Source organism: Bartonella harrusi, from assembly GCF_024297065.1.
Classification (GTDB): domain Bacteria; phylum Pseudomonadota; class Alphaproteobacteria; order Rhizobiales; family Rhizobiaceae; genus Bartonella; species Bartonella harrusi.
Genome location: NZ_CP101114.1, coordinates 1,320,359 through 1,545,000 on the forward strand (window position 1 = coordinate 1,320,359; position 224,642 = coordinate 1,545,000).

General features: G+C 38.2%; 163 protein-coding genes, 2 tRNA genes, 2 other RNA genes and 17 pseudogenes (2 of these 184 running past the window's edge). 93 read left to right on the plus strand and 91 right to left on the minus strand.

Features of this window, described 5'->3' with window-relative positions; genetic code table 11:
- From NMK50_RS06315 to NMK50_RS06340, 6 genes are all read left to right on the plus strand, one after another.
- On the plus strand, nucleotides 1-893 hold the 3' portion of the coding sequence (locus tag NMK50_RS06315; RefSeq protein ID WP_254769768.1) for a phage tail protein. 214 nt of this gene lie to the left of the window's left edge; the window shows 893 of its 1,107 coding nt (coding positions 215-1,107); the start codon falls outside the window, past its left edge; its stop codon occupies nucleotides 891-893.
- A 1-nt stretch (nucleotide 894) separates the two neighbouring features.
- Nucleotides 895-4,038: a DUF4815 domain-containing protein gene (locus NMK50_RS06320; protein WP_254769769.1), complete on the plus strand. Its 3,144-nt coding sequence runs from the start codon at nucleotides 895-897 to the stop codon at nucleotides 4,036-4,038.
- A gap of 59 nt (nucleotides 4,039-4,097) precedes the next feature.
- Nucleotides 4,098-5,492, plus strand: coding sequence for a Bgr_08870 family protein (locus NMK50_RS06325; protein ID WP_254769770.1), 1,395 nt, complete (start codon nucleotides 4,098-4,100; stop codon nucleotides 5,490-5,492).
- Between the two features lie 9 nt (nucleotides 5,493-5,501).
- The gene (locus tag NMK50_RS06330) at nucleotides 5,502-5,750 is read left to right on the plus strand and encodes a hypothetical protein (protein ID WP_254769771.1); all 249 of its coding nucleotides are present in this window, start codon (nucleotides 5,502-5,504) and stop codon (nucleotides 5,748-5,750) included.
- Nucleotides 5,751-5,960: 210 nt separating this feature from the next.
- Nucleotides 5,961-6,236 (plus strand): type II toxin-antitoxin system RelE/ParE family toxin, encoded by a 276-nt coding sequence (locus tag NMK50_RS06335; RefSeq protein ID WP_241438737.1) that lies wholly within the window; start codon nucleotides 5,961-5,963, stop codon nucleotides 6,234-6,236.
- Between the two features lie 33 nt (nucleotides 6,237-6,269).
- On the plus strand, nucleotides 6,270-6,599 hold the full coding sequence (locus NMK50_RS06340) for a HigA family addiction module antitoxin (protein ID WP_254769772.1): 330 nt from the start codon (nucleotides 6,270-6,272) through the stop codon (nucleotides 6,597-6,599).
- A 67-nt stretch (nucleotides 6,600-6,666) separates the two neighbouring features.
- On the opposite strand, the gene NMK50_RS06345 is transcribed toward NMK50_RS06340, so the two are convergent.
- Both NMK50_RS06345 and NMK50_RS06350 read right to left on the minus strand, forming a co-directional pair.
- Nucleotides 6,667-6,945, minus strand: a complete 279-nt coding sequence (locus NMK50_RS06345) for a hypothetical protein (RefSeq protein ID WP_254769773.1) — start codon at nucleotides 6,943-6,945, stop codon at nucleotides 6,667-6,669.
- On the minus strand, nucleotides 6,942-7,685 hold the full coding sequence (locus tag NMK50_RS06350) for an antA/AntB antirepressor family protein (protein WP_254769774.1): 744 nt from the start codon (nucleotides 7,683-7,685) through the stop codon (nucleotides 6,942-6,944). Before NMK50_RS06350 ends, NMK50_RS06345 begins: the two co-directional genes overlap by 4 nt.
- A gap of 353 nt (nucleotides 7,686-8,038) precedes the next feature.
- Here NMK50_RS06350 and NMK50_RS06355 point away from each other — a divergent pair, with 353 nt between their 5' ends.
- The 8 genes from NMK50_RS06355 to NMK50_RS06390 are packed head-to-tail and all read left to right on the plus strand — an operon-like array spanning nucleotide 8,039 to nucleotide 14,382.
- On the plus strand, nucleotides 8,039-9,430 hold the full coding sequence (locus NMK50_RS06355; RefSeq protein WP_254769775.1) for a phage tail sheath subtilisin-like domain-containing protein: 1,392 nt from the start codon (nucleotides 8,039-8,041) through the stop codon (nucleotides 9,428-9,430).
- Nucleotides 9,430-9,936 (plus strand): phage major tail tube protein, encoded by a 507-nt coding sequence (locus NMK50_RS06360; protein ID WP_254769776.1) that lies wholly within the window; start codon nucleotides 9,430-9,432, stop codon nucleotides 9,934-9,936. Before NMK50_RS06355 ends, NMK50_RS06360 begins: the two co-directional genes overlap by 1 nt.
- Before the next feature lie 2 nt (nucleotides 9,937-9,938).
- Complete coding sequence (locus tag NMK50_RS06365; protein ID WP_254769777.1) at nucleotides 9,939-10,223, plus strand: phage tail assembly protein; 285 nt, start codon at nucleotides 9,939-9,941, stop codon at nucleotides 10,221-10,223.
- Between the two features lie 8 nt (nucleotides 10,224-10,231).
- Entirely contained in the window at nucleotides 10,232-10,336 is a 105-nt protein-coding gene (locus NMK50_RS10620; RefSeq protein ID WP_374112214.1) for a GpE family phage tail protein, read from the plus strand.
- On the plus strand, nucleotides 10,333-12,468 hold the full coding sequence (locus NMK50_RS06375) for a phage tail tape measure protein (protein ID WP_254769778.1): 2,136 nt from the start codon (nucleotides 10,333-10,335) through the stop codon (nucleotides 12,466-12,468). Before NMK50_RS10620 ends, NMK50_RS06375 begins: the two co-directional genes overlap by 4 nt.
- A 5-nt stretch (nucleotides 12,469-12,473) precedes the next feature.
- Nucleotides 12,474-12,854, plus strand: a complete 381-nt coding sequence (locus tag NMK50_RS06380; protein ID WP_254769779.1) for a phage tail protein — start codon at nucleotides 12,474-12,476, stop codon at nucleotides 12,852-12,854.
- A complete protein-coding gene (locus NMK50_RS06385; protein WP_254769780.1) occupies nucleotides 12,851-13,075 on the plus strand; it encodes a tail protein X in 225 nt (74 codons plus the stop codon). The genes NMK50_RS06380 and NMK50_RS06385 overlap by 4 nt, the downstream gene beginning before the upstream one ends.
- Nucleotides 13,072-14,382, plus strand: coding sequence for a phage late control D family protein (locus NMK50_RS06390; protein WP_254769781.1), 1,311 nt, complete (start codon nucleotides 13,072-13,074; stop codon nucleotides 14,380-14,382). Before NMK50_RS06385 ends, NMK50_RS06390 begins: the two co-directional genes overlap by 4 nt.
- A gap of 38 nt (nucleotides 14,383-14,420) precedes the next feature.
- Here NMK50_RS06390 and NMK50_RS06395 read toward each other — a convergent pair whose 3' ends face one another.
- Together NMK50_RS06395 and NMK50_RS06400 are read right to left on the minus strand one after the other, a co-directional pair.
- On the minus strand, nucleotides 14,421-14,741 hold the full coding sequence (locus NMK50_RS06395; protein ID WP_254769782.1) for an addiction module antidote protein: 321 nt from the start codon (nucleotides 14,739-14,741) through the stop codon (nucleotides 14,421-14,423).
- Nucleotides 14,728-15,030, minus strand: coding sequence for a type II toxin-antitoxin system RelE/ParE family toxin (locus NMK50_RS06400; RefSeq protein ID WP_254769783.1), 303 nt, complete (start codon nucleotides 15,028-15,030; stop codon nucleotides 14,728-14,730). The genes NMK50_RS06395 and NMK50_RS06400 overlap by 14 nt, the downstream gene beginning before the upstream one ends.
- A 159-nt stretch (nucleotides 15,031-15,189) precedes the next feature.
- On the opposite strand from NMK50_RS06400, the pseudogene NMK50_RS06405 reads away from it, so the two are divergent.
- Nucleotides 15,190-15,516, plus strand: a pseudogene (locus NMK50_RS06405) (lysozyme); the annotation flags it as partial.
- Nucleotides 15,517-15,896: 380 nt separating this feature from the next.
- Here NMK50_RS06405 and NMK50_RS06410 read toward each other — a convergent pair.
- Nucleotides 15,897-17,248, minus strand: a pseudogene (locus tag NMK50_RS06410) (replicative DNA helicase).
- Nucleotides 17,249-17,478: 230 nt separating this feature from the next.
- Here NMK50_RS06410 and NMK50_RS10525 point away from each other — a divergent pair.
- The 3 genes and pseudogenes from NMK50_RS10525 to NMK50_RS06430 all read left to right on the plus strand — a co-directional run bounded on the left by NMK50_RS10525 (nucleotide 17,479) and on the right by NMK50_RS06430 (nucleotide 24,779).
- Nucleotides 17,479-18,086, plus strand: a pseudogene (locus NMK50_RS10525) (fumarylacetoacetate hydrolase family protein).
- Between the two features lie 3,020 nt (nucleotides 18,087-21,106).
- A complete protein-coding gene (locus NMK50_RS06425; protein WP_254769785.1) occupies nucleotides 21,107-22,507 on the plus strand; it encodes an amino acid permease in 1,401 nt (466 codons plus the stop codon).
- Nucleotides 22,508-23,387: 880 nt separating this feature from the next.
- Nucleotides 23,388-24,779 carry an amino acid permease gene (locus tag NMK50_RS06430; RefSeq protein ID WP_254769786.1) on the plus strand — a complete coding sequence of 464 codons (1,392 nt, stop codon included), beginning with the start codon at nucleotides 23,388-23,390 and terminating at the stop codon, nucleotides 24,777-24,779.
- 114 nt (nucleotides 24,780-24,893) lie between these two features.
- Here NMK50_RS06430 and ilvC read toward each other — a convergent pair whose 3' ends face one another.
- The 3 genes from ilvC to NMK50_RS06445 all read right to left on the minus strand — a co-directional run bounded on the left by ilvC (nucleotide 24,894) and on the right by NMK50_RS06445 (nucleotide 28,639).
- Complete coding sequence (gene ilvC, locus NMK50_RS06435; protein WP_254769787.1) at nucleotides 24,894-25,913, minus strand: ketol-acid reductoisomerase; 1,020 nt, start codon at nucleotides 25,911-25,913, stop codon at nucleotides 24,894-24,896.
- Between the two features lie 789 nt (nucleotides 25,914-26,702).
- Entirely contained in the window at nucleotides 26,703-27,437 is a 735-nt protein-coding gene (locus NMK50_RS06440) for a pyridoxine 5'-phosphate synthase (RefSeq protein ID WP_254769788.1), read from the minus strand.
- Between the two features lie 80 nt (nucleotides 27,438-27,517).
- Nucleotides 27,518-28,639: an ATP-dependent DNA helicase gene (locus tag NMK50_RS06445; RefSeq protein ID WP_254769789.1), complete on the minus strand. Its 1,122-nt coding sequence runs from the start codon at nucleotides 28,637-28,639 to the stop codon at nucleotides 27,518-27,520.
- 1,122 nt (nucleotides 28,640-29,761) lie between these two features.
- Between NMK50_RS06445 and NMK50_RS06450 the strand changes: the two genes are divergently transcribed.
- From NMK50_RS06450 to NMK50_RS06475, 6 genes are all read left to right on the plus strand, one after another.
- Nucleotides 29,762-29,968, plus strand: a complete 207-nt coding sequence (locus NMK50_RS06450) for a Rossmann-fold NAD(P)-binding domain-containing protein (RefSeq protein WP_254769790.1) — start codon at nucleotides 29,762-29,764, stop codon at nucleotides 29,966-29,968.
- A gap of 380 nt (nucleotides 29,969-30,348) precedes the next feature.
- A complete protein-coding gene (locus NMK50_RS06455) occupies nucleotides 30,349-30,498 on the plus strand; it encodes an NAD(P)-dependent oxidoreductase (RefSeq protein WP_254769791.1) in 150 nt (49 codons plus the stop codon).
- A 509-nt stretch (nucleotides 30,499-31,007) separates the two neighbouring features.
- The gene (locus tag NMK50_RS06460) at nucleotides 31,008-31,565 is read left to right on the plus strand and encodes an MFS transporter (protein WP_254769792.1); all 558 of its coding nucleotides are present in this window, start codon (nucleotides 31,008-31,010) and stop codon (nucleotides 31,563-31,565) included.
- A 113-nt stretch (nucleotides 31,566-31,678) separates the two neighbouring features.
- The gene (locus NMK50_RS06465) at nucleotides 31,679-32,056 is read left to right on the plus strand and encodes an MFS transporter (RefSeq protein WP_374112215.1); all 378 of its coding nucleotides are present in this window, start codon (nucleotides 31,679-31,681) and stop codon (nucleotides 32,054-32,056) included.
- Nucleotides 32,057-32,243: 187 nt separating this feature from the next.
- Nucleotides 32,244-32,513: a hypothetical protein gene (locus tag NMK50_RS06470; RefSeq protein WP_254769794.1), complete on the plus strand. Its 270-nt coding sequence runs from the start codon at nucleotides 32,244-32,246 to the stop codon at nucleotides 32,511-32,513.
- Nucleotides 32,514-32,810: 297 nt separating this feature from the next.
- Nucleotides 32,811-32,972 carry a TauD/TfdA family dioxygenase gene (locus NMK50_RS06475; protein WP_254771204.1) on the plus strand — a complete coding sequence of 54 codons (162 nt, stop codon included), beginning with the start codon at nucleotides 32,811-32,813 and terminating at the stop codon, nucleotides 32,970-32,972.
- A 779-nt stretch (nucleotides 32,973-33,751) separates the two neighbouring features.
- Here NMK50_RS06475 and NMK50_RS06480 read toward each other — a convergent pair.
- From NMK50_RS06480 to NMK50_RS06510, 7 genes are all read right to left on the minus strand, one after another.
- On the minus strand, nucleotides 33,752-35,545 hold the full coding sequence (locus NMK50_RS06480) for an acetolactate synthase 3 large subunit (protein WP_254769795.1): 1,794 nt from the start codon (nucleotides 35,543-35,545) through the stop codon (nucleotides 33,752-33,754).
- Nucleotides 35,546-35,816: 271 nt separating this feature from the next.
- On the minus strand, nucleotides 35,817-36,689 hold the full coding sequence (gene miaA, locus NMK50_RS06485; RefSeq protein WP_254771205.1) for a tRNA (adenosine(37)-N6)-dimethylallyltransferase MiaA: 873 nt from the start codon (nucleotides 36,687-36,689) through the stop codon (nucleotides 35,817-35,819).
- Between the two features lie 632 nt (nucleotides 36,690-37,321).
- Entirely contained in the window at nucleotides 37,322-38,839 is a 1,518-nt protein-coding gene (locus NMK50_RS06490) for a Do family serine endopeptidase (RefSeq protein WP_254769796.1), read from the minus strand.
- 151 nt (nucleotides 38,840-38,990) lie between these two features.
- A complete protein-coding gene (gene hflC / locus NMK50_RS06495) occupies nucleotides 38,991-39,926 on the minus strand; it encodes a protease modulator HflC (RefSeq protein WP_254769797.1) in 936 nt (311 codons plus the stop codon).
- Between the two features lie 2 nt (nucleotides 39,927-39,928).
- Nucleotides 39,929-41,074, minus strand: a complete 1,146-nt coding sequence (gene hflK / locus NMK50_RS06500; RefSeq protein WP_254769798.1) for an FtsH protease activity modulator HflK — start codon at nucleotides 41,072-41,074, stop codon at nucleotides 39,929-39,931.
- Between the two features lie 118 nt (nucleotides 41,075-41,192).
- Nucleotides 41,193-41,702 (minus strand): dihydrofolate reductase, encoded by a 510-nt coding sequence (locus NMK50_RS06505; RefSeq protein WP_254769799.1) that lies wholly within the window; start codon nucleotides 41,700-41,702, stop codon nucleotides 41,193-41,195.
- Nucleotides 41,699-42,493 (minus strand): thymidylate synthase, encoded by a 795-nt coding sequence (locus NMK50_RS06510; protein WP_254769800.1) that lies wholly within the window; start codon nucleotides 42,491-42,493, stop codon nucleotides 41,699-41,701. Before NMK50_RS06510 ends, NMK50_RS06505 begins: the two co-directional genes overlap by 4 nt.
- 224 nt (nucleotides 42,494-42,717) lie before the next feature.
- On the opposite strand from NMK50_RS06510, the gene NMK50_RS06515 reads away from it, so the two are divergent.
- The 3 genes from NMK50_RS06515 (at nucleotide 42,718) to NMK50_RS06525 (ending at nucleotide 48,296) form a co-directional block, all read left to right on the plus strand.
- Entirely contained in the window at nucleotides 42,718-44,025 is a 1,308-nt protein-coding gene (locus tag NMK50_RS06515) for an MFS family transporter (RefSeq protein ID WP_254769801.1), read from the plus strand.
- A 1,131-nt stretch (nucleotides 44,026-45,156) separates the two neighbouring features.
- The gene (locus NMK50_RS06520) at nucleotides 45,157-46,464 is read left to right on the plus strand and encodes an MFS family transporter (protein WP_254769802.1); all 1,308 of its coding nucleotides are present in this window, start codon (nucleotides 45,157-45,159) and stop codon (nucleotides 46,462-46,464) included.
- 524 nt (nucleotides 46,465-46,988) lie between these two features.
- Nucleotides 46,989-48,296, plus strand: coding sequence for an MFS family transporter (locus NMK50_RS06525; protein ID WP_254769803.1), 1,308 nt, complete (start codon nucleotides 46,989-46,991; stop codon nucleotides 48,294-48,296).
- A gap of 84 nt (nucleotides 48,297-48,380) precedes the next feature.
- Here NMK50_RS06525 and NMK50_RS06530 read toward each other — a convergent pair whose 3' ends face one another.
- Nucleotides 48,381-48,686 carry a DUF2853 family protein gene (locus NMK50_RS06530; protein ID WP_254769804.1) on the minus strand — a complete coding sequence of 102 codons (306 nt, stop codon included), beginning with the start codon at nucleotides 48,684-48,686 and terminating at the stop codon, nucleotides 48,381-48,383.
- A gap of 95 nt (nucleotides 48,687-48,781) precedes the next feature.
- Here NMK50_RS06530 and ssrA point away from each other — a divergent pair.
- From ssrA to NMK50_RS06555, 5 genes and pseudogenes are all read left to right on the plus strand, one after another.
- Nucleotides 48,782-49,134: a transfer-messenger RNA gene (ssrA, locus tag NMK50_RS06535) on the plus strand.
- Nucleotides 49,135-49,317: 183 nt separating this feature from the next.
- Nucleotides 49,318-49,863 (plus strand): SspB family protein, encoded by a 546-nt coding sequence (locus NMK50_RS06540; RefSeq protein ID WP_254769805.1) that lies wholly within the window; start codon nucleotides 49,318-49,320, stop codon nucleotides 49,861-49,863.
- A gap of 13 nt (nucleotides 49,864-49,876) precedes the next feature.
- Nucleotides 49,877-50,059 (plus strand): DUF4169 family protein, encoded by a 183-nt coding sequence (locus NMK50_RS06545; RefSeq protein ID WP_254769806.1) that lies wholly within the window; start codon nucleotides 49,877-49,879, stop codon nucleotides 50,057-50,059.
- A 5-nt stretch (nucleotides 50,060-50,064) separates the two neighbouring features.
- The gene (locus NMK50_RS06550) at nucleotides 50,065-50,316 is read left to right on the plus strand and encodes a ribbon-helix-helix domain-containing protein (protein WP_254769807.1); all 252 of its coding nucleotides are present in this window, start codon (nucleotides 50,065-50,067) and stop codon (nucleotides 50,314-50,316) included.
- A 118-nt stretch (nucleotides 50,317-50,434) separates the two neighbouring features.
- Nucleotides 50,435-52,761 (plus strand): annotated as a pseudogene (locus tag NMK50_RS06555) (ATP-dependent helicase).
- A 54-nt stretch (nucleotides 52,762-52,815) separates the two neighbouring features.
- Here NMK50_RS06555 and NMK50_RS06560 read toward each other — a convergent pair.
- Entirely contained in the window at nucleotides 52,816-53,457 is a 642-nt protein-coding gene (locus NMK50_RS06560; protein ID WP_254769808.1) for a DapH/DapD/GlmU-related protein, read from the minus strand.
- A gap of 140 nt (nucleotides 53,458-53,597) precedes the next feature.
- On the opposite strand from NMK50_RS06560, the gene NMK50_RS06565 reads away from it, so the two are divergent.
- From NMK50_RS06565 to NMK50_RS06575, 3 genes and pseudogenes are all read left to right on the plus strand, one after another.
- Nucleotides 53,598-54,179, plus strand: coding sequence for an SCO family protein (locus NMK50_RS06565; RefSeq protein WP_254771206.1), 582 nt, complete (start codon nucleotides 53,598-53,600; stop codon nucleotides 54,177-54,179).
- Between the two features lie 25 nt (nucleotides 54,180-54,204).
- Nucleotides 54,205-55,073: pseudogene (locus NMK50_RS06570) on the plus strand (50S ribosomal protein L11 methyltransferase).
- A gap of 17 nt (nucleotides 55,074-55,090) precedes the next feature.
- The gene (locus tag NMK50_RS06575) at nucleotides 55,091-56,917 is read left to right on the plus strand and encodes an aminopeptidase P family protein (RefSeq protein WP_254769809.1); all 1,827 of its coding nucleotides are present in this window, start codon (nucleotides 55,091-55,093) and stop codon (nucleotides 56,915-56,917) included.
- Between the two features lie 351 nt (nucleotides 56,918-57,268).
- On the opposite strand, the gene ligA is transcribed toward NMK50_RS06575, so the two are convergent.
- The 24 genes and pseudogenes from ligA to ettA all read right to left on the minus strand — a co-directional run bounded on the left by ligA (nucleotide 57,269) and on the right by ettA (nucleotide 88,741).
- Entirely contained in the window at nucleotides 57,269-59,428 is a 2,160-nt protein-coding gene (gene ligA, locus NMK50_RS06580) for an NAD-dependent DNA ligase LigA (protein ID WP_254769810.1), read from the minus strand.
- 86 nt (nucleotides 59,429-59,514) lie between these two features.
- Nucleotides 59,515-61,176 (minus strand): DNA repair protein RecN, encoded by a 1,662-nt coding sequence (gene recN / locus NMK50_RS06585; RefSeq protein WP_254769811.1) that lies wholly within the window; start codon nucleotides 61,174-61,176, stop codon nucleotides 59,515-59,517.
- A 6-nt stretch (nucleotides 61,177-61,182) separates the two neighbouring features.
- Nucleotides 61,183-62,076, minus strand: a complete 894-nt coding sequence (locus NMK50_RS06590; protein WP_254769812.1) for an outer membrane protein assembly factor BamD — start codon at nucleotides 62,074-62,076, stop codon at nucleotides 61,183-61,185.
- Between the two features lie 169 nt (nucleotides 62,077-62,245).
- Nucleotides 62,246-63,121: a UDP-3-O-acyl-N-acetylglucosamine deacetylase gene (gene lpxC / locus NMK50_RS06595; RefSeq protein ID WP_254769813.1), complete on the minus strand. Its 876-nt coding sequence runs from the start codon at nucleotides 63,119-63,121 to the stop codon at nucleotides 62,246-62,248.
- A gap of 203 nt (nucleotides 63,122-63,324) precedes the next feature.
- On the minus strand, nucleotides 63,325-65,070 hold the full coding sequence (gene ftsZ, locus NMK50_RS06600) for a cell division protein FtsZ (RefSeq protein ID WP_254769814.1): 1,746 nt from the start codon (nucleotides 65,068-65,070) through the stop codon (nucleotides 63,325-63,327).
- 69 nt (nucleotides 65,071-65,139) lie between these two features.
- Nucleotides 65,140-66,441, minus strand: a complete 1,302-nt coding sequence (gene ftsA / locus NMK50_RS06605) for a cell division protein FtsA (protein WP_254769815.1) — start codon at nucleotides 66,439-66,441, stop codon at nucleotides 65,140-65,142.
- Nucleotides 66,438-67,346, minus strand: a complete 909-nt coding sequence (locus tag NMK50_RS06610; RefSeq protein WP_254769816.1) for a cell division protein FtsQ/DivIB — start codon at nucleotides 67,344-67,346, stop codon at nucleotides 66,438-66,440. Before NMK50_RS06610 ends, ftsA begins: the two co-directional genes overlap by 4 nt.
- Nucleotides 67,334-68,254, minus strand: a complete 921-nt coding sequence (locus tag NMK50_RS06615) for a D-alanine--D-alanine ligase (protein WP_254769817.1) — start codon at nucleotides 68,252-68,254, stop codon at nucleotides 67,334-67,336. The genes NMK50_RS06610 and NMK50_RS06615 overlap by 13 nt, the downstream gene beginning before the upstream one ends.
- Before the next feature lie 238 nt (nucleotides 68,255-68,492).
- The gene (gene murB / locus NMK50_RS06620; protein ID WP_254769818.1) at nucleotides 68,493-69,470 is read right to left on the minus strand and encodes a UDP-N-acetylmuramate dehydrogenase; all 978 of its coding nucleotides are present in this window, start codon (nucleotides 69,468-69,470) and stop codon (nucleotides 68,493-68,495) included.
- Entirely contained in the window at nucleotides 69,448-70,875 is a 1,428-nt protein-coding gene (murC, locus tag NMK50_RS06625) for a UDP-N-acetylmuramate--L-alanine ligase (protein ID WP_254769819.1), read from the minus strand. Before murC ends, murB begins: the two co-directional genes overlap by 23 nt.
- Entirely contained in the window at nucleotides 70,859-71,995 is a 1,137-nt protein-coding gene (gene murG, locus NMK50_RS06630) for an undecaprenyldiphospho-muramoylpentapeptide beta-N-acetylglucosaminyltransferase (protein WP_254769820.1), read from the minus strand. Before murG ends, murC begins: the two co-directional genes overlap by 17 nt.
- Nucleotides 71,985-73,142 (minus strand): FtsW/RodA/SpoVE family cell cycle protein, encoded by a 1,158-nt coding sequence (locus tag NMK50_RS06635; protein ID WP_254769821.1) that lies wholly within the window; start codon nucleotides 73,140-73,142, stop codon nucleotides 71,985-71,987. Before NMK50_RS06635 ends, murG begins: the two co-directional genes overlap by 11 nt.
- 132 nt (nucleotides 73,143-73,274) lie before the next feature.
- On the minus strand, nucleotides 73,275-74,675 hold the full coding sequence (murD, locus tag NMK50_RS06640; RefSeq protein WP_254769822.1) for a UDP-N-acetylmuramoyl-L-alanine--D-glutamate ligase: 1,401 nt from the start codon (nucleotides 74,673-74,675) through the stop codon (nucleotides 73,275-73,277).
- A gap of 4 nt (nucleotides 74,676-74,679) precedes the next feature.
- Nucleotides 74,680-75,750, minus strand: coding sequence for a phospho-N-acetylmuramoyl-pentapeptide-transferase (mraY, locus tag NMK50_RS06645; protein WP_254769823.1), 1,071 nt, complete (start codon nucleotides 75,748-75,750; stop codon nucleotides 74,680-74,682).
- Between the two features lie 20 nt (nucleotides 75,751-75,770).
- A complete protein-coding gene (locus NMK50_RS06650) occupies nucleotides 75,771-77,192 on the minus strand; it encodes a UDP-N-acetylmuramoylalanyl-D-glutamyl-2,6-diaminopimelate--D-alanyl-D-alanine ligase (RefSeq protein ID WP_254769824.1) in 1,422 nt (473 codons plus the stop codon).
- On the minus strand, nucleotides 77,189-78,643 hold the full coding sequence (locus tag NMK50_RS06655) for a UDP-N-acetylmuramoyl-L-alanyl-D-glutamate--2,6-diaminopimelate ligase (protein ID WP_254769825.1): 1,455 nt from the start codon (nucleotides 78,641-78,643) through the stop codon (nucleotides 77,189-77,191). Before NMK50_RS06655 ends, NMK50_RS06650 begins: the two co-directional genes overlap by 4 nt.
- A 23-nt stretch (nucleotides 78,644-78,666) precedes the next feature.
- Nucleotides 78,667-80,409, minus strand: coding sequence for a peptidoglycan D,D-transpeptidase FtsI family protein (locus NMK50_RS06660; protein ID WP_254769826.1), 1,743 nt, complete (start codon nucleotides 80,407-80,409; stop codon nucleotides 78,667-78,669).
- A complete protein-coding gene (gene ftsL / locus NMK50_RS06665) occupies nucleotides 80,409-80,813 on the minus strand; it encodes a cell division protein FtsL (RefSeq protein ID WP_254769827.1) in 405 nt (134 codons plus the stop codon). The genes NMK50_RS06660 and ftsL overlap by 1 nt, the downstream gene beginning before the upstream one ends.
- Nucleotides 80,810-81,808, minus strand: a complete 999-nt coding sequence (gene rsmH, locus NMK50_RS06670; RefSeq protein ID WP_254771207.1) for a 16S rRNA (cytosine(1402)-N(4))-methyltransferase RsmH — start codon at nucleotides 81,806-81,808, stop codon at nucleotides 80,810-80,812. The genes ftsL and rsmH overlap by 4 nt, the downstream gene beginning before the upstream one ends.
- A gap of 284 nt (nucleotides 81,809-82,092) precedes the next feature.
- An RNA gene (gene rnpB, locus NMK50_RS06675) (RNase P RNA component class A) lies at nucleotides 82,093-82,483 on the minus strand.
- Between the two features lie 85 nt (nucleotides 82,484-82,568).
- Nucleotides 82,569-83,077: pseudogene (locus NMK50_RS06680) on the minus strand (lytic transglycosylase domain-containing protein).
- An 862-nt stretch (nucleotides 83,078-83,939) separates the two neighbouring features.
- Entirely contained in the window at nucleotides 83,940-84,314 is a 375-nt protein-coding gene (locus tag NMK50_RS06685; RefSeq protein ID WP_254771208.1) for a hypothetical protein, read from the minus strand.
- Nucleotides 84,315-85,717: 1,403 nt separating this feature from the next.
- Nucleotides 85,718-86,653: an ArsR/SmtB family transcription factor gene (locus NMK50_RS06690; protein WP_254769828.1), complete on the minus strand. Its 936-nt coding sequence runs from the start codon at nucleotides 86,651-86,653 to the stop codon at nucleotides 85,718-85,720.
- A gap of 438 nt (nucleotides 86,654-87,091) precedes the next feature.
- Nucleotides 87,092-88,741 (minus strand): energy-dependent translational throttle protein EttA, encoded by a 1,650-nt coding sequence (gene ettA, locus NMK50_RS06695; RefSeq protein WP_254769829.1) that lies wholly within the window; start codon nucleotides 88,739-88,741, stop codon nucleotides 87,092-87,094.
- 165 nt (nucleotides 88,742-88,906) lie between these two features.
- Between ettA and NMK50_RS06700 the strand changes: the two genes are divergently transcribed.
- Together NMK50_RS06700 and pncA are read left to right on the plus strand one after the other, a co-directional pair.
- Nucleotides 88,907-89,452: a hypothetical protein gene (locus NMK50_RS06700; RefSeq protein ID WP_254769830.1), complete on the plus strand. Its 546-nt coding sequence runs from the start codon at nucleotides 88,907-88,909 to the stop codon at nucleotides 89,450-89,452.
- 39 nt (nucleotides 89,453-89,491) lie between these two features.
- Nucleotides 89,492-90,100 carry a bifunctional nicotinamidase/pyrazinamidase gene (gene pncA, locus NMK50_RS06705; RefSeq protein WP_254769831.1) on the plus strand — a complete coding sequence of 203 codons (609 nt, stop codon included), beginning with the start codon at nucleotides 89,492-89,494 and terminating at the stop codon, nucleotides 90,098-90,100.
- 48 nt (nucleotides 90,101-90,148) lie between these two features.
- Here the strand turns inward: pncA and NMK50_RS06710 are convergent, their stop codons facing one another.
- Nucleotides 90,149-91,201, minus strand: a complete 1,053-nt coding sequence (locus NMK50_RS06710) for a DUF475 domain-containing protein (RefSeq protein WP_254769832.1) — start codon at nucleotides 91,199-91,201, stop codon at nucleotides 90,149-90,151.
- A 346-nt stretch (nucleotides 91,202-91,547) separates the two neighbouring features.
- Here NMK50_RS06710 and NMK50_RS06715 point away from each other — a divergent pair, with 346 nt between their 5' ends.
- Complete coding sequence (locus NMK50_RS06715; RefSeq protein WP_254769833.1) at nucleotides 91,548-92,087, plus strand: helix-turn-helix domain-containing protein; 540 nt, start codon at nucleotides 91,548-91,550, stop codon at nucleotides 92,085-92,087.
- A gap of 408 nt (nucleotides 92,088-92,495) precedes the next feature.
- Nucleotides 92,496-92,675 (plus strand): YegP family protein, encoded by a 180-nt coding sequence (locus tag NMK50_RS06720; RefSeq protein WP_254769834.1) that lies wholly within the window; start codon nucleotides 92,496-92,498, stop codon nucleotides 92,673-92,675.
- A gap of 744 nt (nucleotides 92,676-93,419) precedes the next feature.
- Here the strand turns inward: NMK50_RS06720 and NMK50_RS06725 are convergent.
- Nucleotides 93,420-93,731 (minus strand): hypothetical protein, encoded by a 312-nt coding sequence (locus NMK50_RS06725; RefSeq protein WP_254769835.1) that lies wholly within the window; start codon nucleotides 93,729-93,731, stop codon nucleotides 93,420-93,422.
- 1,138 nt (nucleotides 93,732-94,869) lie between these two features.
- Between NMK50_RS06725 and NMK50_RS06730 the strand changes: the two genes are divergently transcribed.
- Nucleotides 94,870-95,184, plus strand: a complete 315-nt coding sequence (locus NMK50_RS06730; protein WP_254769836.1) for a helix-turn-helix domain-containing protein — start codon at nucleotides 94,870-94,872, stop codon at nucleotides 95,182-95,184.
- On the opposite strand, the gene NMK50_RS06735 is transcribed toward NMK50_RS06730, so the two are convergent.
- Entirely contained in the window at nucleotides 95,108-95,290 is a 183-nt protein-coding gene (locus NMK50_RS06735) for a hypothetical protein (protein ID WP_254769837.1), read from the minus strand. The genes NMK50_RS06730 and NMK50_RS06735 overlap by 77 nt on opposite strands.
- A gap of 1,312 nt (nucleotides 95,291-96,602) precedes the next feature.
- On the opposite strand from NMK50_RS06735, the gene NMK50_RS10625 reads away from it, so the two are divergent.
- Nucleotides 96,603-96,776 (plus strand): hypothetical protein, encoded by a 174-nt coding sequence (locus tag NMK50_RS10625; RefSeq protein WP_374112217.1) that lies wholly within the window; start codon nucleotides 96,603-96,605, stop codon nucleotides 96,774-96,776.
- 174 nt (nucleotides 96,777-96,950) lie between these two features.
- Here NMK50_RS10625 and NMK50_RS06740 read toward each other — a convergent pair.
- A tRNA-Ile gene (locus NMK50_RS06740) sits at nucleotides 96,951-97,027 on the minus strand.
- A 172-nt stretch (nucleotides 97,028-97,199) separates the two neighbouring features.
- On the opposite strand from NMK50_RS06740, the gene NMK50_RS06745 reads away from it, so the two are divergent.
- Nucleotides 97,200-97,934 carry an SIMPL domain-containing protein gene (locus tag NMK50_RS06745; RefSeq protein ID WP_254769838.1) on the plus strand — a complete coding sequence of 245 codons (735 nt, stop codon included), beginning with the start codon at nucleotides 97,200-97,202 and terminating at the stop codon, nucleotides 97,932-97,934.
- Between the two features lie 386 nt (nucleotides 97,935-98,320).
- Nucleotides 98,321-99,067, plus strand: coding sequence for an SIMPL domain-containing protein (locus NMK50_RS06750; RefSeq protein WP_254769839.1), 747 nt, complete (start codon nucleotides 98,321-98,323; stop codon nucleotides 99,065-99,067).
- A 1,161-nt stretch (nucleotides 99,068-100,228) separates the two neighbouring features.
- Here the strand turns inward: NMK50_RS06750 and rpoD are convergent.
- Both rpoD and dnaG read right to left on the minus strand, forming a co-directional pair.
- Nucleotides 100,229-102,241, minus strand: a complete 2,013-nt coding sequence (gene rpoD / locus NMK50_RS06755; RefSeq protein ID WP_254769840.1) for an RNA polymerase sigma factor RpoD — start codon at nucleotides 102,239-102,241, stop codon at nucleotides 100,229-100,231.
- 341 nt (nucleotides 102,242-102,582) lie between these two features.
- On the minus strand, nucleotides 102,583-104,520 hold the full coding sequence (gene dnaG, locus NMK50_RS06760) for a DNA primase (protein ID WP_254769841.1): 1,938 nt from the start codon (nucleotides 104,518-104,520) through the stop codon (nucleotides 102,583-102,585).
- A gap of 135 nt (nucleotides 104,521-104,655) precedes the next feature.
- On the opposite strand from dnaG, the gene NMK50_RS06765 reads away from it, so the two are divergent.
- The 3 genes from NMK50_RS06765 (at nucleotide 104,656) to NMK50_RS06775 (ending at nucleotide 108,520) form a co-directional block, all read left to right on the plus strand.
- Complete coding sequence (locus NMK50_RS06765; RefSeq protein ID WP_254769842.1) at nucleotides 104,656-105,873, plus strand: mechanosensitive ion channel family protein; 1,218 nt, start codon at nucleotides 104,656-104,658, stop codon at nucleotides 105,871-105,873.
- Between the two features lie 70 nt (nucleotides 105,874-105,943).
- Nucleotides 105,944-107,641 (plus strand): Na/Pi cotransporter family protein, encoded by a 1,698-nt coding sequence (locus NMK50_RS06770; RefSeq protein ID WP_254769843.1) that lies wholly within the window; start codon nucleotides 105,944-105,946, stop codon nucleotides 107,639-107,641.
- Nucleotides 107,642-108,268: 627 nt separating this feature from the next.
- Nucleotides 108,269-108,520 (plus strand): GlsB/YeaQ/YmgE family stress response membrane protein, encoded by a 252-nt coding sequence (locus NMK50_RS06775; RefSeq protein ID WP_254769844.1) that lies wholly within the window; start codon nucleotides 108,269-108,271, stop codon nucleotides 108,518-108,520.
- A 626-nt stretch (nucleotides 108,521-109,146) separates the two neighbouring features.
- Here the strand turns inward: NMK50_RS06775 and NMK50_RS06780 are convergent.
- A complete protein-coding gene (locus NMK50_RS06780; RefSeq protein ID WP_254769845.1) occupies nucleotides 109,147-110,205 on the minus strand; it encodes a phage DNA encapsidation protein in 1,059 nt (352 codons plus the stop codon).
- Between the two features lie 189 nt (nucleotides 110,206-110,394).
- On the opposite strand from NMK50_RS06780, the gene ubiC reads away from it, so the two are divergent.
- Together ubiC and carA are read left to right on the plus strand one after the other, a co-directional pair.
- A complete protein-coding gene (gene ubiC / locus NMK50_RS06785) occupies nucleotides 110,395-110,910 on the plus strand; it encodes a chorismate lyase (protein ID WP_374112165.1) in 516 nt (171 codons plus the stop codon).
- A gap of 1,308 nt (nucleotides 110,911-112,218) precedes the next feature.
- Entirely contained in the window at nucleotides 112,219-113,415 is a 1,197-nt protein-coding gene (carA, locus tag NMK50_RS06790; protein WP_254769846.1) for a glutamine-hydrolyzing carbamoyl-phosphate synthase small subunit, read from the plus strand.
- A 491-nt stretch (nucleotides 113,416-113,906) separates the two neighbouring features.
- Here the strand turns inward: carA and NMK50_RS06795 are convergent, their stop codons facing one another.
- Both NMK50_RS06795 and NMK50_RS10425 read right to left on the minus strand, forming a co-directional pair.
- A complete protein-coding gene (locus NMK50_RS06795) occupies nucleotides 113,907-114,068 on the minus strand; it encodes a hypothetical protein (RefSeq protein WP_254769847.1) in 162 nt (53 codons plus the stop codon).
- A gap of 910 nt (nucleotides 114,069-114,978) precedes the next feature.
- On the minus strand, nucleotides 114,979-115,113 hold the full coding sequence (locus NMK50_RS10425) for a hypothetical protein (RefSeq protein ID WP_256481345.1): 135 nt from the start codon (nucleotides 115,111-115,113) through the stop codon (nucleotides 114,979-114,981).
- A 759-nt stretch (nucleotides 115,114-115,872) separates the two neighbouring features.
- On the opposite strand from NMK50_RS10425, the gene NMK50_RS06800 reads away from it, so the two are divergent.
- The 4 genes from NMK50_RS06800 (at nucleotide 115,873) to NMK50_RS06815 (ending at nucleotide 123,200) form a co-directional block, all read left to right on the plus strand.
- Nucleotides 115,873-116,712 carry a DUF1460 domain-containing protein gene (locus NMK50_RS06800; RefSeq protein WP_254769848.1) on the plus strand — a complete coding sequence of 280 codons (840 nt, stop codon included), beginning with the start codon at nucleotides 115,873-115,875 and terminating at the stop codon, nucleotides 116,710-116,712.
- Between the two features lie 378 nt (nucleotides 116,713-117,090).
- Nucleotides 117,091-120,576 (plus strand): carbamoyl-phosphate synthase large subunit, encoded by a 3,486-nt coding sequence (carB, locus tag NMK50_RS06805; RefSeq protein WP_254769849.1) that lies wholly within the window; start codon nucleotides 117,091-117,093, stop codon nucleotides 120,574-120,576.
- A 464-nt stretch (nucleotides 120,577-121,040) separates the two neighbouring features.
- A complete protein-coding gene (locus NMK50_RS06810; RefSeq protein ID WP_100128310.1) occupies nucleotides 121,041-121,250 on the plus strand; it encodes a cold-shock protein in 210 nt (69 codons plus the stop codon).
- Between the two features lie 747 nt (nucleotides 121,251-121,997).
- Nucleotides 121,998-123,200 carry a pyridoxal phosphate-dependent aminotransferase gene (locus NMK50_RS06815; protein ID WP_254769850.1) on the plus strand — a complete coding sequence of 401 codons (1,203 nt, stop codon included), beginning with the start codon at nucleotides 121,998-122,000 and terminating at the stop codon, nucleotides 123,198-123,200.
- A 757-nt stretch (nucleotides 123,201-123,957) separates the two neighbouring features.
- Here the strand turns inward: NMK50_RS06815 and NMK50_RS06820 are convergent.
- Together NMK50_RS06820 and trxB are read right to left on the minus strand one after the other, a co-directional pair.
- A complete protein-coding gene (locus NMK50_RS06820; RefSeq protein WP_254769851.1) occupies nucleotides 123,958-124,863 on the minus strand; it encodes a LysR family transcriptional regulator in 906 nt (301 codons plus the stop codon).
- Between the two features lie 28 nt (nucleotides 124,864-124,891).
- Entirely contained in the window at nucleotides 124,892-125,845 is a 954-nt protein-coding gene (trxB, locus tag NMK50_RS06825) for a thioredoxin-disulfide reductase (RefSeq protein WP_254769852.1), read from the minus strand.
- Between the two features lie 310 nt (nucleotides 125,846-126,155).
- On the opposite strand from trxB, the gene NMK50_RS06830 reads away from it, so the two are divergent.
- On the plus strand, nucleotides 126,156-127,550 hold the full coding sequence (locus NMK50_RS06830; RefSeq protein WP_254769853.1) for a TrkH family potassium uptake protein: 1,395 nt from the start codon (nucleotides 126,156-126,158) through the stop codon (nucleotides 127,548-127,550).
- A 1,093-nt stretch (nucleotides 127,551-128,643) separates the two neighbouring features.
- On the opposite strand, the gene NMK50_RS06835 is transcribed toward NMK50_RS06830, so the two are convergent.
- A complete protein-coding gene (locus NMK50_RS06835; RefSeq protein ID WP_254769854.1) occupies nucleotides 128,644-129,702 on the minus strand; it encodes a glycosyltransferase family 4 protein in 1,059 nt (352 codons plus the stop codon).
- A gap of 6 nt (nucleotides 129,703-129,708) precedes the next feature.
- Entirely contained in the window at nucleotides 129,709-130,182 is a 474-nt protein-coding gene (gene greA, locus NMK50_RS06840) for a transcription elongation factor GreA (protein WP_254769855.1), read from the minus strand.
- A 333-nt stretch (nucleotides 130,183-130,515) separates the two neighbouring features.
- On the opposite strand from greA, the pseudogene NMK50_RS06845 reads away from it, so the two are divergent.
- The 3 genes and pseudogenes from NMK50_RS06845 to NMK50_RS06855 form a co-directional block, all read left to right on the plus strand.
- Nucleotides 130,516-130,809: pseudogene (locus NMK50_RS06845) on the plus strand (SH3 domain-containing protein); the annotation flags it as partial.
- Between the two features lie 265 nt (nucleotides 130,810-131,074).
- Nucleotides 131,075-133,347, plus strand: a pseudogene (gene uvrB / locus NMK50_RS06850) (excinuclease ABC subunit UvrB).
- A gap of 803 nt (nucleotides 133,348-134,150) precedes the next feature.
- Nucleotides 134,151-134,870, plus strand: a complete 720-nt coding sequence (locus NMK50_RS06855) for a BA14K family protein (protein WP_254769856.1) — start codon at nucleotides 134,151-134,153, stop codon at nucleotides 134,868-134,870.
- Nucleotides 134,871-134,940: 70 nt separating this feature from the next.
- Here NMK50_RS06855 and NMK50_RS06860 read toward each other — a convergent pair whose 3' ends face one another.
- On the minus strand, nucleotides 134,941-135,585 hold the full coding sequence (locus NMK50_RS06860; RefSeq protein ID WP_254769857.1) for an MBL fold metallo-hydrolase: 645 nt from the start codon (nucleotides 135,583-135,585) through the stop codon (nucleotides 134,941-134,943).
- A gap of 157 nt (nucleotides 135,586-135,742) precedes the next feature.
- Between NMK50_RS06860 and NMK50_RS06865 the strand changes: the two genes are divergently transcribed.
- Together NMK50_RS06865 and NMK50_RS06870 are read left to right on the plus strand one after the other, a co-directional pair.
- Nucleotides 135,743-136,447 carry a response regulator gene (locus NMK50_RS06865; protein ID WP_254769858.1) on the plus strand — a complete coding sequence of 235 codons (705 nt, stop codon included), beginning with the start codon at nucleotides 135,743-135,745 and terminating at the stop codon, nucleotides 136,445-136,447.
- 7 nt (nucleotides 136,448-136,454) lie between these two features.
- Nucleotides 136,455-137,795, plus strand: coding sequence for an ATP-binding protein (locus NMK50_RS06870; protein WP_254769859.1), 1,341 nt, complete (start codon nucleotides 136,455-136,457; stop codon nucleotides 137,793-137,795).
- A gap of 23 nt (nucleotides 137,796-137,818) precedes the next feature.
- Here NMK50_RS06870 and NMK50_RS06875 read toward each other — a convergent pair whose 3' ends face one another.
- Entirely contained in the window at nucleotides 137,819-138,319 is a 501-nt protein-coding gene (locus NMK50_RS06875; protein WP_254771210.1) for a type III secretion system chaperone family protein, read from the minus strand.
- Between the two features lie 363 nt (nucleotides 138,320-138,682).
- The gene (locus NMK50_RS06880; protein ID WP_254769860.1) at nucleotides 138,683-138,940 is read right to left on the minus strand and encodes an accessory factor UbiK family protein; all 258 of its coding nucleotides are present in this window, start codon (nucleotides 138,938-138,940) and stop codon (nucleotides 138,683-138,685) included.
- Between the two features lie 262 nt (nucleotides 138,941-139,202).
- Between NMK50_RS06880 and lgt the strand changes: the two genes are divergently transcribed.
- From lgt to NMK50_RS06900, 4 genes are all read left to right on the plus strand, one after another.
- The gene (lgt, locus tag NMK50_RS06885; RefSeq protein ID WP_254769861.1) at nucleotides 139,203-140,063 is read left to right on the plus strand and encodes a prolipoprotein diacylglyceryl transferase; all 861 of its coding nucleotides are present in this window, start codon (nucleotides 139,203-139,205) and stop codon (nucleotides 140,061-140,063) included.
- Nucleotides 140,056-141,135 (plus strand): class I SAM-dependent methyltransferase, encoded by a 1,080-nt coding sequence (locus NMK50_RS06890; RefSeq protein ID WP_254769862.1) that lies wholly within the window; start codon nucleotides 140,056-140,058, stop codon nucleotides 141,133-141,135. Before lgt ends, NMK50_RS06890 begins: the two co-directional genes overlap by 8 nt.
- 82 nt (nucleotides 141,136-141,217) lie before the next feature.
- Nucleotides 141,218-142,006 carry a peptidoglycan editing factor PgeF gene (gene pgeF, locus NMK50_RS06895; RefSeq protein WP_254769863.1) on the plus strand — a complete coding sequence of 263 codons (789 nt, stop codon included), beginning with the start codon at nucleotides 141,218-141,220 and terminating at the stop codon, nucleotides 142,004-142,006.
- A 438-nt stretch (nucleotides 142,007-142,444) separates the two neighbouring features.
- Nucleotides 142,445-143,377 carry a ribose-phosphate pyrophosphokinase gene (locus tag NMK50_RS06900; protein ID WP_254769864.1) on the plus strand — a complete coding sequence of 311 codons (933 nt, stop codon included), beginning with the start codon at nucleotides 142,445-142,447 and terminating at the stop codon, nucleotides 143,375-143,377.
- On the opposite strand, the gene NMK50_RS06905 is transcribed toward NMK50_RS06900, so the two are convergent.
- A complete protein-coding gene (locus NMK50_RS06905) occupies nucleotides 143,374-144,885 on the minus strand; it encodes a helicase HerA domain-containing protein (RefSeq protein ID WP_254769865.1) in 1,512 nt (503 codons plus the stop codon). The two genes, NMK50_RS06900 and NMK50_RS06905, sit on opposite strands and share 4 nt — an antisense overlap.
- A gap of 280 nt (nucleotides 144,886-145,165) precedes the next feature.
- Here NMK50_RS06905 and NMK50_RS06910 point away from each other — a divergent pair, with 280 nt between their 5' ends.
- Nucleotides 145,166-145,792, plus strand: coding sequence for a 50S ribosomal protein L25/general stress protein Ctc (locus tag NMK50_RS06910; protein WP_254769866.1), 627 nt, complete (start codon nucleotides 145,166-145,168; stop codon nucleotides 145,790-145,792).
- An 81-nt stretch (nucleotides 145,793-145,873) separates the two neighbouring features.
- A complete protein-coding gene (gene pth / locus NMK50_RS06915; RefSeq protein ID WP_254769867.1) occupies nucleotides 145,874-146,455 on the plus strand; it encodes an aminoacyl-tRNA hydrolase in 582 nt (193 codons plus the stop codon).
- Nucleotides 146,456-147,239: 784 nt separating this feature from the next.
- Here the strand turns inward: pth and NMK50_RS06920 are convergent.
- Complete coding sequence (locus NMK50_RS06920; RefSeq protein ID WP_254771211.1) at nucleotides 147,240-147,980, minus strand: L,D-transpeptidase; 741 nt, start codon at nucleotides 147,978-147,980, stop codon at nucleotides 147,240-147,242.
- A gap of 258 nt (nucleotides 147,981-148,238) precedes the next feature.
- Between NMK50_RS06920 and ychF the strand changes: the two genes are divergently transcribed.
- Nucleotides 148,239-149,342, plus strand: coding sequence for a redox-regulated ATPase YchF (ychF, locus tag NMK50_RS06925; protein WP_254769868.1), 1,104 nt, complete (start codon nucleotides 148,239-148,241; stop codon nucleotides 149,340-149,342).
- 125 nt (nucleotides 149,343-149,467) lie between these two features.
- Here ychF and NMK50_RS06930 read toward each other — a convergent pair whose 3' ends face one another.
- The 4 genes from NMK50_RS06930 to petA all read right to left on the minus strand — a co-directional run bounded on the left by NMK50_RS06930 (nucleotide 149,468) and on the right by petA (nucleotide 152,697).
- Entirely contained in the window at nucleotides 149,468-149,908 is a 441-nt protein-coding gene (locus NMK50_RS06930; RefSeq protein WP_254769869.1) for a PRC-barrel domain-containing protein, read from the minus strand.
- A gap of 107 nt (nucleotides 149,909-150,015) precedes the next feature.
- Nucleotides 150,016-150,894, minus strand: coding sequence for a cytochrome c1 (locus NMK50_RS06935; RefSeq protein ID WP_254769870.1), 879 nt, complete (start codon nucleotides 150,892-150,894; stop codon nucleotides 150,016-150,018).
- Nucleotides 150,888-152,144, minus strand: a complete 1,257-nt coding sequence (locus NMK50_RS06940; protein ID WP_254769871.1) for a cytochrome b — start codon at nucleotides 152,142-152,144, stop codon at nucleotides 150,888-150,890. The genes NMK50_RS06935 and NMK50_RS06940 overlap by 7 nt, the downstream gene beginning before the upstream one ends.
- Before the next feature lie 4 nt (nucleotides 152,145-152,148).
- Complete coding sequence (gene petA / locus NMK50_RS06945; RefSeq protein WP_254769872.1) at nucleotides 152,149-152,697, minus strand: ubiquinol-cytochrome c reductase iron-sulfur subunit; 549 nt, start codon at nucleotides 152,695-152,697, stop codon at nucleotides 152,149-152,151.
- Nucleotides 152,698-153,842: 1,145 nt separating this feature from the next.
- Between petA and NMK50_RS06950 the strand changes: the two genes are divergently transcribed.
- Nucleotides 153,843-154,319 carry a tRNA (cytidine(34)-2'-O)-methyltransferase gene (locus NMK50_RS06950; protein WP_254769873.1) on the plus strand — a complete coding sequence of 159 codons (477 nt, stop codon included), beginning with the start codon at nucleotides 153,843-153,845 and terminating at the stop codon, nucleotides 154,317-154,319.
- A gap of 15 nt (nucleotides 154,320-154,334) precedes the next feature.
- Here NMK50_RS06950 and NMK50_RS06955 read toward each other — a convergent pair whose 3' ends face one another.
- Together NMK50_RS06955 and NMK50_RS06960 are read right to left on the minus strand one after the other, a co-directional pair.
- Nucleotides 154,335-154,481 carry a hypothetical protein gene (locus NMK50_RS06955; protein WP_254769874.1) on the minus strand — a complete coding sequence of 49 codons (147 nt, stop codon included), beginning with the start codon at nucleotides 154,479-154,481 and terminating at the stop codon, nucleotides 154,335-154,337.
- Between the two features lie 269 nt (nucleotides 154,482-154,750).
- A complete protein-coding gene (locus NMK50_RS06960) occupies nucleotides 154,751-156,004 on the minus strand; it encodes a CCA tRNA nucleotidyltransferase (RefSeq protein ID WP_254769875.1) in 1,254 nt (417 codons plus the stop codon).
- 258 nt (nucleotides 156,005-156,262) lie between these two features.
- Between NMK50_RS06960 and NMK50_RS06965 the strand changes: the two genes are divergently transcribed.
- From NMK50_RS06965 to NMK50_RS06985, 5 genes are all read left to right on the plus strand, one after another.
- A complete protein-coding gene (locus tag NMK50_RS06965; protein WP_254769876.1) occupies nucleotides 156,263-157,294 on the plus strand; it encodes an AAA family ATPase in 1,032 nt (343 codons plus the stop codon).
- Nucleotide 157,295: 1 nt separating this feature from the next.
- Complete coding sequence (locus NMK50_RS06970; RefSeq protein WP_254769877.1) at nucleotides 157,296-158,207, plus strand: DUF58 domain-containing protein; 912 nt, start codon at nucleotides 157,296-157,298, stop codon at nucleotides 158,205-158,207.
- Nucleotides 158,204-161,011 (plus strand): DUF4159 domain-containing protein, encoded by a 2,808-nt coding sequence (locus tag NMK50_RS06975; protein ID WP_254769878.1) that lies wholly within the window; start codon nucleotides 158,204-158,206, stop codon nucleotides 161,009-161,011. The genes NMK50_RS06970 and NMK50_RS06975 overlap by 4 nt, the downstream gene beginning before the upstream one ends.
- Nucleotides 161,008-163,104, plus strand: a complete 2,097-nt coding sequence (locus NMK50_RS06980; protein ID WP_254769879.1) for a hypothetical protein — start codon at nucleotides 161,008-161,010, stop codon at nucleotides 163,102-163,104. The genes NMK50_RS06975 and NMK50_RS06980 overlap by 4 nt, the downstream gene beginning before the upstream one ends.
- A 279-nt stretch (nucleotides 163,105-163,383) precedes the next feature.
- Entirely contained in the window at nucleotides 163,384-164,286 is a 903-nt protein-coding gene (locus tag NMK50_RS06985; RefSeq protein WP_254769880.1) for a metallophosphoesterase family protein, read from the plus strand.
- 371 nt (nucleotides 164,287-164,657) lie between these two features.
- Here the strand turns inward: NMK50_RS06985 and NMK50_RS06990 are convergent, their stop codons facing one another.
- On the minus strand, nucleotides 164,658-165,566 hold the full coding sequence (locus NMK50_RS06990) for a cation diffusion facilitator family transporter (protein ID WP_254769881.1): 909 nt from the start codon (nucleotides 165,564-165,566) through the stop codon (nucleotides 164,658-164,660).
- A 1,087-nt stretch (nucleotides 165,567-166,653) separates the two neighbouring features.
- Between NMK50_RS06990 and NMK50_RS06995 the strand changes: the two are divergent.
- Nucleotides 166,654-167,217, plus strand: a pseudogene (locus NMK50_RS06995) (TrmH family RNA methyltransferase).
- 49 nt (nucleotides 167,218-167,266) lie between these two features.
- On the opposite strand, the gene mnmA reads toward NMK50_RS06995, so the two are convergent.
- Nucleotides 167,267-168,496: a tRNA 2-thiouridine(34) synthase MnmA gene (mnmA, locus tag NMK50_RS07000; protein WP_254769882.1), complete on the minus strand. Its 1,230-nt coding sequence runs from the start codon at nucleotides 168,494-168,496 to the stop codon at nucleotides 167,267-167,269.
- 4 nt (nucleotides 168,497-168,500) lie between these two features.
- A complete protein-coding gene (locus NMK50_RS07005) occupies nucleotides 168,501-168,773 on the minus strand; it encodes a hypothetical protein (RefSeq protein WP_254769883.1) in 273 nt (90 codons plus the stop codon).
- A gap of 71 nt (nucleotides 168,774-168,844) precedes the next feature.
- On the opposite strand from NMK50_RS07005, the gene sciP reads away from it, so the two are divergent.
- Nucleotides 168,845-169,120 carry a CtrA inhibitor SciP gene (gene sciP, locus NMK50_RS07010; protein WP_004863244.1) on the plus strand — a complete coding sequence of 92 codons (276 nt, stop codon included), beginning with the start codon at nucleotides 168,845-168,847 and terminating at the stop codon, nucleotides 169,118-169,120.
- 419 nt (nucleotides 169,121-169,539) lie between these two features.
- Here the strand turns inward: sciP and NMK50_RS07015 are convergent, their stop codons facing one another.
- Nucleotides 169,540-169,926 (minus strand): flagellar export protein FliJ, encoded by a 387-nt coding sequence (locus tag NMK50_RS07015; RefSeq protein WP_254769884.1) that lies wholly within the window; start codon nucleotides 169,924-169,926, stop codon nucleotides 169,540-169,542.
- A gap of 570 nt (nucleotides 169,927-170,496) precedes the next feature.
- On the opposite strand from NMK50_RS07015, the gene ctrA reads away from it, so the two are divergent.
- Nucleotides 170,497-171,198, plus strand: a complete 702-nt coding sequence (ctrA, locus tag NMK50_RS07020; RefSeq protein WP_254769885.1) for a response regulator transcription factor CtrA — start codon at nucleotides 170,497-170,499, stop codon at nucleotides 171,196-171,198.
- A 214-nt stretch (nucleotides 171,199-171,412) separates the two neighbouring features.
- On the opposite strand, the gene chpT is transcribed toward ctrA, so the two are convergent.
- On the minus strand, nucleotides 171,413-172,054 hold the full coding sequence (chpT, locus tag NMK50_RS07025) for a histidine phosphotransferase ChpT (RefSeq protein WP_254769886.1): 642 nt from the start codon (nucleotides 172,052-172,054) through the stop codon (nucleotides 171,413-171,415).
- Nucleotides 172,055-172,266: 212 nt separating this feature from the next.
- On the opposite strand from chpT, the gene NMK50_RS07030 reads away from it, so the two are divergent.
- The 3 genes and pseudogenes from NMK50_RS07030 to NMK50_RS07040 form a co-directional block, all read left to right on the plus strand.
- A complete protein-coding gene (locus NMK50_RS07030) occupies nucleotides 172,267-172,863 on the plus strand; it encodes a DUF1134 domain-containing protein (protein ID WP_254769887.1) in 597 nt (198 codons plus the stop codon).
- Nucleotides 172,864-172,890: 27 nt separating this feature from the next.
- Nucleotides 172,891-173,541, plus strand: a complete 651-nt coding sequence (locus NMK50_RS07035) for a hypothetical protein (RefSeq protein ID WP_254769888.1) — start codon at nucleotides 172,891-172,893, stop codon at nucleotides 173,539-173,541.
- Between the two features lie 262 nt (nucleotides 173,542-173,803).
- Nucleotides 173,804-174,122 (plus strand): annotated as a pseudogene (locus NMK50_RS07040) (Arm DNA-binding domain-containing protein); the annotation flags it as partial.
- A 146-nt stretch (nucleotides 174,123-174,268) separates the two neighbouring features.
- Here NMK50_RS07040 and NMK50_RS07045 read toward each other — a convergent pair.
- Entirely contained in the window at nucleotides 174,269-175,387 is a 1,119-nt protein-coding gene (locus NMK50_RS07045) for a DegT/DnrJ/EryC1/StrS family aminotransferase (protein WP_254769890.1), read from the minus strand.
- 52 nt (nucleotides 175,388-175,439) lie between these two features.
- Nucleotides 175,440-176,393 (minus strand): Gfo/Idh/MocA family protein, encoded by a 954-nt coding sequence (locus tag NMK50_RS07050; protein WP_254769891.1) that lies wholly within the window; start codon nucleotides 176,391-176,393, stop codon nucleotides 175,440-175,442.
- A gap of 171 nt (nucleotides 176,394-176,564) precedes the next feature.
- On the opposite strand from NMK50_RS07050, the gene NMK50_RS07055 reads away from it, so the two are divergent.
- Nucleotides 176,565-176,641, plus strand: a tRNA-Met gene (locus tag NMK50_RS07055).
- A 733-nt stretch (nucleotides 176,642-177,374) separates the two neighbouring features.
- Here NMK50_RS07055 and NMK50_RS07060 read toward each other — a convergent pair.
- From NMK50_RS07060 to NMK50_RS07080, 5 genes and pseudogenes are all read right to left on the minus strand, one after another.
- The gene (locus NMK50_RS07060; protein ID WP_254769892.1) at nucleotides 177,375-178,487 is read right to left on the minus strand and encodes a phage late control D family protein; all 1,113 of its coding nucleotides are present in this window, start codon (nucleotides 178,485-178,487) and stop codon (nucleotides 177,375-177,377) included.
- Nucleotides 178,478-178,732, minus strand: coding sequence for a tail protein X (locus NMK50_RS07065; protein ID WP_254769893.1), 255 nt, complete (start codon nucleotides 178,730-178,732; stop codon nucleotides 178,478-178,480). The genes NMK50_RS07060 and NMK50_RS07065 overlap by 10 nt, the downstream gene beginning before the upstream one ends.
- Nucleotides 178,729-179,175 (minus strand): phage tail protein, encoded by a 447-nt coding sequence (locus NMK50_RS07070; protein ID WP_254769894.1) that lies wholly within the window; start codon nucleotides 179,173-179,175, stop codon nucleotides 178,729-178,731. Before NMK50_RS07070 ends, NMK50_RS07065 begins: the two co-directional genes overlap by 4 nt.
- Nucleotides 179,176-179,208: 33 nt before the next feature.
- Nucleotides 179,209-179,634, minus strand: coding sequence for a phage tail protein (locus tag NMK50_RS07075; RefSeq protein ID WP_254769895.1), 426 nt, complete (start codon nucleotides 179,632-179,634; stop codon nucleotides 179,209-179,211).
- A 33-nt stretch (nucleotides 179,635-179,667) separates the two neighbouring features.
- Nucleotides 179,668-181,785 (minus strand): annotated as a pseudogene (locus NMK50_RS07080) (phage tail tape measure protein); the annotation flags it as partial.
- A gap of 763 nt (nucleotides 181,786-182,548) precedes the next feature.
- Between NMK50_RS07080 and NMK50_RS07090 the strand changes: the two are divergent.
- Nucleotides 182,549-186,853: an autotransporter outer membrane beta-barrel domain-containing protein gene (locus tag NMK50_RS07090; RefSeq protein WP_441296306.1), complete on the plus strand. Its 4,305-nt coding sequence runs from the start codon at nucleotides 182,549-182,551 to the stop codon at nucleotides 186,851-186,853.
- 421 nt (nucleotides 186,854-187,274) lie between these two features.
- Here the strand turns inward: NMK50_RS07090 and NMK50_RS10430 are convergent.
- Nucleotides 187,275-187,469: pseudogene (locus tag NMK50_RS10430) on the minus strand (Arm DNA-binding domain-containing protein); the annotation flags it as partial.
- 511 nt (nucleotides 187,470-187,980) lie between these two features.
- Nucleotides 187,981-188,111: pseudogene (locus tag NMK50_RS07095) on the minus strand (Arm DNA-binding domain-containing protein); the annotation flags it as partial.
- Nucleotides 188,112-188,711: 600 nt separating this feature from the next.
- Between NMK50_RS07095 and NMK50_RS07100 the strand changes: the two are divergent.
- Nucleotides 188,712-188,944: pseudogene (locus NMK50_RS07100) on the plus strand (Arm DNA-binding domain-containing protein); the annotation flags it as partial.
- Nucleotides 188,945-189,000: 56 nt separating this feature from the next.
- Here NMK50_RS07100 and NMK50_RS07105 read toward each other — a convergent pair.
- From NMK50_RS07105 to NMK50_RS07135, 7 genes are all read right to left on the minus strand, one after another.
- Nucleotides 189,001-189,786 carry an ABC transporter ATP-binding protein gene (locus NMK50_RS07105; protein ID WP_254769899.1) on the minus strand — a complete coding sequence of 262 codons (786 nt, stop codon included), beginning with the start codon at nucleotides 189,784-189,786 and terminating at the stop codon, nucleotides 189,001-189,003.
- Nucleotides 189,783-190,658 carry an ABC transporter ATP-binding protein gene (locus tag NMK50_RS07110; protein WP_254769900.1) on the minus strand — a complete coding sequence of 292 codons (876 nt, stop codon included), beginning with the start codon at nucleotides 190,656-190,658 and terminating at the stop codon, nucleotides 189,783-189,785. The genes NMK50_RS07105 and NMK50_RS07110 overlap by 4 nt, the downstream gene beginning before the upstream one ends.
- Nucleotides 190,651-191,580: an ABC transporter permease gene (locus NMK50_RS07115; protein WP_254769901.1), complete on the minus strand. Its 930-nt coding sequence runs from the start codon at nucleotides 191,578-191,580 to the stop codon at nucleotides 190,651-190,653. The genes NMK50_RS07110 and NMK50_RS07115 overlap by 8 nt, the downstream gene beginning before the upstream one ends.
- 2 nt (nucleotides 191,581-191,582) lie before the next feature.
- The gene (locus NMK50_RS07120; protein ID WP_254769902.1) at nucleotides 191,583-192,656 is read right to left on the minus strand and encodes an ABC transporter permease; all 1,074 of its coding nucleotides are present in this window, start codon (nucleotides 192,654-192,656) and stop codon (nucleotides 191,583-191,585) included.
- 103 nt (nucleotides 192,657-192,759) lie between these two features.
- Nucleotides 192,760-194,376 (minus strand): ABC transporter substrate-binding protein, encoded by a 1,617-nt coding sequence (locus NMK50_RS07125; protein WP_254769903.1) that lies wholly within the window; start codon nucleotides 194,374-194,376, stop codon nucleotides 192,760-192,762.
- 387 nt (nucleotides 194,377-194,763) lie between these two features.
- Nucleotides 194,764-196,389, minus strand: a complete 1,626-nt coding sequence (locus NMK50_RS07130) for an ABC transporter substrate-binding protein (RefSeq protein ID WP_254769904.1) — start codon at nucleotides 196,387-196,389, stop codon at nucleotides 194,764-194,766.
- Nucleotides 196,390-197,946: 1,557 nt separating this feature from the next.
- On the minus strand, nucleotides 197,947-198,723 hold the full coding sequence (locus NMK50_RS07135) for a class I SAM-dependent methyltransferase (protein ID WP_254769905.1): 777 nt from the start codon (nucleotides 198,721-198,723) through the stop codon (nucleotides 197,947-197,949).
- Nucleotides 198,724-199,666: 943 nt separating this feature from the next.
- Here NMK50_RS07135 and NMK50_RS07140 point away from each other — a divergent pair.
- From NMK50_RS07140 to parE, 5 genes and pseudogenes are all read left to right on the plus strand, one after another.
- Nucleotides 199,667-199,876: an Arm DNA-binding domain-containing protein gene (locus tag NMK50_RS07140; RefSeq protein WP_374112166.1), complete on the plus strand. Its 210-nt coding sequence runs from the start codon at nucleotides 199,667-199,669 to the stop codon at nucleotides 199,874-199,876.
- 577 nt (nucleotides 199,877-200,453) lie between these two features.
- Complete coding sequence (locus tag NMK50_RS07145; protein WP_254769906.1) at nucleotides 200,454-201,092, plus strand: LemA family protein; 639 nt, start codon at nucleotides 200,454-200,456, stop codon at nucleotides 201,090-201,092.
- Nucleotides 201,092-201,943, plus strand: a complete 852-nt coding sequence (locus NMK50_RS07150; protein WP_254769907.1) for a TPM domain-containing protein — start codon at nucleotides 201,092-201,094, stop codon at nucleotides 201,941-201,943. The genes NMK50_RS07145 and NMK50_RS07150 overlap by 1 nt, the downstream gene beginning before the upstream one ends.
- A gap of 158 nt (nucleotides 201,944-202,101) precedes the next feature.
- A pseudogene (lipB, locus tag NMK50_RS07155) lies at nucleotides 202,102-202,840 on the plus strand (lipoyl(octanoyl) transferase LipB).
- 82 nt (nucleotides 202,841-202,922) lie between these two features.
- Nucleotides 202,923-204,989 carry a DNA topoisomerase IV subunit B gene (gene parE, locus NMK50_RS07160; protein ID WP_254769908.1) on the plus strand — a complete coding sequence of 689 codons (2,067 nt, stop codon included), beginning with the start codon at nucleotides 202,923-202,925 and terminating at the stop codon, nucleotides 204,987-204,989.
- Nucleotides 204,990-205,019: 30 nt separating this feature from the next.
- Here parE and recJ read toward each other — a convergent pair whose 3' ends face one another.
- A complete protein-coding gene (recJ, locus tag NMK50_RS07165; RefSeq protein ID WP_254769909.1) occupies nucleotides 205,020-206,801 on the minus strand; it encodes a single-stranded-DNA-specific exonuclease RecJ in 1,782 nt (593 codons plus the stop codon).
- 294 nt (nucleotides 206,802-207,095) lie between these two features.
- Between recJ and rplM the strand changes: the two genes are divergently transcribed.
- Both rplM and rpsI read left to right on the plus strand, forming a co-directional pair.
- Nucleotides 207,096-207,560 carry a 50S ribosomal protein L13 gene (gene rplM, locus NMK50_RS07170; RefSeq protein WP_254769910.1) on the plus strand — a complete coding sequence of 155 codons (465 nt, stop codon included), beginning with the start codon at nucleotides 207,096-207,098 and terminating at the stop codon, nucleotides 207,558-207,560.
- 2 nt (nucleotides 207,561-207,562) lie between these two features.
- Nucleotides 207,563-208,048: a 30S ribosomal protein S9 gene (rpsI, locus tag NMK50_RS07175; protein WP_254769911.1), complete on the plus strand. Its 486-nt coding sequence runs from the start codon at nucleotides 207,563-207,565 to the stop codon at nucleotides 208,046-208,048.
- Nucleotides 208,049-208,361: 313 nt separating this feature from the next.
- Here rpsI and NMK50_RS07180 read toward each other — a convergent pair whose 3' ends face one another.
- The 4 genes from NMK50_RS07180 to NMK50_RS07195 form a co-directional block, all read right to left on the minus strand.
- Nucleotides 208,362-208,727: a response regulator gene (locus tag NMK50_RS07180; RefSeq protein WP_254769912.1), complete on the minus strand. Its 366-nt coding sequence runs from the start codon at nucleotides 208,725-208,727 to the stop codon at nucleotides 208,362-208,364.
- A gap of 1,920 nt (nucleotides 208,728-210,647) precedes the next feature.
- Nucleotides 210,648-210,986, minus strand: a complete 339-nt coding sequence (locus NMK50_RS07185) for a hypothetical protein (protein WP_254769913.1) — start codon at nucleotides 210,984-210,986, stop codon at nucleotides 210,648-210,650.
- A gap of 996 nt (nucleotides 210,987-211,982) precedes the next feature.
- Nucleotides 211,983-214,715: an autotransporter family protein gene (locus NMK50_RS07190; RefSeq protein WP_254769914.1), complete on the minus strand. Its 2,733-nt coding sequence runs from the start codon at nucleotides 214,713-214,715 to the stop codon at nucleotides 211,983-211,985.
- A gap of 1,056 nt (nucleotides 214,716-215,771) precedes the next feature.
- Nucleotides 215,772-216,182: a hypothetical protein gene (locus tag NMK50_RS07195; RefSeq protein WP_254769915.1), complete on the minus strand. Its 411-nt coding sequence runs from the start codon at nucleotides 216,180-216,182 to the stop codon at nucleotides 215,772-215,774.
- Nucleotides 216,183-216,909: 727 nt separating this feature from the next.
- Here NMK50_RS07195 and NMK50_RS07200 point away from each other — a divergent pair.
- The 6 genes and pseudogenes from NMK50_RS07200 to NMK50_RS07230 all read left to right on the plus strand — a co-directional run.
- Nucleotides 216,910-217,598 (plus strand): annotated as a pseudogene (locus tag NMK50_RS07200) (tRNA-dependent cyclodipeptide synthase).
- A 189-nt stretch (nucleotides 217,599-217,787) separates the two neighbouring features.
- Entirely contained in the window at nucleotides 217,788-217,967 is a 180-nt protein-coding gene (locus NMK50_RS07205; RefSeq protein WP_254769916.1) for a hypothetical protein, read from the plus strand.
- A 222-nt stretch (nucleotides 217,968-218,189) separates the two neighbouring features.
- Nucleotides 218,190-218,672 carry a cytochrome P450 gene (locus NMK50_RS07210; RefSeq protein WP_254771212.1) on the plus strand — a complete coding sequence of 161 codons (483 nt, stop codon included), beginning with the start codon at nucleotides 218,190-218,192 and terminating at the stop codon, nucleotides 218,670-218,672.
- Nucleotides 218,673-218,896: 224 nt separating this feature from the next.
- Nucleotides 218,897-220,260: pseudogene (locus tag NMK50_RS10530) on the plus strand (MFS transporter).
- A gap of 1,266 nt (nucleotides 220,261-221,526) precedes the next feature.
- Complete coding sequence (locus tag NMK50_RS07225) at nucleotides 221,527-222,414, plus strand: abortive infection family protein (protein WP_254769919.1); 888 nt, start codon at nucleotides 221,527-221,529, stop codon at nucleotides 222,412-222,414.
- A gap of 2,045 nt (nucleotides 222,415-224,459) precedes the next feature.
- Nucleotides 224,460-224,642, plus strand: the 5' portion of a protein-coding gene (locus NMK50_RS07230; protein WP_254769920.1) for a hypothetical protein. The gene runs 123 nt beyond the window's last position; only the first 183 of its 306 coding nucleotides appear in the window; it begins with the start codon at nucleotides 224,460-224,462; the stop codon falls past the right edge of the window.

Genomic DNA, 224,642 nt, shown 5'->3' on the forward strand with positions numbered 1-224,642 from the left:
AAGGGCTGCAATGGCAGCGTTTGCGCGGTTCCCTTGCCGCCATTGAGAGGGGGCTTGCATGGCTTCAGATTACAGCACGCTTTACACCAGCATGGTCAGGGCGTGCGTGGTGGAATTCTTTTCAACTTTACTTTGATCAATTGCCTGAACAAAGTGCTCTTGAAGCCATTGAAGCCATCACAGAGCTTTCCAAAAGCTTACGCTCTGATTTTCACCGCGGTGTCAATGGTTATGACGTGCAAGCACTGGAAGGCAATATGTCACGCCTTGATGACAGTCTGCTGGACTATGAAAGCGGCGTGCGCTTAACCGCGGGGGACACACTGTTTTCCTTTGGTCGCACAACAGAAATCAAGCACACGCTTACCAAACAAGAAGGACTGTTGATTGGCAATTGGATGGATGACGGGGACGGGGAATTAAGCTGGAACCAGATTGATTACCCATGGGATATGGCAAATTTTCCTTGGTGCTCTGTTAAAAAACATCAACGCGATATGCTGATGGTAGAGTGGTTTTATAACCGCACCCTTTATCTCGTGTTAAAAGACAGTGAGGATGATGTGATTGGGTATCGAAGATGCAATATTGTCCAACCAGTAGAACAGAATTTGGCGGGTGTTTATCACCATTTGGGCGATTGTTATCATCCCTCCTCGATGGGCACAGCAGTTCTTATTGCAGCACGCACGGATTTTCAAGATGTTGACGGCAGAAAAGCTGCTTCTATTGCTGTTCTCGTTCATGCGACCCCCAAACAACATGTTCCTTTGGGCAAGCTTTGGTGTGCGTGCAATGAACTGATTGGCGGGGTGGAGATCATCAAAACACCCGTCAATATTCCTTTGCGCGGTGATGTTCGCGAGCAATTCAAGATTTTATTGAGGTTTTAACATGAAGCATGAAAGTGGTTTACCCTTTGCCATTGACAGATCTTGCGGCAAAGACGAACAACAAAGCGTTGTTTTCTATGGGCAACGTCCCTTTATCCAAAGCGGTGAACTCAATGAGATGCAAACCATCATCAGGGGGCGCCATGACCGTTTGGGGCGTCTGGTTGCCAAAGAAGGAGACCGTGTTGAACGGGCTGATGCCTTTGTCAATAAAGACGCAAGGACCGTTACTTTAACGGAAGGAAAGATCTATATCGCAGGGGATATTTTTCCGGTCTCAAAGGCAGTTCTCCATGCTGTTTCCATGGTTGGTCGTCTTGAAATCGGTGTGAAGTTGCAAAAAACATGGATTACCCATGAGGATGATCCAGAGCTGTTGGGGCAAGTTCCCGGCACCTTGGCACAAGGAGAACCCGGTGCGGCACGCGAAACGGCAAGGCTTGTTTGGGCTCTCAAAGAGGATGGGCAGCAAGGCACGTTCTTTCCCGTTTATATTTTACAAGATGGCATTTTGATTGATCAAAAGTCCCCCTCACTGCTGGAACCCGCCATGCAAGCCATTGCGACTTATGACCGTGCCCATGGTCATTATATCGTCAATGGATGCCGTGTGACGGCTCTTGGACCAAACAATGGATGCCAAGTGTTTAGCATTCAAGAAGGGGAAGCCAATATCAATGGCTTTAAGCGCAAGCGCCTTGCTGCTTTGCGCCATGAAGAGAAAGAAGAGTTTTCGACAAGCGTTGTGCCTAGTGAAACCCATATTTTTGCCCCGCAAAAAGGCAAAACAAGCTTTACCTTTAAAAGCTATTATGCTCCCATTGCCGATATCCACTCTCTTTTGTTGACAAAAGAAAAAACCGTCACAGTTACACGCGGTGCGGTCGTTGCTGGGCGAGATGGTGTTCCCGATAAAAGCATCACCTCTTTTCTCAAAGTCATGCAAGGCAACAAGGAATTTAAAGAAGGAACAGATTTTAAGAAGACCGGTGATACCATTGACTGGGCACCGATGGGGGATGAACCGCGTCCTGGCAGCAGTTACACGGTAACCTATCGCTATCGTGCACAAGTAACCGCCGATAAGGTCACGGCACAGGAAATCACGCTCTCAGGGGGCGCACAAGGGGGGGATATCATTGTTCGTTACACTTACAAATTGCCGCGGATTGACCGTATCGGGCTTAATACACAAGGCACGGTTGTCTATATCAAGGGGATTTCGGCAGATCATCCTATGGCACCCAGTGTTCCTGAGGATGTGTTGTCTCTTGCCACTATCACCAACAGTTGGCTGGATACCCCGCTTGTGGTCAATGATGGCACACGCGTTGCCCCCTATGATGAGATGTGGCGTTATTTTCAACGGGTGCTGTCCCTTGATCGCTTGATGCAATTAGAGCGTATTAAAAGCAATGTTGACTCGAAAGAGCCCGTTGCCAAAAAAGGCATGTTTGCTGACCCGTTTCTTGATGATACTTACAGAGATGAAGGGTTCACGCAAACAGGAGCTGTTGGCAATGGTATTTTACAGCTGGCTATTGATCCAACCTTTTACACCGCCCCCTTAAGGGCTCCTGTCACCCTTGACTGGACCAATGAAGTAATCATTGCCCAAGAATTGACAACCGCTTGCGAAAAAATCAACCCCTATCAAAATTTTGCTCCTCTGCCTGGTACAGTGACCCTCACACCCGCGACAGATTTTTGGCACGAGCAGCGCACCGATTGGCTCTCAAGTGTCACCAATCAATTGTTTATGGGAACGCACCGTGGGAGCAGCATTCGCAAGCAAGAGGCAAAGGATGAACTGATCAATGTTGCGCATGAACAAATCGATTTCTTAAGACAAATTACCCTTGGCTTTAAAATTGAAGGTTTTGGCAAGGGGGAAATTTTAGACAGTCTCACCTTTGATGGTGTGAATGTCTTGCCAAAAAGCCGCCTTGTTGCCAATGGCAATGGCATTTTGGAAGGTAGTTTTAAAATCCCTGAAAATATTCCTGCCGGCACCAAAAATGTTGTAGCACGAGGCAAAGGGGGAACTCTTGCGACAGGTCTCTTTACCGGGCAAGGTGTTATTGATGTGAAAGTGATGCGGCACACCACAACAGTCAAGATCTGGACGCAAGTGGACCCGCAAGCGCAAGTCTTTACACCAGAAGAAACACGGCAAATCACCGGTCTTGACTTTCATCTTTGCAAAATCGGCAATCCCAATCATGATCTGGTGATTGATTTGGTCACAACCGAAAACGGTTATCCCACCGCCGATATCCAAGCCCAAAGCTTTTATTCCATGAAGGGGGCAAAAACCGGATGGGCACAGGCACGCTATGATGTCCCACTCCTTGTCCCCAATGATCGGTTAACGGCTTTTGTCATTAAAACCGATGATAGTGATCATTCCCTCTCACTCGCAAAGCTTGGAGGATTTGATGAAGAACAGCAAAGATTTGTCTCAAGCCACCCTTATGTGACCGGTCCTCGTTTTTCCTCTGTCAATGCGCAAACATGGAGTGCCCATCAAGATGAGGCTTTGGCTTTTCGTGTCTTGGCAGCACGCTACAGACAAACAACAAAAACCATTGATCTTGGTACCTTTAATCTTGTTAACTGTTCTGATTTGCAAATACGTAGCACGGTTGAATTGCCTTCCAGTGATTGTTCGGTGATCTTTGAAATTGAAAGAAACAATGGCACAATTTATCAACTTCTTCCCTTTCAATTGCTTAGTCTTACCGAATATATCAATGAAAAGGTTCAGCTTCGTGCTATTCTCAAAGGCACGGAGAAACTCTCCCCCATTCTGTTTGCTCCTGTTCAGTTGATTGCCGGCAAGATCCATAACACAGCAACCTATGTTACCCGTGCTTTTGCCTTTGGTGAGAAGGCAAGATTGACCAGCTATATCAAGACCTTTTTACCAGGCGGCTCCACATTCACCCTCGAGATGCAACGGGATGATGGTGCCTTTACCCCCCTCACCTTAGAGGAAACAGAACAGCTTTCTGAACCCCTTTGGACAGAGCGAAAATTTGTCAGTAGCAATAAGACAGCAAGGCAAGCACGCTTGAAGCTGACGCTCACCGGTGGACCTTGCGCACGGTCAATGCTGCGTGATTTTGGTGCGGGTATTTTGTGATACCCCCTCGCTTTGAAAAATGGGATTTGGGGCTGCTTTAGAGACTTGGAGAATAAGAAATGACAAAAACCAAAAAGCTTGCAATGGAATTGCCCAAAGAAGGGCGTTTTATCAGTTCTGAATTTCCTATTTTGCGTGAGAACTTGACAAAACTTGATCAAGCCATAATGGAAGTTGAGGAAAAGCTAGACGAAAAAGCTCCTGCAAAACACACGCATAGCATAGGGGATGTTACAAATCTTGAGGCAGCCCTCAAAAGCAAGATGCCAGCAAATAAAACCTTTTCCTTTGCTGATTTGGGCGATATTGAGGGCGCTAAGGATGCTGCGAACAATTATGTTCTCTACAAAGCAAGCAACAATCATTTTACCTTTGGCAGTGCTGTCTCCCTTCTTGGAGCGCACCAACATAAAATTGAAGATATTGTTGGTCTTGATAGATTTAGAGCCAAGATTAATGAAGATCTGACAAGCTATGGGCGCCTAGCACAAGCCAATGAATGGCAGAATTATAACAAGTTTACCAGTAAAGTCACCATTGCTGGTGATTTGGAACTCATAAGCAATTCGTCATTGAATCTCATGCATAATGGGGAAATCGTCACAAGTCTCAGCATCACGGGCAGCAAGCTTAAAGGACCGCTCAAGGTTGATGGTGCGGAAGTTTATAGCAAAGACGAAGCTGTTATTGCTCTTCAAGAAATACGTGATGAAATCACAAAACTGAGGAAAGCGACCTCTCCCCTAGAAGTTCTTGTAACAGAAAGTGGTCCCATTCCATGGCCTGAAGGTGTTAGCGATAACACCGATATCGAAATATGGGCGTGGGGTGGCGGAGGAGGTGGTGGATATGGAAATAGCAGTGGTGGAGGTGGCGGTGGAGGAAGCGCGCGTGTTCAAATTAAAGGATCTCAGTTGAAATTCTCAAGAAGCGTTCAAATTGGATGTGGTGGAAAAGGTGGTGATGCTTCCTATGGTGGTGGCAGCGGAGGTGGAAGTACAATTATTAAAGACATTATCCGTGCAGGTGGTGGCGGCGGTGGTACTGGAAATTTGAGTAGTTATGGTGGCAGTGGTGGCGATGGAGAAATAAATGGCAATGGTCGCGGCGGTAGCGGTGGCGGCTCCTACTCTACCAATACCAGTGTCAATGGTAGTAGTTCTACTTTCGGAGGCGGTGGTGGTGGCTGCTATGCATACTATAAAGTCAGTGGTGGCACTTTTAATGCCCGCTACTCTACATCTATTGGTCATGGCGGAAGCTCTATTTATGGTGGTGCTGGAGGTGGTTGTGGTGCACAAAAGAGCCAAGGAGGCTACAGTGGGAAAGGAGGAAATGGTGGAAATAGTGGTGGCAATAAAGCTGGTGGAGGTGGAGGCTATTTTCCAGGAAAGTCTGGTGACGAAGGTGGCAATGGTGGCAACGGAGCAGTGTTGTTGAGATTTTTTATATAGGAGTTTTTTATGGAATATGCAGTTGTTGAAAAGGATGTGGTAACAAACATTATTGTCGCATCAGAAAATTATGTTCATGCCTTTGATGGTGAGGCAATCCCCTCAAGCGAAGCGCAAATCGGCTGGACTTATAAAGATGGGGTATTCTCTCCTCCCGTTATTGATGAAGAAAACAATTCTTCGTCTTCTGAAAAGGCTGAGACAGACACAGCAGTAGAATCTATGAAAGAACCACAAGAGAAAGATGAACAAATCTAATCTATAGCAAGCAAAGTCATTCTTTGTCTTTAGAGCGGTGTCTCGAAATCATAGCGAGTCACCCCATTTTTACTCCAAAGATTTCGTGCAGAGATGAACAGCTTATAGGCAAGCAGTATTGGCATCAATAATATTAAATTGTAACTTTTTTGTTGACAATTGTAACTTATTACATTACATATTATTTAAAATAAAGCTGTTGAGTTTGCTATGATCAAAACATTTAAAAATAAAGACCTACAATCTCTCTGGGAAACAGGAAAAAGTAAGATTGATAGCAGACTTCAACAGCGTATTATTCGCCGTCTTGATACTCTTGACGCAGCTTCTCAAGTGAGTGACATCAATGTACCGGGTTATAACTTTCATATGCTTAAAGGCTTTACTCCAACTCGCTACACAGTCCATATCAATGGTCCTTGGTGTATCACTTTTGAATTCCAAGATGGGCATGTTTATCATGTTGATCTGGAACAATATCATTGAAGTTTTTAAGATTAATTGTAAAGGAGACACTTCATGACCACACGTGATCCTAATCGTTGCCCTACTCATCCAGGAGAAATTTTAGCCGAATCTTTGGAGCATTTAGATACAAGCAAAACTGAAATTGCTCGCATTCTTCAAATATCACGCCAACATCTACACAGCATCCTTAAAGGACAACGCCCTGTTACAGCTGTTACAGCAGCCCGTATTGGCAAACTATTAGGCAATGGACCCGCCTTATGGTTACAACTTCAAGCCAATTATGATACATGGCATGCTTTGCGTGATATTGATGTTTCTTCTATTCCAACACTAGAAGCTAGTAAAAAAGTCAATGTACAAATGGACCATAGTTGTTAATAAAATAGATGGAGCTTTTATCACCTCCCCGCCCTTCAAGACGAGGAGATGATATTATGTTTTAAATTTAAGCACCTTTTACAACAGGGCTTTCTAAATTTGGTTCGTAAGCTTTCAACAAAGGCTCCATAATTGGAGGAGGTTTTAAAGTCCCAAAATTTGTAATCATTGCCAGAATTCTGAGTGCATTCGGTGATTCATCTTGAAGTTTTAAAATCAAAACTTTTTCTATTGCATCCATGGTTTCAATTAAAGCATTAAAATCCTTATCTTCAACATCATCACGATCAGAAAACTGAAACAAAGCCATCCACAAATCACATAAGAAATCAATACTGGTATTCATTGCACACCTCCATGGATTTGTTCTCTCAAGCAAGCCAATCCTCTGGATGTGATTTTTGTTGAAGGGAGTACCTTCTCTGTACCATCTGGTCTTTGAATTGTGATAGCAGGGCAATCCATCAAACCTTTCTTGATTTTATCCTGATAGGGTAACAAAGGAGCACCCGGAGCCCGTCGATAGACCCAATCATGTTTACGCAAGTAATCGGTTAGATCTTTTGGTCGGACTTCTAACATTTTTGCAGATTCAATCAGACCAAACAAGCCATCAGAGCGTTTTAAACCATCAAGCGCTTTTGCTTTGGGCTCTAACTCGGCAATCACATGATCTTTCTGCTCGATTTGGTTTTGCAAGTGATTCAAAACACCTAATACAGCTTCAGGACTCGAGTAATCTATCTGTGGTGTGGCTACTTGTTTTGCAAGTTTTTCACATTCAATAAAATACAAACGAGCTTCTCTACCTTTCTTATTGTTTTCAACCATAGAAAGTTCTTTTGCTACGCTTAGAGTCAAATGATAATCTTTACGATTATGTCCACCCCTACCTTTGCTCGCCAGATTTGGCGAGCAAACAAAGTCTTGATTTTCTACTAAATTATATTTTTTGATACGGTCAGTAACCCAATTGGAAAAATCTTTACCTACTTCCAAAAACGCATGTAACTCACGTGCATTTACTGTTTGAACAATATCACCATCAATAGTGGTTTGATGTATATCGATTAAGTATTGTGCCATGATTTGGCTCCTGTGTGCTTAAAGGTTTCTTAATAGACACCTAAAAAGGTGCCGGGTGCTAAGAAACACGGCACACAGCCCGTCGTTATGCTTTCCCCGTGAGGGTATTGTATAGCATAACCACACCCGACAATGCATTATATGCGTGTAACATATAATGAGTCAAAGCTTTTAATTGGCGGAAAAAGATTGTTTCGGCAATCCACCCGCTGTGTGTTTTAGATGTTTCTTAGGCACCTTTCTATGAATCTAACGGTTTTAAAGTTTTTGTCAAGTCGTTCTCAAGAACGTCTGTTTGTCTCTCATTTTTTCCCATTCATTTTCATTCACCAATCATGCAAAGGAGCATCATAATGACAACAGGTTTTTTACACGGTGTTGAAGTTGTCGAGGTGGACGATGGAACGCGTCCCCTTCGTGCGGTTCAATCGGCAGTTATCGGCATTGTCGGCACAGCACCCGATGCCGATGAACAGGCTTTTCCCCTCAATACACCGGTGTTGGTTACCGGTTCACTTTCACAAGCAGCAAAACTGGATAAAACAGGAAAGCGTCAAGGCACCCTACCCAATGCTCTTGATCTTATTTTTAAGCAAGTGGGTGCTATTGTTGTTGTCGTGCGTGTGCAAGAAGGTGATAACGAAAATGCAACATTGACCAATGTTTTAGGCGGTGTGAACACCAATGGTGCTTATGAAGGTGTGCATGCTTTGATTGGAGCACAATCCCTGCTTGGACAAACACCACGCATTCTGATTGCTCCAGGCTTTACCCATAAACGCCCCGTTAGCCTTAGCAAGATTGATGTCACCAACAAAGGCAGCGGTTATACCCAAGCAACTGTTAAAATTGCCGGCGGTGCAAAAGCAGAAGCAATCCTTGCCAATGGACAAGTAACCTCGATTGTTCTCAAGGACAATGGCTTTGATTATCAAACCGCCCCCAATGTAGTGATTGAAGGTGATGGCACTGGCGCAACAGCAAAAGCCGAAATCAGTGCAACCTCTAATCCTGTAGCAGCAGAGTTGATTGGCATTGCCGAACGTCTGCGCGCTATTGTGGTCATTGACGCACCAAACACAACCGATGAAGCAGCTCTTGATGCTGCAAAGGATTTTGATTCAAAACGCGCTGTTATTGTTGATCCTTTTGTAAAGGTGAATCGTGATGGAGAAATCATAGAACAGCCCGCAAGTGCGGCGGTTGCTGGTGTCATTGCCAAAACAGATTTCACACATGGTTTTTGGCATTCCCCTTCAAACAAAGTGATCAATGGCATTGTAGGAATTACCCGCCCGATTGATTTTTCCATTGGTGACAGATCAAGCCGTGCCAACCTTCTCAATGAACAAAACATCACAACAATTATTCGTGAGAATGGTTATCGTCTTTGGGGCAATCGCACCCTTTCAAGCGATACAAAATTCGCTTTCTTATCCGTTGTGAGAACCGCGGATATGATCAATGACGCCATCTTGCGTGGGCACATGTGGGCGGTCGACCGCAATATCAAAAAAACCTACATGAGTGATGTGAGTGAAAGCGTCAATGCCTATTTGCGTGATTTGAAAGCACAAGGTGCCATTCTTGGTGGGCAGTGCACGCCTGATCCAGAGTTGAATACAGCAAGCGCCATTGAGAGCGGCAGAGTCTATTTCAATGTTGAATTTACACCAACAACACCAGCAGAACATATCACCTTCCGTTCACGCATCATCAATGATTACCTAGAGGAGATCTTTTAATGACTGTACCCGTTTTACCGAGAGTTCTAAAATATTTTAACATTTTTGTTGATGGCATTCCCTATCAAGCAAAATGCGAAAGCGTGACGCTGCCAAATTTAAGTTTGGTTGTTGAAGAGTATCGCGGTGGTGGCATGGATAGCTCTCTTGAGATTGATCTTGGCCTTGAAACACTCATCCTCACTATGACCATTTCTGATTGTTCTCCAGAACTGATGGCACTGTTAGGGCGCTCTGATGTGAACATTTCATTGCGAAGTTCAATGCAAGCACAAGGCACACCAGCAGAAGGTGTTGTCATCACTATGAGGGGGCTTTGCAAAGGCTTTGAAATGGCAGAATGGCAACCGGGAAGCAAAGCAACATCCACTGCTACATTTACATTGCAGTATTTCAAATATGTCCAAAAGGATGTTGAAATTGTTGAGATAGATGTCCTCAACTTAATCAGAAAATTCAATGGTGTTAATCAATTAGCAGAACATAAAAACTTTTTAGGAATATAAAAATGACCATACAAACAAGCATCACGCATCAATTGCTTATCCCTGTGACCTTTGAAGGAAAAGAGCATACCACAATTACCTTACAGCGCCCCAAAACAAAAGATGTGCAAGCAATCGACAAAAAGGAAGGTGTTGAACAAACAATTGCTATGGTTGCACGCCTTTCTGGATGGCCCCATGAAGCTGTTGGGGAACTCGATATGAGTGACTTATCGAGCATTGGAGAAATTTTAGAGTCTTTTATCAAGCGGCGGGATACCTCGACTGGGAAACCGCCGCTCAACTGATAGCGGACATTGCCATTGTTTTTCATTGGTCCCTTGCAGACATGATGGAAATGGATCCGCAAGAATTAATCTTCTGGCGAAAACAAGCAGCAGAAAGGTATAAATCAAAATGAGTGAAAAAGTTGCTGATGCAAAGGTAAAATTGTCTCTTGAAGACAAACTTACCGCGCCTCTTAAACATCTTCAAAAAAGATTTGATACATTGTCAAAAACACTCTCCCATAGATTGAGTATCCCTCGCTTTTCTGCTGCAGTCAAAAATATGACATCACGTTTGCAAGGCGTTCAAAGTGCCCTTGGCACAGCGGCAAGCCGTGCTTCACTCTTTACCGGTGCTTTAGGGCTTGCCGGTGGAGGTCTTATCGCAAGTGTCACCGCCGTCACCATGAAAACCATGCATCTTGGGGATAGTCTTCATCACGCATCACGGCATTTAGGCATGAGTGTCACAGCGCTTCAGTTATGGGGGGATGCGGCAGACAATTCAGGATATTCTGCTGAACTTTTTCAACAATCCTTAGCAACTTTAAATAGGCGTTCGGCACAAGCATATGCCGGACAAAAAAGAGGCATTATGGGGTTTGAGGCACTTGGCATTTCTGTCAAAGATGCTTCTGGAAAACTCAAATCAAACTCTACCTTGTTAGAAGAAATCACCGACAAGATGAGTAAAATGAAAAATCAAGCGCAAAGACAGCATATTGCTGCTCTGCTGTTTGGTGGTGATGGCAAGGAAATGGCAGCCATGCTTGCGCAAGGGATGGCACCCATCAAAGAGCTGTTTGCAAAAGCACGGAAAGGAAAATGGTTGATTGGTGCCGATGTCGCACGCTATGCCGCAGATCTCAGTGATAAGCTTGGTGCTTTTAAGAAAAAAATAGGCGGTATCGCGCGCTTTATTGGCACACGCTTTATGCCTATTCTCAACGATATGATTGACAGTTTTTCAAAACTGATTGATGAAAACCGTGATCTCATACAAACAACCGTTGCTGGATGGGCTAAAACCTTAAAAAAAGTCTTTCATGATTTGCTTGATCCTACCTCTGATTTGAGAAAAGGCATCAGTGATCTTACCGAGAGGATTAAAGGCTGGTTTTTCTGGATGAAACCGCTTGTTGGTGAAATAACCCTGTTAAAAGTAGGACTTATAGCACTTGGTTGCTTTATTTTTGGTCCACTCATTGCCGCATTAGCTGCCGTGGGCGCATCTTTTGTCACGCTTGACTATACAATCATGACAACTCCTATTGGTTGGCTCATTGGTGGTATTGCGGCACTTGTTGCACTCTATAAATATTGGGATAAAATCAATGGTTGGGTTGCTGCTTCTTTAGCCGCAGTTGGAGCAGTTCTTACCGGAGCATTCATTGCGGCAATGGCACCAGCTGCCTCCACAGTTGCTGGTCTTGCTGTAACTCTTGTCACTTCACTTATTCCAGCAATAACTGCCGTTGGTTCTGCTTTTATATCGCTTGGGGTCGCAATCATGACCACTCCCGTAGGCTGGATAATCGGGGACATTGCGGCGCTTGTCACAGCTGGATATCTGCTCTATAAAAACTGGAATACAGTCGTAAATTTCATAAGCAAGTTATGGGATTCTTTTGCCAGTTTGTTCAGTAACACTTTCAGTAAACTCTTTACGCTCTTTAAAGAGTTTTCACCCCTCTTCTGGATAGCAAAAAAGGTCAACGCATTGATTGATTGGTTGTTCGGCGTCAATTTAATGGACGCAGGGGCTCATCTGATTGGCAGCTTGTGGGACGGCATCAAAAGCCAATGGACCGCTCTATGCAATTGGTTTAGCGGCATGATAAGCAAATTAACCAGTTGGATGCCTGATTGGATGAAAGAAAAACTTGGTTTCAATGTTTCAATCAACAAAACTTCAACAGAAACGATTAAAACCTTTACCGATGAAACCAATGCACGTGCAAAAAGAATAATGGATACCGCTGTTGTCACCAAGTCCCCCTTTGGACAAAGCAACAGTGGTTTTAATAAAGGGGCAATTGCAACAAAGCATATAGAAACTCCCAATGCAAAAGCAGATGCCTTCAAAGCTCCCAAACCAATTGCGGGTCATAAAGCTGTTGAAGTAGACGCCCGTGTAACCATTACAAATCTCAATATTTCAGTGCCAAATGGTCTCAAAGATGAAATCAGAGACGCTGTCAATCAAGCCCTTGAACGCTATGCCAAACAGCAACGTTTGGCGATAGCCTCTAGCCTTTCGGATTAAAGACCATGATGCTTGCTTTGGGTGGTTTTATTTTTTCAATTGAAACAGCAGCCTATCAAACTCTTGATCTGTCTTATGGCGTGCCATGGGTCGAGCAAGGACGATTGGGACGAAAAGCGGCTCTTCAATTGCCTGCTGTTGCAAATGCGGAATTTTTCTTAACGGGTGTGATTTATCCAGACTTCAAAGGTGGGCATGGACAACTCGAATATTTGCGGCAAATCGCCCATCAGGGACCTCACATTCTTGTAACAGGGCAAGGCAAAATTTTAGGCAAATTTGTTATCCTTTCCGTGGAGGAAAAGCAAAGCGTTTTTCATCATAACGGTGCCCCCAAAAAACAAGAATTTACAGTAAAACTGAGAGAGTATGGTGAAGACCTATGAGTGATCTTTATAGAACAAAACAAGGCGATATGGTTGATGCCATTTGTTGGAAATATTATGCCAAAGGTCAACAAGCGCTTGCTGTCGAACGGGTCTATGCAGCAAATTTTGGGCTTGCAGACCATGGACCCATTTTGACAGCAGGCATCACAATCATTTTGCCCTCCCTCCCCTATCCCAAGGCCACACCGGTGATGAGAATTTGGGGCAGCAAATCATGAAACCTTTTTGCATGGTTATGGCAAATGGACAAGACATCACCAAAACTCTCATGAATTATGTTTTATCAATTGAAATAACCGATGAGGCAGAAGACAAAAGCGACCGTATCACCATAGAGCTTGATGACCGTGCACGCAATAGTGATAATGGCTTTCTTGATATACCCCTCATTGGAACAGTTCTTTCCGTAACACTTGGCTATGAAAGCGGCAAAATACGCGATATGGGAGCATATCTGATAGATGAAATCTCTGTAAGCAGTCCACCGCAAAGCTTAACTGTTACAGGGCGCGCCGCAGCAATGAACACGTCTTATAGAACACCCAAAAGCCAATCTTATCACCAGCAAACACTTGGCCATATTGTTCAAGAAATCGCACAGCGTAATGGTTACACCGCAAAAGTTGACCCTTCTCTTGCAAAAATTGTTGTGCGTCATATTGATCAAACCGCTGAAAGTGATATGGCTTTTGCCGCCCGCCTTGCAGAGGAATATGATGCGGTAGCAAAGCCTGTTGATGGTAAGCTAGTCCTTGCCAAACGGGGAGAAGGCAAAGCCATCACCGGCGAGACACTTCCCGTAGTGGTTCTTCATGAGGAACAGTGCACCTCTTGGGATTTTAAATACAGTGCACGGGATGAAGCAGGTGCAGCCAATGGTTTAGAAACGGATGATGGTGAGGACCAAAAAGCCGCAGCGGATGCACGTGCACCAGAAGAGATAGAGGAGGATGAAAACGCCATCCATATGGATGAAAATGATCTACCAGAACCATCTGAACCAGAAAGAGGAGAAAAAACAGAAAAAGAAGCGGAGAAGCAAGAACAAGAGAAAAAAGGCGGCGTTATCGCAACCTATTATGATCTACGCAGTGGTGAAAAGAAAGAAGTCAAATCCGGTCATTCGCCGTTTCATGAACTCAAATATACCTACCATAATCAATCAGAGGCTGTTGCAGCTATTGCCGCTTATCGTAACAAATCGTCACGGGGGAAATCTTCTTTCTCCTGTGATATTGGTGGTGATCCCTTTGTGCAAGCAGAGGCAAAACTTGTTCAAGATCCCCCTTTCCGTCCTTATATACCAGCAGAATGGCGCATCAAAAGCGTCAAGCACAAGCTTGATAAAACGGGTGGTTACACCACAAAAATAGAGTGCGAACTTTTTGATGAAGGACAAGAAGACGCCGCTGGAAATGTTGCAAACACAACGCCAGATAAGGATGATACTCTTGATCCAAACGCTCCACAAAATGCATGCGATGAAGGCGAAGGCGTCATCCATATGGATGAGGAGGATATATAAGTCAAATTAGCAAAAATATTAAAAAAGTGAAGAAAAGATCAAGATGCTTCTTCTAACACTGTTTGTTTCTCAGAATCATTTTGAACAGGAGTTAAACTGATTTGCAAATTTAAAGCACTCAAAACACTGAGAAAAGTAGAAAGCCGTGGGTCACCTTTGTCACTTAGAGAACGATAGAGAGATTCACGATTTAAACCTGTCTCTTGGGAAACAGCTGTCATTCCCTGTTTACGTGCAATGATGCCTAATACATGTGCAATATAACCACTATTTTTAGTTTCTAAAGCATCATCTAGTAAAATCTTAAAGTCTTCAGGCGTATTAAAATATTCACTTACATCAAATTTAGTGATTTCCATGTTTTATTTCCTTTACTAATTGAAGGGCTTTTTCGATATCCTTTTGTTGGGTAGATTTATCACCAGCATTCAATAATAAGATAATCTCTTGCCCTTGTTTTACAAAATAAATCCTATAGCCTGGTCCATGATTTATTTTTAATTCACCAATACCACGGAAATATTTCACATCACCTAAAAGACCATATTCAAGACGCAAAATGCGCGCAGCAACCTTCTTTTGCGCTTGTTTATCTTTTAACGAGTCTAACCACTCTGTAAAATAAAATGTTTTTTTAACAATAAACATCTGTAGCTTATATACTACATAATAAATAATGTCAAATATATTCTTTTGTTCCAGTGAAAAAGCTACATAAGTTTTAATAAGCCGTCTTTTCGAAGAGAAAAGAGATGCACTTTTTAATCCAGCTCTGCCTTGTGCGGAGCTTTTTTTATGGAGAAACCTATGAGAAAAATATCATCAGAAGGACTTGCACTTATTAAACAATGGGAAGGCTTGCGTCTCAACGCCTATAAAGATGCTATTGGTATATGGACCATTGGTTATGGACATACAAACGCTGCTGGAAAACCCTTTGTTCATAAGGGCATGACAATCACTGAAGAACAAGCCGAAGAGTTTCTTTGCCATGATTTGCAACAATTTGAGAATGCTGTTGAACGCGCCGTTCAAGTTTCCTTAACCGATGAACAATTCGCAGCACTCGTATCCTTTTGTTATAATGTAGGAACAGCAGCCTTTTGCAATTCGACACTGTTAAAAAAACTCAATTGTAGCTTGCCACTAGGTTTTGCATAATTTGACACTAGGTTTTGCAGCAATTCATTTTTTTTCGCAGAGTTTTTAAGCGGTTCTCAGAGAAGCTTTAAGAGGTGTTTAGAATGGCTTTTATGAGTTCTTTTTTTGCTTGGCCCAGAATCACAATTTAAGATGATTCATTTCTTCCAGCAATCCCCTTATTTGACACCTAAAATCTATAAAATATGCATGCAGAGACCAACAAATTTTGTATCATTTGCATCATATTTTGTAAAAATGACCTCCTTTTCAAAGGATTTTCATTTTTTCAAAGGGCTCTCAAAGGGTCTTCAAAGGCCTTTCAAAGGTCATTTAAAGACCCTTTTATGCATGTTTTTCTCTTATGATTTTCTTCATAAATCACTAAAACGTGTAAAATCAGATTGGAAAGCAAGAGGAACAGTGCCTGTGGGACCATGGCGTTGTTTGGCTATAATAACTTCAGCTTGCCCCCTCACCTGATCCATCTTCTCTTGCCATTTGACGGCTTCAACACTGCCTTCCTTTGGCTGTTCATTTTTCAAGTAATATTCTTCACGATAGACAAACAAAACAATATCTACATCTTACTCAATCGAACCGGATTCACGCAAATCAGAAAGTTGTGGACGCTTATCGGTGCGGTTTTCAACTTGCCGTGAAAGCTGTGAAAGAGCGATGATGGGAATATTCAGTTCTTTTGCTAGCGCTTTAAGACCCATGGTAATGGCTGTCATTTCTTGCACACGATTGTCTGAGGAACGTTTGGAATGACCCGTTATTAACTGGATATAATCAATAATCAAAACATCTAAACCATGTTGCCGTTTGAGGCGCCTTGCACGCGCTGCCAATTGGGCAACAGACAGACCACCCGTTTGATCGATATAAAGCGGGGCTTTTTGCAGAGAATGTGTCATGTGGATGAGTTTAGTAAATTGCTGTTCTGAGAGATTGCCCCGTCTGATATCAGAAGAAGAGACTTCTGTTTGTTCAGAAATAATACGGGTTGCTAGCTGCTCTGAGGACATTTCTAAGGAGAAGAATCCAACGATACCTCCCTCATTGTTTTGTTTCTGTGTTTGGTCATCACGCTTGTAAGCATTGGCAATATTAAAGGCAATGTTGGTTGCAAGAGAGGTTTTTCCATACCAGGGCGACCAGCGATGATAATAAGATCAGATTTTTGTAATCCTCCCATTTTCTCATCAAGGGTTTTGATATGGATTGCGATTCCTGAAAGTCGTGAGGAACGCTTTTTTGCAGCACTTGCCATGGTAAGTGCCTTTGTGAGAGCACCTGCAAAATTTTCAAATCCACCGCCATATTTTCCCTTTTCTGCCAATTCAAACAACTGCTGTTCAATCACTTCAATTTGTTGTGAGGGACTCAATTCTACAGGAGCGTCAAAGGCTGTATCGACAACTTGATGCCCAAGGTTAATTAAGGAGCGTCGAAGGAAAAGATCATAAATAATCCGCCCATAATCTTGCGCATTAATGATGGTGACTGCTTCTTTAGCGAGACGTACAACGTAATGAAAGACAGTGATCTCACCAATCTTTTCTTCTGCTGGAAGAAAGGGTTTCATGGTCACGGGATTGGCAAGTTTTCCCTTGTGGATCATCTGTGAGGCAATCGCAAAGATATTTTGATGCAAGGGTTCAAAAAAATGGGCTGCTTTAAGAAAATCTGAAACACGATCAAGTGCATTAAAAATTTTCATAATTTGCCGAAAAATTGTTGCTATGCAATATGTTTTTTATATAAAATCAAAAGGAAGCGCGCTCCCATGAAAGCTCAGAAAAACAATGTTACGGAGCTTTTGCCAAGACTAATCATTAACACATACAACGCATATTTTTCAGAAAGCTCACATATCGATATGAGAAAAGATATTGTTTCCACAGTAATATCTTGCCTATATAGCAAAAATAAAAAACTTGGAAATTTCTTATGATTAATGATATTTACTGCATTGGACGTAATTATATTGAACATATTCATGAATTAGGCAATATTGTTGAAGATAACCCCGTTATCTTTAGCAAACCAAACAGTTCACTCCTTGTAGGAAATGAAATTTATCTTCCTGATTTTTCCGAAGAAATCCATTTTGAAACTGAAATTGTGCTCAAAATCTCAAAAGACGCTTTTATAGTCACTGAGAAAGGAGCAGAAGAATGCTATGATGCAATAGCAATAGGTCTTGATCTTACAGCGAGGGATGTGCAAACAAAACTGAAAGAAAAAAGCTTCCTTGGCTTTTATCTAAAGGATTTAAAGGTGCCGCGTACGTATCTGACTTTATAAATAAGAAAAAAATAAACAATCCAATAACCTTTATAATCAAGTTGAATGGTGAAACGAAGCAATTTGGCAATACGAAAAATATGATCTTTAGCTTTGCAAAAATAATATCATTTTTAAGTAGCTACATTCAGTTAAGACGTGGTGATATCATATACACAGGAACTCCAGAGGGTGTAGGGAAACTTTCTAAGCATGATAGAATAGAATTATATCTTGAAGATCAATTCATTTCAGAGCTAAAAATCAAATGAATCGTCAAATACTGACTTCTTTCATTGTTTCATTTTTTTAATTATCTCACTAGGGCCCAATATGGCCCTTATCATCGATAACGCAACGAGATTAGGAAAAAAATGCATTTATAAACGTTTTAGGATTGTGTACAGCAACATATGTGCATAAGGCATTTTCCATACTAGGTGTATCAGCGCTCATCTTCAACAACAAAGCACTGTTTTTTAGTAAAACTCATGGGAAGCTGCTATTGATTATATATGGGCTTTAAGTCGATTAAATCTGGAATACACAGCTTAAATTCAAAAGAAAGAATGAAAAGAATACTGTAAAAAAACAAAACTTTTCACAAGCTATATCGACGGTTTTTTTGACACAAATATTAAACCCTAAAGTACCAATTTTTTACATAGCAGCTTCCCAAAGTTCTTAGCTTCTAATGGGTGTATTAAAAAAAGCTTTGAATTTGTCACAATACATTTTTTCAACATCTTTGCATGGTTTACTTTAATGATCATTTTTATATCATTTGCCAGCATCACTTTAAAATAGCGACAGGAACAGTTTTATCTCTGTTTTCTTTTTTATTTTTTTGGATAACAGTATCTTATCAAGAATAAGTTATACTTCTAACAGACAAATCTTTCCATGACTTTAGCCGTCTTACGCTATTAAAATCGATATTCTATCCTCCATCAACACTTATACTACACCAATTTTTCTACAATTCTCTCTGTATCGCTAAACTATGAATTGATTTAGCTAACCTTGGGAATGCTCATTTATTAAAATGAAATATGATTCATTTGAAAATACTTTCAACTATTTCATGTACCACGCTCTCATCAAAAAACACTAAAAATTGTAGATTTAAATGTTATAGCAATACGCTTAGCAATCTTACAGATCATAGCTCTCTCTTCATATTGCCCCAAGTGATCCAAAATAATATCAAAGCAATAAGATAACTTTGATCAAAACAACTATACCACTTTAAAGGTCAATAAATTGATTTATAATGATAATTTATCGTTTTGCATATTGGATTAACCCCCAAATATTATAAGATTCTCTGATTTCAAATCTGTTTATGTTGAATCAATCAAAACCATCCCCTTATATATAACAAGCAGGATAGATATATGGATAAAAACACGAAAAAAAGGAGTAGAAAACCTCTTAATAATTGTCTTAATGCAAGAGCTATAGCAACATTGAGGGCCGATAGTAAATGGTACCGGCTTGCACCTTTATAAGCGTAAAAATGGCGGTAATCAGTGGATTTTACGCTATACCATTCACAGGCAGCGATATAAAATAAGCTTGGGGACTTAAGAGATATCCCTTTTAAAAATGTGAATGTGCAACGCAATAACATCATATTCTTCGTGAAAGTCATGAGCCTCCATTAAAGTCTTGGAATCCTTTTTGAACTTTTATTGAGTAACGTTAAGATATTGTAGAACTGTCAATCGATACAATACATCTTAATAATTTAGAGATCTATATTGATGTTTTTTGAAAAAACAAAAATTTTAAGGTGATATCCAACGATAGCTTCACATTCAGCGTAGATCATTCTTTTTTAGAAAGAAGAAGAAAAATTGAAAAGAGAAAATGTATTCTCTGATTTTAAAAACAGTATCAAATGAACGTTGAAAACGTGTAGCATCAATCATAGCAACAACAAAAACAAAGCTAATAACAATCTTTATCGCTGTCTTTATCCCATTCCAAAACCGCCGTAAATAGCTCCACCTAGAACTTAAGACATAGCAAAGCATCCACTCATAAAACCATAAGCAGCAACAATTGCACCACACTCTCACCAAGGTGTGTTATTATGAAAATCAGCGTGCTCACTGAAGAAACGAATACCCTTGAACTTCCAGCAGATACACGACTTAAAGCACCAATCTTTATAAAGAAATGATCCATTGAAACAGACTAAAGTGCACCTCAATTATGGTAAAGCTCAAAACACGCAGAACAATCAATATTTAAAGACAAGCAGAACCATTAATAATTTTGATGAGAGAAACTCCGTTAAAACTGGATACGCGTAACTTCATTTCACAAGCCTTAATGAAAAGACCGACATTTGCCATAAATGGTTTACATGAGATAACGAAATTTTGCTAATAGTAACATAAAAATTCCTATACGGTTTTGCAAATTTGTCATCAGTGCAAATTTTTTGATTTCCATATACACGCTCGCACAAGTAAGGGGTGTTTGAAAATTGTTTCCACCAAACCACACCACACGCACTGAATCGACCTAGACTGCCCACTAAAAAGATTTTTCTCCACTAAAAATTTCTATTGTAATTTTCCCTAAAATTCATCAAAAACCTCTATGGATCATTTATCCTTAACCTTAAAATGAAAGTGGTTTTGCATGTTATTTAAAATCTTTTTTCTGATAAAGCGCACCAATCATCCAAAATCATAAACTCTCAAGATGCCATAAACTTCAACCACATGGCTTCTTATAAAACGCAGAATTTCTTAAGTTTTAGAATCGGCTGAACACAAAAACACAAAGAGATCAAATAAAACGCCTAATAAAATGATTTGAGAAATCACTTTAGAGTCTATTGTTATTTGCAGATTATTCCTTAAATAAGATAGCAATTTTATACTCTATTCGACTAAAAATTAAAATCCCTCTCCATTATGATATTAAAAGAAGCTGTAAGTAATTATTACGAATAGAATTTCTCATCGCCCACAAGTATTTTTTATAACCATTTGAAATAGTTTAAGAATAACGACTATAATGCTAAATCCTTTTGTCAACCATTGACCCGTCATCTTAACAGCAACTTACAAGTCTGTACGCAAATACGCATAGCATTGTTTTGGAGTAAGATTATCTGTCCTTATCAGTTTCCTATTCCTATGCTTTTTCTTTATCCACATAACATCATAAAAAATATTTTTTTCCTTTACTCCTCATTTATATCATGCTTCGATACACTGGATTACTTTTTTAATGTTTTAAATCCTCAATAATTAAAGGGAACATCTAAAAAATGAACAATACACAAAATTTAGAAGATAATCCCCAGCAGAAATTGCAACGTGGATTAGATAACCGTCACGTACAACTTATAGCTCTCGGAGGTGCTATTGGAACAGGTCTCTTTATGGGATCGGGAAAAACAATCAGCGTAGCAGGACCTTCGATCATACTCGTTTACGCCATTATAGGCTGTGCCTTATACTTTGTAATGCGTGCTATGGGAGAATTATTGCTTTCTAATTCGCAATACCGCTCTCTGGTTGATTTTTCAACCGATATGCTAGGACCAGGAATCGCTTTTTTTGTGGGCTGGAGCTATTGGTTAAGCTGGGTCGTAACTGGAGCCGCAGATATTATTGCTATCATCACTTACCTGCACTTTTGGTGGCCAACACTCAACCCATGGATTATTGTTTTTTCTTGCATTGCTTTCTTTTTAGTTTTTAATCTCTTTGCCGTAAAACTGTTCGGTGAACTCGAATTTTGGTTTGGTCTTATCAAAATCGTAGCGATTTTAGCATTAATTGTTGTTGGACTTTATATGATCGTTACTGGCTTTACCGCTCCAAATGGCACTGTCGCCTCTTTCGGTCACGTATGGAACGGTGGCGATATATTTCCTCGGGGAATTACAGGTTTTTTTGCTGGTTTTCAAATTGCCATCTTCTCTTTTATTGGTATAGAAATTGCTGGGACAACTGCAGCTGAAGTTAAAAACCCTAAAGAAGTGCTGCCCAAGGCTATTAATGCAATACCAGTTCGCATTATGCTTTTTTATATCCTTTCCCTTGCCATAATTATGTCAGTTACACCTTGGAACCAAGTTGTTCCAGAAAAAAGCCCCTTTGTTGCGATGTTTTGGCTTGCTGGTATTCCAATTGCTGCTGGTTTGATAAATTTTGTCGTTCTTACTTCAGCCGCCTCTTCAGCAAATAGTGGTATTTTTTCTACCAGCCGCATGATATATGGACTTGCAACACAAAGTGGTGCGCCTCGCTTTATGGGTAAACTTTCCAAATACCATGTTCCAGCCAATGCCTTATTCTTCTCTTGCTTATGTATTTTCTTAGGATACGCAATTACATCGCTATCTCCAAGTATCATAAGTGCTTTCACAATTGTGACAAGTATTTCAGCTATTGCACTTTTATTTGTATGGTCTGTAATTCTAGTGAGTTATATTGTATATCGTCGCAAGCATCCTCAGCTACATGCTGAATCTATCTACAAAATGCCAATTGGTAATATTTTGTGCTGGCTCATTTTAGCTTTTTTTGTTTTCATGCTCTATTTGTTAACATTAGAACATGATACCTTCATAGCTTTGAAATGCGGCATAGTATGGTTTATTTTCTTAAGCATAACCTATTTTTTATTTGTAAAGAAAAAAATGACTCAAGGTAACAAATAAACTCTATACATAAAAACATCTCGAAAAAGGGGGATTTTAATTACCCTTTTTCTATTTAATCTCCTCCCCACACCTCAAAAAACAAGCATTCCTACCAACGCATGTTTGTAAATAACCCAGCGTGTTAAGGGGAAATGCTTCTAACCATTTATATAGTTCACCTACATAAGGGGGCTCTATCTATGGATCAGATCTGCCCTGAATACTCACCACGCATTCTCAAAATACTTAATGTGTAAAATTTGATATTTTTTATATCACTGCTCGAAACAACAGTCTTTTACTACTATAATAAGATAAAGAAATGAGCTATTCTGTAAATAATTCTCTATAAACTTTACCAACATTGTTTACTAATAAAACATGATATTTTATCTTACTTTCCCAAAAAAATTATATTAATTTTTTCTCAAATTTAAAAAACAGATCTAAACAGAATATATCTTAATAGCTATCTACAATAAAAAAAAGATTCTACTAAAATATTTTTCTATTTGATAAAATTATAATTTTAATTACATTATTACATAATATTAAATATTAATTAAAGTATAATTTCATTATAAAAATGTTTATAAAATATAAATTTTTATTAAAAATTATTAAAATAAATATTTTATAAAAAAAATATACTTATATAAAAATATAATATTCATTATTAATAATGATTTTATAATAATATATAAAAATTATAATATAACTTCTATTTTATTAATTATGTATCAAATAATTATTTTATAAATTCGTAATGTTTTTTCTTGTTTCACATATAGTTATAGAAAAAAATTCCTTTACTCCTTAGCCATAGCGTGTTCCGATAGAAGAGATTACCTTTTTAGGGTAATTTTTATCTAAAATAACGAAGGGGAACTTCCCAAAAATGAACAAACAAAATTTAGAAAAAAAAACCAAGAAGAAATTGCAACGTGGACTACATAACCGACACATACAACTTATAGCACTTGGTGGAGCAATTGGAACAGGTCTTTTTATGGGATCAGGAAAAACAATCAGCGTAGCAGGACCCTCCATTCTACTCGTTTATGCAATTATTGGCTGTGCTCTATACTTTGTTATGCGAGCTATGGGAGAGTTATTGCTTTCTAATACACAATATCGATCTTTTATTGACTTCTCAACCGATCTTCTAGGACCTTGTGCCGGATTCTTTATCGGCTGGACATATTGGTTGTGTTGGATTGTCACTGGAACTGCTGAAGTTATTGCTATTGTCACTTATACACATTTTTGGTGGCCTGAACTCAATTCGTGGATTCCTGTTATAATTAGTATTATATCCTTTTTAATTCTTAACCTCGTCGCAGTAAAACTATTTGGCGAACTTGAGTTTTGGTTTGGTTTTATCAAAATCGTAGCAATTCTCGTCTTAATTGTTGTGGGATTTTACATGATCTTTACCGGTTTTGTCTCTCCAAACGGCACAGTTGCTTCTCTTAGCAATATCTGGAATGATGGAAATATTTTTCCGCGAGGAATTACAGGCTTTTTTGCTGGATTTCAAATTGTTATTTTTGCTTTTGTCGGCATTGAACTCGCTGGAACAGCTGCTGCTGAAGTAAAAGAGCCTCAAAAAGCTTTACCGCAGGCTGTTAATTCAATACCAATCCGTATTGTATTCTTTTATATATTCTCTATTCTTGTGATTATGTCTGTGACCCCGTGGAATCAAATCAGTCCAGAAAAAAGCCCATTTGTAACAATGTATGCACTTATTGGTATTCCAATTGCTGCAGGTTTGATGAACTTTGTGGTCCTCACAGCTGCCGCATCTTCAGCAAATAGTGGAATTTTTTCTACCAGCCGTATGATATATGGGCTAGCAACACAAAAAGGTGCTCCTAAATTTTTAGGAAAACTTTCTCGTAACCACGTTCCAGCCAACGCATTATTCTGTTCATGTTTATGCATCTTATTTGGTTATGCAGTTGTGTCGTTATCTCAAACCCTCATTGCGGCTTTTACAATCGTTACAACGATTGCCGCCACTTTGTTTATATTTGTATGGTCTATTATTTTGATCAGCTATATCGTCTATCGTCGCAATCGTCCTCTCCAGCATACAGTCTCTCCTTATAAAATGCCAGGAGGTGTTGTTATGTGTTGGGCGCTACTTTTTTTCTTTGCATTCATTATTTATTTATTATCATTAGAAGCGGATACTGCTATAGCTTTAAAATACACTCCAGCGTGGTTCATATTTTTAGGGATTGTATATTTCCTTTTTAGAAAAAAGAATGTTGCAAAAAATTAAACAAATAAAGCTTCTATTGCAAAAAACATATAAAAAAGGGTAACTTCAGTTACCCTTTTTTATATTTATCTATAAAGTTATAAAAGCTATTGAAAAAATAGCTCTGTAGCAACTTCAATTACGCTCTTTATTAACCAGAGCATTTGATTTTATCCAAGGCATCATGGAACGAAGTTTTTTGCCAACTTCTTCAATAGGGTGGCTATCATTTAAACGCCGTATACTTTTAAAATGAGCCGCACCGCCTTTGTATTCTTGTATCCAATTCGATGTAAACTTTCCTGTCTGAATATCTTGCAAAATACGTTTCATTTCTGCTCTCGTTTCATCGGTAATTACACGCGGACCAGACATATATTCGCCCCATTCAGCTGTATTGGAAATGGAGTAATTCATATTTGCAATACCACCTTCATACATAAGATCAACAATCAATTTAACCTCATGTAAACACTCAAAATAAGCCATTTCTGGTGCATAACCTGCATCCGTTAGTGTTTCATAACCAGCCCGTATAAGCTCAACAAGACCACCACAAAGAACGGCTTGTTCACCAAACAGATCAGTTTCGCACTCTTCTTTAAAGGTTGTTTCAATCACTCCAGCACGTCCACCACCAAGACCACATGCATAAGACAGTGCGATATCATGGGCATGTCCTGAAGCATCTTGTGCAACCGCAATTAAGCAAGGAACCCCACGACCACGTTGATATTCATTGCGCACTGTATGACCAGGACCTTTGGGAGCAATCATCACAATATCAACAGTTTTTTTAGGTTCAATTAAGCCGAAATGAATACTCAAACCATGAGCAAAAGCAATCACGGCACCATCACGTAAATGATCATGAATATGCTCTTTATAAATATCAGCTTGCAACTCATCTGGTGTAGCCATCATAATAAGATCTGCCCATTTTGCTGCTTCAGCAACACTTATAACTTCAAAACCATCCACCATAGCCTTTTTAGCTGTTGCGGACCCCGAACGCAGAGCAATTTTTACATTTTCAACTCCAGAATCTTTCAAGTTTAAAGCATGGGCATGTCCTTGTGAACCGTAACCAACAATGGCTACTTTTTTTCCCTTAATCAAATCAATATTGGCATCATGATCATAATAAACACGCATAAAAACACTTCCTTTTCTTTCTATTTAAAATAAATTTTGGCTTATTTTATTGAATAAATAATTAAAAAATGAATTCACATGCTTGAAATCACTATAAATAAAAAAAATACATTTATAGTAATAAAGCAATTGAATATCTTTTTTTATTTATATATTTCATATAAAAAGCTATAATCCAAAAAACTTCTAAAATTATATTATTCTTTCAGAGAATAAAACATTATATCTTTGAAATGAAGATAGAGCGCACATTTTTAACATGAACGAAATCAAAGTGGATAGCAAGAAAAATTGCAAACAAAGGATAGCGTTTTTATATTTAAACGCAAAAAATCAACTCTACCACTCGCATGATAAAAAAACACTATTCATATAGCCCAATTTTGACAACGCAATGATAGGTAATACAGCTTCCATTGTAGGTAATATTGAGTATTTTCATGGAATAAATTCGTAACTGAAGAGCACAAACACTCATAAAAATCTTTGATTTCTTCAGAAAAAACCCTCATCATCTCAGTTACTAACACGAATCTAAAAGTTTATATTTCTCATGAAATCTACCTCTGATTTTCTGCCTCTTTAAAAAAGATTTCATCAAAAAACTGCAAAGCTTAGCTTTTACAGACTCATTTAATGAAATCACGACCAATTTTTTAAATTGAACGCGCATTTCTATCGCTATCATAATATATACCACTGTCATTGATCTAAACAAATATATGCAAAATTGTTTCTTCAAGATAAAGAGAGCTTTAGAAAAATTTACCTATCATGTGGAGAAAAAAATCACACCAATAACCGGAGAAAACGCTGAACAGTCTCATACATTCCATATTCTAACGCATCCGCAATAAGCCCATGACCAATAGAAACTTCATCAAGCCAAGGAATGTGATGGACAACAGCAGGAAGATTTGTAACTGTCAGATCATGCCCTGCGTTAACACCTAATTGCAACTCTTGAGCTCTTCTTGCTGCGAAAACAAGTTTACTGAGTTCTTGATCTTGTTTTGTCTTATCCTGCAATGCACCACCGTAAGGTCCCGTATAAAACTCCACACGATCAGCACCAATTGCTTTAGCTATATCAAGACCATCAACAACAGGATCAGCAAATAAAGACACGCGAATTTTTTTTGCTTTCAAGCGTTGAATGATAGGTGCTAAAAATTCTGCATTCTGAGCAAAATCCCAACCATGATCAGAGGTTGACTGAGCTGGATCATCTGGTACAAGAGTAATCTGATCAGCATATTTTTCTGCTATATTCAAAAATGTATCACTTGGATAACCTTCAATATTAAATTCAGCAGTAGGAAATGTACTGTTCATTAAACAGCGTATATCTGGCAAATCAGCAAAACGAATATGTCGCTCATCGGGGCGCGGATGAATCGTCAAACCAGCTGCACCAGCTGTAAGTGCGATATGCCCAATATGATTGATATTTGGCCAAGGAAGGTTACGTCGATTGCGCAAAACGGCAATCGCATTAAGATTAACCGAAAGTTTTATGGCCATACCCACTCCCATTTTCATACATAATTCTTAAGACAAAAAATATATTTGCCAATATAATAGCAGAGAATAAGAATATTTTCCTATCGAACAATTGTTAAACGCTCTGCAGCACGTGTAATTCCCGTATACAACCAGCGAGCATACATGTCACGAAAGGCAAAACTTTCATCAAATAAAATAACATTATCCCATTGTGATCCTTGTGCTTTATGGACAGTTAATGCATATCCATAATCAAAGTCATCGTGTCTTTTTTTTAACGCCCATGAAATCTCACTATCAGGATCTTCAAACACGGCTTTTAAAAGCTTAATCTTCGCTACCCCACGCTCACTTTCTTCTGGTTTAACAAGGAGGTTAATACTCAGTTTAACAGTTTCCTTCTGTGAAGTCATTACTTTCCATAAAGATCCATTTAACAAACCTTTAGCGGGATCATTACGCAAACACACCAGCTTATCTCCTGCTTGTGGATAATCTGCTGTAAACCCCTTCAACGCACGCAAACGTCTATTATAAAGATGACGTGTCCGATTTACCCCTACCAACACCTGATCAGCATCTAAAACCAATTTCTGATCCACCTCTTTGCGTGTAATAACACGGGCCGCCCCATAATCACCATAAACAATATCACGTCCTTCACGTATATCCATAGCCAAACGAACAATCGGATTATCACGTGCTTGTCGGTGAATTTCAGAGAGGAGAAAATCTGGTGCACTGTTGGAAAAAAAACCACCTCCTGATACAGGAGGCAATTGACCTGGATCACCAAGAACAAGAATTGGCGTTTGAAAACTCATTAAATCACGCGCTAATTGTTCATCTACCATTGAACACTCATCAATAATGATAAGCTTAGCATGTGCTGCAGCACTTCTCCGATTTAATACAAATGTTGGTGCAAGAGATTTTTTTCCTGTGACTTCATCAGAAACCTCTTCTTCTCCACGCGGACAATAAATCAATGAATGAATCGTACAAGCATTACTTGCACCTTTAGACCGCAAAACCTGTGCTGCCTTTCCTGTAAACGCAGCAAATTGCACAGACCCATCAACTGTCTCAGCAAAATAGCGCGCAAGCGTTGTCTTCCCTGTTCCCGCATAACCAAAAAGGCGAAAAAGTGGTGAACGCCCTTCCCTTAACCATGCGGCAACAGCCTTCAATGCTTTATCTTGTTCCGGTGAAAACTGCATAGCTTACCAACATAAGATTTGCACAAAAAGAGCAGTATTTTGAAAAAAAACTCCTATCAAGAAAAAATTTTTTTATTAAGAATTTCTGACACATGCCCATCTAACAACTTTCGTAGCACAATGATCCATTATTTACCCATTGCTTTTTCAAGATATTGTAACACTCTAAACTTTATCTCTCCATCGCGCTTCTTGGTAAACCTTATACTTATCAAAGAAAATATCATTTTTTACAACAGTAACACCAACAATAGAATATACATATCTTAAATTTAAAATAATATCTCTATACACTTTTTTGAGCCAAAATTGAGAATAAGAAAAAGAGCATTGCAATTGCAAAACCCTCGCTAGAAAAAATGTCCTTAACAGAATAAGAATAATGTAATTTTATGAATACTATTTTATACAATCAATAAGCTTTCTTGCACATAAAATAAAGTACATTCACTATTGGGAAATAATCATTAAAGATATCAAAAACCTTTTTGCAAAAATAGAAATAGCTCTCAATAAAACGACTTAATCCTATGATGATACACCTATAAAGTTCCTCTCTCCCTCTTATCATGATTTTAATAAATTTACTCTTCATGCTACAAATAAGTGATATCTCAACGAATAAAGAGAAACATCGCGCTTCTATGAAGCACGCTTTATCTCACACAAATATGTAGCTTTTTCTATTTCGACAATAAAATCTGGTTCGCAAATATGGATTTCTTGGAAGTCTATTATAGGAAAACTGTGACATGATTCCAGTCCAGCGGTGCACTTCAGATTCATCCTCTAACATATCAGAAAAGCGCAATTCTCTATCTGCTGAGTCAAACTTTTTCTTTTTGTCATAATGTTTTAAAGTTTATAAAAATGCATAGATTAATGCTATTGTTATTGCTAGCAATAACAATGAAATCAAGGGGGTTGATTTGTTAACAGACTTGACCTTACGTCAAAATATCAGTGGTGAAATTGCTTTTTAGTTGTTTTAGCAATGAAATAATGTGCTCCAATATTGATAAATGAAATGCGAGGTTTAAATTAAAAATATTCATTCCAAATGACTACCAAAAAGCCACCCTAACATGACAATCTCTTACAAAATTAATGAAATCGTATAAAGTGCTGATTATCAATAATTTAGCAAAAGAATATGATTTAGAAGATAAACTCAAAGAGATAGATATCCTTATCTTAATCAGAGAACGGACTGTAGTTGATAGAAATCTTCTCCTGAAACTGCCAAATTTAAAATTAATCTGTCAAACAGGCCCTATAGGTTCACATATTGATAGAGAGGCTTGTAGAGACTTAGGAATTGAAATATGAGACAGTGGTGGGGATCCAACTTCTGCTGGTGAAGTTTGCCTGGCTCTTCATTATGTCTGCGCACAGAAAACTCTGTAAATCTGTGTCTGATATGAAACAAGGACGATAGAAAACAACATTTGGCAACCAAATGAAAAGGGTTACTCTAGGAAACTTCAGGTTTGAGTGTATTGGTAAAATGGCTGCTCAATATGCCCAAGCTTTTGGCATGTCTATTTTGGTTTATGAGAACGAACATTCAACGCAACAAGCAAAAAATTGAAGCTATCATTTTATGCATTTAAAAGATGCATTTTTTACACATCCTGACATTATATCGGTACATTTACATTTAAGCCGATAAAACCAAAAAAATCATTCAATGAGATGATCTACTGAGCATGAAACCTCATGCTATTTTTGTCAACACAGCGCGTCCAGTTTTGGTTGAAAAAGGGGCAATAGAAAAAATACTAAGTTTGGAAAATTTAACTTACTTTGCACTGAATATTTATGACAGCGAGCCAGTACCAGTATCTAAAAGAAAATGACTGCAATCAGAGAGAACTCTTTGCACACCGCATCTAGGTTATGTGACTGGAGAAAGCTTTGAGAATTATATTGAAAAATCTTGCCAAAATATAGCGTCTTTTATGAAAAGCGCTTAATGCCGGATGAGCCAATATTTGTAAAATTTATCTTATATCGCGAGCATACCAAGTTTGCACTACACATAATAGCTTATTTCCTTAAATTAAGCATATTCCTTAGCTTTCATATTCATACCAATCCATATTGACAGATTTTTATGTAATCAGCATAAAAATACCTCATTTAATTGTTGCAATCGTTATTAAAAAAAAGCTACTTCATTGGAATAGACTTTAGTTGGAGGGGGCATAGTGAGCAATAATAAATTTATAGAAAAAAATTATTATCGATGGATTGTATTGTTTGTTGCCACTATCGCTCAAGCATCGGCCTACTTTTTTGTTCAAGGAATTGGTCCTTTAGCTGATTTTTTAAAAAGGATCTCTCGCTGAGTGACTCTCAGATAGGTTTGCTGTCTTCAGCAGCACAGTTTCTACCTATTATTGGGTTACTTATAGCTGGCGAATTACTAGACAAGTTTAACGAACGCTATATTGTTGGTGTTGGCGCAGTCGGCGTTTCTGTCGCTCTTTTGTTGGGAGCAATCGCAGATAACTATATTTCCCTTTTGGTTTGTTTGCTCATTGTAGGGGGATTTTATAGTTCTGCTCAACCTGGTGATGCTAAATCTGTTTCTTTATGGTTTCCACAATCGCAGCGCGGATTTGCAATGGGAATAAGGCAAGCGGGACTCCCCTTAGGTGGGGCATTAGCTGGGATAGTTCTGCCTGCTAGTGCACTTGTCTATGGCACACAAGGTGCATTTTTGGTCAGTGCCATAGTTTCTTTTTTAGGTGGATGTATCTTTATTATTTTTTATCACTCACCAGCAAAAGTTGTAGCTATCGTCCCAGAAAGCAAGGTAAGAGTTTCGTTCTATGCAAATGTAAGGTCTCGTCTTGCAATGTTGGCTGCGCCGCATATGAAGAATATTATTTTTTCAGGCGTTTCCCTTGTGATAGTTTAATATGTTTTAACCATTTTTATCACGATTTATTTTTATAGAATCTATCACCTGTCTTTGGATAAAAGTGCTTATTTTTTTTTGTTTCACAGGCTTCTGGTGCCTTAGGAAGAATTATCTTAGCGGCGTGGAGTGATCACTGTAGAAAAGGACGATTTTTCCCTGTTTTGTTTTGCATGATTGCAGTCGTTTTTGGATTTTTAATATTAATTTTGGGCATGAGTGGATCGATAATTTATCTCACTATTTTATCTGCTTGGTTAGGTTTTTTTGGACTAGGATGGTATAGCCCATGGGTTGCTTATATTGTAGACTCTTCGCCGAAAGAAAGGGGGGGCTTTTCTCTGGGTTTAGCAATGTCTGTAAATCAAATCGTAATTATTACAGCTCCACCATTATTTGGATTAATCCAAGATTTTACAGACACTTATTTACTAACATGGCTGATTTTAATTTTAATGATTGTTTTTTCACTTTTCTTAATAAAAAAATAAGGAAAGATAATTGGGAAGGAAATTATAAGGATCAATGAAAATACTTTTGAGTTGAGCAATGTCGAAAGAGACAAACTTTGGGAGGCTTTAAACCATGTTATTTATGATCCATATGGTGGTATTGAATATTCGGTTGAGCTAAAAAAGAGCATTTTCGCTGCTACCACAAAGAATATTGACAATTCTTATGAATCAAAAGGTGTCTATTACCCCGAAACCATATTTAATCTTTGAAAACTTTCCAATTGATAGACAAATTAATACGTCACCTCATCCTTATAATTTAGATGCGTCTTATAAAAGTGGCTATATTAGCGAAAATTTAATGATGATGTTTTCTTTATTGAATGGAGAGCCTTATTCAATTCAGTTTGCAGGCAAACATAGGGTAAATAACTTGGTTCCTTTAAAGGATAATAAAAAAGATTATACAGGATTAAAATTTGAAGTTGCGTGAGATTTTCATAGAGAAAATGCTGCGCTAAAATTGATAAGGGGTTTCAATTTATCTCCTAAAGGGATATTTTTATCTGGTGTTCGCAATGATGTTAATGATCTGTCAACGAGAATATCTGATGCACGTCTCGTTTTAAAACTTTTAAGTAACGAGGATTTGCGTAGCTTAAGGGATAATTTATATATCATTAATGTTCTCTATAGATAGAGAAAAAATGGGGTAGCCTCTACAAGTAAAGTGCCGCTAGTTCAAGAGAGCGGTGAATTCCCAGATATCAGCGCTGTTTTTTATCCGGGCATGTTAGAACCACAGTCAAAAAAAGCCAAGGAAGCTCTAGATCATTTTTATGAAGCTATTAAAGCCGTATCTTTTGGAATTGATGGACAACCAGGACAATTACTATACATTGATAACAGAATGACTCTACACTCTAGGGATAAATTTTTTTGGATCATTTGATAGTTATGAAAATCCAATGCGGTGGATTCAAAGAGTATTTGTCTCAGCAGATTTATGGAATCATCGATATGTAGAACAAATTAAAAAAAAGCGTATTTGATTTTCAATGTTAATGTCCTGATAATGATATGATGTTGAATATTATTCTGGTTTATCTATCTTAACTACACATCTCATATGTAGAGATTTCTCCCGCATAATCAGGTGAGGTTACTACCTGATTTAAGCTATGGTGGCCAATTGATTTTCTATGGCTGCATTTGATCTTTGTTATTTTTGCCCTTCCTTTCAAGCCGCTAAAGGGCCTCCCCTATCAAGCCCTTGAAAGAACAATTTGGAGTCATTTCATCATGCAAAACCAAAACATACTGACAAACGTTTCTATTGTTTTCATAGGCATGATGGTTTGCATGGTTGCCTCTTTCAAACGGTAGCTTTTTTCTTGCACGATGGAATCTTTCATATAGGAGACAACATCATTAATTTATAACCGATAATTCAATGTCTTATCTAAAAAATGCAACGAAATAGTTCTTAATGTGAACATATGAATTAAAAAATAAACATTATGTACAAATAAATTCAAACATCATTGGGCACACGACGTATAACATCCTTCAGATGAACAAATAATAAGACACCCCATATCTTTAAACAAAGAATGAAAATCATAAAATGCGCTTGCAGGATAATAGGAACTCTCCACAAAGAAGAGACAGAGATGAAGTCTCTAAAGACTTCATCATCACCATCCTTCACTCTTTGATTAAATATTCATTTTATACGAGAATATGACCATCAACAGAAATAGCATTTGCAATGGCTTCATCATTAGCCTCATCAGGCAACAGCATATCATTATGTGCACATCCAGATGGGATCATGGGAAAACAATTTTCTAAATTATAAACACGACAATCGAAGAGAACAGGCTTATCACAAGCAATCATTTGCTGAATTTTATCATCAAGTTCATCCGGTTTTGAACAACAAAGACCAACCGCTCCATAAGATTGCGCTAATTTTACAAAGTCAGGCATAGATTCTGTATAAGAGTGAGAAAGGCGATTGCCATGCAACAATTGCTGCCATTGGCGAACCATACCCATATATTGATTATTTAAAATAAAAATTTTCACTGGCGTATTATGCTGCATTGCTGTTGCCAGCTCTTGAATATTCATCTGAATGGAAGCATCACCAGAAATACAGACAACAAGAGCATCAGGATGTGCAATTTGAACACCAATAGCAGCAGGAAGACCATACCCCATTGTTCCAAGACCACCAGAAGTCATCCAATGTTTTGGTTCATCAAAGCGATAATACTGAGCCGCCCACATCTGATGTTGTCCAACATCTGTTGTGATGTAAGCATTTGCATCTTTGCTAAAGGCATAAAGCCTTTCAAGAGCATATTGTGGCATAATGGCATCTTTTCTCTCAGCATATGCCAATGAATTACGCGCTTTCCAGCCATGAATTTGCCTCCACCATTGATCACGGCTTTCACTTTTAAATGTTGGTTTGTGCATATGCAAACGTCGATTGATCTCTTCTAAAATATGCGCCACATCGCCAACAAGTGGAACTTCTACTTTTACGATCTTATTGATAGAAGAAGGATCAATATCAATATGAATAATACGTGCATGGGGTGCAAATGCATCAAGTCGCCCAGTGATACGATCATCAAAGCGTGCCCCAATCGCTAACATAACATCACAATCATGCATGGCCATATTAGCTTCATACGTTCCATGCATTCCAAGCATTCCAAGCCAATTTTTATCAGAAGCAGGATAAGCACCAAGTCCCATAAGCGTTGAAGTGATTGGAAAATCTCCTAGATGAACCAATTCACGCAGATGCTGTACAGCTTTTGTTCCCGATGAAATAACGCCACCACCAGTATAAATAACAGGGCGTTTTGCTTCTGCTAAAAGAGAAACAGCATTTTCGATAGCCTTCTCTTTCAACTGTTGATAAGAATGCATAACACTCGTAACTTGAGGTGCTCTATAAAGACCTGAAGCGAATTGAACATCCTTAGGAATATCAATCAAAACTGGTCCTGGACGCCCTGATTGCGCAATAGAAAAAGCTTTATGAATAATTTCCGCAAGATCATTTACATCTTTAACCAAACAATTATATTTCGTACACGGTTTTGTAATACCAACCGTATCGGCCTCTTGAAAAGCATTTGTTCCAATGACGGTTGTCGATACCTGACCTGAAAAACAAACAAGTGGAATGGAATCCATGAGGGCATCTTGTAAAGGTGTCACGGCATTTGTTGCACCTGGTCCAGAGGTTACAAGCATAACGCCAACCTTCCCTGTGCTTCGTGCATAACCTTCAGCAGCATGACCTGCTGCTTGTTCATGACGGACCAGAATATGCCGAACTTTATCTTGTTGATAAAGAACATCAAAAATAGGAAGAACAGCGCCACCAGGATAACCAAAAAGATGTTTAACCCCATGATCAATAAGAGCTTGAACCACCATTTCGGCACCCGACATTATTTTTCCGTCCGCACTCTTTTGCATTCTTGGATGATTTGTCATTTTTCCCACTCGCCTACTTGATAGTATAATAAAAAAAAGCCCCTAGAGGAGCCCATAAAAAAAAGACCCCAAAGGAGCCCATTACACACAAAAAAACATATATTGTATGACCCCCCTCCTTATTCCTATGCACAAACATATAAGAAAAACATTTCCTATAGGGAAGCTTCTAATTCTATTAAGAGCATTCGTCAACAAAAAATTATATTCCCTAAAAAAATCTCTTTATAAAGAATTTTTTAATGACTTTTTAAACTTCTCAACTCTTTTATCAAGAAATCAGTCTCCATTCTTTATCAAATTGATTACGAAACCATGTCATTTGCCTTTTTGCATACCTCCTCGTTTGTGTTTTCACGCTTTCAAGAGCATTATCGAAGCTTTTATATCCATCCAAATAAGCAATAAATTCAGCTATACCAATCGCTTTCATCGCTGGTAACAAAGGAGAAAGTTGAAGCCTTTTCACGGCAGACACTTCTTCTAAAGCACCCCTTTCAATCATAAAATCCAGCCGCTTATGAATATGTTCATAAAGCAATTCACGTGAAGGAATGAGAAGAATTTTTTCTGCACAATCTGACAAAATCAGAGGAAGCGTTTTTTGCCTTTGCCACCAACTTAGCCTCTTACCTGTTGCTTCATAAACTTCTAAGGCACGAACAATACGTTGACCATCTTGCGAAGAAATTTTCTCAGCAAGAACAGCATCAACTTGCAATAACTGATGATAAAGACTTTCAGCCCCCTCTTGATCAAGTCGAAATCGCCATTTTTGCCGTAGAACTTGCGGAATAGAAGGAATTTCTGCAATTCCTTCTAAAAGAGCACGAAAATAAAGCCCTGTTCCACCAACAAAAATAAGTGACCTTGATGGAAATGTTATCAATAATTTTTTAACATCATCCAACCATTGCCCTACTGAATAATGCAGAGAAGGATTCACATAACCATAGAGATAATGTGGAACAAGTGCAGTATCAGCCTTCGTCGGACGTGCTGTTAGAATATTTAAAACATCATAAACCTGCATTGAATCCGTATTAATGATAAAAGCATTTTTTTCTTGAGCCATTTGTAAAGCAAGTGCTGACTTTCCACTTGCAGTTGGTCCCGCTATCAATGTAATCGTTCTCTGTATCATGAATGGCAATTCCTCATTCATCAATCGACACCTTGTAGCAATACGCATACCCAATTCCAAAGCTTCTGTATTTCATTTCCCCCTGTATTGCATTTCTATTGTCATAGGGTGAATAGTTCAAACAAAAAGACAAGCAAAACCTTTATAAGGAACACAATGAAAACGCCTATGATAACTCTGTTTCATTTAAAAAATAAAAAATGAATGCAATAACAATAGCAAAATTTTTTTCTATTATTATTCAATAACAAAGCAAGATCACAAAAATTCTTTTCAGATAACCATCATAAACAAATATATTTTTTGCAATCTATAAAACAGAATATTTAAACTTAACGCATATAAATTAAATAGCTTTATATTTTTATAAAAAAACGAATAATATGCTGTTTTATAATAAGAAACTTGTAAATTACTTCTTCAAGATTCCCTCTACAACCGTTACTCTTCCACCCACCACAAAGCAAAATACAGTGATACCCATAAATGACGAATTCTCATCTTACTCTCTCAGAATAATTGCTATTTAAAAACTGAAGCATGCAAACTCGACCCTATCGTACAATTTAAGAATGATAACAAAAACGGAAAATAATGAGAGACAAACATAGAAATCTCAGTCCTCAAAACAATTAATCCATTGGAATTGTTACAAGCCGCAATTCTCCATCTGGCCGAGCAACAAGAAAGAGGGCATTTTTACGCCCAGCTTCACGTAATTTATGAAGACGTTTTTTAACCTCATCAATTGTTGTAACAGCACTTTGATTGATATCGACAATCACTTCACCAATGCGAATACGTTTTTTATCTGCCGCACTATTTTGTACAACAGATGTCACCACCAATCCTCGAAGCTTATCTGTAATTGAATAGCGATGACGCAAATCTGTTGTAAGCTCAGATAATGTCATTCCCATAAAATGCATTGTCACACTTTTCGATACAGCATCACTTTTATCATTATCAGACTCTTCTATTGCATTTTCATTGGCATCTGTCTCAATCAAACGGCCAAGTTTAACTTTTACTCTTTGTTCCTGTCCATCTCGCAAAACAGTAACATCCACCACTTTTCCTTCCGGACTTTCCGCTACTAAACGCGGCAAATCACGCGCATACTTAATTTTTGCATTGCCAAAGTAAAGAATAACATCTCCAGTCTGCAACTGGCTATTATCAACATCAGCATGTTCTATTTTACCAGCAACCAATGCCCCAACAGCTTTTTCTAGCTTCAAGCTCTTCGCAATATCGTCTGTTACCGGTTGAATACGAAGAGCCAACCAACCACGCCTCATTTCTCCAAAATCACGCAATTGATTGATAACCGAAAGAGCCATCTCTGATGGTATAGCAAAACCAATACCGATCGACCCACCAGAAGGTGAAATAATTGCTGTATTAATACCAATAACCTTACCATTCCTATCAAATAACGGGCCTCCAGAATTTCCTCGGTTAATTGCTGCATCTGTTTGAATAAAATTATCATAAGGACCCGCATTAAGATCACGATTGCGTGCTGAAATAATACCAACAGTCACACTTCCACCAAAACCATAGGGGTTCCCGATAGCCATAACCCAATCCCCAATACGGGCTTTTTCTGAATCGCCAAAACGTACAGCTTTCAATTTTTTTCTTCCTGCATCCACCTGAAGAATTGCCAAATCCGTTTTGCTATCCTTTCCAAGCAATTTTGCTTTTAATTTTGTACCATCGGTAAAATTAACTTCAATATCATCGGCATCAACAATAACGTGATAATTTGTAACAATAAGCCCTCTTTGTGCATCAATCACAAAACCAGATCCCAAAGAACGTACTTTTTGAAACTGGCTATCTTTTTGACCATCTTTGGGGGTAAAAAAATCACTAAAATATTCTTCCAACAATGAATCTTTTGGTATAGTAGGCACGGAAGTATGCTCATCTTGTTCAGTTCCATCAACGGTTTGTGCTATGGAAATATTCACAACCGTCTCCAAGAGCTCAGCAGCCAAATCAGGAACAGAAAGAGGTGTGTTTTTTATCTCATCCCCCCAAGACAAGCTGCTTGATGAGAATAAAAACAAAGCCACACAAAAAACAACTCTTGTAATAAAGAACCTCAAAGGCGTATTTTTACCTACGACATTTCTACCCATAATATGCCTTAAAAAAAATGCTGCAAAGAGCCTTATTCAACTTATCTATTCAAAATGCGCCTAGCTCAACATTCTACCATTCTCATCATAAAAAAAACAACCACAAAGCACACTTCTTACATTAAATCGCGTCTAAAGTTGATTATTGCATCTACTCTCCCACGAATTTTGGTTCAGTTTTACCGAGACTCGTATTCATTGCTGATGGAACTTTTTTCTTTTCTTGCTGTGGATTACGAAAATAGAAAAAGAAATCCTCCTTTGGTGAAATCACCATTGGAATGCGTTCCAAATTCTTATATTGCTCCATTGCTAACCAAAAATCGTAAAAGGATGGATTCGTTTTTCTTGCATTCAGTAAAAGGCGAATACTTTCAGCTTGGCCTTCCCCACGGGTAATTTCAGCATCACGTTTTGCGGCTGCTACAATCTCTTCATATTCACGATTGGCTTCTGCCACAATACGATCTCGTTCCTGCTGGCCACGGGCACGAATATTTTCCGCTACAGCTTCACGTTCAGCTGCCATTTGGCGATAAACATCTTCTGAAACAGCATCGGTCAAATCCGTTTTGCGAATACGCACATCAACAATAGTAATCCCCAACGAGCCTGCATCGACAGAAAACTGCCGCTGAACCTCAGCCATCATTGCCCCCCTTTCATCTGATAAAGCCGCCCTAAATTCTCTCTTACCATAAACAGCCCGCAAAGCATCAATAAAACGCGGAGCAAGATTTTCACGCGCCGCAATTTGCGGACGCCCTGAAGCAATACGCTGTAAAAACAGCTTAGGATCCATAATACGATAAATAAAGAATGCATCTACTTCGTAATAAGCGCCTCCTCTTACCTGTACAGATTGTGTTGGAACATCGTAACGTAACAACCGATTATCAACAACAATCATCTTATCCACAAAGGGCACTTTTAAATAGATTCCAGGGTCAGATTCTACCTTTACAATTTGCCCAAAACGCTTAATGGCTATTTGTTGACGAGGATAGACAATAAAAACGGACATCCATAGAACCATCAAAAGAAAGACGATAGTACTAAAAATAAACAAGAAACGAGACTGCTGCATAATTAGCGTCCTTCCAAAATGCGAGAATCCAAAAGCGACGTAGAACGCAATGAGGCTTTTTTTGCGTTTTCTGATGAATGATTGCGCAGCAATTCGTTTAGAGGCAAATAAGGCATCACTGGAGAATTGATTTGATCAAGAACCAATTTATTTGGTGAAGAAAGAATACGCCCCATTGTCTCCATATAAAGACGATAACGGGTAGCCTCAGGAGACATTTCAGCCTCACGAACGATAGCTTGAAAACGCTCAGCGCGTCCTCTTGCCTCTTCAACCATTTGCGCCTTTTCACCCTTTGCGATTTCCCGTGTGCGTGAAGCTTCACCATTCGCTAAACCAATTTTTGTAAAACGCACACGATTTCCTTCTTCAATCATTCGTCCACGTTCTTGCTCTGCCTGCTGAACAGAATTAAACGCCGCCGCAACCTTGGTAGGAGGAGCAGCCTCACTGATCGATACACGACTTATTTCAACACCAAGTTGATATTTATCCACGGTCAACTGGATAATTTTTCTCACATCATCGGCAACTTCTTCTTTTTTATCACGTAACACATCATCAACAGGTCTTGAACCAATAACTTCACGCATTGCGCTCTCAGCAACCTGACGAACAGTCCCTTCTTGATCATTTACATTGAATAAAAACTGACTAGGATATGCAATCCGATAATAAACAGAAAAATTAACATTCACAATATTCTGATCACTTGAAAGCATCAAACCTTCACTCTGTTGTGCCTGACCAGACTGACCACCAATGGCGATTGTTTTTTCCGTTAAAGGCACTTTCATATAAGTCTCAATTGGCCAAAAGTGAAAATGCAAACCATCACCGATAATTCCTGCTTTAGGAACACCAAAACGCAATTCTACAGCTTGCTCATTTTGCTGAACAATATAAAGTGACTGATACAGCAAAAAAAACACAACAAGCAGAAGGAATATCGTCCAGAGACCAGCTCCACCAAAGTGTTTAAGCTGATTTTGCCCTTTACGCAAAATATCATCAAGACTGGGACCATTGTCACCACCGCTGTTGCCACCAGAACCAAAGAGATTCTTAGCAGATGTTTTTTTGTCACCACCATGTTTATTTTTATCGCCACTCCACGGGCCACCACCATTTTGATTTGTCCAGGGCATTATCACCTCTTAACTAAAAACCATTCACTAAATACCAACCATTTACTTAAATCTTATAGGATGGCTGTTATCTGATTACAACATAACTGATAGGTTCTTCCCACTTAATTATAAACAATTATTTCCGCTTATAAACTACAAAACGTGTTGCGTGGCTGTCTTTATCTCCTTCTGAGATACATTGTGTTTGCACAATCGTCCACTCTTCTTTATTCAAAACAGGAAAAAAACTATCCCCTTCAATAGAAGCTAAGACTTCTGTAAGGAATATTTTATCAGCAATATATAATCCCTGTTGAAAGATTTCACCACCACCAATAATAAAAATTTCCTCTGCACCATTTTGAAAAGTCTCTCTTTTTGCAACAGAACAAGCCTGAGATAAAGAGTGTGTAATAATAGCACCTTCCGCTATGAAAGCAGGATTGCGCGTAATAACGATATTTGTACGCCCCGGTAAAGGACGTCCAAGAGAATCCCAAGTTTTTCTCCCCATAATAATGGGCTTACCAAAAGTCAAAGCTTTAAAGCGTTGCAAATCTGTTGATAAACGCCAAGGCATAGCCCCTTCACGACCGATAACACCATTTTCTGCAACAGCTGCAATTAAACAAATTGACAAAGTCATACTGCTACCGGTGCCTTGATATGTGGCTGTGCTTCATAATTAAGCAATTCAAAATCCTCAAATTTAAAAGAAAAAAGATCTGTTACTTCCGGATTGATCCGCATAGACGGCAAAGCATTGGGTATCCGAGACAATTGAGATCGGGCCTGTTCAAAATGATTAGAATAAAGGTGCGCATCACCTAGAGTATGAACAAAATCACCTATTTTAAGCCCACATACTTGTGCAATCATCATCGTTAACAACGCATAAGAAGCAATATTGAATGGAAGACCTAAAAAAATATCTGCTGAACGTTGATAAAGCTGGCAAGATAATTTACCATCAGCAACGTAAAATTGGAAAAGACAATGACACGGTGGGAGAGCCATTTCCTCTATCAATGCCGGATTCCATGCTGATACAATTAAGCGACGAGAATCCGGTGTTTCTCTAATCATAGCCAAAAGATGATTGATCTGATCAATGTGTTGTCCATCAGGCGTTGGCCAAGAGCGCCACTGATAACCATAAACAGGACCAAGATCCCCTTTCTCATCCGCCCATTCATCCCAAATTGACACGCCATGTTCCTTCAACCACGCGATATTTGTATCGCCTTTAAGAAACCATAAAAGCTCATAAATGATTGAACGCAAATGCAACTTTTTTGTTGTCAACAATGGGAATCCAAGCTGTAAATCAAATCGCATCTGATAACCAAAAACCGATCGCGTTCCAACACCGGTTCGATCAGTACGGTCAAAACCCTGCTCTAAAACATGAGATAAAAGATCAAGATAGGTTTTCATACGAGCATTATGGACGATTCTGTCAATTATAGAAAATGGAAATTGCAAAATTCATAAAAATACCATTTAGATTTCTTTAAATTTCTCTTCTAGAGTATTTTACACAAGAAATTCCTACATTTCGATTAAATTTTTGACGCAAAAGGCAGAATATTATAGACAAATCTTACAAGAGTAAATAGCAGGGGGAATAGATGATATGAAGATAACAAAGGGATAGACTTATGGAGAATGAAAAAACTTTAGCGCTACACGATACAAGGAAACGTATCCGAGCTATTGTGTCTAGTGCATCAGGAAATCTAGTAGAATGGTACGACTTTTATGTTTATTCTTTTACATCCATTTACTTTGCATCACAATTCTTTCCCTCTGACGGCAATGTCGTTATGCAACTTTTAAAAGCTGCTAGCGTCTTTGCTATTGGTTTTCTTATGCGCCCAATCGGTGGATGGCTTTTTGGTTTCATTGCCGATCGTTATGGACGTAAACACTCCATGCTTATTTCCGTTTTTATGATGTGCGGTGGGTCGTTCTTAATCGCCTTACTTCCTACCTATGAAACTATAGGAGCAACCGCAGGATTATTTTTACTTTTACTCAGAATGCTTCAGGGACTTTCTGTCGGTGGTGAATACGGTACAACAGCAACCTATATGAGTGAAATCGCCCTTAAAAATCGTCGTGGCTTTTTTAGCTCTTTCCAATATACCACACTGATTGGTGGTCAACTTCTCGCCAGTCTTGTGATATTCATTCTAGCGTTGTATCTCACAGAAGATCAGTTAAAAGCGTGGGGATGGCGTATTCCTTTTGCCATTGGTGGACTTGGAGCAATTGTTGCAATTTATTTACGCCGCACACTCCACGAAACAACCACCAAAGAAAGTCGTTCCAATAAAGAAGCCGGTAGCATTGTAGAGCTTTTATCCAACCATTGTAAAGCTTTTTTTCTCGTTATTGGTTTTACCGCTGGAGGATCACTTACATTTTATACATATACAACCTATATGCAAAAATATCTCATAACGACTACCGGATTTAATAAACACACCGCTACCACTTTAATGACCGCTGCACTCTTTGTGTTTATGTTAATCCAACCTGCATTTGGTTTTCTGGCTGATAAAATTGGAACAAGAACATCGCTCCTTATTTGGAGTATTTTATCTATTATCTTTACAATACCTGGGCTTCATGTGATTGGTAACACCGATAATACATGGGTCGCTCTATCAGTTATCACAGGAATGCTATGCATTATGAGTTTTTATACATCCATCGCTGGTATTGTAAAATCAGAAACATTTCCTGCTTCAGTACGAGCAATAGGCGTTGGACTCTCTTATGCTATTGCCAATGCACTATTCGGCGGTTCCGCTGAATACGTAGCACTTGAATTAAAAGATCTTGGGTATGAAACTGTCTTCTATTTTTATATAACTGGCATGATGGTTATTGCATTCATTGCTATTCTCTTAATGCCCGATGCCCGCAAAGGGGGATATCTTCAAAATGATGATATCCATTAAATCTTTCTATGAAATTAAACAAAAAAGCTCAATTTTTTGAGCTTTTTTTATTACAAAACTCATATAGAAAATTGAATATTTACAAAATGTTATACATATTTACTCAATAAGAAAAACAAGTAACTCTTCCCACTCTAGCATAAGCTTTGAAAAACCATCTCACTTTACTATAAGTGCATTATTTCCTCATTATCCTCATTTTATTACCTTTAAAATTTATTTGATATATTTCAAAAAGCATCCGTTTTTTATCAAAATCAAAGCTAACAGAAGCTTTTTCAATAATAATCTCTTTGCTAGAAGTGACTTCTTCTTATGAAAAAAGCACACCTCTCCCCTTTAAAAGTGTTTTTTACAGCAAAAAAATTTTAACAAAGAAGGAACGACGTCTCCAGCTGTCAAGAAGGTGGACTATAACATTTTATGCATAGCAAGAACCATCTAAGAAAACACACGTTCATTGCTCCATGTGTAATCATTTCAATATAAAGCATATTACAGGCACCCTATATTTGTCGATAAACAACAAACTATGACCTAACAAACAATGATGCTCTCTTTGTAAAGAAAAATTGAAAAACAAAATACAACAATAGTTTTCTTAATTAAACTTCAAAGCCGCCTTATCAATAAAGATAACATCCGTCAAAACTTAATAACAAAAGCTTTTGTTAGAATTAAAGAAAAAAATATTTTTGACAAAGCTATTGATTATAAAGAAATATACATTCTTTAAGCATACCATTTTTATATTCTCTCCTAAAAAGTCAACAAGGCAACTAATTTTAAGAAAAAATACAAGTTCCCTCTTCCCCAAACGGAACACATAACCTATAAATTAAATCGTATTTGTGAACATAAGCTCACCTCCTCTTTCACTACCTTTTCAACCTAAACAAGCCGTGCCCTTGTTAAACAAGCAATAAAAATTCAAGAAACACCTTCGTGTAAGTATTACCGTTGCTTTTATTTTAACACAAAAAAGAAAAACGCAAAATTTTATAAAAAGATACCTCTCATAAAGCAACTCAAACATCTTTCAAAAAAGAATTATTATAATTGAATTTTTGTAACTTAAACTGTAAACAACTTTAAAGAGAAAAAATAAAAGAATTAAAAGGGGAATACTTCATGAAAAATGAAACAACTTTAGCACCACATGATACAAGAAAACGTATCTTTGCTATCATATCCAGCGCTTCAGGGAATCTGGTAGAATGGTATGATTTTTACGCTTACTCATTTACGTCGATTTATTTTGCATCACAATTTTTTCCTTCAGATAATGATACCGTTACACAACTATTAAAAGTCGCCGGAATCTTTTTTATTGGTTTTCTTATGCGCCCAATTGGAGCATGGCTCTTCGGCTTTATTGCTGATCGTTATGGACGCAAACGCTCAATGCTTATTTCGGTTTTTATGATGTGTTGTGGCTCTTTTCTTATTGCTATACTTCCCACTTATGAAACTTGGGGAATAACAGCCGCATTCCTATTACTTTTAATCCGTATGTTTCAAGGGCTTTCAGTTGGCGGTGAATACGGTACAACAGCAACTTATATGAGTGAAGTTTCTCTCAAAAATCGTCGCGGGCTCCTTGCTTCCTTCCAATATGCGACAACGATCTCAGGACAACTTATTGCCAGCTTTATTATATTTGCTTTATCACTTTATCTCACTGAAGATCAGTTAAAAGCATGGGGATGGCGCATTCCCTTTGTGATTGGTGGGATAGCAGCAATCGTTGCATTTTATCTGCGTCGTTCGCTTCATGAAACAACCACCAAAGAAAGCCGCTCTCAACAACATGCCGGTAGTATAAAAGAGCTTTTACGCAACCACAAAAAGGCTTTCTTTCTGGTTATCGGCTTTACCGCGGGAGGTTCGCTCACATTTTATACATACACCACTTACATGCAAAAATATCTGATCACAACCACCGGATTTGATAAACAAACTGCAACAACAATAATGACCGCTGCACTTTTTATTTTTGTGTTGCTCCAACCCCTCTTTGGTTTTCTAGCCGATAAAATTGGAGCAAGAGCTTCGCTCATCAGTTGGAGTAGCTTATCAATTATTTGCACAATTCCCGTGCTTAAAACGATTGGTAATGCGCACAATCCATGGGTTGCACTTTTAATCATCATTGCAATGCTTTGTATTATGAGTCTTTATACCTCTATTGCTGGGATCATAAAAGCAGAACTATTCCCTGCTTCAATCCGAGCAATCGGCGTTGGATTTGCTTTTGCCATCGGTAATGCACTCTTTGGTGGTTCAGCTGAATATGTAGCATTTGGGCTAAAAACTATGGGATATGAAACTGTCTTTTCTTTTTATATAATTGGTATGATGATCATTGCACTCATCTCAATTCTCTTAATGCCAGATATAGATAAAGGAGGATATCTTAAAGAGGATGAAATTCTTTAAGTTTTCTACGCACAATAAAAAAGCCCAAACACAATTGGGCTTTTTTATCATGAAGATGCAAATATTCAATAAAAACAACAACGAATATAAAATCTTTCACTTCTTATAGCGCACTCTACAGAAAAATACCCTTCTCATCTATAAGATAAAGAATACCCTTATAAGACTCTGTATAATATAGATTTTATCAAATATCTTTAATTGCTCAACGACGAAATAATAAAAAGTTATATAACTTTTCTGCACTCTCTAAACATCCTCTTAGCAAAGTTTAGAACAGCGATTTAAGCACTCTTTTGACCAATATTTCATCTCGCTTGAAGCTATTTTGCAACATACGTCGCTTTTATGTTCGATGTAATGACCTCCCTCCCCACAAAACACAATCCTCAAAAAACGCAAGCTTATATCCCCCGACAAGCCTTCTGAAAGAGCTTGCATAAAAAATTATTATTATAACAATTGAATTTTGATGATACAATCGTAAAAAAATATAAACTATAAATCTAAAAGGGGAGCACTTCATGAAAAATGAAACAACTTTAATACAACATAATACAAGAAAGCGTATTTTCGCCATTATATCGAGTGCATCAGGAAATTTGGTAGAGTGGTATGATTTTTACGCTTACTCATTTACATCGATTTACTTTGCGCCACAATTTTTTCCTTCAGATGGCGATATTGTTACCCAATTTTTAAAAACAGCAGGAATCTTCTTTATTGGTTTTCTTATGCGCCCAATTGGCAGTTGGCTGTTTGGCTTTATTGCTGATCGTTATGGACGCAAAAACTCAATGCTTATCTCTATTCTTATGATGTGTGTGGGGTCTTTTCTCATTGCCGTACTTCCTACTTATGAAACTTTAGGGAGAACTGCTGTAATTCTTCTGCTCCTCATCCGAATGATGCAAGGACTTTCAGCAGGTGGTGAATATGGTACAGCGGCAACTTATATCAGCGAGATTTCCCTTAAAAATCATCGTGGTCTCTTTGCTTCTTTCCAATCTGGCACACTCATTACTGGCCAACTTTTAGCCAGTTTTATTATCTTTATTTTGGCACTTTATCTAACAGAAGACCAATTAAGAACATGGGGCTGGCGTATTCCTTTTGCGATTGGTGGACTAGCAGCAGTAGTTGCACTTTATCTACGTCGTTCGCTTCATGAAACAACCACAAAAGAAAGCCGTTCTAGGAAACAAACTGGGAGTCTTAAAGAACTTCTAAGTAAACACACAAAAGCCTTCTTTGTCATTGTTATCTTCGCCTCTGGAGGATCTCTAACATTTTACACCTGTACAACTTATATGCAAAAATATCTCATCACCACCACCGGATTTGATAAACATACCGCAACAACGATAATGACTGCGGCACTCTTTATTTTCATACTACTCCAACCCATATTTGGTATCCTAGCGGATAAGATTGGGACAAAGAATTTGCTTATCCTTTGGAGTGCACTCTCAACTCTCTTTACGATTCCTGGACTTGTCATAATCGGTCACACACATAATCCATGGATTGCGCTGTCAACCATTCTTGGAATATTGTGTATTATGAGCATGTATACATCCATCTCTGGTGTCGTAAAATCAGCGATGTTTCCTTCTTCAGTACGCGCACTAGGCGTTGGTGTCTCCCATGCTATTGGTAATGCATTACTTGGTGGTTCTGCCGAATATGTAGCACTTGGATTAAAAAATATGGGACATGAATCATTCTTCTACTTTTACGTAACCGTCGTGATGATCTTTGCATTCATTGCCACCCTCTTTATACCCGATATGAGTAAAGGAGGATATCTTCAAGAAGGCAAAATGAACTAACCCCTCTTTGCAAAACAAAAAGCCCAAAGAATTTTGGGCTTTTTTATCATTATCGAGATCGAGCAAAATTTCGTTGCAAATTGTTTAAATTTTATCAAGCGCGTTGAGTTGCTTGGCTACCAAATAATAAAAAGTCATACGACTTTTTCTACGATCTCCAGACATCATTTCTGCAACTTTCGCAACAGCTGTTTTAGCACTTTTCTCATCCGCCCCCAATACATCTTTAATCCATTTTTCAACACGCTCTAACTCTTTTGGATCCGATGTCGCAACAAGCGATGCATCCTGCTTTTTCATCACCAAAGCTAAGCGATGGCCCAGCCGTTTTATTGCATCCTCATCGGGATTTTGGTCATATAATTTAATATCTGCTAGATCACTGGTCATTGTGCACCATCTCCTCTCCAAAAATTAGCGGATGTACTTTACAACCGCATAACATAGCTTCATAAATAACTAGAGGATTTAAAATATTAACAACCCCCCTTTTCTAAAGACTGTTCTTCATCTATATTTAAGGGGTTGGCTTGCCAGCTATGGTAATAAATGGACAATGAAATAAACTTATTGGACCCGGGGGCGGTACCCGGCGCCTCCACCAAAATATAATGAAAATTATATTTTGGTGGGGGCGAAATAGGATCGACAAGAGTGTAAAGATTGCTCTTTTACTCGGCATAGTACCACCGTTATCGGACTAAATGAGTAGTTGCAAATGACAACTATGCGGAAGCACGTCTCGCCGCTTGAGGTGGTGTGAATGCTTCAAATTAAGCCTTAAACCGTCGCAGGTTTAAGCGGGGTTCGAAGGCACCTGGCAACAGAAGCCTTCACTTTTATAAATATCACCAATTCATCTTCCAGATATTACCAGATATTATTTATCATAAAATCTCATATTATTTTTTCCGTTGATTTAAGTGCATATGAGACAAAATATTGCTAGCTTAAAAAGACATTCTATTGCACAATATCACGCATACTCATCTACCATGTGAAATAAAAGGAATAAACTTCGATGATTCAAGATCAAATCCGCTACGATATTCTCGTTCAGGATGCGCTTCGTGGGGTTATCCGTAAAGTTTTATCGGAGGTTTCTAAAGCAGGTCTTCCGGGAAACCACCATTTTTTTATTACCTTTTTGACAAATGCTCCAGGCGTAAAAATTTCTCCCCGGCTTAAAGGCCGCTATCCAGAGCAAATGACAATCGTCTTACAACACCAGTTTAGAGATTTAAGTGTTTCGGAAACTGCCTTCGAAGTTACTCTGTCTTTTAGAGAAATTAGCGAGAAACTCGTGATTCCCTTTACTTCTATTCAGGTATTTTATGACCCTATAGCAGCATTTGAAGCAGCATTTGACCTCCCTTCAAACTTGGTTTCTGGAGAAAGTGAAAATTCAGAAAATGCTCCAAGCACACCTCTTGCTTTATCAGACAAACAAAAAAAAGAACACGCACTGATAAAAGAACAAAAAACGAGCACAAGTGAGGATTCCTCAAACAATGATATCAAGCAAAGTGCTGATGTTGTCTCTTTAGATTCTTTTCGAAAAAAATAACGAAAACTTGCTCATGACTAAACTTATTAATCTTCGTCAGTTTCAAAAACAGAAAAAGCGTGCAAAACAAGCTCTTCATGCAGAGGAAAAACGTTATCGTTTTGGCCGAACAAAAGCGGAAAAGCTTTTTGAACAAAAACAATCTTTGAAAACGCAAAGATTTCTTGATCAAAATTACTTAGAGCGCCAAGAATAAAAATCATGCATGAAGATTATTTCATCGATTGGTCAAAAGTAATTTTGCGAAAAATATCTGTTCGAATTGATGGACATGCAACAAGCGTATCTTTAGAACAACCTTTTTTAGACATTCTCAAAGCTATAGCGCGAAAAAAAGGACAATCTTTAGCCTTTATTATCACCGATATTGACAGCAAAAGACCACCGCAAGTGAATCTTTCGGCTTCGTTACGCATTTATGCACTTCAAAGCGTTCTCACCCAACGCATGTAATATTTGTTTTTAGTTTTTAAAATTTCTGTCTTATTACGTAACCAAAACTATTGCTTTTTAAAGAAAATATTTTTTGGCTCTAGCGCTTAAATGAAAAAAAGACTACACAAAAGATACAATGAGTAATTTTCTTAATAACATACCCTTTTTTGAAGACGACGCCTCTCTCCATAATAAAAAGAGCTCTAGAACCACTCCACACACTGTAAAAGAAAAAATGCAATGTGATGGCGATTATTTGCAACAACTCAATCCAGAACAGCGGCAAGCCGTCATGAATACAGAAGGGCCTCTTTTGGTTCTTGCCGGTGCTGGTACTGGAAAAACGCGTGTTTTAACGACGCGCATTTCTCACATTTTACATTCTGGTTTTGCCTCTCCTAAGCAAATACTTGCTGTAACCTTCACCAACAAAGCAGCACGCGAAATGAAAATGCGTATTGGCACGCTTATTGGAGAAATTGTTGAAGGCATGCCTTGGCTTGGAACTTTTCATTCCACAGGAGCAAAAATTTTGCGCCGCCACGCAGAACTTGTTGGCTTAAAAAACAACTTTACAATTCTTGATAGCGATGATGTCCTGCGACTATTAAAACAGCTTATTCAAGCTGAAGGATTAGATGATAAACGTTGGCCCGCACGCAACCTTTCTATAATGATTGATTCTTGGAAAAACCAAGGGCTTTCACCAGAACATCTTTCAGAAAAAGATGCTTATGCCTTTGGCAACGGTATGGGGCGAAAACTTTACCATAGCTACCAGGAAAGATTAAAAAGTCTCAATGCCTGTGACTTTGGCGACCTTCTTCTTCATTCACTCTCTCTTTTCCAACATAATCCAGATATTCTCCGCGGATATCATTCTGAATTTCGCTATATTCTTGTTGATGAATATCAAGACACCAATACAGCACAATATCTTTGGCTTCGTCTTTTGGCGCAACAGCTAGAAGGACAACCTGTCAACCTTTGTTGTGTTGGCGATGATGACCAATCTATTTACGGATGGCGTGGTGCTAAAGTCGAAAATATATTACGTTTTGAGAAAGATTTTCCTTCTGCAAAAATTATTCGCTTAGAACGCAATTATCGTTCAACATCACACATACTCAAAACAGCTTCTCATCTCATTTCCCATAACCAAGAAAGACTTGGAAAAACACTTTTTTCTGATCAAATAACGACCGAAGGAGGAAAGGTAAAAGTCCATGAATCCTGGGATTCAAGAGAGGAAGCACGTGCAATTGGAGAAGAAATTGAACAAACGCAACAAGCCGGTCATTCATTAAATCATATAGCAATATTAGTGCGCGCATCATTTCAGATGCGTGAATTTGAAGATCGCTTTGTAACTCTTGGTCTTAACTACCGTGTCATTGGTGGTCCACGCTTTTATGAACGAATGGAAATACGTGATGCCATGGCTTACTTACGTGTTGTGGTCCAACCAGCAGATGATTTAGCCTTTGAGCGCATTATTAATACACCTAGACGCGGCTTAGGAGATGCAACCTTACGCACTCTTTATGAGAGTGCACGTGCACGCTCTATTCCCCTCTTTGCTTCTGCTACTGAAATCATTGAAACGGACGAGCTAAAGCCCAAGATACGCAGTGCCTTACGAAATATTGTCGAAGATTTTCGCCGCTGGCAAAATATGCTGCCATACACACCCCATAAAGAACTTACCGAAACAATTCTTGATGAATCAGGCTACACAACGATGTGGCTAGAAGATCGCTCACCAGAAGCACCAACACGGCTAGAAAATCTCAAAGAAATGGTCCGCTCTATGGAACAATTTGAAAGCCTTCACAGCTTTTTAGAACATGTTGCACTGGTAATGGATGCTGAAAAAAATGACAATACTGATGCTGTTAACATCATGACTCTTCATTCAGCCAAAGGGCTTGAATTTGAAACAGTTTTTCTTCCTGGTTGGGAAGAAGGTCTCTTCCCCCACCAACGTTCATTAGATGAAGGCGGCCGTTTGGGTTTAGAAGAAGAACGGCGATTAGCTTATGTAGGGCTGACGAGAGCAAAAAAACATTTGCATATATGGTTTGTCTCTAATCGAAGAGTTCACGGACTTTGGCAATCCACACACCCCTCACGTTTTCTCGAAGAATTACCAGAAGAACATATAGAAGTTATAAAAATGGGAACCTCTTATGGTGGTTATGGCAACTCTTCTTTTAAACACCATAGTTCGTTTTATAATGATTATTCCACACGGGAACAAAAGCGCACAAAAAAAATATTGAAGGAAAAGTCATTACCCAATCAGTCTCTCAAGCACCCTCCAATTTTGTCATCAATGATCGGATTTTTCATATAAAGTTTGGTTATGGTCATATCATAGCCATAGATGGTCATAAATTGACCATTGTTTTTGAGAAAGCGGGGGAAAAGCGTGTCCTCGACAATTTTGTCAGCAAAGCGTGATAAGGTATCGGCATATCAAAGGAATCTTTCCAAACAAAAAGCTGTTTTTTCATTTTATGTTAAGCTCTCTTTCCATTTTCGAATAAAATCCTCGATTGGAAGGGTTTGCATATCAGGCAATGCGTTATAAATTTTATCAAGTGGCCAATTCCACCATGCCATCTCCAAAAGTTCCTGGATCACATGATCTGAAAAACGCATACGCAAACACTTTGCAGGAACACCAGCAACAATCGTATAAGGTAAAACATTTTTTGTTATAACGGCGTTCGCTCCAATGACAGCGCCATGCCCAATGGTTACGCTCGGCATAATAATCGCGCCATGTCCAATCCATACATCATGCCCAATGCTCACACGTTTTGCACAACGTCTTTCACGAAAAGAGCGATCTAACGGTTTATAGCGAAAATATTCGTTAGGACGATAAGTTATTTTATGCATCGAAAGGCGTTCTATAGGATGTTCTAATGCATTCACACAAACATGAGAGGCAATAGAACAAAAGCGTCCAATATCGCTATAAATTGCTTCACTGTTACGCTCAAAATAAGAAAAATCTCCAACTGTTACATAACGTAAAACCACGCGTTCATTGATTTCTACATAGCGTCCCAATTTACAACCATGCAATCGTGCTGTCGTATGAACACGAGGCTCACTCTCATGAAATCTAAGATCTTTCTCACTATCCATTTATCCCTCTCAATTTTTTTTTCCAATAAATAATATGGAAAAACATATCGACTAGAGAAACAAAATCAACCATAAAACAGAGATTGCAAAGTTACCCAGCCAATGTTACAATTTCTTATTCTATTGAGAAGAGTCAAATGATGAAAAATGTAGTGCGCATCTTTGGGGTAACGGTCATATTTCTTGCGGGTATTTTCATTTATGATGCGTTAAGAAATAAGCCTTTAGGGGATGATTTTATACTCACTGATTCCAATGGAAAAATGATCACTGAAAAGGATATTAGAGGCAAACCTTCCGCAATTTTTTTTGGCTTCACTATGTGTCCTGAAAGTTGCCCTACTACATTGATCAATCTTGATCGATGGTTAACAGCTCTTGGGCCACAGGCAGATAAATTAGGAATATGGTTTGTTACTGTTGACCCTGAACGTGATACACCGGAAGTTCTTCATAATTATCTCAATAATTTTAATAATAAAATTATTGGGATTAGCGGAGATCCGGAAAAAGTTCATAAAATGGTAAAATCCTTTAACATTGTTGCTGAAAAAGTACCGGGAACAGATGGAAACTATACTTATAACCATACGGCAGCGATTTTTTTACTCAAAAAAGGCGGAAAACTAGCTGGTGTTATTCCTTATGAAACGAAAGAGATCGATCCTGAAATAAAAGACAATATCGCTATTGAACGTTTGAAGAAGCTGGTTACCAACTAAAAAAACGATTAAAAGAAAGAACGGAATGTCACAGCAAATTCGTCTGTATTATACTGCTTTCAAAAACGAAGCAGAGCGGTTTTATGCTCTTATGGAAACAGCCTTTGACGAAGAAGGATATCCCCTTGCTTTAACAGAGATAGATGAAAAACATGCTGTGTATGAACTTTCACTTTATGTCAATAAAGAAAACCAAGAGAATGTTTCCAAACGTTTTGCAAATATTCTTTCTATAAATCCTGATAGAATTAAGAATGAAGTTTTACCAAATATTGATTGGGTTAAACAAAGCCTTGAAGGACTAACACCTGTCCATGCTGGTCCTTTTTTTTACACGGAAGCCATAATAGAAGCAGCATTCCTCCTAATGTTTTTCCGATTGAAATTGAAGCGAGTCAAGCTTTTGGTACCGGACATCATGGAACGACCGCTGGTTGTTTAGAAATGATTGCTAAAGTCATACAAAAGGAAAATCCTCAAAATGTCCTTGATCTTGGCACTGGTAGCGGTGTCCTTGCCATTGGCATCGCAATGCTCAAGCCTGTTTCTATACTTGCATCCGATATTGATCCAATTGCTATTCAAGTTGCACAACACAACATCGAACTCAATGGCGTAAAGGAACATATTACAGCTGTCACAGCAACAGGTTTTGCTCACGATAAAATTGCATCACACGCACCCTTCGATCTGATCGTTGCTAATATCCTTGCTAATCCACTCATTGAACTTGCTCAAGAAATGGTACAGGCACTCAAAAAAGGTGGATCGCTGATACTCTCTGGGATTCTTGAAGAACAACACGACTCTGTGTTGAAAGCATATATAAAGCAAGGGCTAAAACATATTGAAACATACCACCGTCAAGAATGGGTTACTCTACATCTGAAATAAACAGAAAGGACGTTGTTATGTATCAAACTTTTGAAGTGCTAACAAATCCCTCTCATGCGGCAGAGCGCATTGCTTCTCTTCGTAAAGAACTCAATCGCCTCAGATTAGATGGCTTTCTTGTCCCATGTGCTGATGAACATCAAGGAGAGTATGTCCCACCACATGCTCAACGTCTTGGCTGGCTTACTGGATTTACGGGGTCATCGGGTATTGCACTCATTTTAAAAAACAAAGCCATTATATTTACAGATGGACGCTATAAGCTTCAAGTTCGTCAACAAACTGATCCTGATATTTTTGACTATGAAGACCTCATAACTTGCCCCCCCTCACAATGGCTTGCAGAAAATGGACAAAAGCTTTCACTTGGCTTTGATCCATGGCTCCACACGATCTCTGCTACAGATACATTGAAAAAAACATTAGAAATGAAAACAGGCGGAAGACTTATCGCTGTTCAACAAAATCCTATTGATCTTATCTGGCATGATCAACCACCATTACCGCAATCAGCTCTATCGATTCATCCTCTTAAATATGCAGGGCGCGATACAAATGAAAAGCTAACCTTGATGTGCCAAAATATCAAGCAAGCAAATGCAGATGCTTTTATTTTTACAGATCCCTCCTCTATTGCGTGGACATTTAATATACGTGGCAATGATGTTTCCAACACACCTTTTGCTCTTTGTTTTGCTCTTATTCCTATTAAAGGAACACCTTCCTTATTCATTAACAGCAAAAAATTGGGAATAGAACAAAAACAATATCTAAAACGCTATACAAAATTATATGAACCAGAACATCTTATTGTAAAAATTAAAGATTACGTTCAAAAAGGAATGGTTTTTGCTTTAGATCCGCAATTGACATGCGAAAAATTACGCACCATTATTGAAGAACAAGGAGGCTCCTTTATAAGGCATACTGATCCTGCTTCTTTACCACGTGCCATTAAAAACAGCATAGAACTAAATGGTGCGCGTAAAGCACACCTGCGCGATGGTGTAGCCCTTACCCGTTTTTTTTCTTGGTTAGAGAAACAAACACCAGGCACAGTGAGTGAAATTTCTACTGCTCAAAAATTAGAAGAATTTCGCGTAACAACAGCAAAGGAAATGGAAGAAAAACTTGAAGATCTTTCTTTTGATACAATCTCAGCAGCAGGTGCCAATGGTGCCATTGTTCATTATCGTGTGACGGCAAAAACAAATAAATTGCTAAATGCCGGTGAGCTTTATCTTATTGATTCAGGTGGACAGTACCGTGATGGCACAACAGATGTCACACGCACAGTAGCAATTGGAAATATTGGAGAAGAAGAAAAACGCTGTTTTACGCTTGTTCTCAAAGGTATGATTGCTCTTTCAACCGCTTGCTTTCCAAAAGGAACACGCGGACAAGATCTTGACGCTCTAGCACGCATAGCCTTATGGAAAGCTGGCTTTGATTATGCCCATGGCACGGGTCATGGCGTTGGATCTTATCTCTCTGTTCATGAAGGGCCACAAAATATCTCCCGCAATGGGTGTCAAGAATTGATTCCTGGAATGATTATTTCTAATGAACCTGGATATTATCGTGAAGATGCTTTTGGTATTCGTATTGAGAATTTGCTCATTGTAAAGCCAGAGCAAAGAATTAATGGTGGAGATAGAGAAATGCTCTCGTTTGAAACCCTCACAAATTGTCCCATTGACCGACGTTTAATCCTCCCAGAACTTTTGACATTACAGGAAAGACAATGGCTAAATGATTACCATGCACATGTTTATCAAGTGAATGCACCTTATTTAAATGAAGAAGATAAAAAATGGGCAAAAGAAGCAACAAAGCCTCTTTAAGTGGAATTGGGCAAACACCTCCTAACTCTTCTTACATAATATTTTATCTCCTCTTTTAAAGAGAAGAATATATATCTCTATCAGGAAACACAAAAAATATTTTTATAATCTTCTTCAAGTTTTTATCCTCATATGACAAACACTAACCTAAGTAGAACAAAATGAAATAGAATTACAAAAAGGGTAACACTTATTTTTGACTCTTCCTTCTCTTCCTCAAAATGGTTATTCTCGTATTTTCCTGATTCCATCACCATTCTAAAAAACAATATTTTATGGCACTAAAAATAAATCTCACCTCATGAAGTATAATAAATGCTGATAAATTCATCCTATTTGCAGAATCTTTTCCTAAACATAATATCCCTCAATCAATTGCAGCCAAGTCTCTTCATCGATAGCCTCAACACCTAACTCTTGCGCTTTGGCTAGCTTCGATCCTGCTCCAGCTCCAACAACAAGAAGATCAGTTTTTCTAGAAAGTGAACCGGAGGTTTTTGCACCTAATCGTTCTGCCAATGCTTTTGCTTCATCGCGGGACATGCGCGCCAAAGTTCCTGTAAAAACAATGACCTTTCCTATTACGGGTGAAGTATCTGTCATGAGAGTTTCCTCATCAAGAGGTGTAACTTCCTTAAGTAAGATAGACAAAACCTCACGGTTATGCGTTTCTTGATAGAAATCAATAATTGCGCTCGCTACCTGTGATCCAATTCCTTCAATATTAGTAAGCTCCATCCAAGCCTCATTGCCTTTTTCATTTTCCCCATCACACGACATCTTAGCTGCCATCACAGCAGTTTCAAATGTTGTATAATTTTGATAAGCGCGTGCAAGACGCCGTGCATTAACCTCTCCAACATAACGAATTCCGAGTGCAAATAAAAAACGACTTAAAGGAATTTCACGGCGTGCATTAATGGCATCATAAAGTTTACGAACTGAAACAATACCAAAACCTTCCATATTCTCTAAACGCGTCAAAGATTTTTCTTGTCGCCGTTGTAAAGTAAAAATATCGGCTGGTGTACGAATACAAAGCGTTTCATCTTGAACATGAAAAAAGAACTCCACCTGTTTTTTCCCAAGTCCTTCAATATCAAAGGCATTACGCGAAACGAAATGACGCATACGCTCAATCGCTTGTGCTGGACAAATAAGCCCACCTGTGCATCGACGCACAGCTTCCCCCACCTCACGGACAGCATGGCTCCCACAAGCTGGACACAGATGCGGAAAGACAAAAGCAGAAACATTTTTTGGACGTTTTTCAATAACAATATCAACAATCTGAGGAATCACATCACCAGCACGTTGTACAATCACTGTATCACCAACACGGATATCACGCCCTTCACGAATTGGCTCGCCCTTATGACCAATTCCCTTAATATAATCCTCATTATGCAAACTTGCATTAGTAACCACCACACCGCCAACAGTAATAGGAGCAAGATGTGCAACAGGCGTTAGTGCTCCAGTTCGACCAACTTGAATATGAATAGCTTCTAAAAGCGCTATCGCTTTTTCTGCTGGAAATTTATGCGCAATTGCCCAACGTGGTGAACGAGAGACAAATCCCAAACGGGTCTGGAGCATTAAATCATTAACCTTGTAAACGATCCCATCTATATCATAGCTTAACGAATGACGGCGTTCTTCGACAGCATGATAATAGGAAATCATCTCTTCTACTGTTTTGAAAACCTTCGTTAATGGATTGATAATAAAGCCATATTCTTTTAACTTTTTCATCATCTCCATTTGGCTTTTTGCAAAGATTTCACTCACTTCACCACAAGCATAAGCAAAAAATTTAAGCTTTCTACTTGCGGTTATCCGTGAATCAAGCTGACGTAGCGAACCAGCTGCTGCATTTCTAGGATTAGCAAAAGTCAACTTTCCTTTTTCTTGTTGTCTCTTGTTCAGTACTTGGAAATCCTCCCGTCCCATATAAACTTCACCACGCACCTCAAGAATATCAGGAAATTTTTCCTGCAAGATCTGCGGAATATCGGTAATTGTTTGTGCATTCACTGTAACATTTTCACCGACATATCCATCACCACGTGTTGCTGCCCGCACAAGTCTTCCTTCTTCATAGCGCAAAGACAAAGATAAACCATCAATTTTGGGCTCAGCAGTTATTTCCAATATCTGTGTTTCTGGCAGCCGTAAAAAACGACGAATGCGCTCAACAAACTCACGAACATCTTCAGAGCTAAATGCATTATCAAGTGAAAGCATTGCCTGTGCATGAACAGATTTTTCAAACTTTTCAGAAACCGGAGCTCCAATTTTACAGGAAGGAGAATCTGCACGAATGAGCTCAGGAAAAAGGGCTTCAATTTCTGCATTACGACGACGAAGAGCATCATATTCTGCATCAGAAATTTCAGGCTGATCGTTGCTATTATAAAGGACATCATGACGGGCAATTTCTTTTGCCAACCATTCTAATTCACTTTCTGCTTCAAGAGCAATTAAGTTTTTTGTTGTTTCCTTTTTCATAAAATTGATTCCAAACTCTAGGTCATAAGATTCTTCTCTCTTCTACACAAAGAGAATCTATACGGACACATGCGCACCAATTATATCTATGTAAGAAGCTTTTGAGCAGCTGCACGGGCTTCTTGCGTAATCTGCTCTCCTGCTAACATACGAGCAATTTCTTCTGCACGTTCATGCTCCTCCATTTTATGAACACCCGTCATGAAACGATCTTTATCACCACTTTCAACCTTTGAAATAAGAAAATGACTATGCGCTTTTGAAGCGACTTGTGGTGCATGTGTAATAGCAAAAACCTGAACACTTTTTGATAAACGTTGCAATCGTTGCCCAATGGCAGCAGCGACAGCTCCCCCAACTCCTGTATCAATTTCGTCAAAAATCAATGTAGGAGCTGATCCACGATCAGATAAAACAACTTTTAACGCTAACAAAAAACGAGACAGCTCACCACCAGAAGCTACACTGAGCATTGGTCCTGCTCGTGTTCCTGGATTTGTCCGAACCCAATATTCAACACGATCGATCCCTTCTGCACTTCGTTTTTCGGCATCACTTTGTATTTCAACGATAAATTCTGCTTTTTCTAACTTCAATGCTGGTAACTCAACCATCACGCTTTCAGACAAGTGTTTTGCAGCTTCCTGGCGTTTTACTGACAATGCTTGTGCCAATATATCATAATTTTTTTGTGCTTCCCGTGCTTTATCTTCAAGATGGATTAATGTCGCTTGCGCATCCTCAAAATCAGCAAGATCCGCATCCATTTTATCACACAAAGAAACCAATTCATCCGCAGGAACCTGATATTTACGAGAAAAACCACGAAGAGCAAAAAGACGCTCTTCTATCCGCTCCAATTCACCAATATCAAAATCCAACGCCTGCATTGCAGCCTCAACCCCTTCTTGCGCTGTTGCAAGTGCATGTAATGCTTCATCAATAGATTTCACTACAGGTGTAATGAGCTCTTGCGCTTCAGAGATTTTTCGCTCCAAACGCCTTACCAAATTAGAAAGGACAGGAATTGGTGATTTAGAACCGCTCAAGAGGTCATCAGCCTCCTTAATATCTGTCGCTATTTTTTCTAATTTAAGCATATCCGCACGCCGAAGAGACAAAGTCTCTTCTTCACCAACTTGAAAATCAAGCTTTTCAAGCTCTTTCACACATGCACGAAGATAATCAGCCTCACGCACAGCATTTTCTACTTTACTACGCTGTTGTTGCAAACGCTCTTCAAATTCACACCATATCTGATAGGATTGGCGTAAATTGTCTGTTTCATCCTCAAGTCCCCCAAAAGCATCTAATAACTGACGATGTGTCGCAACATCAACAAGTGCACGATCATCATGCTGCCCGTGGATTTCAACCAACAAACGACCAACACACCGCATAAAGGCGACACTAGCGACCTGATCATTGATAAAAACACGACTACGACCATCACTTGATTGTACACGCCGTAAAATAATATCACCCTCATCATCAAAACCATTGTCATGGAGAAGATGACGCGCAGGATGTGAAAGAGGAACATCAAAGACAGCTGTCACCTGCCCTTGTGCCGCACCCTGGCGCACAAGCGAAGCGTCACCGCGCCCACCAAGAGCAAGCGACAAAGCATCAAGGAGAATAGACTTCCCAGCACCTGTTTCTCCAGTCAAAACCGACAAACCCGCTGTGAAATGAATATCAAGCGTTTCGATCAAAACAATATCATGAATCGAAAGCTGTATCAGCATGTAAAATCAATGTACCTTCTTCTTATCACCATTTAAAGCATGTGAGATCCAAGAAGATTTATGCTCCTGTGGAGATATGCTATTTTTTTGCAATAAATTATAAGAAAACTTATACCACTCACTTTTAGGGTAATTGCGTCCTAAAATAGCGGCTGCTGTCTGCGCTTCCGCAGTCAAACCAAGAGCAAGATTAATTTCCGTCAAACGGAAAAGTGCTTCTTCAATTTGATTTGTATCAGAATATTCTTCAACCACTGTACGAAATCTTCGACTTGCAGCAAGATAACGTCGCCCTTCTTCATAATAACGGCCAATCTGCATTTCCTTACCAGCCAACTGCTCTCGCCCAAAACGTATTTTTGCTTTAGCATCTTCGACATATTCAGAATTTGGATAGCGCTCCACGAGAAGCTGCATAGCAGCAATAGCACGTTTTGTATCACGTTGATCTCGTGTAACATCAGGAATTCGACGGAAAGAAGAAAGACCGATAATATAATAAGCATAAGCGGAATCGCCTGCCTCTGGATAAAGAGTGATATAACGCTGGGCCATGCTAATTGAATCATCATACTTACCAAGTCGATAATTTGTAAATGCACCCATCACCAAGGATTTACGACCCCAATCAGTATAAGCATACTGTTTTTCAATCGCTAGAAACTTTTTCGACGCATCCGCAAGTCGCCCACTCTCAAGGCTCGCAAGCGCCTGATTATATAAAACATCTGGCGGATCGATTTTTAACACATACGCAGACGAACTAAGAGTATTTTTCTCTTTAAACAAACAACCTGCTAACAAGCAGCTACTCCCCAAAAGCATCACCCCTAACACCTTGCGTACAAGGTTAGATTTCCTATCTGCCATATTTTCAATACATATATAAGATTTTGTCATAGTTCTTCCGGCCTCCAGAGAATGTCACCTTATAGCAAAAATCATTTATTAGAAGTTTCTATACCATATCACTTTAAAATCCACTAACCAATTTAGTGACTTAGGTCAACCATCCCCTTAAAAATCAAAAAGACTATAAAAATCTTTTTAATTTTTGTACGAGAATTCCCTACAAGTAACTTTTTTCGTAACAAGTCTCATCCGCTAAAACAGCTTTTACCACTTGCGAATTCATCCTATGCCCACTACAATAGGAACGAAACAATCCAATAAAAGGTGCTCCAAGTAAAGCGGTATCACCAATTGCATCAAGCATTTTATGTCGCACACATTCATTTTCCCAATAAGGACCATCGGGATTCATAATCTTGTCATTAAATCCAATGATAAGAGAATTTTCTAAAGAAGACCCTATCCCTTTTCCAGAAGTCCATAATTTCTCGACATCTTTGACAAAACCAAAAGTACGTGCACGTGATAAATCATCTCGAAATCCCGCTGAGGTAAGATCAAAATGAAAATGTTGCTTACCAATAGCCGAAGAAGGAAAAGAAATCATGATATCAAAACGACGCCCATCAAACGGCAAAAACTCCGCAAAACCATTAGAAATTTCAACACGCAGTGGTTTTTTGATAATGAAATAAGCACGCAACGCATTTTGCTGAACAACACCAACTTCTTCAAAAGCTTGACAATACTGCCATGCCCCACCATCCAAAATAGGAATCTCATGACTCGACACTTCAATAACAAGATTATCCAAATTATAAGCGGCAATCGCAGCCATCAAATGTTCAATCGTTTCAATTCTAAACGCACCATTGCCAAGCACTGTTGATAATTCAGTCGCTCCTGTTTGTGATGCATGCGCGTAAAGGACTTGATCTTTTTCTCCCACCCCACAACGCTTGAAAACAATACCACATCCCACCCCAGCCGGCTGTATCTTCACCTCAGAGAGACACCCACTGTGAACACCATAACCCTTTAATACTACGTTTTTTTTAAGAGTGGACTGATATTTCTGCATCAGATTCATCATGTTACTTTATTGAAGTGTTTTTACAACCTTACATTTATAAAACTATAAAAATGATATGCATAGAAAATAATAAACCCGTTTATTATAAACGGGTTTATAAAAAACAAACTATTTTTCATCACAACACATCGTACTTTACCATTTAAGGTTTTCAATAATCATGAAAAGCCTATGAAAAGAGCTTTTTTCTCAATTTTGAGCAATTAATTGACCTTACGACGCAAAAATGCTGGTATTTCTAATTGATCTTCTTCGCTTATAAAGTTACGTTGATCTTGTGGAACCTGAGGGTGTAATTCACCAGAACGACGTGGAACATAAACAGAAGCATCTTGAGAACTTTTATTATAAACCGGCACTTCTTTCTGCTGAGAAGGTCTCACAGCAGGTTCTAACCGAGCCTCGGGTTCAACTTCCTCGCGATGTGTCAAGCTCTGTTTCAAACGCTGCCAAAGATTGCGCGGCCCTTCTTGGCTGACTGCGGGTGCTCTCTCACGCTGTGCATGAACAACAGGAGGAAAATCTTTTAACTCAGGCATACGCATTGGTGAACGTACGTGCATCTGTTGTACTTGTTTGTCTTTCTGCTGCACACTCTCTGTCATCTCATCAAGGACATGCGCCGTTGCCTCCATACTTACCGGCGCAACCATTGATTGCTGAGAAGTACGGCGAACTTGCATACGTGGCGCATTTGATACCTGACTATGCACAACATTTGAACTATAAGGAGCTGCATTCGCACTTCGTGTAACAACAGCATCTGCAGGCTGTGCAAAAATTTGACTCTTAGGACGGAACTGTTCTCCAGCCGATTTACCCTTTTCTATTTCAAGAGCTTCTATCACTTCTACCATTGACTCAGAACGCAAAGGAGGTGACTGAACATGAAAAGAAGTCTGTGACACTGCGGAATCACTCTTACGAATTGAAGCGGCAGGTCTTTGAAGTTGAGGATGAGACGGTTGAATGATATCACTCACCTCACGATCAATACCCGTTGCAACCACAGAGACACGAATAACACCTTCTAATGACTCATCATCAATAGCACCAAAGATAACATTGGCATCTGCATCCACTTCTTCGCGAATACGATTAGCAGCTTCATCGACTTCAAAGAGAGTCATATCACGCCCCCCCGTAATAGAAATGAGCAAACCACGCGCACCCCGCATAGAAGTATCATCCAACAGTGGATTCGCAATAGCAGCTTCAGCAGCAGACAAAGCACGACCTTCACCAGAAGCTTCACCCGTCCCCATCATTGCACGCCCCATTTCATGCATAACAGAACGCACATCAGCAAAATCAAGGTTAATGAGCCCTTCTTTAATCATAAGGTCCGTAATAGAGGCAACACCAGAATAAAGCACTTGATCAGCCATAGCAAAAGCATCAGCAAATGTCGTTTTGTCATCTGCAATACGGAAAAGATTCTGATTGGGAATAACAATTAGTGTATCAACAGACTTTTGTAATTCTTCGATACCGGCCTCTGCCGTTTTCATACGCCGTGCACCTTCAAACTGAAATGGCTTTGTAACCACACCAACGGTCAAAATACCTTTTTCACGCGCTGCGCGAGCCACAACGGGTGCCGCCCCAGTTCCAGTGCCTCCCCCCATACCAGCAGTAATAAAAACCATATGAGAATCTGCTAGATGGTCAATAATTTCATCGATACACTCTTCTGCTGCTGCTTGTCCAACTTCAGGCAGAGCACCAGCACCTAGACCTTCCGTAACGGCTGCACCAAGCTGGATAACACGTTCAGCTTTTGACATAGCCAAAGCCTGTGCATCTGTATTTGCCACAACAAAATCAACTCCCTGAAGACCAGCATTAATCATATTATTCACGGCATTTCCACCACCACCGCCAACACCAAAAACGGTAATACGTGGTTTTAATTCCGCGATATCTGGCCGATGCAGATTAATCGTCATTTTCTTTTCCTTCTCATAAAACATCGCAAGCCCAAGCGATTGAAATTTAACTCACCTCAACAAACTTATTTAAAAACTCTCACGCAACCATTGACCAACACGCTGAAAATATCCGCGCGTGCCCGTCGATAAATGTTTTACTGCACCCTGCATTGTTTTTTCTTCGAACCCCACCAATTGCGGATAAATCAACAATCCAACAGCAGATGTAAACGCCGCCCCTTTTGCAAGAGAAGGAAGCCTTGAGATACCTAAAGGCCGTCCTATGCGAACATTTCTTCCCAAAATACTCCGTGCCATTTCTGGCAATCCTGTTAACTGACTTGCTCCTCCAGTCAAAATAACACGCTTACCAATAATGTGACCAAAACCAGAACGATTTAAACAATCACGTACCATCTCTAGAATTTCTTCAATACGCGCACGAATGATACGACCAAGAACAGCACGAGGATATTGCGTTTCACGCTGCCCATTCCCAATCTCTGCCACATTAATCATATGCCGTTCATCAGCACTTGTCAGAAGTGCTGAGCCATAGACAACCTTTAAACGCTCTGCCTCTGCAAGTGACATAGAGAATCCACGTGCAACATCAAGCGTTACATGATGTCCACCAATCGCAAGCGCATCTGCATGGACAAATTTTCCTTCAAAAAACACTGAAAATGTTGTTGTTCCACCACCAAAATCAATACATGCAGCCCCCAAATGTGCCTCATCATTCATCAAAACAGCAAGACCACTTGCAAAGGGCGTTGCAACCATTGTTTCAACACTCAAATGTGCACGATTAATACAGGTTTCTAAATTACGCAAAGACGCTGTTTCCGCGGATACCACATGCACATTGACACCAAACAATTCTCCCGCCATTCCAATAGGGTCAGAAATTCCTTTATCTCCATCCAATACATAAGAAATCGGAACGGAATGCATGACATGACGTTCAGCATCAAAAGCTTTGCGAGAAACATCTGAAAAGGCCACACGTACATCGCGCTGGGTTACTTCACGACCATTCAAACGCACCATGCCATTGATAAAAGCACTTTGTAAACGGCTTGAAGAAAAGTTTACAATCACCGAATCCACAACCAAACCAGCCATTTTTTCTGCGGCATCAACAGCCAATCGTATTGATTGCTCTGCCGCGAACATATCCATCACAACACCGGATTTTATACCGCGTGAGCGCTGCACTCCAAAGCCTAGAATCTCCATAGAATGTGTACGACCATGTAAATAGTGCGTATGTTTCAAAGGACGCAAACAAGCAATAAGACAGACAATCTTACTTGATCCAACATCAAGCACCGTTAAAAAGCGTGTTTTACGTCCTCCCATATGCTTTGATCCGAGCAACATCATAGGCTTCCTGCCTTTCGTGCTTTCAAAATGCGCTCTTTTTCTGCCACAGTAGCACTACGACGTTCCAAAGCTTCATCGGACAAGGAAACTGTGATACGGTCAGAAAGACGTAAATCAATACTGAGAATATCGCGAGAAAAAAGGTCTTCTACTGTACCTGTTTCAATCAAAGAAGAAAGCTTTTCAAGTGCATCATTTTCAGGCAACATAATGCGTAGTCCATTATCCAAAACAAGATCCCAGCGCCGATCACCTACACGCACAAAAGCACGAACACGACTATATAACTGTGAATACGAAGAAAGCTCTTGAAGAAACATTTTGGCAGCATTTTGTGCACCCTGCCCAACCAAAAGAGGCAAATCTCGAATAGCCCCGCCTTTAAAAGGCAAAATGATACGACCTGTATCATCAACAACATCCATCATACCATCATGTTGCCAAATTGCATAAGGTTTACGCTCTACGATTAAAATATGCACTTTGTTGGGATAGATTTTTTGAACATTAGCCGATTGAACCCAAGCTTGCTGTTCTAAAACAGAACGCGCCCTATCAACATCAAAAGTGAAGACAGATTGAGCAGAATCAAGCTCTAAGAGCTTTAAAATCTCCTGTTTTCCCAAGCGCTTATTACCACTAACATCAATATCAGTGACAAAAAAACCAACATCCGACATTAGAGTCTTCACAATCACTCCCATATGACCGCTTGATGAAAATCCATAAAGCCCTGTAAAAAAGAAAAACAACAAAACTGCAAAAGAACCTAAATGGTGAGGAACATGAATACTGGCGATAAACTCAAACAGAACCCGAAGAACGCGACGATAAAGACGTGGCAAAACTGACACGAACGGCCCCTCCATCGAAACATTTGTTTTATTAACATTCAACGCATACACGACGCGTCCTCCACCATCCACTGAACAATATCGCCGTAAGTACGACCACTCGCTTTTGCAATATCAGGAACAAGAGAAGAGGGTGTCATACCGGGCTGGGTATTAATTTCAAGCCAAACCAATTCTCCTGTTTCATCATCAAAACGAAAATCAGAACGGCTAACACCTCGACAACCAATCGCCTGATGCGCAGCTAAAGACATTCTTTGCACCTTTTGGTAAATATTTGATGAAAGTTGTGCAGGACAAATATGAAGAGAGCCACCCATGTTATATTTCGAGTCATAATTATAGAATTGAAAGTGCTGATTGGGAATAATTTCACAGACATCCAGCATTTCATTTCCCAAAACGGCACAAGTGAGTTCTCGGCCAGGAATATATTTTTCAACAATCACCTCATCTGCATAAACCCATTCAGTCCCCACAATATTATGAGGCGGTGCAGTTTCACTTTCTTTGACAATCACAACACCAAAACTCGACCCTTCGCACACAGGCTTAATCACATAAGGGGGCTCCATGGGATGCTCTCGCCCAACCGCAAAACGGCTCATAACAACAGAAGGCGCAACAGGAACTCCAGCACTTGCAACAACAATTTTTGCACGCCCCTTATCCATTGCCAATGCAGACGCCATAACTCCAGAATGCGTATAAGGAATTTTCAAATATTCAAGAATACCCTGAATACGGCCATCTTCTCCAAAGAGACCATGCAAAGCATTGAAAGCGATATCAGGCTGCAACTGTTCAAGAACAGAAGCAATATGACCATCAACATCCACACGGCTTACACGATACCCATGCGCTTCAAGAATATCAGCACAAGCAGTACCTGAAGACAAACTTACAGACCGCTCAGAGGAGATCCCCCCCATCAATACAGCTATATGTTCATCTTTCATAACAACTCACCCTCCTCTGTCTACTATATATAGACTATATAAAAACCACTGATACCATATACAGAAAATACTAAGATTTATCCTTGCGAATCAATTACCTAGCATTTTTCGTAATGAATCAGACTCAGGCGCAAGACGCAAGAGCTTCTCTGTTAATTTATTGATTCTTAATGGAATTTTTTTATTATCTCTTTGATATGACTCAATTTTTTATTGCATTTTTAATGCACGCAATAAATCAAGGAAACTGTTCAAAAGAGACAACATTTCGACCTCGTTCAAATTGACCGACACGCCATATTTCCCACTGTAAGAGATGGGCTGAGTGTGCAAAAACACGTGCACGAACTGTTTCTCCCAAAGCCTCAAGATCATAGCCTGTCGCTTGCCCCGTATTAATCATAAAATTACAGTGCATTTCGCTCATTTGTGCACCACCAACTTGCAAACCACGGCATCCTGCTTCATCAATCACACGCCACGCAGATGTCCCTTCAGGATTGCGGAAAGTTGAACCACCTGTTTTTTCGCGAATAGGCTGCACTGTTTCCCGATGATGTGCCACTTCATTCATAGCAGCACGAATATCTTCTTTATTTCCTAAGTGTCCTTCCAACAAAGCTGCTGTAAAAATAAGATCTTCAGAAACATTACAATGACGATAAGAATATTGCATATCTTTTAAGCGCAAGATATGGCGCTGTCCTTTACGATCAAAGGCATAAACCTCCACAACACGTGCCGCTGTCTCAATACCATTAGCCCCGGCATTCATTTTAAGTGCTCCTCCAAGACCACCAGGAATACCATGATAAAAATGAAAGCCTGCAACCTCAGCTTCTAAAGCAGCCGCGGCTAAATGTTTGTCTGCTACAGCAGCACCAACAAAAAAACGTTTTGGAGAAACGCGTCGCACTTGCCCAAAGCCTTTCGCTGAAAGACGAATAACAACACCAGGAATTCCCCCATCACGTACCAAAAGATTAGAACCGATTCCCACAATAGTCACAGGAATAGATTGAGGGAGATTTTGCAGGAAAAGAGCTAAATCTGCTTCATCAGCAGGTTGATAGAAAAGTTCTGCTAATCCACCAGTGCGAAACCACGTCACCTTACGCATTTCTACATTAGGCGTAAGTTTACCTTTTATTCCGCAAAGCAGCGGCTGCAATTGCGCTAAAAGCGCCTCACCATCAATGCGTTGAAAATTTATCATTGCTATCCAACACCGCCAACTGATGAGGTAAGGCACAAGCCCACTGTGTGATATTGCCCGCACTAAGAAAAATAACATAATCCCCCGCTTGAGCAAATGTAGAAACAATAGAAACAACATCCTCTAGAGAATGAATCAAACGTACATCACGATGACCAGCCATTTTAATATGTTCGACAAGCTCTTGAGCACCAAAACCAGCAATAGGCTCTTCACCAGCGGCATAAACAGGCGTAATCAACACTGTATCTGCATTATTAAAACAAGCAGCAAAGTCATCAAATAAGTGATACAAACGCGAGTAACGATGTGGTTGTGCAATCGCAATTACACGCCCTTTTGCACTTTCACGCGCGGCACATAAAACAGCTTTTATTTCAACAGGATGATGTCCATAATCATCAAATATTTCAATGCCGCGCCAACTTCCTGTTTGTGTAAAACGCCGTTTGACTCCAGCAAATTCTGCTAAACCCTTTTTTATCGATTCATTTGAAATGCCAAGTTCATGAGCAATAGCAATCGCTGCTGTTGCATTAGAAACATTGTGTTGCCCAGACATTGGCAAAATTAAATTTTTTAACTCAGTCTTTTTACCAGTCTTGCGTGAACGAATAAGAACATCAAAATGCGTTTTTTGACCATCCATCGAAAGATTTAAAAAACGAACATCAGCTTGCGGATTGGCACCATAAGTGATCATCCAACGATCATCAATACGGCTGGCCAACGATTGCACCTCCGGATGGTCAAGGCACAAAATAGCAAAACCATAAAAAGGGACATTCTCTACAAATTGCTGAAAAGCTTCACGCACAGCATCAAAACTCCCGTAATGGTCTAAATGCTCAGCATCAATATTGGTAACAACGGCAATGTCAGCAGGCAACCTCAAAAATGTACCATCACTTTCATCAGCCTCAACAATCATCCAATCACCTTCTCCCATACGAGTATTCGTACCATAAGCATTGATAATACCACCATTAATCACTACTGGATCCAAGTGACCAGCGACAAGAAGTGCAGCAACCATAGATGTCGTCGTCGTTTTACCATGCGTTCCACCAACAGCAATTGCCCGACGAAACCGCATAAGCTCCGCTAGCATTTCCGCACGTCTTACAAGTGGTAAATGCCTTTCTTTGGCAGCGATATATTCAGCATTTGTTTTTTTAACGGCAGTAGAAAAAACAACAACCTCTGCATATCCTAAATTTTTAGCATGATGACCTATATGAACGTTAATTCCTTTTTTCCGTAAACGTTCAACATTTGCACTCTCCACTTGATCTGAACCTTGAACTTTATAGCCAAGATCATGAAAAACCTCAGCAATTCCACTCATGCCAATACCACCAATTCCGATAAAATGGATAACGCCTATATTAAGCGGCATTTTCATCAAAAAACTCCTCTCTTATATCTGACAATGATTGCCCTGCAATCAACGCTTCAGCCATATCAGCAAGGCGGCTGGTTGCATGAGGTTGTCCAACTTTTTTTGCAGCAAGCGCTTGTTTTTCCAACAAGTGAGGAGAATCCAAAGCCTCTGTTAAAAGAGAAGCAAGTCTTTGTGTGCTTAAATCTTTTTCTGCGACAATTTGAGCTCCCCCCACAGCAGCAAGCAATGCAGCATTTTCTGCCTGATCATGATCTAAAGCATGAGGATATGGGATAAGCAAAGCGGGACGACCAATGACAGCTATTTCACAAACAGATGAAGCACCAGCACGTGATAAAATAAAATGAGATCGCGCCATACGTTCAGCAATATCTTCAAAGAAAGAAGCAACCTCTGCTTGCACACCCATCTTATGATAGATTTCTATCAACTCTTCAGCTCTACCGCGAATTTGCTGAACAATTCGTAAGCGTTTACGGTTCTCATCATCCAGCAAAGCAATTGCTTCTGGAACAATTCGTGAAAAAGAAGAAGCCCCTTGACTCCCACCAAAAACCAAGAAATGAAATGGATTTTTATCCGTTGAAGGATAGTAGGGAATTTCTGCTGCTTTAAGAACAGCCTCACGCACAGGATTCCCCGTAAGAAGTATTTTATGAGCATGAGTATCATTAGGCGACAACAATCCCCCTGCTATTGCACGCACAAAAGGTGCCAATGCCCGATTAGCACGCCCCATAATCGCATTTTGTTCATGAATAAATGTTGTGCGTCGACTCAAAGCCGCAATCAAAAGAGGCGGAAAGGTAGGATATCCGCCAAATCCACCAACAAGCATAGGGCGCAGCTTATAAAAGAGTACTAACGATTGCCCCATGCCTTTTAATAAAGCCAAAAATGTCTTTATAAGTGCAAAAGGATGACGTCGTGTAAATGTTGCTGACGAAACTATATGTGTATGCTCTTCATCAAAGCAGCGGACAAAACCTTGCGCTCTTGCATCAGTTACCAAATGGACATCATATCCACGTTGCCTTAATTCAACGGCAAGCGCTTCAGCAGGGAAAAGATGCCCACCTGTACCACCAGCCACCAAAACAATAACTTTATTATCCATCATAAGTAATATCCAAGGCAGAAGGAGAGGAAAAGGCAGAAGGGCGTGCTTCGGGCCAGCGGCGTGTTAAACCAAGCAAAATGCCCATTGAAAATGCAATCGCCAACATTGATGAACCACCATAAGAAATAAATGGCAATGTCATACCTTTGGGAGGAATTAAATGAAGATTGACCGCCATATTAATCGCTGCTTGAAAGCCAACCATCATCGCTATACCAGTAATACCAAGACGTATAAACGAATCACGTGTATTCAACGCTATATACAATGAGCGTACAACAATAAAACCAAAAAGCATCATAATGAAGAGACACAGGATAATACCATATTCTTCAGCAGCAACGGAAAACACAAAATCTGTATGACTATCAGGAATGATCCGTTTCACTGTTCCCTCTCCCGGACCTTGCCCAAACCAACCACCATTTAAAATAGCCTCACGTCCTACATCCACTTGAAAGGTATCGCCTTCCCCTGTCAAAAAACTATTGATACGTTCGCGTACATGGTGAAGAAAAAAATAGGTGAGAATAATTCCAACTATGCCCAAAACGATAAATAAGAAAATAATGGTAAGAGGCACACCAGCAACAAAAAACAAACCTCCCCATGTTGCGCTTAATAAAAATGTTTGACCGATATCAGGCTGTAAAACAAGAAGCACACAACAAAAAGCATAAAGCGCAATAGCCAACAGAGAGCCAAGAAGACCTTTACGCCGCATCTGTTCCGAAAAAAGCCAAGCAGACATCACCACAAAAGCTGGTTTCATAAATTCTGAAGCCTGTACAGAAAAACCAAAGAGAGGAATCCACCGACGCGCTCCCTTTAATTCTGGACCAATGAACAAAGTTGCAATCATAAGAACGAGCGTTACAACAAGCAAAAGAGCACATAAACGGCGAATATTACGCAGCGAGAAAAAAGAAAGTGTAATCATCGTAAAAAACGCCGGAATACTAAAAATGATATGCCATCGAACGAAATAAAAACTATCAGAAATTCCGATTTTTTTTGCAATAGTAGGGCTTGCAGCAAAAGAGAGCATAATGCCAATCCCCATTAAAATTAAACAAGCGGCAAAGATAGAACGATCAATCGTCCACCACCAATTAGCTATTGGGTCTCTATCCGCACGTGTAACCATTATACCCATCGTATCTTTTTCATAACTCTAATCAAAGTGATAGAGTTCCTCTCTTTTTAGCAAACACTTAAAAAACTAAATTACATAAAAAAAAGATTCTTGAATATTAACATAAAAGTGTTTTTTAAAAGTTTATGTTTCTTTTAACTGGCGAACAAAAGAAACAAAGGCTTTCCCACGCATTTCATAATTTTGAAATTGATCATAACTTGCACAGGCAGGCGAAAAGAGAACCACCACTTCCTTTGCCTTACAACGCATCGCATCAGCAGCAGCTTCGTGCACAGCATTTTCCAAAGTTAAGCTCATCGAAAAGGGAACAGCAGATCCAATAACGCTAGCAAATTCTTCTGCTGCAGTTCCAATTAAATAAGCTTTACGAATTTTATGAAAAAATCCTCTCAAAGCCTCAATCCCACCTTCTTTCGCCTGCCCTCCAACAATCCAAAAAATATCATGAAAAGCAGCAAGTGCAGGAGCCGATGCATCTGCATTTGTAGCCTTACTATCATTGATAAACAACACCGCTCCTATCTTACACACCTGCTGCATACGATGAGCCAAGCCTTTATAACTTGCCAAATGCTTTTCTATCTGTGGATCAGTGATTTTTAAAGCCTGTAATGTTGCTAACGCCATAAGAGCATTTTGTGCATTGTGACGACCGCGCAATGCAATCATATGAGCGAGATTTGCAAGCATATGAGGTCGACCATGGCGAACAAAAAAGAGTTTTGTCCCCTCTGCATAAAAGCCATTTTCAACAAAATACTCCTTAGAAATTGCTTCAACTTGATGATTTTCATGGAGTAATTGTTGATATAAAGCCTGACAAGCTGCATCATCAACTGAAATAAAAGCATGAGAAGCCTCAGCAACCAAACGTCTTTTGGTTTGCACATAATGCGCAAAACTACCATGTCGATCAATATGATCAGGCGTCAAATTCAATAAAAGTCCAATAGTTGGCTGAAGAGAGGGTGTGAGATCAATTTGAAACGATGAACATTCAATCACATAAATACGTTTTTGAACAAAGGGCTTAAGAGTTAATATTGCAGTTCCAATATTTCCCCCCATCTGTACATCATAACCCATTTGTTCTAACAAATGAGTAAGCAAAGCTGTCGTCGTTGATTTCCCATTCGTGCCTGTAATCGCAATAAACGGAACATCCTGATCACAAAAACTATTATGCTGTAAAAAATGATTGCGCGCACGAACAAATAATTCAATATCACCGATAATTTCTATATCTTTTTGACGCGCTTTCTCAACAACCCAATGGGGTTTAGGATACGTTAAAGGAACGCCAGGTGCTAAAATCAATGCGACAAATTTTGACCAATCCTCATAACGAAGATCTCTCGTTGGAATATTTTGCTGAAAAGCTGCTTGTAAACCTAAGGGATTATCATCCCAAGCAACTACTTCTGCACCACCATTGATCAATGCACGCGCAGCAGCTAATCCGGATTGCCCCAACCCAAACAAAGCAACTGTCTGATCTTTATAACAGGTAACAGAAATCAAATTTTTACCGCAATTTAAGTGTTGAAAGACCAATCAAAGCAAGAACAATCGAAATAATCCAAAAACGTATCACAACTTGGCTTTCAGTCCATCCTTTTTTCTCGAAATGATGATGTATGGGTGCCATAAGAAAGACGCGCTTTTTGGTTAGTTTGAAATAACCAACTTGGATAACAACTGAAAACCCTTCCACAACAAAAAGTCCCCCAATCAGAGCCAAAACAATTTCATGCTTTGTAGCAACAGCAATAACACCTAAAAGTCCTCCAAGAGCTAACGAACCAGTATCTCCCATAAAAATAGCCGCTGGTGGTGCATTAAACCATAAAAATCCAAGCCCCGCACCAACAACAGCACCCAATAAAACAGCCAGTTCACCAGTTCCCGATACATAACAAATTTGCAAATAATCAGCAAAATTGATATTACCAGAAAGATAAGCAATCAGAGCAAAAGACAAGGCAGCAACCATAACAGGAACGATAGCAAGTCCATCAAGACCATCGGTCAAATTAACCGCATTCCCTGTTGATACCATGACAAAAGCAGAAAAAGGAATAAAAAACCAACTCAAATTGATAAAATAATCTTTTACAAAAGGCAAAGCTAATCTAGGCGAGCCAACTTGTAAGATAATAAAGGCAGCAATCGCGGCAATAAAAAATTCTAAACTTAACCGAGCCTTACCAGAAAACCCTTTATGTGTTTGTTTTGTAACCTTAAGATAATCATCATAAAAACCAATTGCTCCAAAGGAAAGCATAACAAAGAATGATACCCAAAAATAAATATTCGATAAATTACACCACAAAAGTGCTGATATCACAACGCCCGTTAGAATCATCAACCCACCCATTGTAGGTGTTCCTGCCTTTTTGAAATGTGTCTGAGGACCGTCAGCGCGAATGGGTTGTCCTTTTCCCTGCCGCAATTTAAGAGAGGCAATAATGCTAGGGCCAAACAAAAAAACAATAAGCCCTGATGTAAGCATCGCAGCTATAGTACGAAAAGTAATATAACGGAAGACATTGACACCTGGAAACCAATCACTAAACGCAGATAAAAACAACATCATGAAACAAAAAACCTATTCAATTATAGAGAAACGACTTTATAGCGATCAAGCAAAGCAGTCACAATATCCGATGAATAAAGACTACGAGATGATTTAATCATAAGCAGATCTCCGTTGGAAATTTCTGCCAAGATAAGCGGTAAAATTTTTTCAACACTTTCAGCATAATGAACCTCAACATATGCACACAGATCCGTGGCTAAAAACTTCATTGCCTCACCAAATAAAAAAACCAGATGAGCACCAGAATGATACACAGGCTTTACCAAATCACGATGAAGTTTCTCACTATGCTCTCCTAACTCCAACATATCACCTAAAATAGCAATTCGCCGACCATCCCCCGCTACTGGCCCTGTAGCAAGCAGATCAAGAGCCGCACGCATTGACGCGGGATTCGCATTATAGCTTTCATCAATTAAATGAAATTCACCTCCATTTGGCAAAGACAATCGATAACGAACACCACGCCCCTCTTGAGGAGAAAAACGTCTCAAAGAAAGCAAAACACGCTCTAAATCAACGCCAATTGCATCACAAACAGCAATAACACCTAAACTATTTTGCACAATATGTCGTCCAGGAGCACCAATTTCAATGACCTGATCTTGACCAGAAATACGGACGATCAGAGAGGAACGGTCTGTTAAAAGACATATATCTCTCGCTTGATAATCGCAATTTTTAGACTCACCAAAGCTTAAAAACTTTTTCACACCCCATTTTTTTGCTTTTTGCACTAAGTAAGAAAAAAAATCATTATCTGCATTTAAAACAGCAATGCCCTTCTCATCCATCCCTTCAAAAATTTCAGCTTTTGCATCTGCTATCTCCTCAAGATTTTTGAAAAATCCCAGATGTGCCGCACAAATATGCGTAATGAGAACAACATGCGGATGAACTAACTTAACTAGGGGACGAATTTCATCTTTATGATTCATACCAATTTCAAAAATACCATAATCACTCTCAGCAGGCATTCGTGCCAAAGTAAGCGGTACACCCCAGTGATTATTCAAAGAAGCAGAATTAGCATGCACCTTCCCCACAGTTGCAAGCACTTGTTTCAAAGCTTCTTTTGTCGTTGTTTTTCCAACAGAACCTGTTACCGCTACAATTTTAGCTTTTGAGCGCTTGCGTGCCGCCTGCGCAAGTTTTTCTAAGGCTTGCAAAACATCAGGAACAACAATCAGTGGAGCAGATATTTTTTTCATGTCATTCAAACGCTCTTGCGCAACAATAAAAACGCCTGCTCCTCTTTGATAAGCTTGCACAGCAAAATCATGACCATCAAAACAATGCCCTTTAATACAGAAAAAAATATCGCCTTTTGCAAGCGTGCGACTATCAATAGAAACTCCAGAAAAAGCTTCTGGTAGGCATCCAATTACAAAACCTTCAATTGCGGCAACAAGCGCTTGTTTATCCCATAAAACTGTCATTCATTACGCTCCCGCAAAGCATCAATCACTTTTAAACGATCTGAAAAAGGAGTTGTTTTTTCCCCTATAATTTGACCATTCTCGTGTCCTTTTCCAGCGATAATTAATGTATCCCCTGCTTTTAAAAGTCCAACTGCATAAGTAATAGCTTCACCACGATCTGCTATTTCCATTGCTTTTGGAACAGCTTGTAAAATATCCTTACGGATTTTTTCAGGCCTTTCCGTGCGTGGATTATCATCCGTTACAATAACAAGATCAGCCTGGTTTTTTGCAATTTTTCCCATCAAAGATCTTTTCCCTTGATCACGATCGCCTCCACAACCAAAAACAAGGATTAAACGTCCTTGCGTAAAGGGACGGACAGAAAGCAATACCTGTTCTAAAGCCTCCGGTTTATGTGCATAGTCTATATAAACAGGTGCATTATCCTTCGTCTTTCCAACCAATTCTAATCGCCCGGGCGCTCCCTGCAAAGCTTCAAGTGAACGAAAAACCTTATCAGGAGAAACACCTGTTGCAATTGCTAGTCCAGCAGCCATAAGCGCATTTGTCACTTGAAAATCTCCAGCTAAAGGCAAATCAAATGTATAAATATTATTTTCCACACGACATTCAACACACTGTTTCGAACGTTGATGCTCAACACGATTAATGGTGATAAACTGGCCTTTCCGCCCAATTGTTAAGACACAGCGGTGCGCTTGTCTCACATGATCAATAACCTTTTGCGAATAAACATCATCGGCAAAAATCAAAGCAGGTGCATCTTGCGGTAACAGCGTATCAAACAAGCGCATTTTAGCACGTAAATAATCCTCTACGCATATATGATAATCCATATGATCCCGTCCTAAATTGGTAAAAGCACCAGCGGTTAAACCTACCCCGTCAAGTCGACGTTGATCAAGCCCATGCGAAGACGCTTCAAGGGCGGCATGTGTAACACCTTCATGGGAAATTTCAGAAAGGAGGCGCTGCAAAACGACGGGATCAGGTGTGGTAAGAAGAGCTCCCTCTTCATTCCGATGAGGAGAAACAACACCTACCGTCCCTATACTAGCAGCACATAATCCAACATGTGTCCAAATTTGCCGCACAAAAGAGACAACGGATGTTTTTCCACTTGTTCCTGTCACAGCAACGACAGTTTCAGGTTGAGAACCATAAAAACGTGCAGCGGCCATTGCTAAACTATGACGAACATCCAAAACCCGTAAAATGGGAGCAGCTAAATTCTCAAGCATCATATCACGATCTGTAACGATTGCTCGTGCACCCCGCTTTAATGCATCATTAATATAGTGCCTACCATCACCGTGCTTTCCTTGAACAGCTACAAAAACATAGCCCGGTAAAACGTACCGAGAATCAGCACTTATTCCTGTTATTTCCATTGAAGAAAGGTTTTCATCTTCAATACATTCTGTAAAAACTGTTCCAAACAACATGATAACACACCTTTATATTCATTTTACTGTTGTTTAACAAATCTCAAACTGTCCCCTGTGCTCAAAAGAGGCGCGTACTCTTTTTCAAAATCTGGTTTTATTCCCAAAAGACTTGCTGAACGGCGAATAATATTAGCAAGCATTGGCCCTGCATTCATTGCTGCTGTTGCTGAACGCTGCCCCTCTTCAGGCTGAGGTTCATCAATAATTGTTAAAACAACATAAGCAGGATTTTCAATAGGAAAAGCAGCAAGAAAACTATTGAAATTTTTTGTTTTAGAATATTTCCCATTTTCAACTTTTTCAGCTGTTCCTGTTTTACCACCAACCCGATAGCCTTCTACTTTTGCACTACGCCCAGAACCGATATCACTGTTTAACTTATAAAGATAACGCATATTTTGACTGGTTTTGAAGTTTAAAACCTGTTTTGCATATTTCAAAGTTTCCATTTTTGTGCGTTTCAAAAAGGTCGGTTCAATCAACCAACCATCATTCATTAAAGCAGCAGCACCTACTGCTGTTTGCAAAGGTGTTGTTGCCATACCATGTCCAAAAGCAATGGTCATAGAATGAATATCCTTCCAATGACGTGGTACAACAGGATGGGCAACTTCAGGCAATTCTGTTGTCAATCGATCAAGCAGACCAAGTCGTTTCAAAAAATTACGATGTCCATCAATTCCTACCGCCAAGGCCTCCTTAGCAGAACCAATATTAGAAGAATAAATAAAAACTTCCCAAAGTGCTAAAGGACGGTTTTTTCCATGAAAATCATGAATAAAATAATGATTGCCTGCTTGAAGAGGTCGTGAAGCATCAATAACACTGTTTAAATGAAAAAGACCTGAATCAAGTGCCATGGCGGTCGTAAAACTTTTAATGATAGACCCCATTTCAAAAGTTCCAGCACTCATCCGATTGAGGCGATCACTTTTCAAAGCTTCAACGGGATTTCTAGGATCAAAATCTGGGAGTGATGCCAAAGCCAAAATTTCACCAGTATGGATATTTAAAATAACAGCTCCAGCAGCAAGCGCTTTATAACGCTTCATTGCCTTCATAAGTTCATCATGCACAATGCTTTGAATACGCACATCAATCGAAAGTTGAACTGGCTTTAAGGATTCTTCAGTTGCAAGACCAGCCGCGCGCAGGGCACTCAAACCCGCATCATCAATATATTTTTCCATTCCCGCTATACCCTGATTATCAACATTAACCATACCGAGAATATGTGAAACCACCGATCCACTTGGATAAAAACGACGGATTTCGGTGCGAAAACCAATTCCTGGAATACCAAGAGCCATAATTTGCGTCTTTTGCGTTGGTGTTAACCCCCGTTGTATCCAAGAAAAACTAGATTTTTTTTTGAGACGTTTATAAGTTTCCTGCCAATTAAGATCGGGTAAAACCGTTGAGAGCAATTCTATTGTTTCATCGACATCAATAATCCGTCGTGGTTCAGCAAAAAGCGAATAAGTTTTAATATCCGTTGCTAACAAACGCTTATTACGATCAATAATATCAGGTCGCGCAGTCAATTGAGAGACACTTGGCCCTTTTGCCTCTTCAATCTGCCCCCCTTCCAACCCATAAGAAATAAGACAAACCCCCATCACACCATATAAAAGAACAAAACAGAGCAAAGAAAAAAGCAAGCGAGGACGACTAGAAAAAGAACGATGAACAGACAAGTTATGAACATCTAATGGAGGTTTTAAGCACTTTTTTTTCTGCGAAAACAGCAAGATCGATTTCATCACCGCTTGCCTTCTTGAACAAGGTTTTTCACCTGAGAAATACGATTATTTGCTAAAATACCCTTTTCTTTCTCCAAGATATTTTGTTTAATCACTTCTTCAATTTGATCATAGACACGTACCGGAATATCTTTAAACTCTACGACTTGACGAGGCTGTATAATCTCTAAACCAAGCTCTTTTTGATAACGCTTCGCAAGTTTTTGCATGCGTGTGGGCTCTATCATCATAGCCCACTCAGCACGAAGTAAATTCACGGTATTTTTTTCTGCAACAATTTCATGTTCAAGATGACGGATTTCACTCATACGCTTTTGCACATCATATTTCACCTTATAAGTAAGACCTGCCATACAAACCATAACCATTACTAAAATCATATCAAATGTACGAAAAACTGTCATTTCTTGCCGCCCTCAAAACGAGCAATCTCTACCATACCAAATAAATTCATATCTTCAGCAAGACTATCCGCCTTAGTGCGGACACCAATACGTAATCGTGCAGAACGTGAACGAGGATTTTTCTGCAATTCCTCTTCACTTGCAGTTATTCCTCCTTTAAACAAAGGAAAGAATGTTGCTGGTGCTGTCTCTATTTCAGGAAGATAGCGCGATTGCATACGCTCTCCTGAACGAGCAGAAAAAAATCTCTTGACCATCCGATCTTCAAGAGAATGAAAACTGACAACAGCCAAACGACCTCCTGCTTTTAAAATGCGTTCAGCAGCAAATAAACCACGTGCAAGTTCACCAATTTCATCATTAACATAAAGCCGAAGAGCTTGAAAAACACGCGTTGCAGGATGAATGCGATCTCCACTTTTACGGCCTACCAATGCCTCGATAGCATGAGCAAGGTCCCCTGTACGCAAAAAAGGCCGAAGACTGCGACGCTTTTCAATCATCCGTGCAATGCGCCTCGCATAACGTTCTTCTCCTAATATTTTAAAAACTCGCGCTAAATCATCAACTTTTAAACGATTGACAACATCTGCAGCGGTAAAACCAGTCTGAGCCATTCGCATATCTAATGGACCATCTTTGTGAAAAGAAAAACCTCGCTCTGCTTCATCAAGCTGCATTGAAGAAACTCCAATATCTAAAATAACAGCATCCACCTTTTCTTCAACAACACGATCTAACTGAGAAAACTCCATTTGCACCAAACGAAGCCGTGGAGAAAATTCATCAACAAGAGGTTGCCCATAACCAATAGCATAAGGATCACGATCAAGAGCAATAACCTGTGCACCCGCATTTAACAACGCGCGCGTATACCCCCCAGCACCAAAAGTACCATCAATCACTCTTGCTCCAACCAATGGCATAAGCCCAGCCAAAACTGGCTGTAATAACACTGGAATATGGCGCTCAGCTTTATCACCCTGCTCTGTCAAAATAATCCGTCTTGATTTATGCTTTTTCAAATCAACAATCGTTCATGGTAACTGGTCCCCAAACAACCACAACTTTAACCATCATCTCCATCACAATGAAAGTCAAAGCCAACCATATGTGCATTCTAACGCATTATACTTAAAAAAATATTATAATTGTAAAAGAAGCTTTCCTTTGAATGTACACTTCAAAAATACCCGCTCCCTAGAAAAAGCTTATATAAAATCACATCACAATATCAATTATCCCTAACATTCATGATATAAGATAGAATTCAACAACAAATATCAGTCGGCCTATAAGCCGGGTTCTGTATGGTAAAGCTTACACTTTCCATGGCAACCATTCATCTAGGACGGATGTTACCATCCGCCTCGTGCAACCTACCCGAATGACTCGCCCGGAAACCGGCTGCAAGTTAAGCCTTGCGCGTCATTTCTATTTGGTCTTGCTCCCGGTGGGGTTTACCTTGCCACATTCATTACTGAATGCGCGGTGGGCTCTTACCCCACCCTTTCACCCTTACCTATAAAAATAGGCGGTTTGCTTTCTGTGGCACTTTCCCTAGGGTCGCCCCCGCCGGGTGTTACCCGGCACCGTCTTTCCATGGAGCCCGGACTTTCCTCACCTGCCGCCTTTCAGCATAAGACAAGCGCGGCTGCCCAGCCGACTGACATATTACCTATAAAACATTTTTCATGACGTGAAAATACCACCCTTAAGATATTTTATAGCAAATGCATCCTCTCAAGTTCATTTTCATTTTAAGGAAGCCAAATACATTTTCACTTTTGAACAATATTTTGCTGAAATGGAATTCATTTTTTTGCAGCATGACCTGCATTATATTTAAGGATCGTACCACAAGTCTTTCCACCACTGAGCCTATAGGCCCGCGCCAAATAACGCATCCCATACTCAAGATTGATGGCAGGATCGTAAAGATCTTGCACAGAACCATTAAAACCCAACCCTCGCGCCGTAGATGGTTTAATTTGCATCAAGCCTATTTCGCCAGCAGCCCCCTTTGTGCGCGCCTTATAATTACTTTCAACTTTTACAACAGCATGTGCTAAATTAACAGGAACATCATACTTATTTGCAAATCTCTGAATAAGAGATTCATAAGGACGAGTAAGCACCTTAGAAGTAATAGTCACTGAGCTTTCCTTTGAATCTGCAACATTCAAGACAATATGCGCCCAACTGATATCAAACACAAAAAATACAGCACATGCTGAACATAAAAGGATTTTCAAAAATTGCATTTTCTTTCTCTTCACAAAGACATTTCTAAACCCTAGCCACAAGAGCTTTGTGAATGCATTTTACAGAAAAAAAAAAGCTAAAGAGCGGTATGAAAATGAAAATATTAAGACAATTTCAAGTTATTTTTTTGCAAAAAAAGAAAACCACTCAAATGATTTATTATATCTCTCTGTATATCAAAAAGTAAAAAAATATAATAAAATTTTTAACATGCTAAAGGAGAGAATATATTCTACAAATTGTTAAAAGAAAACATAGCATACCAATCTTTTAAAAACTGAAAACAACATAAACAAGAAAAAATCTACCCAAAGCTCTTGATATCGTCAAATTTTCTTTGCAAGAGAAACCGTTATCAATTCTTCCCATTGGCTGATGTACACTTGCTAAAACAATTTTATATCAAATAAGCCATCTATGAAAAACGGCTCCATCGACCAAAACAAACATTGTATATGAGAAGCCCAGGAATAGGCATAAACATATTAAATGTTTGTGCCGTATAGAAAAACTTAATAATCACATTTCTCTGCTTTATCATTCTATAAAGAGGACAATACAAAGAACGCAAAACCATCAGAATAAAATGTGGATTATCTCCCCCCATTCAACTATTTCTCCCACACAGTATGACTTCATCGAACTCGTAGAATGAGATTCCTATCTTTTAAAAACTATATAAATAAATCTCTTATAAACCTGCAGAAAAAAGAATTCCAAAAATTTCATCCTTTTCTATCCAGCTATCATATCAAATAAAAAAGAGACCGCATAACTTTTCTACGCTTTTCTCAAAACTCCACGAAAAGTGACAAAAAGATCCTCAAAACAAACTGTAAACACAACTTTTAAAAGAAATGACTAAAAATAACTATCAGCAATGGAAGGACGAGAAATCGTCTTCAATAAAATCATAACAACAGTTCCACCCAACTTCTGAGCCTGCTCATTATTCTGACCATTTGCGGAAGCAGCCGCAACGACATAGCGACGTACCTGCTCAATCAATTGCTTTTGTTGCTGAGGACTCAACTGAGAAAGTTGTGTTATAATATCAGGAAAAGAAACTGCCAATCTCTCTAAAATCATCCCCTCTGTCATATCATCCTGATGAGAAGAAAAAGACTGGTTAAATAAAAACTTATGAACAGAAACACTCCGAAAAGCAAAAGTGCTGGTGAAAAATATAGAAAACACAAACAAAATAAAAAGAATACGACGCCAGCAAAATCCCATCATCTCGTACCTAAGCATCACAGCACACACTCTTCTGCAGAGAACACACTGAACTTTCAATCAAAAAATCTCTCTTATCACTGAAAATACCGCAAAAACAGTATCACACCGCTTTTAATTTTTCCTCACACATAAAATAAAGAGCCTATATTTTCCCCCTGCAACACTTGATAAAAATTAAAACCATAAAAAGCCTGACTGAGGATTTCCTCAGTCAGGCCAGACAATCTAAGGGATCCACGCGGGGGGGGGGAGGAGGTTCCCTGATCGTCTTCTCGCATCAGCTATTAAGATAGCCGATGCAATATTTATGCTATGGAATAAAACGTTCTAAACAACAAGAAATTCTTATCACCTTCCATGAAAAAAAACAAAAAAAAATTATAAATTGTTTAAAAATGGAAAAATTTAGGCAAAAAATACTCAAAATGATCCAATTTGAAGCAATTTTATTTCGCGGGATATCAATGAGAATCGACGATCATCATAATGCTCATTTTTTCAGAAGAAGCCTCAATTTGTATAAACTTTTCTTATAAACGGCACAGTGCATAAAAATAAGAATCACTTGTTCAAAAGCTCTTACCAAAACAGTAAAAACATAAGCCTTTCCCGTACATAATTTATTTTGAATCATCCACTATCAGGATTTTACGTAATGGCAGATTATTTATAGCTAACAATGTAATGACAATGTATTATGATAACGACAATGAAGGATATGATTTTCTTCCTATCCCCACGCCTTAAACTCTCTTGCAAAGTGATAAAAGCGCAATTCCTGTATGTAAATTTTATCCCTCATTCTCTTTAACGAGACTCCACAGTACCTTCTTTTTACTGTTCGCATAACTGTAATAAATTCATACCCCACACAAAAAGCTGTATGTTGCGACACTAGCTCATTCATATCCTTGTTCAACATCACCTCTAAAATTCTCATCTAACCTCTAGACACCATCGGTAAATGATATAGAATATGCTCTTTTTGGATCATTATCCTCATAATGAGTAAAGTAACAAAACAACAACATCGTTATATTTACCAGCCCCTCAAATATTGCCACTATTTTTGTATTTTAAAAAGCGATGCTTTTTTCTCAAATGTTTTCTATTCGAACATTGATCTCTCTTAGCAATATGTAAAGAACCATTTTAGAGATTGTATCAAAAGATTTGAAACAAGAAATCTTGTCTTCAAGACTCTCATTCAAATTGCAAAACAACAAATTGCCACCCATAAAGTTAATCTATTGATTCATCAATAAATACTGTATCAATAATCAACACGCAAAAGACACAATGCGGAACCCCAAAACGATAGCTCTTCAAAGTTTACTAAAATTCTCTCTTCACACTTCTGAGTGCAAAAAGCCAAAAATAAAGCATGTTAATAAACATAATTATGCAAAATCTACTTTTTTGTCTTTGAGGTCATCGACCAATAAACGCATATCACGTGCAAGCCAAAGTTTAATTATGAGCCCTTCATGATTTTCATTGTGCACAGGAAGAAGACAAACCGTTTTTTCCGAACGAATCCCTACATTTTTAAGCCATTGTTTTATTTGTGAATCCGGAAATCCAAAATGCTTATAAGCATGGAAAGAATGTAGATCAACTTCATGACAAAAAAAATCTACAATCAGCAACCGCCCTTGAGGGCGCAAAACACGTGCTATTTCATTAATCGCCAGCTCAGGACTTTCAAAAAAATGTAAAGCCCAATAAAGAATAACCAAATCAAAAGTTGTCTCGCCAACAGATAAATGCACAACATCATTCTCAGGCACAACTTCAACAGCACGCGTATAAAGACCTGAAAACAGTTTTAAAACAGAACATATATCTGTACCAATCCCTAACAATGTTTCAAATGGTTTACCGCCAATAATTTCGAGTAAAGCACTTTCCACCCTATGATCTGAAAAATAGGATAGCCGTAATGCATTCCACTGCATGACATTTTGTAAAAAAGTTTGTTTCCTCACCGCTTGACGCTGTTTTTGAACATCTAATAAACGTTCCAAATCATATGTTAATATCACATCATACTTTGACAAAACTGCAAGAGCCGCCATCACAATATCTTTACCAAAACAGCTGTGACAAAACTTATAATAAGTCCATTCCCCCTTTTGATAAAAAGTAATCAGCCCTACTTCACACAATAAACGTAAATGCTGTGATACATGCGATTGCGACTGACCAAGGATAAAAGTAAAATCAGCAACTGTTAAATCGTCACGGCACAAAAGTGCAAGAATACGCAAACAACTTGTCTCTGCTATGGTTTTCAGCAGCATAATCATTGTATCCAAACTAACTTGTTTTTTCATCAATATTCCTTACTGCTCAAATGAACATTTATTTCTACAAATAGAAAATCAAGCAGAAGGCATAAAGTTGCATCACTCCTATTCGTATTGTTTTCTGTGATAATATAAAAAAGAACGCCCCCTCCCACTCTTCTCAAACAAAACAAGCGAAAGGTCTTGTATTATAATGATCCACACGCATCATGAAAACTTATAATCCTCGATTAAAACCTGATGAATAATGGGTTCTCATATCCGTCATAAAGGCATGATTAATAGATCATAAAGACATAATAAGGTACTTCCTGAAGAATAATATCCATATTCTTAGTTTTTTATCCTATCTTAAAGATGATGGATAAAAAACTTACAATACAGCAAAAGCATTCTCTTTTGAAAAATAAAGAGAACACCAAACGGCATCACCATTTTCTTAATCAAATAAAGCAATAAGAAATTTTAGCGTGTAAGTGGCTTATAATTTCCACGTTTTGGATTGAGAGCGTCTACACCAAGACGACGAACCTTATCATCCTCATATTCAGCAAAATTACCTTCAAACCATTCTACATGGCCATCACCTTCAAAGGCTAAAATATGCGTTGCCAATCGATCAAGAAACATACGATCGTGCGATATAATAACTGCACAACCAGCAAAGCTTTCCAATGCATCTTCTAATGCCCCTAATGTTTCAGTATCAAGATCATTTGTCGGTTCATCAAGGAGAAGAACATTTCCTCCCTCCTTTAAAAGTTTAGCCAAATGGACGCGATTACGCTGCCCTCCTGATAAATTTGCTACCTTTTGTTGCTGATCTGCCCCCTTAAAATTAAAAGCACCGCAATAAGCACGGCTATTCATCTCATATTTTCCCAACTTAATAACATCATTTCCGCCGGAAATTTCCTCCCAAACGGTTTTATCACCCACCAACGAATCACGACTCTGATCAACATAACTCATATGAACTGTTTCACCGATACGTATTTGACCTGAATCCGGCTGTTCCTGTCCGGTCAACATTTTAAATAAAGTAGACTTTCCCATACCATTGGCACCAATGACTCCAACAATACCACCAGCAGGGAGTTTAAAAGAAAGAGAATCAATCAATACACGCTCACTATATGCCTTAGAAAGCTTATCAACTTCAATAACAACCTGCCCCAATCTCTCACCAATAGGAATGATGATTTGTGCTTCTCCAGGACGGCGTTCACCTGCAGCCTGAACCAACGCATCATAGGCCTTAATACGCGCTTTTGACTTTGCTTGCCGGCCTTTTGGACTAGAAGCTATCCATTCTTTTTCACGTGACAGCGCGCGCTGACGAGCAGCCTCTTCACGACCTTCCTGAGCCAAACGTTTAGCTTTTGCCCCCAAATAAGCAGAATAGTTCCCCTCATAAGGAATACCTTTACCGCGATCCAATTCTAAAATCCAACCAGTTACATTGTCGAGAAAATAACGGTCATGTGTAATTAAAAGCACCGCTCCAGGATATTCACGCAAATGCCTTTCAAGCCAAGCGGTCGTTTCTGCATCCAAGTGATTTGTTGGTTCATCCAAAAGTAATAAGTCAGGCTTTGACAAAAAAAGTTTACAAAGTGCAATACGCCGCTTCTCTCCTCCTGAAAGTTTTTCCACACTCTCATTGGCTGGAGGACAGCCAAGAGCAGCCATAGCCATTTCAACTTGACTTTCTAAATCCCAAAGATTCTGACTGTCTATAATATCCTGAAGTCGAGCACCTTCATCAGCAGTTTCCTCACTATAATTCATCATCAAGGCGTTATAACGCTCAACAATTTCCTGCTTATCTGCAACACCTTCCATTACATTACCACGGACATCTTTGCTTGCATCAAGAACGGGCTCTTGAGGAAGATAACCACAGCGTGCACCTTCAGAAAGCCATGCTTCTCCGGTATATTCCTTATCTAGCCCAGCCATAATCCGTAAAATGGTTGATTTACCTGCACCATTCGGCCCTAAAATACCGATTTTTGCATCTGGATAAAAAGACAAATGAATATTTTCTAAAATTTTTTTATTGCCGTAAGCTTTGTTAAGCCCAGCCATGTGATAGATAAATTGACGTGCCATAAATTTCTCTTTATATTGTACAGTAATAAAAGTTAGGGCTTTAAAGAAATTTCTTTGCTTTTCTCAAACTGTGCGGTAAAAAAAGCGCTTGTCTTGTATCAAGAAACTTTCTCTTTTATATTGATACATTTTTTCTAATCTCACAACCCCCCAATACGGTTCTGAATGCAAAAAAATGCCCCCTCAAAGAGCAAAAAACAAATCTTTTTAGCTGTACCCGAAACATGCCATCAAACATCACCTCTTTTTTCCCTACCAGATACAAGCTTGTGTTTTTATCGTATTAAACCCACTTATCAATGCAAGAGTGCTCCCCCAAGAAAACCAATTCTCTATGCTCCCTCTTTTTTTGCCTTATGGGCTTTAGATTACGCAACACAAAACCCTTGTCTTTTTTCATCAATTGTATGCCATGGAAAACAATGGACTTCTCCACCTGCTTTGCTGTGGCTTAAATTGTGTTTACAAAATGACCGCCGCCTTATGGGATCTGATGTTCCAAGCTTGAGGATCATGAAAGCTTTACACCAACATATTGCTATTGGTAGCTACAGTGCACTTTCTATTGGAACATGGTTGCAATTCGTAAAAAACTATAAAAAGAATCGTAGAAACCTTTCTATTCCCCTTTTGTGGCTTGATAATGACAAAAATAATACCAATATCCACGAAATTATTTCAAAACTTCTAGATAATAATAAAACCGCTTAAAGGTATCATAAAAGGCAAGTCTCTTATAGGAATATGTTGATGGAAAAAAAAGCTTTAATCGTCATTGATGTTCAAAATGACTTCTTACCAAATGGAGCACTTGCAGTACCACAAAGTGATGTTATTTTACCCGCTGTTAATAACCTCATAAACCATTTTGATCATGTTATTTTAACCCAAGACTGGCATCCCAAAAATCATTGCAGCTTTGCTTCCTCCTATCCTGAAAAAGCTCCCTATGATACCGTTGAACTTGACTATGGTCCGCAAATACTTTGGCCTGATCATTGCATACAAGGAACACAAGGAGCAGATTTTCATACATCTCTTAGAGTTGAAAAAGCACAACTTATTCTTAGAAAAGGTTATAATAAAAAAATTGATAGCTATTCCGCTTTTTTTGAGAATGATCAAAAAACACCAACAGGCTTACAAGTTTATCTCAAAGAACAGGGTTTTACAAAACTTGCTATGTGTGGTTTGGCAACCGATTTTTGTGTGGGATTTTCCGCACTTCACGCCACACAATGCGGGTTCAAAGTAAGTGTTTCACTAAACGCCTGCGCAGGTATTGATCTCAACGGGTCACTAAATACTATGCTTAAAACAATGAATGAATCCGGTATAGAACTCTTAATGGCTTCCTAAAAAACACCTTACTTATTTGCTATATATTAACACAGAAAAATTTTCAATTCACTCAGAGACGCCATGTTTATTCAATTCCTGATGCTTAAAACGAAGAGAAGCGTAAAATGCCATGCCAATAATACATACCCCTAAAAGTCCTGTTAATATTTCAGGAACCGATATAATAGTTTGCAGATACATAATTACTGCGAGTAGCAAGATTGCGTAAAAAGCACCATGCTCCAAATAACGATAATGCAACAACACCTCTGATTCGACCAACATAATTGTCATAGAACGAACATAGAATGCACCAATACCAAGACCAATTGCAATAATAAAAAGGTTGTGTGAAAAAGCAAAAGCACCAACAACACCATCAAAAGAAAAACTCGCATCTAGAATCTCTAGATAAAGAAAGGCACCAGCCCCCCCTTTAGCAACGGTAGCTAAAGTCGCTTTTGGACCATCCAAAAGCGAACCAATCGCTTCAACAGCGATAAACGTCAAAAGCCCATAAAGGCTAGCAAATAAAAAAGTCACTTTATCTTCTGTTACAATCTGCCCTGAAAAAAACAATATCAAAGCTAAAACGATTGCAATATCAATGCCAACAAGTGTTCCAAACTTTTGAGCTGGCTTTTCTATAAAAGCAAGCCAATGCACCTCTTTTTCAGAATCAAAAAAATATCTCAAACCAACCATTATCAGGAAAGTTCCTCCAAAAGCGGCAATTCCTACATGAGCATCTGTTAAAATTGCGGCATATTGATGTGGTTCCCATATTGCTAACTTTACTGCTGCAATTGGGTTAATCCCAACAGCAGCAACAACCACCAGTAATGGAAAAACAATCCGCATCCCAAATACCGCTACCAAAATACCCCACACCAAAAAACGACGACGCCATATTGGATCCATTTTTCTAAGAACACGAGCATTGATGATAGAATTATCAAAAGATAAAGAAATTTCTAAAATTCCTAAAACGCAGCAAATAAAAAAATATTTAAGAAAACCAGTAAAACTTTCTGTTTCCAACCAACCAATTGCCCCTCCCATAAAGACGCCAACAATTGTGAAAAAAAAAGCCCACCTAAAATAACCTAATCGGGCCATGATCATTCCTCAAAATCCACTTCTCCAAATTCATCTGTAGCGTCAATTAAAAGACTGCATCTCTTAACGCAAAGATAGAGAGAATCTATACGGCAAACTTATATGGAATTTCTAACAGAAAAAACAAGAAAAGTACCACTAATCCCATTATTCTCTCTAAAATGAAGACCAATTTTAAATAACATTGAGTACAACAGATCAAAAATTGCTTTCTATCCACTAAAATTAAAAAAAATAAAGAAAAATAAAACTATAAATATTGACATTGTATCAAGAGTTATTAATACATAGTGTGCCTTTATTGGCTAAAAGCTATACCATGATGATTTACTGAGGGAGATAATTCGTGGCCCGTCCTGAAACTGAATCGAAAACTATATTTGGAAAACGTTTACGTTATGTACGTCTTGCTTTAGGGGACCCATCACGTGAAGCATTGGCTAAAAGTTTTAGCATGACGAAAAATTCTATCGCTTTTTATGAGCGTGGAGAAAGAGAACCAAATCTTAATGTTTTACAAACATATCGCACATTGTACGGTGTCAATATTAATTGGCTTTTAACTGGACAAGGAAAAATGTTTGACACAGAGTATACGAAAAGTGACTTTGATTGGAATTATTTTATAAAAAAAATTGAAGGTCTTGAAGAAATTCTTACCAAGAATGATCATGGTGAGAAACTAAATCAGAAAACAATCGATAGCTCTTATAAAAAATTGCAGCAATATTTATCAAAACAAGGCTTATCCAATAGCCTTACCCCAAAAGCAGCAACTTCGCTGATCGATATGAAAGCAAAAATGGCTAATTCTTACACCCTCAGCTTATTCATTGATTTACTCATTCGAAGTATGGCACAACAGGAAATTATCGCTAATCAATGAATATTTTTATCACAAAGGATAACAAACGAGGTGCAAACTTTATCAGCATGAAAGAAAAAGTTCTTCTTTTTCATACTGGTGAAATTTGATTAAACGTATGAAATTTTATAATAAAAAACGGGATATGTTCGCTCAATAGCAATAAAAAAAATTACTAAAATAGTCTAAAAATACAGCGTAATGAAATTATTAAAAGTAGATTTTTTAGCATAAAGCAATTGTTTATAGCTTATTGACAATAAATATTTTCTTGTTACAAAATGCTGCTTTCATAGGAATTTGGTTTGAGATTAAAAAAAATGAGAGGAATATATTGACTACTCACTATAGAGACATACTTTAGTGCTCATAGTCATGTTATTTGAGCGTTTATCCTACGAATTACAGCTATTTTATGAGGTGGAAAGCATGTTTTTTGAGGTATTTCAAGGTGTTCACAATCAATGGTATTGGCGTTTAATCTCAGGAGACAAACAAAAAATCGCTTTTTCTAGTAAAGGTTATCCAACAAAACAAGATATTCTGGTAAATATTGAGCAGATAAGAGAAATCACACATAAAGCCCTTATCAGAGAATTACAATCCTGACGTTCTTTACTATTAATATAAAAAATTTTACTTTTTATATTAAAAATCTCATCCTGCGCTTTTATAATGCGTAAGAAAGGTTTTTTCTCAAGAGAAGAAATTTTTATGTAATTCCTCTAATATACCGAATAACTGAAAAAATTCTACAGGGTGTTCCCTTCTATAAAATCAATAATCAAATCGCTATTCAATCTATCAACCCTCACTCTTACAAAGAATGTATCTTTTCGTAAAAATGAGATAGTATTAAAATGCATACGACGCATAACTTATGAATATCCTGCCTAATTTCCAAGAGCTTTTGATACATCTTTTTCTTTCTATCCCTTTTATTCAATCATTATAACTATTTCTCCCATTCTCTTCAAAAAAACAAGCACCCATCTCGCTCTTCCTATACCTCTTTTTATACCTGATTGAGAGTAACAATAGATATACCTCGTTCTCCAAATAAACATACCACTTACAACATTGTTTTTAGTAATATGTATAGTCATCACCAACACTACATTTTCATTAATCGCTGCGAGATGAGATATGTATTTAAAAGAATTTTAGCATCTCTATAAACTGATATATAAACTTTTATTACCAACGATGACTCCTTTCCTATACATGGAAGATTTTCATAAACCATAGATTGGTATAAAGTTGACCACGATCAAAACACATAGCTGAACCGCCATCCCTAACGTTATTTTCATGACTGAAATTTATCTCTTCCACTCTCCCAAATCTCTTTCATCATCTTTTTATATCCTCTTTAGATTGCATTTCTTTTTGATATTTTTTATCTTCCTCATATTGCTTAATTTGTTTTTTCAGTTTTTCAATTGTTTGATCGCGTCTTTTAACCATCATACTTTGCTCTCTAATCATCCTATCTCGTTCTTCCGTCATCTTCATGGAATCTCTTAAAAAATCATGCTTTAGCTTTCTTACTTCTTCTTTAAGAGCTTTAACCTGACTGCGATAGTAAAAAGCAAACCGAAACATGCCCCCACTAAAAAGAAAAACAACAATCACCACTCCTAATAAAATTTCATTTACACCCATTTTGATTTCCTTTAACTACCGTGAAGTTGATTATCTTGACCAATTGGTTTGGTTTCACGCTCTCATCAAAAAAGAACGCAAAATCATACCTACCAGGTATGATAAATCACACCCAGCACCCTTATCCTCTCCACAAAACATGCTAAAAAATAATACAAAGCAGCCCTCTGAAAGCCACTCATCATATAATCACAGCAATTTTCATCGTTTCACTTTATACAAAACGCAAAAATGCAACTTTCTATGCGAAACTCTTTGTCATTACGAAAATCTTCATAGTCATAAACCTCTGTATTGCCATAAACTTTTGCCCTCCTATCAATCTTTGTATAGGCACAAAATAAAGCATCAACATAAATTTTAGAATTTTAAGAATCTTATAGTTATAAACTTGAATAATACTATAAATACAAACATTCACCGATCAATACATTACCATACACGCAAATGACACTGTAAATAGGAGATACAATATATCCATGCCATATCACACCGAGTGCTGCCACCACAAATAGGAATATCTTTATAAATCATAGTACCAGAAACCACACATTTATCTTTGATAAAAGATCAATCGCCTTTGTAATTAAAAATCCATTTATGCTCTATAAAATTACCAAAATCATTTTTTTAATATTTTTAACTCCTTTTAAACGTACACATATAAAACACCATCTGATTGTAATTTAATCTATTAAAAACAAAGAAAAAAAATCCTATACGCTCATGAACTCATTGTAATTTTTCTACAGCAACAATCCTTTTTTAAGGCCATAAAGCCTCTCTCTCATCGGCTCATCACCTTAATGCAGAAACTTCTTACAAATGCCAATGTTAGGGTATATCTTGATTTATAATAGTGCTGCGTATACTATTAGTGACATTTAATGAACACGTCAGGTGTATTTCCATCTTTGGTCATACACACTCATCCTGTCACAATCATGAAACTAAGCAACTATTTCTTATTGATTCAAATTTGAAAGTGTATGGGGACATTTTGTTATTAGTTAAAAACAACTCTATATCCTTCATAAGCGAAAAGCTACGCATGGATATTTTTACGCTCCTTGTATCATATATTCTGGATTCGCAACGTAATATTAACGCTATAGCGTAAATATGTAAAGGTCTAAAAATGACAAAGACTGAAAAAGATTGGTTCCAACGCTTAATTGAATTAATAAAAAGTGATGGACGCACAATGATTGAAATAAGCAAAGCAGCGGGCTGTGGACAAAATTACGTACAACAAATGATAAAAGGAGGGAAAAGACCCTCTGTAGATAAATTAATGGCTATTCTTAACACCCTCGGAAATGCTAGCGCCATATATGTCATAACTGGTTTTAACATCTCCGATGAAGATTTAAAACTCATCGCTTTGATTTCCTCTGGAGATAAAAAGAAGATTGAAGCTTTAAATATTCTCTTAACTGAGCAACATTTGTAGAATTTTCTACTATTCTCAATACCTCTTGCTTTTGAGCCGTAGAAAGGGCCTCCCATTTCACGATAATATCGGACAAAGCTGCTTCAAATTTTTCCTCGTTCTTCATAGTTATACTCCATGTCGTCACACTATATAACGCTAAAGCGTTGAAACATATCCCATACCCTAGAAAAAAATATTTGCAATAGACAGCAGTATGGAAGCAATTGCGCATAAGCTCATTTTATAACATTAGATAAAATTCTGTTGATTATGTACCATGATGAAACAGAAAACATCGCACGGTCCAAACCTTTTTATGATAAAATTGACACGACCACTTTTATCAACAACCTTAATAAGATTACTCAGATCTTGTGATTCGAACCAACAACTAATCGACGTAAAGATATCTCTGAAAATGCTGCTAACTTCTACGTGAAAGAATATGAAAAAGCTTATTTTGAAAAAAACATATAGCAGTTTTATTTTATACAGCACCAATGATATTTTTCAAACGATATCGCAAAATAAAAACACAACAAAGCGATATGGATAGCAGCGCTTCTTACGACCCTGTGATATGCTTTGCAAAAAGTTTGCCTTCTTTCCGAAACCACCCTTGAAATTGAGCTGAGAGATCCATTATAATCAAAAACGACAATACTTAAAAAGATACAATAGATAATCTCTAATCAGATCCAAACATAACTGACCGAGTATTTATAAAACGGAAAATTCACTTCTTCTTTCGACAAAATTTCAAACAATCGTTAACAGCTTTACATAAAAGAGAAGACTAATAATAAAGGTCTCTAAAACAAACACAGAAAAAAGTAAACTTTACACAAAACTCTAAATCTTATTAGAATAAGAATTAAAAAAGATCCTATAAATTCGCTCCTCGATGACAATGCAAACACCGATGAAACAGAATGAACAAATATCACTTAACAAAAAACATAAAAAAACGAATTGCATCTTGATAAAAGTACCTTGCATTTCATAAGAAGTATTCCTCATAAAGCAAGAAAAAACGTGTATTACAGTAAGAATTGAACAATGCAAAAAAAATACGCAAACACAATCACAAAAAATTTTCTGAAAACACGCAATAAGCTCTTAAAAGGACAATGAGTCAAAAGCTTTGAGGGAATCACCTAACAATCAGCTATAAATTTTTTTCTTAAAAAGAAAAAGAAATGATCAGCTTAGAAAAAGAAAACATCCATAAATGTGATTGTCCTTAATATATAGCACATGAATATCTGCAGAACTCTTCTTCTGTACAGACTTGAATCATAGTGAGACAGCTCAAATTGAACGAAAAGACACCGTAGCAAATAGCATTCACTAAAAAATAAAAAAACACTTTAAAACAAAATATTGTCTCGCAGATTTTATCTGAATCGATAAGAACCTGAAAGCACTCTATTGAGATAAAGTGTTTATTTTCTGGAAAAAGAAAAATAAATCCATCAAAGAAAATTTTAACATCCTGTTTTATGAAAAACATACTGCAGCAGAAAGGAAAAGAGCAATTCATGGGTAAAGAAAATGCATATAAGCTTAGCGCAGTTGCTACAACGCCACAAACGAAAGCCTTTTACTAGTTTTACTAGATTGATAAGAGCACCACCACTCCTCTATACAAAAGAGCAAAACCTTGCCTCACCATAGAGCAATTTAAAAACTACAAAAAGATTAAAAAATTCACGGTCGATAGAAAATAACTTAAAAACACAAAGGAAGTAAAATCTCAAGACCTCTCTACGAATTCTTTATGATGGTGGGCCTGGAGGGACTCGAACCCCCAACCAAGCGGTTATGAGCCGCTGGCTCTAACCAATTGAGCTACAGGCCCCACACAGATTGCTTTCCTCTAAACTAAAATGCCCTATGATACAAGGGCTGGATCGAATTATAATCCATATTTTTTCTTTTATCTATCGGTTTTTTTCTCTAGTACCCTAATTTCTTTACAAAAACTTCCAAAAATGAGAAAATAGTAAATTGATAAGTATAAAGGAGCAGATATGAAAAAAATAATTTTCCAACCGCTAAATCATTATAGTGTTAAAATAGCTATAGTAGCATTTGCACTGCTAACCGGTTCACTTCCCATAAATGCTGAAGAAAGCATAATGAAAAACGCAACGATTACAGTGACTGCAACTGGTGAAAGCCAAGCAACACCAGATATGGCAATTCTCAATCTCGCTGTTGTTACAGAAGACAAAACGGCCCAAAAAGCATTAACTGCCAATAATAAATCTATGAATGATATTGTAACTGCTTTTAAGAACAATGGAATCCAAGCAAATGATTTGCAAACATCAGGCTTGTCTATTTATCAAACGAGCTCCGATCAACATCGTGAAAAAAAGAATAATGAAAAATACTATCATGTTTCAAATTCTTTAACCGTACGCATTCGTGACCTCGCCAATGCGGGTAAAATATTTGATCAAGCGATGGCACTGGGTGTAAACTCAGTCAATGGCATTACCTTTACCAACGCCGATACAAAACCCTTTTATAAAGAAGCACGTCAAAAAGCTATCGCTGAAGCGATTGAAAAAGCTGAAACTATAGCACAAGCAGCAAACTTAAAATTAGGAAAAATCATCCAAATCAGTGAAAATAATAATAATTATCCAAGCCCACGCCTTATGAGCAGCGCAACACGTATAAGTTACGACAATACAAATTTCTCAGGAGGTGAATTAGGCTACAATGTTAGTGTGAACGTAGTCTTTTCCATAGACTAAATAACAACATTTCATAGATCGTTCCATGAAACAATCATATCACTGGCCTTCATAAAGAAGACCAGTGATATGGTGGAGATGATCTTCTTCAGACACTGATTTGTAAATTTTTATCTGTCAATGCATGGGGAATTGCACCTAATACATCGTCTGAAGATTCTTGACACTACACACTAGCTGATATCATCGGACACCATTTCTTTCATTAATCAGGTCGATAAGTGTAATCTTCTGATAGCCACAAACTCATTTTAGCTGCTGTAATAGATGACGCTAAATCTTCTCTTTATTTATCGCTTTTTTTTCAAAATGCTCTAATTTCTTTACAAGAATTCTTAAAAATGAGAAAATGATCATCCGTAAATATAAAGGAAGAAAGAAGAAACATGACAAAAACAATTTTTCAATCGTTGAATTATTACAAAGTTAAAATAGCTATGATAATGCTTGCTCTGCTAGCATGTTCATTCCCCATACACGCTGCAGAAAGTAAAACGAAAGATAGAACCATTACAGTTTCTGCGACTGGTGAAACCAGCGTAACACCGGATGTAGCAATCATCAACCTGGCAATTGTTACAGAGGACACCACAGCCCAAAAAGCATTAACTGCCAATAATAAATCTATGAATGATATTATAAACGCTTTTAAGAAAAATGGAATTCAAGAAAATGATTTACAAACATCAAACTTGAACATATATCCATATAACCCACATAATGAGCATAAAGATAATGAAAAAAAGACACATGAGAAACTGTATCGTGTATCACATTCTCTAACAGTATATATTCGTGACTTCGCCAATGCTGGTAAAATATTTGATCAAGCAATGGCGCTTGATGTTAAGTCGGTGAATAATATTTACTTTACCAATAACAATACAGAACCATTTTATAAAGAAGCACGTAAAAATGCTATCGCTAAAGCCATTGAAAAAGCTAAAACTATAGCGCAAGAAGCTAATTTAAAATTAGGAAAAATAATTACAATCAATGAAGGTAGTAATAATCACTATCCACGAGAACACCTTCGAAGTGGTTCAATAGAGGACGACTACGACAATACAAACCTTGCAGGAGGTGAATTGAGCTATGTTGTCAATATTACCATGGTATTTGATATAGAATAGACTATGTAGTCTTATCAATTGCTGCATGAAGCCATCAAGATCACTGGCTTTCACGCAGAAGACTTTATAATATTGGGGGGGGGATTCAGACGATGATTCCTTTATTTATCTTTGTAAATTTTTATCTGTCCATATACAGGAAATTGTTTTTTATACACTCACTGTCTAAAAATTCCTAGTACTAGCTGATTTCACAAAGATCTTTTCCCTAATTAATCAGAACCGATAAATACAGATTTTTGTAACAAACGGCCTATTTTAGCTGTCGCAACATCCAACACTATAATTTGAAACGATTATAACAATGGACATACCTATGATACCGCCAAGCCTCCTTATCTAAAAAAGATGGCAAGCAACACTGGTTACATAAATAAATATCACCCGTATCATCATCTTCTACTTTCTGTAAATAACAACATCTAATCCATGGCAGAAACCTTCCCACTCAGACATAGAAATTTCTTCTAACTTTTTTCATTTTCCAAAAGAGAACTTTTTTACTCATAAAATCAGGAATATTTTTTCTTTTTGGAATAAAAAATCTATGAAAAAGCAAAATAATAAAATTAGACCACATTACCTCTCAAGACAAGTTATCCAAAAACTTATTAAATAAAAAATATACCCTATCTTTAGCAAACACCCCATACGCAGAAAAATAATGCACCAAAATATCTATTGTAAACAAACATAAGAAACAACAAAATGTGCAAATCAAAATGTTTTACAAAATAAAATAATATAATCGGAATGAAATATCTAAACTTCTCCACATTCCCATAATTCGCTTGTGTGAATGCTTCTATAGTACAAAAAAAAGAATCATAACCAATAACAAGTTGACATCTCTCAACGTCAACTATTCTTAAATATGATATCTTCTAATAGACCTACTATCACACGCAAGACAATGCTTTCGATATCGTTCACTCCTTTGAGAAATCACCCTATAATTTTATTTCCACTATCGATTGCTTTTATAAACAGTAGCACAAATATCAAAGCCAAGAAAAATATTGGACACATAAGTTTTGCATGAATTGTTTAATACCCACTCGCCTTACCCCTCTTCAAAAAAATATTTCAAAAACGACACGATATGCTTTTTGTTCACACGCATCAAAAAGAACACATCTTTGAAAAGGTACAAGTCTCTTATTAAGAGTCAAGAAAACTACGCAATTTGCGTGAACGGCTTGGATGCTTCAACTTACGAAGCGCCTTTGCTTCAATTTGTCGAATACGCTCCCTTGTCACTGAAAATTGTTGCCCAACTTCTTCCAACGTGTGATCTGTATTCATCCCGATACCAAAACGCATTCGCAAAACACGTTCTTCACGTGGTGTTAATGAAGCAAGCACACGCGTCGTTGTATCCCGTAGATTTGCCTGAATAGCTGCATCAATCGGCAATAATGCATTTCTATCCTCAATAAAATCGCCCAAATGCGAATCATCTTCATCACCTACAGGTGTTTCAAGTGAAATGGGCTCTTTTGCAATTTTAAGGACTTTTCGTACTTTTTCTAACGGCATAGAAAGTTTGCTAGACAATTCTTCTGGTGTAGGCTCGCGTCCAATTTCATGGAGAATCTGTCGTGATGTACGAACAATTTTGTTAATTGTTTCAATCATATGAACAGGGATACGAATAGTACGTGCCTGATCAGCAATAGAACGAGTAATTGCCTGACGAATCCACCATGTTGCATAAGTTGAAAATTTGTATCCACGGCGATATTCAAATTTATCCACGGCTTTCATCAAGCCAATATTTCCTTCTTGAATAAGATCAAGAAACTGCAAACCACGATTAGTGTATTTTTTTGCAATTGAAATGACGAGACGAAGATTAGCTTCTACCATTTCTTTTTTAGCAATTGTTGATTCGCGTTCACCTTTTTGCACCTGCGTAACAATGCAACGAAATTCGCCAATTGAAATAGCGGTTTCTTGTGCAAGATTTTGTATTTCGCTACGCAACCTTTGAATTTCTTTTGCTTCACGCCTTGAGAATTCTTTCCACCCCGATCCTGGTAAAGTCGCAACATAATTTACCCAATCGGCATCTAATTCACGTCCTTGATATTCTTTTAAAAAATCCTCATGACCAATACCATAACTATTAGCAACCCGCTTCAGCTTACCCTCATTATGAATAAGTCTCTTATTGATGTCATAAAGTTGCTCAACCAAAGATTCGATACGATTTTGGTTCAACGAAAGGGATTTTACGGCTTGAACCAACTCACCCTTTAATTGCATATATTTTTTTCTCTGAGACGGTGTAAGAGCGCCCTCTTTACGCTCTGCCAAACTGCTCTCAACATGCTGATCTTGTAGTTTCCGCAATTTTATATAAGTCTGCGCAATAAAATCCAATGTTTCCATGACTTGAGGACAGAGTTCATTTTCCATTGCAGCAAGTGACAAATTCGCTTCGTCATCATCTTCATCCTCGTCCTCAGTGTTTCTCTCTCCAGCAATTCCCTCCATATTACGTATGCTAGAAGATATTTTTTCCTCTTTTATCTTATCAACTTCACTTCGCTCAACAATAGGAGCCTGCTTTGCCTCGGGACCAGCATAAGTCATTTCAAGATCAATAATTTCACGAAGAAGGATACGCTGCTCTCTCAATTCTTCCCGCCAAATAATGAGGGCTTGAAAAGTCAAGGGGCTCTCACAAAGCCCTGCAATCATTGTCTCCCGCCCTGCTTCGATACGTTTGGCAATAGCAATTTCGCCTTCCCGCGACAGCAACTCAACAGCACCCATTTCACGTAAATACATACGCACGGGATCATCCGTACGATCTGTAATTTCACGCTTGTTCGTTGTCGTTGCGATCGCGTGACTAGAAGCCTCGACGAGATCTCCGCCCTCTACTGTAACTTCTTCTACATCAGGTTCAGAATCGATTTCATCTTCATCGTCGACAACATTAATACCCATCTCAGAAAACATCGCCAAGATATCTTCAATTTGTTCAGACGTAACCTCTTCAGATGGAAGAACTGCATTCAGTTCGTCCATCGTCACATAACCATTTTTTTTAGCAAGCTTAACCATTTTCTTAATGGCGTCATCAGAAAAATCAAGAAGAGGGCTATCCAAACTCGCTTGGCTTATTACTTCCACATTATCTTTCTGTTTAACCTTTGTTGCCATACCGTAACTCCACTTGATCACTTCACAGCCTTCACGTGACCAGCTTTTCCCGTTCTTACCTAACGTCTCTAAACTTCTCCGATATATACTTCCTCTGAGAGAAGATTGCTACCGGAAAGAAGACACTTTGTATACGCATTTCACTCACACAAAAACGCGGGAAAACTCCAGAAGCTTCCCCGACACCTCTCAGCTTTTCTGAGATAATCTCTGTAGCATATTGTTAAGAACCAATTTCCCGCTTTTCCTAAAATTTAATCGTCATTCTTTATAAAAATGTTTCTCTACATAAAATTCCTCATTTTAAGCCTTAGGTGACTGATTCGCATCAAAAAAGCGAATCATTTTATCGTATCTTGGTTATTCCCGTCTATTTTTTCGTCCAACCAACTTCCAAATCCTTCAATTAATGCTTCTGTCGCTTGCATCTGCTGTAATTCACTTTTTATTTCACGAAGCAGATTAAAGACCTCACTGTTAGGATTCTCTACAAGTTGCTCTTCAATATCTTGTAATCTCTTATGTAGGTGGTGTTCTTGAAGATGCAAGTAGAGAGCCTGTTTTAATATAGCACGAGCATCTTCTATCGGAGCTCCAATAAAAACCGTGCGCATACCAACATGTTGCACAAGATGTTTCATACGTTCTAACAGAGCTTTTTGCCCTTTTTCTTCTAAAAGCGCAATCATTGTCTCTTTATCATGAAGTTGCTGGTTCCCAAGAATTTCCAACATCGATTGATGGAAACAAACCAATTGCGTATTTTGTAACGCCAGTTCAGCAAGAACTTCAAAATTTTCATACCATAATTCAGGATAGTACGCTAAAATCAATAAAATAACGGCTTCACGCAGTGGAATAGATTGTGACGAATGACGCACGATGTCAGAATTTGCCAAAACAGAAAAAGACGGATCTTTCAACATTCTATTTTGGGAAAGCTGTTGAGAGCGCCCTGTACCTTTTTTTTTCGAAAAATCGGGACGAAAAAAATCAAAAAGTCGTTTTTTTATATCTTGCAAATAATAACGGCGTATATCATCATCCTTAATCGTGAAAATTTGTTGTTTCAGTTGTTTTTCTAGCGCTGCCCGTGCTTCTGGAGTTTCAAAATTCTTTCCATAAGCAGCACGCCACCACAAAAGCTCAATCAATGGAATTGCTTTTTGCAAAAAGGAAGAAAAAAGTTGTGCACCACCAGCAGAAACAATTTCATCTGGATCCTGCCCCTGTGGCAATAAAACAAAGCGTATAGAAACCCCTGCCTTCAAAAGCGGCAAAACGCGATCAGCAACACGAAAAGCAGCTTTTAAACCAGCCTCATCACCATCGAAACACAAAATAGGCTCAGTCCCCATTTGCCATAAAAGCCCAATTTGCTCTTCCGTTATTGCTGTCCCCAAAGGTGCTACCACGCCTTCAAAACCAACTTTTGTCAACGCAATCACATCCATATAACCTTCAACAACTAGGAGTGAATGGATCTTTTCATCGCCAACGAAGCGACTATTTTTGCGAGCAGCTGCTGCATTATAAAGAATATTTCCTTTATGAAACAGCACTGTTTCAGGACTATTGAGATATTTTGCTGGTGCATCTTTTTCTAACGCACGCCCTCCAAACGCCACTACACGTCCGCGTAAATCCTCAATGGGGAACATAATACGATTTCTAAATCGATCATAGGAAATTGTATTATCTTCACTCGATTTAAGAAGTCCACAATCTTCCATTTGCTTGATGGAAATACCACGCGCACTTAAAGCATCCTTCAAAGCAGTACGTTTCCCTGGAGCAAAACCAATTCGAAAACGCTCTGCAAGCTTTGGCGATACCCCCCGTGCATCAAGATAACGACGTGCATTGACACCGCTTTTATCATGTAAGCTCTGTTGAAAAAATTCCGTAGCAATTTTCATAACATCATAAAGATCAGCCTTTTCCATTTGACGCTTAAAACTTTGTGGATCAGAATGAGGTAATTTTATCCCCGCAAAATCAGCCAAACGTTCTACGCTTTCTGAAAAGTGCAATCCATCAAGCTCACAAAGAAAAGTAAAAATATCACCACTCACACCACAGCCAAAACAATAATAGCGTCCTTTACGATCATCACAATGAAAACTTGGAGTCTTCTCACCATGGAATGGGCAACAGCACCAAAAGTCTCCTCGCGAAGGTTTGCTTTTCTTGGAATCAAATGTCACCCTTTGACCAATAACTATCGAAATTGGTAATCTCGTGCGGAGATCATCAAGAAAATCGGGTGAAAAGCGCATTATCTCTCACAAAGTTTTAAAATTCTTTTTTGCATATTTAACCACTTTAGAGCATAATTCCAATACTTCCTGTTAAACGATTGAACATTTTTAAAGGTTCAGCCGTATATTTTTCAAAAATGGAGAGTAAATAAAGTGATAAAATTTCTTGTTCAATATCCTTTGCTAGAATCAATTGTTTGGCTCATTATTCTTATTATCATTGCGCTTTTAGTCAATTTTTTAGCACGAAGTCTGCTCTTTCATGGAGCAAAGAGGCTCTCTTCCTTCCTTCCTAAAAAGACCTCCGTTGATATTGAGTCTACCATTCGATATATAGCAAATATTATTGCGGCCTTTATCCTCTCAATTGGCATCAATTTTATCCCAACACTCCCTGAGGCCCTTAACACTATTATCGGCAATGTTGCTAACGCCTTCATTATTTTTGTGGTCGCCCTAGCAATTTCTTCTCTCCTTAATGTTATTAATATCCTCTATGAACAACAGCCAACGGCGCGTTTAAAACCAATAAAGGGTTACATTCAAATCGCCAAAATTGCGCTTTTTACTGTAGCAGCAATTCTCATGGTAGCGACATTAATTGACCGCTCACCGCTTATCCTTCTCTCCAGTCTTGGTGCAATGGCCGCTGTTCTCATGCTGATTTTCCAAGATACGCTTCTTTCTCTGATTGCAGGCATCCAAATTTCATCCACCGATATGGTACGTGTTGGTGATTGGATTCAAATCCCTAGTCTCGATGTAGACGGCGATGTCACTGAAATTGCACTTCATACCGTTAAAGTTCAAAATTTTGATAAAACAATCACAACTGTCCCCATCCGTAAACTCGTAACTGACCCTTTTAAGAATTGGCGTGGAATGGAAGAAGCAGGTGGACGACGGATTAAACGGTCCCTCTTTATTGATCAATCAAGTATCCGCTTTCACACAGAAGAAGAACAAAAATATCTTTCTAGATTTAATTTGTTAGAAAATTATTTCACACAAAAAATACCAGAAATCGATCAATGGAATACGCAATTAGACAAAAATCATGACGTGTTAGCCAATACTCGCCGTTTAACCAATATTGGAACATTCCGTGCTTATGTTTTTGCTTACTTAGAAAACCATAGCAACATTGAACAAAATATGACTCTCATGGCACGACAATTACCTCCTACACCTGATGGTTTACCTTTGGAAATTTATTGTTTTACCAATACAACTGTTTGGCTAGAGTACGAACAAATTCAATCTGATATTTTCGACCACCTTTATTCCATTCTCCCTAGTTTTGGTCTAAAGATTTTTCAAAATCCAAGCGGCTATGATTTTCGTCATCTATTAGAAACAAAAGAAAAGTAGAAAAATGGACCTCAAATTATAATTTTTTTAAACCAACACTCTTTATAACAACAAAGAAAGAGAAAGTATCATGAATAGTTCATTGGTACTCCTTCATCTTGCCGGCGCTATTTCTTTACTTCTTTGGGCCACACGCATGGTCCGCACAGGCGTTGAACGTGCTTATGGTGATAGACTGAAATATAAAATGCGTCACGTCATTTCCAAACCCTTGTTTGCTGTAAGTTTTGGACTTTTTTCAGCGATGATTTTACAAAGCTCTACAGCAATCACACTCCTTGTTGGTTCTTTTGTTGAATCTGGTTTTGTCTCCGGTATAGCAGGACTGATGGCTGTCCGTGGAGGAGAATTAGGATCAGCATTCGTTGTCAAAATTCTTTCCTATGACCTTACTATTGTTGTGCCCCTGTGCCTTTTAATTGGCACATGTATCTTCATGACGACTGAAAAACGTGAATGGCGTCAAGTAGGGCGTATTGTCATTGGTATTGGCCTGTTGATTTTATCTTTACAAATGATAAGCGCAGCCACAGAGCCTTTACGTGATAGCGCTCTTTTACCTAGCATCATTCATTATCTTTCAACCGATCCTGTTTCTACTTTTTTGTTGGCAGCAGCACTTACCTATCTCTTACATTCATCCATTGCAGGGATTATTTTGCTGGTCAATTTCGCTAACTACGGTCTTATCCACGCTCAACTCTGTGTTGTCATGGTCCTTGGCGTTAATTTTGGTTCCTCTCTTATAGCACCACTTTTAACACGCAATGCCCCCCCTAATGCTCGCCTCGTTCCCTTGGGGAATTTACTCATGCGTGGTGCTGGTTCTATCCTAATCCTTGTCTTATTTCTCTCCTTTCAACCACCTATCACGTGGCTTGGCAATACCCCCTCTACTCAAGTTATTAATGCCCACATCATTTTTAACGTTTTTATTCTCCTTGCAAGCATACCACTCTCTCAATCGGTTTTAAAACTAACCACTAAAATTGTCCACGTAAGTACAAAAAAAACGCAAAACGATAAAACGCTGAATTTATCTGATCAAACAGCCCTTGATGATAGCGTTCTTGAACGTCCAACTTTAGCGCTTTCTAATGTCATGCGAGAAGTTATCCATATTTGCGACCTTGTGGATATCATGCTAGAAAAAATCATGGGACTTTATGAAAAACCTGATCCCGATATCATCCGTGAGCTTAACCAACTGAACGTCATATTGGATAAAAAGCATATCGCAATCAAACTTTATCTCGCACAATTAGCTGGACAAAAATTATCTGATGAGCAAGCCCTTCAAACACAAGAGCTTTTAGGTGCTTGTATAAAATTAGATCAAGCAGGAGACATCATTATCCATAATATGCTTATGCTCGTGAAAAAGAAACAACAAAAAGGCCTACAATTTAGTAGTGATGGATGGAATGACCTCCTGCGTTTCCATAGCATTGTTCTAGCCAATGCGCATATTGCCTTTAATGTTCTTGTTTCGCGGGATACCCACACCGCGCGTTTACTGGTGCAGAAAAAAGATCAACTCCGAAACTTAGAAAAAGAGATGAGCTTAAAGCATTTTAAACGCCTTCGTGAAGGTGATCTTAAAAACATAGAGTCGTCCAGCCTTCATCTCGACACTGTACGCGATTTGAAACAAATCAATTCTCTTTTAACCTCAATGATCTATCCAATTTTAGAAGCACAAGGACTTCTCCAAAGTTCCCGCCTACAAAATTCTGCTGAACAACAAACAGCGAAACCTTCATCTTGAAAACATTTGAACAATAAACACATCACATCGGTTATTGCATTTTACGTCTTTAAATGTCTTAACCAAATCAAATACTTTCAAAAAACACACCACTCCAAAGCACTAAGCAAAGAAATACACCATAAGAGATATAAACTTTCATCTGTTTGCAAAAAGGATACTTTTAAAAGACTTAACAAACAAAATGGTTTGTAAAAAATTGAAACAACACCATTTTTAAATATCAAGTAAAGTATGACTGATATCAGATAAGCAAATGCCCTTTCAAAATTTTTGAGTGTCTATTTTCTTGTTGCTTGAAGCAACTCATTTTCATTTTTTGAAAATTATTATAGAAATTGACAATAAATATCCTCATAAATACAGTTTTTATATTCTCAAAATACTTTTTCTTTATGTAAAACGATTGCGCATTTCAGCAATTTTGGGTATTATCGAGGGAGTGGTGTGTATTGGTGCTTTGATAGATATAATATTACACATGTAAAATGTTTGCACGGATTTAAAAAGCAGCAAAGTAACTATAACAAAGTTTTTAGCAGAAGTATCCCTCCTCAAAGTAAAAAAGTTAAGTCTTGATCTTTATAAAGCTTACCCTAGTTAAAATTTAGGCAAAGGAGAATATAAATGGAAGACGCAAATATCGGCTGGATTGCAGCTATTATTATCGGCGGCCTTGCAGGTTGGGCTGCCCAATATTTTATGAAAAGCCAAACTGGAGTATTTCTAAACATTATCTTAGGAATTATTGGAGCCGCATTAGCCAGTTTTGTTTTCAGCCTTTTAGGTGTAAGCTTTTCTGGGTGGGTTGGCTATCTCATTTCAGGTTTTATAGGGGCCTGCGTTCTGATATGGATAGGAAGAAAAGTCCGCTCATAAGACATTATTTTTAAAAGGCAATTTTGATGCTCAATGAAAAAATGAGGGATTTTTGCCATAGCCCTTAAAATCTTAGTCAACGGGTAAGTGATGGTGAGATGCTCAAGCAGTGTTCTTTATACATCACTATCCCTTTTGGTCATTATCTCATCTATTTTAGCCTTCTCTCACTTCATTGTTAAATGAAAAAAACAAAAGCTTTCATAAGCTATCCTCCTCCCCCAATCCGTTAAAATCTCTTTATACTAGCAGAAATAACGCTGTTTTTTGAGTACAAAATTTACTTGTTTCATTTTTTATAATTCACGTTTAAATATCACTGTTTGTAACCTCTGATTACTCAAATACTATTGCCTATACTCAAATTATTAGAATTAGATTGGAAAAGATAATATCTACCCTATTTTTCTTTCAATTTTTTTATTAAAATTTAATAATAACAATAATTATTTGCATAAAAAATGATTTATAATTGTAAATCAAAGAAGAAAGCGAAATGTTACATTTTATTTTAAAATAAACCAAAAATTATTTTTTATAAATCAGGAAAAATAATATACTTATTGTATATATTTATTTACTTTATGTGAATATTTGATTTATTGATGTATATTATTTCATAATAGTCAGACCTTTTTAATAAAAGGTTCCATAGCTCTTTTTACATCCGGTGTATTAAAATAAACATCACCTTCTCTAATAAATTTAGCTAACTGTTTTAAATGGAAATCTTTTGAAATTTTTCCTTTAATTGCATTTTCATACAAAACATCATTATCTATACTATATGTAATATATCCGTCAATTCTCCCCTTTTTGATGAATAGTTTTTCATTTGCAAAAAATACAGCTAACTCTCGCCCATCTATAATAAGATTAATGAATGGCTTTTTATGTACAGATTTCATCTTGTCTACAAAAGTAAAATCGTCTTTAAGAAGGGTGTTTGCTAGAACGGGTGCACTATAATTTATGTTTCTAATTGACCTTGCAAAACGAGTATTTAATTTTTTTTCTAAAAATTCTTTTCCTACAGTATGGCCTACTAGAATACTCCGAGAGCTATAATGAGTAAATTCATTATTTTCATGATCATATAATTCAAAAAAATCAAAATAAGGATTAGATCTTGAATTACTGCTTCCAAGACATATTACTCTACCATCATTACGGTTTTTGAAAACAGTTTCACATAAGCTCACTAATTTTTGTGGTTCATCTCTTAAATACCTATTATTTTCACAAATATATTCCTCGAATATAATAGTTTTAACGTTTGGAAATGCGTTCTGTTTGTACTGATGCACTAAAGATAAAGGTATGAGGTAACCACATATTTTATCATGTTTAGGCTTAGTTACAGGAGTTTTTTTGTAACTCTTACTCCATTTCACTCTTTCCAAATTATTTAAATGCGTTTCTGGATTATAAATAATACAATCACCTTTACATCTAAACTCAAATGGCCTGAGTATTCCCTCATTTTTTAAAGAACTAAATAAGCCATCTGCTATTCTTCCTATTTCTGCTTTTGTGCGTCTTACATAGATAAATTCTTCATTTCTTTTTTTATAGGCATTACAAACGAATTTTAAGGTACTAAATGTTTTTCCCAATCTCCTGTTGCTATCAAGAAAATTCCACAGTGCATTATATGAAAGAGCTTTAGATAAATCATAAAACATGATATTTGACCTTTTTTCATGGAAATAAAACTCATCATGTAATTTTCATATCTCCTCTTTTAAATAGCTCTTATATCTTTTTTCCGTTTAAAATCTTGCTGCCTTTACATTTCTACATTATAATGGAAATGTTTATTTTTATCACCTAGCATATCACATGGAACACGGTTTTGGATATGGAGTAAGATAATGTCTGAATCCCGAGATTCCATCTTACCGCCTTTAAAGTGGCTATCTGATCAAGATCCTCCGATACCAGAGAATGCCCATGATTGGCTCATGGAAACAGGCTCAATGACGCTTCGATTGAAAAAATACTGTACCTCCATACGAGTTGAACCAAAACGTGAATGTTTCATTACACGGGATAAACTGAAAGAAGAAGCACAACATCTCCCTGATAGCCCACGTTACTGGTTACGCGAAGTCATATTGATGGGTGACAATCAGCCTTGGCTTCTTGGACGCACTGTAATCCCGCAAGAAACTTTCTGCGAACACAATCAAGCGCTCATGCATTTGGGCACAAAACCATTGGGACACTATCTGTTTAACAATGGAAACTTAACCCGCGATTTCATTCATATTGGCCAACAAGGCGCACTGTGGGCACGCCGTTCACGTTTGCGATTACAAGACAAACCATTACTGCTAACCGAATTGTTTTTAACGGCTTCACCGCTTTACACAACAAATCCCGCATAAGTCGAAGAAAAGAATATCTTAAAGAAGAACATGACATAAAATAGATGGTAAATGTCTACGTTGTTCATTAACAAAAAACACGCATTTTCTTACTTTAACAAACGAATTTTACGGTGTTTTTTCTAATGGATATGACTTCATAGCGTTAGACTACGTGCCTTGTTTAAGACAATACATTGATTTATAAGGAATCATTTATCTTTCCGCCTATTAAATGAGCCTCCGAATATTGTAAAATTCTCTCATCTCAAATCCTTTCATTTTGAATCAAATGAAATCATGTTTGCACGTCACAAATGAGGTTGGCGTATGAGTAAAAACTTTAAAGAAAGAAGTAAAAAGGCCTTTTATGAATTGTCTAAATACCAAGAGCTATTGCAACATTGAGGTCTTGTAAATAGAACGATGGTATCGGCTTACACCTTCACAAACATAAAGATGGTAGTGTTAAAAGGCTTTTACGCTATACAGTCCATGGACGCCGTCGTGAAATGGGCTTGGACACCTTCAAAAAGGTCTCTTAAAAAAACTCGTGAATGTGCAACACAATGACATTTTGTTTTACATGAGGGTCGTGACCCCATTAAAGAATCACTGATGATAATGACAGCGGCATTTTGTTGCTCGATAGAATTTGCTACAATTTTTTACAAATTTTAGAAAATTTCTTTTCTTTGTAGAAGATTCCCTTAGCAAGACCATCTGACACAGATCACTTAATCTCCTATATTTTCTTGTACTAAAACTAAAGAAAGAACTCATTTTACTAACATCTCAGCAAATTAATGGACAAGAAATTTATAAATAACCATCCTTTTTTCTAGCGATTCTAAGAAAAAAAATCTTTATAAACACGCATTGCCCCCTACTTTTATTTCGTCATTTCAACTAAAACAAATTGTCTATGATAGCTTCCCACTTCTTGTTTTTTTCACAATGGTAAAAAAAATTACAATCTCTAACCCAGCAATTTACGAAACAAAGTATGGCAAGATAGACACTTTTCTGCACCTCCAAAATAAGCATTTTATTGCCCAATCAACCTGGTCAAACAATGAAAATTATCCTCATTCTATCCAATGAGAAAAGCTTCTACTCAGTCATCCTTATAGATCTTACATTACATGATAAAAAATAATAAATATCGGGATTTTAGAAAATTCAAAAACAGGACTTTACCTCTTCGTAGAATATACCTATACTCTCTTTCTCAAGCACAACATTGTAAACAATATATACAAAAGCTGTGATGCTTTTGTGTAACGTTGGTTGTTTCTATCTTTTAGAAATCAATCGTGAGCACACACTATGACACAAACTATCCCCTCTCGCGATCCTTGGCGCGTAAAGAAACCTACAGCCCTCTTAATCTTAGCTGATGGAACGGTTATTGAAGGAAAAGGTGTAGGTGCTACAGGCATTGCTGAAGGTGAAGTTTGTTTCAACACCGCTATAACAGGCTATGAGGAAATCCTCACAGACCCATCATATACGCAACAAATTATCAATTTCACTTTTCCTCATATAGGAAATGTAGGAACAAACAGCGAAGATATCGAAGATCTCACGCCTATCAACTGTCATGGTGCCGTCGGTGCTCTTTTCAAAGCCGACATTACACGCCCCTCAAACTATCGTGCAAATAAAAATCTCGATCAATGGCTTAGAACACGTAAAATTATTGCACTTTGCGGCATTGATACACGTGCACTCACCATTCTTATCCGAGAAAAAGGTGCACAAAATGCTATCATTGCACATGATCCTGATGGGAATTTTGACATCCCCTCATTAAAGAAGCGTGCTCAAAAATGGTCTGGTCTTATTAATCTTGATCTCACAAAAGAAGTCACATCTCAATCATTAAGGCAATGGAGTGAAAAGCCATGGATATGGAATAAAGGGTATCATACAAATAATGTGCATAATCTTCATATCATAGCAATCGACTATGGCATTAAGCGCAATATTCTCCGTCTTATGGCTACACAGAATGCACGCATTACCATCGTGCCGGCACACACAAATGCAGAAGAAATTCTAGCAATGAACCCTGATGGTATTTTTCTTTCAAATGGTCCAGGTGATCCAGCAGCGACAGCGCAATACGCTGTTCCAACGATTAAAACATTAATTGAGCATAATTTACCACTTTTCGGTATATGCCTTGGTCATCAACTTTTAGCTCTCACTCTTGGAGCAAAAACCATAAAAATGCATCAAGGACATCATGGTGCTAATCATCCTGTTAAAGATCTTAACACTGGAAAAGTTGAGATTGTATCAATGAACCATGGTTTTGCCGTAGATACTAGCTCTTTACCGCCCCATGTCCAAGAAACGCATATTTCCCTCTTTGATGGTTCAAACTGTGGCATTCGCATGATTGGAAAACCAGTTTTCTCTGTTCAACATCATCCCGAAGCTTCCCCAGGCCCACAAGACAGTCATTATCTCTTTCAACATTTTAACGATCTTATCATGAATTATAAAAAGATTGCTTAATTAAAATGCTTTTCTTTTCAATTTTTCCCCTTAAATGGTATCTTTCATTTCGTGAAAACATATTATTTTTCAGGATAGAGTATACCTACTTCTAGAGTGCACAAGTTTTATTGACCTCATAAAGCTTGAAAATGTATTCTTATCAATAAAGATCTCAAAGAATGCATTTATCCACAAAGCAAAAACAGTCATTATAACAATAAACGCACCAAAGCTTCCTATAAAAGAAGCACCCAAAAAATGAAAAATCACATTTTCATATGTAAATTGTTCAAAAAGAAATAAATAAAAAAGAAAACCCAATATTAAGCTTGGTGAAACGACAAACGCCATCGCTCCCTGCAAGTCTTCTAATGGATTTACTGAAGACCTATTGTAAAACAATAGCGTGCATCGGAACATGAATAAAATATCGCAGCATGGTACCCAAAAACTAAGGCAACCATCCAGCCTCGAGTTACAAATTCACACGCTTTTTTAAGAAACATTTCTTAAAGCACCCAAGGCCATTTCACAACAGCGTCTATAAGTGGTATAGTGCAAAAACCATTGTGCATCACCATCTTTAGATTGATAAAGAAGTAAGCCAACACCATCATACTCTTTTTGCCAACTCCAAATGTTGTGGCAACCATCGCATTAAGACGATTCATAAGAGGTATTTTTACTCCTTTCTAAACGTTTTTTACCCACACAAACCCTACTTTTAACATACAGAAACATGATTTTAATTGCTTCAAAATGAGAGGGTTTAAAATGAAAGAATCTTACAATATTCAGAGTTCTCCTTCAACAGGCAAAACGATACATTATCTTTATAAATCAGTGTATTGTAAACATATAGCCAAAAAGAACAACCAATGCAAACAAAAAACCTAAATCGCAATATGCCAATTGCTCTATCGTTTAGCAAAATAAGGCTCAATAAAAGCTATCGCAATAATCTGATCTATACCGAAGTCACTATAAGATAATCCTATAGACAACATATTCCAATCGTAGTGTTCTTTAGCAATGAAAGCCCAAATGCTTGGTCATACAAATTCCGCAAGCCAATAAAGAAAAAAACAAAACTGCCAAAGAGCTTTTGGATATTATCTAGGTTGAAAATGCACCTAAAGAATGTGCAAATTTCATATCAAAAGAGCGCCTATTGCATAGAAAAAGCATTTCTATAAGAGTGCAAATATTGATTTATAAACATAATTTATCATTTCGCTTGTTAAATGAAACTATCAAATATTGTAAGATTTTCTTATTTCAATCCTGCTTATACTCAATGAATCAAAATCACTTAATTTACACGTCACAAGCAGAGGTAATGTGTGGAGAAAAAACGCTAAAGAAAGGAGTAAATGTGACTCTAATGAAACATCTTAATGCAAGAGCCATCACAACATGAGGGGCTAGTAAAGAAAATGATGGCGCCAACTTGCAATCCACACAAAAATGAAATGAATGGTAAAAACCGGCTGCAAAATAAAAAAAATATGTAAACAAAATTGACCTAAAAAGCGGTCAATACCTAGAAAACTGCCAATAAAAATGAGCCTAAGATCAACCCTAATTCAGGTGTACAATTTCTAACAAAATAAAATCGCGCGTGCAATTTCTATCATCAGATACATCAGCAAGATAAGTTGTATAAAGTGCAAAACTAGCACAACTCATCCCTAACAAAAGACGCCCAATAAGCAACAGAGAACAGCTCCACGCTACAGCACATATCAGATTATAAAGAGCAAAAACGGATAACAGAGATAAGCAATTGTTCTCTTTCCCCAGAAGCCTTTTTGCTATCCTTTCCTGACAACGAAACAAAATATTCAGACAAAAAAGAGCTAATAATTGCGATGCTGATCTAATAACACAAGCAATCAAAACTAAAAATAAGCCCATCATGGATCAATTTTGAATCGATTTTTTGATTGCTCATAGCATGCAAATTGTTTTTCCTACAATTTTCTAAACCCTCTCTGCTCCTAAAAACGGCTACATAATATAACTTATTCTCACAAAAAATATCATGAACGTGAAAACTTAAAAAAATAGAAAAGTATCATAAAGCTTTATTTTAACAGACACAAAACACCATAGTTTTGTAAAGAATCGTCTTTTCAAAAAATCTCTTTTAATGAATTTCATGTATAAAAATTCCAGTATAAGACCCCACCGATAACGCTTTTTTAAAATATTACTGATAAATATATTTATCTAAAAAGAGTAAATTCTCTTTTATAATAACTTATCTTCATATAACTTCAATGAAGTAAAATATTTTTACAGTAAAAAATTTTGTATATTTTCATCTAAAAAAATATTTACATCACCTGCAATCAGAATGACCTAAAATAAAATCGTAGCTCTCTTTATTTATGTTACATTCATGATATATGATAATGAGATGATCAACGCAGAAAAGGGCTAATCATTGTTAAATTTAAAAATGGTAAAAAAATGCGAAAAATATTCCAATTCATTTTAATTTCAGCGTTAGTCACAGGATGTGATTTTCAAAGTTCTGATGGAAAAAAAGAAACGCTTGAAAACAAAACGGAAACACAGCAAAAAAAACACGTGAATCTAGATCCCTATACTTTTAAAAAACTCAATGCTCTTCTTAAAGAACGCTCGAAAATCGATGACCAGGAGACAGAAAAAATAATTGACTTTCTATCAGGAGCTTTTTTAGGAACACCTTACCAAGCAAATATGTTGCATGGTTCAAAAACCATACCAGAAGAACTCATAATCGACTTTAGAGGTTTAGATTGTTTCACTTATTTAGACTATGTTGAAGCATTACGGAAATCAACTTCGCAAACAGAATTCATAAACAACGTTATCCAAACGCGTTATGTTGATGGTAATATAAGCTTTTTAAAGAGGAAGCATTTTTTCACGGACTGGGCTTATAGAGAAGAGAAACTTGCCACTGATATCACGGCACAGCTTAGCCCCAATGCAGTAAGCACTGAAAAATATCTCAATAAAAAAGCTGACGGTGGAAACTATCTTCCTGGATTACCAATTGTTAAACGCAACATAACCTATATTCCAAGTCATTTTATTAATGAAGAGGTTATAAATCACTTACAGACTGGTGATTTCATTGGTATATACACTAAACTTGCCGGATTGGATGTAACCCATGTGGGTTTCTTCATTGTAACAGAGAATGGTCCAATGTTACGAAATGCTTCTTCACGAAAAGAAAATAAAAAAGTAGTAGACTCACTCTTTATGGATTATGTAGCAAAAACACCAGGAATTATTGTTTTAAGAGCCCTTAAATAAACCTCTAGAAAAACAAAATAATCATCGAATAAATTAATATGACCTCAAGTTATCAAACGCAATATCCAAATTTGTGTTACAAATACACATACAATAAGTTTGTTGATATTTTTAATGTAACATCAGAGCATTTTAATCTATTTTCACACACTGCTAAAATAAACAACTTGATATTAATCATTCTTTTTACCATTCTCAATTTTTGACTCTGAAAAAAGCATATACAAAGCGCCTCATTTTCAATTCTATAAAAAAAGCATGGAAAAGGCATTTTATAGCTTACTTTCTCTATCACTTAACCTATACAATAAGTTTCAGCTTTAAAATTTAATGCAGCCTGACGCAATTGCGCACGGATGTTTGTCATAGGAAAAAACCATGCCAAAACGCACAGATATAAAATCTATTCTTATCATTGGAGCAGGACCTATTGTTATTGGTCAGGCATGTGAATTTGATTATTCAGGCACACAAGCTTGTAAAGCATTAAAAGAAGAAGGTTACCGAATTATTTTGGTCAACTCTAATCCTGCTACCATTATGACAGATCCAGATTTAGCCGATGCAACTTACATTGAACCCATTACTCCTGAAATAGTTGCTCAAATTATTGCTCGTGAACGTCCCGATGCTCTTTTGCCCACTATGGGAGGGCAAACAGCCCTGAATACAGCCCTATCATTAAAGCGTATGGGCGTTTTAGACCGCTATCACGTTGAAATGATAGGGGCAAATGCCGACGCAATTGATAAAGCTGAAGATCGTGCTTTATTTCGCAAAGCAATGGCAAAAATTGGTCTAGAAACACCACGGTCTCTGTTAGCCAATGCAACAGAACTTAAAGAAGAAAATCGCCAACAGCACGTAAAAATGCGCGATGAACTTAAAGCAAAACTTTCCGGTGATGCTCTTGACCAAGCACTAGAAGATCTTGAACGCAATTGGCGTCATACAGAAGCTGACCGTAAACAACATTATATCGCACATGCAACCGCAAAAGCAGTGCAAGCTCTGGACATTATTGGTCTTCCAGCAATTATCCGTCCTTCATTCACCCTTGGTGGGACTGGCGGCGGAATTGCTTACAACCGCTCTGAATTTTATGAAATTATTGAACGAGGGCTTGAAGCTTCACCGACTACAGAAGTTTTGATTGAAGAAAGCGTTTTGGGATGGAAAGAATATGAAATGGAAGTTGTTCGCGATAAGAATGACAACTGTATCATTGTTTGTTCCATTGAAAATATTGATCCTATGGGCATCCACACTGGCGATTCCATGACCGTGGCCCCTGCCCTTACCTTAACGGATAAAGAGTATCAACGTATGCGCAATGCTTCAATTGCTGTACTGCGTGAAATTGGTGTTGAAACTGGTGGGTCCAATGTGCAATTTGCTGTTAATCCTGAAAATGGCCGCCTTATTGTTATTGAAATGAATCCACGTGTTTCACGCTCCTCAGCGCTTGCCTCAAAAGCAACAGGTTTTCCTATTGCCAAAGTAGCGGCTAAATTGGCCGTTGGCTACACACTTGATGAATTAAAAAATGATATCACAGGTGGAGCAACACCGGCATCATTCGAACCGTCCATTGACTATATTGTTACCAAGATTCCTCGTTTTGCTTTTGAGAAATTTCCTGGTTCATCGACTGTCTTAACAACGGCGATGAAATCTGTAGGAGAAGTCATGGCAATAGGACGCACTTTTCAAGAATCGCTACAAAAAGCACTCCGTGGACTTGAAACAGGTCTTACCGGTCTTGATGAAATTATAATCCCTGAACACGCAGAAGGTGATGAAAAGAACTCTATACGCTCCGCTATAGCAATACCAAGCCCTGATCGTCTACGCTATATTGCTCAAGCAATGCGTACAGGCTTACCTTTAAATGAAATTCACCAGATCAGCAAGATTGATCCATGGTTTTTGGAACAAATCGCCTCCATTGTTGAAATGGAACAATACATCCGCATCCATGGATTGCCCCAAGATGCAGAGAATTTACGCATGTTAAAAGCTATGGGATTTTCGGATGCGCGTTTAGCCACCCTCACAGGACAAAAGCTTGATGATATTGCTGCTCTACGCAAATCGCTCAATGTTCAACACGTTTTTAAACGGATTGACACATGCGCAGCTGAATTTTCTTCACCAACAGCCTATATGTATTCAACATATGAAACGCCTTTTGCAGGTGGCGAACAGTCAGAAGCACAGGTTTCTGAACGCAAAAAAATCGCTATTTTAGGTGGCGGACCAAACCGTATCGGCCAAGGTATTGAATTTGACTATTGTTGTTGCCATGCTGCTTTTGCACTCCGTGAAGCAGGATTTGAAACGATTATGATTAACTGCAATCCTGAAACTGTTTCAACGGATTACGATACCTCTGACCGTCTTTATTTTGAATCTTTAACAACAGAAGATGTTATTGCTATTTTAGAAACGGAACAGCAAAAAGGTGAATTGGTTGGAGTCATCGTCCAATTTGGTGGACAAACACCACTGAAGTTAGCGAGCACGCTCGAAAAATATAATATCCCTATTTTAGGCACTTCTCCTGAAGCCATCGACTTAGCAGAAGATCGAGATCGCTTTCAAAAATTGTTGTTTAAACTTAATTTAACACAGCCTAAAAATGGTATTGCCCATTCAGTTGAACAAGCACGCCTTATTGCCCATGAATTAGGTTTTCCATTGGTCGTACGCCCTTCCTATGTTCTAGGAGGACGTGCTATGCAGATTATCCGAGATGAACGCAGCTTACAAAACTATTTACTTGAGAGTGTCCTTGAATTGGTTTCAGAAGATATCAAAGCCCGTTATCCAAACGACAAAACAGGACAGATCAATACATTACTTGGTAAAAATCCACTCCTCTTTGATACCTATCTAACAGAAGCCATTGAAGTTGATGTTGATTGTCTCTGCGATGGAGAAGAAACACTCGTTGTTGGTATTATGGAACATATTGAAGAAGCTGGTATCCACTCTGGTGATTCAGCATGTTCATTACCAGTACATACACTTTCACATAAAATAGTAGCTGAATTAGAGCGCCAAACAAAAGCACTGGCAAAAGCTCTTCATGTTTGCGGCTTGATGAATGTACAATATGCCATCAAAGACGACACAATTTATGTCTTGGAAGTCAATCCCCGTGCTTCGCGTACTGTTCCCTTTGTTGCAAAAACGATTGGTCGTCCTATTGCTAAAATAGCCGCACGAATTATGGCAGGAGAAACTCTTGATAAAGCCCTTCAAGCTTATGGTGGATTACCCTCTCTACAACAAAAACAACATATCGCTGTCAAAGAAGCCGTTTTTCCTTTTGCACGTTTTTCAGGTGTCGATACACTTCTTGGTCCAGAAATGCGCTCAACAGGTGAGGTTATGGGACTTGATTATAAATTTGCTCTTGCTTTTGCTAAAGCCCAACTTGGAGCTGGTGTTGAGCTGCCAAAAGAAGGAACGTTATTCGTTTCTGTAAGAGACGAAGACAAAAAGCGTATCTTACATCCTGTAAAATTTTTAGCTGATCTTGGTTTTACTGTTTTAGCAACAAGTGGAACACAAAAATTTCTTACCGAACATAAGATTGAGGCACAAAAAATTAACAAAGTCCTAGAGGGGCATCCTCATATTGAGGATGCCATTCGTAATCGACAAATTCAATTGATCTTTAATACAACCAGCACTGCCAGTGCTGTCTCTGATTCTAAATCATTACGCCATGCAGCGCTGATGCAAAAAGTCCCCTATTATACAACAGTGGCTGGTGCCGAAGCAGCCGTGGAAGCTATCAAGGCACTCAAAAAAAAGGACCTTGAAGTGCGCTCATTACAAAGCTATTTTACTTGAAATGTCTACCATGGGACAAAATATTGATTTATAAAGACAATTCATCATTTTGGATGGTAAATGAGGGACTCCAATATCTAGAGATTCTCTCATTCCAAATCTGCTTATGTTGAATCAATCAAAACCATCCCCTTACACAGCACAAGTAGGTTGTCGTGTGGATAAAAAACTCTAAAGAAAGGATTAAAATGCCTTTAATGAATCGTCTAAATACCAAGGGCTGTCGCCTCTATGGTGCAAAATATTCTCTCTTAATCTTTTTATATAAAAAGATTAATTAAGACTTGCTTTTTATCTTAAAAACTCTTATATGAATTGCATCGAACTTTCGGTTATGTGACTTTCTTTCCTGTGCAATCTGCACTTTCGACGAAACTTCTCCCACCCAATTTCGATCTAAAACCGTATTGAAGGCTTTTCGACTTCAATGCACAATATAATTATATATTCATAAGGAGTTTCCTATGTCTACAGGAACAGTTAAGTGGTTTAATACAACAAAAGGTTTCGGATTTATTCAACCTAGTGATGGAAGTGCAGATGTCTTTGTACACATTTCTGCTGTTGAGCGTTCTGGTTTAAGTAATCTTAATGAAGGGCAAAAGATTTCTTATGACGTTCTTCAAGATCGTCGTTCTGGAAAATTTGCTGCTGGAAATCTCGCAGCACTTTAATCTCTTAATTTTGCAAGATGCTTTTAAAATTTCCGTCCGCAAAGACGGAAATTTTTTTGTTTTTTACAAAACGAATTCAGAAATCTTATCAAAAAATCCTCTCTATCGAATCACTAAAAAATACACCCCACCTTTTTGAACAAACGTCCTATAAAATGTCATTTTTTGTAAATGCCTTTATTATAGTTCTGCCATATCTTTTTCTTTAAGAAAAGCAATGTTAGAAATAAATACAGACAAAGGGAATATTAACTATCATAGATTTATATCCACAAGCTCTTCGTCAATTTTTCTAACCTTGAACCATCTCCTCTGCCTCACATAAAATACATAGCATTTATTGCTACGCTACCACTGACTTTGAAAGTAAAAAACTTACCATTGCGTTCTTCCAAAACAAATGAATAGCTTGAATAAAACGGCGAAGAATGTTTCCAAAATCTCACACCTATCCCAAAAACTTTTCTCAATAAACCGTAAATCCCTTGCTAAGCTTTTGCTCTTGAGATAAAATTTCTCTATAGAAAATGTGGAGAGAGAGAAGATATCAAAGGATATCCCTCATTCAACTTTGTGGTAACGTTTTTGTTATCTCAAGAGAGTGTGATGGCTACCTTTGTTGCAAGTCTTATTCAGGCACGTAACATCTAAAATTTTCCTGCAATTTTTTATTGCATATAATATAACCTCTTATAGAATGCTCTCAAATCAGTAATCTTTTGCTTATATCATCTAAGGACAAAAATTATGGCTTTTATCGCCGATAGACTTTCCCATATCAAACCTTCTGCAACAATTGCTGTTTCTCAGAAAGCACGCCATTTGAAAGCATTAGGTCATGATGTTATTGCTTTAAGCGCTGGAGAACCTGATTTTGATACACCAGACAATATCAAAAATGCTGCCATTGAAGCTATTCGACGAGGAGAAACAAAATATACTCCCATATCTGGAATTCCAGAATTACGCCAAGCAATTGCGACCAAATTTAAAAAAGAAAATAATCTTAACTATCAACCAGAGCAAATTATCGTTGGTACCGGTGGTAAACAAATCCTCTTCAACGCATTAATGGCAACCTTAAATAAAGGAGACGAGGTTATCATTCCATCTCCTTATTGGGTGAGTTACCCAGAAATGGCCACACTCAATGGTGGTACACCTGTCTTTGTAGAAACCAAAGCCGAGTTTTCTTATAAACTTCAACCGCAAGATCTAGAAGCTGCCATCACTCCTAAAACAAAATGGTTTATTTTTAATTCTCCTTCAAATCCATCAGGTGCCGCCTATACACACGACGAATTAAAAAAACTAACAGATGTTTTGCTAGAATATCCTCATGTCTATATCCTCACCGATGATATCTATGAACATCTAACATATGAAGGCTTTACCTTTGTGACTCCAGCAGAAGTAGAACCAAAGCTTTATGACAGAACACTTACCATGAACGGTGTTTCTAAAGCCTATGCTATGACGGGTTGGCGAATCGGTTATGCGGGAGGCCCAAAAGAATTAATTAAAGCCATGGACACCATTCAAGGTCAGCAAACATCTGGCACAAGCTCTATCTCACAATGGGCTGCTGTCGAAGCCCTTACTGGTCCACAAGATTTTATCGCTCAAAATAAAACCATTTTCCAAGTACGGCGCGATCTTGTTGTTTCCATGTTAAACCAAGCGCCTGGCATTCACTGTCCAACACCGGAAGGTGCCTTTTATGTTTATCCTTCCTGTGCAGAACTCATTGGCAAAAAAACACCGGAAGGGAAAAGAATTTCCCATGATGAAGACTTTGTCATAGCACTTCTCGAAACAGAATCAATCGCTGTTGTTCATGGATCTGCTTTTGGACTAGGACCAGCGTTCCGCATCTCTTATGCAACATCAGAAAAGTTGCTTGAAGAGGCTTGCTTACGTATCCAGCGCTTTTGTAATAGTTTGCTTTAAGAAATGAGAGTATCACCTACTGTCCATATTTTTACCGCCTGTCAATTTCCTTGAAAGCTTTTTGACTGTTAAATGATAACACAAACAAAGAGATTCTGTGAAAAATATACAACTGTGAGACTGTATGAAGATAAAAGCAAAATAAAAAGCTGAAATGCTTTACTCAAAAAGATGAATTCTATGCCATTTTAAAAATGATATTTTGATATATCTTTCTCCCCATATTGGAAACTTATACTATTCGCTCTTTTAACTCTACAATGAAGAAACAATGTTTTTTGAATATCGTAGTTATCTCGATTACGAAAAAGCTTTTATATCCCCATAAGATTCACACACCTGAATTCAATTTATGATGTTGAAAATTGGACGCTCATAAAACGATGCCTCTCGATCAAATTTTTTATTTTACAAGGATCATATAATCTAAAGCGCATCATACACCCTGATGTGCCCCAAATTAGTAAACATTCATAAAAATTTGTGAAAAATTTTTGTTCCCATCTTCTAAGATACTTGCATTTTTAAATGCTTATTTCAAAAGCTAAAAAAAAGCCGGACAAAAGCCCGGCAAATTTGGAAAATCCCCAGAGATAAAATCAATCCAGTGGACTTTCATAAGGGAACACTCAAGAAAATGCAATGGGAGGCAACATAATCAAGAGATAATACTCTATGTCATTTTATCAGAAAAAATACAATAAAGACTTCAGCGCATCTGCTATGCAATAAACACATAGCTTAAAACACGATACCATTAAAAGGACCACTGACGCGCTTTTAAAAAAATATAATCTCGAAAAGCTTTCAACTTTGCTAAATTTTTTAAAGCATAAGGATAACAAAAAAAAGTATCAAAGGAGGGAATATCAACCATATCAGGAAAAAGACGCACGAGTCGTTCATCATTATTCACAATATAATCAGGAAGCACAGCGATACCAAGATCACACATAATTGCATTCTTGATCGAAATAATATTATTGATTCGCAACACTGAAAAACGCAAAGAACCATCATTTCTACCAGCCTTTTCCAACCAATTCAAAGCAGATAAATAGAAGGGCACAGGCTCGCCAAATGAAATAATACGGTGCGCATCTAGATCAGACAATGTTTCTGGTTTACCGTAATTTTCAATATAATTTTTCGAAGCATAAACATGCATATGAATTGTAAAGAGTTTTCTTTGGATAAGATCGGGTTGTTGAGGCTGATGTAAACGAACAGCACAATCTGCTTCACGCATTGTCAAATCAAGTTCTTTATCATCAAACAAGAGTTGCACACGTATATCGGGATACAGACTAAGAAACTCTGGCATACGCTCGACAAGCCATCCCGCCCCCATTCCAAAGGTCGATGTGATACGTAAATGCCCTGCTGGCTTCTCACAACTTTCGCTTAATTGTGAACGTGCACTCTCAAGCTTCATTAAAACATCATGGGTTGTACGATAAAGAATTTCACCCTGCTCCGTTAAAATTAACCCACGTGCATGACGTTGAAACAAGGAGACACCAACGTCTTGCTCTAGAGATGAAACCTGCCGTGAAATTGCTGATTGGGATAAATGAAGTTTTTGCGCCGCATGTGTAAAAGAACCTGCTTCCGCCGCAGCATGAAAAACCCTTAATTTATCCCAATCCAACGGTGATGTCACAATTTAACCTCTTATTTTAAATCAATTTTTATGCTTGCAGATCTAAAAAACGTTCTGCCTCTAATGCTGCCATACAGCCTCTTCCCGCCGCTGTTATAGCTTGGCGGAAGATTTCGTCTGTTACATCACCTGCAGCAAAAACCCCAGCAATGCTTGTTGCTGTTGAATCTGGGACTGTCCATAAGTATCCACCTTGTTTTTGTTTCAGTTGTCCTTCAAATAAAGAAACAGCCGGATCATGCCCAATAGCAATAAATATTCCTTCCGCATTTACTGTCATTTCTTGACCAGTTTTCACATTTTTAAGGCGTGCACCTGTGACAACGGCTCCCCTTGAATCTTGCGCTGGTAAACCAACAATTTCCTCTACAACATGATTCCAAAGAATACGAACATTCTTGCAAGCAAGCAGTCTATCTTGCAAAATTTTTTCTGCTCGGAAGGAATTCCGCCGATGAACCACGCTTACACTCTTCGCCAAATGCGATAAATAAAGAGCTTCTTCAATAGCTGTATTCCCGCCTCCCACAACAATGACATCCTTATCACGATAAAAAAAACCATCACATGTAGCACAAGCAGACACCCCCCCCCCCATAAACGTCTTTTCACTTTCCAAACCAAGCCATCGTGCCTTCGCTCCCGTTGCAACAATGAGCGCATCACAACAATATTGTGTTCCTGAATCCCCATATAAAATAAAAGGATACTTCAATAAATCAGCCTTTGTAATGCTATCATAGATAATTTTTGTCCCCATATTTTCGGCTTGTTTTGCCATTTGTTCCATTAACCATGGTCCTTGAATTGGATCAGCAAAACCTGGATAATTTTCAACATCCGTTGTAATCGTCAACTGTCCGCCCTGTTGTAAGCCAGTAACGACAACCGGCTTAAGCATTGCTCTTGCTGCATAGATTGCTGCTGTATAACCAGCTGGACCTGAGCCAAGTATGAGCAGACGAATATGCGGTTGTGCCATAACATCCCCTTCACTTCTTTTTATTTTAATTATTCTATAAATTATAACGAAATGCTGCCTTTTAAAAAATATTTTTCAACAGCCTAAATTATAGTGTATACATCTCTTTTTCAGGTTTGGTAAAAAAGTTCAATTGTCAATTCATCGAGGCATGCTTAATGTAAAAATTAATCTTTACCCTATAAAGAGAAAAACGTAAATTCTTATAAGCATAAAATCATAACAACAATAGATACAAAAATAGAGAACGGCCATTTTTCAATTTATTATCAATATCTGTGCGCGTTTTGCCTTGATCATGGGAGCAGCGATGCTTCTGCCAATTTTTGTGGGCTTGCACGATAAAAACCATAATTGGGTAACCTTTCTCTACTCTTGTATTATAATCACCATGTTAACAACATTGATTCTATTAGCCACCAGAGGAGCTACGTGTCGTTTTTCAGCAAGGCTAGGGTTTATGCTCACTGTTTGTCTTTGGATAACAGGAAGCGTGGTTGGTGCTTTACCTCTTTATCTCTCCTCTCTTCCTATTTCTCTTGCGGGAGCAATCTTTGAATCTGTTTCTGGCATTACAACCACAGGTTCTACAGTGCTCACAGGTCTTGATAATTTATCGCGAAGCATTTTGCTATGGCGCTCTATCATATGTTGGATTGGCGGTATTGGTTTTATCGGGTTAGCTTTATTGCTTTTACCCTCATTACGTGTGGGAGGAGTACGACTTTTTCACATGGAATCATCAGATAAATCTGAAAAAATATTGCCTCGTATCAACCAAATTGCCAACGGAATTATCATAGCTTATATTGGGTTAACATTGGCGTGTATGCTCTCCTATTTTGCCGCAGGTATGAATTTATTTGATGCCATAAACCATGCAATGAGTACGGTAGCAACAGCGGGCTTCTCAACCCACGACGCTTCTTTTGGGTATTTTTCTGATAAACCAGCTGTTTTAATTATTTCAACAATCTTTATGTTACTCTCTGCCTTGCCTTTCGTACTTTATGTTAAACTCGTGCTCCCTGGCCACTCCAAACGTTTTATTGATCCACAAGTGATTGTTTTTCTCAATATTGTTTTTCTCTTTAGCTTTGCTTTAGCAACATGGTTACATTTTCATGACCATCGCCCCTTCTACTGGATTTTCCTTGATGTTATTTTTCATCTCACATCTATTATCAGCACCACTGGATATAGCGCCAAAGATTACCAGCTTTGGGGATCTTTTGCCCTTGGGATTTTTTTCATTATCTCTTTTACAGGTGGATGTGCAGGCTCTACCTCTGGCGGAATGAAAATCAATCGTTTAATGATCCTTTGGCGCATTACACAAGCAAATATAGAAAAACTTCTCTCGCCCAATATTGTTGTAAAAGCGCATTATGACAACGCAAATATATCAAGCGACGTTGCCAAAGCAGTTTTATTTTTTGTTTCTCTTTATATGTTCTGTCTTGTTATCGGCACAGCATTTCTCCTCACAACAGGCCTTGATTTTACATCCGCATTTACCGGTGTCTTAACAGCTCTTTCAAACGTTGGTCCAGGTTTTGGAGACATTATTGGTCCTTCTGGTAATTTCTCTACAATTAATGATAATGCCCTATGGATTTTGAGTTTTCTCATGCTAGCCGGACGTCTTGAAATTATAACCATATTCGTGCTTTTTATCCCCGCATTTTGGCGTGAACAATTTTAATGCACGGCATTTAATTTCGTAATGAATAAGACATTCATAAGATAAAGAATGCACATTATAATTCCAATTCTTATTCAGTTTATTGAAAAACTTGTAAAAAGTTTCAAACACTTAAATCATACAATCATAGAAAATTGATATGAAACGGGAATTTCGCACCATCCTTTTTAGCACACAAACCCTTGAAAAGGGCTGTAATGGATTAAAATGATAAAGTGCAGGCAAAAACCTTCATATCAGATAAAATGTTATAACATTCTTCTTTATGGAGATTCTTTCTCAAAGAAGAAATAGATTGAATACAATCTCTTAAATGGTCTCTGATTGAAAATGCAATGTTCGCTCATAAAAATATTTTTTCTATGATAAGACATCTCTCATAAATTTTGATTATTGAAAATGCACAACAACTTCCACAATGAGAATCATATAAACAGCTTCAAGAATCCAACCACCATAAAAGAATAGAACACTCTATTCTTGAAAAGCTATGAGAAAAATAAGCAATAAATCTCTTTTATTTTTACTTTTACATCACCTAACGATATAAAGTTTTTATCATTTTCTATTGAGATGATAGTTGTATACTCTATGCAACAACCGCAAAAAATTTCAAATTTTTTTGAAATGATAGTATTTTTTAGAATCTCTAGTAAAAATCACCATAAATTCAAATAGATCATCAATATATTAGAGACAGACCTTAATCCGCAAGATTATCAAAACAAGAAAAATCAACAAAATTTAGAAAATATATTTTAAACAAATAAAAAGCCTCTTTTTTTAGTTCGAAAAAGATCTCAAACAAGCGGATAACAATCTATATTGGGTACAAAAAAATGAAAAAAGAAAGCTTTACTGTCCGTGTAAAAAACGAATGAATACCTAATAAGTCACCTTATTTTAAGGTCTTTCCTTAAAATGAAAAACCATGATTACAGATGTTCACAGCTTATCGTTATAACATATCAAAAACACGCTTAAATTTTGTAATATAACACTTATATTATTGAATTTTTAACTGAAAATATTTATTTTTGAAAAGTATTAAAGAAAGTATTTTTTCTACTTCTTAAGAAAAATTCAAATATACTTAAAGAGTTTTTTCTGTAAAGATTTCTTCATAAAGGCTTCCAATGGCTGCAGCCTCTTTTTCTAGAGGAAAATAAGTACGAACATGGTCTAAAGCTTTTTTCCCTGCCGCTAATGTTTTTTCCAAATCAGCAAAATAACATTCTATTGCTATTGTTAAAGCGTCTCCATCGCCTACTGGGACAACCGTTCCGGTCCCCTCTATCACCAATTCTTTAAAAATTCCAACATCACTCGTCACTACAGCTGTTTGTGAAGCCATTGCCTCCAATGGTGTTAAACCGAAACCTTCCATACGAGAAGGTGCCACATAAAGCGACAAACGGCGATACCACACAGGTGTATTTAATATCTCACCAAGAAAAATAATACGATCATTCAAACCAGCTTCTGTAATTCTTTGTCGTAATTTTTTTTCAAAATTATAATGTTGTTCTGTAGTACGACCAGCAATAAACGCTGTCCACTCAGGATAATGGGGTAACAGTGTTATCATTGCATCCACAAACAAATCAATACCCTTTAAGTAGCGCACACGCCCAAAACATCCTACTGCATACTTTCCAGGAAATCCTGATGAAGCAAAGTGATCATCAATCGCCTTTGGCGGAGAAAAGCGCCTCACATCCACTCCATGCATAATCACCTGATAAGGCACTTCTAAATAGGATCCCGTACATGTACTGGTAGCAATAACCTTATCCATACGACGCAATAACCACTTAGTAAAAGGTTTATGATGGCGCCTAGATGCTGATGTAAAGATGAGTTTTAACTTCATCCGCAACACATCGCGCAACACGACTCCACAAAGCATTTCAATATTGCGTCGTGCATGCCAAATACGGAAGGGCTTGCCCTTTGGACTTTTCCAAAGTCCAAAAAGATCCTTGCAAGCAAGAGTCGGCAAATCTTTTGGTAACCCAAAACCAAAAGTGGATATACACACACCTTGCTTGCGCTGTAATGGAATAAGCTGAATGACTGTAGATGTCACCCCCGATAAACGCTTTTTAAAGTGAGGAGCAATAATCTCAGTCTCTTTTAAAGACACACGCATATTCGTTTAGATATACTGAACCTTAATAATTTCATAATTATGCGCTCCCCCCGGTGCATTCACTTCAATCACATCGCCCTCTCGTTTACCAATGAGAGCACGTGCAATGGGTGAGGAAATGGAGATTTTACCAGTTTTTACATCAGCCTCTTGATCACCAACGATCTGGTAAATTTTTTTCTCTTCAGTATCCTCATCCAAAAGCTTAATCGTAGCCCCAAACTTAATTTGGTCCCCTGAAAGACGCGAAACATTAATAACTTCTGCCCGAGCAATATAATCTTCAAGTTCATTAATACGCCCTTCATTATGACTTTGCGCCTCTTTAGCGGCATGATATTCAGCATTTTCTGACAAATCACCATGCGCACGAGCCTCAGAAATTGCTTCAATAATTCGTGGACGTTCCTCTTGTTGACGCCAACGCAACTCTTCTTTAAGATTTTCAAAACCAGCTGTAGTCATCGGAACTTTTTTCATAACGCGTCCCTTTCTGTTACATGGAAGGATCAATAAAAACATAAAAAACGGCTTCCAAAATCACTTTTGGAATCCGAAAACCACAATTCTACATATTATATAGTACAGCATCCCTCTTTTCCATATAAAAATAAAAAGGAAAACAAAGCATTCAACAATTCTATTGAACAAACTGAAATGATGAGAGCTCTTAAAATATTCAATGAACATCCTGTCATAGAAGCTTAAAGAAGAAACAATTGTAATTTTTTTTATTTTATCATAGTCTAATAAAAGAGATCTTATATGAAGAAAAAAGGAAGAGAAATCTCGAGAGGAATCTTCTGTGGAAAAATGAAAAATTTGGTAATTTTTTTTGTGTTTGGCTCTCTCTTTCTAGACACAACTGTCTCTGGAGCCGTCGGTGCTTTTGTCACAAGCAATCTTAATTTTAGAACAGGACCAAGTACGCAACATACACTTCGTGGTTTAATTCCTGCAGGAACATTGGTTTTTGTCCAAACCTGTAGAGGAAACTGGTGCTCTATAAAATATAACTCTCAAACAGGTTGGGTATCATCGCGCTACCTTTCATTTAAAGATGGAAATGATCTTTACAACACATATGCAATACTTCCTGTTACAAATTGCAAGATGAACGATCTCACTATCCAGAGCAGCGGTAGTAAACATCATCATCGTGTAAATGACAAAAGCAACACAAAGAATCTCAACTATCATCATGCTAAAAACACCAAAAGAAACGCTTTAGAGAACGAAACAAATGTTCTATGAAATATCTAGCAAGCGAGAATAAAACCACGACACAACGCTTTGTCGTTATCTCGATCAAATTGGTAAATACAATATTTTCTTGAAAAGCATATACTTTTCTCTCTCAAAGGACGCAATGATGAAAAATGGTGTTACAGCAACAGTTGAGGCTCTTTCCAAACTCATTGCTTCAGGAAATCCTCTTTTTAAGAATGGTGTATTATGGACACCTCACCGCCCTGTTCGTCCTGAAAAATCTGAAGGTGGCATTTCCTTTCAACTTGAAACGTCCTTTGAACCAGCAGGAGATCAACCTAAAGCAATTAAAACTCTGGTTGAAGGAATCGAAAAGGGTGAACGTACACAGGTACTTTTGGGCGTTACCGGATCGGGGAAAACCTATACAATGGCCAAAATTATTGAAAAAACACAACGTCCAGCCCTGATATTAGCGCCCAATAAAACTCTCGCAGCCCAACTTTACGGAGAATTTAAAAGCTTTTTTCCCCACAATGCTGTAGAATATTTCGTTTCCTATTATGACTATTATCAGCCAGAAGCCTATGTGGCACGCTCTGACACTTATATTGAAAAAGAATCCTCTATTAATGAACAAATTGATCGCATGCGCCATGCCGCAACACGTGCTGTCCTTGAACGTGATGACGTCATTATTGTTGCGTCTGTATCCTGTATCTACGGGATTGGTTCGGTAGAAACCTATACTGCGATGACCTTTACAATAGAAAAAGGTGATAGGCTCGATCAACGGCAATTACTAGCCGATTTAGTTGCCCAACATTACCGTCGACAAGATATCAACTTCATTCGTGGTTCCTTTCGTGTTCGAGGAGATACAATTGAAATTTTCCCTGCTCACCTCGAAGATCGTGCTTGGCGTATTTCACTCTTTGGCGATGAAGTAGAAACAATTACTGAATTTGACCCTCTCACAGGTCAAAAAACAGGCGCTCTTCAATCTATTAAAATTTATGCCAACTCACACTACGTGACACCACGCCCAACACTCAATCAAGCAATGAAGTCAATTAAAACAGAACTCATTCAACGCCTCGATGAATTAAATGCAGCGGAACGTCTTTTAGAAGCACAACGCTTAGAACAACGTACAATTTTTGATTTGGAAATGTTAGAAACCACCGGCTCATGCGCAGGAATTGAAAATTATTCACGCTATTTAACAGGACGAAAACCTGGTGAACCACCACCAACCTTGTTCGAATATATTCCAAACAATGCTCTTGTTTTTATTGATGAAAGCCATGTCACAATCCCTCAAATTGGTGGCATGTACAGAGGTGACTTTCGGAGAAAAGCGACCTTAGCAGAATATGGCTTTCGCCTCCCCTCTTGTATGGACAATCGTCCACTACGCTTTGAAGAATGGGATGCCATGCGTCCGCAAACGATTGCCGTCTCTGCGACACCAGGACGCTGGGAAATAGAACAATCTCACGGCATTTTTGCGGAACAAATTATTCGCCCCACAGGACTTGTTGATCCATCAACAGAAGTCCGCAAAGCCAGCAATCAAGTGGATGATGTTATCAATGAAATTCATAAAACAATCCAAAAAGGCTACCGTACACTGGTAACTGTCCTCACCAAACGTATGGCCGAGGATTTAACGGAATATCTCCATGAACAAGGTATCCGCGTACGCTATATGCATTCCGACATTGATACATTAGAACGCATTGAAATTCTACGTGATCTTCGGCTTGGCACTTTTGATGTCTTAATCGGTATCAACCTCCTGCGAGAAGGCTTAGATATTCCAGAATGTGGTTTTGTCGCTATTTTAGATGCCGACAAGGAGGGATTTTTGCGTTCAGAAACTTCTCTCGTACAAACCATCGGGCGCGCAGCACGCAACGTCGATGGCCGTGTTATTCTCTATGCAGATACTATCACTGGCTCTATAGAACGCGCCTTGCAGGAGACACAAAGACGTCGACAAAAACAAATAGCGCACAATGAAGAACACTATATCACACCGACCAGTATCAAAAAAATATCGCAGATATTCTCAATTCAGGCTATGAAAAAGACCCTATTCGCACAGATATTCCTGATTTCATCAAGAAAAACAAGACCGTTGGCAACAATTTAGCACTTCATATTCAACACCTCGAAAAAACAATGCGTGAAGCAGCCGCTGATCTTAACTTTGAAGAAGCAGCGCGACTTCGCGATGAAATCAAACACTTACAAAAAATCGAACTAGCGATTGCCGATGATCCCTTAACACATCATGGTGAACAATCCACCCATGAGCCCATGGTACAAGCAAGCCTTTTCTCCAAACCAGATCTTAATCATATGGGACCAACGATAGATACTGGTATCTTGGAAAATCGAAAAAGAAAACGAAAATCTCGTTCCCCCTAATTGAGCGATAATAAAATGAAAAAACGTCCAATGAAGAAGCAAGAAATCTCAAACCACTAAAAACAAACTTTTACGCTTCTAAAAAACAATCAAAGATTAAAAGAAAACAGTATTATCTTTAAAAGAGAGAACCTCAAACATCAAGAATGCTCCGATTTGTCTCAAAAAATATAAGAGAGCATCTTACAAAAAAGATCTCAACTGATTGACTTTTCACACAGTTTTTCTTTCTCAAACACATTATCCCCCCTAAAATCATAACAATACGCCAAAATACTTTCAAAACCTCAACACACACAAAAAAATAATGAGAGAATTTTTCTCATAGATCAAAACATCGCCATACATCATAGACATTACCCGCATGCAATCTAATAGCGAAAGATTATCAATCCTATAAAAGCAAACAAACAGAACACAGCTCTCTATAGAAAAGAAACAAAGCAATATTCTATCCCCATTTCACAAGCCTATAACGAGAAAAACGAGATCCTTTGCTTATGATTCTACTACCGTAGGCGCTATGAGATCAGGAGATACCAATAAAGTATTATTCAATATAGAATTTACAGCCATAGTAAAAATAAAGTGCTCTTAATCCGCATTTATAAATTAAGCGAAGCAGAGTATGTTGTTTAAAATCAAATTTTTGTCATGATATTATTCTATGATTTTGTAATATATATTCAACTAAAGAGCTTTTTATTCGTTTTTTCACAATAAAATCAAAAATTGTTCAGGTTCTATTCAGTTTGGTACGTGTAAGATATGAAAAAATGCGAATTTATATAAGGAGTGTCGCTATGCGAAAAATAACCAGATTAGCGGTATTATCAGCAATGTCAACGGCAACTGTTTTGATACCATTGAGTACAACACTTGCGGATATGGCATCTTTTCATCGTGAATCTGTTACAAGAAGAATAGAGGACATGCGAAAGGAAATGGATCACTCAATGAAAAGGATGAAGGCTGAAACGCATTTCCCTTCTCACAGCTTTAGAATTCGTTCCGAGGATTATAGCTCTCGTTCGGTTCTTAACAAATATCACCCCTCTTATGATTCTAAGAAATATCATCATCATCACCATTATCATATAGATCATAAAAGGAGAGAAAAAAGCCATCGTCACGTTGAACGCGAAACATATCATTATGTTGAGCGCGAAAAGACAAAATATCGTAATGTTTATGTGAATCGCGATAACTCAGGAAACGCTTTAGCCGCAGGTGTTCTTGGCCTTGCCGCGGGTGCAATTTTGGGTAATGTTTTGAAACAACCAGCGCAGCCTCAAATTATCTATCAAATGCCACCACAAAATCAGGTGGTTTATCAAAGAGTTCCGCAAAATCAGGTGGTTTATCAAGTACAGGAAAGTGTGGAATATCTACCATTAGAGCAAACTTCAACAGCTAAATGGCTTGAATATTGCAGAAAAAAATACCGTTCCTTCAATCCTCAAACAGGAACTTTTAGAGGACATGATGGTCTAGATCATGTCTGCTATGCTCCAGTGAATTGAACGAACCCAATAAAATGAAATGAACACTGAAAAAACCCGCTCTAGAGCGGGTTTTTGATGTATCTATCCCTTAAATTTCTTGAAGAAAAGGATTGTTTTGACGTTCATAGCCTATGCGACTTCCTGGGCCATGGCCGCAAATGAAACAAACATCATCACCTAAAGGCAAAACTTTTTCCCGAAGAGATTTCATTAATTTTTCATGAGAGCAGAATGGTAAATCAGTACGTCCAATCGAACCACGAAAGAGAACATCACCGAGTAGAGCGAGACGTTCTTTTTCATTGAAATAAATGACATGACCAGGAGAATGTCCCGGTGTATGAAAAACCTTGAACATATGACCAGCAAAATGAACGCATTCGCTCTCTTCTAACCATTGATCAGGAAGACAAATGCATGCGTCATCAATGCCATAATTTTTTGCGCTTTCTCTCACACTCTCCATCACAGGCTTATCATCACGATGAGAACCAATAATTTTAACATCAAGCGCCTGTTTTGCTTGCATAGCAGCTCCGACATGATCAAAATGACCATGCGTTATCCAAATAGCCTCAACAATAACGCCACTCTTTTTGATCACTTCTTGAATTCGAAACCAATCGCCACCAGGATCAACGAGAACACCGACTTTTTGTTCATCATCAAAAAGCAAAGTGCAATTTTGTTGAAAAGGTGTAACCGGAATAATACATGTACTAAGCTTCCCCATGATATCCTGTCCAAAAGTAAAATTTTTCCAAGTCTATAACAAGTCTATAAGAAGCATTGCCTCTCCCGTTACAAAAAATAGTCTGCTCGACAGTTTTATGCAACTTATGTAAACTTGAGTTTTGTGTAAACTAAATTTTTGTCAAGGTTTCTAAAGAATGATTGATCATGTTGAAGTTTTATGTGATGATGCACCTCACCTTCTTGTGATTGATGACGATACCCGTATTCGTAATCTTTTATTTCAATTTCTCATTAAAAATGGATTTCGTGTTTCAGTCTCGTCCAATGCTAAGCAAGCAAGACGGCAACTTACAAGCTTAGATTTTGATCTTCTTATCGTTGATGTCATGATGCCCGGAGAAAACGGTATCGATCTTACCTACGCACTGCGTCAAACAAAAGATGTTCCCATCCTCATGCTCACAGCTTTATCAGAAACTGATAACCGCATCGATGGCTTAGAAGCGGGAGCAGATGACTATCTCGCTAAGCCATTTGATCCTCGTGAACTTTTACTTCGCATTCATGCCATTTTACGGCGTGGCTCTCCTCTTTCTCAATCTAAAATTGAACAGGTTGTTTTTGGGCCTTATATTTTTTCAATTTCACGGCGCGAACTCAAAAAAGGAGGAGAAATTATTAAATTAACAGACAAGGAGCAAGAAATGATGGTCATTTTTGCCGAAAATGCTGGTGATACAATTCCACGCCATAAATTAGCAACGGAGGACAGCACTATAAGTGAACGTGCCATTGATGTACAGATTAACCGTCTCCGCCGTAAAATTGAACCAGAACCAACAACCCCCATATGGCTTCAAACTGTGCGAGGAATAGGTTATAAACTCTCCATTGAATAGAGACATAATGATCAAACCTTCAAGAAAATTTGCCCAATGGCTAACAAAGAAGATGCCTAAACGGCTTTATACCCGCTCTTTGATCATTATTATTGCTCCTATGGTTCTCCTACAAACAGTGATTGGCTATGTCTTTATGGAACGCCATTGGCAAATGGTAACCGAACGTCTTTCAACTGCTGTTGTTCATGATATTTCTGCCATTATTGATATTATTGAAACTTATCCGCAACAAGATAACTATGAAAATATCAAGCGTATTGCACAACAACGTATGGGATTAAATATTTCTATTTTACCCCCATCTCCCCTTCCCCCTTCAGGACCCAAACCATTTTTTGCCATTCTTGATTATTTTTTAAGTGAAGAAATTAAACGCCAAATTAACCGCCCCTTCTGGATTGATACAGTAGGTGATTCTGATCTTGTTGAAATCCGTATTCATCTTGGTCATAATATCTTGCGCGTCTTTGCATTACGCAGCCAAGCTTATGCTTCCAATACGGCTATTTTTTTAAGCTGGATGGTAGGAACAGCGCTCGTTTTATTGCTGATAGCAATATACTTCCTGCGCAACCAAATTAGACCGATTCAACAATTGGCTGAAGCAGCAGAGAGTTTTGGACGTGGTCGTCCTTTACCAAAAGGATTTCAACCACAAGGCGCTGACGAAGTTCGTCGTGCTGGCATCGCTTTTTTACGCATGCGTGAACGTATTGAACGGCAAATTGAACAACGTACCATGATGCTCTCAGGGGTCAGTCATGATTTAAGAACCATTCTTACACGCTTTAAACTACAGTTAGCGTTAGCAAATACTGACATGGATATGAAACCCCTTGAGCAAGATGTAAGTGACATGCAAAATATGTTAGAAGATTACCTTGCTTTCGCCCGCAGCGAAAGAAATGAAAGTGTTAAAAGCTTTGATTTAAATGCTCTCATGCAAAAATTCTCTGCCGATGCGCATCTTCATAAACGTCAATTTTCCTATACCATTGAAGGCCCGACATACATACAAGTACGCCCCCGTGCCTTCACGCGTCTTGTAAGCAATCTTATGTCAAATGCCTTTTGTTATGCCAACACTGTCCATTTGAAAGCCACATCTAAACAAGAAACCTTTATCTTAACTATCGACGATGACGGACCTGGAATCCATAAAAACATGCGTACAGAAGTTTTTAAACCATTTTTTAGGCTTGATAAAGCACGCAATCAAGATGCAAGTGGAACGGGTCTTGGCCTTTCTATTGCTCAAGATATAGCGCGCAGCCATGGAGGCAACATTAAATTAAATGACAGCCCGCTTGGGGGATTACGCGCTACGCTTGATATTCCTTTATGAGTCCCCCCCGAAAACTTATTGATTTAAGCATTTCCTACAGTTTCAAACAAAGTATATTGGAGTGCCTTGCAAGCACTTTCCCCTCTCCAAGCAACCATCTGAAATGCAACATAATGGCTTTCACAGACTTTAAGCGCATAGATCAATAATGTTTCAACCTGTATATGAGATGGATGCAGCCCTCCAGCCAAAAGAAGCCCCTGCCGATAAATAACGGAATTATTCCCTTGCCAATAATCAAAATGTCCCAGCAACAATTTTTCATTAATTGCCAGCAATAAGCGATGCATTTCTGCTGTTCGCGCATTTTCCATAGAAAGATCAAATGCACAAGCTAAATGAAGCGCCTCCTGCTCTTCCATCCAAGAAAAAGCAAGGCGATAATTTGCTCGTTTTCCTTCCACGCAAACGCTAATTTCATCTTGAGCATCTCGCTCAAACGACCAATCATATTTACAGGCAATCTGTTCAATAAAATCAACAGGATGCTCTTCCCTTTCTGTGGCGCAAAATGCAAGCCTCATCATAACCCTCAATCACATTAAAACATTGGTCAACAGCACATAAACCACCCAAACTGTAACAATATTTTGCTACAATTAAAGCTTTCACACGAAACAAATACACCTTAAAAACAATCGACAATACACACGCCCCGGCACCCAATAATACTCCCCGCGGCAGCCTGATAATAAAAAACGAATCATCAAGCACTTCCAGTGTATTGATACAATTTTATAGTGCTAGTCCCCTGATTCAAAAAAATGTTCTTTTTAAAAAAACAAATCAAAAAATGAAGAACCCCTCTCCTCTAACAGACTCAGGATTAAGCATTTTTTAGTTTCACGCATAACATTGAAAAATTGGGGATATTTTTTCTAAGGTTCTTATTTTTTTCGTGTTTTTATTTTTTCTAGCGCATCAAGACGTTTTTTTAAATCAGCATTGTCGGCATGCACTTTCAATACCATCTCCTTAAAGGTTTCAAATTCTTCCCGTGAAACAAGATCAAGTTTATTGGCGATCTTTTCAGCCTGCGAACGAAATGCTGTTCCAGCTTCCTGTCGTATACCTTGTGCAACACTCGCTGCATCCGTTGCTAATTTTGCTAATTCATCAAGAATACGATTAGATCCATTACACATAAGATTTTCCTTTAAGTAAACTAACTGACACCCACATTATAGCGTATTTTTATAACATTTAGATACTGTATTTGTTTCTCTATCCTATAGAGTTTATTTTCCCATAAAGATTTTCTTTAAGTCTTTTTATACTCTTTTTCCATTATAAAGTTTTCACACTAAAATTCAGTGGAAATCTACTCCGCTCCTAGCTTGACCATTAAACATTCATCTGTCATTCCTGACCATCATGTCCCTTTCTATAATGTAAAATGCTTAACTCATGAACACTCTTTCTTGTCCAACCATTGCTTTTCCATCTTTTCTCGATCCCGTCATTATACAGTTAGGCCCCGTATCTCTCCATTGGTATGGACTAGGTTACGTAGTGGGTATTCTTTTTGCTTGGTGGTATGCGCAAAAATTATTAAAAAGACAACCACTATGGTATGCCAATCATCCTCCTATGGATAAAGAAAAAATAGGGGATTTTGTTGTCTGGTCTGCCATCAGCATCGTTGTTGGTGGACGCTTAGGACAGGTGCTTGTCTGGGATCCTCTTTATTATTTTAGCCATCCAAGCGCCATCATTGCGGTCTGGGATGGTGGGATGTCCTTTCATGGTGGACTAATTGGCATCATTATTGCAATGGTCTGGTTTGCCCGAAAAAACAATATCAATATACGAGTCATGTTTGATATCGTTGCTGCAGGTGCCCCTATTGGTATTGGCATTGTGAGAATATGCAATTTCATTAACCAAGAGTTATGGGGCAATATTACCACACAGCCTTGGGCTGTTTGTTTTCCCCTAGATCCTTATTATCTCCCCCGTCATCCAAGTCAGCTCTACGAAGCTTTCATGGAAGGATTTCTTCTTTTCATCATCTTATACCTTATGATTTTTGCTTTCAAAGCATTAAAACGCCCCGGCATGGTGGCAGGAGTGTTTATTATAGGCTATGCAATAGCACGCAGTTTTTCAGAAATTTACCGTGCTCCTCAAGAAGATCCAGAATGGTTTTCTACTCTTTTCCATTCTACTGGATTGACCTACGGCATGGCTTTATCTCTTCCCATGTTTTTTTTAGGACTTTATCTTATTTTCCAAGCCTTTAAACACAAGCCAATAGAAAATGGTTAGCCTCAAAGAAAAAATTAAAGAAATCATTATGCTCAATGGGCCAATCACTGTCAGTCAATATATGGCATTAGCTCTTACTGATTGTGAATTTGGCTATTATCAAACCCAAACACCTTTTGGCCGCACAGGTGATTTCATCACCGCCCCTGAAATAAGCCAATTATTTGGAGAGATGATAGGTATTTGGACCCTTGCAAACTGGAACGCCCGTGGCTGTCCGCAGCCTTTCATTCTTGCTGAAATGGGCCCAGGACGTGGAACGCTCATGGATGATATTTTGCGTACCATTCAAAAATTATCCACAACAGCCTTTAATGCTGCTGAAATTTTTCTTATTGAGATCAGTGAAAAACTTGCCAAAGAACAAAAAAAGCGTCTTTCTTCTTATCAAAAAAAAATCCATAGTCTTAAAAACTTTTCTGAAATTCCCTCACAACCTTTGTTCTTAATTGCCAATGAGTTTTTCGATGCACTCCCCATTAACCAATATATTAAAAGCGATGGACAATGGAAAGAACGCCTCATTACAATAAATCAAGAAGGAGACTTCATCTTTGTTACTTCTCCACATAAACTCCCTTCTTCCTGCTTACAGTCCTATTGTTCTAAAATGCCTGATGGAACAATTTTTGAACACGCGCCCTCTCGACATCAATTAATGCAAAAAATCAGCAACCACTTAAGGAAAGTAACAGGTTCTGCTTTGCTTATTGACTATGGTGCCTCTGACCTTGCCTTTGGCGATACACTACAAGCAATCTCAAAGCATAGATTCCGCGATATCTTTGAAGCTCCCGGTGATCATGATTTAACATCCCATGTTGATTTTTCTTTTTTAAAAAAAATAGCTCTTGAACAAGGTTGTTTTGCTGAAATTCTAGAACAAGGAGAGTTTCTTGTAAAAATGGGACTTTTGGAGCGTGCACAACAACTTGGAGCAGGAAAAAGCACGACACAAAAAGACAAAATTTGTCAAGACATCGAACGATTAGCCGGTCCAGATCAAATGGGTAAATTGTTTAAAGTCTTATATGTTTGTGATAAAAACATACCTTTACCTCCTCAATTTTAATGACCGACAATCATGCTTATTGAAAAATACATCTTATCCACCATTCTTACTTGAAAAAGGACACCCCCTATAAGCAACTTTTATGAATTCTATCCCTGTTCCTATCCTAGCAAAAGATCTTTCTGCTTTACACCGGCATGGGATAAAACATGGTTTTTTTACACGTCAAGCTGGTGTTTCAAAAAGCTTTTATCAAAGCCAAAATGTTGGACAAAACGCACATAATCAACCTGAACATAGTATCCAAAATCGCATTTTGATTGCCGATTATTTTGGTGTTAAGGTGCAAAACTTCGTCACTCTCAATCAAATACATTCCTGCGGTGTTGTCGTGGTTAATCAAGCTTTTATTGATGACGTTCCGAAAGCCGATGCCCTTGTTACCACCACACAAGGACTAGCAATCGGCATTCTTACCGCAGATTGTGGACCAATTCTCTTTGCTGATCCACGAGCAGATGTCATCGCTGCTGCACATGCTGGCTGGCGAGGAAGCTTCAATGGCATTGTAGAAAAAACCATTTGTGTGATGGAAGAACAAGGAGCCAAAAGACAATCCATAACAGCAGTCCTTGGACCTTGTATTGGTCCTTGCAACTACGAAGTCACAAGCGAATTTTATCACCAATTTGTTGATTACCATAATAAGTTCCAAAAATATTTTTTGAAAACAGATAAAGGAAATCACTTTCGCTTTAACCTATGGGCATTCATTATGAATCAACTAAAAGAAGCAGGAGTTCACGCTTCTTGTGTAGAGCTTTGTACCTATCAAGATGAACAAAGCTTTTTTTCCTATCGCCGTGCGATACACCGCAATGAACCTGATGATGAACGGCAAATTTCTGCTCTTATGCTGAAAAAGAGATAATTATCCTTGGATTCTAAAGAAGAACAGTAAAATTGTACAATAATTTTTGTCTCTCAATAAATTTTAACAACTTCTCTTATAGGATGACCTTTTATCGCAAAATGATCTCTTAACTTGGAGAATATAAGCGCTTTAACGCCATGTTCTTTTCAAGATTTTCTTATGATGGAAAAAACATTCATAGATCAGAAATCACATAGAGTGATATTGTTTTGTTATAACATGAAAGTAAAAAAGCTTAATGAAGAGATCTTTTTCACCTCATACCCCAAAAGAATACTGCTTAAAAGTAACAAAAATTCTGGAAAAAGAAAAAACCAAACGTATAGCTCTTTCACAATGACAGAGAAAATTGTAATGCTGTTGTAATTGTTGCCTTGTCATTTGGTAACAAGAAGTCAAACACCGTCTCTACCGTGATTCTTTAGAGGTTCTACTATGAAACTTTTCTGCGGCAATTCTAACCCACGCCTTGCTGAGGATGTTACGAATTATTTAAATATTCCCTTAGGCAAGGCAACTGTGAAACGCTTTGCCGATCAAGAAATTTTCGTAGAATTACATGAAAATGTACGCGGACAAGACGTGTTTGTTTTGCAATCCACATCTTATCCTGCTAACGATCACTTGATGGAATTGCTCATCATGATTGATGCACTTCGCCGTTCTTCGGCCCGTCGTATCACAGCTGTAATCCCCTATTTTGGTTATGCCCGTCAAGATCGTAAACCTGGACCACGCACCCCTATTTCAGCAAAACTTGTTGCCAACCTGATTGCTGAAGCAGGAGCGCATCGTGTTTTAACTTTGGATCTTCATGCAGGACAAATCCAAGGTTTTTTTGATATTCCAACCGATAATCTCTATGCTGTTCCGGTTATTTCTCGGGATGTTAAAATGCACTACTCCCTTGAAAATGTTATTGTTGTTTCACCTGATGTTGGTGGTGTAGTACGCGCACGCGCGCTCGCTAAGCGTTTGAACAGTTTGCTTGCTATTGTTGATAAACGTCGTGAACGTCCTGGTGAATCAGAAGTTATGAATATCATTGGAGATGTCTCCGGAAAAGATTGTCTTTTGCTCGATGATATTGTTGATTCAGGTGGAACACTATGCAATGCAGCAAGTGCTCTCCTTAAACACGGGGCCAATAGTGTTACAGCTTACATAACGCACGGTGTTCTTTCTGGAAATGCTGTTGATCGCATTACCAACTCAGAAATGAAAGAATTGGTTATTACAGATTCAATTATGCCAACGCAAGCAATTGAAAAGGCGCATAATATTCGCGTTTTACCCATTGCCGACCTTATTGGAGAAGCAATTGCAAGAACAGCAGCAGAACAATCTGTCTCAAGCTTATTTGGTTAAGCTGATCCCTTTGGATCTCCTGGTGCTGTTTCTACACCAAGATCAGGGAAAGCAACAATGCGTTGACCATTAAAATGTGTATGGACAACAACCAGTCCACGCTCTTCGAAGTAGGTTAAAAGCCGACGAGCGCGACTTAAAGAATGTGTCCCATAAAGACGTGCCAAAAATGCATCGGATGGGCATGGTTTTCCGCTCAAAGCGGCCTGTGCTACATTCAAAAAAACACCTTGAACATCATCTTCCAAACTTTCCGAGAGATGTAAAATGCGTTTCCAACTTTCACTTACCGCTGTTTCTTCATCAACACAAGCTTGAGCAACAACCAATTTACGCCGAAATTGTGCAAGATTTAAAAGCTGTCCTGAATGACCATGAATACGACAACGAACCAAGAAATCTTGATAAAGCACGGCTGTTGAACGATAAAAAGCCTCAGGATCATCAAGAATTTCCCGAATAACATGTTCTGCTTGAATATCACGATCAACGGTAGAAAGTTCAGGAAATAAGTTTGGTTCTTCTTCCAACAATTCTTGTTTTTTATGCACAACTTCTTCTAATACCTCATGAACTGATTTTTCTCTGATCGGCTCTCGTGCCGGCTCTCGTGATTGTTTAAAGGGAAGTAAAATTTCCTCTGGAGAAGCCGTAAAAACCAGTTCTTTGACATCAGCCCGCTCCGTTGGAAGGGGCATTAATTTAGGGCTAGTAGAACGTGCCAATGTTTCGACAGAGCCAATGATAATCGGTAAGGGGCGTCGTGATAAAGCAGGGCCTAAAGCGATAAAATGCCCCCGTTCAAGATCTCTAAACATTTCTGCTTGACGACGCTCCATCCCCAAAAGATCAGCCGCGCGCACCATATCAATATCTAAAAAAGTCCGTCCTATTAAAAAATTGGATGCTTCAGCAGCCACGTTTTTAGCAAGCTTAGCCAAACGCTGCGTAGCAATGACACCAGCAAGACCACGTTTTCGCCCTCGACACATAAGATTGGTCATAGCACCAAGAGAAATCTTACGTGCTTCATCAGAAACTTCTCCTGCCACAGCTGGAGCAAACAATTGTGCTTCATCGACCACAACGAGCATAGGATACCAATAATCACGCTCCACATCAAATAATGCACCAAGAAAAGCACCCACAGCGCGCATTTGTTGTTCAGTATCCAAACCTTCAAGGTTGAAAACGACAGAAACCCGATGTTGGCGAATTCGATGGGCAATGCGTGTCAATTCTCGTTCACTGCGTTGAGCCTCAACAACAACATGGTCAAATTTATCCGCTAAAGTGACAAAATCACCCTCTGGATCAATCACACAATGTTGCACCCACGCAGCGCTTTGCTCCAAAAGACGGCGGAGAAGATGTGATTTTCCTGAACCAGAATTGCCCTGCACAAGAAGACGTGTCGCCAACAATTCTTCCAAATCAACGCATGCAGGCGCTGTTTTATGCAAAGCGCGACATTCTGTCATCTCACCCAAGGCGATATCAACTTTCATAACATCTCCAGTATTTGATTGTGAATATATCGGCTCATATTTATTCTCCATCGAAACCATGTGTGTAACATTTCCTCTTTCCCAACGATAGAAATCATCGATTTTTCCCACAACTCTTGCATCTGTAAACAGTTTGAATTATAGAACAGTCTTCTGCGTAGACACCCTTGGAGGCAACGCAGGATGGAGCAATCGCTGCTTAGCAACGTATATCTTCATATTCATACAAAACTGTTGTTGGTTTTTGATGAATCTCCAATCATATAAAAGGACTTAAATTATGAGCAAAAGCTATACTCTTAAGGCCGAGATACGCGAGCGGGTTGGTAAGGGGTCCTCCCGTGAACTTCGCCGTAACGGTCTTATTCCTGCTGTCATTTATGGTGAAAAACAACCACCTTTGGCAATCACAGTTCCCTATAAAGAAATTTTTTATAAAATTCACGCTGGTGGTTTTCGTACCACCACTGCAACTATTGTCATTGGCAAACAAAGAATTATGGTGTTACCAAAAGATTACCAATTAGACCCAGTGCGTGACTTTCCCTTACATGTTGACTTCTTGCGTATTTCAGCGAAATCGGTTGTTGAAGTGAATATTCCTGTCCACTTTCTTAATGAAGAGACAGCACCTGGTCTTAAAAAGGGAGGCGTCCTCAATATTGTTCGCCATGAAATTGAATGTACCGCTCCAGCAAATGCTATCCCTGAAGCGATTGAGATTGATCTCGCAAACTACTCTATTGGTGATTCTATCCATATTTCAGCAGTAAAATTACCAGAAGGGGTTACACCCGTTATCCAAGATCGAGACTTTACCATTGCAACCATCGCAGCCCCTGCTGATATGGATGTCAGTGATGAAACTTCTAAACAAGAGGATGACGAAAACAACGAAACAACTTGATAAATTTCAGCAGGCGGGAATTTTCCCGCCTTCACGGATTGAAAATTCCCAAATCCCTTATACTTTACTAAAGGCATACGCATGTGGCTCATTGCTGGTCTTGGCAATCCTGGTTCACAATATCAAAATAACCGCCATAATATTGGTTTTATGGCTATTGATGCCATTTACCAATCTTTTTCTTTTTCTCTATGGTCAAAAAAATTTCAAGCCGAAATTTCCAGTGGTCTCATAAATGATGAAAAAATTCTTCTTCTCAAGCCTCAAACTTTTATGAATCTCTCCGGTCAAACCATTGGCGAAGCCTTACGATTTTATAAGTTAGATTTAAAAAATTTGCTTATCATTTGTGACGAACTAGATCTCCCACCAGGAAAAGTACGTGTAAAAATCGGTGGAGGAAACAACGGACACAATGGTATAAAATCCATTGATGCCCATTGTGGCACTGATTACTGCCGTCTACGTTTAGGGATTGGACGTCCCAATTCCAAAGAACTTGTTCATCAACATGTGCTAGGAAATTTTGCAAAATCCGATCAAGAATGGCTTCCCCTTCTTTTACAAGCAATTGCCAAAAACATTCCGCTCCTCATCAAGGGTGATAACAGCCTTTTTATGAACGAAATCGCACGAACAATAAAAAATGAAAACCCACTATAACAGTTCATCGTTCTAGGACACAAAGTCAATCATACATTGTTGAATTCTCATACATAAGACTCTTTTTAAAGAGAAAGAGCATGAAGAAATAAACCAGCATCACATGAATTTATAAGGATAATATACCGTTATTTATCTTAAATGAGACCACCGAATACCCTAAGATTCTCTCATTTCAAATCTATGGTATACCAAATCAATCAAAGCCATCTTCTTGTACATAAGAAACAGGATAATTGTGTAGACAAAAACACGAAAAGAAAGGAATAAAAATGCCTCTCATAAATCGCGTTAATACAAAAGCAGCAGAAACATTGGGTGACAAGAGAATATAATGATGGTGCCAGCTTGTACCTTTACAAACGTAAAAATGGTGGTACTCAATGGTTTTTACACTAGAGCATCTACGGGAAGAGCCATAAAATAGGCTTGGATGCACTGAGAGATGTTTTTTTAAAGCGCATAAATTGGCAACCCAATGGCGTTCTCTTCTACATCAAGGTCACGCTCCATTGAAGAACGTGACAAACAAAAACGTGAGGTAATGTGCAATCTCTATTATTTTAAAAGATCTTTCTGTGGATGCTTTTGAAAGTTGTAAGGCCGAGTTAAAGAGTGATAGTAAGGTTGGAGACTGATTTTTTCCTTTACGCCTTCATATTCTTCCCAAATTAAGCTGTCTGTCTCCCCACTTCAGAGATTACAGAAAACCAATATACGCACTACATTTCCTCTCATCTGATAAAATCATCCAATGATACGAACAAAGATCACATCCTTAAAATTAAAAGAAACTCTCTGGATTAATAGTCTCCTGAAGCGGATCATACATTCTTGATCGTTGACTTAAAGCCGCTCGACGCTCATCATTTTGCAACACCACCACACGTGCGCCAACAGAAACACGATCATAAAGATCAATAATATCTTGATTAAGCAACCGAATACATCCGCTTGAAATAGCGCGACCAATAGACCAAGACTCATGAGAACCATGAATACGGAAGAGTGTATCCTGCCCATTTTTGAACAGATAAAGTGCTCGTGCACCCAAAGGATTATCGGGTCCTGGAGGCATCCCTCCCCCCAAATGACCATAACGTTCTGGTTCTCGCGCCATCATTGCCACGGTAGGCACCCAATTTGGCCACCGACGCTTGCGCTGCACAACCCCCTCACCTTCAAATGCCAACCCTTCCTTACCAACCCCAATACCATAACGCAAAGCCTGTCCATTTTTACCAATAAGATAAAGGAAACATTTCTGCGTATCTATCACCAATGTTCCAGGTGGATAAGATGTATAATAAATCACTTTTTGACGCCAGAATTTTGGATCAATTGTCGTAAGATCAATAGCGGGCAATAAGTAAGGCTCATTGGTTACAGGACCGTATAAGGCCTGCATCTCTGCTGGAATATGCATAACTTGTTGAGAAGGAACAAACGACATATCTGATTGACGCGTAGCACATCCAACCAAAGCCAAAGGTGCTGCAATTAAAAAAGCACGACGAGATAACACTCTTACATTCTCTCCAATTAATTCTTTATGCAAACTTGCATACTATGAAAAACTTAGCGTATTATTAACGCTAATTTGAAAATCTCTTATCCTTAAGAGAGAGGGTTTTAAAAGATGTCTAAAAAAGCAACCCACTCGTTAACATAGACTTTTTTCTTATCTACGGCAATAAGAGACTATAACTCTTCTTAAAATATGCTATAAAAATGTCAAAGATGTTTCGTCTGAATCATAAAATCAATAGAAAAGAAAATGCTCATGGGCTTTAAATGTGGTATTGTGGGATTACCTAATGTTGGTAAATCAACCCTTTTTAATGCATTAACAAAAACAGCAACAGCGCAAGCTGCCAATTATCCCTTTTGCACAATTGAGCCCAATACCGGTGAAGTTGCTGTTCCAGATTTGCGAATGGAAAAAATTGCATCAATCGCCGGCTCAAAAGAAATCATACCCACACGCATCAGTTTTGTTGATATTGCTGGACTCGTACGAGGCGCTTCAAAAGGTGAAGGTTTAGGCAATAAGTTTTTAGCCAATATCCGAGAAGTCGATGCCATCGTTCACGTTTTACGCTGTTTTCAAGACGATGATATTACCCATGTAGAAGGCCGTATTGATCCTGTTTCTGATGCTACAACTGTTGAAACAGAACTTATGCTTGCAGATCTTGAAAGCCTTGAGCGACGAATTGTACAAATCCGTAAACGTGCAACCGGCAAAGAGAAAGAAGCTCTCACCTTTCTTCCCATTATGGAAGCAGCATTGGATTTACTACAGAAAGGAAGCCCTGTCCGGTTATTACTCAAAGAAATTTCTTCCGATGAACGCCGTATCCTTGATAATTTAAACCTTTTAACGTCCAAACCGGTACTTTATGTTTGCAATGTGAGCGAGGATGACGCCGCTCATGGAAATAACTTCACCAAAACTGTTGAAAAAATAGCAACAGAGCAAAATGCGCAAAGCGTCATCATTTCTGCTTCAATAGAAGCAGAAATCACCCAACTTGATGATGTAGAAGCCTCAGAATATCTTAATGCCTTAGAACTCTTTGAACCAAGTTTAAACCGCCTCATACGTGCTGGCTACTCTTTGCTTGATCTGATTACTTACTTTACCTGTGGCCCCAAAGAAACACGCGCATGGACGATTGTGCGTGGGACAAAAGCCCCCCAAGCGGCTGGTGTGATCCACTCAGACTTTGAACGTGGTTTTATTCGTGCTCAAACCATCAGCTACGAGGATTATATCGCTCTAGGTGGAGAAAATGGTGCAAAAGAAGCAGGTAAAGCCCGTGATGAAGGCAAAGAATACATTGTGCAAGACGGTGATATTATGCTCTTTAAACATAACACCTAATATCTACTTCATCTTCACCTAATATCTACTTCATCTCACTGTTTCAACTTGAAAGATTTACACAAAAACAGTGCCATCATAGATCATGATAACACTGCTCTTTCCATAGAAAAGAAAATACGAAATTAACGGCTCCAACGTCCTTCGTACTTAAAAGTTGGAGCCTGTTTTAAAGAATCCTTTGTTGCATTGGTAATAAGCTTCCATTTGCCATAATCATTTATCATCTGGATTGTTTCTGGAGCAACAACCACATAACTTTCCCCTAAACCAAGGAAACCACCAACAGCAATAACAAATCCCGCAATATTATTTTCACGCAGAATGATATCTTTTACTTCACCAATATTTTCATCATCTATATTGTATACATTTGCACCAATAAGACTTGAAGCAACAAAATCCGTTGCTAAAGGCGTAACATAACGCACAGACATATCTGAACCCACCTGTACAGTCCCTGTTGAAGAAATCATTTCAGGTTTATGAGGAATTGTCAGAGGCTGAGCATAAGGACTAGAAGCCATCAAAACTGATATAAGAGTAGTATATACAATTTTCTTCATTTTAACATCTCCGTTTTTACTTTGCTTTTACTTTATAAAACTCAATGCATCATGATCCGATTTGTTCCATGCTCTTTCGCAACAAGTACCCTAGCCCTTTCTTCTTTTCAGCCTTTCCTATTCTCTCCCAATTTTTCTTCTAAACTACGCCAGATACGGACTTTCAAAATATAAACAAGACTTGCCAAAATGATTAAAAACAAGATAACACGAAACCCAGTTTTTTTACGAATCTCCATATGAGGGTCTGCAACCCACATCAAAAAAGCAGAGACATCACGCGCATATTGTTCAACTGTTTCCTGTGCCCCATCCTTATAGGAAACAATGCCATCACGCAACGGAGGCGCCATCGTTAAAGTATCACTTGCAACAAAATAAGGATTATACCAATAGCCCCCAGCAATTTTTTTATTTTCTGGTGCCTTTTGATATCCCGTTAAAAGAGCTGTAATATAATCTGGACCGGCCGTATTGTAATGCGTCAACACATCAGAAATAACAGCAGGAAATGGCAAAGATATGACGCGCGCTCGTGCCATCAACGAGAGATCTGGAGGATAAGCACTCTTGAGAATAAATCTTGCCTCTTCTTCATTAGTAAAGGGAGAAGGAAAAGTGTCTGTTGCAATACCAGCGCGTTTAAAAAATTCACCTTCTCGATTAGGGCCATCTTTCACTTCATTTTGCTTGGCAAAATTCTGGATCTGCTGCTGATTATAGCCTAGCGCCTTTAAATCATGAAAAGCCACATATTTCAACCCATGACAACTGGCACAAACCTGCCGATATACCTGGAAACCACGCCGCAATTGCACCTTATCATAAACCCCAAATGGCCCTGAAAAACTCCATTCTTGTTTTTTAGGAGCACGTAATGGAAAAGAACGAAACTCTTGCTCTTTAACAGAAACGTTCCTTGCAACACTCTGAAAAGAAAAGCTAAGCGTCGCTATAACAATTAATCCAATAAAAATATTCACCATAATGTATTTTTTTTCTGTTTCATATCTTCAGTCATTGAAGCAGGAAGAGAGCGCCCCTTTTCAAAAAGAGGGAGGACCGGCAAAACAACCAAAAAGAATATAAAATAATAAGCGATTGCTAAGTACGTCCATAAAAGAATGCTATCACTCATTTCTCTTGACCCCAACCAACCAAGAAATAGAACATCAAAAATAAAGGCCCAAAAGAAAATTTTATAAACAGGTCTATATCTTGCCGAGCATATTTGAGAGCGATCTAACCATGGAACAAACATCCAAACAAAAACCGATCCCGCTAAGAGAAGAACGCCCACAAAAGTTGATGAAAGAACACCAATATTAAAAGTTATAGCACGCAGCATCGTATAAAAAGGTAAAAAATACCACTCTGGTACGACACGAAGAGGCGCTTTTAAAGGATCAGCAACGCTATAATTTTCAGCTTGTCCCATATAATCGGGCATATAAAATAAAAACCAAGAAAAAAACAGCAAAAAAACAAGAATGGCAAACAGATCTTTCATAAACGCATAGGGAAAAAAAGGAACAATTTCCTCATCGGATTCTATTGCAAGACCGGTTGGATTCCCCTGTCCAACTTGATGAAGTGCCCAAATATGAAGCCCGACAAAAAAAAGTAAAACAAATGATAAAACATAATGAAAAACATAAAAACGATTCAAGGTTGGTTGTCCTACGCTATAACCACCAAGAAGTGTCTCATGCAGCCATGTCCCCACCAAAGGGATAGCTTTCAAAAGACCAGCAACCACTGAAGCTGCTGAAAAAGACATCATTCCCCAAACAAGCACATAACCAAAAAATGCTATTGCCATCATAGCGATATAGATAAAAACACCTGTAATCCAAACCATTTCGCGCATATTTTTATAAGAACCGTAATAAAGTCCGCGTGCTAAATGAAGATAAGCAGCAATAAAAAAGAAGGACGATCCTACACAATGCCATGGACGAAAAAGCCAACCAAACTGCCCCTCACGCCTAAAGCGTTCACCAGTTTCAAAGGCCAAATGAACGTCTGGAACATAATGCAATGCCAAAACAATGCCGGTCAAAAGCTGCGATAAAAGCATAACGGTCAAAATACCGCCAAATGTATAAAAGTAATTAAGATTACGTGGAACAGGAAAAATAACAAACGCATTATAAAAAAAACGAAGAAGAGGAAAACGCTTATTCAGCCAACGAGCAACAGTATTTTTAGGAAAATAAGGAGGAAATTTTGTCATCACCTCATCCTATTTTGAGTAAAGTATCAGAAAGAAAACGATAAGGGGGTATAGCTAAATTATAATGAGCGGGTCCTGAACGCACTCTTCCAGCTGTATCATAAACAGACCCGTGGCATGGACACAACCACCCTCCAAATTTTCCTGATTGTCCAAGTGTTACACAACCAAGATGCGTACAAAGATTAATGATAATAAGCCAATTCTCACGCCCCTCACCTGCCGAGCGCGCAAAATCTGTTGCCTCGTCTTCCCCTTCAAGATTAGGATTACGTGCCTGACGGTCTCTCAAAAGGCTTAATTTGGTAGCACGAGCCTCAGCAATTTCTTTTGTAGTGCGGTTACGAATAACGACAGGCTGTCCCCGCCACTTCACTGTTATCGACATGCCTTCTTCAATCCCAGAAAGGTCTACCTCCACACAAGAAGATGCCAAAACAACCTCATCTGGACGAAATTGACGGATAAAAGGCCACGCAACAAAACCCATTCCAACTGCCCCTGTCACAGCTGTTACTAAAAACAGAAAATCGCGCCTTGTTTGCTCACTCATTCCCTTAACAATAAGGTATCCATAGCTCTAAGACACCTTTTACCATACCAACTTCCATTGTACAATCCCTGATCTTTGAGTTCCCTAAACCATAAAACTCCTCAAAAAATTTCTTACCATTTATGCGATTTTTTATCTCGTCCAAAAACTTATAGTTCCCACTCTCAAAAAGAGTACAATTCTCCCCCCATTCTGATGCTTTCATTCTCAAGATCCTCAACGATAAAGCCCCCTCTTCAAAGATATGATCTGCTATTGCTACGCTGTTTATTGTAAAAACCAAGATTTTTTAACAAAAACAAATTTCAACCACCAATTTATGAAACACAAAACTCTTGCCTCATAGGAAAAGATTTATACAGAGATTTTTATAACCAACCTCTATAAAAAATTTAAATTTCGCATTAAACTCTCTTTAGAACTTCATCATAATCATAAAGTTCTGACACTATGAATATTGGTAAAAAAGCGATAAATACCCATTCTAAACTGCAACGTCTCCACATGTTATTTTTATGACCAATAAAGTTCTCACAATACAACACATTGTTTTATAGTATAATTTATCGTTTTGCCTATTAAATGAGATTCCCAAAAATCATAATATTATTTCATCTAAAACACTCTCATTTTGCATCAATCAAAATCATTTATTTGCACGTCATAAGCGGGAATAACGTGTGGGTAAAAAACATTGAGAAAGGAATAACAATGCCTATTTGAATCATTTAAATACCAAGGGCTGTTACAACATTAGCGGCTAGCAAAGAGTATGATGGAGCTGGCTTGCACCTTCATAAGCGTAAAGACAATGGTGCACAATGGCTTTATCGGTATACCATTTACCGGGCACGGATACGCATCTCTCATATGCAATAAAACTTCGCAAATAAAGTTGTCTCGAACACCCTCTGAATAAAATATGTTTTTGTTACTATTTACATTCGTATCAAAACGCATTAGCAATCGTTGTTTTCTTTGATTACATTCCACGTATCTCATAATAAACTTAAAGACAGAGCTTTCTCTAAAATACAGAATAAATGGCAGTAAAATACAAAAAATCTATGCTTCTCAATGATATTCTTTGAATAAACAAGAGAACTTCTTTACAAACACGAACAAAAAAACATACTATAGAGCATATGACACTTCATATTGCGCTTTTTCAACCGGATATCGCTGGTAATACTGGAACAATTTTGCGTCTTAGCGCTTGTTTTGGTTTACATGTACACATTATTGAACCAGCAGGCTTTAATCTGTCAGATCGCAATCTTAAGCGTGCAGGGCTCGATTATCTAGAATATGCTTCGCTAGAGCGGCATATTGATTGGCAACATTTCATACATGCTATGAAACATTTTAACCGTCGTCTTTTGCTTTTAAGCACAAAGGCACAAACATGCTATACGCAAATATGCTATCAAAAAAACGATGTTTTACTTTTTGGTCGTGAATCAGCCGGCGTTCCTGATTATATTCATGAAGCTGTTGATTGTGCATTAAAAATCCCCATGCAATCCCACGCGCGTTCTCTCAATCTGGCAATGAGTGTGGCCATAACAACAGGAGAAGCGCTTCGTCAAATTGGTTATCATGAAAAAAGAGAAACTTTATAAAAAAACACTAAGAAATTAAATCTTGATAAAAATACAAACACCTTGCCCATGAAAAACAGTTTTTAAAAGGAGGCTTTCAACACCACAAACCATTGATTTATAACGATAATTTACTGTATTGCCTGTTAAATGAGACTCCCGAATATTGTAAGATTCTCTCATCTCAAATCCCCTTATGTTGAATCAATCAAAACCATCCCTTTGCACGTCACAAGTGGGGTTGGTGTGTGGGGTGAAAACCGTTTAGAAAGGAGCAAAAATGCTTTTAATGAATCGTCTCAATAACAAGGGCTGTTGCAACATTGGGGGCTGGCGAAGAGTATGATGATGCCGGCTTATTACTTCATCACACTATGATGACTCTCAGTAATCAAAATGCTATAAACAATTTGCTCTATGAAAATAACAAAGATTCTTTATAACATTCTGTATTATAATTGAATTTTTTCTAATAAGGTATTACGATCCATTGAAAACCCACTTTCAATCCATAGTATCTCGAGCTCTTTGAGTTTTTCTCCTAACAAAACCCCTTTAGAGAAACCTTTTTTTATTAAATCCTTACCATTAATAGGAAAAGTAGGGATTTGCCATTTTTGAGCAAACTGGTAAAGCCGCACATAACTTTCTACTTTCTGCGCAACCTCATCCTCATCTAAGGTAGAAACATGTGCTGCTGCCACGCACAAGGACAATTGATCTAAAACCGGCTGACGGCCATGAAAATAAATCATTTTTTGCACAAAAGCGTTTGAACAGTTTTGGCTCGTCATTTTTAACCCTGCCCATTCCTTTAATCGCGTTGTTTCCTTATTAGAAAGACGCAAACGCTGTGCCATTTCATGAAGACGTATAGGATCAGGAGGGAGAAGGCTTTCCAGCCGTAACAACGGATCAATTTTCCAACCAAAAGCCTGTTCTGCTTTTACCAATGCGTGGATTGCATCAATGCCCCATTTTTCCGTTTCGGGAAAAACACGTGTTAAAACACCACTTTGACGCATCCATAAAAGAGCACGTGTTGGATCTGAAGCAGCGAGAAGTTTTTTCATCTCTCCCCAAATGCGCTCGCAGGACAGTTTTCGCAAACCATCTTTTAAACCAACACATGCTTTCAACCCCTGCGCATCAGGTCTTCCAGCTCCATACCAAGCAAAAAAGCGAAAAAACCGCAAAATACGCAAATAATCTTCACGAATACGATTTTCTGCAATACCGATAAAACGGACTGTCCGGCTAGCAATATCATTCAAACCGCCGACATCATCATAAAGGTGGCCATCGGCATCACAATAAAGCGCATTAATCGTAAAATCGCGCCGTCTAGCATCTTTTTTCCAATCGCGACCAAACGCTACTTTTGCATGACGACCATCCGTTTCAATATCAGAGCGAAGTGTTGTTATCTCATAAGAACATGATGGAGAAACCACCGTCACTGTACCAAATGCAATTCCTGTAGGAATGGCTTTAAATCCTGCTTCTTCTACACGCACGATAACCTGTTGCGGCAAGCAAGTTGTCGCAATATCAATATCGCTAATAGGCTGCCCTAGCAGCTGATTACGCACCGCCCCCCCCACAATACGTGCTTCTTCACCCCCAAAAGACAAAATACGAAGAAGTGTTTGGATATCACCATGCTGTAACCATTTAACGTCTTTGAAGTTTTGTCTTATGCCCACCCTCGAATCCTTTAAAAAATTGCTCTTGTTACCTTAAACAGATATTTTACGAGAATGATATCTCCAATACATCCCCTTACACAACACTCTTATTTGCTTCAATCTCGCGTATTTCAAAGAGAGCGCTGTGGGTATACAAATATTAAAAAATAACATATTATCCTTCTTTTCTTCTCATTTTCTGCTACAAATCATAAAATATTTATTACCATGCAGAGAAAATTATCGATTTTGCGACAAACGCCTTAAGGAAAAAATATGAGTCAACGTGATCCATCATCCAATTCTCTTAAAAAAGCCAATAGCAATAATGAAGCCCAAATGATCATTGATGATATTGATGCAGCACACAAAGAGTTGAATGTTCTACAACAAGAAATTGACAAAGTTATTTTTGGACAAAGTCACGTAATTGAATATGCTTTAATAGCTATTTTTTCTGGCGGGCATGGCCTTCTTGTTGGCGCACCAGGACTTGCTAAAACGCGTCTTGTCGAAACTTTAGCAACAGTCTTGGGACTTGATGAAAAACGCATTCAATTTACGCCCGATTTAATGCCATCAGACATTATCGGTTCTGAAATTATGGATTTAGATAAAAGCGGCAAACGTTCTTTCCGCTACGTCCAAGGCCCCATTTTCACCCAACTTCTTATGGCTGATGAAATCAACCGTGCTTCTCCACGCACGCAATCGGCTCTTTTACAAGCCATGCAAGAATATCATGTTACCGTTGCAGGCACCCGTTATGATTTACCACAACCTTTTCATGTGCTTGCAACGCAAAATCCTCTTGAACAGGAAGGAACCTACCCACTTCCTGAAGCACAACTGGATCGCTTTTTGATGCAAATTGATATTGACTATCCTGATCTAACCACAGAACGGCGTATTATTTTAGAAACAACCAGAGAAAAAAAGCAAAAGGCAAAACCGATTTTATCAACTCAAAAATTACAAAAAATTCAAAAGACTGTTCGTAAAATGCCTCTCTCAGAAAATGTTGTAGAAGCCATTTTAAAGATTGTCCGTTTGGCCCGCCCTCATAAAGACAACACTCTTGCCAATACTTATATTGCTTGGGGGCCTGGTCCTCGCGCATCACAAGCACTTTCACTTTGTGTCCGTGCTCGTGCACTTTATTATGGTCGTTTAGCACCCTCCCTTGATGATGTTGAAGCATTGGCTTATCCCGTCTTACAGCATCGCATGGCACTCAATTTTTCCGCACATGCTGAAAATATAACCGTAAAAGATATTATCAATAATCTCATAAAAGATGTTCTTTGAAATGACTATTGGCAAAAAAATTTCTCCAAAGTCTCCAATATCACTGACGGAAAAACTACAGGAAGATGCAGCAAAAATGCCATATCTTCTTTTACAAGCTCGTAAAATCGCCAATACACTGATCACGGGATGGCATGGGCAACGTAAACGAGGGAGCGGAGAAAGTTTTTGGCAATTTCGCCCCTATATGGAAGGGGAATCCATTACCCGCATTGACTGGCGTCGTTCAGCACGTGATGAACATACCTACCTCCGTGAACAGGAATGGCAAGTAACACAAACAGTTTGGCTATGGCCTGATCAAAGTGCATCCATGCATTATTGTTCGCGTTTTTCCAAAATCGCTAAAAGTGATTATGCCATCATTCTAACCCTTGCATTAGCATCACTTTTTGCACGCAGTGGCGAACATATTGCTATCCCTACTTTAATGCCTCCTACAATGGCAACCAATGTCATAGAACGCATAGCTCTCGCTTTAAAAAATTATCAAAGTGAAAATCCATTTCCAAATTTTTCAACGATTACGCGTTTTTCACACGCCATTATCATAAGCGATTTTCTCGATCATCCTGAAAAGATTATCCGAGATTTAACCCTTTTATCGACAAAACAAGTCTCCGCTCATTTAATTGAAATTGCTGATCCTGCAGAAGAAACCTTTCCCTACAAAGGCCATACAGAGTTTTTTGATCCCGAAACAAAAGAAAAGCATATTTTGGGAAAAGCAGAAGATCTTCGTGAAAACTATTGCCAACTCTACCAAGCAAGGAGAGAACAATTAATAAACTTTTGCGCACGCCAAGGATGGACCTACCATGTGAGTAAAACAAACCAATCTTTTACCCAAACCATTTTGCATCTTGCAAACAAAATTGGGCACTCTCCATCTCACTCTAGGAGGTTGCCTTGAGTTTTGCTTCCCCCCTGCTTTTACTAGGACTCTTGTCTTTACCAATCATTTGGTGGTTGTTGCGCATAACACCGCCATCTCCGCATAAAGAACTCTTTCCTCCTTTGCGTTTTCTTCCAAAACCAACGCACCAACAGGAAACGGCAAACCATACACCCTGGTGGTTACTGTTATTACGTTTAACCATAGCAGCACTCATTATTATCGCTTTAGCGCAACCTATTTGGAATCAAAAACCAATTATCCTCTCCGGCTCTCAACCCCTAGCACTTATTATCGATAATGGATGGGCATCTATAAGAGAATGGAAAAAACGTATTTCTATTGCTGAAAATCTCCTTGCACAAGCAGAAAAACAGCAAAAAAATATCTATTTTCTTGCAACAGCCGAAAATGATAACGCCAATAGAGGTCCTCTTCCGGCAGAAACCATCAAACAACAATTAATGCATTTGCAACCCCGACCATGGCCGGTCAATCGTATACATGCCCTAAAAAAGCTGATTGAAATAAACAAAGGGAAACCTCTTGATATTGCTTACTTAAGTGATGGCTTACAAACAGAGGAAGATGATCAAACTTTCTCTCTTATTGAACAACTTAAACCCAAAACATTTCTATGGTACTTATCTGATATTTCTGATTTAACCGGCATAACAGCTATAGAAAATAACAATGGCGATATGGCCGTACGCGTTATCCGTTCAATAACCCATGGCAAGACTCCCGTCACCTTGAACCTTTATGATGCAAACAATCAACTCCTCAATCGTTTTACGACCAATTTCCCTGAGGGAGAAACAACAACGCTCGTACCTTTTAATGTTCCCCTTGAGCTGCGCAATGACATTGCTTGGATAAAAATGAGCAATCAAGCCCATGCTGCGGCAACCTTCTTAGTAGACAGCCATAACAGGGTGAGTCGTGTTGCTCTTCTCTCACCAAACACGCGTGAAATGGTACAACCTTTGCTCTCTCCATTTTACTATATTATCAAAGCATTACAAGGCCATACACAACTTATAACAGCCGATGGAAGCGAACTTTCTACCGATCTTGATCACTTACTCAAACAAAATCCTTCTGTTTTCATTATGGGTGACATTGTCAACATGTCAAAAGAAGCTGAAAACAAACTCTCTGACTTTGTCAATAAAGGAGGAACACTCATCCGCTTTGCGGGAGAAAATCTGAGTACTGCAGAACATTACGATAGTCTGCTTCCGGTGCCGCTTCGTCATGGCAAGCGTTCACTTGGGAGTATTATGTCTTGGACGAAACCACAAAAACTTGCGCCATTTGCAAAAAATAGCTTATTCTTTAATCTTCCTTTTCCAGAAGATGTCACTGTCTCACGCCAAATCTTAGCAGAACCAAGCCCAGATCTTTTTGAAAAAACATGGCTTAGTCTTTCTGATGGAACCCCCCTTATTACAGCGTCTAAACGTGGCAAAGGAACACTCATTCTGATTCATATTGCGCCAGATCCCACATGGTCAAATCTTCCTCTTTCTGGCTTTTTTGCGCAAATGTTGCAAAAATTGATCACCTTGAGCGCCTATAAAGACGCAAATCCAACACCCATAAAAGAAAAAACAACAATACAAAAGCCTTGGCGAACAATGACCGCTGATGGAAAACTACAAATACCTCCTCCTTATGTTGTCTCACTGGTCCTTGAGAACCAAAATCCACCTTCTCCCTCCTCTCTTACTCCTCCTGGGCTTTATGGTGTAAAAAATAATTTTTATGCCCTTAATCTCTTAAACCCTTCATCACATTTGAAGAAACAATCATCGTTATCATCCTCCTTAAAAGAAAGTCCTCTCTCTTACGATACAAAAGAACAACACTTTATTGGTCCACTGTTAGGATTAGCCGTCTTATTATTCGCCTTTGACAATTTTCTTATGTTATGGAGGGGAAGCGCTTTTTCTTTTAACCGGCGGCGTAATATACTGCTTCTCTTATCCCTTGTAATAAGTCTCATTACCTTTTTTCTCTATAGCGCAATTGTGCATGCACAAGGGACAGAAAATAACGATGAAACGATAATACAAGCAGCGGGTGCAACACACCTTGCTTACGTTGTGACACATAACCATGAAATTGACACAACGAGCAGGAGTTGTCTAGAAGCACTCAACCAATTTATCGCAGAACGGACAATGCTCTCGCCAAGTTCTGTAAGAGCTCTTGATCTCGATAAAGATGAACTCGCTTTCTATCCTCTGATTTACTGGCCCATTGATGCGAATAGTCCTTTACCAACACCAAAGAGCCTAGAAAAAATCAATAACTTTATGAAACACGGAGGCACAATTCTCTTTGACACACGCGATCAAATAAACGCCAACCTTAATCTTGAAGGTGCGGCGACTCCAGAGACACAAAGATTACGAACCATCTTAAAAGGATTAAATATCCCCGCTATTGAACCCGCTTCAACGGATCATGTGATTGCGCGTTCTTTTTATATTATGCCGGATTTTCCCGGTCTCTACCGTGGTTCACCTTTGTGGGTTGAATCATCCTCAACCAATAAAAAAGCAAACAATTCTCAAAGCTTTGGTGATAATGTAAGTTCTCTCCTGATTACCGGAAATAACTTTGCTGGGGCTTGGGCACTCGATAAAAAAGGCATGTGGAAATACCCCCTTATTCCCAATGATCCAATGCAACGCCTCTGGGCATTTCGTGCAGGATTAAATATAGTTATCTACGTCCTTACAGGAAACTATAAAGCTGACCAAGTTCATGTTCCAGCACTTTTAGAACGCTTTAAGCGAGAAAGAAAGCAATGATACCATTCTTTACTTTTCAGCCTTTCTTGCCTCTCTCTTGGATTCTCTCCTTAGGAGGAATATCGGCTTGTTTTGTCATTATTGGTCTTGTTACACAACGTAAAGGATCTTTCTTGCGCCTTATGGCATTGGCATCTCTCATCCTTGCTTTGCTTAATCCAATGATTATAAAAGAGCAGCGTGAACCGCTTAAAAGTACGGTAGGCATTGTCATTGATCGCAGCAAAAGCCAAACATTTGGCACACGTACCAATGATAGTCATGAAGCACGTGCGCAATTAATCAATGCCTTGGCAAATTATCCACAATTTGAACCACGTTTTATCGAAGCTGGAAAACTTGCTGATAATCAATATACAGCCTCAACAAATTTGTTTCATGCTTTAACACAAGCGACATCTGATATCCCACCCTCTCGTTATGCAGGGACAATTTTTATCACCGATGGACAAGTTCATGATATTCCTCCCATTGCAGATCTTCACTCTACAGCACCTATCAACGCTCTGATAACAGGAAGATCTGATGAATTTGATCGGCAAATCAAAATTATTTCTCCCCCTCGTTTTGCTCTTATTAACAAACCACAGATGCTTTCTATCCTAGTAGAAGATAAAGGACACAGCCAAGACACTCTCCCTAAGAAAGCAAATATTATTGTAAGCATCAATGGACAAGAAGTTGGTCAATATTCTGTAACCCCTGGTATCATTTTTCAAACTGAAATCACCCTTCCGCACGCTGAAAAAAATATTATTCAAGTCTCCACCAATATACATAAAGGCGAATTAAGCTTTGAAAACAACCGTTCTATGGCTATTATTGAAGGCATTAGAGAAAGTTTGCATGTCCTTCTTATTTCAGGTGCACCTTACAATGGGGAACGGACATGGCGCGATCTTCTGAAAGGTGACTCTAATATAGATCTTGTTCATTTTACTATTTTGCGTCCTCCCAACAAAGCGGATAATACACCATCAAGCCAATTATCACTTGTGGTTTTCCCTACAAAAAGACTTTTTGTTGAAGAAATTGATAATTTTGATCTCGTCATTCTTGATGGCTATCAACATTCTGCTGTTCTGCCATTAATCTATTATGATTATATCGCGCAGTATGTACAAAAGGGCGGTGCGTTGCTGATCGTAACAGGACCTGAATTTACTAAAGAAAATTCGCTTGCAAAGACACCTTTAATAAGCGTTCTTCCAGCATTACCCAATGGCATTATCCTTCAAAAACCTTTTCGCCCCACATTAACCAAACAAGGTGAACGTCATCCTGTAACCAGAGATCTTGCAACCTCCACCACTCCAGCCTCTCAATGGGGACGCTGGTTACGACAAATTGCCATTCAAAATATGCACAAAGGCAAGGTTCTCATGAAAGGTGCTGATGATCAACCGCTTTTGCTTCTTTCCCATGTTGGCAAAGGACGTGTGGGTATGCTGCTTTCCGATGAAAGTTGGCTTTGGGCAAGAGGTTTTGAGGGTGGAGGTCCTTATGCTGCTCTTTATCGCCGCATTGCCCATTGGCTTATGAAAGAACCTGAACTTGAAGAGGAAAAGTTAAGCGCTACTAGCAATCATTATCGTTTAACCGTTCGTCGCCAAACACTCAAAGATCATCCAGAGCCAGCGGAAATAACTTTTCCTTCTGGAAAAAGAGAAAATATCACCCTTACAAAAGAGCAAGAAGGTGTCTTTACAGCCGCGATTGATACCAATGAAACAGGAATTTTTACGATAAAAAACGATAATTTAACAGCCTTTTCTGCTGTAGGAATGCTTGATAATCTGGAACGGTTTGACTTAATTTCAACGAAAGAAAAACTAGCTCCCATCAGTCAACACACTGGAGGTTATACCGTACGTTTATATGACAACGAAAAACAAGGTCTTCATCTTCCTCCATTAAAACTGATTCAATCGCAAAAAGACCGCGCACCTTCTCGTGCCCCTTCAATTGTTTTAAAAGAAGCAACAGAAACCCGTTTAATGAATTCTTTCTATTTTCCGGTCTTTTCTGGTCTCTTTGCACTGTTTGCATGCCTTTTACTATTGAACAGTCTGTGGTATCGTGAAGGACGTTAAAAAAACCAAAGATTATATGACAATTTTACAAGACAGCACACGCTACGCAACATTACTCCCCAATAAAATAAAGAATAATATGATGGGGTATGCTGTCTTGTTTTATTCAAAACCAATAAGTATCAATTTCCAAAAACTTTTCTTACCTTTTCGGCAAATCGTTTTTTTTTATTTTATAATCCTCTCTTGCCTCAAAAAAATGGACACGCAATAGCTGAGGAAGTTCTTATAATGGCAACTCTTATACTCTTTTGTATTGCCTAAATCGTTTTCCGCGCTATGCTAACGCCTATGTTTTATCTCGCTCATATATCGGATGTGCATCTTTCCCCCCTACCACAACCTTCTTTATTTGAACTGTGTGGAAAGCGTCTTACTGGCTATCTTAATTGGCAAAAAAAACGCAAACACAAAATGGAAACCAATGTTTTAGAAACTTTAATGGAAGCCTTTAAAAAAACAAATCCAGACCATCTTGTCATTTCTGGTGATCTTGTTAATCTTGCTCTCGATAAAGAATTTGAACAAGCACACACTTGGTTGCTTAACCAAGGACAACCTCAAGACATTTCTTTAACATTTGGCAATCATGACGCCTACGTTCGTGGTGCATTCCAAAAAGCCTGTACTCTCTTTCAACCTTGGATTACAGGTGATTTCCCTCAAAATCCTGCCCTGCCCTTTCCTTATATGCGCATTCGCAAGAATGTTGCCATTATAGGAACTTCCTCAGCTATTGCGACACCACCTTTTCAAGCTTTTGGTTATTTTGGCAAAAGACAAGCGCAAGCTTTATCAAAACTTTTAAATGAGGCTGCGACACGCAATCTTTTTCGTGTTGTCATGATACATCATCCCCCCTTTCACCATGCAACCGCTTGGCATAAAAAACTATGGGGCATCAATCGTTTTCTAGACGTTATCAAACACCATGGTTGTGAACTCGTTCTTCACGGCCATACCCATCTCCCCACATTGCACACTATTACAGGAACAATGGGATCAATTCCTATTGTTGGTGTTTCTTCTGCATCGCAAGCTTTTGATGATAAAAAACCACCGGCAGGCTTCAATTTATTTGCTATTGAAAGCTTTCACCATCGATGGCGCTGCCAATTGCAACGTTATAGCCTTATCAATCAAAACAATGAAATTGCCTGTACAGAAACAATTAATCTTTAAACACGTGCTAACAACAACCTCAAAACTGCAAAAACAGCAAAAAACAAAAATCTCTTTACTTCATACCCCTTTAAATAATAGCTTTGTTTTCTCCTTATTCTAAGGAAAACAAATCTTAACCACTAATCTCATAAGAAATCCCATTTCTCTTGGGATTATTTCCCCCCCTCGATCAGTGTTGTGATTCATATCACAAACTCACTGAAAAAGTCCGGATAAAAAATATTCCGTTGAACTTTATTTTTCTATGCTTAATTGATGCAATGAAACTGAGATCAGATGTAAACGATCACTGTATTTTATAGGATGAGGGTACTTTATATCATCAAAAAATACAATATTTTACAATATCAAATAATTGAGAAAAATTTTTATATAAAAGGAACAACCGTTGTACCGAGAGGCAACTTCGCCTCCTCTTCCGGCTCAACATGAATAGAAATGCGCACATTATCAAATTCTTTTTGCAGAACAGCTTCAATTTTATCGCAAATCTGATGTGCTTCTCCAACCGACATTACGGCAGGTACAACCAAATGAAATTCTATAAAAGTCACCCTACCAGCAACACGCGTAAGCAAATCATGAACTTCAAGTGCACCCTGCGCATTTGCAGAAATAAGCTCACGAATCCGCATCGTTTCATTCAATTCAACTCCAACATCCATAAGCCCTTGAACGGCACTATTAATCACCTTCCAGCCCTGAAAAAGAATATTAATGGCAACAATGATTGCTAAAATCGGATCCAAGATCTCCCATCCCCCTATAAATCCAGCAATCAAACCAACTAAAATGGCAAAAGAGGTAAAAACATCCGTTATAAAATGCACCCCATCGGCTTTAAGAGCTGGTGAACGGTGGATTTTTCCCTGCCGAATCAGCACAAATCCCCACAGGGAATTTATGACACTTGCGCTAAGATGCATAACGATCCATATTCCAGGTTTTTGCAACAATTTAACGGTCGAAAGAGCGATCCATGCTTCTCTTAAAATAATCATTGCCGCAATAATGATCAGGATTCCTTCAAGAATCGCAGAAAAATATTCCGCTTTATGATGTCCAAAAGGATGATCATGATCCGCCGGCTTCATACTGACTTTAACAGCCCACCACGCAGCCAATGCGGCAAGTATATTAACAATCGATTCCAATGCATCTGAATAAAGTGCAACCGAATTAGTAATATAATATGCCCAATACTTCAAAGCAAAAACAATACAAGCAACAAAAATAGAGTATAAAGTTAAGCTTTGTATATTGATTTTTACAGCCATATCTAGACCCTTGTCTTAACGCAATAAGGAAAAATACTCTCACCCATATATCCCTCTCACCCATATATCCTATGATATTTTTGAAATCCCGCCAATATTTCTTCAATGTCATAGAAACACCACAATATATCGAACAACCAGCACAATCCATCATTGTTATTACAACAACTGTCCAGCTATAGGATAGACATTGACAAATAAAATAATGCCGATACGGCACAAACAAGAAAAATAAATCCTCAAGGAAATAAAGTGCATATCCCTGATCATCCATATTTTTTGAAACGCATAATGATGCTACATCCCTATAGATGCTCCGTCCTTATAACTGAGAGAATACCTGTTATTTTTTTCAAAGAGATCATATTTTCATACCATAATTCAATCTTTTATGCACATTAAACCAATCGATATACCAGCATAAACGCGCACAGCTAGAAAAACACGGATCATTCTCCTTGCAACCCATACCGTAACGGTATCAAAAAATATGCCTGCTAAAACAACACGCATCTTCAAAAACAAAGAAAAAACACGATGATCCCCACAAAAAAAGAATCTGGGCATTGGGGACCCAGATTCTTTTCCCTTACAAATTAAGGGTGTGTAGAGCTTAGGAAATAGCGGGGACCTAAAACTCTACAACCGATACGAAAACAACATAGATTGTTTTGCATTCGATATTTGTACTTTATACCTATAGTTGCAACATGTCAACCAAAATTCTACCATAGGTTTTAAAATAATGAATTTTTTTGCCTCTCTTATCAAAATCAAGTAAACACTTAACATCTCGTAATTTAGTAAAAAGAGTACGAAGACCCCCTTTATGCATTTGAATATTACACCAATCTACCAAACGGATGATACACGTCTGAGCGATTATTATAACATTCGTGAAAGAAATCTTGTAGGACAACAACATAAATTTATTGCTGAAGGCAAAGTAATATTATCGGCATTGCTCTATTCGAAAGATTTTTTTGCTCTCTCATTGCTCATAGTAACAGAACGTCTTCCTGGACTTATGCCTCTTTTAGAGAAGACACAACCAGCATGTTCCATTTATTGCGTTCCGCAAAAAATTATGAACAATATTGTCGGTTTCCATGTTCATCGTGGTATACTCGGTGTCAGTAAACGCAAAACACTACCATCACTACAACAATTTTTACAAGATTTACCAGGAGAAGCTTTGATTCTCGTTTTATGCGGTATTTCTAACCATGATAATATAGGGGCTATTTTTCGCAACGCTGCTGCCTTTGCTAGTAATAGCATTATTATCGACAAAACCTCATGCGATCCACTTTACCGCAAATCCATCAGAGTTTCTGTTAGCGCTGCTCTAAAAGTCCCCCTATACACAAGAAGCTGATAATAGTAGTATTCTAGAAACGCTCCATGGTGCAAATTTTCATACTTATGCACTTTTTCCCCCTCTGTCCGATGTACAACACTCAAGCAAGCAAAAACAACAAAAAGAACAGCGCTTATTTTAGGAACAGAAGGTGATGGCCTGCCAACCGATATACTACAAAGATCAGAAACCTTACGTATTCTCATGGCTCAGGGCTTTGACAGTCTCAATGTTTCCACTGCAACAGGCATTGCACTCGCCCATTTTAGCGATTTTGATAAACTTTGCTAAAAGGAATAATATTTTAAGTTATAAAACAATGCCCATAAGCAGATCATTATCATTTATAAGAAACGGTTGTTTTAAGTTCAGAAGAAACATCTGTATTTGTTTCCAAATTGCACAAAACACGTTTTAACATCCCTTCAGTATCAGCAGCACGTTGTGAATGTGTTACGAATCCACCACCAAGAATACGTGCTTCATGATCATTTCCATCGTAAAAAACACAAGCCTGCCCTGGTGCCACAGCATTTTCACGTTCCAACAAATCAACAGAAAAAACACCTTCGTGATAATGCAAACGCGCCAGATGAGGGGGGCGAGTTGAACGAACTTTTACAGCCATCTCAATACCATCAGGAGGAAAATGATCCAACGGCTCATCACCTAACCAATTGACATCACGCAAAAAGAGTTTACGTGTTTCCAACATTTCACGCGGCCCAACAATAACACGCGCATTTTCCACATCAAGATAAACCACATAAAGCGCTTCACCCGTTGCAACACCAATACCACGACGTTGACCAACAGTATAATGAACAATTCCCGAATGTTTGCCCAAGATCTGTCCATCGATATGCATAATAACTCCAGGATTTGCTGCTTCTGGTCGCAATTTTGTAATAACATCAGAATATTTTCCTTGCGGAACAAAACAAATATCCTGACTGTCATGCTTATTCGCAATAACAAAGCCCATTTCTGCTGCTATTTCACGAACACGTGCTTTTGGAAGGTTTCCAAGTGGAAAGCGTAAATAATCAATCTGCTCTTGCGTCGTTGCGAAAAGAAAATAACTCTGATCACGATCGTTATCGAGCGGACGAAAAAGTGCCCGATGCGCACCATGGGGACGAGAACGAATATAATGACCCGTCGCCAAAGCATCCGCACCTAATTCACGTGCAGTTGCTAATAAATCAGCGAACTTGACAGTTTGATTGCACGCGACACACGGCACAGGGGTCTCTCCATGCGCATAACTTTCTGCAAAAGGATCAATCACTGCTTCGCGAAACCGTTTTTCATAATCAAGAACATAATAAGGTATCCCCAAAGTTTCTGCTACACGGCGAGCATCTTCAATATCTTGTCCAGCACAACACGACCCTACTCGATGTGTTGCGGCACCATGATCATAAAGCTGCAAGGTAATCCCAATGACATCATACCCTTCCCTTTTTAAGAGACCCGCAACAACTGATGAATCAACACCCCCCGACATTGCAACAACAATACGAGAATTATCAGGTGGTCCTGGCAAATCAAGACTGTTCAAAAACATGTACTTATTCTCTAATAATAGTCATCGATTGATTAATGGCGTTACACACGCTATCTATTGTCTCTTTATATTGTTTTTTTATTCTTTCCACAACCAATAGCATGATTTTCTTTACAGCAACTGCAAACAAAAAAGAGTGATGGAAATAAGGCACAATGAAAATCCTTTTTACTCTTAAAAAAAACACCGATAAAAACACTATAAAAAGCGCTTTTCCGCATTTCACTTTGCACGTTATTTTTACATAGTAACTTACTTTGTTAATTTTTTCTTTCAACGTGTTTAGCTCTTTTTTAAATTTCATGCTTTAAAAAAGAATCAAGTCCTTGACTAGAGTTAGAGGATACGATGACCAATTTGATAAAAACACAAATGAAATATGTTATTGGGCCAGATGGAAGTCCACTTACAATCGCTGATCTACCGCCAAAAACGACACGGCGCTGGGTAATCCGTCGCAAAGCGGAAGTTGTTGCGGCGGTTAGAGGTGGATTGTTAAGTCTTGATGAGGCGTGTCAACGCTACACTTTAACCGTAGAAGAATTTCTTTCATGGCAAAGTTTGATTGATGAACACGGTTTAGCTGGATTACGAACGACCAGAATCCAACATTACAGGCATTAATTGTTCTTGGTAATGATTGGGTAATAACGACCCTCCATAAAACAGCCAAACTTTTATCAAGTTTGGCTGTTTTATGTGTTTCAAAGCCTCTAACACCACCATCTTTACACTTATGAAGGGACAAGTCGGCCCCATCAATACTCTTTGCCAGCCCCCAATATCGCAATGGCTCTTAGTATTGAGACGATTCATTAAGAGGCATTTTTACTTCTTTTTTTAAAGTTTTTACCCACACGAATCCCGCTTATGACGTGCATAAATGATTATGATTGATTCAAGATAAAAGGACTTAAGATGAGAGAATCTTACAATATTCGGGGATCTCATTCAACATGCAAAAGATGAATTATCATTATAAATCAATGTATTGCTAGCATACAACTTTCTCAAAGGCTTTCTTTGTCAAACTATAGCCTTTATCATCCCGTCATTGAGTTAGAATGAATGAAAAGACCCTCGTCATCTACTGCGCTCTTCTTTTCCCGTTTCTCAAGAAGCTGTGCGTGTTGTAGCTCCGTATTAACTTCATGGAGAGTCATTTCAGCATTTGTTTTTTGAGTCTGCAGATCACGAATCGAATTTATAAGATTATCACGCCTTTGCCGCGCAGCACGAGCAAAGGCAGAATAAGCAAAATGGTGAACATCATTGTTTCCAGATCTACGTTCTTCGTTAATAATTTGCGCTTCCAGTTCTAACACCATTCGCTCAAATTCTGCGATCATCATATCAAGCTGTGCAATTTCACGACGTTTTTCACGCGCCTGAAACATCCTCAATTGCATTATACTTTTCCGTGGCTTCATGCTTACTACTCCTCGATTACGCCAACTCAAAACTTCCATTCATACTTTTACAGATCCCCTCAGTTATACCCTTTCTAACGAAAACAGCCATTTTTCATTTACAATTCTATCGCTCATCTTCTCTAAGCGTCCTTGCACATCGCTTATTTTAAAGAGATATAACTCTTTCTTTACTTTTCCTCTAAACTATAGAACTATAGAATGAAGAGATTTAAAGCTCGGTAAATAAACACTGAAATTGTAAAAACTACTTTAAAAGAATCTTCTATAAGGTGTTTTTTAAAATTAAAGTAAGGAAGAGGAACAAACTTTTTCTTTTTTGATTTGTTAAAAATATGTGATTTTTCTCAAATAATTTTATAACCTCTTTCAAAAATAAAAATATTTTGTTAACCACTATCATAGATAGTGGGAGACGCAGTGGTGATTGTTACGCGTACCGCTGAAATATTCATAGACACTTTTATTTTAAGTGTTTGATTTCATGAATTGTTTTTATAACAGCCGTTTACCAGCTGTTAAAACAAAAGTGCTCCTTTTGATTCGGAGGGGCAAAGTGAGGGATCTAAAATGCGCGTTTTATTAATTGAAGATGATAAAGCGATGACTCAAAGCATTGAGTTAATGTTAAAGTCGGCAAACTTTAATGTCTATATCACCGATCTCGGTGAAGAAGGTGTCGATTTAGGGAAGCTTTATGATTATGATATCATTTTGCTTGATTTAAATCTTCCTGATATGTCCGGATATGATGTTTTGCGGACTCTACGATTAGCAAAGATAAAGACTCCTGTTCTCATTCTTTCTGGTATGAATGCCATTGAAGATAAGGTCCGTGGCTTTGGCTTTGGTGCGGATGATTATATGACGAAGCCCTTCCATAAGGATGAGCTTATTGCACGTATTCATGCGGTTGTTCGTCGCTCTAAGGGGCATGCACAATCGGTGATCGTTACAGGCGATCTCACCGTCAACCTTGATGCAAAAACAGTCGAAGTTGCGGGGCATCCCGTTCATTTAACTGGTAAAGAATATCAGATGCTAGAGCTTCTCTCTCTACGCAAAGGCACGACACTCACCAAGGAAATGTTTCTTAATCATCTCTATGGTGGAATGGATGAACCAGAACTTAAAATTATCGACGTGTTTATCTGTAAACTCCGGAAGAAATTAGAAGCAATCTCTTCTCATGTAAACTACATTGATACAGTTTGGGGACGTGGTTACGTTTTACGTGATCCAGTTGAAGAAAACGTACGTAAAACCGCTTAAGCAGTAAAAATGCACATTGTAAAATCTCGGAATGTAGCGGGCCGAGATTTTTTCTCTGTTGCAATAAAAGGTTTGTATATGAAAAAATCTCTTATATATAAGAACGCTTAAAGCTCAGAAAAACAAATATCCCTCTTTACGGGTGTAACCCGATTGCTTACAAATACATCTAAACTTTCTTTTTTTGACATAACTTAAACGTCTCTATCTTATTTTATTCAAAGCTTTTTACAGTATCCAAAATAATACAATTTTCAGTTTCATCAATATTAATTTGCATATCTGTCATCTCAGCAAGCAACACTGTATAATAAAATTGGATAGCATGAGCATCGATATCTTTTTCTTGAGTTTCTCTCTTATAAAATGCCATAAAATGAGGAGGAATACGTAGAGATTTACCGGAAATTTTAAAGCGAAAAGAGCGTTTTTTTTCGTCCTGTAAAATCATAACAATGATTTCTCCTCCACGAGAAGCTGTTGCATTTGCAATCAATAACAAATTAAGCAAAAGTTTAACTTCATTTTTTGGTAAAAGCCAAGAAGGAGCTTGCCAATTTAAAATTGCTTTTTCTTCCTTCATATATTGTTGCGCAACCTGCTCAGCAGAACGTGTTTCTATTTTTTCCCCATTTGCTCCTGAAAAACCAAAAGCCAATCGCGCAAATTGTAGACGTGCGCAAGCACTGGCAACGGACCAACGCACCAATTGCAAAGCATCTTCTTCAGCCCCCCCTTCATCGTAAAGTTCCATCGCATTTTGAATAGCACCAACAGGTGAAACCAAATCATGGCAAATACGGCTACAAAGCAAAGCAGCAAGATCGGCAGGCTTCAAAGAAACAGCTAACGTCATAATTTTGAGAACTCCAAGAATTTAAAAATCAACTTCATTTTAAAGAAAAATTCTTAACATCCAATGCATAGATAGAATTTTAAAAATCATGCTAAAGAATTTTTTAAAAAAGATTCAATAGTTTAAATAATCTCATATCTTATTTTTTATTTGAATAGAATGAAAATACTAATATTATCTTTTTGTTTGTAACCAATAAAAGGAAAAATTTTATGTCTCTCTCTCTTCTAACACGCTGGTACAAAAAGATTGTATCTATCATCTTCCTTTTATTCGTCATCATTAATAGTGCAAATGCTCAACTTCAATCAATAGAACAAAACGAACCTCATTATTCATTGCAAGAAATTATTGATTCTGGTCATAGTTTTTTTGGAAAAACGGCTAGCAGTATAGCAATAGCCATTCAAAACATTTTTTCACAATATGGTTATCCAAATGCTTATATTTTAGGGGAAGAAGCTTCTGGTGCTTTTTTTGCTGGATTAACCTATGGCGAAGGAACACTTTTTAGCAAAAACTATGGTCAGCACAAAGTTTTTTGGCAAGGCCCCTCTGTGGGATGGGATTTTGGTGGACAAGGTTCTCGTTTAATGATCTTAGTTTATGATCTCAATCATATAAATAATTTATGGGGACGCTATGGTGGTCTTTCTGGTTCGGCCTATTTAATTGGAGGTGTTGGTTTTCATGTCCTCAAACGCCACAATGTTTTGTTAGTTCCGATACGAACAGGAATTGGTGCACGTCTTGGCATCAATGTAGGATATTTAAAATTAACACCGAAACCAACATGGAACCCATTTTAAAACAAACCCTTATTGAAAAGAGGATTTATGCTTATCCAATCGTTTCTCTTTTTTATTTTTGGAGTTGCTTGCACTTCGTGGTTACTCGTGCTTTTTTCTCCTCTTATTTGGCGCAAAGTCATTCACTTTGCGCATAAATATGCTACTGTACAAATTCCATTATCGCACATTGAAATACAAGCAAACTATGATTTTCTTTGTGCAAAACATGCTGTAGAACGGACCCGGAATGAGCAAAAATACGACTCTTTGCAAAAAAAATATGCTCAACAGAAAATACAACTTAGCCAAATAACCGAACAGTTTTATCAATTATGTCTTCCCACGCAAGACATATCCTCCTCCCCACAAGAAACACTCGCAACCGAACAAAATGTTGTCGCATCAAACACTTTCATCATGGACATCCAAACTATGCGTGAAAAAATCGTACATTATCAGCAACTTTTACAAAAAATTCAAACCAATACGCTTGACACCACAACAAACAGCCAACTCTTGGATGAATTGCGTGAAGAAACAAAGGAATTAGCAGCAATATTAGCAGCTCAAATAGCATTACAAGAGGGTAAAGCGTCCCCAATCAACATATTGATCCAAAATTCTAAAAGCAAAAACAATCTAGCATCACGTATTCGCGAAAAGATAACCTCCAGCAAAAAAACACCCCTTACATAAATTTCCTTAAAAATAACTGAAGTCAATATGCTGATATTCTCATTATTAAACTGTAAAAATGTTAGATAATGCATTGTTTATAATGTTAGATAATGCATTGTTTATAATGATAATTAATCGTTTTACGTGTTGGGTTAGCCTCCGAATATTGTAAGATTCTCTCATCTTAAGTTCTTTTATGTTCAATCAATCATAATCATTTATTTGTACATCATAAGTGGGGCTATCGTGTAGGCAAAAAAACTCTAAAAAAGGAGGTAAAATGCTTCTTATGAATCGTCTCAATACCAAGGGTTGTCGCAACATTGGGGGCTAACAAAGAGTATGATGGCGCCAGCTTGTACCTTCATAAGCGTAAAGATGGTTGTGCTCAATGGCTTTATCGCTATACCATTCACGGACACCATCATGAAATGGGCTTTGGTGCTTTAAGAAATGTCTTAAAGCAAGCACGTGAATTGGCAACCCAATGGCGTTCTGTTTTGCATGAGGGGCGTTCTGTTTTGCATGAGGGCCGTGCCTCCATTAAAGAACATGACAAACAAAAGCGTGAGGCAATGCGTAATCTGCATTATTTAAAAAGACATCTTTGCAAAGTAAGCTGTTCTGTCTTAACAGAAAATCTAATGTTGACATTATTTTGAAATGACAAATCAAAAGTCTTTTCCAAGAAGAGAATTAAAAATGAAACTCTCTATTAAACAGTTTTAAGAATAAAATCATTCCCTTAAGAATGATAAAAATCCCTGATTTGCTGGATAATCATATCTTGATCCGTTGTCGTTAAATAAGGATACATTGGTAAACTTAAAACACAATTTCCCAAAGACTCAGAAACAGAAAGAGAATTTTTTACATAAGGAAAGTGTTTATAAGCTCGCTGTTGATGCAATGGAGTCGTGTAATAAACCATTGTCGGAATCGATTTCTTTTGTAAATATTCCTTTAATTTATCACGCTCTTCTCCCTTAATAGTGTATTGTGCATAAGCACAACGCACATTATCTTCCACGTCTGGAACTGTGACAACATCTCTTAAACCATCGGAATAACGTCGAGCAATTGCCACGCGCTTTTCCATCTCATCTTCAAAGATCACAAGCTTTTCTAGCAAAATCGCAGCCTGAAGAGTATCTAAACGTGAATTCATACCGATACGCACATTATCATATTGGGTTTCACCTTTACCATGAAACAAAATAGACCGTAAAAGTGCTGCCAAATTATCATCATTGGTCATCATAGCGCCTCCATCGCCATAACACCCCAAAGGTTTTGCGGGATAAAAACTTGTGGCAGCAACATTACCAAAAGCCCCACACATAATATTACCGCTTTTTCCCCCCATAGATTGAGCAGCATCTTCAATAACAAAAAGATTTTCCTGTACAGCTATTTTAGCAATTTCTATATAATCAGCAGGAAGACCAAACAAATCAACAGCAATAATTGCCTTTGGTTTTAGACGTCCCTCTTTTTTAATCATTTCTATTGCTTCACGAAGTTTCTCAACATCAATATTAAATGTATCAGGAAGGACGTCAACAAAAACAGGCTCGGCTCCAACTAAAGCGACAACTTCAGCAGTTGCACAAAATGTAAAGCTAGGACAAAAAACAGCATCACCTGGACCAATATTTCGGGCCATAAGAGGCATTTTCAAGGCATCAGTGCCATTGGCGCAAGCAATCACATGTTTAACGCCAAGATACTCTGCCAACCGCTCTTCAAACTCTGTTACTTTTGGCCCCAAAATATACTGACCACTGGCAACTACATGTGCAATTGTAGAATTAATTTTGTCTTCAATACGCGCACGCTGCGCCCTAAGGTCGATAAATTGCATATTAACTCCATTGATAACATAACAATGCAAAAATACTACTGATCTCTTTTATTTAAGAATGACTGACACTAGCAGCCGTTAAAATGCGTAAAACAGCAAGAGCATCATCACCATTTGTGCGAGGCAATTGACGCGTCTCAATACAATGAAGAAAGTGTTGCAATTCACAAGTAAGCGGCAAATTTTCACAAACATCAATATAATTCAACGCATCCGTGTTAAAAGCCCATTCTTTATTCTGCTTCCAAACAGCAAAACGCTGCAATGCCAATTTACGGTTCCATGGTTTCATATCATCAAAAACCAGCATCGCCTTTGTACCCACAACAGTTAAACGCCTTTCACGATAAGGGCTAAAACGTGAAGTAAACAAGTGACTCCGTATACCATTTGGAAAAATCATATGAACATGAGCAAAATCAGAAAGCTGGTTAATGACAGAAGCCCCCTCACCACGAACCTCAGAAGGTTCACATCCTGTCAAAGCCAAAATCATTGAAAGATCATGAGGCGCAAGATCCCATAAAGCATCGCTCTGTGTATGAAATTTTCCAAAACCTAATCGATGAGAGTAGATATAGCGTATCTCACCCAGCTCTCCCTCTTCTACCAATTCACACATTTTTTCAAAAGCCGGATGAAATCGCAAAATATGCCCCACCATAAAAACTCGTCCGTATTCACCAGCAAGCTGAACTTGATGCTCAGCATCTGCTACGTTTAAAGCAATTGGTTTTTCAACCAACACATCCTTATCATTCTTAAGAGCACACAACGCATTTTCCGTATGAAATTGTGGCGGTAACGCCAATACCAGTGCATCAATATCTTCATGAGTAAAAAGATCTCCAGGTGCAACAAGGTCCACGCCATACATATTTGCAAAACTTGCAGCACGCTCAATATTCATATCAGAAACCGCTACTAAAGCGCCAAGTCCGTGGAGTGTTCGTATATGATTTTCACCCCAATGACCACATCCTAAAACCGCTACACGTGCCAACATCTTTATACCTTACCTGCTCATTTATATAAAAAAAGATATTACCACTCACTCCATATCGGGGATAAAATAGAATGACAAGTAAAAAGCTTAAAAACGATGCTTGACATCTTACTATTCTACCTCTTATATCCGCAAGAGATGGGAGAATTTACAATTGTATTTATTAGTTTTGGCGGAGTAGCTCAGTAGGTTAGAGCAGAGGAATCATAATCCTTGTGTCGGGGGTTCAAATCCCTCCTCCGCTACCATTCTCTTATTCGAAATGTAGCTTGCCACTAGGTTTTGCACAATTTGACCACTAGGTTTTGCAGCAATTCATTTTTTTCAAAGGTCTTTTTAGACGATTCTCAAAGAAGTTTTAAGAGGTGTTTAGAGCCTCTTTCATGAGTCTTATTTTTCTCTACCCAGAATCACAATTTGAGATGATTCATCTCTTCCAATAACCCCATTATTTGACATCTAAAATCTATAAAATATGCATGCAGAGACCAACAAATTTTGTATCATTTGCATCATATTTTGTAAAAATAACCTCATTTTCAAAGGATTTTCATTTTTTCAAAGGGCTCTCAAAGGGTCTTCAAAGGCCTTTCAAAGGTCATTTATTGCCTCTTTTAGGGGAATTGAATAATCGTTTCTTCCTATCCCAAGCATATTACTAAAAAGAGAAAAAGCATTTGAGCAATTGGGGCAACTTGACCCTATTGCTCTTTAGCATGCAATTGTGCAATGTTTGCACTATTGTTGGTGTAAGGAATTGGGTAAACATTACCCTATTGCTCATCTTCACGCACTTGGTACAACCTACACCAATTTCTTCAAATGCCTATCATCATCAATCAAAAGGTCAAGTTGACCCTTTGATTTTTTATCCCCTTCACACTTTATATATTGTGATTTAAAAATGCATTATCGCTTCCTTGAGCAATTGGGGCAACTTGCACCTATTGCATGATAACAAATAATTCGGTCAACTTGACCCTATTTCTCATCAGCAAACCAAAGTGCAATGTTTCCACTTTGATTCACATGCGCATCACCGATCAAAGGGTAAACTTTACTTTTTGATTTTCTTGTGCACGGCATTCTACGAGGTTGACTTTTCCCATGGCTGTTTCCCTTTTCTGGTGCCTCTAAGGTGATTTCTGTGGTATAGCCGCTTTGTTTCTCATAGCGGTGGGTGACGGTTGCGGCTTTCCATGCTCCATTGATTTGCTCGCGGAACCCTTGCAAAATGAGAGGTTGATCGGCCATGATTTCTGGACGCCCCTCTAAAGCCAAAGAACCACTGCCCATACCACGACAAAGCCGGTCCGATTCTGATGCGGCAGCAGCCAAAGCTTCCTCTCTGCAAGGATAGCAACCACGCAAACGCCGTGTGGGGCCTTGGAGATTCGTTTGATATTTGACAGACAGCTGTTTTCCTTGCGAGCGATCAAAATAGGTTGATTCAACGCTGCCATATTGGGTGCGTGGCTCGAGGGTAAATTCCCAACTGGAACAATCATGCTTGGCAAGAGTGATTGCCGGTAAATTGTTGCCGCTTAAAAATAAAAACTTATTGTCTTTGATAAAAAAACGTGCCTGCATACGCTCCGCAAGGCGGGTTAAAAAATCAATTGTCGACTGATTGGTGCACACCACATAAGGCAAGGTTTTGCTATAAAACTCTTGGTCGACTTTGGCTTGATAACCATGACGCTTGGCTAAGCTTTCGACAATCTCACCAATGGTTTGATTGTCAAAATGCTCACTTGTCTGTTCTTTGAGTTCGCCACGCATCGAAGCGCTTTTGCCGCAAAGGCGTAAAATCTCTCCATCACTGCCCCCGATACTGACAACCGATTCGACAACAAAACGCCCCATAACAGCACTGATGCTGTCCTGATAACCAAACTTCACCTGCAGAGTGCTGTTCTTTTGTGGAACCTCTAAATCATTGTCCCTATCATCAAACTCCGCTTCAAAGCGATCGGCTTCATTGCCGGCATGATCGGTAATGGTGGCGCTAAGAAGACGCTGGTAGAAAACCTCATGGACGGTTTTTTCTCCAACCTTAACCTCAATAAAAGGAGTGCTCCGCCTTAATCCCATAACCGCTTCACTCTGCTTTGAGGAGGAACAAAGACAAATTCAGGCAAAGTGATCTCTAAACCCCGTGGCAAAACAGCACCATATTGGGCAATCCCTGAATTGGCTCTCAAGGTGGCTTCTAAATAGCCCTCTAAGAATCCAGCCTGTTGACGGTCTCCTAACACCGCCATGGCATGTTGAAAGCAAATCAGATCGAGACTGAGATCTTCTAACTCTACAACAATGTGCTTTACTGGTAGCTTCATAGCTGTCGTCCCTCTTGGAAATATCCTTGCGGTTTGCCCCCATCAAAAAAGGGCAACAGACTGATGGAATAACGGATACGCTGCGATTGACCAGAGCGACTGATATAATCGTGGTCTTTGGTGATCGAGGTGATCACCACGGGACCATGGAATATGGCACTATAGCTTATATCATTGACCCAACGAAGCATCTGTACCGGTTTTGCTGCTCGTATGGTCATAGTGAGTGCATCAATGGCTATACAATCACCAAACTCTTCTGGAAACCATACGCCATGGATGGTTTTGGCATCATTGCCATAGCCGGTAAATTGCAAGCTGGGGGCTTTGCCAAAACGCTCCATAGACACCCATGAGGCGGAAAACTCTTCTTCAAAGGATTGGAAATTCAGCCAATCGACATAAAATTGATGCGGGCCTAGCATCATCAAAGGATCTTGCATTGCTTCTCTCCCCTCATTGCTTCTCCCTCCCCCTTATTCTGTGCCGCCATGCAAGGCATTGGCTTTTGCCCGTTGGAGGGCATGACTTACCGCACGGCCGGTAGCAAGAGGATCACGCGCCCCATTGACATGCACCGTGACATTTTGATGGTGATAAACGGATGCGCTCTGCTTGTTTTTGTCCGTTGCCTGCGTTGTCACAGGGCTGGTTTGCGAGTGACCGGCAAATTGTACAATTGGCTGCAAAGCTGTTTTGCCACCAAGCCAACTGGGCACTGGAAACCACACGCCATGGATGGTTTTGGCATCATTGCCATAGCCGGTAAATTGCAAGCTGGGGGCTTTACCAAAACGCTCCATAGACACCCATGAGGCGGAGAACTCTTCTTCAAAAGATTGGAAATTCAGCCAATCGACATAAAACTGATGCGGGCCTAGCATCATCAAAGGATCTTGCATTGCTTCTCTCCCCTCATTGCTTCTCCCTCCCCCTTATTCTGTTCCGCCATGCAAAGCATTGGCTTTTGCCCGTTGGAGGGCATGACTTACCGCACGGCCGGTAGCAAGAGGATCACGTACCCCATTGACATGCACGGTGACATTTTGATGGTGATAAACAGATGCGTTCTGCTTGCTTTTGTCCGTTGCCTGCGGTGTCACAGGGCTGGTTTGCGAGTGACCGGCAAATTGTACAATCGGCTGCAAAGCTGTTTTGCCACCAAGCCAACTGGGTAAATGAAACATGTTGGAGAAATCAATCGAACCAATCCATCCTTTGATACGACCGGATAAGGATTTAAAAAAATCAGTCAACTTTGTGATGGAGGACAGAAAGCCATCGACAATCCCATTGGCAAGATCTTCTCCGGCCTGTTCCATACCCACCTTGGCTTCTTCTGAGAGCTTTTCGCGGGCAAAAAAACTGCCCAACCAGCTCCAAAAGCTGGAGAGACTTTGCTTAAAACCCTCTAAGACATTACCAAACCATTGGGATAGAGCAACAAGCCCCTGTTTGAACTTTTGCCAAGCTTGAGAAAAGTCAAAAGCAGCAGCAAGGATGTTTTTCCATCTTGTAATGGTTGCGGTATCAGCACCAAAAAAGCGCATGACAGCTTCAAAGATACGGCCAAAAGCATGGACCAGCCCGCGAGCAAAACCCTTGACAAAAGAGGAAAACCGATCCCAATATTTCCACAAGGCAAAACAAGCCGCCATGATTACTGCCACAACAGCGGCAATCAAAGCCCCTATCGGGGAAAAAACAGCACCAACAACAGAAGCAATGCCTGTTGCTACCACTTCTATCACTGTGCCAACCCAGCCAAAAGCAGCAGCAAAGGCGGAACTCAAGACCATAAGCCCGCGAAAGGCTGCCACCAACAAAGTCATGGGCCGCAAGAGACGAAGCGTGCTCCCACCAAGAGTTGCTGCCATAAGTCCCAAAGAGCGCCATGAAGCGATTAAGCTTTGCCAATTGGTTTTAAGGGCACGACTCACACCGCCAATTTTGATCAAAGAGCCCATCAACTGAAGCAAACCAAGGCGTGTGCCAGCCATGGTAAAGCGCAACACCCGCAGAGCAATATTAAAAGCCATCAGGGTGCTAATCGTTTTGACAATCGCACTGGTTAAGGCGGGATGGGCATTGGCCCATGCCATCAAACCATTGATAAAATTGCCAACACTTTCCATCAAATTGTTGACATGGGGCAACAACACGTTGCCAATGGTAATGCCCAAAGCCACGATGCGGTTTTGCAAAAGTTCAAATTGCCGGATGGCACCGGTTGCTTGTTTATCTGCTTCTTGTTCTACGGAGCCTTTAAAAACTTTGGGGTCTTTAACAAATTCGAGCGCTTGGCTTAACAATTCTGGATTGCCAACCAATTTGGCAAAGTCACCGGTAAAATCACGCCCAGCAATGGCAATCAGGGAACGCATACCCTGTTCGGATTTGGCTAAAACATCAAAAAAGCGCACTAATGTGCCGGTTGCATCTTTGTCGAGGTCTTGGAGAAACTTTCGCCGTGACAGCCCGATAAAAGCATTGGCTTTTGCCCGTTGGAGGGCATGACTTACCGCACGGCCGGTAGCAAGAGGATCACGCGCCCCATTGACATGCACCGTGACATTTTGATGGTGATAAACGGATGCGCTCTGCTTGCTTTTGTCCGTTGCCTGCGTTGTCACAGGGCTGGTTTGCGGGTGACCTGTAAATTGTACAATCGGCTGCAAAGCTGTTTTGCCACCAAGCCAACTGGGCAAATGAAACATGTTGGAGATATCAATCGAACCAATCCATCCTTTGATGCGACCGGATAAAGATTTAAAAAAATCAGCCAACTTTGTGATGGAGGACAGAAAGCCATCGACAATCCCATTGGCTAGATCCTCTCCGGCCTGTTCCATACCCACCTTGGCTTCTTCTGAGAGCTTTTCGCGGGCAAAAAAACTGCCCAACCAGCTCCAAAAGCTGGAGAGACTTTGCTTAAACCCCTCCCAGACATTACCAAACCACTCGCCAACAGCGCTAAGCTCCTGTTTGAACTTTTGCCAATGTTCAGAGAAGTCAAAAGCAGCAGCAAGGATGTTTTTCCATCTTGTAATGGTTGCGGTAAAGGAGGCTTAATTTTCTCCAATTATCAACCAGTAGAAACCAAACAGCCAACGGAGATTTTCAAAGCAGAAGCCCTTGCCTCAATCATTGTTTTTTTCTCAGGTCTTGGCTTTTTTCGTAGGTGAAGGTTCTATCCCATAACTTGCAGCATCTTATTGGTGAAGATTGAGAGCCCTAAGCAATACCTCTTTTTAAATGCCATCAAGACATCAACCGCTTATCAAAAAACAGGCACTTATGGGAAACGGAGGAAATGTTGGTCTATTGAAAAGATCACCGATAGGAGAACAAGCGTGATACGCTCTATTGCCCCTCAACACCTGAAAAGAGCAAAACCAGACAGATTTAAAAACCTTGTGATAATAACGCAACAACACCGGCGACAGTGCTGAAGAGACTCTCTATCCCTCAATTTGATAAAATATCAAATTGCAAGAAAATTTAAATACAATTTAAGTATTATTCCATGCTCTTTTCTATAAAATTGTATTCTTATTCTTACAACAAGACTCTTTTAAAGCTAACAAATTATAAACACATATTTATAAAATTATAATATTTGTTTAATATATTTTATACTTAATGTATCTTATGTATTAAATACCACTCTTATAATATAATCTTAATACTCAGTTTGACAAAGTAAAGTAAATTCATTAACTGTAGTTAATTTCATTTCAAATATCCATTGTTATTCTTCTAACGAATTTATTTAAGCGGGGAAAACATTGAGGGACTATAAGTTAGGAAAGCATGATGTCTAAAAAAAACCTCTTATTATGCACAGCAGCCGCAACAGTCTTGCTGTTTGGCACGCATTACAATCTACATGCTGAAAGCCTGGAAGTTTCTACGGGAACAAGTGAAGTCTCCAATAAAACCTATGAAACAATTCATGCCAAAGCAGGGGGAAAAATTATTGGTAAAAATTTAACAATCATCGGAAATAAAAACTCACAAGGAAGCAATTCATTGAATGACTTTGTAGTAACAGCTGAAGGTGCGAACAGTTCTATTGAATTGGATAACACAACGATTAAAGGAACGAATCCTGGTATTTTGCTTGGACTTGAAGCAAAAGATGGTGCTTCAATTAAAATGATTGGGGGCTCCATCGCAACAAGTTCTGGAATAGCTGCTTCTTTTAAGAACAGTAAAAATGACGGAAATAAGCTGGAAAATGTAACGATATCTGGCTCTAGCAAAATATATGTCAATAAGAGCACTCTTACTTTGAACAGGGTAACAGTTGGTTCAGCTAGCGACACTTTATTGATCGATGCTTTACGATTAGATAATGCTTCTATAGTAACTGTATCAGGAGGGTCCTTTTATGGAACAGTGTATTCTAATAGCGGTAGCATTATTACTCTAAAGGACAATGTTAAAATAAAATCTCATAACTTTGGACTCATATCTGAGAGCCGTGGACTCATATCACACCCAACCAAGGTCACAATGACGGGAGGAGAAGTCACTGGGGAACACATAGCATTACATACACTAAGTGGTCATATTGATGTCACAGATGTTGTTCTCAAAACAGGGGGCGAAGGAACCGGCGCAAATTCCGCAGGCTCAAACGGCATAATTAATTTGCAAAATACCACAATTGAAGAGGCTAAAATCGGACTGGATGCACACGTAGATGGCGCGATCAGCATGACCGGGGGATCCATTACCGTTTCCGAGATAGGGGCTTCTTTTACAGAAAGCAAGAATGATCAAAATAAGCTGGAAGGTGTAAAGATAACCAGCAATAGCAAAGATAAACCGCTCTCCGTTGGAATAAACGCTGATCAGGAAAGCAGCGTTACTTTGAAAGATGTAACAGTCACAAAAGCAGAAAAGGCTATAAGCGCAAACAACAACTCTCAAGTCACAGTCTCTGGTGGAGTGTTTGAAGCAGAACAAGAAGCTGTATATGCTAAGCAAGGCAGCACAATTGCTTTAAATGATAATGTGACAGTGACATCTGAAAATAATGGGCTTCATGCCGATGGTGAAAAGTCTCAAATCAACATGACGGAAGGAGAAGTCACCGGGAAAAAAGCTGCATTGTTGGCAGAAAATAGCGGATATATTGATGTCACAGATATCACTCTCACCGCATATAACGAAGGAACAGGTGTAAGTGCCATTGGTCCTAACAGCATGATTAATTTGCATGAGAAGGCAACCATTAAAGAGGCTAAAATCGGACTTGAAGCAAAAGACAATGGTGTCATTCAAATGACAGGTGGGTCTATCACTGTTTCCCAGATAGGAGCTTCTTTTGAGAACAGCAAAAATGATCAAAACAAGCTAGAAAATGTCGTGATAGCAAGCAGCAGTGATGATAAACCAATAATCACAGGCGTAAGTGCTGATAAAAAAAGCACGGTTGCTTTAAAAAACATCACCGTTCAAAACGCAGAAAAGGCGCTCTTTGCTCATGATCATTCCCAAATAACCCTAATGGGCGGCGGCTTCTTTGGCGGTGAGATACTAGCTAAGCAAGACAGCACAATTGCTTTAAATGACAATGTGACAGTGACATCTGAAAATAATGGACTTCATGCCGATGGTGAAAAGTCTCAAATCACCATGACAGGAGGAGAAGTCACCGGGAAAAAAGCTGCATTGTTGGCAGAAAATAGCGGATATATTGATGTCACAAATGTTGTTCTCAAAACAGGGGATGAAGGAACAGGTGCAAGTGCCATTGGTCCTAACAGCATGATTAATTTGCATGAGAAGGCAACCATTAAAGAGGCTAGAATCGGACTTGAAGCAAAAGACAATGGTGTCATTCAAATGACAGGTGGGTCTATCACTGTCTCCCAGATAGGAGCTTCTTTTGAGAACAGCAAAAATGATCAAAACAAGCTAGAAAATGTCGTGATAGCAAGCAGCAGCGATGATAAACCAATAATCACAGGCGTAAGTGCTGATAAAAAAAGCACCGTTGCTTTAAAAAACATCACCGTTCAAAACGCAGAAAAGGCGCTCTTTGCTCATGATCATTCCCAAATAACCCTAACGGGCGGCGGGTCCCTTGGCGGTGAGATACTAGCTAAGCAAGACAGCACAATTGCTTTAAATAACAATGTGACAGTGACATCTGAAAATAATGGGCTCCATGCCGATGGTGAAAAATCTCAAATCACCATGACAGGAGGAACTATAAAAGCAAAAGAAGCTGCCTTTGTCACAAAAGATGGCGGACATATTGATGTCTCAGATATTTCTGCGAAAGCACAGCACAATGGGATACGCTTTGATGGCTCCAAAAACGATCAGACTTCAGAAATTAACCTGACCAATACAGATCTTCTCGTCGAAGATGGAACGGGTATTGTTGCCAACAATTCGTCAAATGCTAAACTCAATCTCAAAGATTCAAAAATTAATGCCGATCAGTTGTTCGTGGGGAAAACCCATGATACACTAAAATCTGATCAAATCTTTACACTCACCGCTCAAAACTCTCTCTTACAGGGGGGAGCAAGAAATGATGAAAATGGCAGAACAACTTTTGATCTTAAAAACAACACAACGTGGTTCGTAAAAACCAGTACACAAGAAAAAGATGATGAGGGCAATCTGTTTGATATTGCTCAAAGAGCACGTTCTGATGTGTCTGTTCTTCATCTCAACGACAGTAAGATTATTTTTCAAAAACCAACAGAAAACCATTATCATACATTGCATATAGGTTCTGGAAAACCAGAAACACAAGCAGTCTATAATGCTACAGGAGACGCAGAAATTTACTTCAATGCCGAATGGAGTGATGGTGCAGCAATAGCCGATCAAAAAACCGATAGGCTGCTCATTCATGGCGATGTATCAGGAACAACAACAATTTATGTCACGGGAAATTTAAAGGGAGGAATTACAGCAAGCGACTTTAACCCTTCCAATACAAGCGGGGTTTCGCTTATTCAAGTTTCTGGAAATACCGATGAAAATTCCTTCAAATTAACCAGTGGTGATATCCAAACAATGGGTTCACCTTATAAATATAGGCTTGCCGCTTATGGACCAACATCCAGCTATGGTGTAGCAAATGAAACCCAAAACCTGTTAGGAGAAAATGATCATTTCTGGGATTTCCGTTTACAAAGATTTCTCTTGCCACAAGTCTCTAGCTATTTAGCCATGCCTAATGCTCTCTTCTACGCTGGTTTTATCGATATGGCGAAACAAAGCACTCTGTTAGCTGATCTGCGAACAACAGGATTGGCAAGAGAGGAGGAGAAAAAGAACAAAGGCTTCTTCTTGTCTTCATATGGAAGTATCGCAACTTTATCATCTCAATATGATTATGAAACAAACATCCGCTATGCTGCAACACAAGCAGGTTTTACTGCTTCAACACAATATGGGAAAAATGCAACCCTCTATTGGGGGCTTATTGGAACCTATGGGCAATTATCCCTCACCCCAAAGGATATAGAAGATGCAGACAAGAGTACGCTCAACAAATGGTCAATCACAGCTTACGGCAGTATAGAGCGTAACTGCGGTTTCTATATCGATACACTCTTCTCTTATGGAATCTGGAAAGGAAATATCGCCACGGCTCTTGCAAAAAACACCACGAAAGTTGATGATATAAAAATGCTCATTGCCTCAACAACAATTGGTCAAAAATTGACAACGCATATTAAAGATCTTACGTTTGAACCCCAAGCACAGCTTGTTTACCAGCGTCTTATCTTTAACACCTTTACTGATGCCGACAACCTTAAAGTGGATATCGGCGAACCGCACCAATGGTTGCTGAGAATTGGGGGACGTTTAACAAAAACCATTGTTGACACCCAAAAAGAGCGTGCTCTTTCCTTTTATGGGAAACTAAACTTACTTCAAACCTTTGGTGACGATCATACCATACAAATTAGCGATACTTTTCCCCTTGATCCAGTGGGACCTGCGATTGAAGGTGGGCTTGGCATCAATGTAAAATTGTCTCGCAGTTTAGCACTCCATGGTGATATAAATTATCGAAAAAAACTACAAAAAACCGGCATATCCGGAACAAACTTTTCTGGAGGTATCCGCTATCAGTTTTAAACCAAAGCGAGTAGTTTTAAGATAACACTATAAACTTTAAGACAAAGTGGCTCAGGTTTCGGTGGCTCAGGTTTCGGTGGTCTAGGCTCCGGTGATTCAGGTTCCAGTGGCCCAAGTTTCGGTGGTCCAGGCTCCGGTGGCCCAGGTTCCGGTGGCTCAGGTTCCGGTGGTCCAGGCTCCGGTGGCTCAAGTTCCGGGGGGGCAGGCTCCGGTGGCTCAAGTTCCGGGGGGGCAGGCTCCGACTGTAAATCTTAAAACAAGGCTGTAAATTGAATATGGGGCTGTAAAAACAAGCATCCTCTATCCTTCGTTTTCATCCCCTCTCCTGTAAACAGAAGAGCCACGTTTTTTGGCGCTTCTGTTGAAGAGGCATTAAGGAAATTATCTTTACTCGTCGATAAAAAGAAAAGGTAGCATAACACGCTGCCTTTAAAGAGATATCTCTCAGTGCACCCAAGCCCATTTCACAATGCCACCCGTGAATAGTATAGCGTAAAATCCACGAACCACCACCATATCTTTACGTTTATCAAGGTACAAGCCGGCCCTATCATATTCTTTACCGCCCCCCAATGTTGCAAGACACCTTGGTATTGAGACGATTCTTTAAAGGCATTTTTACACCTTTCTTCTCTCTCTTTTATCCACGCGATAATCTCACTTGTAATGTGCAAGGGGATGGTTTTGATTGATCCAACATAAGCAGGTGTGGAATGTTTTGCAATGAGAGAACCTTAGAATATTCGAGGTTCTCATTCAATAGGTGAAACAATGAATTATCGTTATCAATCAAAAAACTACAAAAAACCGGCATATCCGGAACAAACTTTTCTGGAGGTATCCGCTATCAGTTTTAAACCAAAGCGAGTAGTTTTAAGATAACACTATAAACTTTAAGACAAAGTGGCTCAGGTTTCGGTGGTTCAGGTTCCGAGGGGCAGGCTCCGACTGTAAATCTTAAAACAAGGCTGTAAATTGAATATGGGGCTGTAAAAACGAGCATCCTCTATCCTTCGTTTTCATTCCCTCTCCTGTAAACAGAAGAGCCACGTTTTTTGGCGCTTCTGTTGAAGAGGCATTAAGGAAATTATCTTTACTCGTCGATAAAAAGAAAAGGTAGCATAACACGCTGCCTTTAAAGAGATATCTCTCAGTGCACCCAAGCCCATTTCACAATGCCACCCGTGAATAGTATAGCGTAAAATCCACGAACCACCACCATATCTTTACGTTTATCAAGGTACAAGCCGGCCCTATCATACGCTGCCTTTTTATTCATAAAACCTGTTTTCCTTTCTTCCAAAAAGACACCTTCCTGAGAAAAACAGCTTCAAATATTTGAATGGATTATCTCGTTTATCATTGTTTTTTACAACAGCGCCTTCTTTTTTAAGGATAAAACTGAATTTTTCTCGATAAATAAAGACTAAAAATATAAAAAAGAGAACAATAAATCCTATTTCACACAATGATGAGAAATTTCTCTCGTGAAACACAATCTTTTTCCCAATATCATCTTATTTTTGTCAAGCATAATTTTTAAAATTATTCCATAAAGCTATTAAATAGAACAAATATTATAAAAATCTATGTATAATAGAATAAAACTACTTTACGTAAAAATGCATCAGAAAATTTATACTGAAAAAATTTTTATATAAAAAAATAAAACCCTCTATTGCTACAACATATTGATTTATAATGATAATTAATCGTTTTATATGTTGAATGAGACCCCCAAATTTTGTAAAATGCTCTCATCTCAAATCTGCTTTCCTTGAATCAATCATAATCATTTATTTGCACGTCATAAGCGGAGCTGTCGTGTGGGTAAAAAACTCTAAAGAAAGGAGTAAAAATGCCTTTAATGAATCGTCTTAACACCAAGGGCTATCGCAACATTGGGGGCTGGAAAAGAGTATGATGGGATCGGTTTGTACCTTCATAAGCGTAAAGATGATGGTGCTCAAAGGCTTTATCGTTATACCATTCACGGATGCCATCGTGAAACGAGCTTGGGTGCTTTAAGAAATATCTCTTTAAAAAAAAGCCCGTGAATGTGCAACTCAATGGCGTTCTATTTTGCAACAACGCTGTTGAATATCCACCAAAACCTCAAGAAGACAAAATCTTCTTTTTTATAAAACCTACGATACTCTTTCTTCTCTATGAACAATAGGATCAATACTTGCTTCAAAAAACATCTTTGTATAGTGATGTTGCGCATGCAAATTGCGCAAATCATCATTACTGAGCTCTTCAAGAATAATCCCTTTATGCATAATTCCAACACGTTCGCAGATGTGCGCAACAACAGCAAGATCGTGAGAGACCATCAAATAAGTGAGTTTTTTTTCCTCTCGTAATGATTTTAACAAATTTAAAATTTCAGCCTGTACCGACACATCCAATGCAGATGTTGGTTCATCAAGCAGCAAAACCTCTGGCTCAATAATGAGAGCACGTGCAAGAGCAATACGCTGACGTTGTCCTCCAGATAATTCATGCGGATAACGATAAAGAAAGGAAGAATTGAGACCAACGGAATCTAAAGCATCACCTACCCGCTCCTTTTGATTATCCATCCCATGAATTTTGAGGGATTCAGAAAGAACAGTGTGAACCATTTTTCTTGGATGAAGAGAAGCATAAGGATCCTGAAAAACCATTTGAATACAGCGTAAAAAATTCTTATCTCTCTTTTTGGGGACTTCTTCCCCATCAAAAATGAAACGTCCACTATACTCTGGAAGAAGCCCAACCAATGTATTCAAAATAGTTGACTTTCCACACCCTGATTCACCAATCAAACCATAAGCTTCACCACGCTTAATATGAAAGTTAACATTTTTAACAACAGTTACTGCCTTGTGCCTATGCCCAAAGGTCACAGATAAATTAGAAACATCAATGATATTCTCACAATTGGTCACGAGACAACTCCTTCAACACCATTAACAATCGTAGGATTATGCAACCAATCAGGATCGCGTTCAGGAACAGCTAAAACATCAACAGGATTATCAAGCCGTGGCAAACTTGCTAGCAAAGCTTTCGTATAAGGATGACAAGCACGCGATAAATCACTGGCAGGCAATTCTTCTAATACACGACCTGCATACATAACCAAAACACGATCACAAAAATCAGCAATCATATTCAAATCATGACTAATGAAAATAAGTCCCGTTCCAGATTTAGTCACAAGCTCATCTAATACTGATAAAACTTGACGTCTTACAGTAATATCAAGTGCAGAGGTTGGCTCATCTGCAATAATTAAATCAGGTTTAGGAATAAGCATCATCGCAATCATCACACGCTGCCCCATGCCACCCGATATTTCATGAGGAAACAATCTCATCACATGCTCAGGATCACGAATATGAACAGATTCCAACATAGCAATCGTCTGTTTCCGCGCATCGGTCTTTGAAACACGGTGATGAATCCGGTAAGCTTCCATAATCTGTTCCCCAATCCGGATTAATGGATTAAGCGAATACTTTGGATCCTGTAAAATCATAGAAATATGCTTACCCCGGATTTTTCGCATCTGAGATTCACTTGCATGCAATAAATCTACATCATCAAACCGCATTTTTTTGGCTTTGACAATTGCTGCTCTTGGACTCAATTTGAGTATCGCACGCCCCGTCATGGATTTTCCAGAGCCAGATTCGCCAACAATTCCAATTTTTTCTTTCCCCATGGAAAAGCTAATGCCCCGCACAACTTCTGAAAGACCGCGCGTTGTAGGAAAAAAAATACGTAAATCTTCTATCTCTAATAACTTTTTAGCCATTGCGTGGATCCAATACATCACGAAGTCCATCCCCTAACAAATTGAAAGCAAGGCTTGCTAACAATATTGCACAACCCGGTATTGCCGCCAACCACCAATTTGTCATCATAAATTCACGACCAGATGAAAGCATTGCACCCCATTCAGGACTTGGCAATTGCGCTCCTAATCCCAAAAAACCAAGACCAGCAGCTGTTAAAATAATTCCAGACATATCGAGCGTTAACCGTACCACCACTGAAGGAATACACATAGGGGCAACATGAAACAAAATAATTCGCAAAGCAGATGCCCCTTGCAAACGAACTGCCGAGACGTAATCCGATGAACGTATCGTCAAAGTTTCAGCACGTGCCAAACGCGCTATTGGCGGCCATGCTGCAATTGAAATTGCAATAGACGCATTTTCAATGCCTGGTCCCAAAGCTGCGGAAAAGGCAAGAGCCAAAATTAAAGCTGGAAAAGCAAGAAAAATATCGACAATGCGCATCAGAACGATATCAACCCACCCTCCTATATAGCCTGAGACAGTTCCAACAATAAGCCCCACTGGTCCTACAATAATTGTCGTAAGAAAAACAATATAGAGAGTAATACGCGCACCAAAAATGAGACGACTAAAAATATCACGCCCTAACTCATCTGTGCCAAAATAATGCAACATAGAAGGTGGTTGCAATCGGTGTGTAAGGTCATTGCTAACAAAATCATAGGGTGCAATCCAAGGAGCAAATATTGCACATAAGACAATAAGAAAAATAATAATCAGCCCAAATAGAGCTGAAAAATTATGAGAAAACTTGATCAATGCATGATAAGTTCTTTGTGCGTTTGCCTGAAAAGCTGACTGTGGAACAGATTCATTTAACCAGCGCCCCAAAGAAAATGACGATTGCGATGTTTGATGATTCATGATTGTCATATTCAACGTGTCCTTGGATCAAAAATTCGATAAAGCAAATCAGAAAATAAGTTAATGACGACAAAGAGGAACCCTACAAGGAGAGTACATCCGACAACAGCATTCATATCTCCAGCCAAAAGAGCATTGGTCAAGTAATGCCCAAAGCCAGGCCAAGCAAAAACTGTCTCTGTCAACACAGCACCTTCTAATAAAAAAGCATAAGAAAGCGCAACAACGGTGATAATCTGAACAGCAGCATTACGAAAAGCGTGTCCCCAAACTGTTCGTGCCAACGATAATCCCTTCACACGTGCCGTAATGATATATTCCTGATTGAGCTGTTCAATCATAAACCCACGTGTCATACGACTAATGTAAGCCATAGCTCCGAATGCTAAGATTAAAGCAGGCATAATAATATGACCAAAAACATTTCCAAAAGCTTCCCACTGTCCCTGACGCACCGTATCCCAAAGAAAAAATCCTGTTTTGGGTTCAAAAGAATATTCATAAATAAAATCAATACGCCCTGGACCACCAACCCAACTAAGCTTGGCATAAAAGATCAATAACGCCATTAACCCAAGCCAAAAGGTAGGAGTGGAATAACTCAGAAGTGTAAAAATACGAACAAAATAATCAACAAAGGAATCGCGATACATTGCCGCAAAAACACCAAATGGAATACCAAGACTCGTACCAATGATAATAGCAACTGTAGCAAGCTCTAACGTTGCAGGAAACACGCGCATAATATCCGCTAAAACAGGGCGTCCCGAAGTTAAAGCATCTCCAAAATCAAATAAAAAGACATTGTGAAGATAATTCCAGTACTGAACAATCAACGGTTTATCAAGACCCAACTTATAAAACATTGTATCATAAGCTTCTTGACTGATATTATCACCAAGAATAGCAAGAACAGGATCTAAAGGGAGCAGATGGCCAATAAAAAAAGTGATAGTCACCAAACCAAGCAACGTAAAAAAAACTGAAATGAGCAACTTCAATCCCTTGGAAAAGAAGTCCCATACAAACAGTCTCGTCTGCTTTTGAGATAATACTTCTTCAGATTCTGAAAGTGGCAAAACCATTATAATATCCCCCTCCATAGTGACCAAACATAAAACTAACACCTTTTTATATCATTTAGCAAATTCTCATCAAATTTGCTCTAAGCTTTTCTGCAAATATGCTCTATTTTTCTGCATCATTGTAGTAAAGTCTAAAACTATTCCAAACCCATTTTTTTACCGCTGGTCCCATACCAACAGTATAATATGTCTGGAAGAGATAGACCATAGGACCATGCTCAAACACATAATGCTGTAGAGCACGATATTGCGAAATACGCTTCTTTTGATTTTGTTCAAATAAAGCATCCATCACCATTTTATTGATATTTTCATCATAATATCCAGCGCGCCAAGCTAAATACATATTGTGTTTTTTTGTAAATGTTGGATCAGGATTAAAAACGTGATTTAATGAAGCAGGATGCCCATCAGGATCAGCGCTCCCCCACCCCATAATAGCAGTATCATAATTTCCACCACGTACGCGGCTTAACAATTGATTTTGTGCCATTCTTTCAATTGTAAACTCAATACCAATTTTACGTGCATTAGCTTGAATAGATTGCGCAACAGAAGACATATAACTAAGGCTACCCACTAAAAGATTAGCCTTAAAACCATGAGGATAACCAGCTTCACTAATTAATTGTTTTGCCTTTTCTAAATCTAACTTAAACGGCACCCCCTCCTTTTTATTCAAAGCACCTGGAATCCCTAACGGCATATAACTTGCACGTGGAATACCGATACCCTTTAAAACAGTTTTGCCAAAACCTTCGTAATCAATCAAATAACGAAGAGCTAATCTGACTTTTTCATGAGCAAAAAGTGTATTTTTGTTGTTTAACGATAGATAAATAATCTGCGGTCGCAAAACACGGCTGATTTTGACTGGTCCTCTCTGTTTTTCAATACCTAAAACATCTTCTGAAGAGAGATCACGCGCTATATCCACATCACCTTTTTCTAAAAGAAGTCTCTGGCTTGCTGATTCAGCAACGTGTTGCACAACAATATTCTTAACTTTGGGTGTATCTCCCCAGTAATGCTGTGTAGCCTGTAATACGACTTTTTCTCCTGGAGACCAGTGAGCCAATTGATAAGGTCCAACACAAGCTGAATGCGTTGCCAAATATTTATTTCCCATATCCCCATCAACACTGTTTGCTTCAATTGTTTGCCGATCAAGTAAAGCAGAAGCATAAGATTGTCCAATCACCGTCAATATAAGTTGGACAGGATAAGGCTTATCCAATTTGAGTTGTAATGTTTTATTATCAAGAGCCTGAATATTTACTTCAGCATTCTCTTTAGTAAACCCATAATCCATCAAAGATTGAGCATAGCTCAATCCTAATTTAATAATTCGTTGCATAGACCACGCGAGATCCTGCGCTGTCGCTACCCTTCCATCATTAAACTTTAAATCATCACGAAGATGAAAAACTATTCTTTTCCCATGATCTAAAACATCCCAAGATTGAGCCATAGCAGGACGAATTTTTGTGGGATTATGCTTATCATATTGCACCAACGCACTACAAATATTCATCAACAATTCACTTGTTACAACCTCAACCGCTTGAGCTGGATCAAAACTGCTAATTGAATCAATATTCCATGCCATTATCAATGTATCTTTAGATGATACACTTAGCGCTGATGAAAGAGATCCATTTAAAAAACCAATAACACCGAATAAAATACAAAAGCTTTTTAACATTACTTTTTTTCTCATTCTATTCTTTACCTTTCGCATTTTATTTCAACCTTTTGACAAAAAATATCTGATTTTTCTATCTCATTTCTTAAACAGTACAACGTAGCACAACCGCTTTCACTGATCGATATCTATAAAATAGTCCTTCGAACATCTAACTATCATTAGATTGCACACCATCTGTATAACAAACAACAGATATCCCAGAAAGATTAATTTCTATACTTATCAACATCCCCCATAAACTGATCTTAAGCAGCAATGTGCGGAAAATGGCATGTTATCAAAAAGCCCCCACAGTTTTACACTTTTAAAAGTTTCTAAAAGACCCTCTGCGGGGGAATATTTCCTATCATTTATACAAATGATGGAGCTCTTTTTGTATTTTATAAACTTGATGCCTTCTTATTTTTCAATTGCACTATAAAAAATACGTGGTGCACTATTCCAAACCCATTTTTTCACAGCAGGGGTCATCGCTATAACAGCATATTTTTGAAAGATAAAAGCATAAGGTCCTTTTTGCATAAGTTCACGCTGTAGATCAGCATATATTTGTGCTCGTTTCTGTGGATCTTTTTGAAACAATGCCTCTTCAACCTTTTGATTCATCTTTGCATCCAAATATCCGTGCTGCCAACTCGGATAGGCTGTATTTTTAGCCTCAAAATGATTATCAGGATTGTAAACAAGCCGTGAAGCCATTGTATGAGGATCAGCAGAGTCATTGTTCCAACCGACAAAAATCGTATCAAAAGCACGCACATAAAGTTTTGAAAACAACTGCGTACCTGCCAAACGTTCAATTTTAAGATGCACGCCTACCTTTTTTGCATTGTCTTGGATAGACTGAGCAATTGACAAAGCATAAGGAGAAGTCCCTACTAAAAAATTTGCCTCAAAACCTTTCGAGTAACCTGCCTCAGCTAAAAGCTTCTTTGCTTTTTGAAGATCAAGTTTAAAGGGTTGTCCTTCTTTTTCATCCAAAGCGCCAAGATTACCAAGAGGAACAAAGCTTGCACGAGGAATACCGACATCTTTGAGAAGGGTCTTTTTAAGTCCTTCATAATCAATAAGATAGCGCATCGCTAAACGCACTTTTTCATGAGCAAAAATTGGGTTTGTCATATTGAATCCCCAATACATCATGGAGGGCTCTAACACTTTTTCAACTTTAATATCGGTTTTCGCTTGGAGATCTGCCAGATCCTCTGGCATCAAATTACGTGCAACATCAATATCGTTTTTTTGCAACAATAAACGTTGTGTTCCAGGCTCTGCAACATGACGAATGAGAATTTTCTTCAATTTAGGCGCCTCTCCCCAATAGTGAGGACTTGCACGCAACAACAGAGCTTCTCCAGGGTGCCAGCTTTTTATCTGGTAAGGACCAACACAAGCCGCATGATTTGCCAAATATTGGTTTCCCATATCACCATTTTTTTCGTGTTTCATAATCGTTTTACGATCAAGCAAAGCCGTAACAGGACTAGCAACAACATTATTCAAAATGAGCTCTACCGGATAAGGTTTATCAAATTTTATCACCACTGTTTTGTCGTCTGGGGCTTGAAAAGCTTCATCCATGTTTTGTTCTGTGATACCATATTCATTAAAGGTTGCCGCCTTAGCCATTTTTAATTGAACAACCCGCTTCATACCCCAAACAAGATCACTGGCATGAGCAGGTCTCCCATCGTTAAACTTTAAACCATCGCGCAAATGAAAAGTAATAACGGTATTCTGGTCACCACCTGAAACCTCCCAATGCGTTGCCAAAGCAGGAATGATTTTAGCTGGGTCATCTGTCGCAGTACTGACCAAATTGTCACAAACATTGAGAACAACTTCAGATCCATAAACATCATTGAGTTTCGCGGGATCAAATGTATCGATTGCGTCGATATTCCAAGCCATCACGAGCGTATCAGCAGGTGTTTTTGCTGAAACATGTTGCACAAACATCGCCATTGACATAACAGCAGAAACAAAAGAAGTGCTGCTTTTCAGTATTTTTCCCTTTATCTTCATAGACTTTTCCTTTTAAAGTTTATTATCAAAGATTTTCATAATTATTCTAAACTGACACAGCAAATTTATAACAACAAAGATTGAATAAACATCTGACCATCTCTGCAGAGCCATTCACTTTTAAATTCACTCCCTCAATCCCCATTAAAGTATCAAAAATATGCAACATATTTTCCACCATTCAATATCACATCCGCATCTAATAAATCCTCGCTTACAACAATAAATGACATCTCATTACCAACTCTCCAAACTATAAGCCTTGTGAAAAGGTCTTTACACAAAAATTCATAGTTTAAGTATTCTATTCTTTAAACTATACTAAAAATAACAATACGCAAACTTTAAAAATAACCGTATCATCTCGATCAATAAGTTTTAAAAAACTCCCTCATCCTTATTGCCATCAAGGCTAAACAGAACAAAACACAAGAAAACACCTTTGCCAGAACTTTATATCCCGTAAAGAACGGCTTAATATTTTGCATTTTAAATAAAAAAGGTAATTTATTTTTTTATGTAAAATACCAATTATTCTAATAAAGTTTATTCTTTCGAATGAAACATATCCACTAAAAGAATACATAATAAAACGTATTATTTTATGAGTAAAAACAAAACTCAGCATACTTTCCCCCAGCAAAAGGTGATTGACCGTAAACTTTTCCAATTTTGATATCCATCACGGCTCTACAACCACCAAAATAAAACACCCAATACCCCCTCCTGTAACTCTTGTTTCTCACTACAAACCTAGAGATACAGCAAAGCGATGTAGTGGATAAAACCTCTCTGAGCTCAAAAATCTTCTCCCTATCCCTAAAGAGAGCGCATACGCAGCAAAATCACTCTCTCAAAAAGAGAACTATCAGATAACAAAAACGAATACAAGCATTTGATAACAAGACACCATACAAATAACAAAAGGCAAGAGTATATTCCAACACGCGTCCATTAAAGCGCATATTATTTATAAATATTTTCTCAATAAATTTACGGAAAACGATTTAATGTTCTCATAAAACAGCCAATCCGTCAAACTTTTTACGTTGTGGTTGGATGCTCTGTATTATATAAGCGATTTCATAACTTAACTGACCAGAAAGTTTTATTATAAAACTCTAACGAAAAAAATCAGCTTCACTTCTTAAAGCGACTTATGCTTTTATTATAAACTCCAATAGCCTTTTCTTCTATTCCCACGAAAATAGACTTTTATCAATTTCTACAAAAGGGAGAAATGCTCTCAACACAACATATTCTTTAGCCATATCTAAAAAGCCTTCAATGTCATCAAGACATCCATGCGGAAGATTTTATCCAAAAGTGTAAACCTAAAAAATTCTCTTAAGAATTAATATTCATTCTGATTTTAGCAGAAAATTTCAGTTTTTTCTTTCCAAGAAATGACGAATAAAGACTTCTTTAAAAAGATTTTTTGAAAAAAATAGCGTGTTAACTTTTGGTTCGCTGCCTTTTAAAAATTAAGAATATTTGAACGGTCGTTTATTATACTCATATGAGGATAAAGCCAATCTCTAGTGATAACCATAGAGATTACCTTGTATAGATGTAGAGTTCACTGCGATATAAAAGCTCCAAATGTCCCTGCACTTCATATGGCTTTATCAATGCAACCAATTTTCGCAAATATTCTTCCCCGTGGCAAGCAATGGCGCGTTGTGCTTGTGTTGAAGAGCGGCTCATTCCAATAAAGGCTGGTGATGGAATTGCCATCGTCCAATTGTGCGTATGTAACACAATCTTTTCTGGATTGCCGCCAAAAGCATCACGCATTTCCTGTAAGAAATCAAAATTACGATAATAACGGGAATAATGAGGGCTCATTTCTTCTAACAATGTCTCATAAGCAGCGAGAAATTTGCTCTGCTTAAAATCGCGATTGTTTTGAATGACCGCCATGACACCACCATCTCGCAGTTGGTTTGAAACAGCACAAAGCAATTGAGGACGATCCATCCATTGCAAGGCCTGCGCGGCAACGACAAGATCGACCTTGCTGATTTTGGGCAATAAACTTTCAGCTCGGCCTTGATACCACTGCACAGTAGGAAACTTTCTTTGCCCCTGCTTAATCATATCTATCGATACATCGATAGCATGATATTTGTGTTCATGTCCCAAAAGTTTAACAATTCCCTCTAATGCAATCCCTGTCCCTGCTCCTATATCCACAATGGATAAATGTTTTTTGTCTTCTAAAGGCAGTAACATGGTTTTTAATAAGGTGAGGGGATAACGCGGACGATAGCGATCATAATCATCAGCCAATCCGTCAAAATTTTCACGTTGTGGCTGGATACTTTGTGTCATAAGTTTCCCCTTTACAATTGCTGGCATACATAATTGAAAAACGCTCCATTGCCCAATGTATTAACATACATTGAGAAGAAAAACTAAATGAGAACTCTTCTTTAAGATCTTCTCTCTTTTCTTCGATAGGGCTGCTTCTTGCAGAGTTCTCTTCTTCGAATGATGCGTTTTGAAATCTAATTGCAATTGTAACTTATCACAAATTTGCTATTAATTTCTTTTTTCAAAAGCTTTTCAAGTAATCTTCAAAAACCTTTCAAAGACCATTTTAAGTCTCCTGAGATTTTTGCAAAATTCTCTCTTCTCAAAACAGGATAAAACCCTCCATCTGCTGTCTATCACTGCATGGGCACTGTTCGTTTGATCCTCTCTTGAGAATTTTCACTGTTTAGTGGTTCTCATGTAAGTTCTGTGATGTCGCCGTTTTGGCTGATCATAATTATGGATAGCCGTAATGGCTTTCCACAAGCTCTTAACTTCTTAAAAAATATTGCGATAAAATAGATGAGTCATCATAACTTCTAAATGCCCCTCCAGCATCAAAAAATTCACTTTCAATAGTACGAAAAGATCAAGCTGCCCGGACATAATCCCTTGCAAAAACTTCTTCCTTGCTGATGTAAACACAACGTAAACGCCGTATGAGATCTATAAAATGCTCTAATGTTTGACATAGATCTGTTACCCTTGGATATCTGTTGCTCTTTGGTGCGATAAAATAAGAGACAATACATTGTTTTATAAAGATAATTTACTGTATTGCCTGTTAAATGAGACCCCCGAATATTGTAAGATTCTCTCATCTCAAATCCCCTTATGTTGAATCAAGTGAAACGATGTTTCTGCACATCATAAGCGGGATTGGTGTGTGGGTAAAAAACTTTAAAGAAAGGCGTAAAAATGCCTGTTATGAATTGTCTCAATACCAAGGGCTGTGGCAACATTGGGGACCGGTAAAGAGGATGATGGTGCCGGCTTGCTCCTTCATAAGCGTAAAGATGGTGGTGCTCAATGGCTTTACCGCTATACCATCCACGGGCGGCGTCGTGAAATGGGCTTAGGTACTTTAAGAGATGTCTCTTTAAAACAAGCCCGTGAATGTGCAACCCAATGGCGTTTTATTCTTTGTGAGGGGACGTTTTGTTCTTCGTGAGGATCGAGATCCCCTTAAAGAACGTGAAAAGCAAAAACGTGAAGCAATGCGTAATCTCCATTACTTAATAGAGACTCCCCCTATATTATATCGCGTTTATAGCTCGAACATAAGTTTTCAGTAAATTCGTTTATACGCATAGATATCAAAATGACTCAATGGTTATACTTTCAAACAAACGCGATGCTGTTCTTTTAAGCAAGACAAGACAGCAAAACAAATACGCCTCATTATAGAGGTGAATTGGAAAGAAATTGATATAAACTTTCATCTCCATACCCCTCTAAAGTTTTCAAAAATATCTCTCTCATTATTCTCTAGAAAAACAAACGGTATCGACACCAAAAGAGGAGAAAAAAATAATCTACACCAAGAAGAATAATGAATATTAATATTTTATAAGTTTGTATGATATATTATACTTTTAATATAATTTAACCATTTAAATAAATGAGACAATATAAAAACTGATAAGGATATAGATTTCTTCATAAAATACATATTTATGAAGTTCACAAGACTTTTCACTCGTAAGCGAAATCCTATATAAGAATAAAAGAGCTGTGGAGATATTTTTATGCTAAATGGACAAACGACTTCAATGATACTTCCTTCCCCTACTAAAATTTTAAGGCAATTTTCAATTGTTATTTTCTTAGCATTTTTACCATTTTTAAGTGGCTGCGGATTTAATACGATCCCAACAAATGAAGAAAAAGCACATGCAGCATGGAGTGAAGTGCTCAATCAATATCAGCGTCGTGCAGATCTCATTCCAAATCTTGTGGAGACTGTCAAAGCTTATGCAGCACATGAACAAGCTGTTTTTACAAATGTCATTGAAGCACGTGCCAAAGCAACGCAAGTCAACATTAATGCCGATATGTTGAACAACCCAGAAATAATGAAGCAATATCTCAACAATCAAGCCAATTTATCAAGCGCACTTTCACGTCTTATGGCTGTTGTTGAAAACTATCCTGATCTTAAAGCAAATCAGAATTTTCTTGCTCTGCAGTCACAATTAGAAGGCACTGAAAATCGGATTTCTGTTGCACGCCGTGATTATATCGAAACCGTACGAATCTACAATACGGCTCTCAAGACAATGCCAACGATGATTTGGGCAAAACTATGGTTTCGTAATGCTAAGCCTATGCCAACATTTACGATTGATACCAATAATCAACAAGCACCAAAGGTTGATTTTCATTAATGAAAGCGTTTCGACATCCTATGCAACGCAGTGTTTTTCCATGCGTATGGGCTTTTTTGAGCGCTCTCTGTTTGGTTGTCGCATTAGGAAGCATCACTTACGCGCAGATTAAGTTTCCTTCCCTCACAGGCTCTGTCAACGATATAGCGCATTTGCTCGATAATGCAACAAAACAAAATCTAACAGAAAAACTGGCTGAACTCGAAGGGAAAACTGGAGATCAAATTGTTATTGTCACTCTCCCGACTCTTTCAGGAAACGATATAGAGACCTATAGCAATGCTCTTTTTCGCACATGGAGATTAGGTCAAAAACAGCTCAATAACGGTGTATTACTCCTCATTGCGCCTAATGAACGCGAAGTCCGTATTGAAGTGGGATATGGTTTGGAAGGCGTACTAACAGACGCTCTCTCTTCAGTGATCATTAATACCTTTATTCTTCCCAATTTTCGTGAAGGAAAGTATCAAAAAGGTGTTATTGAAGCAGTTCATGCAATCATCAACGTTCTGACAGAAAGTGATTCTGAATTTTCTTTTAGAATCAGAGAAAAAGCTAAAATTGTTGAAGCACAACGAAAACAAGCTGAAAAAGAACAAATGATCGCCAATACAATCATGTTTTTTATTCTTTTTATCGTATTTGGTTTGCCTCTTCTTGCAATGGTCTTTGGAAAAAAAGTAGGCCCACAGAAATATCTCTGGATGGGTATCATCTTCACACCTTGGTTTCTTAGCTTAAGAGCTGGTGGTAGATATCCTCCTGGAGGATTTGGTGGTCCTCCAGGAGGAGGAGGTTTCAGGGGTGGTGGTGGCTCATCTGGTGGTGGCGGTGCAACAGGAAGATGGTAAAACGCGTATAAATTTCAAACAGAGTGTGTTTCCTTTAAAATGAAATTTATTGCTGTATTATCTTCATTTTAATAAAAAATTCTATATTTTACTGTGCAATTCTTTTACTGTTTATAATAAAAACGCGAATACCAATGTAAATAATGTAAATATTGCTCATGAAATATGAATTAAAACATATTGATCGTAAACACTTACCGCATCACTTTAAAACACTCCCTGGTAATCCACCAGTTGAATGGAAAATCAGTCATAACTTGGTCGAATATCCTGAAGCACTGCGTTATATGCAACAGCGTGTCGAAGACATTCTTGTAAAAAACGCTCGTGAACAGGTTTGGCTTCTCGAGCATCCCTCTCTTTATACAGCTGGAACAAGTGCCAATAAAAAAGATCTTTTAACACCTGATATATTCCCTGTTTATGAAGCTGGCCGTGGTGGTGAATTTACCTATCATGGTCCAGGGCAACGTATTGCTTATATTATGCTTGATCTCAAACGCAGGAAACAAGACATTCGCGCTTTTATTAGCGCATTAGAAGAATGGATTATACAAGTACTTGCAAAATTTAATATAACAGGTGAGCGTCGTGAAGAGCGCGTTGGCGTCTGGATTAAACGATCCAATAACACACACAAAAAAAAACAATATTGCTTTGGAAGATAAAATTGCGGCTATTGGCATTCGAGTACGAAAATGGGTAAGTTTTCATGGAGTTTCTATCAATGTTCATCCTAATTTAGCGCATTATTCAGGAATTGTGCCCTGTGGAATTACAAAACATGGCGTAACCAGCTTTCTTGATCTAGGTTTCCCTGTAACAATGGGTGAGATTGATATTGCTCTAAAACAAGTATTCGAGCAAATTTTTGGTCCAACCATTGATGTTTCCTAACTGCATTGATTTTTAAATAAAAAACAGGCATAAAATTTATTCTAATGACGATTTTATTTTATGAGGTGGATAATCAAACGCTATGAGCGATAACAGCAAAGATCTTTTTAGTATTTTAAATAATGCGCAGTCTCGGATAAATACAAAAGAGGAAAATCCGCAATCTCCCGTGAATTCAGAAGAAAGAGCTTCGAAAAAAAAGACAAAAGATACACAAGAAGATAGCTATAATGCTCTCTCTATTCGCGTGCTTGAGGGCTTGGAACCTGTGCGTTTACGCCCTGGAATGTATATTGGTGGAACAGATAGTAAAGCACTACATCATTTGTTTGCTGAAATTATTGATAATGCCATGGATGAAGCCGTCGCCGGTTATGCAGACTTCATTGATGTACTTTTAGAGAGAAACGGTTATTTAACAGTTACAGATAATGGACGCGGTATTCCTGTTGAAAATCATCCTCAAATGCCTGATAAGTCTACACTTGAAGTTATTATGACACAACTCCATTCCGGTGGAAAGTTTGATGGAAAAGCGTATCAAACTGCTGGTGGGCTCCATGGAGTAGGAATTTCTGTTGTTAATGCTCTTTCTGATGATATGGAAGTTGAAGTAGCACGAGAACGGAAACTTTATCGACAACGCTTCTCACGCGGTATTCCACAATCTCCATTGGAAGATTTGGGAGATGTTTATAATCGTCGTGGCACGCGTGTTCGTTTTCATCCTGATAGTAAAATTTTTGGTGAAAAAGCCGCTTTTGATCCAGAAAAAATTTATAAGATGGCACGCTCTAAAGCCTATCTTTTTGGTGGCGTAAAAATTCGCTGGACTTGCGATCCCGTCCTCCTTGAGAGAACAAAAAATATTCCTGAAAAAGCTGTTTTTCACTTCCCCGACGGTCTGAAAGACTACTTACTCTCATCATTAAAAGATGAATATCGTGTCACATCAGAAATTTTTTCTGGAAAGACAAAACAATGTAATGATCATGGCTCTGTTGAATGGGCTGTTGCTTGGCATGGTGGTGATGCCTATGTACAGTCTTATTGTAATACTATTCCTACCGGAGAAGGAGGAACACACGAAATAGGACTAAGGCAGGTTCTGTTGCGTGGATTGAAATCCTATGCTGAGTTAATAGGCAATAAACGCGCTTCTATCATTACCTCTGATGATATCATGATTTCAACGGCTGCCATCCTTTCCGTTTTCATCAGAAATCCTGAATTTGTTGGACAAACCAAGGACCGATTAGCAACAATTGAAGCACAGCGTATCGTTGAAAATGCAATACGCGATCCTTTCGATCATTGGCTAACAAATTCTCCTCAAGAATCAACAAAACTCCTTGATTGGGTTATTGAACGTGCCGAAGAACGCGTTAAACGACGCCAAGACAGAGAAATAAATCGGAAAACAGCTGTACGTAAATTGCGTCTACCAGGAAAACTTGCAGATTGTAGCCAAAACTGTGCTGCTGGTGCTGAATTATTCATTGTTGAAGGTGATTCCGCTGGTGGTTCTGCTAAACAAGCACGCAATAGAGCCAACCAAGCCATTTTACCTCTTCGTGGAAAAATCTTAAATGTAGCTAGTGCCGCATATGAGAAAATGAACGCAAGCCAAACAATTAGTGATCTTATCCTTGCCCTTGGATGTGGAACACGCTCTAAATACCGTGAAAAAGACCTCAGATATGAACGCATTATCATTATGACAGACGCAGATGTGGATGGTGCTCACATTGCCTCACTCCTCATTACTTTCTTCTTTCAAGAAATGCCCGATCTTATTCGTCAAGGACATTTATACCTTGCGGTTCCCCCCCTTTACCGAATATCACAAGGAGGAAAAGTTGCTTATGCACGTGATGATACCCATAAAGACGAATTGCTAAAGACGGAATTTACTGGAAAAGCTAAAATCGAAATTGGCCGTTTTAAAGGGCTTGGTGAAATGCGTGCCGAACAACTGAAAGAAACGACAATGCATCCTCAAAAACGTACATTACTGCGCGTCTCTATTGATACAGTGGAAATGCAAGAAACGAAAAATACCGTAGAAAGTCTTATGGGAACAAAACCGGAAGCACGATTTCGTTTCATACAGGAAAACTCCACTTTTGCTTCCAATCTAGACATCTAATTTTTAAATAATTCTCAAAAAAGAGCCTTCTTAAACCGCTGCTGCGTCAATAACACGCATTTGTGGAGTAATCATTCCATTCCAATAATTCAAACTGAGATTACCAGCCAAATGGATCATTTCACCAATATTTTCAGAAAGAAAATGACCAAGTGGTGTTCCCACAGCACGAAAAGCAATGCCTTGCAGTTTGTTTCCTTCAATATTAGCCATAACGAGGCGAAGATGCCCCTTTCCCACCTCACAAAGATTAATTAACCGATGAGAAGGCAAAACAAAAACAGGTGTGGTATTCCCTGAACCAAATGGCCCTGCTTTTTCGATTATCTCAAAAAGCTCTTTATTGACACCAGAAGCAGAAAGACACCCATCTATCCTAAGAGACTTTTTAGCACGCAACTGTGACACCATTACAGAGACTTTCTCTTCCAGCCATTTTCGAAAAGTTTCAATTTTTGTCGCTTGGATTGTGATCCCTGCTGCCATACTATGTCCCCCCCCTTTTTCTAATAAATCTAAAGTTACAGCTTCACGAACAAGTGCCCCTAAATCTATACCGCTCATTGAGCGTCCCGATCCTACGCCACTTCCATCTTCTTTCAAAGCAATGGCAAAAACAGGACAAAAAAAACGCTCTTTTAAGCGGGATGCAAGAATACCAATAACACCTGGATGCCATTCTTGATGTGCAATGACAAGTGACAGAGGCATATCCTGATTTTGATAAAGAGAATCAATATAAGATTCTGCTTGTGCTAATTGAAGACTCTCCATTTCTTGACGCTCTTGATTCAGTTGATTCAACTGTTCTGCTATTTTTTCAGCTTCCTCTTTATCCTCACAGCTAAGCAAACGGGCTCCCAAAGCTTGGTCGCCAATACGCCCTCCCGCATTAATTCTAGGACCTAATAAAAAACCCAAATGAAAACTATTAAGCGGCTCATCTAAACGCGCAACTTTTGTTAAAGCCACTATGCCGTGATTATAAAGAGAACGTGCAACTTGGAGCCCTTTAACCACAAAGGCACGATTCACACCCTGTAATGGCACAACATCACAGATGGTTGCTAATGCAACAAGATCAAGCATACTGAGAAGATCAGGAAGATTTTCTCTCAACTGCCTTTTTTTCAACAAATGATTAACCCATGCTAACGTAACAAAGACAACGCCAGCTGCACACAAATGCCCTTGCCCAGAAAAATCATCAGGACGATTAGGATTGACAAGGGCAATAGCCTCTTGATGAACCTCAGACATTTGATGATGATCTAAAACGACGACATCAGAGCCTTCAAGCCTTGCTGCTTTAACCGCCTCTGGACTGTTTGCACCACAATCAACTGTAATAATGAGATGGGCACCTTCTTGCACGAGCATTCTCATTGCTTGCTCATTAGGACCATATCCTTCCACAATACGATCAGGAATATAAATTTTTACTTCCACACCCAAAGAACGGAGAAAACGCGCTACGAGTGCCGATGAACAGGCACCATCGACGTCATAATCGCCAAAAACCGCAACCTTCTCTTTCTCTAAAATAGCCTTAACGATGCGCTCTGCCGCACATTGCATATCCGCAAAACTTTCTGGATCAGGCATAAGTGTGCGCAATGTTGGGTTAATAAAAGCAACCGCTTCAGATTCATCCACATCTCTTGCCGAAAGAACGCGAGCAAGCGCATCTGGAAAACCAAATTTTTGAGAAATCGCACGCGCGTTATTTATCCCTTGAATATCAAGAGCATCCAACCAAGCTTGCCCACAAGCAGAAGATTTAACATTGAGAAAATAACGAGACTGCGGCATCACGACTTACTCTTACAATGAAAGCCAATAAAAGACAATCGGATGTTCAGAACAAAGCAATCTTTCGTAGCGTCCATTTTACGATAAAATATGCATAAGCACCTTTCAATGTGTAGCATTATAATACCTCAATTGTAAGATACTGTTTTATTAAGTTTTTATTTTCTCTTGACGCAATTCGAAAGACATTATATCAGAGCAGATAATACGCGTTAAATATTTCGCTATGATAACAATTTTCAACGCAAAACAACAGAAATGCCCTCATAAAGGGTTTCAATAAAGGATACTTCTATGGCAACTTTTTCACAAAAGCCAACTGAAGTGGTGAAAAAATGGGTTATTATTGACGCAGAAGACCTTGTCTTAGGTCGTCTAGCCACATTCGTTGCTAACCGTTTACGGGGCAAACATAAAGCTACATTTACACCACATGTCGATGATGGTGACAATGTTATTGTGATCAATGCAAACAAAATATCTCTCACCGGCAAGAAATATACAGACAAAAAATATTATTGGCATACCGGCTATATTGGGGGAATCAAAGAACGTACAGCGCGTCAGATTCTTGAAGGCCGTTTTCCTGAACGTGTTGTTGAAAAAGCTGTAGAACGCATGATTCCTCGTGGACCACTTGGTCGTCGCCAATTGAAAAATCTACGTGTTTATGCTGGGAGCCAACACCCGCATGCGGCACAACAGCCCGAATCTCTCGACGTTGGTGCTTTAAACCGCAAAAATAAAAGGACTGCTTGATTATGGCTGAAATTAATTCTCTTTCTGAGCTTAACGTTGTAACAAGTATTGCAGAAACACATGAAAATGTTGCTCCGGTTCATGTGCAAAAGCTCGATGCACAAGGACGTGCTTATGCAACAGGAAAACGTAAAGATGCCGTTGCTCGTGTATGGATCAAACCAGGCTCGGGAAAAATTACCATTAACAATAAAGAATTCGACAAATATTTTGCGCGTCCTGTTCTGAGAATGATTCTTCGTCAGCCAATCGTTGCAACAAACAGAGATACGCAATTTGATATTGTTGCAACTGTTGCAGGTGGTGGTCTTTCTGGACAAGCTGGTGCTGTGCGCCATGGCATTTCTAAAGCTCTAACCTATTATGAACCAGAACTTCGCACAATCTTGAAAAAGGGAGGCTTTCTCACTCGTGATAGCCGTGTTGTTGAACGTAAGAAATATGGTAAAGCGAAAGCGCGTCGTTCTTTCCAATTTTCAAAACGCTAATTTCAATTTTTACGCACTCTGTAGAGCCCCGTCAAAGCGGGGCTTTTTGGCTTCCTAAAGCAGACCCTTTTTTAAGAATAAAACATTCAATTGACACCTATCAAAAAAAAATAAAAATACAAAACAAAAAATCTCTTTTTAGAAAAGAACGAACAAAAAGTTGCTCTAAAAAGCCTTGTATACTCGATTTCAATCTTTACAATCTATCCTTTGTTCATTCAGAGATATCTGTATGCTTATCCAAAAAGACTTTTATAACTTTAATTAACATCAAGAGTTTTTCAGTTTCTTTTCCATTATCATTTAACAAGTTTCAGTCTAAGAAGTGCTTTACCATTGAGATAAAATGAGGAACGGAAATAGGCTTTGACATGTATTCTTCACATCCACTGGCGCGAATGCGTTCTTCATCCCCTTTCATCGCAAAAGCGGTTACAGCAATAACGGGAATAGATCTCAGTTCCTCATCCTCTTTTAATTGTCTAATAACGTCGATCCCTGATACCTCTGGTAACTGGATATCGACAAGGATAAGAGAAGGTTTTGATGAACGCGCTAAATCCAATGCCATAAGACCATTACGCGTTTCAACTGTTTCATAGCCACTCGCCTCTACAAGATCACGGAATAACTTCATATTCAGTTCATTATCTTCCACGATCATAACTTTTTTTGACATTTTTATAATTCCACCCTTTTGAGATAAAAGATAAGACACCTTACCTTTCACTAAGATAAAATGATAAAAAAAATTGTAAACCAGAAAGAAACGCAACAACGCATACTAAAAGCATTTTTTCGCAAATATTTGTTACTTTAAGCGTGATGTTTTTTCCGTTCATAAAGGAAATCTAGAATAATCCTAAAATTTTGGTACCATATAATTTTTCATTGGCATTATTTTTCAAGTTGGCCCAATTTCATAGATATGTAAATCAACAGTGAAGTCTTTTCAGCTTAGAAAAGATGTAAAACATCGCAAATCAATTCACATATCAGCTTTTAAAGAGAGAAAATTTAAAGGTAGTATTGATATGCGTAGATTATTTGATCTTTAAGCAATCAATTTTTTTCTCTTAAGTGAGAAGATTGTTATCCTATTTTGTTATTTCAAACGCTTTTATTATACATCAATACAGCCATTCAATAACAACTTAAAATAAAGGTTATCTATGAATTTTCAATGAAATTTCAGAATGGATTACCTCTGCAATGAATGCATTGTTAAATACAAAAGCAGTAGCAATAATGGCAAGTAAAAAAATTTTATTATAAATTCTCACCCTTTTCTCACCATTTCTGATCTCTTTTATTCTTTTTCAAAATTTTTTTAAGAAGATACAAGTAACAGACAAACATTCTTTCAGCCTTTTGCCATCTCTATCCTATCAATCGGTACATTTTATTACCGATAAGCAACAATATTTGTACGGCTATCGATTTATTTTTAATATCAAATGAAAAGATTAGGTCTGTTTATTGAAAGAGAGGCCGTTGACTTTACTTTACGCTTTACAACTTCAAAAAAAGCTAAAAAGATAAGCGCACTCTATAAAAAATTATTATATAATAAAATATAAAAATTGCGATAAAATGGCTTATATCAATTAAATAATATATTTTTATATTTTAAATTTATTCATAATTAAATTCATATAATTTAAAATGTCAGAAAGATAAAATCCTATAAAAAACGCTATAATACCCACTACCAATGAACATATAAACGATAAAATCATTATTAATAATATCTTTTTTTTACTATAACCTTTATATTTGAAATACAAAATAAAATAAAATTGCAACTACAACTGTTATTGCAAATAAAAAATTTACAACAAAATTAATAAAAAAATCCCACATAAATAACAGACACCATAACGATCAATGATTTAAATACAAAATATTTAATGATAATATAATTAATTTATTAAACATAATATTGTTCTATATTTTAATTATTAAATAATTAAAATTTCTGTTAAAACATGTTTTTAAAATTAAAACTATACTAATTAATTAAACAATAAAGTCCCAAATATATTATAATATACATGATGATTATAATAGTTCCTAATTTTATAGATTGCATCCAAGTAGGAAATTTTAATTTAGAAAAAATATACTTAAAAAAACGAAAATAAATGTCGCAATAAATGCGTTTTTAATATTAAAGTAAATGTCATCCATAATAGTTTCCAATTAAAATTTATATAAAGTAATATATTATAATCATATGAGTTATTTTCGTGTTAATAAATATATCACTTTATATAAAAGTTAACTGAAGAAAATATTAAAAAGAACAATATAAAAAACGAACTTATTCTTATAAAGGATATTTTTTTAATATATTCTTTACTAAATCCTTTAGGTAAATAATACAACTTAAAAAATTCTGCAAAGATACCTAAAATACAAAATAGGATAAAAAAATCACAGAAAACACTAAAAACATACATAAAATATAAAATCCCTAACTAAAATAGAATATTAATCAATATATTACTAAAATCTACTTTATTAATACTTGTAGAAATATTTATTAATATGTCTACAAAATTACCACAGTTTTAGAGATGGATAAATATTTTATAAATTAATAATAGCATGCGTCATACCGAGAGCCTAATCCTAAGAGTGCCCCTGTCCCGTAACCACCAATACTACCGATTGCTATTCCAGTTCCAATCCCTGGACCAACCCCTGCTCCGCCTGTCGAAATTCCTCCGATCACATCTCCTACAAATCCTCCTGCAACTCCTCCTGCCTCAAATCCTACCATTCCCGACGAATGTGTTGTCGAGAGATAATCTCCAACAGTACACCCAGCCTGTGAACCACTTGTTGAAAAATTCATTGATGAAATACTAGACCAACCACGATATAAAAGACCAGCAGTATTAGACCAGCCTAAGCTATTAGACAAACCGAACATATATTCTCCTTAATTTCTATTTACAAATTAATTTCTATTTACAAAACGTATCATTATGATACATAAACTGCTATAATGCATTGTACAGAAATGTCAAATATACTTTATAAAATAGAAATAAAAATTGTTCATAAAACATAAGAACATTATGTACAAATATGTTATATACACAATGTATACTTTAATTAAATAACAATATTATTTATAATAAATTTTAAATATGATACCTTAGTTACTTATCTTTCTTATCAAAGTCATAAAATAAAATGAATGATCCACTCGAAAAGTTGGAGATATTCTCTTGGTTAATAAAAATCATAAAGAAATAACTTTACACTGTCATCGAACTCAGTCTTACTGCGATTGTCTTGCCTATATTTTAGCTGATCAATGCTTTTATTTCTCAAGCAATAGAGACCACATCCACGACATAAAATTATTGATTGCAAATATCATTTATTGTTTTAAATACTGAATGAAAGTCCTGAATACAGTAAAATTTTCTCATTTCATCGCCTCTTATAATGAAGAAAAAAACTATTCACTTGCATAGCGCATGCAAGAGGAACGTATGAATAAAAACTGTTTAAGAAAGGAGAAGAATACCTCTAATAAATTGTTTCAATGACAAAAAATATTGCAATATTTCAATAAACAGAAGGCTTTTATGCTACGCTTAATCTCGATGATTTCTATCATAGAACATAACTTTTTTAATATCCTATAGAACACTTTAGAAGTTTATTTAACCAATCAGCTTACACTAGAATTTGAGTGTCGCATCTACCGTCATGTTTTCAGTAACAACATTGCTTAAATTAACTTAAAGAATACAAAACATTCTAAAGACAGAACAAAAACATCATAAAAAACATTACCAAATTTCTAATGTACTAGATACATCTTATATTCTCTATTTATATTGTACGCTTCTATCTTAAAATCACAAAGATACTAAAGCTCTCATCATCATTAACAATTTTCCAAAAAATTAGATTAAAAACTATAACGCAACCCACCAGAAAAACGAATTCCAGAAAAACCACCCTTAGTAAGTTTATGCTGGTAGATTAAATCGCCGTGAAGTGCAATCTTTGAAGACAGTTTTGAATAAATACCAAATCCCGTTTCTAAAGAAGAGCCAAAAGAACCCAACGGAAAAGCATCTTTAAAACGCACAAATTGTTTTTTTGCAAAACTATGCGTAAAATGCAGTTTTCCATAAAAAGAGGTAAGGCGATCCTCTTGAGAGATGGCAAGGGTTTTGGTTAAATGCCCACCAACGCGCATCACCCATTGATCAGATTTTCCTATCTCAATATCAAAGTGATCAATATCACGAGCGTTATCAAACTGGAGATGTTGATAAATAAGTTGAGCCTGCGGATCAAGAACAAGCCCCCAATCCCCTATCATAAATGCTTTACCAACAGACAAAGAAACATTCAGAGGCGTTCCTTTTAATGTCGCCGTCTTACCTCTTGCAACAGTAAAGACATTACCCTTAAACAGACCATAAGATAAAAGCCCATTCGCATAAAAACCAGTATCATGTTCTATACGCCCATATGCTGTCACTGACCATTTATGAAATACACTTTTTTGACTTTGCTCAACATCCCGAGGATGTAAAGAAAGCTTCCCATAAGTCCCCAAGATCCCTAAAGACGTTTTATTATATGCGCTTTCAATCATCTTCAATGCAATACCTGCCTCTATAGCATTATAATCAAGATTGCCACCATAACCATATTCAAGGGCAGAAAGATCTGAAACATAACGGTAACTTCCACCATAACCTTGAACAGATAAAGCAAAATCCTTATTCGTTTCTAAGAATTCACGAGAAACAGATCGCATAATCTCCAACCGCTTATTTTGGTTAACTATATCCACCAAACCAGCATGAAACAAGGCATTCTGCAAGAGCAAATAAGTTGGAATTTGCGGAACAACCTCTCTTATTTTTGGTTCAACAAGCTCCTCTGGAACAGGTTGGATATATTTACTTTCGAGGCGAAAATCCCAAAAATTGGCATGACCTTCCACTAATCTTTGATCAGTACGTGCATTGCCAAGAGAAGAACTTGGACCATAGGCATGGAGATAGTATTGATAAGGCAAACCTCCCCATGTGATATAAGGGCTATTCAACTGAAAAGAATCTTCTGCGGCTTTTCCAGAAACTTGAATAAGCGAAACACTATGCGTATTTTCATTGCCTGCCTCACTCCCTTTATTTCCTGCAATAAATTGCACATGAATTGTCGTTTTTCCAGAAACATCACCATGAATCAAAAGCCGATCAGTTTTTTGATCATTAAGCGAACCATCATGATTGAGAAACGTATTAAGATAAAGATGTGCATCGCCTTGCGCACTATAAACTTCCTCTTTGCCATTGCCAATACGAAGCATCTGATACTCCTGAGATGTTGGAGTTTCGAAAATAATAATACTATCAGCAAGTTTTACAAACGAAATGGAGGAAATTATACGTTCTGAATCTTGCAAATTCACGGCTTTTCTCTTTGTGAGAACCCATTTTGAATTTCCTGTCAAATAAAGTTCAGCAAGGGAATCATCAGCAACACGCGCCCCCCCTATCAGGGAAGAAGAATTCGCTAACAACGCCAGAGAAGCTTTCTTTTCAGCTTTTAACAACAAATCACCAGAGATTTTTGTCCCTTCCGATACGCCAATATAACCACTACTTTTATAACTATGAATAGCCGTACCATCTGGAACCTCAAAAATTGCCTTTTTCAACAAAACAATTCCTTTTTCGTTGTCATTATTTTCTTGCTCCATATCGAAGTGTATACCAATCTTGTTACCCATCAGCGTAATTTTTGAATCTTCAATACTAACCCGTGAAATTAAAATATTCCCTTCCTGTCCTCTCTTTAATTGCGCGTTCGCATCCAATCCGATCCACAAAGCATTAACATCGGTAGCAACAACATTGGTATTCTTTAAAGAGATAGAACCAAGTTGATTTATATTTAAAACTGCATAAGCAATATCATCTTCTTCATTCGTTTTTCTACCTTTTGAAGTAATGGTCACACCCTCTAAAGCTGCTTTCCCGTTTGTTCCTACATAAAGCGCCGCCGCATCCCTCACATCGATTGAACCACCCATCATCTTAATATCTGCATCAACACCACTGAAAAGTGCTGTCCTCTGACCGATGTCTTGACCCTCTACTTTAATTTTTGTATCCTTTAAAACAACAGACGCCCCTTGCTTCTCTGCATACACACCTACCTGAGTAGCCTCAATTTCTCCACGCTTTCCCTCTATCATCCCACTCTCAGCTTTAAGACCCGTTGCAAAACCCTTAAAAACTGAATTGCTTAAAACAACTTTTCCCCCTTGCGAAGCAATAACACCATAAGTATCTTCCTTATTATCAGTCCCTTCAACTTTCACCCGCATTGCTTGGATAATTGTATTTGGCTTCTGTGCTCCTATGGCCGCAGACGACATAAAAGAATGGCCATTTCCATTCATTGCTTCAGAGGATATACGAAACTGATACATTTGATCACTGATCGTATGTCTCATACCATCACTACATCTATAAGGTAATTTGCCTTCATTACACGAAAGTGACATAGATGAACGAGAACGCGCCTCAACACCCTTTATGTTTGACAAAACAGAAAAAACAATCCCTATAAAAACACACGAATATAAGTGATTTTTGGATATTTTGATTATCATTTTTGAAACTTTCTTTTTTCTCAACAAAACAAAAATGTAGGCAAAAAAGAGTATTAACAGCTTACCTGATTGCGCATATACGCATAATACGTTTTGTATTTTATGTAAAGCTGTAATAAAAAAGTCAATGTTTCTTGTTATTCTTAAGAGTTTTGTTTCAAATACCAATTTAAAATTATCAGAAAATTATCATCAATAAACTTATACCGATAAATAAAAACACTATAAAGAAGCTTTTAGAAAAAACAAAATTGGCGAAAAATGGAAAAGCATGCATTTCTTAAACAGTGAACAAATATCTGAAAATTTCTTATATATCAATGCATATATCCAATTTGCGTATCAAGCTCTAACACCTAAATAAAAACACCAACAAAGATAGAAGCAAAGTGCTTTTATTTTGTTTATGATTTGAATACTATTTCACTTCATTAAGTTATTTTTGAACAAAATGATATACTCAGATAAAGCTACTAAGAGAGTTTTTTGTATGCTCATTTTTCTATTATTCTTAGGATGTCTTATCAGCTCATCAGCTCATCAGCTCACATTCATTTTTTCTCGAATTTATTATACAAAATGTATTATATTTCCATAAACTGCTGATACCCTACTATGATCAAATTTTCTAGGAACTCTTCACTACGTAGAAGTGATGACAGGAGAGCTTCTTTGAATCTTGTAATTTTTATTGGAACCCTACATTACCTATACACTGATAAAGCGAAACAAATTCACGGACACATTCATCTCTTCAGAAGAAAGCGAGGATCATACCCCATCGCATTTTCAGAATGTTTTAATTGCACCCCCATCAAAACTCAAAGCCCTTCCATAGTATTATAACCACTGAAGAAAGCTGTCCATATCCAGCTACACCTAAAAAGCTCTTGCAATCAAAAATTTCAAGATTCTTCTCCCTTCCTCTCTTGGATTTGTTTGCGATAAGAAGGCTGATAAACTCGTTAACATTTCCATATCGGCATAGACCACAAAAAACAATGCTACCGACATACGAAAGTAAGGATAAGAAGATTAGATCAACAGCCAAAAAACTTAAGGCTGACATTCTGGTTGATCTTTATTTTCTTGACAATAAGGACTATTCAAACGCTTCGTAACACTTCGCTGAGGAATAACAGCATCAGGTTGACAAATGGGAAGATTATCAGCTTTATACTTCTCACACCACTTCATCGCTCCTAATTTATGATGAAAACCTGCTTGTACCAAGCATGCATCAACGGATGCCTCGTTATTGATTTTCTCATGAATACTCAAATTCTCTTCTGGAGGAAGATCAGAAAAGGTCTGTATTCCACATTCTAACAACGCTTTTTTTACTTCCAATTTATCAGCACCAGGCTTTTCCCATACATCTACAACTGTCTGAGAAGGCTCATCTAAGGAACACCCAGATAGAATGATCAAAGCTATTGCGCTCAATAATTTTAATATTTTTGCCATTTTATCCCCTATGAATAAATTCTCACACTTTAATAAGAAAATCCCTCTACTTTTGGCATTCTCGTTTTTCACTTAAAAAAGAGGAATCTTGTGAATGTTCTGTATATATAACATTGATTGTCTTTTTTCACTGTCTATCACTCAACAAAGACTTGCAGAAAACACCACTAATTCAACTTTCATAACACCTTCTTTATGGCTTTTTTATGTTTTTCTAAATTGAAATAAATTTGTTTGTCGTTTCGCCGTTTCTCTAACGTATTAACCATAACTTGCCCTTTAAAAGCCGGTACAAAAATTACTCTTTATTTTGCTGCTATACTCTATACACTACGCTTTTCTTAAATCCTATGATCCACTGTCACTGCTACATTTCCACGGTTGTAGACATCAAATGCATCCCGTCATTGTACAGCTATATATCAGCTTCTATAATTACTTTAGCAGTGCAAACTTCATGTGTATTTTATGATAACTTAATAAATCAATTCGTTCATTATTGCCTTTACAAAGTATTTTATCATCTATAGAGCGACATATCATTCGGTTGTTAATCATTTTTCATGACCAAAGGTCATGGAATTATATATTTACAATCACCATAATGAAATGCGGGGGAAGATTAAGTATGAATTTACAAAAAGAAATAGATATCAACAAGCGTTCGTTTTCTATAAGAGGACAATCAGAGAACTGTTCTCGTTTAATCGCGTTGAAGCAACATCTTATGATCGGTATAAGCCCATTCAACTCAAAGTTTTCAGAAAAATAATCACTAAACTTATATGTTGGGGGGCAAAGGAATTCAAGGATATTGATGTACCCCTCCCCGATACAGAATCGGCGATGCTCCTTATATTAGCATCTGGATCAACTAAAGCTAAAGCAGAGAAGAAAACTAGAAGGGAGCTTAATCGTATAAAACGTATATTATACAATATTCAGAATTCTCATAATTTAAAAAAAACTCTTTCGCTTTCTTGACTTCTCTCAATACAAACAACATGAAAATTACAAAATATTAAAATCAAAAGCCATAGATTTGTACAAAAAAACCAAAAATTTAGTGAATTATGCACAAAAATGGTAATCCAAGCGGTTGGGAATCGAGCAAAAAGCGTGGGATTATCAACTGAAGAAATAAAGAATTTGGAAACAACAAATATTTCTATTCAATATATTTTCGATGAGATTCTATTCTATGTAAACACCCCATCTTTACTGAATATAAATAGCTCAATCTTAGCTTACCATCGTGAATGGCCAGTAGGAGAGTTGTTAATCAGCGGTGAAGGACCTCTCTGTGTTGATAGGCAGCAAGGGCACGGAATTGTTTCAATATGTACTGAAACTCATGAAAAAAAACAATTTATAATTAAAAATTCAAAGGGAACAAATTATGCGTCACATTATTAAATTCAATGTTATGGACAAACATTTCCAAAAAGATCCATACCATATATATCGAAGTGTACATTCTTCTAACTCTGTTCTTTGGGATGAAAATCTTAAAGCTTATTTTTTGGCCGATATGAAGATGTTAACGCAATTTTAAAAGACAACCGCTTTACAACCGCGCCCTTAGCCGTTCGTGCAGAACCAGTAATGGGTGACCGCGTGTTAGCCCAAATGGAAGGGCATGAACACCATAGCAAGCGACAAGCCGTACTTTCAAAATTTACTGGGAAAATATTCCGCACACGCTATGCTTCAATTATTGAAAAAACAATAGACCAGCTTCTCCTGCCCTCTCTTCCAAAGGAAAAAAATAGATATTATGAATGAATTTGGTAAGGATTATAGCGTGCTTGTTACATTAATGGTCTTAGGTTTACCGATAGATCGTTACAAGGATATATTACTATGGCATAAGGGGGTGCATCTTTTGTCACCCGCCTACATCAATCGGAAGAGGAAAAAGAATTCAGTTTATGGTGCAGTAAAGAGATCATTTCTTATCTAACGCCTCTTATAGAAGAATGGGATCCAAACGCATCAGAAGATTTAATCTCTCTCTTATGGCAGAAGACAAATGATGATAACAGTATGACAACTTCTGAAAGAGTTGCGCTTGTCCTTAACATGTTATTGGCTGCTATAGAGCCTGCCGATAAGACATTAGCTTATCTTTTTTACCATTTACTCACAAACCCTAAAGAATTGGAAAAAATCCAAAAAGAGTGGACACTTCTTGGCGATGCAATCGCAGAAACATTGCGCCTGACTTCTCCAGTTCAGCTTATACCGCGCCAGACCAATCAAGCGATGAAATTTGCAGGGGTTTCGTTGCCGGCTAATTCACTGGTTTTTTGCATGATAGGAGCTGCTAACCGTGATCCTGACGTTTTTATAGATCCCGATAATTTTATACCGGAGCGCAAACGGATTTGTAAAACTGGGCAAAAGATTACAAGGATCGCGAATCATTTGGCCTTTGGAGCAGGCATGCACGTCTCGTGTAGGTTCTGCTTTTGCTCTCATGCAGAGTGAATTAACAGCGAATAGACTCCTTGACAAATTAATTGAGATCAGCTTGAGCGATGGGTTCGTTTTGGAGGAGGAGGGGTTGTATACAAGGGGGCCATCAGCACTTCCAATCACATTCGTCCCAACATGAGAGACTAGAGCATCATCAACACATCTTCATTCTTAAGTCCCTGTGATATATGGAGCAGGTTCGATATTTTAAATAATATCTTGGAGGGAGCATAATCATGCTAAAGGGGAATTCCTATACTGAATCAGAATGGTATGTGATATATACTGTCATTATTTCCAGCATACTTCCTTTGCTAAACGGAAGCATTGTCAATGTCATCCTTCCTGATCTTGCGCATTATTTTTCGGTAGAGGAAAATAATATACAGTGGGTTGTAACATCCTATTTTCTAGCCACCGTACCAGGACTGTTAATAGCATCTTTTGTGCAAGCAAGAATAGGTATCAAAAAGACTTGGCTCCTTGCTAACTTCATTTTTATGCTTGGCTCATTAGGGGTAGGATTAAGTTATAATTTTCCAACCATTCTCTCTGCCCGTATCATTCAAGGTTTTGGGACAGGCCTTCTGCTACCCCTTAGCCAAACCATCATTGCTTTACAATTTGGGCAAGAACGGGTGCGCCAAGCCATGGGCACCATAGCCGTACCAACGGTTTTTGCTCCTGCTTTTGGTCCGCTAGTGGGCGCCTCACTTGCTCAATATGTGTCTTGGCGTTTGTTATTTTTATAAATATTCCGCTTATTTTATTGGCACTCACCCTTGGAGCAAAACATTTAAAGAGCAACGAAACAACAAAAACAAAATTTAACTTATTTGCATTTTTAGCATTTTCCATATCCCTTCTTTCGTTTTTTTACCTCACAGAAGCCAAAAACATAAATAACAATAACGCCTTCTCTATCATAGCCTTTATAGCGGTACTCTCTCTGCTATTATTCATTGTTTCTAATCAGAAAGCAAAAAACAAACTCATCGTCTTTAGCGGATTTCAAAATGCGCGCTACACATTGCTTATGATAATGGGACTTATCGCTTCCTTTCTTTTTTATAGCTTCCTTGTTTATTTCCCAATAGCTATCACCATAGAAAGAAGCCACGACAATAGCCTTCTTATCATCGGCGTAGTTCTTGCTTTGCAAGGGGTGGGAGCATGGATTGGAAGAAAATTTATTTATCAAAAATGGAAAGAAAAATCTTCCTTCTTCATGATCGGAATTGGTTTGGTGATATCAAGCTTTGGGTTACTATGCTTCGGCTATAACATAAATATGGATGGGTTAGGTTTTTTGCTAAGAGGCATCGGGCTTAGCATCATCACTATTGTATGCCTGTCGGCCCCTATCCAATATGTCAATAGTTTATACATCAAAGATACAGCAGTTATCACACGCATATTACAGCAAATAGGTGGAGCCTTGGGAGGTATATTCGCTGGTTTTTTAATACATTTTCTGACAGAGAAAGACCTTTCCTTAAGTCAAACATATATTATATTCTTCATATTTTCTATCTCTGTATTTTTATTGTTTTTCTTAACACTCTTCCTCTTGTGCAAAGAAAACAGCTCCGACTTATGATATACTTTGTTTAAACGTCTTATTAAAAACATTTACAATGGCATAAGAATATACAGCATTTACCATTGCGGAAGAATACTAATGCGCTGAGGTCAAAGTCTCACTCTTCATCGTTTCTATGCAAGGTACTGAACAGACAGACTTTTAAAGCTCTAAAATGGGGCCCTCCGATAGCTTGCGTAACTTATTATTTTATGATTTCTTTTTGCCATTAGATATCTCTAAAAACTTAATGAAATATCGAATTTTCTGATAGTATCTTTGGAAGTATTCATGAGGGAAACATACTTTTCAACATGGAGTATATCCATTAGACACGATACCCCTCCCTACAACCCTAACATAGATATGGTCTTCTGAGCCCTCAATGCTAACCATCTCTACCACGCATCGCGATATAGAAAACGCATCCCACTTTTATATCACTAGCCAGAAAAAATGCCCCCTGTATTTTGTCTTTTTTCTGATCGTCAATGTAGCGGCAACAGGTTTATTGATTAAGAACAATTCATCGTTTTCCCTGTTGAAATAGCATCCCGCATATCACAAGATTTTCTGCTTCACACCTGTTTATGTTGATCACTCAACCTCATCCGCTTACATATGACAAATAGGATCTCTGTGTAGATAAAAACACTTAAAGAAAAGCAACAAAATGCTTCTCATGAACGCTCTCTAATGCAAAAGCTATTACAAGATTGAGAGCTAGCAATAATGTGATGGAGCCAACTTTCTGTTATCCACCGCATAGTGGAAAAGCTATAGGGTGATGCAAAAAGAGATATAATAATTGCATTTTTACACAAGAAATTCCCCACTACAGAACCACCCTCCTCACTTCTATGCCTCTCTTCACGAAGACAGACTTTGATTGCAAAAGGAATTGAAAGAGGCTTTTACAATGCTATGCAAATAAATATCAACGCATATGTTAAAAGCAAAGAGATTTAGTAATACTTTCCAAAGATATGATTTAGAAAGCTTTTAATAGAGCTTTTATCTAGTATAAAATAAACGCGCTTCATCTCTCACAATTTTCAACATGCATGATATGTTTTTTGTATCAGATAGAAGATGTGGATATCAGAGCTAACACTATATTCTTGAACCATTTTATAAAATAGAATGTATAATATTCAAGAACAGAAGCTCTTATAGAACTCTCCATGAGGATAAGAGAATAAATCTCTCACTCAAAAAGATAATCCCATAAACTTTATAATGTAATAAAAAATATCTAATCACCCTTTCTGACAGGCCTCTCCCATGAAATCACAAATTCCTCCTGCAATCATTGGACTTCTTAGTCAAATATTACCAGAGCATTATTCGGTGAAGTTGTTGAATGATTTGTTCTTTTCTACACCGTCTGCTCCTAATGCAGATCCCTTTGATAGTAAAGCGACTATGATTAAAAAACGACTCCATGCAATCAATAAAGAATGCCCTGAACCACTTGAAGTCCTTGGACAACTCCTCTGTGATTTTTTGGAAAAGGAATACTATGACCCAGACCCAACCGGATTGGACCTGCAATTATATGATAAAATGCTAAAGTTACAAAGAGATAAAGATGCCGTTTTAGAAAAATTAAAGGAATATGATTTTGAATATCAGCGGGGTGGATATATCACCAAACTAGGTCTCCTCTCCATAGAAGAACTCCAAAAGCGTATTGCAGAGAAAGGGCTTTTAGCGGTAGAAATCGAAGCAAAAAGAGCATTGGAAAAAATAGAACACGATCCAGGGAGTGCAGTTCTCTTTGCAACAAATCTATTGGAAGCATCTTGTAAAGCTTATCTTGACCACCACTCACTCTCCTATAAAGACACAGCCTATACGCTACGCGCTTTATGGAAGGCAGTCGTTACGAACGCTAAAATCGATCCCGAAAATATGCAACAAGAAAAGCTAAAAAATCAAGATCTGGATGCAAATGATTTAAAAATGATAGCATCCGGTCTCAACAAAATTGTGCAAGGAACTATGAATTTAAGAAACAAAAAAGGGGCAGCGCACGGCCACTCAGAAGGAAATTTCAAAAAGATCAATCTCAAACCTCGCCATGCGCGTTTAACTTTTAATGCCGCACATACCCTTTCAGTTTACATCTTAGAACTCATAGATCAGTCAACGGTAATCAAAACGCCCTGATAACAAATTTTATGATGGCAGCTATTGAGAAAGAGGATCGCAATAATTGAATTCCAATCTCTGTTTTTTTTATGAACCTCTGTATGGATTGATTTTATCGGAGCGTTCTTTGTTCGTGTATATGATACGCCAAACATTTTCCCATAAGAATAAATTTTTTTGCAACCGGCATGAGCAACATAGCAAACGGCAAACTCCCCTTTCAAAATTCATTGGCACGACTTACTGGTAAAATATTTAGTATAGGCACTTCTTCAATTTAGGGGACTTTATCTTTCTTGTGTAGCATAAATACATGAGGTTGGTTTGAGAGAAAAAGTACTATTTTCGTCAACGGTAAGCATTTTTGATGGTTCAACGTCTTAATTTATTTTTTGTCCCAAAAATATGAGCGTTTTATAAAACATGAACTGTCAAGAGATAGACACCCATATTGCGAATAAATTTGGCAATGATCACAGCCATAAGATTTTATCACCTATTCAGGATTATAAGTGGTGTTTGTATTATCTTTATAGACTATAAAGGCAATATCCTTCTTTGCATTTCCACGCCGAGCTATGAATTACCGTTCGCCATGCATTAAGAATTTTGTTTAACGAATTGCTGTTTTGATGGTTTCACGTTTCACCCATTGGCACAAGCTCTGGACATCCTTCATTGCGTTCTCAACGTCTTTTCTAAATTCTGTAATCCACTATCACTGTTACATTTCCACGGTTATAGACATCAACTATGCATCCCATTATTGCACAGCTATATATCAGCTTCTATAATTCCTTTGTCAAATGACCCAGTTCTCAAGAATGAATTTCAAAAAACTCTTGAAAATCTTTTACATCAGCACCGCCTTATTTTCTCTCACCTCTCTCGCAAATACAACAAAAAGTAAGCTTGAAAGGATGACCTCTTAAGGTTTTCATTATCTTAATCTTTTTATGCGCTATCACGCATTATCAGCCTCATCCTGGGTTGCGTTCTTAATATCTTGTCTATTATCCTTTTATTCGCACTGATCTGAAGTTAAGTTGTTAAGACATATGGCATAATCACAGATATGGCAAAGCATCAACTTTGTCGTTTATTCACTTTTTGGAAGCATAATCTTCGTAGAGCTCCTACAGGCTTAGTCATTTGTTCACTTTTTTTCTTGTTCGGCATCATATTAATTTGTTTTCTTGTCCCAAAGATATGAGCGTTTTATAAAACATGAACTGTCAAGCCCCCCGTATTGCGAATAAATTGAGCGATGCTCACAGCCATAGATTTTATTACATATTATAGCTGATCTTTAAGGATCTGGAATGTAGGTTTATTTAAACAGCATTATTACGAAAGATACGATATTAAACGGTATACTTCAAACAGCTTGCTATTTGATCTCCAATTTTTAGAGACTACGATAACTCTGAACCTCTTCATGGAAACTCTCTCTGAGAGAGCTTTCTTTAAAGATAAGGTACTACGTATAATGTTTGTTAGAGCGGCGTATTTTATAGCTATCGAACAATTTATGAAGGAGATTTGGATTGTTTTTGATATTGTTGGACGCATTTTAAGTTTTCACCATCTTATATTTTTCTGCACTATCACCCTCATTCTCTGCTGCGCTCTCAACATCTTGTCTATTGTCCTGTTATCCATACTGATCTAAAGTCAAGCGCTGAAACATATGGCATAATCACAGGTATGTTAGAGTATCACTTGATCATTTATTCACTTTTTTCTCTTATTGTTCTTTTTCATCATTGCGAATAAATTTGGCAATGAACACGACTATAGATTTTATCACCTCTTCAGGGTTACGATTGGTGTTTATGTTATTTTTATAGACTATAAAGGCAATATTTTTCTTTGCGTTTCTATGCTTGGCTATTATTTACTCTTCACCACGCAGTATTTTCTCTAACTTCAACTCTCATTTTGCAAAAGCAAAAAGCCGCCTTAGAGAAGGTACATGGGAATAATAGCAAATAGGAATAATAGAGGGAACCACAATCAGGAGAATGATGCAAATGTATAGCATCACAAAGATATAGCATCAAATGAGACGGATATTTGAATGGAAGATTTATTATTTTTCGAGAACTGATGATGTCTTTATATTTTGTTTTGACGAGCCCAGAGCTGAAAATATGCATCTGATTGATGGAGCAGAGGCTTACTTTGCGTTGATACAAGAGAAGATGGGATTTCAAAATGTTTTGACAACACATTACGTCTTTTTA

What these genes read in the sequence shown, in the direction of transcription:
- NMK50_RS06900 (WP_254769864.1), top strand. Translation starts at nt 142,445, where the DNA reads ATGAAACTTTTCTGCGGCAATTCTAACCCACGCCTTGCTGAGGATGTT.
- NMK50_RS06505 (WP_254769799.1), bottom strand. Translation starts at nt 41,702, where the DNA reads ATGACTTTGTCAATTTGTTTAATTGCAGCTGTTGCAGAAAATGGTGTT.
- NMK50_RS06965 (WP_254769876.1), top strand. Translation starts at nt 156,263, where the DNA reads ATGAGTCAACGTGATCCATCATCCAATTCTCTTAAAAAAGCCAATAGC.
- NMK50_RS07185 (WP_254769913.1), bottom strand. Translation starts at nt 210,986, where the DNA reads ATGTTCGGTTTGTCTAATAGCTTAGGCTGGTCTAATACTGCTGGTCTT.
- NMK50_RS06440 (WP_254769788.1), bottom strand. Translation starts at nt 27,437, where the DNA reads ATGGCCATAAAACTTTCGGTTAATCTTAATGCGATTGCCGTTTTGCGC.
- mnmA (WP_254769882.1), bottom strand. Translation starts at nt 168,496, where the DNA reads ATGTTTTTGAACAGTCTTGATTTGCCAGGACCACCTGATAATTCTCGT.
- NMK50_RS06750 (WP_254769839.1), top strand. Translation starts at nt 98,321, where the DNA reads ATGACAAAAACAATTTTTCAATCGTTGAATTATTACAAAGTTAAAATA.
- NMK50_RS06720 (WP_254769834.1), top strand. Translation starts at nt 92,496, where the DNA reads ATGTTTTTTGAGGTATTTCAAGGTGTTCACAATCAATGGTATTGGCGT.
- NMK50_RS07115 (WP_254769901.1), bottom strand. Translation starts at nt 191,580, where the DNA reads ATGACAATCATGAATCATCAAACATCGCAATCGTCATTTTCTTTGGGG.
- NMK50_RS06970 (WP_254769877.1), top strand. Translation starts at nt 157,296, where the DNA reads ATGACTATTGGCAAAAAAATTTCTCCAAAGTCTCCAATATCACTGACG.
- NMK50_RS07030 (WP_254769887.1), top strand. Translation starts at nt 172,267, where the DNA reads ATGTCTCTCTCTCTTCTAACACGCTGGTACAAAAAGATTGTATCTATC.
- NMK50_RS06935 (WP_254769870.1), bottom strand. Translation starts at nt 150,894, where the DNA reads ATGGTGAATATTTTTATTGGATTAATTGTTATAGCGACGCTTAGCTTT.
- murB (WP_254769818.1), bottom strand. Translation starts at nt 69,470, where the DNA reads ATGATAAATTTTCAACGCATTGATGGTGAGGCGCTTTTAGCGCAATTG.
- rplM (WP_254769910.1), top strand. Translation starts at nt 207,096, where the DNA reads ATGGCAACTTTTTCACAAAAGCCAACTGAAGTGGTGAAAAAATGGGTT.
- NMK50_RS07145 (WP_254769906.1), top strand. Translation starts at nt 200,454, where the DNA reads ATGCTAAATGGACAAACGACTTCAATGATACTTCCTTCCCCTACTAAA.
- NMK50_RS07050 (WP_254769891.1), bottom strand. Translation starts at nt 176,393, where the DNA reads ATGTTGGCACGTGTAGCGGTTTTAGGATGTGGTCATTGGGGTGAAAAT.
- NMK50_RS06325 (WP_254769770.1), top strand. Translation starts at nt 4,098, where the DNA reads ATGACAAAAACCAAAAAGCTTGCAATGGAATTGCCCAAAGAAGGGCGT.
- NMK50_RS06700 (WP_254769830.1), top strand. Translation starts at nt 88,907, where the DNA reads ATGCAAAAAAATGCCCCCTCAAAGAGCAAAAAACAAATCTTTTTAGCT.
- NMK50_RS06340 (WP_254769772.1), top strand. Translation starts at nt 6,270, where the DNA reads ATGACCACACGTGATCCTAATCGTTGCCCTACTCATCCAGGAGAAATT.
- NMK50_RS06345 (WP_254769773.1), bottom strand. Translation starts at nt 6,945, where the DNA reads ATGAATACCAGTATTGATTTCTTATGTGATTTGTGGATGGCTTTGTTT.
- carA (WP_254769846.1), top strand. Translation starts at nt 112,219, where the DNA reads ATGACACAAACTATCCCCTCTCGCGATCCTTGGCGCGTAAAGAAACCT.
- NMK50_RS06710 (WP_254769832.1), bottom strand. Translation starts at nt 91,201, where the DNA reads ATGGCCCGATTAGGTTATTTTAGGTGGGCTTTTTTTTTCACAATTGTT.
- NMK50_RS06930 (WP_254769869.1), bottom strand. Translation starts at nt 149,908, where the DNA reads ATGAAGAAAATTGTATATACTACTCTTATATCAGTTTTGATGGCTTCT.
- NMK50_RS06365 (WP_254769777.1), top strand. Translation starts at nt 9,939, where the DNA reads ATGACCATACAAACAAGCATCACGCATCAATTGCTTATCCCTGTGACC.
- NMK50_RS06430 (WP_254769786.1), top strand. Translation starts at nt 23,388, where the DNA reads ATGAACAAACAAAATTTAGAAAAAAAAACCAAGAAGAAATTGCAACGT.
- NMK50_RS06515 (WP_254769801.1), top strand. Translation starts at nt 42,718, where the DNA reads ATGGAGAATGAAAAAACTTTAGCGCTACACGATACAAGGAAACGTATC.
- murG (WP_254769820.1), bottom strand. Translation starts at nt 71,995, where the DNA reads ATGATGGATAATAAAGTTATTGTTTTGGTGGCTGGTGGTACAGGTGGG.
- NMK50_RS06985 (WP_254769880.1), top strand. Translation starts at nt 163,384, where the DNA reads ATGCTAACGCCTATGTTTTATCTCGCTCATATATCGGATGTGCATCTT.
- NMK50_RS06560 (WP_254769808.1), bottom strand. Translation starts at nt 53,457, where the DNA reads ATGGATAGTGAGAAAGATCTTAGATTTCATGAGAGTGAGCCTCGTGTT.
- recJ (WP_254769909.1), bottom strand. Translation starts at nt 206,801, where the DNA reads ATGCCGCAGTCTCGTTATTTTCTCAATGTTAAATCTTCTGCTTGTGGG.
- NMK50_RS07125 (WP_254769903.1), bottom strand. Translation starts at nt 194,376, where the DNA reads ATGAGAAAAAAAGTAATGTTAAAAAGCTTTTGTATTTTATTCGGTGTT.
- NMK50_RS06800 (WP_254769848.1), top strand. Translation starts at nt 115,873, where the DNA reads ATGCGAAAAATATTCCAATTCATTTTAATTTCAGCGTTAGTCACAGGA.
- mraY (WP_254769823.1), bottom strand. Translation starts at nt 75,750, where the DNA reads ATGATGTTGTTTTTATCTGCGTTTAGTGATTGGTTTCCAGGTGTCAAT.
- lgt (WP_254769861.1), top strand. Translation starts at nt 139,203, where the DNA reads ATGAACACTCTTTCTTGTCCAACCATTGCTTTTCCATCTTTTCTCGAT.
- NMK50_RS06940 (WP_254769871.1), bottom strand. Translation starts at nt 152,144, where the DNA reads ATGACAAAATTTCCTCCTTATTTTCCTAAAAATACTGTTGCTCGTTGG.
- NMK50_RS06380 (WP_254769779.1), top strand. Translation starts at nt 12,474, where the DNA reads ATGATGCTTGCTTTGGGTGGTTTTATTTTTTCAATTGAAACAGCAGCC.
- NMK50_RS06875 (WP_254771210.1), bottom strand. Translation starts at nt 138,319, where the DNA reads ATGAGGCTTGCATTTTGCGCCACAGAAAGGGAAGAGCATCCTGTTGAT.
- NMK50_RS06525 (WP_254769803.1), top strand. Translation starts at nt 46,989, where the DNA reads ATGAAAAATGAAACAACTTTAATACAACATAATACAAGAAAGCGTATT.
- NMK50_RS06780 (WP_254769845.1), bottom strand. Translation starts at nt 110,205, where the DNA reads ATGTTTTATGATTTATCTAAAGCTCTTTCATATAATGCACTGTGGAAT.
- sciP (WP_004863244.1), top strand. Translation starts at nt 168,845, where the DNA reads ATGACCAATTTGATAAAAACACAAATGAAATATGTTATTGGGCCAGAT.
- NMK50_RS06445 (WP_254769789.1), bottom strand. Translation starts at nt 28,639, where the DNA reads ATGCAGTTTTCACCGGAACAAGATAAAGCATTGAAGGCTGTTGCCGCA.
- NMK50_RS06860 (WP_254769857.1), bottom strand. Translation starts at nt 135,585, where the DNA reads ATGGGGAAGCTTAGTACATGTATTATTCCGGTTACACCTTTTCAACAA.
- NMK50_RS06590 (WP_254769812.1), bottom strand. Translation starts at nt 62,076, where the DNA reads ATGACAAAATCTTATATATGTATTGAAAATATGGCAGATAGGAAATCT.
- NMK50_RS06425 (WP_254769785.1), top strand. Translation starts at nt 21,107, where the DNA reads ATGAACAATACACAAAATTTAGAAGATAATCCCCAGCAGAAATTGCAA.
- carB (WP_254769849.1), top strand. Translation starts at nt 117,091, where the DNA reads ATGCCAAAACGCACAGATATAAAATCTATTCTTATCATTGGAGCAGGA.
- NMK50_RS07075 (WP_254769895.1), bottom strand. Translation starts at nt 179,634, where the DNA reads ATGCAAGATCCTTTGATGATGCTAGGCCCGCATCAGTTTTATGTCGAT.
- hflK (WP_254769798.1), bottom strand. Translation starts at nt 41,074, where the DNA reads ATGCCCTGGACAAATCAAAATGGTGGTGGCCCGTGGAGTGGCGATAAA.
- NMK50_RS06360 (WP_254769776.1), top strand. Translation starts at nt 9,430, where the DNA reads ATGACTGTACCCGTTTTACCGAGAGTTCTAAAATATTTTAACATTTTT.
- NMK50_RS07015 (WP_254769884.1), bottom strand. Translation starts at nt 169,926, where the DNA reads ATGAAGCCACGGAAAAGTATAATGCAATTGAGGATGTTTCAGGCGCGT.
- NMK50_RS06375 (WP_254769778.1), top strand. Translation starts at nt 10,333, where the DNA reads ATGAGTGAAAAAGTTGCTGATGCAAAGGTAAAATTGTCTCTTGAAGAC.
- NMK50_RS06455 (WP_254769791.1), top strand. Translation starts at nt 30,349, where the DNA reads ATGAAACCTCATGCTATTTTTGTCAACACAGCGCGTCCAGTTTTGGTT.
- NMK50_RS06830 (WP_254769853.1), top strand. Translation starts at nt 126,156, where the DNA reads ATGCTTCTGCCAATTTTTGTGGGCTTGCACGATAAAAACCATAATTGG.
- miaA (WP_254771205.1), bottom strand. Translation starts at nt 36,689, where the DNA reads ATGATACAGAGAACGATTACATTGATAGCGGGACCAACTGCAAGTGGA.
- ligA (WP_254769810.1), bottom strand. Translation starts at nt 59,428, where the DNA reads ATGAAAAAGGAAACAACAAAAAACTTAATTGCTCTTGAAGCAGAAAGT.
- NMK50_RS06475 (WP_254771204.1), top strand. Translation starts at nt 32,811, where the DNA reads ATGTTAGAACCACAGTCAAAAAAAGCCAAGGAAGCTCTAGATCATTTT.
- NMK50_RS06730 (WP_254769836.1), top strand. Translation starts at nt 94,870, where the DNA reads ATGACAAAGACTGAAAAAGATTGGTTCCAACGCTTAATTGAATTAATA.
- NMK50_RS06880 (WP_254769860.1), bottom strand. Translation starts at nt 138,940, where the DNA reads ATGTGTAATGGATCTAATCGTATTCTTGATGAATTAGCAAAATTAGCA.
- NMK50_RS06655 (WP_254769825.1), bottom strand. Translation starts at nt 78,643, where the DNA reads ATGTTGTTTGGAACAGTTTTTACAGAATGTATTGAAGATGAAAACCTT.
- NMK50_RS07090 (WP_441296306.1), top strand. Translation starts at nt 182,549, where the DNA reads ATGTCTAAAAAAAACCTCTTATTATGCACAGCAGCCGCAACAGTCTTG.
- ettA (WP_254769829.1), bottom strand. Translation starts at nt 88,741, where the DNA reads ATGGCACGTCAATTTATCTATCACATGGCTGGGCTTAACAAAGCTTAC.
- NMK50_RS06520 (WP_254769802.1), top strand. Translation starts at nt 45,157, where the DNA reads ATGAAAAATGAAACAACTTTAGCACCACATGATACAAGAAAACGTATC.
- NMK50_RS06725 (WP_254769835.1), bottom strand. Translation starts at nt 93,731, where the DNA reads ATGGGTGTAAATGAAATTTTATTAGGAGTGGTGATTGTTGTTTTTCTT.
- NMK50_RS06355 (WP_254769775.1), top strand. Translation starts at nt 8,039, where the DNA reads ATGACAACAGGTTTTTTACACGGTGTTGAAGTTGTCGAGGTGGACGAT.
- NMK50_RS06910 (WP_254769866.1), top strand. Translation starts at nt 145,166, where the DNA reads ATGAGCAAAAGCTATACTCTTAAGGCCGAGATACGCGAGCGGGTTGGT.
- petA (WP_254769872.1), bottom strand. Translation starts at nt 152,697, where the DNA reads ATGAGTGAGCAAACAAGGCGCGATTTTCTGTTTTTAGTAACAGCTGTG.
- NMK50_RS07195 (WP_254769915.1), bottom strand. Translation starts at nt 216,182, where the DNA reads ATGGCAAAAATATTAAAATTATTGAGCGCAATAGCTTTGATCATTCTA.
- NMK50_RS06890 (WP_254769862.1), top strand. Translation starts at nt 140,056, where the DNA reads ATGGTTAGCCTCAAAGAAAAAATTAAAGAAATCATTATGCTCAATGGG.
- NMK50_RS07110 (WP_254769900.1), bottom strand. Translation starts at nt 190,658, where the DNA reads ATGGCTAAAAAGTTATTAGAGATAGAAGATTTACGTATTTTTTTTCCT.
- NMK50_RS07180 (WP_254769912.1), bottom strand. Translation starts at nt 208,727, where the DNA reads ATGTCAAAAAAAGTTATGATCGTGGAAGATAATGAACTGAATATGAAG.
- ftsZ (WP_254769814.1), bottom strand. Translation starts at nt 65,070, where the DNA reads ATGACGATTAATCTGCATCGGCCAGATATCGCGGAATTAAAACCACGT.
- NMK50_RS07150 (WP_254769907.1), top strand. Translation starts at nt 201,092, where the DNA reads ATGAAAGCGTTTCGACATCCTATGCAACGCAGTGTTTTTCCATGCGTA.
- NMK50_RS06550 (WP_254769807.1), top strand. Translation starts at nt 50,065, where the DNA reads ATGCATGAAGATTATTTCATCGATTGGTCAAAAGTAATTTTGCGAAAA.
- NMK50_RS07190 (WP_254769914.1), bottom strand. Translation starts at nt 214,715, where the DNA reads ATGATAATCAAAATATCCAAAAATCACTTATATTCGTGTGTTTTTATA.
- NMK50_RS06390 (WP_254769781.1), top strand. Translation starts at nt 13,072, where the DNA reads ATGAAACCTTTTTGCATGGTTATGGCAAATGGACAAGACATCACCAAA.
- NMK50_RS06490 (WP_254769796.1), bottom strand. Translation starts at nt 38,839, where the DNA reads ATGGGTAGAAATGTCGTAGGTAAAAATACGCCTTTGAGGTTCTTTATT.
- NMK50_RS07205 (WP_254769916.1), top strand. Translation starts at nt 217,788, where the DNA reads ATGGGTGACCGCGTGTTAGCCCAAATGGAAGGGCATGAACACCATAGC.
- greA (WP_254769855.1), bottom strand. Translation starts at nt 130,182, where the DNA reads ATGAAAAAAGTTCCGATGACTACAGCTGGTTTTGAAAATCTTAAAGAA.
- NMK50_RS07130 (WP_254769904.1), bottom strand. Translation starts at nt 196,389, where the DNA reads ATGAAGATAAAGGGAAAAATACTGAAAAGCAGCACTTCTTTTGTTTCT.
- NMK50_RS06905 (WP_254769865.1), bottom strand. Translation starts at nt 144,885, where the DNA reads ATGAAAGTTGATATCGCCTTGGGTGAGATGACAGAATGTCGCGCTTTG.
- NMK50_RS07135 (WP_254769905.1), bottom strand. Translation starts at nt 198,723, where the DNA reads ATGACACAAAGTATCCAGCCACAACGTGAAAATTTTGACGGATTGGCT.
- ilvC (WP_254769787.1), bottom strand. Translation starts at nt 25,913, where the DNA reads ATGCGTGTTTATTATGATCATGATGCCAATATTGATTTGATTAAGGGA.
- hflC (WP_254769797.1), bottom strand. Translation starts at nt 39,926, where the DNA reads ATGCAGCAGTCTCGTTTCTTGTTTATTTTTAGTACTATCGTCTTTCTT.
- lpxC (WP_254769813.1), bottom strand. Translation starts at nt 63,121, where the DNA reads ATGATGAATCTGATGCAGAAATATCAGTCCACTCTTAAAAAAAACGTA.
- NMK50_RS07120 (WP_254769902.1), bottom strand. Translation starts at nt 192,656, where the DNA reads ATGGTTTTGCCACTTTCAGAATCTGAAGAAGTATTATCTCAAAAGCAG.
- NMK50_RS07225 (WP_254769919.1), top strand. Translation starts at nt 221,527, where the DNA reads ATGAAATCACAAATTCCTCCTGCAATCATTGGACTTCTTAGTCAAATA.
- rpoD (WP_254769840.1), bottom strand. Translation starts at nt 102,241, where the DNA reads ATGGCAACAAAGGTTAAACAGAAAGATAATGTGGAAGTAATAAGCCAA.
- NMK50_RS06810 (WP_100128310.1), top strand. Translation starts at nt 121,041, where the DNA reads ATGTCTACAGGAACAGTTAAGTGGTTTAATACAACAAAAGGTTTCGGA.
- NMK50_RS06870 (WP_254769859.1), top strand. Translation starts at nt 136,455, where the DNA reads ATGATCAAACCTTCAAGAAAATTTGCCCAATGGCTAACAAAGAAGATG.
- pth (WP_254769867.1), top strand. Translation starts at nt 145,874, where the DNA reads ATGTGGCTCATTGCTGGTCTTGGCAATCCTGGTTCACAATATCAAAAT.
- ftsL (WP_254769827.1), bottom strand. Translation starts at nt 80,813, where the DNA reads ATGACAGTTTTTCGTACATTTGATATGATTTTAGTAATGGTTATGGTT.
- NMK50_RS06575 (WP_254769809.1), top strand. Translation starts at nt 55,091, where the DNA reads ATGTATCAAACTTTTGAAGTGCTAACAAATCCCTCTCATGCGGCAGAG.
- NMK50_RS06835 (WP_254769854.1), bottom strand. Translation starts at nt 129,702, where the DNA reads ATGCGTGTGTCTTTAAAAGAGACTGAGATTATTGCTCCTCACTTTAAA.
- NMK50_RS06530 (WP_254769804.1), bottom strand. Translation starts at nt 48,686, where the DNA reads ATGACCAGTGATCTAGCAGATATTAAATTATATGACCAAAATCCCGAT.
- NMK50_RS06470 (WP_254769794.1), top strand. Translation starts at nt 32,244, where the DNA reads ATGAATCAAAAGGTGTCTATTACCCCGAAACCATATTTAATCTTTGAA.
- ftsA (WP_254769815.1), bottom strand. Translation starts at nt 66,441, where the DNA reads ATGATGTTGCTCGGATCAAAGCATATGGGAGGACGTAAAACACGCTTT.
- NMK50_RS06955 (WP_254769874.1), bottom strand. Translation starts at nt 154,481, where the DNA reads ATGAGAGAATCTTACAATATTCGGGAGTCTCATTTAACAGGCAATACA.
- NMK50_RS06395 (WP_254769782.1), bottom strand. Translation starts at nt 14,741, where the DNA reads ATGGAAATCACTAAATTTGATGTAAGTGAATATTTTAATACGCCTGAA.
- NMK50_RS06400 (WP_254769783.1), bottom strand. Translation starts at nt 15,030, where the DNA reads ATGTTTATTGTTAAAAAAACATTTTATTTTACAGAGTGGTTAGACTCG.
- NMK50_RS06950 (WP_254769873.1), top strand. Translation starts at nt 153,843, where the DNA reads ATGACACTTCATATTGCGCTTTTTCAACCGGATATCGCTGGTAATACT.
- NMK50_RS06795 (WP_254769847.1), bottom strand. Translation starts at nt 114,068, where the DNA reads ATGAATCGTCTTAATGCGATGGTTGCCACAACATTTGGAGTTGGCAAA.
- NMK50_RS06735 (WP_254769837.1), bottom strand. Translation starts at nt 95,290, where the DNA reads ATGAAGAACGAGGAAAAATTTGAAGCAGCTTTGTCCGATATTATCGTG.
- NMK50_RS06770 (WP_254769843.1), top strand. Translation starts at nt 105,944, where the DNA reads ATGAATAGTTCATTGGTACTCCTTCATCTTGCCGGCGCTATTTCTTTA.
- rpsI (WP_254769911.1), top strand. Translation starts at nt 207,563, where the DNA reads ATGGCTGAAATTAATTCTCTTTCTGAGCTTAACGTTGTAACAAGTATT.
- NMK50_RS07060 (WP_254769892.1), bottom strand. Translation starts at nt 178,487, where the DNA reads ATGGGATTAAGGCGGAGCACTCCTTTTATTGAGGTTAAGGTTGGAGAA.
- trxB (WP_254769852.1), bottom strand. Translation starts at nt 125,845, where the DNA reads ATGGCACAACCGCATATTCGTCTGCTCATACTTGGCTCAGGTCCAGCT.
- NMK50_RS06775 (WP_254769844.1), top strand. Translation starts at nt 108,269, where the DNA reads ATGGAAGACGCAAATATCGGCTGGATTGCAGCTATTATTATCGGCGGC.
- NMK50_RS06980 (WP_254769879.1), top strand. Translation starts at nt 161,008, where the DNA reads ATGATACCATTCTTTACTTTTCAGCCTTTCTTGCCTCTCTCTTGGATT.
- pncA (WP_254769831.1), top strand. Translation starts at nt 89,492, where the DNA reads ATGGAAAAAAAAGCTTTAATCGTCATTGATGTTCAAAATGACTTCTTA.
- NMK50_RS06865 (WP_254769858.1), top strand. Translation starts at nt 135,743, where the DNA reads ATGATTGATCATGTTGAAGTTTTATGTGATGATGCACCTCACCTTCTT.
- NMK50_RS06540 (WP_254769805.1), top strand. Translation starts at nt 49,318, where the DNA reads ATGATTCAAGATCAAATCCGCTACGATATTCTCGTTCAGGATGCGCTT.
- NMK50_RS07065 (WP_254769893.1), bottom strand. Translation starts at nt 178,732, where the DNA reads ATGAAGCTACCAGTAAAGCACATTGTTGTAGAGTTAGAAGATCTCAGT.
- dnaG (WP_254769841.1), bottom strand. Translation starts at nt 104,520, where the DNA reads ATGCGCTTTTCACCCGATTTTCTTGATGATCTCCGCACGAGATTACCA.
- NMK50_RS07035 (WP_254769888.1), top strand. Translation starts at nt 172,891, where the DNA reads ATGCTTATCCAATCGTTTCTCTTTTTTATTTTTGGAGTTGCTTGCACT.
- NMK50_RS06990 (WP_254769881.1), bottom strand. Translation starts at nt 165,566, where the DNA reads ATGGCTGTAAAAATCAATATACAAAGCTTAACTTTATACTCTATTTTT.
- chpT (WP_254769886.1), bottom strand. Translation starts at nt 172,054, where the DNA reads ATGACGTTAGCTGTTTCTTTGAAGCCTGCCGATCTTGCTGCTTTGCTT.
- NMK50_RS06385 (WP_254769780.1), top strand. Translation starts at nt 12,851, where the DNA reads ATGAGTGATCTTTATAGAACAAAACAAGGCGATATGGTTGATGCCATT.
- parE (WP_254769908.1), top strand. Translation starts at nt 202,923, where the DNA reads ATGAGCGATAACAGCAAAGATCTTTTTAGTATTTTAAATAATGCGCAG.
- recN (WP_254769811.1), bottom strand. Translation starts at nt 61,176, where the DNA reads ATGCTGATACAGCTTTCGATTCATGATATTGTTTTGATCGAAACGCTT.
- ubiC (WP_374112165.1), top strand. Translation starts at nt 110,395, where the DNA reads ATGTCTGAATCCCGAGATTCCATCTTACCGCCTTTAAAGTGGCTATCT.
- NMK50_RS06745 (WP_254769838.1), top strand. Translation starts at nt 97,200, where the DNA reads ATGAAAAAAATAATTTTCCAACCGCTAAATCATTATAGTGTTAAAATA.
- pgeF (WP_254769863.1), top strand. Translation starts at nt 141,218, where the DNA reads ATGAATTCTATCCCTGTTCCTATCCTAGCAAAAGATCTTTCTGCTTTA.
- NMK50_RS06335 (WP_241438737.1), top strand. Translation starts at nt 5,961, where the DNA reads ATGATCAAAACATTTAAAAATAAAGACCTACAATCTCTCTGGGAAACA.
- NMK50_RS06690 (WP_254769828.1), bottom strand. Translation starts at nt 86,653, where the DNA reads ATGAAAAAACAAGTTAGTTTGGATACAATGATTATGCTGCTGAAAACC.
- NMK50_RS06350 (WP_254769774.1), bottom strand. Translation starts at nt 7,685, where the DNA reads ATGGCACAATACTTAATCGATATACATCAAACCACTATTGATGGTGAT.
- NMK50_RS06635 (WP_254769821.1), bottom strand. Translation starts at nt 73,142, where the DNA reads ATGGTTACACGTGCGGATAGAGACCCAATAGCTAATTGGTGGTGGACG.
- NMK50_RS06480 (WP_254769795.1), bottom strand. Translation starts at nt 35,545, where the DNA reads ATGACAAATCATCCAAGAATGCAAAAGAGTGCGGACGGAAAAATAATG.
- NMK50_RS06565 (WP_254771206.1), top strand. Translation starts at nt 53,598, where the DNA reads ATGAAAAATGTAGTGCGCATCTTTGGGGTAACGGTCATATTTCTTGCG.
- NMK50_RS06320 (WP_254769769.1), top strand. Translation starts at nt 895, where the DNA reads ATGAAGCATGAAAGTGGTTTACCCTTTGCCATTGACAGATCTTGCGGC.
- NMK50_RS06510 (WP_254769800.1), bottom strand. Translation starts at nt 42,493, where the DNA reads ATGAAAACCTATCTTGATCTTTTATCTCATGTTTTAGAGCAGGGTTTT.
- NMK50_RS06855 (WP_254769856.1), top strand. Translation starts at nt 134,151, where the DNA reads ATGCGAAAAATAACCAGATTAGCGGTATTATCAGCAATGTCAACGGCA.
- NMK50_RS06330 (WP_254769771.1), top strand. Translation starts at nt 5,502, where the DNA reads ATGGAATATGCAGTTGTTGAAAAGGATGTGGTAACAAACATTATTGTC.
- murC (WP_254769819.1), bottom strand. Translation starts at nt 70,875, where the DNA reads ATGAAAATGCCGCTTAATATAGGCGTTATCCATTTTATCGGAATTGGT.
- ctrA (WP_254769885.1), top strand. Translation starts at nt 170,497, where the DNA reads ATGCGCGTTTTATTAATTGAAGATGATAAAGCGATGACTCAAAGCATT.
- NMK50_RS06815 (WP_254769850.1), top strand. Translation starts at nt 121,998, where the DNA reads ATGGCTTTTATCGCCGATAGACTTTCCCATATCAAACCTTCTGCAACA.
- NMK50_RS06615 (WP_254769817.1), bottom strand. Translation starts at nt 68,254, where the DNA reads ATGAAAGATGAACATATAGCTGTATTGATGGGGGGGATCTCCTCTGAG.
- NMK50_RS06660 (WP_254769826.1), bottom strand. Translation starts at nt 80,409, where the DNA reads ATGAAATCGATCTTGCTGTTTTCGCAGAAAAAAAAGTGCTTAAAACCT.
- NMK50_RS06685 (WP_254771208.1), bottom strand. Translation starts at nt 84,314, where the DNA reads ATGGGATTTTGCTGGCGTCGTATTCTTTTTATTTTGTTTGTGTTTTCT.
- NMK50_RS06545 (WP_254769806.1), top strand. Translation starts at nt 49,877, where the DNA reads ATGACTAAACTTATTAATCTTCGTCAGTTTCAAAAACAGAAAAAGCGT.
- ychF (WP_254769868.1), top strand. Translation starts at nt 148,239, where the DNA reads ATGGGCTTTAAATGTGGTATTGTGGGATTACCTAATGTTGGTAAATCA.
- NMK50_RS07070 (WP_254769894.1), bottom strand. Translation starts at nt 179,175, where the DNA reads ATGCAAGATCCTTTGATGATGCTAGGCCCGCATCAATTTTATGTCGAT.
- NMK50_RS07045 (WP_254769890.1), bottom strand. Translation starts at nt 175,387, where the DNA reads ATGCAATTTATCGACCTTAGGGCGCAGCGTGCGCGTATTGAAGACAAA.
- NMK50_RS06650 (WP_254769824.1), bottom strand. Translation starts at nt 77,192, where the DNA reads ATGACAGTTTTATGGGATAAACAAGCGCTTGTTGCCGCAATTGAAGGT.